A 230,686-nucleotide genomic window follows, 5' to 3' on the forward strand; every position below is an offset into this window, starting at 1 on the left:
GACATGGCGTGAACGTGTGCGCGTTGTGCCCCGGGTTTACCTGGTCGGAGTTCCACGACGTCACCGGCACGCGCGACATGATGAACAAGTTGCCGGACTTTATGTGGCAGAGCGCGGAGGAAGTGGTTGAACAAGGTATTGCAGCGACCGAGCGCGGTGATGTCGTGTATGTCACCGGGCGGGTGAACCGGTTTATCAAGGCATTGGTGAAGTTGATGCCGGACCGGATGGGGTTGTGGCTTTCGGGGCGGGAGTCGCGCAGGTATCGGGATTTGGGGCAGGACGGGTGAAGAGCTCGAATTGATCAAAGTTTTCGCGAGCACCCAGCCCCCTCACCCCAGCCCTCTCCCCCGGCCAAGCCAGGGGAGAGGGAGCAACTAGTTAGCCACCGATCCATTTAGCCAATAAAAACGCGGCTGCCGAAGCGATCCCGCCGACTACCACGGTCTGCAACGCGCCACGCCAAGGCTTGATGCCTGCGAAGTGTCCTTTCACGGCGCCAAACACCGCCAGGGCGATCAACGTGCAAACCACCGATACGCGCAGCGCGTCCGATAGCTCGCCAATCAGCATGTAGGGCAGCAACGGCACCAGGCCGCCGACGATATACGCACCGCCAATCGTCAGCGCGCTACGCAGCGCACGCCCTGGTTCCGGCGCTTCGAGTCCAAGCTCGTAGCGCATCATGAAATCTACCCAGGCTTCGTGGTTGTTGTGAAAGTGCGTGAGGATCGGCGCGCAAGCTGCACGATTGAGTCCGTACCGGCCGAAGATCTGCACGATCTCGCGTTCTTCTTCATCGGCAAGCTCACGCACTTCGTAGAGTTCACGGCGACGTTCGGCCGCGTAGTGGTCGGCATCGCCTCGCGCTGCCAGATAGCCGCCCAAGCCCATCGCAATGGCGCCAGCGGCGATTTCAGCGACACCTGCTACGACAACGACATGGCTGGCCGCCAGCGCACCGGACAGACCCGCTGCCAGCGCGAACGGCACCGTAAGACCATCGGCCATGCCGATGACGACATCGCGAACGGTGTCGGAGGCGGTGAAGTGTTTTTCGACGTGCGGCGTGGCGGGCATGGTCGGCGCTCCGGTGAGTCGCCGTCACTTTAACGTGCCGAGTGAAAACCCACGCGAGCGCAAAACACAATCATTGGCGTTTGCAGGTCAGGGTATCGCCGACGGTGAAATCCTTGCCCTCTCCCCCGGCAGAGCCAGGGGAGAGGGGGCATACAGAGGCAAGTTTGAATCGTGCGTGCTTTTGGCTCCCTCTCCCCTGACGCTGGTGAGGGGGGCTTTTTAGATCAACTTGATCTCACGCAACCGCTGCAACAGATACTCATGCGACGTAATCGACGTGTCGTAACGGCTGGGGTTGTCCGGCGTCACGCACTGCGGCACCGGATCGAGCACCACATCCGGGTTCGGATGCAGGAAATACGGCACCGAGTAACGCGGCTTGCGCGCATTCTCGTTCTGCGGGTTCACCACTCGGTGCGTCGTCGACGGATATACATGGTTGGTCAGGCGCTGCAGCATGTCGCCGATATTCACCACGATGGTGTCGCCCTCGGTGGTGATCGGCAGCCACTCGCCTTCGCGGCTGAGCACTTCCAGGCCCTCGGCGCTCGCGCCGACCAGCAGCGTGATGAAGTTGATGTCCTCATGCGCGCCGGCGCGCACGTTGGGAATGTTTTCTTCGGTGATCGGCGGGTAGTGGATCGGACGCAGGATCGAGTTGCCCAGATCGGTCTTGTCTTCGAAATAGTTCTCGGGCAAATCGATGTGCAAGGCGAGCGCACGCAATACACGCGAGCCCAGCTGATCGAGCGCCTCGAACAGGCCGTAGCCTTTTTCCTTGAAGTCCGGCACTTCCGACGGCCAGATATTGGGCGCCATCACATCGGCAAATTTCGAATCGCGCGGGATCTCGCGACCGACATGCCAGAACTCTTTCAGGTCGGCGTGCTTGCTGTCCTTGGCTGTTTCGACCTTGAACGGCGTATAGCCGCGCGCGCCGCCCGTACCCTTGAGGTGGTACTGCATCTTGACGTCGCTGGGCAGCGCGAAAAACTGCTGGAAGACGTCGTAGGCGCCATCGATCAGCTCGCGCGGAATACCGTGGCCGCTGATGCCGCAAAAACCGAATTCGCGATAGGCCGCGCCAAGCTCGGCGACGAAGTTGGCGCGATCGGTGTCAAAACGACGGATATCGAGAGTGGGAACCTTTTTCATGACATGTCCATAAGTTGGCGTGCGGTCGATGTAATCCGCCACCGCAGGGGCGGGGCACGTCGGGCCATTCCATGGCGACCTGCGGAACTCTTATGTCAGGTTCACAAACGTTCGGCTGCGGATTTTACGACAGCAGCCAGGGTGTCTGCCAAGTGTTTCACCTCCGCCTCGTCGGCGGCCTCGACCGTAACGCGTACCAGCGGCTCGGTGCCGGAAGCGCGCAATACCACGCGGCCACGGCCTTGCAGGGTCTGCTCGACCTCGGCCAGGGCCTTGCGCACCGCCTCGGTCTGCAGGGCCTCGCGAGCGCCTTCGGCGCGCACGTTCACCATCACCTGCGGGAACTTGTGTAGGCCCTGGCGTGCCTGGGCCAGGTCCTGGCCGGCGTTGGCCAACATTTCGAGCACGGCCAGCGCGGAGACGATACCGTCGCCGGTGGTGGCGCGGTCGAGGCAGAGGATATGACCGGACGTCTCGCCGCCCAGGATGCCGTCGTGCTCCTTGAGCTGCTGCAGCACGTAACGGTCGCCGACATTGGCGCGCACCAGCGAGACGCCAAATTCGCGCAGAGCCAGGAACAGGCCGTAGTTGCTCATCAGCGTGCCGACCACCGGGCCGCGCAACTGCCCGCTCGCGTGCAGGCTGCGCGCGAGCACGTAGAGAATGTCGTCGCCATCGGCCAGCACGCCGAAGCGATCGACCAACTGCACGCGATCGCCGTCACCGTCGAAAGCGATACCCAGATCGGCACCCTGCTCCACCACCGCCTTTTGCAGCGCTTGCGGATGGGTCGAACCGACGTCGCGATTGATATTGAAGCCGTCCGGCTGGTTGCCGATAGCGATGACCTCGGCACCCAGTTCGCTGAACACCTTCGGCGCCACCTGATAGGTCGCGCCATTGGCGCAATCGACCACCAGCTTCATGCCGCGCAGGCTGAAATCTTCCGGCAGCGTAGCCTTGCAGAACTCGGCGTAGCGCAGCACGCCGTCGACGCGCGTGGCCTTGCCCAGCTGCTCGGACGGCACGGTAATGAAGTCGGCTTCGATCTCTTCCTCGATCGCGTGTTCGATCGCGTCGGAAAGCTTCTCGCCCTGTGCCGAGAAGAACTTGATGCCGTTGTCGTAGTGCGGGTTATGCGAGGCGCTGATGACGATACCGGCCTGCGCACGCATCGAGCGGGTCAGAAAAGCCACGCCAGGCGTGGGCATCGGACCGAGCAGGCCGACGTCGACGCCAGCGGCGACCAGGCCCGCCTCGAGCGCGGATTCGAACATATAGCCGGAAACGCGCGTGTCCTTGCCGATCAAAACCATCGGCCGGCCCTTGACCTGCTCACGCTTGAGTACGGCACCGACCGCGCGCCCCAGGCGCAGCATGAAATCGGCGCTGATCGGCCATTGCCCTACCAGACCGCGAATGCCATCGGTGCCGAAGTATTTACGTTCACTCATGCTTACACCCTGCATATTTTTTGGGGAAATCGCCGGCACCCCTCCAGCGGGTTATGGATTATTCGTCGTCGGGCCAGCGCGGCATGGCCGGCCGATCATCGCGGCGCGGCGCCTGATCGCCCGCCTTCACCGCCTGCCATACCGCCAGCGCATCGACGGTGGCGGCGACATCGTGCACGCGCACCATGCGCGCACCGCGTTGAACTGCAATCAAAGCCGCCGCTACGGAACCGGCGGCACGTTCGGTGGGGTCGTCGCGACCGGTCAGCTTGCCGATCATCGATTTGCGCGACAGCCCCACATAAGCGCCGCTACCCAGGTCGCTAAAGCGCTCAAGCGCACGCAGCAACGCCAGGTTGTGTTCCAGATCCTTGCCGAAGCCGAAACCGGGATCGACCATCACCTTGCGTTTGTCGATGCCGGCCAGCTCGCAGGCGAATACACGGTCCATCAGGAAACGATGCACTTCGCCAACGACATCGTCGTATTGCGGTGCGTCCTGCATGCTGCGCGGCTCGCCCTGCATATGCATCAGGCACACCGGCACGCCCAGTTCGGCCACAACGTCGAGCGCACCCTCGCGACGTAATGCGTAGACGTCGTTGATCATGCCCGCACCGGCGGCCACCGCCGCACGCATCACCTCAGGCTTGGAAGTGTCGATGGAAATCGGCAGATCCGTACGCGCCACCAGCCGCTCGATCAGCGGCACGACGCGCGCCAGCTCCTCGTCGAGCGACACATCGGCCGCGCCAGGACGCGTCGACTCGCCGCCGATATCGAGCATGTCCGCGCCCTCGCCCGCCAGCTTCAAGGCATGCGCGACCGCTGCATCCGTATCGGCAAGCTTGCCGCCGTCGGAAAACGAATCGGGCGTGACATTGACGATACCCACCACACGCGGGCGATCGAGCACCAGCTTGCGGCCGGCGCAGTCCAGGACGGTGGCGAACAGATCGATCGACATCAGCCTGCGCCGCCTAGCGCGCCCATGTACTCGCGGTAATAGCGCAACTCTTCGATCGAGTCGCGGATATCCGAGAGCGCGGTGTGTGCCGACTCCTTCTGGAACCCCTTGCCGATCGATGGCGACCAGCGTCGGGCCAGCTCCTTGAGCGTGGACACGTCGAGGTTGCGGTAATGAAAGTAGCGTTCGAGGCGCGGCATCTGGCGATGCAGGAAGCGTCGATCCTGGCAGATGGAGTTGCCGCACATCGGCGATTTGCCGCTGGACACCCATTGCTTGAGGAAGTCGATGGTGGCCTGTTCGGCAATATCGTGGGCGTCGGTCGAGGTCAGCACCTGATCCCAAAGGCCGGAGCGGCGGTGCTGGTTGCGGTTCCAGGCGTCCATCCCCTCCAGTCGCTCGACCGGGTGGTGGATCGCGAAAACCGGCCCTTCGGCCAGCACGTGAAGGTCCTTGTCGGTCACGATCGTGGCGATTTCCAAGATGGAATCGGCGTCGGTATCGAGGCCGGTCATCTCCAGATCGATCCAGATCAGATTGTCGTCGTTCGCTTGGCTCATGCACCCTCCTGGACGCGCAGTCTAGCAGCAGGCGCCCCACCGATAGCTTGTCCATGCCATCATCGTGGGCATGCAGACGTTTTTATGGCACGACTACGAAACCTTTGGCGCCGATCCCTGGCGCGACCGACCGGTCCAATTCGCGGGTATCCGCACCACCATGGAGCTGGAGATCGTCGGCGAGCCGGTGATGTTTTTCGCCAAGCCGCCGCGCGAAATGCCGCCGAACCCCGAGGCCTGCCTGATCACCGGCATCACGCCCCAGCAGGCCGAGCGCGACGGTGTGATCGAGGCGGAGTTCGCCTCGCGAGTCCAAGAGCAACTGGCCCAGCCCGGCACCTGCGGTGTCGGCTACAACTCGCTGCGCTTCGACGACGAAGTCACCCGGCAGATGCTGTACCGGAATTTCTACGAGCCGTATGGGCGCGAGTGGGAGAACGGCAACTCGCGCTGGGACCTGATCGACCTGGTGCGCATGTGCCAGGCGCTGCGGCCCGAGGGTATCGTGTGGCCCACGCGCGAGGACGGCACGCCCAGCTTCAAGCTGGAACATCTGGCGCAGGCCAACCACTTGCAGCAGGAACGCGCTCACGATGCGCTGTCGGACGTGTACGCGTTGATCGATCTGGCACGCCTGATACGCGTGCGTCAGCCGCGCCTGTGGGACTGGTATTACGGGCTGCGCCGCAAGCAGAAAGTGTTCGAGCTGCTCGACACGGTGCATATGACGCCGCTGGTGCACGTATCGTCGCGATACCCCGCCAGCCGCCATTGCCTGAGCGTCATCGTGCCGTTGACGCCGCATCCGACGCGGCCCGGCGAGATCATCATCTACGACTTGTCGACCGATCCCGAAGAGCTGCTGGCGCTCGATGCGGACGATATCGCTGACCGCGTCTTCGTGGCACGGGCGGACCTGCCTGAGGGTGTCGAACGCATTCCGCTACGTACCGTGCGCGCCAACCGTGCGCCGGCGCTGGCGCCGATCTCGGTACTGAACGGCGTCGATCACGAACGGCTTCAGCTCAATCTGGAGCTCTGCCTGGCACATCGTGAAAAGCTGGTCGCGGCGTCGGGCTTGAACGAAAAACTGCGCGAAGTGTTTCGCCGCAGTACCGACCTGCCGCCTGCCGCCGATCCCGAATTGGGGCTTTATGGCGCCTTTCTACCCGATGCCGACAAGCGCCTGCTGGCCGATGTCCGCGCCACGCCGCCCGATCAGATGGGCGGGCGTACCTTCCCCTTTCGCGATGCGCGCTATCCGGAACTGCTGTTCCGTTACCGCGCACGCAACTGGCCCGAGACGCTGGATGCCGAAGAACGTCTGCGCTGGGACCAGTTTTGCCGCGACCGCCTGACCCGGCCAGGCCCCTTGACCGGGCTGACGCTGGACGACTACTTCGCGCAGATCGAGACCTTGCGCACCGATCCGAGCCGGCACGATAAGCTTGCGCTGCTTGACCAACTCCAGGCCTGGGGCGACGAACTCGCCTCGGGAATTGCCAACCTCGCCTGACCCGCCCATGCCCACCAGCTACTTCAGCCCCGCCACCTTCAAATTTCTGCGCGCGTTGGAACGCAACAACAACCGCAGCTGGTTTCAGGAACACAAGGACGACTACGAGCGCCACGTGCGCGAGCCGTTTCTCCACCTGATTACCGACCTGCAGGCACCGCTTGCCAAGATCAGTCCGCATTACCGCGCCGATCCGCGCAAGAGCGGCGGCTCGCTTTATCGGATCTATCGCGATACGCGCTTTGCCAACGACAAGCAGCCGTACAAGAACTGGCAGGGTTCGCGCTTCTTTCATGAGCGCCGCCATGAGATTCCGGCGCCCGCGTTCTATCTACATATCCAGCCGGGCGACTGCTTCGGTGGTGCGGGCATGTGGCATCCGGAACCGGACGCGTTGAAGCGTATCCGCGGCTTTCTTGCCGACAATCCCGAAGCCTGGAAGCGTGCCACGCGCAGCAAGGCGTTTCGCGATCACTTCACCTTCTGGGGTGAGTCGTTGACTCGGCCGCCGCGCGGCTATGACCCGGAGCACGAACTGATCGACGACCTCAAGCGCAAGGATTTCGCCGCCGGCGAGGGCTTTGACGACAAACTCGCCTGCTCCAGCGAATTGCTGCCCTGGGTGGTCGATACGTTCAAGCGGGTTGCACCGATGGTGGATTATTTGTGTGCGGCGCAGGAGTTGGATTTTTAGGTTCCGCGATCGACCCTGCCTACTTCGTCATCCCGGCGTAGGCCGGAATGACGAGTCAGGGAAGGTCACTGCAAGAAAACAACGCTTCAATTCACCAGCACTTTCCGCCGCACCATCACATACAGCGCCACCAGCATCGACACCACGGCGGTGATCGCCACGTAATGCGCCGGCGCCGTCTGCCCCGCGCGCTCAGCCAGCAAGTCGATCAAGGCCGCCGTGCTGGCACCAAAAATCGCATAGGCCACGTTATAGGCGAACGACAGACCCGAATAACGGATCGCCGGTGGAAATGCCGCCACCATCAGGCTGGGGATCACACCCACTGCACCGACGAGAAAACCGACCACCGGATACCAAGTAAGGAAGTGGCTGCCACCGGCCGCCAGATCGCCATACAGGCCATAGGTGCCCAGCAGCAACCCCAGCGAGCCGATCATCAAGGCCCAAGCCACACCGATACGGTCGACCAGCCAACCGTAGAAAATGCAGCCGACGGCAAGGCAGAACGCCGCTAGGCTGTTACCCAGGGAGACGTCTTCCTGCGCGATATGAAACGGCTTCTGCACAAGATTCGGCAGCATCAGGATCAATACCAGGATCGCCGCCGTCAGCATCCAGGTGGTCAGCATCGAGATCGCCACGCCGCCCAGATGACCACGCAACACGTTGCGCAGCGGCATCTCGCGACTCAGCTCCTTGCGCTCGCGCATCGCCGCGAACACAGGCGTCTCGCGCAACCAGCGGCGCAGCCATACAGCAATAAAGCCGAACACACCGCCGATGATGAACGGCACGCGCCAGCCCCAGTCCAGCATCTGTTCCGGCGTCAGCTCATGATGCAGCCACGCGGCCACCAACGAGCCGATCAGGATGCCGATGGTCAGGCCCGAAGTCAGGCTGCCACAGGCAAAACCGACGCGCCCCGGCGGGGCATGTTCGGCCACGAACACCCATGCGCCTGGCACTTCGCCGCCGATCGCCACGCCCTGGGTGATGCGCAGCAACAACAGCAGGATCGGCGCGGCGATGCCGATCTGCGCGTAGACGGGCAGCAGCCCGATCGCCAGCGTGGGCAAGGCCATCAGGAAGACGCTCAAGGTGAACATCTTTTTGCGGCCGGAGCGGTCGCCGAAATGCGCCATCACGATGCCGCCCAGCGGCCGCGCCAGATAGCCCGCGGCGAAAATGCCGTACACCTGCAACTTGGCCAGCCATGGCGCCGTGCCCGGCGGAAAGAACAGATGCCCGAGCTGCGCCGCCACAAACAGGAATACGACGAAGTCGTAGAACTCCAATGCACCGCCCAGGGCCGCAAGAAAAAGTGTCTTGATATCGGCACGGCTCAGCGATTTAGAGGGAACCACGTCGGGCGACAAAGGTGTTGCGGCTTGCATCGGACAAATCCTAAAGAAAGACCCGGAGGGCGAAGATACACTACTAGCTGACGTGACAGCCTTCCCTCCCTTCCCACTTTTGCTAGCCTAGCGCCGTCTCTTAAGGGGGCGTTCCGGAGGCAGAGCAAATCACCCTTCCCTATCGTTCGTTGCAAGGAGAGAACCGATGAGTATGGGCAAGCGTTTGACCGCCGAATTTTTCGGCACGTTCTGGCTGGTCTTCGGTGGTTGCGGCAGCGCGGTGCTTGCTGCGGCTTTTCCTGAACTGGGTATCGGTTTTGCCGGCGTCGCGCTGGCGTTCGGTCTGACGGTGGTCACGATGGCGTACGCCGTCGGGCATATTTCGGGCGCGCATTTCAACCCGGCGGTCACCGTGGGGTTGTGGACCGGCAGCCGCTTCCCGGCCAAGGACGTGGTGCCGTACATCATTGCGCAGGTTATCGGCGGTATCGCCGCTGGCGCCGTGTTGTACCTCATCGCCAGTGGCAAGCCGGGTTTCGACGCTGCGGCCAGCGGCTTCGCTTCGAACGGATATGGCGAGCATTCGCCGGGTGGTTTCTCGATGCAATCGGCGATCGTTGCCGAGTTCGTGCTGACGGCGTTCTTTCTTATCGTCATCAACGGCACCACGCACAAGCTGGCACCGACCGGCTTTGCACCGTTGGCGATCGGCCTGACCTTGACCCTGATCCATCTGATCAGCATTCCGGTGACCAATACCTCGGTCAATCCGGCACGCAGCACTGCCGTGGCGGTATTCCAGGGCGGCTGGGCATTGGGGCAACTCTGGCTGTTCTGGGTGGTGCCGCTGATCGGTGGCGCCGTGGGCGGCCTGATTTATCGCGGCTTGCTGGAAGACAAGAAAGCCTGAGCGCGTGGTTTCACGCAACGGCCCGCATCGTCGCGATGCGGGCCGTTGTCGTTTATGGGGTGCCTTGTTCGTACAGTTCGATCGGCAGGTCGTCGGGATCGGCGAAAAAAGTGAAGCGTCGATCCGTGTATTCGTCGATTCGGATCGGCTCGCATGCGACGCCCTGCTGTTGGAGGCGATGCACTGCGGCATCGATATCGTCCACGGCAAATGCCAGATGGCGCAGCCCCTGTGCTTCGGGGCGTGATGGCCGCGGCGGTGGCGAAGGGAACGAAAACAGCTCCAGCGCGACGCCGGGGCTCACTTCCAGATCGCATTTCCACGATTGCCGCGCTTCGCGATACACCTCGCGCACGATGCGCAGGCCGAGCGTCTTGCTGTAGAAATCACGCGAACGCTCATAGTCGGAGCAGATAAGCGCGACGTGATGGATCGCCTTCAATAAGGGTGGTGACATTTCAAGCCTCTGAGAAAGGGAACGCCAGCACGTCGGCAATCGCATCGCTGCCGGCAAGGCACATCAGCAGGCGCTCGATACCCAGCGCCACGCCGGCGCAATCGGGCATCCGATCGAGCACGGCGAGCAGACGATCGTCGACAGGGATTTCTCGCTGGCCACGTGTGCGGCGCATGGCGTTGTCGCGCTCGAAGCGGGCGCGTTGTTCGGCCGCGTCGTTGAGTTCGTGGTAGCCGTTGGCCAGTTCGTACTTGCCCAGGTACAGCTCGAAACGCTCGGCCATCGGCGGATCGCCAGCACGGATTTTCGCCAAGGCGCATTGGCTGGCGGGGTAATCGTGGATCACCGTGATGCGGTCGATGGGAAACGCCGGTTGCAGGACATGGGTGATCAGCAGGTCCAGCCAGTCATCGCGATTCAAGCCTTCCGGGTCGATCCGGTAGGGCTCGAGTGGCTCGCGCAAGGCATCGATCGGTGCATGCAAAGGGTCGAGCAGGAGTTCATCGAGGAAAAGCTGGCGATAGTTTTCGACAACGACTTCGGCGCGCCGTCCTGCCAGGGCCAGTGCCGCTTCCACCAGCGTGACGGTTTCCTGCATCAGACGTCGATGATCCCAGCCGATGCGATACCACTCCAGCATCGAGAACTCGGGATTGTGACGACCGCCTGCTTCGGCGTTGCGGAACACGCGACCGAGTTCGTAGCAGTCGCCGACGCCGGCGGCGAGCAGGCGTTTCAAGGGGAATTCTGGTGATGTGCGTAGCCAGCGTTCGCGGGCGCCGGCGTCGACGTGTCCGGTGAATGCCGTGCTGAAGCTTTCGATATTTGGATCGGTGTTGCCGGCTGCGGAGAGGATCGGGGTTTCGACCTCCAGCACATCCCGGTCGGCGAAGAACTTGCGGATCAGGGTGTAGAGGCTGGCGCGCAGGTGGAGAGCTTGCGCCTGGGTGGTCGAGTGTCGGGTTACGTGGGGCATTGGGGGAGTATGGCTTTGTGGTGCTTAAATTTTAAGAGCGCCCCCTCACCCCAACCCTCTCCCCCGGCAGAGCCAGGGGAGAGGGAGCCTGACTGAGGTAATTTCAGTGTTTGGCGCTTACGTAACTTAGCTCCCTCTCCCCTGGCTTCGCCGGGGGAGAGGGTTGGGGTGAGGGGGGGCTCTTGCCTCAGCGCACGCCAGATCTCACCCAGCACCGCATCCGTCCTGAGCAAGACATCGTCGTTCCAGAATCGCAGCACACGATACCCAGCTTCATTCAACCTAAGCGTTCGACGCCGATCATATTCAGCCTGCTCCACATGCTGACCACCATCCAATTCGATGACCAACCTGCGCTTGAAGCAACTGAAATCAACAATAAAACCCTCAACACGATGCTGCCGGCGAAACCGATAGCCAAGCTGCCCACCCCGCAAGCGATACCAAAGCCTGATCTCTGCATCGGTAGCAAGCTTGCGCAGCGATTTGACGTGATCCATAAAACCCCAGGGCACAAAAACATCCCTTAAGGCTTCTATGTTCCAGCCACCATCTAAAGCATCGCCCCACAACAAAACATGTAAGCCTCTCACCTACTCGTGCTTCTCCAACAACGCCACCAGCGCCGCCTCATCCCAAACCTCCACGCCCAGCTCCTGCGCCTTGTCCAGCTTCGACCCGGCCGCTTCACCGGCAACGACAAAGCTGGTCTTCTTGGATACCGAGCCCGCCACCTTCGCACCCAGGGCTTCCAGGCGCTCTTTGGCCTCTTCGCGACTTAGCGACGACAGCGTGCCGGTCAGCACGATGGTCTGGCCCTCAAGTGGCGCGCTTTCCGCAGCAGCGTGCTTGGGGATGGCGTCGAGCAACCGGTGCATGGCCGCTTCGGCCTCACGCAGCGGCGTCAGCGATGCCTTGTCGGCCAGATAGGCCTCAAGGCCGGACGCCGCCGCCTGTGGTAACCCGGCGACGATCCAATGGGCCGAGCCCCCGGCGATCAACTTGTCCAGCGTCGGGTAATGCTCCGCCAGCAGGCGCGTGCTCTTGGGACCGAGCTTGCTGATCTTTGCATTGTCGAGCAGTACCGACAGGCTCAACTGCTTGCGCAGCTTCGGCGATGGCGTGCTCTCGTCGCTGAAGGTAATACCCGCAGCCAGTAAGGCATCCACGACCTGCTGATTGCCTTCTTGCGCAAAGAACCCTGCAATGGAGTTGGCCACTTCGCCGCCGATATCCGGCAACACAAGCAACACCGGCTCGGGCATCGCACGGATGATATCCAGGCTCCCGAGCCACGATGCCAGCGTCTTGGCCGTGCTTTCGCCGATATGCATGATGCCCAGGCCATAGAGAAAACGCGGCAAGGTGGTGTGCTTGCTGGCCTCGATCGCCTCGATCAGATTCTCCGCCCATTTGGTGGCGATCTTGCCGGCCTTGACGGTTTCCGGCGTACTGCCGTCGCGCTCGTCGGCACGACGTTTCATTTCGAGGAAATCGTCGAGCGTGAGCTTGTACAGATCGGCCGGCGTGTGCACATAGCCGAAGTCGACCAGGGCATCGACGAAGCGCTCGCCAATGCCTTCGATATCCATCGCGCGACGCGCCGCGAAGTGAATCAGGGCCTCCTTGCGTTGCGCTGCGCAGATCAAACCGCCCGAGCAACGCCACGCCGCCGCGCCCTCTTCGCGCAGCAAGGCCGAATCGCAGATCGGGCAATGCGTCGGCATCTGCCAGGGTTTGGTATGCGCGGGACGACTTTCGGGTACCACGCGCACCACTTCCGGAATGACATCGCCGGCACGGCGCACGATCACCGTATCGCCGACCCGTACATCCAGACGCGCAATCTGGTCGGCATTGTGCAGCGTGGCATTGGTGACGGTGACACCACCGACCTGCACCGGCGCCAGACGTGCTATCGGTGTTGCAGCACCGGTGCGGCCGATATTGATCTCGATCGCCTCCACCGTCGTGCTCTGTTCCTGCGCCGGAAACTTGTGCGCGATCGCCCAACGCGGCGCACGCGACACAAAACCCATCTCGCGCTGGCCGGCATAGTCGTCGAGCTTGTAGACCACGCCGTCGATGTCGTACGGCAGGCTGTCGCGCTTGGCGCCGATGCGCTCAAAGTACTTGATCAGCCCGTCGAAGCCTTTGGCCGTGCTGACTTCAGGCGACACGGGAAAGCCCCACTCGCGCAACAACTTGAGTGTCTCCGAATGCGTGGGCGGCAGGCTGGCGCCTTCGACCACGCCGACGGCGTAGGCAAAGAAGCTGAGCTTGCGCCGCGCGGTCACGGCCGGATCATGCTGACGCAGGGAGCCGGCCGCACCGTTGCGCGGATTCGCCAACGGCTTTTCACCCGTGGTGCGCGCACGCTCGTTGAAGGCTTCGAAGTCCTTGTGCAGCATGATCACCTCGCCGCGAACTTCGAGCACGCGCGGCCAGCCCTGGCCACGCAGGCGCAACGGAATCGCGCGCACGGTGCGCAGGTTGGCGCTCACGTCCTCGCCCGTTTCGCCATCGCCGCGGGTCGCGCCCTGCACGAATAAGCCGTCCTCGTAGCGCAGGCTGATCGCCAGGCCATCGAGCTTGGGCTCGACCGAAAACACCGGGTCACGCCGGTCCAGCGTCTGCTCGATGCGACGTTCGAACTCGGCCACCTCGTGGAAGCGTTCACGCGTGGTGTCGCCGGGCTGCTCGAAGGCATTGCTCAGGGACAGCATGGGTATGGCATGGCGCACTTCGGCGAAACCGCCTTGCGCGCGGGCACCGACCTTGCGTGTTGGCGAGTCGGGAACCGCGAGCTCCGGATGCGCCGCTTCGAGCGCCTCCAGCTCGCGCATCAAGGCATCGTATTGCGCGTCGGGGATCTCCGGATCGTCGAGCACGTGATAACGATAGTTGGCGTGTTCGAGCTGCGCGCGCAGGTCGGCGGCTCGGGTCTTGGCGTTGGGCTGGCTCATGCGATGGTCCTCATGCCGCCGAAGTTTAGCGATTTGATGCGCGCCGTCACATGCCGGCGATGCGAAAGCCCGTGGCGAGCCATTTGGCCTGCCGCTACCATCCCGTGATGGATACCGATACGCAGCTGAACCTGGAAGACGACGAAGTCGCCCTTGGCCTACCCTTGGTATTACGAGGCAAACGCGGCGCAGGCATTTTCGCCGCACTTTTGTGTGCAGTCATGTCCGGCGCAGCCGTGTGGATCTATCGAGACGAGGGCGGTTGGGGCGCACTGGCATGTGCTGTTCTGTTCGCCCTCCTTGCCGCGCTGAGCTTGTTGGGCCGCCTGATCCCGGCTTCCCTGCGCATCGACGAAGAAGGCTTCTCGGTCAGCAGCGCGTTGCGCAAAGGCGTTTCGCGCCGCTGGACGGAGATCGAGTCGATCGGCCTGCAAAACGTCGGTCACCAGGCCAGCATCGTTTATCAGGTCAAGCCCGGCGTACAGCGGATGCGCGTGCCGGGCGGTTACATGTTGCCATCCCGCTTCGAAATCCCCGCCCCAGTGCTTGCGCAGATGATGGAAGCCTGCCGCCAACAGTTCAGCCAAGGTGGTTGAAGCTCAGCGATGCAGATCGCCGGCAGCTTCGGGCTGGTAGCTGATATCCAGTACACGCAGGCGGCGCTCATGCCCATCCGGAGTGGGCCAGTCGATATGCTGGCCCTTGGCCAGCCCCAACAGCGCGCTGCCCACCGGTGCCAGGATCGACACCGTGCCGGCCGCGCCGGCGGCGCTCGGATAGACCAGGGTCACCGTGGTCGCGTCGCCGGTGGCTTCGTCTTCGAAAGTCACGCGTGAGTTCATCGTCACGACGTTCGCCGGGATGGCCGCAGGCTCGACCACCTCGGCACGGGCCAGCTCCGAGGCAAGTGCTTCGTGGCGTTCGGCTTCGGCGAGCGGCATCTTGTCCAGCAAGGCTTCGAGACGTTTCAGGTCGAGGCTGGACAACAGAATGGGCGGTTTGGGGATAGTCATGGGGTGCTTTTAATCCTTTAAGCGTGGTGTCGGCGCGACGATGTACACACGCGTGGCTGTTCTGCGGCCACGATGAAAAGCGACTGACTTTGGTCGCGCTATCGAAAAAAATCAAGCTGCCGTAGCAGCTATCATAGGCGGGTCATGTCAGATGAAACCGCCGCCGCTGCGGAACTCCCCGCCTCCGCCCCTGCTGCCGTCGCCGCCAGCACGCCGCCCGGCACCAACCCCGTGCCTCCTGGTCACAACGACTACGCCGGCCATCGTGGCCTGATCTGGCTGGTAGCAGCAGCCTTCTTCATGCAGGCGCTGGATTCGACCATCGTCAACACGGCGGTTCCAGCCATGGCCGATGCCTTGCACGTCACGCCGCTGGGCATGCGCACCGCGCTGACCAGTTATGTGTTGACCCTGGCGATCTTTATCCCGGCCAGTCCCTGGCTTTGCGACCGCTTCGGGACGCGCCGTGTGTTTTCCGTAGCCATCGCCGTCTTCACCATTGGCTCCCTGTTGTGCGGCATGGCGCAGTCCCTGCCCCAGCTGGTCGGCGCGCGTGTCTTGCAGGGCCTGGGCGGTGCCGCGCTGATGCCGGTGGGTCGCTATGTGCTGGTTCGCAGCATCGACAAGCGGGATTTCGTGCGGGCGATGAGCACGGTCGCCACGGTGGGGCTGCTCGGTTCGGTACTTGGTCCGTTGCTTGGCGGCGCACTGGCCGAATTCGCGTCGTGGCGCATGATTTTTCTCATTAACGTGCCGGTGGGCATCGCCGGCATGTGGATGAATCGCCGGTTCATGCCCGACTACCGGCTCGATCACGCCCATCGCTTCGATCTGTTCGGCTTCCTGCTGTTTGCCGCCGCCTCGGCCATGCTGCTGACCGCCTCGGAGCTGGCCGGTGGCGTCGGCCAGTGGCCGAAGATCGGCCTGAGCGCCTTGCTTGCGGTGGTTTTTGGCGCCCTCTACGTCTGGCATAGCCGCCGCACCGAATATCCGGTGCAGGACCTGACACTGCTGCGCATCCGCAATGTGTGGGTAGCGATCGCGGGTAATTTGTTTACCCGGCTGGGCGTGTCGGGCATGTTCCTGCTGGTGGTGCTGTTCCTGCAGGTCGGCTGCGGCTGGTCGCCGTTGATGGCGGGCCTGATGATGGTGCCGCAGGCGGTCGGCTCGATCAGCGCGAAGTGGGCGATCAACCGCCTGCTGATCCTGATGGGTTACCGACGCTTGCTGCTGTCCAATACCCTCATCGTCGCCGTGCTGCTGGCGTCGTTCGCCCTGCTCGGCCGCGGTTCGCCGATGTGGGTGATTGCGCTGATGATGTTCTTTTACGGCGCTTTCATGGGGCTGCAGTACACCGCGATGAATACGCTGGTGTATCAGGATCTCGACGTGAAATACGCCTCGATGGCCTCCTCGATGGCCTCGACCGCGCAATACCTGTCGATGAGTTTCGGCATCGCACTGGCGTCATTGCTCATGGAAGCACTGCTGCAAGGCGACGCGCACGATGACTATGTGGCGGCCTTCCGCTGGACAGTGGTCCTGCTGGCCGTCATCACCGCTGCCGCCAGCCAGATCTTTGCGCAGCTGAAAAAGGATCGCGGACAGGCCGCTCGTTGAGGCACAGCTCGGAAAGAGCATGTACGATTCAGCTTCATGGACTGAATCGAAGAATCCTGCGATGCATGCTGCCGACATCCTGCTGACCCTTTTCATCGTGTTTCTTGCCGCGCAGATCGGCGGCGAGATCGCGCAACGACTGAAACTGCCCGGCGTGGTCGGCGAAATCGCTGCCGGTTGCGTGATCGGGCCGTCGTTGCTGGGCTGGATCAAACCGGAAGAAATCCTCGCCGGCACCCCGCTCGATGTACTCGCCGAAATCGGCGTCGTACTGCTGCTGTTCTCGGTGGGCCTGGAAACACGCCTGGAAGATCTCAAGCGCGTGGGCAAATCGGCCGTCCTGGTCGGCGTGCTCGGTGTGTTGATTCCGTTCGGCATGGGCAGCCTGTGGGCGCATGGCTCGGGCTTCGACTGGGGCAAATCGCTGTTTGTCGCGGCCGCGTTCGTCGCCACTTCGGCCGGTATCACCGCGCGCGTGCTGCAGGAACTGGGGGTGCTGCAGCGCACGGAGAGCAAGGTGATTCTCGGCGCCGCGGTGATCGACGACATTCTCGCGATGCTGCTACTTGGCGTGGTGACGTCGCTGCAAGGCGGCGAAGGTTTCAACATCACGCATCTATTGATGGTGCTGGCCGGCGCGATCGGCTTTATCGCTGTGATCGGCCTGGGCGGCGCCAAGGTGATGCGCTGGAATTCGTCCTGGCTGGATCGCCCGACCAACCCGCAATCGCCGCTGTTGATCGTACTGGCGCTATGCCTGGGCCTGGCTTATCTCTCCACGCTGTTCGGCCTGGCCGCGATCATCGGGGCCTTCCTCGCCGGCATGATCGCCTCGGAAACGCGCCAGCAGCACACGCTGGAGAAACAGGTCCAGCCGCTGCTCGCCCTGCTCACGCCGTTCTTCTTCGTGATCACCGGCAGCAAGATCGACCTGCACCAGCTGGCCAACGCCGAGGCCTTGTGGATGCTCGCGATCGTGACCGTGATCGCCATCATCTCCAAGCTGCTGGGCGGTTATCTAGGCGCGTTGTCGCTGGGCCAGCGCGGCGCGGTGATCGTCGGCTTCGGCATGGTGCCGCGTGGCGAGGTGGGCGTGGTGATCGCCAGCCTGGGCCTGACGGCCGGCGTGTTCAACGATCGCATCTACGCCATCATCGTGGCGATGTCCCTGCTCACCGCGATGGTCACGCCACCTGTCCTTGCCGTTTTGCTCAAACGCCAGGACAAGGTGCAGACACCCGACGTCGTCGGTTGAATCAGCGCATGGCGTGATACGCGCTCAGCGCGTTCTGCCGCGATGCCGATAGATCGATCATCGGCGCCGGGTAACCGGTGCGCTTGAGCAGACCCGGATCCGTCCACGGTTCGTACAGTAACTTGTCCGACGCCTCGGCGAGTTCGGGTAGCCAGCGGCGCAGATAAGCGCCTGTCGGGTCGAACTTGCGCGCCTGCGTGACCGGGTTGAACACGCGAAAATATGGCGCGGCATCCGCGCCGGAGCCAGCCACCCACTGCCAGCCCATGGTGTTGTTGGCCAGGTCCGCGTCGACCAGGGTGTCCCAGAACCAGCGTGCGCCATGCTGCCAATGTTGGCGCAGGTTCTTGGTCAGGAAGCTGGCTGCGATCATGCGTACGCGGTTGTGCATCCAGCCCGTGTGCCACAGCTCGCGCATACCTGCGTCGACCAAGGGGATGCCGGTTCGCCCCTGCTGCCATCGCCTGAGCTGCGTTTGATTGGCTTTTGCCCACACGAAACGGTCGAAACCGGCGTTGAAGTTCTCTTTTGGCGTGTTCGGAAAATGGTAGAGCAAGTGATGCGCAAACTCGCGCCACCCCAATTGACGCAAGTAAGGCTCCAGATCGGGGCGGCGCTTGAGATCGCGCCGCTGCGTGCCCAGGTGTAGGGCGTGATGAATCTGCCGCGGTGAAATTTCACCAAAGTGAAGATGCGGCGACAGCCGGGAGGTGCCATGCCGCGATGGGATATCGCGCCCGTTCGCATAGTCGTTCAGGGCATCGTCGGCGAAGAGTTCCAACATCGACTGCGCCCCGGCTTCGCCCGGCGTCCATGCCTCGCGCATGCCCGCGTCCCAGGCGATATGCGGCAGCAGATCCAGCGCCTCGATCGGCAGGCTGCCGGACATATCCGCCACGCGCAGGGGCGTGGGTACGGGCAACGGCGTCTCCAGGGTGAGCTGCGGACGCAGATTTCGCCAGAACGGCGTAAACACGCGGTAGGGCTGCCCTTGCTGAGTGGCTATGTCCCAAGGCTCGCACCACAAGGCAGCGTTGAAGCTGCGCACCTCGATTCCTTCGGCACGCAAGACTTTCTTGATATGTGAGTCACGTGCAATCGACGCCGGTTCATATAAACGGTTCCAGTAAACCGCAGTTGCGCCGCTACGGTGAATCGTCTCACGCAGGACTGACAACGATTCGCCACTGCCGATATACAGATCGGCACGGTGCTTTCGCCACGCCGCCCGCAACGATGACAGTGAATGATGCAGCCACCAGCGACCGGCTGCTCCCGCCGCCCAGCCTCCCTCTTCCCCCGGCGCGTGGATATACAGCGGCAATACGCGTTCATGCGAGGACGCGGCCGCGTGCAACGCAGGATGGTCGGCAAGACGAAGGTCGCGGCGAAACCAGACGATGGCAGTAGTCATCGGTGCAGTGTAATGACGCAGAAGGCGTTATTGCAGTTCTTAAAACAGGGCCATGAACGACGGAGTCGAACCCATGACTGAACGTGAAGAAACCTCCAGCAAGCCTTTACGCGGTTTCGCCCGGCTGAATGCCGAGCAACGCGCCCAGATCGCCCGCAGGGGCGGCCTGGCGGCCCATGCGAGTGGTCACGCACACGAATTCGACACGAAAGAAGCACGTCAAGCCGGGCATAAGGGTGGTGAAGCCGTCAGCGCGAATCGTCAGCACATGGCCGAGATCGGCCGCAAGGGCGGAAAAGGACGGCGAAAGCGCGTGGAGAACTAGCCACCCCGGAGTCAAAGGAGATGTCCCATGCTCAAATCCGGTGCCATTGGACTTACTCTTTTTATCCTCCTGTCGGCAGGTTCATCGCTATGGGCCATAGCGCCCATAGCGATTGCCCAGGTAAGCCATGCCAGCGATATGGCGACGCACGGCGTCGGCAATGGCGACCGCCAGTTCCTGCAGCAGGCGGCTAACGATGGAGCCGCAGAAGTTTCACTTGCGCAATTGGCGCTCACGCAAGCCAGTGCGCAGCAGACAAGGCAATTGGCCCAGCAACTGCTGGATGACCATATGCAGATCGATCGTGAACTGGTCACGCTGGCCAATCTCAAACAGGACGCCGAACCAGCCAAACCGCCGGCGACGGCCAACGATACACAGCAGCAACTGGAAGGCCTGCACGGCAACGATTTCGATCGCGCCTATGTCGACGACATGGTGCAGTCGCACCAGCGCGCAGTAGAGCTGTTCGCGAAAACGGCGCGCAACAGCACCGATCCCGATATCAGACACTTTGCGCAAACCAAGCTACCGATCCTGCAGCACCATCTGGCACTGGCACGCGAGCTTGCCGATCATGACCGCTGAGATAGCTGCTGTCAGTGGTGCTCACTCATGCCATGAGGCGCACTGCATGCTCACGAATGCACATCTTCCCAACGAAATTCCACCGCCCAGCCCACCAATGCCACCACCGCCGAACGTACCGCCAGAACCGGGCCCTGCGCCTGGCCCGCCACATCCTGAATTACCGCCTGAGGTTCCACCCGGCGCACCGCCGGAAACGCCACCGCCGTCCGAGCCGCCCATGCCAAACCCGGGCGAACCGCCGCCGGTGGGCGATCCGGTGCACTGAATCGATGAGGTCAAACCATCGCCATGCCATCATCAAATAATGAACAGGCACGCTGTCTGCAAACCCTGCGCGAACGGCTGCAGAACGATACGGATGTTCGTGGCCGATCAAGGACATTGAGAATCGGCTGGATGTTGAGTATGGCGAGACGGATATTCCTCGTTAGGATTAAAAGCCCCCCTCACCCCAGCCCTCTCCCCCGGCAAAGCCAGGGGAGAGGGGGCTGACTGAGGCAGGCTTCAACGTTGCGTGTATTTGGCTCCCTCTCCCCTGGCTTTGCCGGGGGAGAGGGCTGGGGTGAGGGGGCGCAAGAGGCGATGCGAAGCGAGCCTGCTACTTACTCAACAGTACCTTCATTCCCTTCCCGCTCCATCAACAACCAGCGGCAATGCAGCGGCTCCAACATGCGAATCAGTGTCCTGGGTGCAAACGGCTTGAGCATCCCCGTGGCATTCACCACCCGCAGCTGAGTAAACGCCTGCAACTCGCCATCGTGTTCGAAGGTAACGATCACCGGTAGCGGATGTGGCGGAACGGCGTCCCTCCAAGGGGCAAGTCGCTTCCATGCGTCACTTTCGACGATTGCTATCGCGACCGAAAGCGTCTCCTCCTTCGACAGCGTGTCGATAAGCGCGTCCGCCGTGTCGTAACGCACGATGGGATTGCGCATGCCGGCGCTTCGAAGGCTGGTCTCGATGATATCGGCATCGGACACCCCCGATTGCACCAATGCGATGATGGGTAAGGATGTGTCAAACATCGTGTGTGCTGGCTGCATCTAAATAACGCGCAGCAACAGCAGGACCAGCACGATGATCAACACCAGGCCCAGACCCCCACTGGGGTAGTAACCCCATCCTCGACTATACGGCCAGGCCGGAACCGCACCGATCAGCAGAACTATAAGCACGATCAACAGAATCAGTGACATCTTCGTCTCCTTCGGCGGGAATGCAGGATGAGTTGCACAAAAAGCAGCGGTGCTGCTGTGCTTTCACCATGCGGCCTCTGCCGTCAACGAGGTGTCCAAGTTCCGCGTTCAGTTCGTCACACCGTGTGATGCAAATGACAAAGCATCGCGCCAGCTTCACCTAGGAAACTATCGGCTGAATCAAACATGCTCAGGGAAAGAAAGTTTCGATAAATCCTGATGCAGCTTGTCGAAACCTTCCCATGGATCTTTACGCAAACGCGCAAGCCGCTTGGGCAAGGAACGAATGTCGAATTGAGCACCGCTCTTGATCTTGCCTAGCTCCTCCCAGCGCAGCGGAACGGCCACCGGCGCGCCTGGGCGAGCGCGCAGGGAATACGATGCGATGCTGGTAGCGCCACGCGCATTGCGAAGGTAGTCCAGAAAAATCAGACCGCGACGTTTGTTCTTGTTCGCTACGGCAATGAACTCATCCGGATAGGTCTTGGCCAGCGTATCGGCAAAACTGCGCGCGAACTGCTTGACCGCGTCCCAGGCGCAAGCCGGCTTCAGCGGCACGACCACATGCAATCCCTTGCCTCCCGTTGTCCGCACGAAGGATGTCAGACCCAGCTTGCCCAGCAGCAAGCGCACACAACGAGCACCTTGCACAACACGTGGCCATTCGACATCAGCCGCCGGATCGAGATCGAAAATCAGCTGCGTCGCATGCTCCGAATCCTTTACTGTCGATCCCCACGGATGAAATTCGATCGCACCGAACTGCACCATCTCGATGACTGCCTCGGCGCTATCTGGATAGAGATAATCTCCGGATCCCCCGGACTCCTCCTTCAGGCGAGCACTCGGCGTGTGCTTGAGTCCATCGATGATGTGCTTCTGAAAGAAACACCCTTCGCCCACACCCGAGGGACAACGGATCACCGACATGGGCCGGCCTTGGATACCTGGCAGAAACTGCGCCATCACCGCGCGGTAATAGTCGGCTACATCCTGTTTGGAGATCCCTTCGCCAGGAAAAACCTCCCGTTCCGGATGAGTAATAGTGACCCTATCCTTGGCAGCGCTTCGTTTTTTCGTCGCAGCTGTCTTGCTTGAGCGCGAGACCTTTTTGGCGGAAACGAGCTTTGCTTGCACCATCGCGGTATTCCCCGTTCATGGATAGCTTTGCCCCCCGCTTAATATGGTGACGCTTAATGGAACTCCGCCGCGATGACACCCTGGATCAGCGTCTTGCAATGCCCACCGATCCACGGTGTCTGCCCGCGATAATGCACCGTAAGCATGCCGTTGCGCTCCAGCTTGGTGCCCTGTCGCGCGATGTACGACTCCTGGCCTGCCGCCACACCCATCATGCCGTTGACTTCCAGCACCCAGGCAATGCAGCCATTGGCGCTACCGGTGACGGGGTCTTCCATCAATGAACCCTGCTCCACCAGGAAGACGCGCACTTCGATATCGGCCGATACACCTTGTCGATGCATTCCGAATATCGCAACGCCGTGTATGTCGGCTTTATGCAGCAATGTGTGCAATGCAGCTACATCAGGCACCACATCCAGGCAGGCTTGTGCGTCGGCCAGGCCAACCACCAGCCAGCGATTGCCCATGTCCACCCGCGCCGGCATCAACTGTATATGCCAGGCATCGGTTCTAAGCGCGGCGGCCAACAAAGGCCGCAATACCTCGTCGAAGGCATCGATCTGCACAGGCGGAGTCTGGAATGCGAGCTGCCCGTCATCGCCGATCTCGATCTGCACCAGGCCGATACCGCAATGCTGCACGAGCCGTCCCGGCGTTCGCGGCTGCAAGCCCGCCTCCAGCAATGCGTGGGCGGTGCCCAGCGTCGGATGCCCGGCAAACACGAACTCCCGGTCGGTCGTGAAGATGCGCACGGAATAGTCCGCGCCCGGCACCGCCGCGGGCAATACGAACGTGGTCTCGGAAAGGTTGGTCCAGCGCGCGATCGCCTGCATCGCTTCGTCGCTCAGCCCCTCCGCATCCAGCACCACGGCCAGGGGATTCCCCTTGAAAGGCGTATTGGTGAAGACATCGACTTGCTTGAATGGACGCTGTGGCATGGCACGGCCAATGGGTAGTCTGGCGCCCAGTCTATAAGAACAGCCAGGGCCAGAAAGCAGCCCGTTGCACCGGACCCAAAGCTGCCGCATAGTCTTGCGGCCTGAGGATGGGGGATCCAAAGCATGTTGGCATGGGTATGGCTAGGCTTCGCGCTGGGCGCGGGCTCGCAGACAGCTGTTGTCGCCGATGACGTCACGAAGGGCTTGTTGCAGCGGGCGCAGTACGAACAGGTAAAGATTTCACCCGATGGCCAATACCTGGCCATCGCACATCACGAAGAACACGGCACGACCGTGACCGTGCTCGATCGCAAGTCATTGGAACAGGTCACCCAGATCGATCCTGGCGATCGCGGTGAAGTCACGTCGCTGGCATGGCTCGGCTCCGAGCAGGTGCTGGTCGCGGCCAATCGCCGCGACGGTACGTATGCCGCACCCGCGGTCGCTCCCGAGTTGTTTCTGCTCAATATCCACGAGAAGCATGCCAAGCCGCTGCCGGACAATTTTTCAGGTGTGATCGAAGGCGACGATCGCCATATCCTGGTAACGCGTTGCAAGTTTGTAGACAACAAGTGTCTTTCCGAACTGTTCAAGCTCGATACTCAACACCTTACCAGCCGCGGCGAATCGGTCACTGTCGCGCCGGTGGAAGGCGCCGAGTTTCTTATCGATCACGCCGGGCAACCCCGCTTTACCTGGGCGGTAGACGAAGACGGCATAGAAAAAGCCTACGTGCGCGACAGCAAGGGCGAATGGCAGCTGATCAACGACAGCAAGAGCAGCCACATTTATATCGAACCCAAGGGCATCAGCCGCGACAACAAATTCGCGTTTCTGATCACCGAGCAGAAGTCCGGCCCGGACGTGCTGCAGCGCTACGACTTTGCCGACAATACGCGCCAGGACCTGTTGCACGACACGACGTCCGATCCCCTTGGCGTGATCTTCAGTCTCGACCAGTTGGAACCGATCGGCGCTACCTTCGGTCCCGGGCGGCCGACGCCTCGCTATTTCAATGGAAACGACGCCGACGCGCAGTGGCGCCGAGCCCTTGGGGCAACGTTCGCCGACAGCCTTCCGGTCGTCATCAGCGCCAGCGCCGACGGCAACCTGTTGATCGTCGAGACGTCCAGCGATCGCGACCCCGGCTCGTTCTACCTGTTCGACAAGCAGGCTCGCAAAGCACAGCTGTTGTTTCATGCAAAGCCCTGGCTGGACTTGAACAAGCAGCTGGCGACCGAGTCATTTTCGGTCAAGGCCCGCGACGGGCTCGTGCTCAACGGATTCATGACGCTACCTGCGCAGACGAATCATCTGCCTCCGATGGTCGTGATGGTGCACGGTGGCCCGTTCTACGTCCGCGACGATTGGGATTACAACACCGAAACGCAGCTGCTCGCCCAGCATGGCTACGCCGTACTGCGGATCAATTACCGTGGCTCGAGCGGCTTCGGGCGCGATTTCATGGAGCGCGGCTATCGCCAGTGGGGCGCGGCGATGCAGGACGACGTCACCGATGCCACGCATTGGGCCATCGATAACGGTCTGGTCGACGGCAAACGCGTGTGCATCTACGGCGGCAGCTACGGCGGCTATGCCGCGTTGATGGGCGCTGCCCGCGAATCGCAGCTGTATCGTTGCGTCATCGGTATGGCAGGTGTCTACGATCTTAATCGCATGTACACCTGGGGCGACATCCATCGCAATCACTACGGCATGCTCTATCTCAAGACTGTCCTGGGTCAGGACAAAGCACAGCTGGCTTCACGCTCTCCGGTCGAACTGGCGTCGTCAATCACCGTTCCGGTGTTGCTGGCACATGGGACGCTCGACGGCCGCGTCCCGATTCAACATGCTCAAGCCATGCGCGATGCCTTGCGCAAGGCCGGCCATCCCCCGCTGTACTTCGAGTACACATGGGAGGGCCACGGCCTTTTCGACGACGATCATCGCAAGGATTTCTACACACGCATGCTGCAATTTCTGGACGCGAACATCGGCGATGCGTCGGGCAACCCGGTCGCCTCGCATTGAGCGTGACGGGAGGCTGACAGCGGTCAGTCTCCCGCCACGATCCGGTCCCGGCCCTTCTGCTTGGCTTGATACAAACGGCGGTCGACGGTTTCGATAAACGCGTGCATGATGTCGTCGTGGCATGGAATGATCGTGCTGACGCCGATGCTTGCGGTCAGCACCTGGTCGACCTGCGACTCTTCATGCGGGATCTGCGCCGTGGCGAGCATCTCCCGGCAACGCTCGGCGATTTTCATCGCCGATTTCGCATTGGTCTCGGGGAGAATGAACACAAACTCCTCACCGCCGAAGCGCGCGAGGAAATCGCGTGCCCGGGTTCCCACCTCGCTCAGGATGGCGGCGACCTGCTTAAGGCAGCTGTCGCCCTGCAAATGACCGTAGTGATCGTTGTACTGCTTGAAGTAATCGATATCGAGCATGATCAGCGACATCGGCTGCTTGTTGCGCCGTGCATTGCCCCATTCCACATCCATGATGAAATCGAAGCGACGCCGGTTGGCCACGCCGGTAAGGCCGTCCTTGAAGGACATTTCCTCCAACTCACGCTGCAGCAATACGAGCTGTTCTTCGGTCTTCTTTCGCTCGCTGATATCGAACATGAAGCCGATCAGGGAATCCACCGACCCGTCCTCCTTGCGTACCACATGGACCACGTCGCGAATCCATACGTAGTCGCCGCCGCGCGTCAATGCGCGATAGTCGGCCTCATGATCGACGCCGGCAATCGATTGCGCGACGCAGAAATCCACGACCCGCTGGCGATCTTCCTCATGGATACGCGAGGCCCAGTCGTCCACGGTCATCCAGCTGGCCGGGTCCCAACCGAGCAGATCGCCGATCTGCGGGCCGATATAGGCAAAACGCATCGTCGCCCAGTCGATTTTCCAGGGGATCGCGCGGGTCGATTCCAGCAGGGTTTTATAAACGGCACCGTCCGTGGCCAGATTGTCGATCTCGGACATCGTAAACCTCAGAGCGAAGCAAGCGGCGAGTCTTCGCCACGGGTATCGAGCGCCGGATCGAAGGACCAACGGCAGTTCACCGCCGCGCGCGCCAGCAGTTCCAGCAGGTGAGTTGGCTCGTCATAGACGATACGGATACCAGACCGCAGGTCTTCGCGCATCAACCGAATCATTTCCTGGGTCAACGCCAGCGGAAAGACCTCGGCCGGACGCCCGGTAACTTCGGCCAGACGCCCGGCAATCACCGGCGGGTCGCTGACCACAGGGCAAACCCGGTAGCTGTAGCCGGCACGGCCGATCGCTTCGGGCGGCAGGTCCATGAATTGCCCGGGGATCTGCGCAAAGCTGCTAAGTGACAATCGGTAGGCATTGCTGCCCAAAATCGGCAGATCCTCGGGTACCGGTCCCTCCTCGTCCAGCACCTGCAGGCGGGTCGCCAGCGATAGCAGCTGATCGACCTGATAGGCCTGCTGCATATGCGGATTGCCGACACGGATCAGATTGGCGATCAGTTCGCCCAACGACGCATGGCCTATCATCGCCGCCCGCTTGGGCAGACCGCCCCATGCCCCATCCGCCCCGTTGAGCAGGGCTTCCATCACAGCCGCATTTTCGAAGCCGGCGCCGGAATGCAGGTGCACCAGCAGCTTCAACGGCGGCGGCAGGAAGCTGCGCGCGATCTTCACAAATGCGCCGACTTGAAACGGCAAAAAAGTGCCGCGATCGTCCTCGAACGTCACGCCTTCGATCGGTTGTTCGGCCAACAGGGCAAGCACGTCGCAAACGGCATCCAGCGCGCTGGTAAAAGCATCGCAGCCGTCGACGATATTGATGAAAATCTTCGGCCGACCGCCATCGTCGCCGCGGATATGCTCGATCACCCAGGCGATGCTGGCGACCAGGCTACGACGCAGAGCTTGCAGATCCTCAGGCGTCTTCACATAGGCTGTGCTTAGATAGATTTCCATGACGGTGTTGGGCACACCGTACGACTGCAACTTGAGCAATGACGGATCGGGAGTGAACGTACCGTCCTGCGCGACCGCACCCACCGCCGTAAAAGCGAAGCAGCCGGTCATATCGATACCGTTGTTATGCAGGTACATCATGAAGTCGTCGTCGACTTCCAGATCGTCCGGCATGGCGTAATCGAGCGTTCCCAATGAAATGTGCTTGAAACCGAAGGCGCGCAATTTGGGGAGGATGGCCAGTTTGTCGGCCAGGGTCTGACCCACCCGCGAACCGACCGGGTTTTCCCGCAGGGAAAGGTCGATCAGATAAGGCTCGACCTGGCGCAGCTTCGCGATCTTGGCATTGGACTCGGCCAGGACGGCGTGAGCGTCCTGCAACGCTTGTGGTGACAGCATAGGATTTCCCGGTGCAAACGAAGCCCCCGCTCCGCTATCCACGATAAAGCAAGGTCCGTGCCCATCGGCCAAACTGGCGCCAAATTGTAAACTGGGCTCACCGGCGCGATACCGTTGGACCCGACCGCGTAGGATTGACCATGAATAACCTACTATTCGCCCCCTGCCCTCACGAAGCGAGTGCTTGATGCTCTGGGAAGAGAAGCATGGCGGCATCTGGTCCGTCGATCTGGATTACGGCGACACGCTGGTTTTTGTACGCCATGTCCCGACTGTCGACCTGATTGCCTATCTGTTCCGCCGCAGCGACGACGGCATGTACGTCGCGTCCGTGTGGCGAAAAACGCATTACCGCAAATGGCGACTGCCATTCTGGACCGCCGTGGAGCCCGCCGAAGCCTTTGCGACCGAGCACGAGGCCGACATCTATCTCACCGAACTGATCGGCACGCTGGAAGCCGAAGAACAAAGCGCGCCGCAAGGCCACCGCTACGAAAGCGACGAGTTCGCACCCATGGAAGAGCAAGCCATCGAAGCGGATAACGTGGTTTATCTGTTCCCCAATGGATTCAGGCCTCGCCCTTGATGGCTGCACGAGAGCCGCGCTGCCATAGCTAAACCTGTTGCCGACACATCTCGTAAAACGCAAGAAATAGCGCCAGACCAGCACTGGACGACACCGCCTGGGCGCGTGCTAGATTAATTGGGAGACATGGCTAAAAGGTTTGGAAAACCGCCATGTCGGAGCTGAATCGACCAAGGGTAAGTCAGACAGTTACAGGGACACTGGCTTGAGCGGTCTACCGAATGATTTTGACTTGAGTGCGGCGTGGTTTCGCAGGGCGCAAAGCGATCTCAAGGCTTTTATGGAAGCATTCGCGGTACGGCTCGAGGGGGCCGTGCCTGCGCGAGTACGCGTCGAGCGCCAGAAAGACAGCCTGTTCTCCAAGACGCGCCACGTCACCAGCATCCATGTCGAGGCGCATAACCATGTTTACGAACTGACGCTGCAAGGCGGCCGATTGTCGGCACAACGCAGCAAAGTCGTGCACGGTGTTTCGTTGATGACCGAACGCATGGAAGTGCCTCAGTGGCTCGATGCGTTGCGCGAAGATATCCAGACGCTTGCCGAGCAGGCCGGCTCCGCGCAAGACGTGTTGCACGACTTTTTGATGTCCTGAATCGCCGCACTTTCACCGACCGCATTTCCGCCTATGTGCGCGTACTGCTATCACATGCACCACGCTGGCTCTGGAGACCTGGATGTCCTGGTTTGACCGTTTCAAAAGTGGCACTTCCAACAATCAAGCGCCATCGAATCCCGGCGATCAGCAACAGGATTTTGCCGGCAGCAACGAACAACGTCAGCAAGCCTGGGAAGAAGCGCTGCGGCTGCATCGCCCGCCCGCCTTCGTCTCGCAACGCCTGGCCGATACGGCGCAGGGCAAACTGCCCTGGATCGCCACCATGACAGCGGCGGAGCTGGCGTTGACGCGCAGTCATGGCATCCGTCCGATCGCCACGGTATCGGGCACATGCTGGTACCACTATGGGTATTCGTGGACCCAGGGCCATGCCAGCGGCTGGCACAGCGCCTTGCACCGCATACAGCGAGAAGCCGCCGCGGCCGGCGCCAATGCCATCGTCGACGTGCGCATGCGCAAGATCGACCTGGATGTCGGCGCAAGCATGGATTTCACCTTGATCGGCACCGCAGTGCGCATCGAAGGCATCCCACCGAATCCGGAGCCGATCGTATCGACCGTGTCCGCACTGGAATTCGCTCGCCTGCTTGAGGCGAACATCGTGCCGGTAGGCATTGCCGTCGGCGCACACTACGAATGGCTCGGCTCCAGTTGGCGCATCCTCGATGCAAAAGGCGGCTGGGTAAACCAACCGCTCAAGGAGCTTGGCGGCTTCTGGGAGCGCGTGCGCCACAAGGCATTGATCGAACTGCGCCAGGATACGCACCGCCAGGGCAATGGCGTGCTGGCACATACGCATTTCGGCGAGCTCATCAAGGTCGAACAGGATCAGAACAACGGCGGCACGCAATACCTGGGGCGCCACATCGTGATCGGCACCGTGATCGAGACCGAGCGCCATCGCTCGATGACGCACCCGGTGCGCACGGTCGTGGACATGTGCGATGGCCGCTCTCCGCTGCTCGATACCACATCCACCCATCGCAACATCTACAACACCAATCAGGAAGAAGGTTCGATATGAGCGACGGTAGTTCGATTCCTCAGCCCGCGCTGGAACGCTTGAAAGGTCTGCGGCGTGAAGGGCATCCCGGCGGCATCTTCACCTCCGACTTTTCGGTCAATGAATTTCTATTGGTCCGCAAGGCGGGCTTCGAACCGGTCGGGCTGTGCGTCGGCTCGTGCATCTACCATCTGGGCATTCAGTACGCCAAGTGGGGACAGAGCCAGGAGATGAACGTGCTCTCGCAGGCGATGTACCACGCCCGCGAACTGGCCATGTCGCGCATGCGCGAAGAGGCCAGCGGCATGGGCGCCGACGGCATCGTCGGTGTGCAATTGACCGTCAAGCGCCTGGAATGGGACAACGACATCCTGGAGTTCATCGCCATCGGCACGGGCGTGGTACACGCGCAAGGCCATCCGGGCTACAAGGGCCCCAAGGGCAAGCCGTTTACTTCCGACCTGTCCGGCCAGGATTTCTGGACCTTGCTGCAAGCCGGCTATCGTCCGCTGGAAATGGTCATGGGCTCATGCGTCTATCACGTCGCTCACCAGGGCATGTTGAAATCGCTGGGCAACGTCGGCCGAAATACCGAGCTCACCAACTTCTCGCAGGCGCTCTACGACGCGCGCGAAATCGCCATGGAACGCATGCAGCACGAAGCCATCGCGGCACAGGCCGAAGGTGTTGTCGGTGTCGATCTGCATGAAGGCTCGCACAACTGGCAGCCGCATATCATCGAGTTCTTCGCGGTGGGCACGGCGGTGACGCCGATCTCGACAGAACCGGATGCATCGCGGATTCCCGATCCGCAGCTGGTGCTATCCGTCAACAATTGAAGCTGGAGCAACGATCATGAGCATTCTCGGACGCGTCGCGGACCTGCTGCAGGCCAAGACACAGAAACTGCTGGACCGCTTGGAAGACCCCAACGAAACGTTGGATCTCTCCTATGAAAAGATGATCAGCGGCCTGCAGGAAACCAAGCAGCATCTGGCCGAAGTGGTCACCGAGCAGAAGGTGCTGGAACGGCAGATTCAAAGCGCACAACAAGAGGCCGACCAGGCGCAGGAAAACGCCCGCCTGGCATTGCAGTCCTCCCGTGAAGACCTGGCACGCGCCGCGCTGTCACAGCGCCAGGCCGCGCTCGAGAAAGTCGACACGCTGGGCAAGGCACGGGCCAATATCGCGGCGCAGGCGGACAAGCTGATCGGCTACCAGCGCACGCTGGAAGACCGTATCGAGCAATTCCGTACGCAAAAAGAAGTGATGAAGAGCAGCTACGCCGCGGCACAGGCACAGGTCAAGGTGACCGAGTCGATCACCGGCGTGGGCGACCATTTGAGCCATGTGGGCGATGCGATGCGTCGGGCCGAGGACAAGGTCAGCGGCATGCAGGCCAAGGCCGATGCGATGAGCGACCTCATGCAGGCAGGCGTGCTCAAGGACCCGCTTGATCATCGCACCAGCGTGGAGCGCGAGTTGCAGAACCTGCGCAGCAACAGCAACGTTGACGCCGAGCTGGAGAAGCTCAAGGCGGAGCTTGGGAAGGCGTAACAGGAACGCCCTGGAACCACTCCCTCATCATCCCGGCCTGCGCCGGGATGATGAGGCGATGAACCTATCGGCGACTACTGCTTGGGGCGCGCCACCTGATACATCTCCCACGAGATCTTCTTCATTAACGCGTTGCGATCGTCGCCCTCGACGTAAAGATCGAAATGCGTCTTCCCTTCCAGATAACGGAAATCGCTCTTGGCATGCAGGCCATCGAGCACGGCCTGGAATTTGTGCGCCGAGCCGTCGAGATAGAACGTGTCGGCGGTACCGACAATCAGATGGATCTTGCCATCCAGGTCTGGCTTCAACGACGGCCAGTTCTTCTGAACGCGCGCGGCGATATCGTAGTTGTCGTGCCAGTACGCAACGACATCGGCATTGACGTTGCCGGTATCGCGATCGAACATCGGCTCGGGCCGGCCATCGGTGCCACGCGGCGAGAACACCCATTCGAACGACGCGAACTGACCGCCATAGGGGCCGATGACGCGCTCCAGCTTGGCGAATGTCTCGATCGTGGCGATCACCTTGCCTTTGTCGCGGATAAGCGGAATGGCACTGCCATCTGCATGGTGGTACATGTTTGCGTTGGCGGCGTACAGATCGGCGCCGGTGAAGTCATGGAAGTCGCTTGGATCAGGCGATGTGGACCAGGTTCCACCGAAGATCTTCGGATAGCGCGTCTGCAACCACAGCGTTGCCCAACCACCTGACGAATGACCATTGAGGAAGCGTCCACTGGCCTTGCCATCCATGCGATAGCGCTTTTCCAGCGACGGAATCAATTCTTCGGTCAGCGCCCTGCCCCACGGCCCATTGTTGACCGAGTCGACGAATTCGTTCGTGCCGGTCGGTCCGGACTGGTCGACGAAAACCCAGATCATCGGCGGCATCTGCTTTCTGGCCATGGCATTCCAGACGGTTGCCATGGTCGAGCCGAACCGGTTGTAGCCGCCGGTAAAACCGTGCGTGTAGTACACCACCGGATAGCGCGTCGAGGCCTTGGAATCATATCCCGGCGGAGTGAGCACACGAGCGCGTATCGACACAGGGCGTCCCCAGAACGCGCTGAGTGCCGGGCTGACCATCGATTCGTCCGCTGCGTGCTTCTGCGCTTCGGGCAAGGCTTCACGCACCTCTTGTGGCGCGGTGGGCGGCAACACCCATGGCCCGCTCTTGTCCGGCACGCCCTGGGTCAGCTTCAAGGTGGGAATGGCACCGCCAGGGACCATCTTCACCGGCACGACCTGGCTGATGAGGTCACCCGCCTGTCGCCCGGTGTAGTTGTAGCTGTGATCGACGTCGAGCACCGCCTGGAAAAGATAATCTCCTGGCGGCAACGTCGAAAATGCCGCGGGAAAAGTGATGCCGTCGACATCGACATCTACGCTCGTACCCGGCGCGATATAGGCCACCTCGCGCGCGGCAATGGACACCGCCGAAGGCATGAGGGGATTCATGTCCACCTCTGTCACCTTGCCATCCTTGGCCGCCTGCCTGGCCGTGGACGCCAGTGTGGCGAACACCAATAGCCGCCCCGACGTCGGGTGATCGACCGCGCCGTCGAGGGTGACTCGAACGATGCGATGAGCGATCGGCGCATCGTCGGCGTATGACGATGGCGCCCCGGAACATGTCGCGACCAGCGCCAAAGCGGGCAAGAGCAAACGCAAATTCATCGATATCCCCTTCAAGAGATGTGACCGTGCCGGATCACGGCATTATGCCGTCCGCGCATCACCCACGGGGCTGGCGGTGCCTGGCACCGTAATGGAAGCCGCCGAGGTCACGCCATGGGCCATTGGGCACGAGTGACGTCCCGTGGCCAGACCCTTGGGAACTGTTGCCCTTGGGAACGGTTGCCCTTGGGAACCTTTGCGCCGTTGCGCTAATCTCCCGCCATGCCGACCAATACCCCCTTTTCGATGATCCGCGAGTTTCACCTCGCCGACTGGTTCACGCTGGGCAACGCCGTGTGTGGCGTCAGCGCGATATTTTCGGTGATGTCCTATCTGGACGACGGCAACGTCTACTGGATGTACCAGGCCTGCGCGCTGGCGGTGATCGCCCTGATCTTCGACGTGCTCGATGGGCGTATTGCGCGCTGGCGACAGAAATCGTCGGCGATGGGGCGCGAGCTGGACTCCCTGGCCGATGTGATCTCCTTTGGCGTGCTGCCCGCCGCCATCGCTTACGGCTGCGGCATGCAGGGTACGCTGGACAAGGCGGCACTGGTGTTCTTTGTCGCGTGCGGCGTGTCGCGCCTGGCGCGTTACAACGTCACCGCCGAAACGCTCTCGGAGGGTGGCGACAAGGTCAAATATTTCGAAGGCACGCCGATTCCGACCTCGCTGATCCTGGTGGCGGTGTTGTTTATCGCTGCCACCAACGGCGCCATCGGCGACCAGCTCTGGCTTGGCGTGGTGCACCTGGGGCGTCTGAGTCTGCATCCGCTGGTGCTGATGTTCGTCCTCTCCGGCTCGCTGATGATCAGCCGTATCCGCATTCCGAAGCTGTAAACGTTATTCCGGGGCTATTCCGGGCAACCCTTGGTACGGCGGCAATCGCCCCAAGGTGAGTGGGTTGACGTGCCTCGAACATCGCTTCGAGCACACTTGTCCATCGGTTTCCAGGAGAACCCACCATGGCAGCCCGTCCGATCAAGATACCCGGCCCGGATCACCCGATTACCATCACCCCCAACCGCGAGCACGTGGTCGTACGCGCCGGCGGCAAAGTCATCGCCGATAGCCGCGAGGCGCTTTCCCTCCAGGAAGCCCACTACCCTGCCGTGTTGTATATCCCGCGCAAGGATGTCGACATGACGCTGCTCGAGCGCACGACGCTTTCGACGTATTGCCCATATAAGGGCGACTGCTCCTATTACAGCATCCCCGCCGGCGGCGAGCGCGCAGTCAATGCGGTGTGGACCTACGAGTCTCCTTACGATGCAGTGGCCGAGATCAAGGACTATGTAGCGTTCTATCCCGACCGTATCGACGCGATCGAGCGCGAGCCCATCGATCGATAACCCCTCTCCATTTACGCCATGGCCGCACCCGCGGCCTGGCGTACCGGAATACCTTCCGGGTCGAAATCGTCCAGGCAGAACACGTTGATGCCCAGGTAATCGGGCGTAACCCGCTTGCGGTGAAACGGGTAGATGCCACAGACCTTGCAGAAATAGTGCCTGGCTGTCCCGGTATGAAAGCGGTACTCGCTCAGGCTGTCCTCGCCGGCCAGGAGCGCGAACCGGCTTTCGTGCACCTTGACCATCAAAGCATTCTTGCGCCTGCAGATCGAGCAGTCGCATGTCGTCAGTTCCGGGAAATCGGTTTCTATCCGGAACTGCACCGCGCCGCAATGGCAGCGACCCAGACAGGACTGCATCGGGCGATTCCCCATGGCGTGACGCTCCTCCCATTACCCTTCGATCAATCAGCTTGCACGACTGCTGATCAGTTCTCAACGGCCGCGTTTCCTGGCATCGCAATTCCATCCCGACCGCTTTATATTGCCTACGGTCATCGAGCCGGCTCGCGTGTGCATGTGCGCCGTTTCCTAGTTGTCGCGTCCAGGTCACGGGAGACTCCATCCATGCCCCATGCAGGGCCACTGCGGCGCCTGAGAGCGCCTTCAGCCGTAGAACTGAGCATGTTCGCCGTGGCCATCGCGCTGGGCATCCTTGGCTGCTCCTCCAAGGCGGACGCCTTGCGAACAGCCAGATACGATCCCTTGAACCTCTATTACGACGACAGCTTGCGCCAGCACATCATCGATGCCTGCCATCAGGGTAGCCGCGATGAAGTCGCCAGGTACGAACAGCTGCCCGCTTGCAGACTGGCCACGCACGAGGAAGAACTCAAGCGCAGCGGCTGGAAACCCCCGGGGCTGGGCGCGACACACCCGTCCGATACAGCGATGCGTTGAGAGAGTCAGGCATGCGTTTTACAAGCAAAGCGATCGTTTCCGCCTCCTTGGCCGTGGCATCGATCATGGCCCATGCCGGCAACCCGGTTTTCCCGGGCTGGTATGCGGACCCGGAAGCACAGATCTTCGAGCACCAGTACTGGATTTATCCCACCACTTCCGAACGCTATGCCGATCAGACGTATTTCGATGCGTTCTCTTCGCCCGACCTGGTTCATTGGACCCGGCATGCTCACGTGCTGGACGCCGCGCACGTGGCCTGGGCAAAGAAAGCGATGTGGGCGCCGGCGCTGGTGGCCAAAGACGGCAAGTTCTATTTCTTTTTCGGCGCCAACGACATCCAGAACGACAAGGACCTGGGCGGCATCGGTGTGGCGGTAGCCGACCGGCCGCAGGGGCCATATCGCGACCTGCTCGGCAAGCCGCTGATCGGCGCGTTTCATAACGGCGCACAGCCGATCGACCAGTTCGTCTTCAAGGACAGCGACGGCGCCTACTACATCATCTACGGCGGCTGGGGCCACGCGAATATCGCCCGGCTCAAGGACGACTTCAGCGGCATCGCCAACTTGCCTGACGGCAGTCAGTTCAAGGAAATCACACCGCAGAACTACGTCGAAGGCCCTTGCATGTTCAAACGCAACGGCAAGTACTACCTGATGTGGTCCGAGGGCGGCTGGACCGGCCCGGATTACTCCGTGGCCTACGCCATGGCCGATTCACCACTGGGGCCATTCGAGCGCATCGGCAAGATTCTGCAGCAGGACCCGGCCATTGCCACCGGCGCGGGCCATCACTCGGTATTTCATGTGGAAAAAGACGATACCTGGTACATCGTCTATCACCGCCGGCCGATCGGCGACACGGCGGCGAACCATCGCGTGGTATCGATCGACCGGATGGCATTCGATGCACGTGGGCATATCTTGCCGGTGAAGATTACGAATGAGGGTGTGACGGCGCATCCGTTGCCTTGAAGGGAGTTAAGAGCCCCCTCACCCCAGCCCTCTCCCCCGGCAAAGCCAGGGGAGAGGGAGCAAGTAGCGCAAGTGCGAAACACTGAAGCCCCCTCAATCAGCTCCCTCTCTCCTGGCTTTGCCGGGGGAGAGGGTTGGGGTGAGGGGGCGCAAGAGGCGAAGCGAAGCGAGCCTACGCCGCCCCTAAAAACTCAGCCATGGCCGCTCCAAGCTGCGGCAAGGTCACCGCACTCATATGCGTCCCAGGCACTTCGACATAGCGAGCATGCGGCATCGCCTGCGCAAGCTCTCGTGCCGAACCGTTATCGCGATCGTCAACGCCGGTCAACACCAGCGCGGGTACTTCGATGCGCTCGATCACATCCAGCGGCGTATCGACAAACGTATCGAGCACACGCAGCAAGGCTTCCGGATCGCCGCCAACGGTCTTGAGAAAGGCCTCGGCCATGAATTCCGCCGAGCCTCGCTGAAACGTCCCCAGATGCGTGAGGATATGGCGAAAATGCTCGCTACGCCCTGCCGTGTGCACAAGCCCTTCCAATCCCATACCCGACAAGATCGCTCGTGCCGGCCTGGCGCCGCGTGCCAGCATCCGCATCGCCGTGCGCGCACCTAGCGAATACCCGCCCAGGTCGTAGTCGGTCAGCGCGAGCTGCTCGATCAATGCAAAGCCGTCATCGGCCAGCACATCCGGCGGATAGGAGACCGCATCATGCGGTTTGGCGCTGTCACCGTGCGCGCGCAGGTCGGGCATGATCACGCGATAGCCCTGCGATACGAGCTTCGCCGCGTGGCCATAACGCACCCAGTTCACTACGGCGGTGGAAAAGTAGCCGTGGATCAATATCAGCGGTCGGCCGTGGCCCAGTTCGCGATAAGCGAGCCGGGCACCATCACGGCCTTCGAAAAAGTGAACAGTCGGATCAGTTGTCACGGCATCAGGCTATGGAGGAATCGCGCGCATGGTAACGCACAGGCTCCTGAGTGCCGCGTTATCTGCAGCACTTACTTGCAGTGATCCTGCGCAAACTCCGCGGCATTTTTCTTGAGCGTTGCCAGATTGGCCCCCGCAGGCAGCTTGGCCTGAGCCTTCGCCATTAGCGGATCGCTGGGCTCCGACTTCGCCTTCTTATTCGAATCTGCCTTCTTATCGAGCTGCGCCTTTACCGCGGCGTATTTGTAAGCCAGCTCGGGGGCACTGCCGAAATGACCGTCGGCATCCAATCCCATGGTGGCGATGGCGGTAATGGCGTCGACATTGCACTGCTCGGCCAGATCCTGCAGATAACCCGCCGCAAGCTGATGATAATTCTTGACGTCCTCGGGATCGGGCTGCCCCTTGGCAGAAGCCGGAACCATCGTATTGGCTCCCGCCATGGCGTAGTTGTATTGCGCACCGCGATTGCCACGGGCCGCGGCCATCGTCAGCCATTTGCCGCGCCCGGCCATGTCCTCGTCGGAAATCCCCGCGCAACGCTGCTCGAACAACGGATCGCTCCGCTGTTTCCAGGCGGCGCATGCACCGAGTCCCGCACTCAGCGAGGCGGCAGCCAGATCGTCGCCGTCATTCGCTTCGCCTTCGAGACGGGCCAGATTGTCCTTCAACGGACCGGCCGGTGCCTCGGTAGCGCAATAGCGCGTCATTCGTTTGAATTCGGATGTTTTATAAAGCGGCGAATTTTCGCCAACAGGCGCCTGCCCGCCCTCACAATCTTGCGATTGCGCATGGCACGTCCATGCGAAACACAAAAAGATAATCCCCACACACGCTTGTACTGCCTTGTACCGAGTCATGGTTACGATCACTCCGCTGTCGATATCGCAATGACTGAATGTGTCTATTCCCTTACGTTAGCATCTGTGAGGCTGTCGGGAATAGCTGGCTTGTGCGAACCGGGATGCGATCCTGGCAGGAAATACCAGATAGCCGCCAGCAACTGAAGCACGACCAGGCCAGCCCATACGGTTTGATGCGCCACTAACGGGTAATGGCCTTCGCTGGCTGGCCAATGCCCCAGCACACGACCTATGCCTATCTGAAACACAAAGATCAGCAGGAAAATCACCAGAGTGAATGTGGTATTGACCCGGCCGATAAAACGTACCGGGAAATAATGCGCAAGCACGGCGTAGGTCAATATCCCGGTGCCACCCAAAGCACCGTAAGCCGACCACAGCACCGGCTCGGGCAAAGGCACACGCGCCGCAATCAATGCTTGCACGACGACAAACAACATCATCGTGATACCGGATGACAAGTAAACCGACACACCGCGCTTTTCGAGCGTGCGTGCCAGCGCGCCAAAAGCGATATTGCCGACAATGAACGCGGCACCGAGTATCGACACCATGGTGGCAACTCGCGCACCGCTATCGGGAGCAGCTGGCAACGTATCATGCAGAAACGCGCCGACCCATAGCGACTGCATCGCGTAGAACACGCCCTGGTTGATGCCGGAAAACGCAGCCAGTTTCCAGAATGCACGGCTGCTGAGGATGTGCCAAGTTCCCTTGAATTGCTCCAGCACACTCGGTTGCTGATGCGTATCGCGCGGTGCTGGTGCGAACAACCAGATCAACGTGGCGACGATCGCGGTCAATCCGGCCAGCCCCATGCATACCGATCGCCAGCTGGTAACCGTAAGCAGCCATGTCAGTGGTGCGCCGACAGCTACCCCACCGAGGCCGCCGACCGCCATCACCAGACCATTGATCAGGGTCAGCTGAGTCACCGGAAAGTACTGCGCTGTGGCCTTGAACGCACCACCTAAGCAGACCGACACGCCAACGCCGATCAGCAGACGGCCGATCATCATGACGCCCAGGCTGCTCGCGCTGCCGAACAAAAAGATGCCCGCGGCGGCCAACAACATGACGCACGATGTGACACGACGCGGGCCGTAGTGATCGAGCAACACACCCGCCGGAATCTGCGCCCCGGCAAAGCCGAGAAAGTACATGCTGGTCAACGTGCCCAGATCACTGGCAGAAAAGCCAAGCTCCCGGGTCAGAAAAGGGGCAAAACCGAGATTGACGCCACGAAACAGGAACGAGACGAAATAGCCGGCCGCAAAGACGGCAAAGAGGCGGAGCCTGATGGAAGTCATGGGGAATGGGCGAAGCCAACGTCGGCAAAGACCCATTATTCTCGATTAACCGATCTGTCGAAAGCCTCGCTATCGACTTATTTGGCCGGCGATACATCCAGGCTCGGATCACGAAGAAAAAAGGCGACCAGCGCAATCATCGGCGGTATCGCAAAACACCACATCGACCAAGCCGCATAACTGCATGCCCCACCGGCGCAGCCGATCGCGAAGGCAAAGACTGCCTGCAGCATCGGCACAAGCTTGGGCCCAACAACGCGACTTTCGCCAGGCGCCGGTTTGCGCAACCAGTCGGCCACATCCAGCATGATCTGCGTCGTGGTCCCGGTCATCATGGTCGACGGTGGCGTGGTTCCCATATGCACGCGATGCAAGGCGTTCTGAATCGACATGGCGGCAACAAGGGAAAGGCCGGTAACGGCGCCATAAAGCGTGTCGCTGCGCTCGAAGGGCCCGAAGTGAACCGCGCAGGCCGCGGCAAAAATGAGCAGCGACAGCTTGATCAGCAGGAGCGTCCGTACGATCGGCCATTTTTTTTCGACCAGCCAATAGTGAAGCTGCCGAACCAGCACGATCACCAGGCAGAACATCGGTAGCGCCAGCAGCTTGGTGATGATGCCGGACGTGCCCGTGACCAGCGATGCGCCGATGGTGACGAAGTTTCCCGTCACATGCGCGGTAAACAGACCATGCAACGCCAGAAAGCCCGCGGTATCGACGAAGCCGGCGTTGACGCTGAGAACGAGAGGCAGCGAGGATCGGGTAGTCATGGGTCACCGCACGGCATTCGATTCGACACCCGGCTAATTACCACAAGATACGGCCTACGGTCTTGAACGCACCGCCACGACCGCTTCGGGATCGTCCATGCTCAGACGAAGCCGGCCATGGTCCCGAACCATACGCAGGCGATGGTACTTAGCCAGATAATGCACCGCCACCATGACCGCTCCGATACCGGCCGCGGCGCCTACGGACAACGCCCAACGCGGACCGAACGTATCGGCCACCCAGCCGACGATCGGCGCACCGAGTGGCGTACCTCCCATGGCAATGGCGAGAAAGATCGCCACCACGCGGCCGCGCATCATCGGCTCGGTGGTCAACTGCATAAGGCTATTGGTCGAGGTGGTGAATGTCTGCGCCGCCACGCCGATAACGATCAGTGCGACGCCAAACCCTATCGCGTTCGGCATGACGGCAGCCATGATCAGTCCGAAACCAAACAAGCCGGCAGCGCCCATCAACAACACGAAGTGCGGCCTTGCGCGCATCGCCGCAAGCAACGCACCGGCAACCGAACCGATGGCCATGGTCGAAGTCAGCAGACCGTACTGATCGGCGCCGCCATGAAAAACACTGACGGACATGGTCGAGATGAAAATCGGAAAATTGAGCCCGAAGGTGCCGACCAGGAACAGCATCAGCAGGATCGCCTTCAGATCCGGCCGGCGCCAGACATAGCGAAACCCCTCGACCAGGCTGCCGCGCGTACGCGTCGCCCGCTGGTGTGGATGCAACTCGTCCAGGCGCAGCAAACTCAGCGAATACAACACGGCACCGAACGTCGCCGCATTGATCAGAAATACCCAACCCGAACCGATCGCCGCAATCAGCACACCGGCTATCGCCGGGCCGATCATGCGTGCGGCATTGAACGAGGTGGAGTTCAACGCTACCGCGTTCCCCAGATCGTCCTCTGTGACGAGCTCGGATACGAACGTCTGGCGCGCAGGCGCATCGAAGGCGGACGCGCAACCCAGCGCAAACGCGAACACATCGACTTGCCAAAGCCGCACCAGGCCAAATACGGTCAACAGGCCCAGTCCCAGAGCGAGCAGGCCCATGGTCGCCTGCGTGATGAACACCAGCTTGCGTCGATCCATATGATCGGCGGCAAATCCGGTCAACGGCAGCAACAGCAACTGCGGACCGAACTGCAGCGCCATCACCACGCCTACCGCCGTAGCATTGTGTCGCGTCAACTGGGTCAGCACGATCCAGTCCTGTGCGGTGCGCTGCATCCACGTGCCGATATTGGACACGATCGCCCCGCTCGCCCATACCCGGTAATTGAAAATGCGCAGTGAGCGAAACGTGCCGTTCATTCGATGACGTGGTTCATGGTTCGTGCTCGACCAGGCGTTTGAGCAAGGCAACGGCGAGTTCGAGTTTCGCCAGCTCCGCGTGTGAAAACTCTTGTTGAATAGCGCGAAACAACCAGTCTTCCCTGGCTGCGCGCCCTTCCTTGATCCGTTTGCGGCAAGCCGGCGTAATCGACCACAACGTCTGTCGACCGTCATTGGGGTCCGGTGCACCGCTGACCAGGCCCGCGGCTTCCAGAGCAGCCACATTGGCACCCATCGACTGCGGACGCATGCTTTCCGCGCGTGCAAGCGCCGTTACGGTCGATGCACCGTCCCGCTCCAGCCGGGTCAGCGTCGCCAACTGTGACGAGGTGAGATCGCTGAAATGCGCTTGTTGACGCAGGCGACGCTTGAGCTGCCCGGCAACGACGCGCAGCTCTGCCGCGAGAGCGGCGGTTTGTTGTGTACGTGCATCGGCGGGTAATTCAGCCATGCCGCGAATGATGCCATATATGAAGTTTAACTTCAAAGTTTACCTTCATAAATCCACCAGGCCTGCGACGGGCTTTGGCAAGACTGAGACCGAGTTTTGCGCAATAATTTGCGGTTTGCCGCATCATTCATGACATCGAATCCCCTCACCACCGCATCCAAAACAGCGGCGCGATCCATGATGCGAGCTCCGCACTCAAGTCCGCGTCTTATCCGCCGAAATATCAATCTCCTATATCTGTACCCGGCATGCGCATGAACGTACGAACCAAAATCATCCTGATCATTTCCATGGCGGTCGTGGTGGCGCTGGCGGTGGGTTCCGGCGGCTTGTTGGCGCTTCGAAAAACAGGCGACCAGCTCGCTTTGCTTTACAACACGGCGCTACAGCCGATTGTCGAAGTAACCGATGTTCGTGGCCTGTTCAACGAAAATCGGACGCTGCTCAATCGTGCACTCATACAGGGAACGCCTGAAGCCTTGAAAGGCGAGCAGGCGAATGCTGCGATAAACAGCAAAAAGATGGACGATCTCTGGAATCAATATTATCCCGCGCAGGTTTCTTCCAGCGAAGAAAAGACCGCCGCGGAACACTTCATCGCCTCTCGCACAGCCGCGCACAACCTTGTGACTCAGGCAGAAGCGCTTATGGCCGCCGGCAAGCATGATCAGGCCAAGCAGCTCATGCTGGACACGCTCGGCCCGGCCTATGCCCAGGAAGGCAAGGACATTGAGGCCATCGTGCAGATCAACGAGAAGCAGGCCAGGCAGTCCTTCGAGGTTTCCCAGCGCATCGAGACACAAACGCAGATAGCCGTTGTCATCGCGATCGCCTTGGGCGCCATCGCCCTGATGATCGCCGGCTTCTTTCTGTCCCGCTCGATCATGCGCCCCCTCTTGAAAGCTAGGGCGCTGGCCGAGCGCATCAGCAAGGGCGAGCTCAACCATGCCTTGCACGTCGACGGTCGCGACGAGCTGAGCGACACGCTACGCTCGCTCGGCGCCATGGACCGACAGCTGGCCGACATCGTACGAAAAGTTCGAGACAACGCGGACCAGGTCACTCATTCGGCTCGCGACATTTCGGCAGGAACCGACGACCTGTCCTCGCGCACGCAGGAACAAGCCTCCTCGCTTGAGGAAACGGCCGCATCCATGGAGGAGATGACCGCAACCGTACGTCAGAACGCCGAAGGCGCCGGTCACGCACAAACGCTGACGTCGTCTCTGCGCGACGATGCTATGTCGACCAGGAAAGTGGCGCTGGAAGCCGTCGAGGCCATGGCCAGGATCACCGATGCAAGCCAGGATATTTCCGAGATTGCGGTACTGATCGATGAAATCGCCTTCCAGACCAATCTGCTGGCCCTCAACGCTGCCGTGGAAGCGGCAAGAGCCGGCGAGAACGGTAGAGGCTTTGCTGTGGTAGCCGCCGAGGTACGGTCGCTCGCGCAGCGAAGCGCGACCGCCGCGAAGGATATCAAGGCGCTGATTTCCGAGACGACGGAGCGCGTTGCCAACGGTTCGGTACTGGTACAACGAACGGGAGCCGCGCTGGCACAGATGGAATCGGGCGCGGTGCAGGTCTCGGGTATCGTCAGCGAAATTGCCGCCGCATCCACACAACAATCGGCAGGTATCGAACAGGTCAACCATGCGGTCGCCGCGCTGGATGAAGTCACCCAGCAAAACGCCGCCCTCGTCGAGGAAACCAGTGCCGCAAGTCGGCAGGCGCTCGATCTGGCAGAAGAGCTGATGCGACAAGTCGCGTTCTTCACCTTCGCGGGCGATGCCGTGTCGACAACGGAGATGCCGGCTCGCCAGCCGGCCACCAGGACGGCGAGCCCTGCCCGCCGGACTTCCTCTCGCCCTGTCATGGCTGTGGCCACCGAATCGACGGCCTGGCAAGAATTCTAACGAGTGAAGCTGCGACCGCCGGCGATATCCGAAAGATCAAGCGCACCGTGGTACACAACCCGGTTTCGACCGCGGTGCTTGGCTTGATAGAGCGCTTCGTCCGCGGTCGACATCAGTGAGGCCGGCTCACTCTCGGTCACGCGATCGAGAAAGCCTACACCCACGCTGATCGTCACTATCCCGGTCGGGCCAGGCGCTTCCATGCGCAGCGCCTCCACTGCGGCACGCATGGTCTCGGCTACCTCGAGCGCTTCTTGCAGCGATACGGCCGGCAACAACACAGCAAATTCTTCACCGCCATATCGGGCAACCAGATCGGATGAACGCAATGTACATCCGGCAACGGTCCGCGCAACCGTACGTAGCCGTTCGTCTCCCATCTGATGACCGAGCATGTCGTTGAGCAACTTGAAATGGTCGATGTCGAGCATGAATATCGCCACGCTTTCGCCCGAACGCCTGAGCCGCCGCCATTCCATCGCCAGCGTTTCGTCGAACTGGCGGCGATTGGACACGCCGGTAAGTTCGTCGACTCGGGCAAGCTCATTGAACCGGTCACGCTCCTCATAGGCTCGCACCTGTATCAGCACACTGCGCAAGCCGTATCCAAGCGTGGCGATGACAAACCCGGCTATCCCAAGTGCCAGATGCGAGCGTACGACAAAACCCGATACCAGCAACAAGGTCACCGGCATTACCAGCGGGCTACCGGCATGCACCACCAGCGAAATACGCCGCGATGCCTTGATACGAAAAGCCGAACCGGCACCGATCGACGTGGCCATGATCAGGACAAGAAAAGGAATGTCGATGATCAGATCGGACAAGCCACCGAAGTCGGTATCTTCCGGTTGCACATGATTGATGTAAGACGCCGTCAGCAGATAAACGAGCGAGAAAATCGCCAGCACCCGGAAAAACTGCCGCTTGTACGGCACGGTGCTGGTCACGTACCGAATCAACGAAAACAACACGATAAAGATGTTCTCCAGATCGAACATCATGCGTAGATTCGCCAAACCGTACGCAGTGGCTCCCTGCGCCGTGGCGAGCGAGAACGTGTGCACGAAATACAGGTAACCAAGTACCGCCGCCAGCACACCGTCGATCAAGCGTACGTACCAGATGTTTTCGTCGGTGCTGGCAATGGCAAACGTCAACGGGACACCATAGAGCACGTACAGCAGCATGCTGTCGCCGGGTGTCGAATTGAGATTCTGCAGAAAGACTTCCTGGCGCATGTTCAGCGCCATGCCGGCTGCCCACAACAGCACGCCCAGGCCCAGGGCGGACCAGCCCTTGGTCAGCGAAAAACCGACTTTGCCCGCTCGCCAAAAACATACGCCTGCGGCGATCACCGGAGCGGCAACGAGAAAAGCAAAAGAGATGATCATTGCCTGGCGGGCAAAGATCATGATTGCCAAGGCATGGCACATCAAATAGAGCAGCGAAAATAATACCGGCACGCTCCCTCCCTCGGGTTGCGTTCAAAGCCACCATACGCGACTGCGGCGCCGATACACAAGAATCATCCCTCCGATACCAGGGTAAAGAAGGCCATAAGAAACGGCGACTTAGTGTGAACCACCGCATTCTCGGCCCGCTCAAGGGCGAGATATCCTGCGCCCGACTTGCCGGGGTACCCGGTTACCCCCATGGTTCCAAGGCATTATCGAATAACGAGATAAAAGCCCTGGCCTGATTATGTGACCTGATTAGTACGATTCGGCTTGACCTGGCCCCCTGCCGACATTAGCGTCCCAATCAGGGACTCCAGGGGAACTGTCATGCCGAAGGCAGAATCAGGCGCCGCAGAACGACGCAGGGAAAGAGCTGCCTCGGCGGCCCCTTACGAACCGCGCCGCTCGGGTCGTATTAACGGCCCGCCGATCAGCAAGGAGGCGTATCGCGCGACGATCGATCTCGGCAACGCGCAACCGACGATCAACATGCATGGCGGTGTCGGCATTCCCGGCGGTCGTACGCTCAACGACGTACTCGCCTTCCAACCATTGAAGTTCAACAAACTCGGCAAGGAGCTGGGCGCGATCCTCAAGACCTCCAAGGAGCTGCGCAAACAGCGCGATGCCGGTGGCACCATCGATGAGGCGCGCCTGAAAGTGGCCGAGGTCAACCGCAAGATCGAGTATCCCGGCAAACAGATAGGCGCGCATTCGCTGCATGTAGGTAACGACATTGCCGCCGTCTGGAACAACAGCAAGAGCAAGGTCTATGACTATCCAGACCTCGCACAGTCACTCGACAAGCGACTGGCGAGCCCGAAAAACGCTAAGGACAGCAAGAAGGTCTATTGGAACTCAAAAAAGCCGGAAGACGAACGACGCGGACATGTCGCCGACGGCCTCCAGCACCTGATCGCCGGGAAGCCCGACCAGGCACACGCCGCCTTCGGTCAGGCAGGCCTGACCCAGCGCGGCATGAAATGGGCGTACAAGATGGGAAGCCTGATGCTGGCCGAGCGCGGCCGCGAACTCAGCGGCGGTGGCGGCAAGCAGGTGCACACGGCGCTGGATCACGTCAAAGGCAACGCCGATACGGCGGCGCGCAGTTTCACCGACGTTTTCGTCAAAAATGCAGCCTCGCTGGCACCGTTTGCGCAACGCGGTGGCGCCAAGACGCTTAAGTAATCCGGCTTGAAAATGCAGCTGAGTTTCTGTGGAAACGACTTCGGCCCCCCAAAAAAACACGCCTCCTATTTGTCATTCCGGCGCAGGCCGGAATCCATTCCTCAGCGCAGATGCTTGCCATAAGCTGTCTTACATGCGGCCACTGAGGAGTGGATCCCGGCCTGCGCCGCGATGACGAATAGGATAGGTCTTTAGAGGCGCCCTGAAGTCACGACAAAGCATTGTCGTTCCCGCAAGATTTGAAACATCAACGGATCGACACTTTCAGCGCCTTGCTCACTTCGCTGGCAATATCGTCCTGGATCATCAATTTGTCGTCCCAGGTGCGATCGTAGGTTTCCGACCACGCGACGAAGCCGTCATTGGCGCGAACCAGTCGCGCCGCCACACGCAGCGTGTTTCCAGATTTCCGGACGCTGCCATCGAGTACATAGGCGACATTCAGCGACGTGGCGACCTGCTCTACCGTGACCTGCTTGTCCTTGAAATAGAACGACGACGTGGGAGATGCCACGTGCAAGTCGTGCAGTTGGCTCAACCTGCCAATCAGTTCTTCGGTCATGCCGTCGGCAAACGGCTCTTCGTTCATGGTATCGGTCAAATCGAGGAACGGAAGCACCGCAATGGAACGGGGATTGGGAACGACCGCGGCAACCTGGGGTACAGGGGCATGGCCAAACAACAGATACGAAGCCAGGCCACCCAGCACGGCCACGCTGGCTAACAAACCTATCCAAAGATAGAGAAAGCGGCGCGCTTTCTTCGGCGCCGCATCCGCTCGCATGTCAAATTCGTCATTGGCCGCCACCTGCGATGGGATCGGCAGCATTACCGAATCTTCGCCGGCAGCGACCGTGGCAACCATGCGATAGCCACGTCGCGGAACGGTAGCGATGTAGGCCGGTTGCTTGGGGTCGTCCCCCAACAGGCGACGCAATGCCGTCACGGCCTGATAGACCGAATCGGGGGTAACGATCACCCCACGCCATACCTGATCGAGCAGATCGTCGATGCTGACGACTTCTCCGGCATTTTCGGCCAGGCATAACAGCAAGCGCATCGTGCGCGCTTCCACCCGGACGGTTTCGCTGCCACGTGTCATCTGCCCCGCCAGGGGACTGACTGACCAGTCGCCAATACGCAACGTGGCCTTGGACAAGGATTCCGAACCAGACGACATACAAGCCATCGTTTATAGCCGTGAACCGGCGGCCAAGCGATGGTGGCAGCAAGCCCTTGGGCCGGCAAGCATCCAGGTCGAATGAAAGCAACAGGCCGGCGATAACGCGAATTCAGAGATCTTCAGAGAATTTCAGGCGCATTTCAGGACTTCGCGCTTCACACCCGAGCACATTGGCGGCAACCGCGCTGGCAGGGTGCCGGCGGCGGAACCCAAGGAGTCTGTTGCATGATTCGTTCTATCGCCCTCGCCACCGCACTGGTTTTTGCAAGCGTCCCGTTGCATGCCACCACCTATATTCTGGAGTCGCAGCACAGCCAGGGTGTCGTTCGCTGGAACCACCTGGGCTTCTCCAATCCTACCGCGCAGTTCACCATGGCGCAGGGCACGCTGGATTTCGATCAGGCCGACCCTACCCGTTCCACCGTGGCGGTGACGGTCGAGCTCGCCCATTTCAGCAGCGGCGTGCCCGATCTCGACGAGAACTTTCGCACGGTCGATTTCTTCGATACCGCGAAATACCCGACAGCCACCTTCCGCAGCACCAAGGTCGAACGAGGGAGTGCACCGGACAAACTCAAGGTGACCGGCAACCTCACCGTACGCGGCGTGACCAAGCCAGTGACCCTGGACGTGACCATCAACAAAGTCGGCACCAATATTCGCAGCCACCTCCCCTCCATCGGATTCGAGGCGACGACAACGCTGAAGCGCTCCGATTTCGGCCTCGGCGCCTTCGTGCCCCAGGTCAGCGATGAAGTAAGCATCCATATCACCTGCCAGGCCGATGAAGCCAAGGGCTATGTAAAACAACTCAAGGCCGATGCCGACGCGGCTGCCGAAGATGCCAGGGCCGCGGCGAAAAAAGCCGCCGATGCCGAATCGGCGGCGCGCAATTAACCGTTGACCAGCAAGAAATGGCAGCGCCTCATGAAGGCGCTGCCACCATGCATGCAGATGCCACAGCCCTTCTGGTATCAGCCTCCGCGCAACCTAAGCACGAGATGGAATGTCGATTCCTTCTGGACGTTGTAGTCGGAAAGGGTTCGCCCATCCTCCAGTTGCTTGCCGGCAAAAATAAGGCGCTGCTGATCCGGTGGAATCCCTTCCTTGTCCTGAATCTTGGACTTGACGTTCTCGATGGTATCGGAAGATTCCACTTCCAAAGTGATCGTCTTACCCGTGAGCGTCTTGACAAAGACCTGCATCGCCATGGCTGCCGGGGCGAACACTGCACCACCCAGGACGAGAAAAGCCAGCAAAAGCGCCGACAGGCATGTGCTGCGTTTGTTGGTCGTCTTCATGATGGATCCTCAGTGGGAGGGTTATTTACTGAGTAAGCGCCAGCCCGGTCGGTTCGGCACCCAATGGCCCTTGCGCCGTATTGCCAAAGTCACTCAACGTCGTTCGCGCGCCTGTTGACGGATTGACCAGGAATACCGCTCCATTGCCGCTCGTACCGGCGTAGCTATCGGAAACTCCAATGCCACCGATATTGGGCAGCCATACCAAGGCATTGATATTTGCGCCGAGCGCACCCTGAGCGGCATTGCCAAAATCGCTGATCAGGGTGCGAAAACCCGTAGCGGCATCCACCTTGACCAAAGCGCCCTCCCCATTCGTACCGGCTTCATCGACAAGCACATAAATGGTGTTGCCCGGTGTAACCAACACGTTGACCGGCGTGCTCAATGGATTGGAATCCACCCAGCCTTCTTTGCTATCGCCAAAATCGCTCAACACCGATCGTGTCTTCGCCACGGGGTCGACCTTGAACAACGCGCCATGCTGGTTGGTGCCCGCGCTACCATCGCTGACCAGCACCGTAAGCCCAAGCAAGCCCGGATACAGCGCCATGCTGTCCGGGTAAACACCTTGCGTGCCGTTGGTGTCGCCAAAATCGATCACGGTTGATCGATTGCCGCTGCCATCGATGGAAAAAAGGGCACCCTGTCCATTGGTACCGGCGAAGGGATCGCATACAAGAACGCCACTCCAAAGGCCCAACAAGCCAGGCACGACCAGCAGACTTTGGGGATAAAGACCCAGCGGGCCTTGAGCACTGTTGCCGAAATCGCTGAACAACGTCCTCTGCCCGGTCGATGGGTCGATCGTATAAAGCGCGCCCTGTTCGTTAGTTCCGCCACTTCCATCGGTCACCAACACTTCGCCCGGAATCAGGCCCAGCAACCCCGGTGGCTTCCAGCCAACCGCATTCGGATCGACGCCAAGCACGCCTTGCGATGCACTATTGAAATCGCTGAAAACAACACGCTGACCCGTACTCTGATTTACCGTAAACAATTGCCCCAGGTGTGAGGCTCCCGCCGTTTGATCCACGCTCAACAAGGTTCCTGACGTCAGCGGAGCCGCCAACGCGCTGCCCGTGAGGCCAGTGGCACAAACGAAGCACCATATCAGTCGAGATTTCATCGTCATGTCCCAGGTATAGGAAAGAATCGATCAACCCTTGGAGACCGCTCGATATACACATCGATCGCACAAACCCCAAGCCGCGGACACGCCCACGCCCACGCCATCAGCATGGATGACGTCGACAACGCGTCGGCGCACCAGGCAAGCACCAGCTTGAAGATCGTCCCCGCACTCCCATGGCGACCCGATCCTCGATCGATCGGGACCGGTTCGCCGCGCGGATACTTTCGATAATCGGCTTTAGCGAAAGTAGAACGCGCGTGAAAACGGTAATCACACAATGATTATGAGACTCAATTGATAATAATTAGGAAATTAATCGCTAATTAACGCAATTAATAATCGATGTAACCAACGACTCGAAGGCCGGTCACACGCGACCCGATTCGTGCGTCCTGGATATGCCCCTTAGCTTACCGAGGCCACCCAGATGACACAGACAACCGCATTACCGTTGACCATTCTTGTCGCCGGCGCCACCGGCGTTATCGGCTCGCGCCTGCTGCCCCTGCTGGTGGCACGCGGACACTGTGTTTTTGGCACCACCCGCACACCGGGCAAAAAGGTCGACCTGCTCACACACGCCGGTGCAACACCGGTGGTCGTGGACGTCTTTGACACGGCAGCCTTGAGGGACGCCGTAGCAGCTATTCGCCCCAATGTCGTCGTGCATCAATTGACCGATCTGCCGCGTGGCCTGGATCCGAGCCGCATGGAAGAAGGCGTGCGCCGCAATGCGCAGATTCGCGCGGAAGGAACCGCCAACCTGATGGCAGCGGCGCGAGCCGCTGGCGCGCATCGCATCGTGGCGCAGAGCATCGCGTGGGCCTACGCACCGGGCAACGAGCCGTTCGGCGAAGACGATCCGCTGGAAGAAAACGCACAAGGCCTGCGCGCGATCAGTGTCGGCGGAGTCATCGCGCTCGAACATGCCGTGCTCGGTGAAGCGGGTATCGATGGTCTGGTGCTTCGCTACGGACAGTTGTGGGGCCCCGGCACCGGTGCCGATACGCCCGATGGCAAGAACATGCCACTGCACGTGGACGATGCAGCGCATGCAGCAGCGCTTGCCGTGGAACGGGGGCGCCCTGGCATCTACAACATCGCCAGCGATAGCACGCTGCTCAGGACCGATAAAGCACGGCAGCAGCTCGGCTGGGCGCCATCGGTTCACGCGCAGATCGGGCAATAGGGGGCGGAAACGAGTACCGATGTATCGGTACTCGTTTCCATCACGCGCTTTACTGCGTCGCCAGCGCTGGTCGCGTGCGGAAATTCAGCGCAATGATCAAGGCAGCCGCAAAAAGCACCGCCGCACTTGCACTGAACACGCCCTTGGCACCGCTCACGTCGAAGATCGCGCCACCGGCAGCCGCGCCCATCGTGATCGCCAGTTGAACCGCCGCAACGATCAGGCCACCGCCGCTTTCCGCTTCGTCGGGCACGGTGCGCGTAATCCAGGTGGACCAGGCCACCGGTACCGCGCCGAATGCCATCCCCCAGAGAGATACCAATGCCGCGTGCAGAACCGGCACCCGTCCGAGTACGACCAGGCCAAAACCAATCAGCGCCATCAGCAATGGCATGAACATCAAGGTGAGACGCAAGTTGCGCTCAAGCATCAGACCCGCGAGCGAGGTACCCAGGAAATTGGCCACACCGAAGCCGAGCAGGATCGCCGAAAGACCGTTCACGCCGACACCGGTGACACCCTCCAGAAACGGACGCAGATACGTAAAGAAGGCGAAGTGACCGGTAAATACCAGGGTGCAGGCGATCATGCCCCGGCCCATCCCCGGACGCTTCAGCACTTCGATCAACGTGCCCAGGCGTGTAGTGCCACTCGGCGCCATTCTGGGCAGGGTCACAAGCTGCCAGACCAGCGCCAGCGCACCCAACACTACCGCCCACAAAAACACATGCCGCCAACCGATGATGCCGCCCAGATAGCTACCAAGTGGCGCGGCAGCGATGGTTGCCAGGGACACGCCGCTGAACATGATCGATAGCGCGCGCGGCACCATCGCTTCGGGCACCAGACGCATCGCTGTCGCGGCCGACATGGTCCAGAACCCGCCGATCGCGATGCCAAGCAATACGCGGCCGATCAGAATGGTCGGGAGGTTCGGTGCGAAAGCCACCAACACATTCGACACGATCAGCAGCACCGAGAACGCCAGCAAGACCCAACGCCGGTCGATGTTTCGCGTGATCGTCGCAATCAACAGGCTGGTCACCATCGCAACGGCGGCAGTGGCCGTCACCGCCTGGCCTGCCAGGCCCTCGGTCACACCGAGGGTCGAGGCCATCGGCGTCAACAGGCTCGCAGGTAGAAATTCCGCCGTGACCAACCCAAAGACACCCAGCGATAGCGAGAAAACCGCGCCCCAGGCGGGTTTCTGCTCTACCGGCGGGGTCACGTCGACTTGCAGACACGCATTCATTCGCGGCATTTCCCTTTCAAAAGGCTAGCCTAAGGGCCGCCAGCCGGACGGTCTATGATATACAATCCGTACTTCTTGATTATTCGTCCGGACATGTCCACACCCCTACCCCAGCCAGCCGACACACACGATCTGGCCAGCGAGCTGCTGCTGGGCATGCGGCTGGTCGGTGTGCAGTACAAGCGGATCGAGGCGGTGGCCCCGTTCGGCCTCGGTTTTGGCAAGGCGCCGGGCCGAGCGCAGTTTCATTTCATCGGTAAAGGGCCGGTCTTTTTGCGCGGCACCAGCGGAACGCTCTATCGCCTGGAAACAGGAGACGCTGCGTTACTGCCGCAAGGTGGCGCACATGCGCTGCTGTCGACGCCGGACATTCCCTGCCAGGACATCGCCGACTTCGAGACCACCGACCTGTGCGCCACGGTGTGCGCCGTCAAGCCCAATGCAAACGACGCATCCGCATGCACCGGCGCGCTGATCTTCAGCGGATGCATGGAGTTCGATCTGGGTGGCATGCAGTTGCTGGTCAACTCCATGCCCGAAGTGATGCTGGTCGGCACGCTGCTGGAACGGTATCCAGAACTTCGGACCATGCTCGATGCGATGGAGCGTGAGTCGCAAACGAAGCGTGCGGGTTTTGCTGGGATTCTCGCTCGACTTGCCGATGTCGTCTCCGCATTCATCGTGCGCGGCTGGGTCGAGTGCGGATGCGGCGACGCGACCGGGTGGGTAGAAGCATTGCGCGATCCCAAACTGGGCAAGGTGATCCTGGCGTTGCACCGCGATCCGGGCAAGAACTGGACGGTTGCGGAACTCGCCGCGGAAATGGGCAGTTCCCGCTCGGTGTTTGCCGAACGTTTTCTCGCCGTCACCGGCATGACCCCCGTTCGCTATCTGACCGAGTTGCGCATGCGTCTGGCTGCCCAATGGATCAGTCACGACCGTCAGTCGATCGAAACCGTGGCGTTCCGGTTGGGCTATGGCTCGCTTGCCGCCTTCAGTCGCGCGTTCAAACGCATCGTTGGGCAGCCACCAGGGGCGTTGCGTACACAAGCGCATGCCGTGGATTAAAAACGCGCCCCGACAAACGCCCTGACCTGCCCGATCCTGGCCATGGTTACTGGCAACGATGACAGGCTCGGTCAGGAGCTATGTCAGTGACTCCGTATCGCACCCTGCGCACCATCGTCGCAGCACTGCTTGTACTCGCTAGCGCCGGCATCGACACGATGGCCTTTGTCGGCAAGTTGCTCGTCCTGCCTGCTCATAAAGAAATGGGCTCGCCTCCAGCGGATTTATCCGCAACGGCGGTGAGTTTCGCCAGCACATCGGGCAACACGATACGCGGCTGGTTCATACCCGGCCTGCCCCGCCATGGCGCCGTCCTTCTCCTGCACGGCGTGCATGCCAACCGTTTGGCGATGTTGCCGCGTGCACGTTGGCTGCATGATCTGGGTTACTCGGTCTTGCTTATCGATTTTCAAGCCGCTGGAGAAAGCGAGGGAAATGCCGTTACGTTCGGCTACCGCGAATCGCGCGATGCCGGTGCGGCGCTTGACTGGCTCAGGCTAAAAGTACCGGGGGAACGCATCGGCATCATCGCGACGTCCATGGGCGGTGCAGCGGTGTTGTTAGCCGAACCCACCTTGCAGGTCGATGCCATCGTGCTCGAGCAGGTCTATCCGACGATCCAGGATGCCTTGCGAGATCGTCTTTCCTTGCATGTGGGACCGGCAGGTCCATGGCTGACCCAGTCATTTCTTATCACCATGCACGCGATGCTGGCGATCGATCCGGAACGGCTGCGCCCGATAGATCATATCGGTGGGATGACTGCACCCATATTGTTGATTGCCGGCGATGCGGATAGGCATACACGGCTCGACGAGTCACGTGCCATGTATGCCGCGGCGGGTGCAGGAAGCTGGTTATGGATTGTTCCGGGTGCACGGCATGTCGATCTATATCGCTATGCGAGTGATGCGTATCGTCAACGGGTGAGGGATTTTCTGGAGGCCACACTGCAGAAGGCTCGCTTCGCATCGCCTCTTGCGCCCCCTCACCCCAACCCTCTCCCCCGGCATAGCCAGGGGAGAGGGAGCTAAAAGCGCGCAAGATTCAAACTCGCCTCAGTGCGCCCCCTCTCCCCTGGCTCGCCGGGGGAGAGGGCTGGGGTGAGGGGGGCTCTTTCAACGCCCAGCCGCCGCAGTTTTCGCGTCAGGAGCATCGTTATCCGGCACACCGCCAAGATCGCCGATCAACGATACGGCGTCCAAGAGACGCTGCTGCTGCACGCTCAGCGCCGACTGCTGGGTATTGAGGTAGGTCGTCTGAGCTGTGGCCGCCGTGGTGTAGTCGACGGTGCCCGCCTGGTATTCGTTGAAAGCAATCTCCGAACCGCGCTTCGCATCGTTCACCGCCGCGTCCAGCACCTCGGCCTGCTGCGCGAGGATACGCAGACCCGACAGGTCGTCTTCCACGTTCTGAAATGCCGTCAGCACCGTACCTCGATAATTGGCAATGGCCGCCTCGTAAGCTGCCCTGGCAGCGGCAACCTGCCCATGACGAGCGCCGCCATCAAACACGGTCTCGCTAACGTCGGCACCCAGCGACCACACATGATTGGCGACATGCAGCAAGCCGGCCAGCGGCGATTGCGAAAAGCCGTCGGCACCCGTCAATGACAGGTCCGGATAATACGCGGCGATCGCGACGCCGATCGCCGCATTCTGCGCGGCCATCTGGCGCTCGGCCACGGCGATATCCGGGCGGCGCTGCAGCAACGTCGACGGGACGCCCGCAGGAATCGACGGCAAGGTCGGTATCGTCGCATCGTGCGGCAGATCCAGCTCTTCCGGGTTCTTGCCGACCAATACGGCAATAGCATGAGCGTCTTTCGCACGCGACACGCCCAGCGCGATCAAACTCGACTGCGCGTTTTCCAGTTGCGTACGCGCGGCGATCACATCCGACGGCGGCGTAATACCCGCCGAGCCCTGGTTGGCCACGACACGCAGAAACTCCTTGTACGCGTCGACCGTCTTCTGCAGCAGATCGATATTGGCATCCGCCACGCGCAGGTCGATGACCGCGGTGGCCAATGCGGTTTGCTCCGACAGCGTCGCATTGGCCAAGGTCGCCTGGCTCGCTTCGGCCGTCGCCTTGTTCTCTTCGATCGTGCGGCGAACCTTGCCCCACAGATCTGGCGCCCAACTGACATTGCCCTCCAACGAACCGGAATTCACCACGCCCCTGGAGGCTGTCGTGCTATTGCCGAAGTTGCTGCTCGCGCTGCGCTGCCGGGTTCCCGAGCCTGAAATGCCAATGGTGGGAAACAGGGAGCTGCGCGCGACCTGCACCTCGGCCAACGCCTCCTGGTAATTGGCGTAACTCTGGCGCACGGTCTGGTTGGACACCGAGACCATCGGTTCGAGACGGTCGAGCAACGGATCGTGGAAACCGGCCCACCAGTTGCCCTTGGGCGCGTCGGCCGCCTCCGGGGAAGCCGCCTGCCAACCGGGCAGTTCTTTGTACGTAGCCGGCACACTTACCTGGGGACGCTGATAGTCGGGCCCGACCATGCAGCCGCCGAGCAGCAATGCCAGGGATACGGTTAAAGCGGTGCGGGAATATTTCATGTTCATGCGTTCGCATCCAATCTGTTCCACGGCAAGCTGGCCGACCACCTTGCGATCCGGGCGCGCAAGCGGTCCAGATAGAGATAGATCACCGGCGTCGTGTACAGGGTGAAGACTTGACTGAATATCAGGCCGCCCATGACGGTGATACCCAAGGGTTGGCGCAGCGATGCGCCTTGTCCGATACCGATCGCCAACGGCACCGCGCCGAGCACGGCCGCCGCGGTAGTCATCATGATGGGGCGAAGGCGTACCACCGCCGCGTCATGAATCGCCTGCCGCGGCTCCAGCCCTTCGTCGCGCTGCAAATGAATGGCGACGTCGATCATCATGATCGCGTTTTTCTTGACAATACCGATCAACAGAATGATGCCGATCATGGCGATGACCGAAAACGGCGTACCGAAAATCAGCAGCGCCAGGGTCGCACCGATACCCGCCGACGGTAGCGTGGAAAGAATCGTGATCGGATGGATCGTGTTCTCGTAAAGCATGCCCAGCACGATATAGACGGCCGCGAGCGCCGCAAGAATCAGCAGCGGCATGGTCGACATCGACTGTCCATAAACCTGCGCGGCGCCGGCAAAGCTGCCATGGATCGACGCGGGCAGGCCCAGATCTCGCGATACCTGATCGATGGTCGCGGAGGCCTGGCTCAACGAACCACCCGGCGGCAGATTGAACGAGATCGTGGCAGCGACCAGACCATCCTGGTGGCTGACCTGGGTGGCGGTGTGGTTGCTGACATAGCTGGCCAGCGCCGGGAACGGCACCAGCGTTTCGGCCGCCGTGCTGTCCGCGCTGCCGCTGGAACTGCCGCCTTTGGCATTGGAGATGGCATTGGTCAACTGGTTCGCTTCCGCATCGGCGTTACGCGCATTGGTCGAGGTCGACGCACCTTGCGTACCGCTCACCACTGAAGGCGCGGTCACCCCCTTCACCAGGGCGCTGGACATCTGCGTTTGCTGCGTTCCGCTGGCATTGCCTGCCGCGGTACTGAAGCGCATACGGTCGAGCATCTGCGGGTACTGCCAATACTTGGGCGCGACTTCCATCACCACGTAGTACTGGTTGAGCTGGTTGTAGACCGTCGACACGGTGCGCTGGCCAAAGGCATCGTAAAGCACACTGTCGATCTGGTTGGGTGCAAAGCCATAACGCGCCGCCGCCGCGCGATCGATATTGACGTATATCTGCAGGCCGTTCTGCTGCAGATCCGAATTGACGTCCTGCATCTGGCCGCGTTGCTTGCCGAGCGCAGCCACCAGTTTCGGCACCCAGGTAAACAACGCGGTCGGGTCGTCACTGGTCAAGGTGTACTGGTACTCGGCCGCCGACGAACGGCCACCAATACGCAGATCCTGCGCCGCCTGCAGGAACAACCGCGCGCCCGACACACCGCCAAGCTTGGGTCTGAGACGGTCGACTACCTGCGCCGCGGAGATATGGCGTTCGGCCAACGGTTTCAATTCGATAAACACATTGGCCGAATTGAGCGCTCGGCCACCGGTGAAACCGGCCACCGAGGCCACCGCCGGATCCTTTTGCACGATCGCCTGCAACTGGGCGAGCTTCTGTTCCATCGACTGAAACGAGATGCTCTGGTCGGCGATGATCTGGCCTTGCAGGATGCCGTTGTCCTGCTCGGGGAAAAAGGTCGACGGCACCAGCTTGATCAACAGGACATTGGCAACGATCAGGCCGACGAGCAACAACCCGACCAGCAGAGCATGATCGAGCACGCTATCGAGCGAGCGGGAATACGCGTTCTTGAAGCGCTCGAACTGCCGCTCGTACCAGACCGCCCAGCGTGACTCGGAATGCAGCGAGTTCTTGTGGTTGAGCACATACGCCGCCATCGTCGGCGTGACGGTCAGCGAGATCACCAGCGAGAACAGGATCGCGATCGACAACGTCACCGCAAACTCGTGAAACAGCAGGCCGACGACGCCGGGCATCAGCAGAATCGGCAGAAACACGGCGATCAGCGAAAGGCTCATCGAGATCACGGTGAAACTGACCTCGGCGCTACCCACCAGGGCCGCTTCGCGCACGTCCATGCCGGTCTCGACATGTCGCACGATGTTTTCAAGCACCACTACTGCATCGTCGACCACGAAGCCGGTACCGATGGTCAAGGCCATCAGCGAAAGATTGTCCAGGCTGTAACCGAGCAGGTACATCGGACCGAACGTACCGACGATCGACAAGGGCAACGCAACAGCCGGTACAAGAATCGCCCGGGGCGACTGCAGGAACACGAAGACCACGCCGATCACCAGCAGCACGGCGATAAACAAGGTGCGCTCGGTGTCGTTCACCGCCGCATTGACCGACTGGGAGCGGTCGAGCGCCACGCCGATATGGATGCTGCTGGGCAAGGTCGCCTCGATCGACGGCAGTACTTTGCGTATCTGCGCCACCGTCTTGACGATATTGCCGCCCGGCAGTGGATAGACGATCACCAGCACCGCGTCCTTGCCATTGTACAAGCCGGCATTGCGGATGTTCTCCGCCGAGTCCTGCACATCGGCCACGTCGCGTAGAAATACCGGTGCGTTGTTTCGATAGGCCACGACCAGGTCGCGATAAGGCGCGGCCTTGTTGATCTGGTCGTTGGAGGTCACCTCGTAACGCTGGTCGCCCTGGTCGATATGTCCCTTGGCGCTATTGGCATTGGCAGAACTGATCGCGGCACGCACGTCTTCCAGGCCAATGCCATAGCTGTTGAGCTGATCGGGCTGCAATTCCACGCGCACCGACGGCAGGGCACTGCCACCGAGCGTGATCTGCCCTACCCCATTCACCTGCGAAAGCTGCTGCTGGATGACCGAGTTCGCTGAATCGTAAAGCTGCGCGCGCGTCAATGTCGGCGAGGTCAGTGCCAGCACCATGATCGGCGAGTCGGCCGGGTTGAACTCGCGATACGTCGGGTTGTTGCGCAAGGTGGACGGCAGATCCGCGCGCGCAGCCTGGATCGCCGCCTGCACGTCACGAGCCGCACCATTGATGTCGCGGCTCAAGCCAAACTGGATAACGATCTGCGCCGAACCGACGGAGCTGGTGGAGGTCAGCTCCGACACATCGGCAATCGCACCCAGGCGCCGTTCGAGTGGCGCAGCCACCGTGGACGCCATGATGTCCGGGCTTGCACCAGCCATGCTCGCCTGCACCACGATCACCGGAAAGGTGATGTTCGGCAGCGGTGCGACCGGCAACTTGAAATACGCCAGCAAGCCGGACAACAGGATCGCGACCGCCAGCAAGGTGGTCGCGACCGGTCGCCGGATAAATAGCCCGGGGATACTCACGGCACGTGCTCGGTGGCCGGATCGGCGCTCTTGCGTCCAAAGCGCTGCGCGAGCCGATCGAAGAACAGATAGATCACCGGCGTGGTGAACAGCGTCAGCACCTGGCTAAGCGCCAGACCGCCGATGATGGCCAGACCCAACGGCCGGCGCAGCTCCGAGCCGGTACCGGTGCCCAGCAGCATCGGCAAGGCGCCGAGCATCGCCGCCAGCGTGGTCATCAGGATCGGGCGGAAGCGCAGCAACGAGGCTTCGAAGACCGCCTCCTCCGGCGGCTTGCCATGCTCTCGTTCGGCTTCGAGCGCGAAGTCCACAATCATGATCGCGTTCTTCTTGACGATACCGATCAGCAGCACGATACCGATAATCCCGATCACATCCAGGTCGCTACCGGCGACCATCAACGCCAGCAAGGCGCCGATACCGGCGGAGGGCAAGGTCGACAGAATGGTGATCGGATGGATGAAGCTTTCGTACAGCACGCCGAGCACGATATAGACCGCGATCAGTGCGGCAATCAGTAGGTATACCTCGCTGGACAACGAGTCCTGGAAGGCCTGCGCCGCACCCTGGAACGATGAAGTAATCGACGACGGCAGATGTATCGCCTGCTCGGCCTGGTTTACTTCCTCGACGGCCTTGCTGAGCGAGGCGCCCTTGGCCAGGTTGAAGGAAATCGTGATCGCTGGGAACTGCGCCAAGTGGCTGATCACCAGGGGCGACTTGGTGATCGATATCTTGGCGATGCCTTTCAACGGTACCTGGCCGCTGCTGCCGGTCTGGCTGGGCAGATAGATATCACCCAGCGATTCCAGCGTGGGCAGGCTTTCAGGCTTGGCGACCAGGATCACGCGATATTGGCTGGACTGCTCGAAAATCGTCGACACGATGCGCTGTCCCAGCGCATCGTAAAGTGCGTTATCGATGGTGGCCGCGGTAATGCCATAGCGTGCGGCGAGCTGACGGTTCACCTCGACGTTCACACTCAGGCCGTCGTTGTTCAGATCGCTGGTGACATCGGTGATCGAGGAGATCTTTTTCATCCGCTCGAGCAAGGCCGGCACGTATTGCATGAAAGCCTGCTGCGACGGCCCTCTCAGGACGAACTGGTACTGGTTTGGCGATACGGTGGTATCGAGCGTGAGATCCTGTTCGGGCTGCAGATACAGCTTGATGCCGGGAACATCCGCCACCTCTTTCTGCAGATTTCTGGCAACCTCGGCCGCGGTCAACGAACGATCGTCGCGCTCCTTCAGGTTGATCAGGAAGCGGCCGTTATTGAGCGTCGTATTGGTACCGTCGATACCCACATACGAGGTCAGGCCGGTGACATTCGAATCCTTGAGAATGGCCTCGGCCAAGGCGGATTGACGCTCTACCATCGCCTTGTACGACACCGAGTTGTCGGCCACGCTGATGCCCTGGATCACGCCCACGTCCTGGGTCGGAAACAAGCCCTTAGGGATCGTGATGTAAAGAATCACGGTCAGGGCTACCGTGCCAAGGAAAACCAGCAGGGTCAGCGTCTGCCGCGCCATCACGAAGCGCAACCCACGCTCGTAGGCTGCCAGGGTCTTGTCGAACAGGCCCTCGCTGATGCGTTCGAAACGACTCGGATGCCGATCGGCCTGCGCACGCAGAAGACGCGCGCAAAGCATGGGCACCAGGGTCAGCGAGACTACGCCGGAGAGCACGATGGTAACGGCCAGCGTCACGGCGAATTCGCTGAACAGACGACCGATCACGCCGCCCATGAAAAGCAGCGGGATCAGTACCGCGATCAGCGATACGGTCAGCGATACGATGGTAAAGCCGATCTGTCCCGCACCTTCAAGCGCCGCTTCCAGCGGTGTCTTGCCCTCTTCCAGATAACGCACGATGTTTTCGATCATCACGATCGAATCGTCGACCACGAAACCCGTGGCGATGATCAGCGCCATCAGCGAAAGGTTGTCGATCGAGTAACCCAGCTGGTACATCACCGCCAGGGTGCCGACCAAGGACACCGGCACGGAAATGCTCGGGATGATCGTTGCCGGCAAATTGCGCAGGAATACAAAGATCACCAGCACGACCAGCACAATGGCCAGACCCAGTTCGAACGCCGCATCCGATACCGACGAGCGAATGACGCCGGTGCTATCGGAGACGATCTCCACCTTCATGCCAGCCGGCAAGGTGGATTCCAGTTGCGGCAATTTCTGCTTGATCTGATCGACCGTGGCGATCACGTTCGCGCCGGGCTGGCGCTGCACGTTAAGCACGATCGCCTGGGTGCCGTTGTACCAGGCACCCTGCTCGGTGTTCTGCGCCGATTGCGTGACCCGCGCCACGTCGCGCAGATACACCGGCGCGCCGTTCTGATAGGACACCACCGTATTGAGGTAATCCTGCGGATTCTGGATCTGGTCGTTGCCGTTGATGGTGTAATCGAGCTTGGGCCCGTCGAAATTTCCCTTGGGCTGGCTGACGTTGACGTTCGCGATCAGCGAACGAAGGTCGTCGATGCTCAGTCCGTACCCGGCGAGCTTCTGCGGATCCGCTTCGACGCGTATCGCCGGCACGTTGCCGCCGGCGGGAATGACCAGGCCGACGCCCGGCACTTCGGCGATCTTGGAGCCAAGGCGATTATTGGCAACGTCCTGCAACTGCGGCAGCGACATCGACTTGGAGGTCACCGCCAGCGTCAGGATCGGTTGATCGGCCGGATTGATCTTGGCATAGGTCGGCGGCGCTGGCAGGCCGGTGGGTAGCAGGCTATTGGCTGCGTTGATCGCTTCCTGCACGTTCTGCTGGGCAACGTCGAGGTTGAGCGACAGATCGAACTGCAAGGTGATAACCGATGCCCCGGCGGAGCTGTTCGAGGTCATCTGCTGCAGGCCAGGTATTTCGCCCAGTTGCACTTCCAGCGGCGCTGTCACGGTGGTGGCCATCACTGAAGGGCTGGCACCAGGGTAGAAGGTCTGCACCTGGATGGTCGGGTAGTCGACCGCAGGCAACGACGACACCGGCAGGAAGCGCACGGCGACGAGGCCGACCAGCACCAGCGCAATCATCAGCAACGCCGTCGCCACCGGCCTGAGTACGAACAAGCGGGAGATGTTCATCGGAGTGGTATCCGCCGCTTACGAAGCTGACGTAGCGGTGGCGTTACCGCGCTTGTGCGCATGCATCTGCGTTGGGCCTTGTGCCGATGAGGCAGATGCCGGAGCACTGCCCGCACCGGCCGGCCTCGTACCGGCAAGCTTGATCTTGGCGCCGTCGCTCAAGCGGTCCATGCCGTCGGTAACGACGGTCTGTCCGACGGCGAGACCGGATGCAATGACCGTGTTCTTGCCGTCGCTGGGACCGAGCGTCACCTTGTGTACAGAGACCGTCTGATCGTCATTGACCAGATAGACGTAATCGCCGGGTGCACCACTCTGCACAGCAGGTGTGGGCACCAGCACCGCTTTCTGCAGTGTGTCGACCAGCAGGGTCACGTTGACGAATTCGTTCGGAAACAGCGCCTCGTCGTCATTGGGGAACGTGGCGCGCAACGTCACCGTGCCGGTGGCGGTGGCCATCTGGTTACCTAGCGCATACAAGGTACCGGTGGCGATCTGTTTGCTGTTGTCGCTGCTGAAAGCGGTAACCGCCAGCTTGGCGCCCGAACCGAAGCGCTGCAGTACCTTGTTCAATGCGTTCTGCGGCACCGTGAACTGCACCGTCGTCGGCTTGATGGTGGTAATGGTCACAATGCCCGGTGAACTCGACTGCGTGACGTAATTGCCCGGATCGACCAGGCGCAGGCCCACACGCCCGGCCACTGGCGCGGTGATGTGGCAATAGGCAAGGTCCAGATCGAACTGCGCGATGTTGGCCTTATCGGATTTCACCGCTGCCTCGTCCTGCTGGACGGTGAACTTCTGGTCCACATAGGTCTGTTCGGCGATCGATTTCTGCTGGTTCAACTGCGTGAAGCGGGCCAGGTCGGAACGTGCCTGGGCGAGGCTTGCCTCGTCCTTGGCCAATTGAGCCTGGGCCTGCTGCTTGCTGATTTCGTATTGCCGCGGATCGATCTGGGCCAGGAACTGGCCTTTCTCCACGTCCTGGCCTTCCTGGTAGCCCACCGCCGTCAGGTAGCCGCTCAGCTGCGGCAGGACGTTGACGGTGGCCGTCGGCGTCACGGTACCCAGGGCATTGAGAATTTCAGGCATCTCGCCCTGCGTTGCCTTGGCCGCACTGACCACCTGCGGGGGTGTGCCAACCCTGGTCTTCTTGGCGCCCATAAGATGAACCACGATCAGGGCGATCACGGCAACGACGACAATCACAACAACGACGAACAGCCCGCGCCTCTTGCGAACGGGGCGAGCTGATTGGGAAACGCCACTCATAAACCATCTCCTGATGGACGCGTCTCGCTACGACGGCACGACCACTTGTGAAAGCAATGCTTCCCTGGGGAAAGAAACATCGTCAGCAAAATTGCCAAAGTGGATTTAACGGCTCATCGACTCACGCGGTTGACGCAAGAGCATGCGATCTCGTCACCTTGAATCCTGCCCTGGTGGTGACTGAGCAGCTGGGGTTGGGAGGTCCTGACCCGAACTATGGCTTAACGCCTGCCCAAACTGGCTAGCGTGGCAATGTCCTTTTACGGCGCGGCCATCGGCGCACTATATGGACGCATGCTGTCAATTCCTGGTGATGGGGCCGGGTTATATTGCAGGGTGCGGTCGCGACTGAAGTCGCTCCTACAAGCTTGGCCAGGCACGGCTAGTTTGTAGGAGCGACTTCAGTCGCGACACCCGCTTACCTCACGCCCCATCCACCGGAAATCTCCATGAGCACGGAACTCAGTCGCGCAGATGCCAAAGCCTATGCGTGCAGCTACATCCTGGGAAACTTGCTGCAGCATCTGAATGGGCAACATCCAGGGCTGATCCATACGTTGATCGCTGGCGTCGAGGGCGATCTCGCTGCCATCCAGTCGCAGGAAAGCAAAGACATCCCCGGCCCGGTCCCCGCCATCTTTCAAGAGGCGCTGGCAATCCTGCGCAAGGCCAACGGCAACGAAAACAGCGGGGGCGCCATGTCGGGGTGACCCATCAACGCGAGTCGACCCCATGCGTCACGCTATCGTCCTGCAGAAACTGCAACACCACGCGCCTTTGAGAACGCAATTCCCCAGCCGTCGTCGTCCGGACCTTGAGCGACCTGGCCATCGCTTCACGCGTCACGGCAGTCGGAGTCCTGCGGCGGGTCAAACTGCCGTAACGCAGGCGGTTATAGCCGGACCATAGCAGCGTAATGACAGCGCACACCGCAGCGATAAACAGAATGCTGACAAGATCATGCCAACCCTTGCCGTGCTCCCGCACGACCAGCTCGATATAGCCGTTGCGCAACCCCGCCGACCAGGCGACCAGCGTAATCATCGGCAACCACAGCACACCCCAGACAAGCCAGGCCACAAACGTAATCAATGCGAAGAACGCATTGCGTGCGTGGCGTGGCCGGGTCTGCCGCTGGATCAGGATCGCTTCGGCTCTCATCGCACACCCCGGTCCGGACTGACCCAGACAGCTCGCGTACCCTTGCGCTTGAGCAGCGCCTTGGGCAGCGCGACTACGGTGGTTGCCGCGCTGATGATCCAGTAGGCCAGTGGGTACCAGATCATCCAGTAGTAGTTGCGCCCGACGCGCGCCTCGTAACGACGATCGATCAGGCTGCTGATGGCGAACTGGATCAGGCAGACGATACCCAGCATCACGCCATGCCATTGCGGGAAGAGCGTCGCGACGTAAAGGTAGGGCGGCATGGGAATGAACAAACCAAGCATCCACAGCGCAACGATGCCAAGCATCGAATAGGCCCACAGCACGCTGAGCAGGTACTCCATGGCGACGAACCACTTTCTGCGCTTGCGCCAGCTAAGCAGATCGCCGGCATAACGCAGGATCACCTCCACCCCGCCCTGTGCCCAGCGCAAACGCTGCTTCCACAGCCCACGCAAGGTTTCGGGCATGAGGATCCAGCAGATCGCATTGGGTTCGTAGCGGATATCCCATGAACGCATCTGCAAGCGCCAACTGATGTCGATATCTTCGGTCACCATGTCAGTGCTCCAGTAACCGACATCGTGCAGCGCACTCTTTCGAAAGCAGGCAATCACGCCCGATACCGTGAAGACGCGTCCGTATACCCGCTGCGCACGCTTGATCAGACCAATGATCGACGAGAACTCGCCAACCTGCAGCTTGCCCAGCAACGTGGACCGGTTGCGAATACGCGGGTTGCCCGTCACTGAACCCACGCGCGGAGAGCTGATCATATGCCGCATCAGCCAATGCGTGGCGTAGTCATCCAACAACGCATCGCCGTCGATGCAAACAAGAAACTCGCCCTTGGCGGCCATCGCAGCCATGCGCAGCCCCATCGCCTTGCCCTGATTGCTCGCGAAGTGAATGACACGAAGACGCGGAAATTCGTTCAGCAACGCATCCAGCTGCGCACCGGTGTCGTCGCTGGAGCCGTCGTTGACCGCGATGATTTCAAAATGCGGATACTTTTGCGCATCGAGTTGCGAAATGGTCTCCCTGACCTGCTCGCCTTCGTTGTGGCAGGGCACGATCAGCGTGACGAAGGGATAATCGCCAAGCTCCGGCGGCTTGACCCGTTGCGGCGATTTACGTTCCCAACGGAAGTAATACACCAGGCTCCCGCTGATCCAGGCGAACGACATGATCAGCGGATAGTAGAACGCAAAATCGAATAGCCATGCGACGATGTCACGCATGAAACGTCCTCATGGTTCCGGGTAGGGGTACGTGGCTGCCGAGATATACGGCCGAATCGCTTCCAGTGTGGGACGATCGATCACGAAGTCATCGGGGTAATACGCGATATGTCGCGCTCCTTTGGCGAGCAGCAGACGCATGCGCGCGCCCATGGTTTTCTCGGGCACAGGTTTTCCGCTGCGCCAGTCGACCGCGGCCAGCTCGAAGACAGTGCGTTCCATCGCGCCGGGCTGCGCCGCCACGGCGGTGGCGAGTCGTTCGAACCATGCGTCGCTCGCGCGCTCCTGGTCCAGCTGAGGCATGGCCATCAGGCCGGTGTAGTCATAGGCGGCGTTGAACGCCGCCAGGTTCTGCGCAAACCATGCCTCCGAGCGTGGATCGAGCACAGGCCGCGCATACAGATTTCGCGCGGTGAGCGCCTGCGGATGCCACTGGCGAACGCGACGGGTCAGCTCATCGGTGAAAGCGATCAGATACTGCGTGCGCTGGCCTGGCGTGCTGCCGGCCCATGGGCCCAACACGTCCGTATCCCGGATATAGGCATCGTCCGAAAACAGAATGCCGTCCAGCGGCGCCTGCATCGCCAGATCCTCGTAGACGTCACCGATCGTTTCGCGAACGCGCGCGTCCCACGGCGCCAGCCGATAATGGTCCTTGTCCTTGCTGCCATGGCCGAGCGCGGGCAACGCCGCTGCGTCGGGAAGGTGAAAGGCCAATACCGGCATCCACGCATACACCTGAACCTCGGCGCGCGTATGCAACTGCCACGACACGCGCGAGAACAGGTCCGCGCGCATCGGCAGATGCCGATTAGGAAAATACACCGCATCGGCCACCCCATCCCCATCGGGGTCGGCATAGGCTTGCAACCAGACCTGGGTGGGGCGCAGGCGTTTGATGCGCTCCAACAACGCGGAGAGATTCTTCTCCTGTTGCTGCGGATCCTTGTCGTAGACGTAGTCGAGATCGACTTGCACGATACGCTGGGCTTCGCGCTGCCTGCGTTGGTAGATCAGTGCCGCCAATCCATCCGTGCCGATGTTGTCGGCCACCAGCAAGCGCGCAATGGTGCCGTCGGCAATCGGTCGATCTGTCGCCAGGCTCAGCGAAACATCCAGGCCGACGGCTTTGGCTTGCGCCACCGCAATCTGGCTATAGGCGCCATAGGGCCACACGATGGCACGCGGCCGTCGGCCGGTCTCATGCTCTATTTCATCCGCGCTTCGTTGGAGATCGTCATGAATACGCGCGCGGTACGCCGCCACATCCGCATAGTGTTGCCGGGCAGGATCGTAGCCAAGGCTGACCACGGCCGGCATCTGGTTGTCCTGTGGGTTGGCATCGATCCCATGGTGAAGATCGTAGGTGTGCGAGGCCAGCTCCACCAGGCCGGACGACTGCATCTCACGCACCTGCGCCCAACTGACAAAACATTCATGCCCGCAAAGCGTGCCGTTGTAGTCGAAGCGCTGGCCCTCGGGCAAATCCATCCAGGAGCCTTCGAGCGCGAAAAGCGCCGGATAGCCATAGGCCTGCAATAGCGGATACACATGCGTGTAGAAGCTGACCAGCCCGTCGTCAAAGGTCAGCAGCACCGCCTTGGCGGGCAACGCACGCCTTCCCTGCCGGGCGGCGACCACATCGTCCAGACTGACCATATGAAAGCCGTTGGCGCGCAGCCAGTCGAAATGCGCAATCAGATGATCCGTACTGATCGCAGTGCTGTCCTTGGGTCCGGCGTCGCGAATGTCGTCACGCACGTCGTGATAGTTGAGAACAATCACGTCGGATGCAGCGTTCTGGACTGGCACAACCGCAGCCGGAGTCTCCGCATCGGCCAGCGTCGCCAGGAACCATAATGAAATCGCTACGAAAGCGAATATCGCAATCCGGCGCACGCGTCATTCTCCCCAATGCATTTTCAAATCGAGCGTGACACGCGTTTCGCGCCTGCCCGCATACGGTTGGCTCGCCCATCCGAGGCTCCATCCATAAGTGCGCCCGCCTCGCGGCGTAAACACCTGTCCGTACTGGATGCTTGCCATCCAGCCGCTTTGATAAGAGCGCTCTTGATAAGTACCTACTGCAACATCGATCTGTTGCCGCCATTGCGTCTCGTAGTGCTGGTACAGGGCGCTTTTCAGCCGGCCAGAAAGCGTGGCCCAACGCGCACGCGAAGGGCTGTAGTACGACACCGAGCTGAGGTCGTTGCGGGTTTGCCCGAGCTCCAGCCCGCCATCTAGCGTAAAGAAGGCTGCCGTATGCAGCCGCTGTTGCAAGTCGACCTGCCAATCGGTGCGCCGGTTATGGTCAGTGAAGCGGCTGCGTGTCGCATCGATGCCGACCGAGGTCAGCTCGCTGGCGCGCCAACGCACATCCGCATTCCACGTCGTTGCCGTGACGCCGTAATAACCGGCCTGGAGCGGTACCGTCGTGTCACCCTTATTGCTCCATGCCAGGCCAAACAACCAGTAGTCGTTGGCGTTCCAGCGAACACCGCTTTCCCATGCCGTCCCATGCGCCTGCCCGGCCACGCCCGGCAGCAACTGCATATAGGCCTCCAGGTCGCGCATATAAAAACGTGCGCCGAGCCCGGCACGGTCGCGTTGTGCATGCCCTTCTTCGAGCGAAGCATCGGCCAGCTGGGCGAGCGCGTAGATGCGCCAGTGATCGTCGAACAAGGGACTCTGCAGGGTCGCCTGCGTCTCGTGGTCGTCATTGCCGAAACGGATCGCGCCGCCCTGCCCGCGCTCGTGTTCGAGGTCGAACTGCCAGCCGCGCTGACGATCCCATTCGCGGCGCGTTTCGATCACCTGCTGATCGCGCGGCATGACTTGCTCGACATCACGCAAGGCAGGTTCGACCGGCGCAAAGTCGCCGATATCGCGCCAGGCATCGATGGCTCCAAGCCGTGCGCCCATGTCTTCCGGATCGAGACCGGCCGCGATCGTATCGGCATCCTCCGATCTGCGCGGCCAACCGCGCGCACGCTGCACCTTGGCCCATTCGCGCCAATAAGTAGCATTGGCCGGAGCGCGCGATACCAGTCCCTCCACACGTTGCGATGCATCTGCCAGCAGTTCCAGATAAAGCCGTGCCTGGGCAGCACTCAGCTCCGCCTCACTACGGTGCGGATTGGGAACTGGCTTGGACGATCCCGGCGAAGGCAGCCACGCGGGTTGGCTGCTCGACATCGTGTCGATCAGGGCGAGCGCGTCCCTGGGCCGCCCCGCCTCCAGATACGCGTGCATCAATCCGATCCTCGGATCGGTTTCCGACTCCGCATAGACGCCCGGATGATTGTGTATGGCTTGTTCGAACAGCGGTATGGCCGCTTCAGGACGGCGTACGTCCAGCAACGCATTAGCCACGGCTGTCTGCGCATACGCGGGAACCGCTTGACCGGATTGACGCATGCGGTCGAACTCGTGCGCGGCATCGGAGTTTCGTTGTGCCTGCGCATAGGCCATCAAGCGATCGGCCGCAAGTCGCTCGTCCAGTCCCGGAATACGCGAGTCATAGTGTTCCGCTGTCAGTTGCAGACTCTGTACGGCGCGGTCGGCTTCGACGTAAGGGCGGCGGGGATTTTCGTTGACCCAGGCGGCCCATGTGGTCTGATGTGCCGCGGCATTTGCTTCCAGACGCGCCATCTCGTCGGGTGCAAGCGCCGGATCCAGCGAACGAGCAAGTTGCAGGGCCTGCGTCGCGGCGCCCAGGTCCGACAATAGACGCACACGCAGCAGCTTCGCCGCCGGATCGTCCGGCCAGCGCTGCAGGACGGCCTGGCATGCAGACAGTGCTTCGATGCGGCGCCCTTGCGTTTGCAATTCGCGAGCATGAGCGAGCACGGCGTCGCGCGAGGCTGGCGCAACGACGGCGGCTGCATCTGCGGCTCGGCAGAATGTACTGCTACCGAACAGCACGGCCATGGATACGGCCAGGCCCAAGCGACAGGCGATCGGTTTAGAACGTGGTGCAACAACGGTCATGCGAGTACGACGTCCATGGCTAAAGTTCTGCGGCACGACCGCAGATGTTTTCGCTGTGTTGATGGTGCGCAGCGCCTGCGCGGCATCAAGGCCGGGCCGAATCGGCCCGGCATCCCTGGCTAGGGACGGTGCGTCGAGGGATGGGCACAGACGGTATTGCGGCCCTGCGCCTTGGCGGTGTACAGCGCGCGATCGGCCTGGCCGAGCAGCTCGCTGCGCTGCTGCGCCACGCTCGCCTTGCGCGTGAAGTCGTCGAACGTCGCCACGCCGATGCTCAACGTGACGCATCCATACGGACTGGTTGGATGCTTCAGCTGCAGGTTACGGACCTCCTGCAATGCATTGAGTGCGATACGCAGCCCATGCGCGGCACCGGTGCCCGGCAACACCGCCATGAACTCTTCGCCACCGTAGCGGCCCATCACATCGCTGCTGCGCCGCATGACCTGGCGCAACTGCTTGGCGATGGCACGCAGGCATTGATCGCCCTGCAGATGCCCGACGTGATCGTTGTAATCCTTGAACATGTCCACGTCGATCATCAAGACCGACAACGGCGTCGCATCCTGGACGGAACGACGAAGCTGCTGATCGATCGCCTCGTCGATGTGACGGCGGTTGGGCAGCCCGGTGAGATGGTCGTGGCTGGCGTGGAACTGCCAGCGACGATGATTTTTTTCCAGTACGCGCTCGGCCTGCTTGCGCGAGGTGATATCGACCAGCGTCGAGGTAAGCGCCAGCACCTGCCCATCGGAATTCTTCACCGGCTGAATCAGCTCGTGGAAGACACGTTCCTTCCAGGCAATTTCGCGATCGGCCACCCTGAGCCCCGCATCGAGTACAGCCAGATCCTGACGCAATTGTGCAAGCGCGCCGGGCACGAAGTTTTCGACACGGTTGCCGATCAGTTGGGCCGGCTCCAGCTCATGGATGGCCGCGTAGGCGGTGTTGACCACGATGTAGCGGCCATCGCGACCGATCAGGCCGATCGGCATGGGAAAGGTGTCGTAAACCGCTTTCAAGGAAGCATCGAACAACAGCGTCCTGTCTTCGATCCAGCCTTCGCGTTGCCCGCTGGAGCCTTCACTGCGCGCCGCACGGTCGGACAGCGTCATCGCACTCGGCGTGACCGGCTGCGTGCTCGCGGCGACATGCAGAGGCGTAGCCTTGCCGCCGTGGACGAGGTTATCGTTCTTGGTAGCAAGCACAGGTGTCGACGAGGCCACGAGGCGAATCGGCAGCGCGTCGTTCATTTGTCGATACATCTTTCTCATTGCTTCCCCCTGGGTCGCCATGAATTCAAGTACGATCTTGAAGCCCTGGTGCCAGCGACTACACGAACAAGAAAGGGCTGACCTGCCCTCTACGTACGGATGGTGTCGACGCCCGACAGGCTCGTATCGCGTGAGGCCGAACCCGTCGAATCACTCGACATTGCACAAATATGCTCGTGTCGGTCAGCGCTTTGAATCAGAAAAGTCCTAGGACAACAAAGATATGGCCCGGTAACTGCTACTCGATGGCGTGAGTCCGCAGCAAGTACGCCCTCAGACCTGTCACCGCATTGCCTACTTGCTTGCTGACCGCGCGCCTGATCAACGGTGCCACCAGTCGTACCAGAGGCGAGCGCGCCGTGATGTCGATAGTGTGGGTCAGGTAGGTACCGTTTCCATGCGGTCGCATCGAGAAGTCGACCAACACCCTGAACCGGCGTGCCACATACTCGCAAGCGAGGTTTTCAAATGGCCGCCTGGAAACGATCACACCGGGCATCACGCCATCGCGAGCGACACCCTGGTAGAAAAACTTCAGCGGGTCACCCACCCGATTTTCCCCATCACCCGATCGTTGAAGCCGAATGCAACGGTTCAACCATTGATGCGTCGAGGAAAAATCATCGATGACCCTGAACACCTGCACAGGATCTCTGGGCAAGAATGCATCTTGCCCGTGGGATATCTTCATGCGAGGCAAGGTGCCGGCGTTACTTGACCAGAACCTTGATGGCACGCAGCGCCAGCAAAAGCACCACAGCGCCGATGGTGGCAGTAATGATCGAACCGAACAGGCCGGCGCTCACGCCGATCCCAAGCAACCCGGCAAGCCAGCCGCCAACAAAGGCACCAACGATGCCGACCGCGATATCGGCAAACAGACCGAATCCGCCGCCTTTTACCAGCAAACCCGCCAGCCAGCCGGCGACGGCACCGATGATGATCCAGACGATGATGCCATGTGCTGCCATGTTCCCTGCTCCGTCGATGGTGATGTGTATGAAGTTCGAAACCGATGCCTTGGTTATCGTGTGCGTGTCACGTCTCGGCGACGCGCTGCTGCGACTTGAGCGCGATGACCGCGCGACGCAACGTCTCCTGCATTTTCGGATCGACCGCGACCAGGCGATCGGCGGCCCGCAACATGACCTGCATGGACGGGTCGGACAGCGCCAGCTCGCCCCACTCCGCAAGCAAGATTTTTCGCAGCATGGGCAACCGGATGTTTTCCAACGATGCTCGATCGTCCGGATCGATCGCCGTGAGCAGATCGGCCAGTTCGCGCTTCATGACTATCTCGCCCGCTTCCCGCGCCGGCGAACCGGCGTGGCCAGGCATGGGCGCAACGCCACTGGCGATATGCCTCAAGATGTCGATAAGCGAAGGTCGTTGATTGGACACGGTCATAAGAAACCAGGAATCGTTTCCCGACCCTCCGTGGCCGGGAAAACGAAAAGGATGGCGATGGGCTGGCGGGTGCATCAAACGGCAATACCCCAAGCTCACCCCTTCACCCAATAAAGTTCCCAACAAACCGAACCAAGGGGGCGGAGGTCGGTTGGTCGTCGGCGTGCTCACCGACACATACACATCCCTGGTATGCGGGAAGGCAGGTGCCGCGGCCAGGTCGAGCGGCCGCTGCATCGTCTTGATGCGTAATGTGGGCTAGCGGGGGCGCGCTTGGAATCGGAAAAGTCCTAGGCGCTGAAAAAGGGGGTGTGTCGCCATGAACCAAGAGCGCCCCCTCACCCCAACCCTCTCCCCCGGCGAAGCCAGGGGAGAGGGAGCCTACTGAGGCAACTTCAGTATTTCGCACCTGCGCAACTTAGCTCCCTCTCCCCTGGCTTGCCGGGGGAGAGGGCTGGGGTGAGGGGGCGCTCTTAGAATAGAACTAAGACCCAAGCGACCGAGCATACTCAAACAACTGCTTGTCACTCTCCAGCCCAAGCTTGCGCATAGCGTCGCGCTTCTGCTGACTGATCGTCTTCACGCTGCGGCCGGTACGCCGCGCAATCTCCGACACGGTAAGCCCCTCAGCAAGAAAGCGAACGATTTCCGCCTCGCGTGGAGAAATCGGCCCGTGCTCATCGGTGGGCGTGGTGGTGCCTTCGATCTGGCGACGCGTACGCTCGCTCAGATAAGTACGGCCGGCACGAATCGCATCGATCGCGAGCATCAACTCCTTGGTGCCCGCCATCTTGTCCACCACGCCACGCACACCAGCGGCGATCATGCCCTGGATGAGGCCGGGGTTGCTGAGCATGGTCAACACCAGGATAGGCAGTTGTGGACTGGCTTCGCGCAACTGCCGCAGCATGCTCAGGCCATCACTGGCGGGGTGGCTGCCCGGCATGGAAAAATCGGTGATCAGCAGATCGCAGGGAACCCGCGAAACCAACGAAACCAGCTCCGGCCCGCTATAGGCCTCGCCGACAACGGTGAAGCGGTCGCCATAAGCCTGTAGCGATGCCTTGAGCCCGGCCAGAACCACCGGATGGTCGTCGGAAATAATGATCCTCACACACCCTCCTTACCCTGCAACTGCAACGTCCTCGACATCCTGGATTCAACCGTGTTCCCTTTGTCCTGGACTCGAACAGGAGTCGTAGCACCCGGTATTCTCCACGCAGCAGCTTATTACATGGGATCGACCACGACAGTGCCGCCGAATGATTACCTTGCCCTCCAAGGACTGATGCCGGACCACTCGGGGTGGTTGGCGGCTGTGCTGGACAACGCGTCCACGGCAGCCTGGGTGGACAACCGGGCGGTTCCCATCACCCCTGTGACTCTGGCTTTGGCCGGTCTGTTGTTGGCCACAGCCCTGGTAGGGCTGATGCTTACCTGGCTCCTGCAGCGTAGGGATCGCAATGCAAAGGCCTTGCAGGCCGAACTGGCCGGCCAACGCTTTTTTTCCGAAGAAACCCTCAATGCACTGCCCTTCCCAGTCGCCGTGCATCACCTCGATGGCACCTGCCGGAGCGCCAATACAGCTTGCCAGCGCGACCGGCCGGCCTTCGATGCCCTGATGGCGACCATGGACGATCGGCACATCGCGCAAACGTTGCAAGCGGGCGTCGATGGCTATCGTCACGAGATAAGTTACACAGACGACGCCGGACGAACACGCGCGGCGGTCGTCCTGAACAAGCTCCTGCTCAGCCCTGGCGGCGAGCCTGACGGTTTCACCAGCTCGTTGTTTGAGGTGACCGAGTTCCATGCTGCCGAGCAAGCGGCGCGCTCCACGGAACTTCGCCTGCGCGAGATCGCGCAACACATTCCCCTGGTGATTTTCACGCGCGCCGTCGATGCTCGGAATGTGCATCGGCTGGTCTTTGCCGCAGGCGACATGCACGCGCTGTTCGGCCTGGGCGTCGCCGATCTGGTCGAATCGGGCGAGGTGCTGCGCGAACGCGCGCTCCATGATCGGGTCCATCCGGACGACTTGCCGGCTTTCGATGCCTTCATGTCCGCCAACGGCGATATGCAGCTGCGATCGCTCGATTTTCGCGCCTTCGGCCAGGAAGGATTGCGCTGGATCCACGCCATGCTCGCCCCACAGCGGATGCCAAGCGGCGATCTGCGTCTGCTGGGCTGCTTCATCGACACGACCGAACTCAATCTTCGCAACGAAACGCTGCGGATCGCACGCGATGTCGCCGAGCGCGCCTCCAAGGCCAAGGCGGATTTCCTGGCCACCATGAGCCACGAGATCCGCACGCCGATGAATGGCGTGATCGGCATGCTGGAATTGCTGGGCCATACACCGATCAATGCGGAGCAGCGCGAACTCCTGCGCGCCGTCGAAGACTCCGCCAGCGTGTTACTTCAGATACTCAACGACATCCTGGATTTCTCCAAGCTGGAAGCGGGCGACCTGCGCCTGGACGAAACCGCTTTCGAACCACGCGCGTTGATCGACAGCGTGATGAACGTGATGGCCTCGTCGGCTCAGAAGAAGGGATTGAGCGTACGCATATCCATCGATACCGGCGTTGCCGGCGCGCTGCGCGGCGACAGCGTTCGCCTCAGGCAGATTCTGCTCAATCTGGTGAACAACGCCACCAAGTTCACCGAACGCGGCAGCGTTTCCGTACGTCTTATGCTGCTGGGCGACGATGGCTCGCATCAGCGTCTACGCCTGAGTGTCACCGATACCGGTATCGGCATCGCCAAGGACCGGCAAGCCACCCTCTTCAATCCCTTTACCCAGGCCGAAGCATGGACGAGTCGCCGCTACGGCGGCACCGGTCTGGGCCTGGCTATCTGCCGTCATCTGGCGCAATTGATGGATGGCAGCATCGAACTGAGCAGCGAGCCCGGTGCGGGAACCACCGTCATGCTCGATCTGCGCCTATCGATCGTTCAACGCGAAGCAGCAACACCGGCAAACTTGCGTGGACGCCACGCTATCGTGCGTCTCGGTTCGGATGACACCGCCACGGCACTTTGCGAATCGCTCAAATCGTTAGGCGTCAGTGTCGAGAACGCGCCCCCCTCGCAGCCGCTGCGCGAAGGCATGGCAGCGAGCCTGCTGTTTATCGATCCGCTCGATCAGGCCAGCGCCACCCAGGTCAGCGCTCACGTGGTCGCGGTCACCGGCGAGCCGCTCCGCGGCATGGGCGTCGAAACGGCGAATGGCCGTGTCCTGCTGAGCGCGAACCCGCTGCGCTGGCAATCGTTGATCCGTGCCTGCATGGTCTCGCTCGAACTGGATGCAGCCCTGGAACAACCGACCGCATCGCCAGGAACGGCTATCGACCAGGCTCCGCTGCCTGACTCGAACCTGCTGGCCACGGCACAGGCGGATCTGCCGCTTCATCGCGGCCACGTCCTGGTCGCTGAAGATCACCCCATCAGCCAGCAACTGATCGGCCGCCAGCTCGCCCTGCTCGGGCTCACCTGCGATATCGTGGACAACGGACAGGATGCCTATGAAGCCTTGTCCGGCGGCGACTACGACCTGCTCCTCACCGACTGCAACATGCCCACGATGAGCGGCTACGAACTCGCGTCGGCATGGCGTCGCCATGAAGCGGCTGCACCAGGCCAACGCCGGCTGCCGATTGTCGCAATGACGGCCAACGCCCTGGGTGGCGAAGCGATCAAGGCGCGGGACGCGGGCATGGACGACGTGCTCAGCAAACCCCTGCAGCTGCTGCCGCTCAGCCGGAAGCTCGGTCAATGGCTGCCGGATCGGGCCATCGAACTGCCCACCCAAGCGCACGGATATTCCGGTGTCATGGGCGCCGATGATGCCTTCCGTTCGCAGATGTTGCATATGTTTACCAACGCCAGTCGGGACGACCTTCGCGAGCTCGCGCGCTGCGTCGCCGAAGGCGATAGCGCGGCCGCATCGCTGGCCTTGCATCGCCTGCTCGGAGCCTTGCAGCTTTTCAACGAGGACGGCGCGCTGATGGAGGAAGGCCGGCGACTGCTGCTGGCCCTGAACGGGGAACATGGGTCTCAGGCCCTGCCGGAGCTGCCCGGATTCGCCCAGGAAACCGAGAAGTTTCTTATAAAACTTAATGCCCACCCACCTGCCGCAACCCCCTAAATAGCTATTTCCATCACAGTTCGAGACAATAGCCCTTGCTGAAAGCCGCAACTTTGCCTAGGGATCCGGACGATCCTTGGCCAGGGAGGACGTGCGGCAGCGCTTCTGGGGGCGCAACAGTTGAGGATTTACATGTCATACCGCACTAGGGGACGGTGTCAGCTTGGCAAATGGCTGGTAGCCGCATCGCTCGCGGCCATGTTCATACCCGCTTTCGCAGCGCCGACGGCCGATTGGAGCTATCGCGTGCGTCCGGGGGACAATATCTGGGATCTGGCCGCCCGCTTTCTGAAGCCCGACGTGCCCTGGCAGAAGCTGCAGGGCTATAACAACGTTGCCGATCCGTTGCATCTGCCGCCGGGGATGACCATGCATGTCCCCGTAGCGTGGCTGCGCCTGCGACCCGCTCCCGCGAAGATCATCGCCGTTATCGGCAACGCCACGGCCAAGCCCGCCGATGCCGCGCAGGCGATCCCTGTGGTCAAGGACATGTCGGTGGGTTTCGGCACCGACCTGGTCACGCTCGCTGGTGCCAGCCTCACGCTCGAACTGGCCGACGGTTCGCACGTGCTTATGCAGAGCGACAGCGAATTGTCGCTGGACCGCCTCAGCGAATACGGCGGCACCGGCATGGTCGACACGCGCATGCGGCTCAAGCGCGGGCGCATCAACAGCGACGTCATCCCGCTGAACGGTAACGCGGCACGCTTCAGCGTATCCACGCCCAACACGATCTCCAGCGTACGCGGTACGCATTTCCGCGTTGTCGCCAATGCCGACGATGGCACCGCGCGAACCGAAGTGGTCTCCGGGCGCGTCGATGTCGGCAACGACAAGCGCCACGTGATGGTCAAGACGGGCCTGGGCGTAGCCACCTCCGGCAACGCCGCGCCCGGCCAGCCCGAGGCCTTGCTATCGGCGCCCGAACTGCACTGCCCGCAGGAGCCGGTCAGCCAGGTCCCGTTTGAATTTCAGTGGACGGCATTGGCGAGCGCACAGCATTACCGCGTGCAGATCGCACCGAGCGCCAAGTTCGAAGCCTTGCTGCTCGATCAGGTCATCGACGAAAACAAGATCAACCTGCCCGACCTGGGCAATGGCGGCTACGCGATCCGTGTGCGCGGCATCGGCAACAACCAGCTCGAAGGGCTCGATGCCACCTGCCTGTTGGCGATCGCCGCCAACCCGCAACCACCGCTGGTGCTGGAACCGCAACCGAACAGCAAGGTTCGCGATGCCCGCCCGACATTCCGCTGGACGGAAAGCCAGCAGGCTGCCTCGTATGTGTGGCAGCTATCGAGCGACCCGGCCTTTGGCCAGTTGCTTGCCGACGACCAGACCGTCCACGGCAGCGACAAGCGCGCGCCGCAATCGCTGTCCTATGGCCACTACTTCTGGCGCGTGGCCAGCCGTGACGCTCAAGGCAAGGTCGGCCCGTACACCAAGTCGATGCCGTTCGAACTGGTCCCCAACCCGCCCGCCCCCGAACCCGGTGCGCCCAAGCATGAGCGTGGCGATCTGGTACTGAGCTGGCCTGAAGGCACACCGGGGCAGCGTTACCATATTCAGCTCTCGCAAAAGACCGATTTCTCGAAGCTGCTGGTGGACGACACTGTGAGCGAGCCGCAGCTCAGCCTGAAGAAATTGCCATCCGGCAAGTGGTATGTACGCGTGCAAACCATCGATACCGACGGCTATGCCGGTCCCTGGGGTCCGATCCAGCGAACCCGGATTCCATGCACGGCATGCCGCTGGGTCGAAGCGGGAGGCGGTGTCGTGCTGCTTTGGCTGGTGCTCTGAGGTGTTATAAGCGCTGGTGTTAAAAGCCATGAGACGTTGAATGCACTTTGATCCGCTGACTTTCGCCAGACGTCTTTTGACCTGGTTCGCGGGTATTTCCGCGGTGACCTTGTTGATGGCCAGCGGCATCGCGGAACGAGCAGATGACGCTCTCTACGATTTCCATATGCGCTACTGGTCGTACCCGGCCAGCGACAACGTGGTGATCGTGGCGATCGATCCGCAAAGCCTGGCCAAGATCGGCAACTGGCCCTGGCCTCGCTCGGTCCATGCGAAGCTTATCGATCGCCTGACGTCGGCCGGGGTGCGCGGCGTCGGCATCGATATCACCATGGCCGAAGCGGATGCGGATCACCCCGACGACGATCTCGCCGTTGCACAGGCCATCGGGCGCAACGGCCACGTCGTCATGCCGGTCTTTGCCGAAGCCACCGAGCTGGGCGGCGTGCTGGAAGAAATGCTGCCGGCCCCGGTGATCGCGCACGACGCGGCCGCATTCGGCCACGTCGACGCATCCAAGGACCCGGACGGCGTCACACGCGGCGTCTATCTGAAGGCAGGCCTGGGGCAACCGCACTGGTCCGCGTTAGCGCTCTCGCTCTTTGACCTCGGCAACAAGTCGCAGTCCGTGCCGATACCGGGTTTGCAGAATCCGGAACAAGGCGACGGGTCGCCTTATCAATGGGTGCGCGACGACTACGTCATGTTGCATTTCGCCGCGCCCATCGGCGGCTTCAACCAGGTCTCTTACATCGACGTGTTGGACGGACATGTCCCTCCCGCTTTGCTAAAGGGACGCTGGGTGCTGGTCGGGGCAACCGCCGAAGGCCTGGGCGATCGCCTGGACACATCGGTCTCGGGCGGCAACCCGCTCATGCCCGGCGTCGAATACCAGGCGAACATACTCGAGTCCATCCAGGACGGCCGCTTGATTACGCCGCTGAATTTCTTCAACCAGCTGGCACTGAATGCGGCGTTGATCGCGTTACCGTTGCTGCTTTACGGTCTGCCGGGCTTCCGTCGATTGTGGCGTGTTGCGCTCGTAACGTTGCCGGCAAGCCTTGTCGCAAGCCTGCTTCTATTGCGCGGCGCATCTGTATGGTGGCCTCCGGCAACGTGCCTGGCGGTGACTGTCATTGGGCTGATGGCGTGCTGGTGGACAGCGAGATTCTCGCGCGGCTGAGGCCGATTAACCGGCATCGATAAATATCAGGTTATCCATTAAACGTTTACGCTCCATCACAAAAATAAATAAACTCTGACGACGATCTCCCTCCGGTTACTCAATCCCATAAAGCCGTTACACGTCACAAAACCAGCACAATTAGACGGGCACAATCGTTGTTACATTAGTGCCAAACATACTGCAAATTGCTGGTTTTTAAGGAAATATCTCTTGTTCGCGCGATATCTTAATTCGACGCGGCGCAAGAAATTACATAATGGCACAAAATCGAATTTATTTGCGAAAAGACTAACCAGTCTTTGCATTAGTGCGGCCGAAATAAACGCCGCGCGCATGAGTTTATAAATTCATGGTGAGCGTTTTTGCTTTTGCTTCAGGGGAAGTCACGACTCTCGGATAGTCCGGAGTCGAAAAACTACTAATGGGAGAGGTTGTTATGCAATCAAGCATGAAACGTGGGGCGCGTTACATGATTCAGATCGCGATCGTAGCCAGCCTGGCGGGTGCCGCCTGGCTGCCATCCGCTTTCGCTACCCAGGCAGGTGACGAGAGTCTTGCGCAGGTCGACCAGGTCGAAGCTCAAGCGCGCGCCGATTGGCGCGAAACCATTACACATACCTCTGCGCCAGCGGAAGGGTGCTATCAGGCCGAATATCCGAGCATCATCTGGAAGCAGGTCGGTTGCAACGTTGCGCCGGCACGCGTGCATTCCGTACCGCCGGTGCCTTCGCGCCGTAACCTGAGCCTCGCCGAGGGCGGTGCTTCGCAGACCACCGGCAACGGTCACGACTACGCGCTTTCGTCGTCGAGCCTGATCAGCACGACCACGGGCACCTTCCCTTCGGTCACCGGCGTCACGTCCGAAACCGGCGTGGGTGTGGCCGCGTTTGGCGGTGGCGGCATCCTGGGCCCGAACGAATACACGCTGCAGATCAATTCGAACTTCAACTCCACCACGGCCGCTTGTAAGAGCCATTCCGGCTGTACCGTGTGGCAGCAGTTCATCTACTCGCCCGACTACAACGTCAACGGTCAGGCTGCGGTCTTCATGCAGTACTGGCTGATCGGCTACGGTGGCACCAGCTGCCCCAGCGGGTTCGGCAGCGATGGCGCTGGCGATTGCTACAAGAACAGCGCCGCCGTGTCGGCTCCCGATATCGCAGCCACGCAGCTGGGTAACCTGAAACTCGCAGGTACCGTGGTATCGGGCGGCAACGATACGGTGACCTTCACCAACGGCACCAAGGCCTATAGCATCAGCGCCAAGGACAGCGTCCTTTACCTGGCGACCGTATGGAAGCAATCGGAGTTCAACGTCGTCGGTAATGCCGGCGGTTCGGAAGCCAAGTTCAACACCGGTTCCTCCATTACCGTGAAGGTTGCCGTCAGCAACGGCAGCACATCGGCCCCGACCTGCGCGTCCAATGCGGGTACGACGGGTGAGACCAACAACTTGAATCTGGGCACCTGCACCGCGTCATCGGGCTCGACGCCGTCGATCCAGTTCCCCGAGACCAACTAAACCGGCTAATAGTTGGAATCATTGGGTGAGAGGCCGAGGGGAGCGATCCCCTCGGCTTTTTTTATGTGTATTGGTTAGGGAGTCGCGACTGAAGGCTGACTCCGAATAACCTCAGATTTCACTCTCGTCATCCCGGCGCAGGCCGGGATCTACTCTTCAGCGTAAATGCTTGCCATACGTTGTCTGACAAGCGAGGACTGAGAATGGATCCCGGCCTACGCCGGGATGACGAATTAGGAAGGGTTTCTAGAGGTTTACGGAAATCGCTCCTACAAAACTCAATGACTCTCCGCCGCCACCTCGGCCGTCTGCGCCGACGCGTCATAACCACCACCCAACGCTTCGATCAGTCGAACGGCAATATCCGTCTGCTGACTCTGCAACACGGCAAGCCGTTGCTCGGTCAGCAACAACTGCTGGCGCGTTACCAGTGGCGTAATCGCATCGGTCAAACCACCCTTGTAGAGCGCTTGCGCATCGTTCCAACTTTTCTGCGCATCGTCCTTCGCCCGCTTTTCCTGCGTAATCTGCGTGCGCACCGAATCGGCGGCCGACACCAGGTCGACAACATCGTTGACCGCACTGACCAGCAAGGTGTTGTAGCGCGCTACCGCTTCGTCGTAGCCGGCATCCTTGGCCGCCAGATTCGCGCGCAACTTGCCGCCGTCGAAAATAGGTAACGTGAGCGCAGGCGACACGCTATATGTGCGCGCAGGCAGCTGGAACAGATTCGTGCTGCCGCCCACCGCGACAAAGCCCGCCATGGCGCTCAGGCTGATATTGGGAAGAAAGGCCGTCTTGGCCGCCTTGATCTCCTTGCCGGCGGCTTCGACCTGCCAGCGCGCCGCTACCAGATCGGCGCGGCGCCCAAGCAAGTCGATGGAAATCTGGTCGGGAAGAACGACATCACCGGTGTCGACCAGCGTCGGACGATCGATCGTGCGCCCACGATCCGGCCCCTGCCCCAGCAAAACCGAAAGGCTGCTGCGCGCCGCATCGATGGCGCGATCCGCCTGGGTTTTCTGTTGCTCCGCGCTGGCGACCTGCGAGTCGGCCAGATATTGCTGCTGCGGCCGCTGCAGCCCGCCCGTGACCAGCCGATGCGTATAGCTCGCCGATTGCTTGGCGCGCGCGAGTTCCTGTTCGGCGACATCACGCAGCGCAAAGGCATAGCTCAGTTGCACATACGTGCGCGCCACGTTCACCGACAGCTGGATACGCGCGGCATGCGCGTCGATGTCCGCCGCTCGACTGCGTCCGAGTGCCGCTTCCCACGCGTCACGGCGACCGCCCCAGATATCGAGGTCCCACGACAGTTCGAGATCGGCCTGCTTGGCCCAGACAAATGTACCGAGCGCATAAGGAGGATAGATCGGATCCTTGCTGGACAACCGGGAGCCCAGCATCGCCGCATCCAGCGCAACTTGGGGTTTGCGGCCGGCATCGACCGCCTGCGCGGCAGCCTGGGCCTGTTTCGCGCGTGCGCTGGCGATGGCCAGGCTCGGGTTGTTCTGCAGGGCCTCGTTGATGAGCGCCGTCAACTGCGGGTCGCCGAAGCCGATCCACCAATCCTCCTTGGGCCACGCCGTTGGGCTGAGCTGCACGCCGGCCAGGCTCTGATCGGACTTGAGGCTTTGTGCATCGGTCAGGTGACCGCTGGGCTGCAAATGGCCGCTGCTGGCGCATCCGGCCAGCAAGGCGCCGAGGGCGATGCCAAGGCTGCGGGAAACGAGGGGTCTATGGATGATCATGGGGACACTCGGGAGCAATCATGCATGCGTAACATGGTACCTGTCGGCCGTAAGGACAAGCAGCCGCGCCGCGCCTGCCGCCTGCACCACCGTGGCAGAATGAAGCCTTCTGCCAGGGGAAGTCACTCATGCCGTTGCCGTCTGCCTCGGACCCGTCGCCGGTAACGCCCGCGCCGTATCGCGCCATCGCGATCATGGCCAGCGCGACCGTGCTGGGCCTGGTGTATCTGGGTAGAGAGGTGCTTATCCCGATCACGCTGGCGATCCTGCTGAGCCTGCTGGTGGCCCCGGTGGTCCGCCGCTTGCGCAAGATCGGCCTGGGGCACGGCGGGTCCGTCTTCGTGGCGGTATTCATCCTCGCCGTCTTCCTGGGTTACCTGGCCGCCGTGGTCGGCTCGCAGGTCGTCCATCTGGCCAGGAGCCTCCCGCAGTACGAAACGACTATCCAGGCAAAAGTCCATACGTTGCGCGATGCCTCGCTTGGCCGCCTGGAAGCCATGCAGGGTTCGACCAAGACCCTGATGCAACAACTTTTCGACGACAAGTCGTCGTCCTCGCCACGCGTCGAAGACACGCATCGCCCCGCAGTTACCGAGGTACCGGACGATACGACACCGCTGCATCTATCGGGAACGAACTCGATGCAGGCCATCACGCATATCTTCTCGTCGATATGGGTGCCGCTGCAAAGCGCGGGCATCATACTGGTGGTTCTGTTCTTCGTGCTTCTCGAATACGAGTCGCTGAGAGATCGCTTCATCCGCCTGGTAGGTGGCACCGATCTTCGTGCGACCACTGCGGCGATCAACGATGCCAGCGCACGACTGTCGCGCTTCTTTGCATCTCAATTTGCGGTCAACTTCGGCGTTGGCGTGGTGATCTGGATAGGGCTCACCCTTATCGGCGTACCCAGTGCACCGCTATGGGGCATCATGACAGCGCTTTTGCGCTTTGTTCCCTATGTCGGTGTGTGGTTGGCGGCGATCTTCGCCGGCATATTGGCAGCCGCGGTCGAACCGGGTTGGTCGATGATGCTGATGACCGTCGGCCTGTATCTGGTTGTCGAATTGATCGTCGGACAGGTCATCGAGCCGCAGCTTTATGGCCATACCACCGGCCTGTCTCCCCTGGCCGTGGTGGTCGCCGCCATTTTCTGGAGCTGGTTGTGGGGCCCGGTCGGGCTGATCGTATCCACCCCGCTGTCGCTATGCCTGGTGGTCGCCGGGCGGCACGTCAAGGCGCTGATGCTGCTCGATGTACTGCTTGGCGACCTGCCCGCACTCACCATGCCGCAACGCTTCTATCAACGCGCGCTCTCCGGCGATTCGGATGAAATCATTGCCGATGCGCGTGGTTTTCTGCGCAGAAAATCTTTCGCCGCCTACTGCGATGTTGTCCTGCTGCCCGCGCTGCAGCTTGCCCGCAGCGATCTCAATCAAGGCGTGATCAATCAACAGCAACAGGTGGTCGTTCGAACCGCGATCGTCCGCGCGATCGAATCACTGGGAAGCAAGGACCGCTCGCTATCGCGCTGGCGTCGTCGCCCTTCTTCGGTACTGGAAGGCAGCAACCTGGGAATGGTGCTGAGGCAGCAGCGGGAAAGCACCAGCGGGCGCTGGCAAGGCTCGTTGAAAGTCGCGCCGAGGTCCGTAGTTCTGTGCGTCGGCCTGGGTGGCCTGGGCGACGATCTGTGCACGGAAATCCTCGCGCGCATTCTGCGCGATCTGGATATCGATGCACGACACTTCTCGCTGGAAGAAATCGACGCGTTTGAAAAGCATCCTCCCGAAGGCGCCACTGTCGATGGCGTATCGATGGTGTACCTGGTCAGCATCGACACGCTCGATTCGAACAAGGCCAGCGTATCTTCCGCCGCCGATATGCGTGGCCGCTTTCCCGATACTCCGATCGTCGTCGTTCTACTCCCGCAACTGCTTACCGGGCCCGACCTCACGCTGGATCACTCCGCCGCCGACCACGTGACTCATTCGTTTGAACACGCCACTCAACTGGCGATCGCGCAGTTTCCGAAGGTCGATCGAAAAACCCAACCGGGCGCACCGGAACTGTAGGATTCAGTTCACCAACGGCTCGGTCAGCGGTGGTCGGCGCACACTCAATGCGGTGCCGGCTGCCGCCACGATGATCGCTATGATCGCCAGCCATTGCAGCAAGCTGAGCTGCTCGTCCAGTAATGCGACACCGGCCACGGCAGCGATGGCCGGTTCCAGGCTCAACAAGGTGCTGAACGTACGCGCAGGCAATCGGGTCAGCGCCATCATCTCCAGCGAATACGGCAGCGCCGAGCTCAGCACCGCTACGCCCAAGGCATAGGGCAACAATGCCGGCGATAGCAGCGCGCTCCCTGCATGCGCGACACCGAACGGGATCGCCAGCAAGGCACCGATCGAGGTACCCAGGGTTACCGCATCCGCGCCGTAGCCGTCGCCAGCCTTCTTGCCGAGCAGGATATACAGCGCCCAACCCACGCCCGCCGCCAGCGCGTACATCACGCCGATCGGATCGAGCGCCTGCATCTGCCCGCGCAACGGCAACAACAGGGCAAGCCCTGCGATCACCAGCGCAATCCAGATGAAGTCGACAAGCCGGCGCGAGCCGAACAACGCCAGCGCCAGCGGCCCGGTAAATTCGAGCGCCACCGCGATGCCCAACGGAATCGTGCGCAGCGACATATAGAACACCAGGTTCATCGCCCCCATCGAAAGGCCGTAGCCCCACAATGCTCGCCAGTCGCGCCCCTGGGTGAATCGGCGCCACGGGCGTCGCCACAGCAACAGCATCAACGCGCTAAGCCCCAGACGGTAAGCGGTTGCGCCCTGTGCACCCACCTGCGGAAACAGATGCTTGGCCAGCGAGGCGCCGCATTGGTACGAGACCATGCTGATCAACAGCACGCCGACCGCAAGTACGATCGGGGCAACGGCGGAGCGTGACGACATGGGTGCGACCAGCGGGGAGTGGTACGCCTATGATGCCCGCTGTCTCGGATGATGCCCACTGTTCCGGCCACCGTGCCATGGATACTGCTGACAGGTGGTGGCAGCAGAGTTTGGCTGATGCATCACTCACATCCATGCGAGTACAAATGGAACGGTTCCTCGTCCCGTTCCCCAGGAGACACCGCATGACCACCTATATCGTCTTCATCCGTGAGAGCACTCAGGATGCCGCTGAATTAGAGCGCTACTCAGCCTCCGTCAAGCCAAGCTTCGATGGCCACCCTGTGAGCTTTCTCGCGCTATACGGCAAGCACGAGACCCTTGAGGGCGCGCCTGTCGAAGGCGTTGTGATCATCTCCTTCCCAACGATGGCCGAGGCGAAAACCTGGTACGACAGCCCGGCCTACCAGGATGTAGCGCAGCACCGCTTCAAGGGCGCTACCTATCGCGTCGTGATGGTCGAAGGTGTGTGAGGCCTCTTGCCCCCCTCACCCCAACCCTCTCCCCCGGCGAAGCCAGGGGAGAGGGAGTCTGACCGAGGTGGCCTCAATGTTTCGCACTTGCGTAACTCAGCTCCCTCTCCCCTGGCTCCGCCGGGGGAGAGGGTTGGGGTGAGGGGGGCTCCTGCCTGAATCACATACACAACGCAAAGCACACATCGCCACTTGCAAACGCCACGATTACCCGCGACCGAGGCGTCAAGACACTCACTCTGCCGGCGATTGAAATACCAAAGGAACAGACCCGCGCGCCCCTCTGACGCCCGCTGTCAGGCGCAGACCATCGGACCGGCACAGGTCAAGGTTCGGATAAATCAGCGTTCGGCCGTTGCCGAATGTCACGCGGACATCGCGCATGCATCCTCCACCAGGCACATCCACCGTGATCGACGTCAGCCCACCCTGCAATGGCGCCGCGAGGTTCATATCGTGAAAGACCGGATCCTGGGGCGGTGCGAAAGCCAGGCCGGTCACACTGTCGAACGTGGCGTTGACGATACGGAAATGATGCACGGGCTTGTGCTCATCGTCGGCCTTCGCATTACCGACGAAAAGAATCGCTGCAGCCACGGCAAACGTTGCAACGAAGGCGCTGATACGGGTCAGATGCACGGCGGCGCTCCAGGCAGGTTGTTGAGGTACCGGTCTTGCGTGCAATGGGTTGCACCGACGACAGGCAGCTCATCCAACCCTTTCCTTGCCTCGCCATGAAAGCCATTCGGGACGAATCGTCGTGAGATGATGACGAATCGTAGCGATTTGATACGTTGCTTTTCAGCGCCAATCCCGGCACTTAAGATGAGCCAGCGACCCACTTGGATAGACCGTAATGAAGGTCCGCCTCGGCAATACCGACATTGGCCTGGCCCGCTATGTCGGCCTATGGACGGCCGTGGTCTTGGCGTTTACCGTCCAGCGATACCTGAACGACGTCGTCGGCGGTCAGCATGTCTGGGACATCTCCGACTATCTGCGCTGGTCCATGATTCAGTGGTACACGTGGGCTGCGTTGGCACCCTGGATATTCGGGCTTGCAGCGAGATATCCCATTCAAGCCCCCGTGCGCCTGCGCAAGCTGGGCAAGCCCCTATCGGTGAGTCTGGGCGTGACGCTGCTGGCGATGGTTATCGATGCGGCCATATCCACCGTATTCGAGCCGAGCTCCTTTATGGAGCAGCTTCGGCTGTTTCTCGGCTTCCATGTCGCAACCGGGTTGCTTACCTATTGGGCCCTGTTCGCGATTCAGCAGGCCATGGCATTCCACGCCGAGAAAACCCGTCGCGAGCTGGAAGCAAGCCGACTGCAGGCCGAACTCGCTCAATCGCGACTGCAGGCTCTCAAGTCGCAGCTTCAGCCGCATTTTCTGTTCAATACGCTGCACGCCATCTCGACACTTCTCGATGAGGACACCCTGTCGGCAGGCGACATGCTGCTGCGCCTGAGCGATCTGCTACGCGCATTTCTGGAAGACTATGACGGCCAGGAGATCAGCCTGCAGCGCGAGCTGATACTGCTCGATCTCTATCTCGGCATTCAGCGGACACGCTTCAAGGACCGTCTCACGACGCAGATATATATCGCCCCGGATACCCTGCACTGCTCGGTACCGAGCCTGATCCTTCAGCCAATCGTAGAGAATGCCATTCGTCACGGCATCGGCGAGCATGTCGGCGCGGACTGCATCGAGATCGAAAGCCGGCGCGAGAACGATAGCCTCTGCATCGATGTGCGCAACCGTAACAGTCGGCTGGCGGCCGGAGCCACATCCACGTCCGGGCGTGGCATCGGACTGTCCAACACGGCACTGCGTTTGCGTGAGCTCTATGGCGATGCGGCGCAGGTCCGCCTGGAAATGATCTGGCCGCAGGGTGTGATCTGCCGCCTGCGCCTGCCGTTCCGCGAACTTGAAGAGCCCGATGACGTGCCGGAAGTGGAGACGACATGAGCATCACGGCACTCGTCGTGGACGACGAACCGATCGCACGTCACGCGATCGTACGCCTGCTGCGGGATGACCCGGATATCGAATTGCTGGGCGAGTGCGGCGACGGAGCTTCGGCTGTCCGATCGATCCGGCAGCAGTCGCCCGATCTGATCTTTCTCGACGTCCAGATGCCTGCGATGAACGGCATAGAGGTCGTCAATACCATCGGGGCCGCGCGCATGCCGGCAACCGTCTTTGTCACCGCTTATGAGCAATATGCCGTCCGCGCATTCGAGGCGAATGCGGTGGACTATCTGGTAAAGCCGTTCAGTCGTGAACGTTTCGCCGATACGCTGGCCCGCGTCAAAAGGCGGCTCGCTGTCCGCGACGCTAAGGACGAAGCCCCTTCGGAGCGCATACTGCAAGCGCTGGACGCCATGCGCCAGCGCGACAGCTATCTCAAGCGTGTTCCCGTACGCACCGACGAGCACATTATCTTCGTCGACGTCGACGATATCGTATGGATCAAGGCCAGCGGCAACACCGTACTGCTTCACCTGGCCGAAGGTGTCCACGAACTGCGCGAGACCATGACAACGCTTGCCTCGCGCCTCGATCCTCAGCACTTCGCACGTATCCATCGCTCGGCCATCATCAATATGCGCCGCGTGCAAACCATCCATCCCTGGTTCAACGGCCACCACGTCGTCACCATGGATACCGGGCAGAAGCTGCGCATGAGTCGCTATCAGCATGAGGCCTTTTTACGGCTTGTGCCGATTCGGGATGTGAAGCGGGACGAATAGAGTCAGCCCCCTGCCGCACAGACGTCAGTGAATCGCAGCAGCCTTCTGGGCAGCCGCTGCCTGTACTGCCTGGAGCTGCCTGCTGGCTCCCCTATCACCGTCGGCGGCCGCCTTCTTGATAAGCACCACCGCCTCCTCGGTCTTACCCTGGGTCAGCTTCGTGTAGCCCAGCCCGTTGGTTGCTGACGCGACCTGATCCCGAGGCAATGACGCATCCGTCGTAGCCACCGCAAACGACTTACTTGCTGCGTCGACATTGCCTCCGGCAAGTTGCGCCCAGCCGCATTGAGCGGAGTTGCTCTCTTTGCAGACGGCCTCGGCAACCACGGAAGGCTGCGCAGATGCGAGTACTTTATCAATGCGGCTCTTCATCGCCGGAGGCGTCGGGATGACCGCCGCAAATACCTGCGCCCGATCGGCACTGGCCGCCGCGTTATTGGTGACTTGCGCGTGCAATTGCACATTGTCGATCTTCAGCTGCTTGTAATGATTCGCGAGCTTTTCGACATTTACTTGAACGATGCTGTTGGGACCTTCAGAAGAAACATCGACAAGCTTTTCTGAGGGAGTGGGAGTCAGTGTGGTGGTAATCAGCGGCGCCGAGTCGGGCACAAGTCCCTCCAGACTGGGTTTAACTTCAACCGCTATGGTCACACGTGGATTGCGGCCGCTCTTCATATAATCGAACAACGAGCTGACTCCGCTCGATACGCTGCACACGATAAGAAAAATCGTCGCATACTTGAAACAGGTTTTCAGCGTCGCATGTTGCTGCGGTGAAATGTTCTTTCCGATAATCCCCGTAACGACGCCGCCCATCAGACCAAGCGCAAGGCCGGGCAAGCCGTACTGGAGCAGACCTCCATCGAATGCCATAACCACCTCCTTTCGACGCATTTCAGCTACGAATGAACCCAGGCCGGGCCGCCAGAGTATTCTCAGAAAAAAAAGGGATGTCGTTAGGTCCGAAGTAGTAGGCCAAATCGACCGGCCGGCATGCAGCCAGGAGCATTGGACTCAAGAATCGAGTTGATTTATGCCTCCTCGATATCCAAACTAATAGTAAAAGGACATCGCCATTAAACGCTCCCTGGGGAAATATTGATCTAAATCAGCTTACTGTAGATCTTTCCCGACATCCCGACTGCCATTGGAAATGGTGGAGATTGGCACTGGTCAAGGTCTCAATTGTCGCTTAATTGCCATCTTTTCGTGACTAACCTTCGATCAGAATCCAGATTCCGAAACAGAGTTGCCGGCACAGACCCGGCAATTAGCTAAACAGCGTTTGCATGTATGCGGTACGGCTGGCCCAAAAGCCGGCCTGGAGTTCCAACCAACAACAGGGGGAAGTATGCAGAGCGACGAGAGCGGCAGCACCGCGGCAAGCCATAGCGCAGGGCAAGGACAGGCACAGCAGATAGCAAGCGAGCGAAAATCCCGCCCCAATATCCTGATGATCATGGTGGATCAGCTTTACTATCCCGACAGTGGATACGGATCGGCTGGGTTTGCCGATGGCATCAAACAGGTGCTCAATTTTGTCGGCAATATCGATCCGGCCAACAACGCATGGGCACAGTACTATCCCGGCTTCTGCAAGCTGCGCGAATACGGGGTCGTATTTACCGATCACACCATCGCCGAATCGGCCTGTATCCCGAGTCGCGCCAGCATCATGACCGGGCAGTACGGCCCCCGTAGCGGCGTGACGCAGACCGACGGTCTGTTCAAGAGCGGCGACGCGCAAAATTTCCCCTGGCTCAAGGCCGATGGCGCCCCTACTGTTGGCGACTACTTTCGTGAGATCGGCTACAGCACGCATTACTTTGGCAAGTGGCATGTCAGCGACCCGCCGGAGCACACGCTGGAAGGATTCGGGTTCGCCGATTGGGAGCTGTCGTGGCCGGAACCGCATGGCTCGTTGACCAACAACATGGGCGCTTATCGCGATTATCAGTTCGCCGACCTGGCGTGTGCGTTCCTGTGCAATCGCGGCCTGGGCGTGCCGTTCGCGCGCAACACGGGGCATGTCAGCGCGAACGCTCCCGACAGCCCTGTCGTGCCGGAGCCGAAGCCTTTCTTTGCGGTGTGCTCGTTCACCAATCCGCACGACATCGCCACCTACCCGACCTTGCCGCGCGCGCTGAAACCACAGTTTCCACCGAACGAACCCCTGGAACAGCCGGAGTTCGGGCCCGGCATGTCGGTGCCCGTACCGCTGCCCGGCACCTTCAGCGCGGCGCCGAAGAACGGCACGTTTCGCATCCCGATGAACCCGCTGGGATTGCCGCAGGCATGCGCCACCGCATCGCCCACGCAGAACGAAGACCTGCTGACCAACAACAAGCCGCGCGCCCAATACGACTACGCCTATAAGGTAGCCTTGGGGCTGGCAGCAAAGACTGGCCTCAGCATTGCCGAAGCCAAGGGCGGCGATGAGGCGACGCAGCTGCGCAACGCCATCGAGGCGACGCTGGCCATTCCGATTCCCTTCCAATTGCAGGAAGACGCCGATGGCGCCGCCACCGGGTTCCTGCAGTACTACGCCTATATGATCTCGATGGTCGACCGACACATCCATCGCGTACTGCAGACTCTGGATGAAGCCGGCCTGCGCGACGATACCGTGGTCGTGTTCGCCTCCGATCACGGCGAGTATGGCGCATCGCACGGCATGATGATCGAGAAGTGGCACGGCGCCTATCAGGAAACGGTGCATGTACCCTTCCTGGTGAGCGCCAAACAGTTCAATACCGACCGGGATACGCCGGTGCTGATCGACGCACTTACCAGCCACATCGACATCTTGCCGACCTTGCTGGGGATCGCCGGAGCGAGCACCGCACAAATCGAACGGGCTCGTCGCAATCTGTCCAAGACGCACCCCGCCGCGGCACTGCCCGGGGCGAATCTTGTGCCACTGATTGAAGCGGGTGGCGGGCCGGTGATCGGACCCGATGGCAAGGAGCGCAAGGCGGTCCTGTTTGCCACTGACGACATGATCACCGAACCGCTGCCGCGCGACGACGATCCGCACAACGTCACTTCGCAGCAGCAGTACGCGGTATTTGCCGCGACGGTTGAATTGTTGCGTACGCCGCCGACAGCAGATGCGACGCCACACCGCCATTTGCCGGATCTGACACCCGGCCCGGTATGTCAGCCCGCGCACGTGCGCGCGCTGCGCAGCGGCGACTGGAAACTGGTGCGCTATTGCGATCCGTGGAGTCCACAGCCGGTGCCGGACCAGTGGGAACTGTACAACCTGGCTCACGATCCGATCGAGAACGTGAACCTGATCGTCTATAACGGCGCCTTTCCAACACCGATCGCAGCATCCGCCATGCCGGCGGGGGTGACGGAGGAAGACGTAGTGGCTACCGCCAAGGCTCTGCGCGAAGAACTGGCACGGCAGGAAGCGGCTTGGTTATCGCCCTATCCCAGCGCGTATCCCAGCGGCAGGCTTTGACACAGACAGGCATGGAGGGAATTCGCTCCCTCCATGCCTCTGCACTCCTAAAGTATCCGGAATAACTGCCGCTACCGGTGACAAAGGAATGCCGGTAGTGAGCAAGCATGAACCTGTCGATCAATACCTCGGCCACGGCCACCGTATCAACGACAAACCCCAGCACGACAGCGCTCAAGCAGTCGCCCCCCGATCCCACGACCGGGCCAGCTTCCGCTTCGCTCACCGTTGCGGCCGTAGATCCGCAGAAATCGCAACAGGCCGTACAAAGCTACCTGTCGGCACTTTTCGGCACGCAGGCAAAGTTGAGTGCGGACTCCGAAGCCATTGCCAACGCCTTGGTTCCGTCCATGCAGCGACTGATCCTGCAGCGGCCCGACCTGGCGAATGCGCAGTTCGATTTCAGCTCGGACAACGGCGCCATCAAGGTTACCTCCAATAGCCTGAGCGAAAGCGACCGCACCTGGCTCCAGAACACCTTCAACCAGAACGGTTCACTGGTAAAGGCCGTCAATACATTTCATGACGATGCCGTGGCAGGCTACGCCCAGTATGCGCAACTCGATGGCCACTCGCTTTCCAGAGCCGAGATGGACGCGGTGAGCACGCGGGCGGATGGCATGACCCATTTCATGTCGCTGTTCAAGCGCCTTGGCGCAGCGGCCCAGCCCCTACTCGATGGCTCCGGCGGCACGTATGTCGCGCAAAATGGCGCCAAACTCAACCTGGTGCAGCCGAGTACGGCAGTGGGCTTTCTAAGCTTCATGCAAAGCGCGAAGGCGAGCAGCGACGGTACGGCCACGCTGTATATGCCCAAGGGCCAGATCGTTCATGGCGGACTCAAGGGCGACGTGTTTGCAAACATGGATGCCATGCCACGCCTTCTTCCACCGTCCGACAGCCATTCGTTCGGCTTTCACGAGGTGGCCTGAATCTATCCCGCCGCTATCCAGTCAGTGCGATTGGCAGCGGACAAGAAGGGCGCCAGTATCTGCTTCAGTTTGCGCCGTCGTATCGGCGAACCACAGAACAGATAGTTGGAATGGTCCGTCAGGTTGCACAGCGCCAATACCTGGAACTCGCTTCGTTCGTCATACCCCGCGGCGATAACACGATCGCCCAACTGCAAAAACAGGCGATCCGGCCAGCGAGCAAGTAAAGCGAGGCTGACCGTCGAATCGCTCAGGTCGATACCGATCTCGTTGAAGTATTGCGTAGTCGTCGTCATGCTTTCCGTCGCTGCGACGCGATCGACACCCACGGTACGATCCCGCACCCTTGCGATCTCTCCGCTGATAGTTAGCAGCTCAATCGTCATGCGTGATTGTCTTGCGCAAGGCGAGGTAGGCCCGATAAGCCCGCAAACGACGTGGTCGAAAAATGCCGAACACGTCCACTAATGCGAATATGCCGAACACCCCACAGACGAGGGCCGCGATCGCCAATGCAATGGTGACTGGCAGCAAAATAACAAAGAGCCATGTGGACAGCTGATTTATCCAGGGCCACAGGAACATCAACGCGAACCCGAGTATCGGCGTCAACAGGACCAGCAACGCAGACACACCCGCCCGCTTCAACGTCAAAGGCTCCAGGGCTACACCCGAATCATGGCTGTAGAGCCAATAGATATACCGGCGTCCATTGACGACATGCGGGGCCACAGTCACGCGTTCCGGTAACTGGACATGCCGTAGCACCGTGCCAGCCGATGCGCTGTCGGTGAAGTTGCTGGCGGTACAGAAATACCAATGGCCATCGATACGCAACCGATAGAGCCGCGTCGACTCACCCAGTCGCCCCCGGACCAGACTGCCTTCAAGGCGATCAAGCTGGCCGCTCACGGTTCCATATAAGTTGTTTTTCGTCATGGGTAACTGTTCGGAGCTTCCCTGCAGCTCGATGCACACTTTTCGATGATAGCGTGGATTTCCGGCTGGCCTGCTATGAGCCAGCAATATTTTGCGACCGGGACAACGACAAACTCTACCTGCATAAGCCAAATGCAATGACATAATCGATTTGCCAGAAGCATTCAGACCATCTACCCATCATGGACAAGAGATTCGGATGAAGATCAAGCTGATCGGTTCTACCGTAGTCGCCATCGCAGCACTTGCGTCGGGCGCACAAGCAATCGGCCAAGAGGTGAAGCTGGACAGTAATTCAGCGGGCATGGTGGTTCGCAAATACACGGGCATGTCTGCCACGCCGTTCTTCAACCAGTTCGCCGCCAAATTGCAGGAGGACGCGAAAGCGGGCAACACCGCCATTGGTAAGGGCGCCGCCAAGTATCTTGCTCAGCTTGCATCCGGGAACTCCTACGGCTACATCCATCAAACAACACGCTCGGTCACCGAGCGGGAGCTGCAAACCGGTATTCAGGCGGAAACCGCCACGGATGCACCCATGGTCGTCGGTCAGACCACGATCGATCAGGTATGCCAGAAGAAAACGAGCAATACCGTCACCGTGATGGGCACGACTTATGTCGCGGAGGTCAATTCAAAAGGCGCACTTGCCTGGGTGATGCAACGCTCCATCACATCCCTTATGACCACCTGCCCCGACACCACGATATAAAGGCGGCCGGATGCTGGCGATGACGAAGGCCGCGCTCAGACGCAAGCTTTATCCGCTGGAATAAGGCCGATGCGATCCAGCGCCGTCTTCAACGCAACGCGATCAGCCCATATCTCGTCAGGCAACGCCAAGAATGCAAGCAAGCGGGTCTTGATCACCGCATGTGCATGCGCAAACGCTGCACGTTTGTCGGCATCACTGCCTTCGACAGCCGCGGGATCCGGCAAGCCCCAATGCGTGCGCACGAAGTCGCCGAAGAATACCGGGCACGGCTCAGCGGCCGCGCTATCGCAAACCGTTACGACAATATCCATAGGTGGCGCAACGTCACCGGAGAATTCATCCCATGATTTGCTCCGCAAACCGGCGGTGGCAATGCCCTCCGCTGCCAGGGTATCGAGCGCATAGGGATTAACGCGACCGGCAGGCTGACTGCCGGCACTGAATGCTTCAAAACGGCTACCCGCCCAGGACCGCAGCGTCGCCTCGGCGAGCACACTGCGAGCGGAGTTACCGGTGCAGACAAACAGGACGCGACGGGTCATGACGGTTTCTTCCCAAGAGATATCAGCAGCAGGCATCGCTCGGCGCACACTCTGCCCCGACACTATCGGCGCAGCAGTTGTGGGTCAGGTAGGCGATCAAGCCATTCATGGCATCGAAGGCAGCCCGGTAACAGATAAAACGCCCCTGCTGTTCGCCCACGATCAACCCAGCACCCACCAGCTCTTTAAGGTGGAACGACAAAGTCGCGCTAGGCATTCCCAACGCCTCTCCGAGATCGCCGGCCATACGGCCCGCAGGACCGGCCACCACAAGTAAACGGAAAATGGCCAGGCGTTTGGCATGCCCCAGAGCCGTCAAGGCGGAGATTGCTTGTATCGTTTCCATAAATCTAGAATAGTGGAAACAATACTGCTGGACAAGCCATGAGCCACGACCTGCCCCACCTCGATCACGACTACCTGCCCCTGCCAGATGCCGGTCAACTTCATCATGCCGCAGACGACGGCCACGCCCCGCGCATCCTGATCCTTTACGGCTCGCTGCGGCCGCAATCGTTCAGTCGAAAACTGGCGCTGGAAGCTGAGTGCATCCTCAAACATCTGGGTGCCGAAACGCGAGTGTTCGACCCCCACCAGCTCCCCATGCTCGACCGCGTACCGGCCAGCCACCCAGAAGTGCAGCGCCTGCGGGAATGGTCCACCTGGTCGGAGGGCCAGGTCTGGGTAAGTCCGGAACGCCATGGCGCGATCACGGGCGTGTTCAAGAACCAGATCGACTGGCTTCCGCTGGAGGATGGCAGCGTGCGACCAACACAAGGCCGCACGCTTGCGGTCATGCAGGTGAGCGGCGGCTCTCAATCGTTCAATGTCGTGAACACATTGCGCGTGCTCGGCCGTTGGATGCGCATGGTCGCCATCCCCAATCAATCGTCCGTGGCAAAGGCATGGCAAGAGTTCGATGAGCACGGCCGCATGAAGCCTTCTGCTTTTTACGACCGGGTCGTGGACGTCATGGAAGAACTGATGAAGTTCACGCTGATGGTGCGCGGTCGCAGTGATTACCTGGTCAGCCGATACAGCGAGCGCAAAGGCGATGCGATCCAACGGAAGCTTGCACAAGTGGCGGGCGCGGTGGAGAAAGCATAACGCCGCAGCCCTTTTTTACGGGCTGCTTCAATAAGAACCGGCTGCAATGCCGGCCACCCATGAATAGGTGTATACATTAATTGGTATTATTTATTAATGCCTAATTAGGCCATTAGATCGATCTTTAGTGACACATCCTTAATGCCATTAATCTGATGGATTTTCATAAAACCTCTTCCAATACCCAAGACATCTCTATACATTACAAATCGTAGAGCGACCCTTATTGCAGAACATCCAACACGCTATCCATAGCGTGAGGTATGGAGAGTTCAGAGTGGCATCCATGGGAGGGAACTCACGCGATTTTCACGCGATTGAATACAATAGATTTCCCTTTCCTTCCAGCCTGATGGCGCATTTTGCGGTATGGCTACGGGCGTTTATGCCCTATTCGATCGCGCCTGCTTCTCGAATTAACACAGCCACGCCTGAGCCGTATTTGAAATTCCCGCCCAATCCATGACAGGGGAGATTCATCATGTCGCTCAAGAAAACTCTGCTGATTACCAGCCTGCTCTTCAGTAGCGGCTTTACCCTGACTGCCCAAGCCGCCAGTCCCGCGACAGCGACATTCCAGGTCCTGATGGTGATTCAGAAAGCCTGCACCGTAACCGCTGGCGCCACCTCCAATATCAATCTGGGCACGGTAGCGTCCACCGCGTTGAACACTACCGGCAGCAATACCATCAGCGTGACCTGTTCGAAGAGCACACCGTATTACGTGGGCCTGGCGCCGTCGGCAGCCAATGGCGGCACGACGACGGGCAGCGGCGGCATGAGTACAGCCGATGCCCTCGCCGGCAATACCGACAAGGTGCCCTATCAACTGACTTCTACTCCAGGCCCCTCAGGCACCGTGTGGGGCAACACTGCCACCTCGACGACGGTCGGCAATGGCGTAGCCGGTACCGGCAGCGGTACGGCGCAATCGCTTACCGTCTACGCCACTGCACCCAGCGCCAACTTCACACCCGATAGCTATGCCGACACCGTCACGGTCAATGTGAACTTCTGATCTTCAACATGAAGCGCACATGGTTGCGATACACGTTAGGCGGCGCCCTGTTCGCCGGCCTGCTGATGCCCGTAGGTGCAAGCGCGAGTGGCCTGCAGGTAGCGCCAACGACACTCAGCCTCAAGGCCTCGCAAAACGCCGATGGATTGTGGCTTATCAACACCGGCGACAACGTGGTGCATGCGCAAGTGCGCGTCTATCACTGGACGCAGAACGACCAGGGCGATCAGCTCATCGGCTCTCGTGGCCTGGTGATCAGTCCACCGATGCTGCAGCTCGCTGCCGGCGATCGCCAGTTGATACGCGTCATCCGGACCGGGGCACCGCCCAACGGCACGGGTGCCGTTGAAGATGCCTATCGGCTGGCGATCGATGAGCTTCCGATTGACGTGGAGGGCAAACAAGGGCTGCAGTTCGTGCTGCATTACTCGGTACCGATCTTCATCGAACCTGTCGGCGCAACTGCGCCGCCGCAGTTGCAATGGAACCTGCTGCGTCATGGCGAACAAGTCATGTTGCGGGTAAGCAACCACGGCGGCAGCCACGCTCAACTGGCGGCACTCAGCTACATCGACACTAACGGTCATCGCACGGACATCAATCCTGGTCTGCTTGGTTACGTTCTACCGGGTGCCACTATGCAGTGGATGCTGAAGCCACCCGCCGCGGCATTTGCCGCTGGCGGCATTCTTGAGGCGATGATCAATGGAGAGAAGGCCGCGCAAGACCTGTCGCTGGCCGATCGCTCTCGCTGAAGTCATCGTGCTGCAAGGTTTGCTTGTGTCCGGCAACCATGCCGCCGATGTGACTACAGTGAACGACATAAAGGCCAACCCTACCCTGATCACCGACAGCAGCGATGGCATGACCCATCTTGGCGGCATGGACGTCTATCTTGAAGTAACCCTCAATGGTGCCCACGGAGGCATCGCTCATTTCGTCGATCTCAACGGCGAGCTTTGGGCCAGTGCAGCGACGCTACATCAGCTCGGCTTCGTCCTGCCGGCCGGCACGCCCGACCCGGTCCAACTGAACCGTTTGCAAGGTGTCCAGGTCGACTACGACGCCAGTCATCAGGCCGCGGCCATCCGTGCGCCACTGCACATGCTCCAACTGGGGACGACCGTACTCAATGCGCCCGGCAACAGCCGGCCCCAGCCCACCGCTTCGCCCGGCATCGTGCTGAACTACGATGTCTATGGCACGGAAGGCCAACACGACACCAGCAGCCTGAGCGCTTTCACCGAATTGCGTGCATTCAACAGCGGCGGCGTGTTCAGTACCACCACGCTCTCGCAGCTCACACGCAACAACAATGAGTGGCAGGATCGCTCTGTACGCCTGGATACCAACTGGAGCACGTCGTTTCCCGACAGCCTGCTGACTCTGCGCATCGGAGATACCCTGACCGATGCGCTGTCGTGGTCGAGATCCACGCGCATCGCCGGCATACAGCTCGGTACCAACTTTGCTTTGCAGCCCTATCTGATCACGGCGCCGCTGCCAGCCTTTCTCGGTTCGGCCACCCTGCCATCGAACGTGCAGCTGTATGTCGACGGCGTGGAACAGTACAACGGCAGAGTGCCAGCGGGCCCGTTTCAGCTCAACACGATTCCCAACATCAATGGTGCCGGCAATGCACAAGTTGTGCTGACGGATGCACTGGGCCGAGCCACCACGCTCAATTTTTCGTTGTACGACGAACACCAGTTGCTCAAGCAGGGCCTGTCCGACTGGTCGGCGGAGCTGGGGTTCGTGCGCGAGAACTATGGCTTGAGCTCGTTCACGTACGGTCATGATCCTGTCGGCAGCGGCACCTGGCGCTACGGCGTCAGCGACAGTTTCACCGTTGAAACGCACGCGGAAGCCACGCGCGGGCTGAGCAACGCCGGTGGCGGTGGCGCATGGCTGCTCGGCACCGCGGGCGGCATTGTTTCCGCATCACTGGCGCGAAGCGAACATGCGGGCAGAAGCGGCTCGCTGTACTCGTTGGGCTACAGCTGGCGCGACAATCGATTCAATGTCAGCGTGAGTGGCATTCGCACTCGTGGCGACTACAGCGATGCGGCCACGCTCTACGGACCGCCACCGCCCAGCACCAGCGCCCAGGCGATAGCCGGCTATAGCACCGCCTATTGGGGCAGCTTCGGCGTGAGTTACCTGCAGCTGCGTTATCCCCAGCAGGACGCCACCCGTTACGGCAGCGCGTATTGGTACCGATCCGTCGGGCGGGCTTTGTCGCTGAATCTCAGCGTCAATCAGAATCTGAATAAAGCCTCCGATCGAAGCGTCTTCCTGATCGCCACCCTTGCGCTGGATCACAACATCACCGTGAGCGGCAGTGTGCAGCGCGACGGCAACCGTACCGGTTTTGCGCTCGATGCCAGTCAGTCGCCCCCGAGCCAGGGCGGCTTCAGCTGGCGCGCGGCCATGCGCCAGGGCGGCGATCAGAGTGGCGGCCAGGCCGAGCTGGATTACCTTGGCCGCTACGGTCAGGTGGGCATCGGCGTCAACGCCGTCGGCGATACGCGCTATGGATATATGGATGCCACCGGTGCGCTGGTATTGATGGGCGGCGAGGTATTCGCGACACGCTATATCAATAGCGGTTTCGCGGTGGTCTCCACCGGCGGGGTCGCCAACATACCGGTCAAGCTGGAGAACAATCTGATCGGCACGACCAACCGCAACGGCCTGCTCCTGGTCAGCCCATTGAACGCGTATCAGGACAATCACCTCAGCATCGACCCGATGGATCTTCCTGCCGAAGTACAGATCGATCATGTCATGGCACGCACTACACCTACCGATCGAGCTGGGACACTGGTGCGTTTTGCCATCACGTCAGTAAAAGCAGCCCTGGTGACATTGCACGATGCCAGCGGCCAGCCACTACCCGTTGGCAGTCGTGTCGTTCTTGCCGGACAAGCCGAAACGGATGCGATGGTTGGCTTTGACGGCACGGTCTATCTGGACACCCTGGGCGAACACAACACGCTTATCGTGCGCACGCCTACCGGCACATGTCGGGCAAGCTTCGATTATCAGAGCGACAGCCACGGCATTCCCGCCGTCGGGCCTCTGCTTTGCCGCCAGGACACTGCGCCATGAGCCGCCACTGCCGGCAGCTGATGCTGTTCATCGCCATGCTGACGATCGGCTGCCTGAGCCTGCCGCGCCTGGCCCAGGCGCAGTCGGTCAGTTGCGCCAATCCCACGGTCAACAACGTCCAGTTCGGCACCATCGACCTGACGACCGGCACCGTCAATGTCACTGGCTCGATCGGATGGTCCTGCACGAGCACAGGCATCCTGGGTGTTCTGCTTTCGCCACAGGCCAATATCGCCATGTGCCTCAATCTCAATACCGGCACCGGCGGTACACAGGCCAACCCGCGCCTGCTCAGCAGTGGCAGCAACACCTTGCAGTATCAGCTTTACGCAGATGCAGCCACCACTCAGATATGGGGCTCAACGGCAACAGCGGGAACACCCATACCGCTGGGCATCGCGGTGGCGATCCCTGCAGGGTTGATCTTGTCGACCACGGTAACCGGTCAGACACCGTTCTACGCGACGCTGCCTGGCGGACAGACAACGGCCCCGGTAGGCACTTACAACAGCACGCTGGCTGTCACGGTCGGCGGCTCCTACACACTCAACGCGAATACTCCGCTAAGTTCCTGCACAAGTGGCCAGCATGTGCTCAACGCGGGAAGCGCGGCATTTACGGCGTCGGCAACGATCCAGAAAGCCTGCGTGGTTACCGCCAACAACGTCAATCTCGGCACGGTACCGTTCACCGCTCTCAACACCACCGCAAGCAATACCCTTGGCGCCACCTGCACCAATGGCACGCCATACTTCGTCGGCCTCGCGCCTTCCAACGGAAACACCACCGGCGCCGGCGTCATGAAAGGCGCCATCAGCGGCAATACGGATAAAGTGCCCTATCAGCTCAGCTCCACCCCGGGCCCAGCCGGCGTTGTGTGGGGCAACACTGCCACTTCGACGACGGTAGGCAATGGCGTATCGGGTACGGGAAGCGGGCTAAGCCAAACGTTGACGGTCTATGCGACAGCAGCTAGCGCGAATTACACGCCCGATAGTTACTCCGATACGGTCACCGTGAACGTGAACTACTGAATTCCCGGCATTAGGTCGAAAGACAGGGTGTCTTTTCATGTATTGCCGGGCAATATCAGTCGCTGCCGGCCCATCCTGGAACCGCCCATGAAGCCTGTCCTTGCCTATTCGCTCGCACTCGCAGCCTTATGGGTGCTCCCATCGTTTGCGATACACGCACAAGGCAAGCCTGCAAACGAACAAGATACGTTCGTCCTGTACAAATTCGCCAAGGCCATCGGCAAGGAAACCTACACGATCGCCGATGAGAAGGGCCTGCTGACGCTCCGCTCGGACTTCAAATTCAACGACCGCGGCACCGACGTGCCGCTGAAGACCGTCTATACGGCTACAGACACCCTTCATCCCGTTTCGCTGAAGACCGAAGGACAATCGTCGCGCAATTCGCCGATGAACGATGTGTTCTCGCTGGACTCCAAGCAACAACGTGTCGTGCTGCTGCGCGATGGTACGACAACGGACTATCCGATTACCGCCGATACCTTTCTGGTGGATGGCTACTCGCCCGTAGCCATGCAGCAGATGCTGATGCGCTTCTGGATCGCCCGAGGCAAGCCTGCCCAGATCGCCGCCCCACCGGATGCCAGCATACATATCGAACCCGGCAGCGATCTCAGCATCATCGCCAACGGCCACGCCACAACACTTCATAGCTATGTGATCAGCGGTCTGGTCTGGGGCGCAGAGACCGTATGGCTGGATGACGATCAGAAACTCGCCGCTGTCGTCACCACAGATTCCGAATTCGATCACTTCGAAGCGGTGCGCGAAACGTATAAAGACTCGCTTGCCCAGTTTATCCAACAGGCCGTCAGAAACGACCTGGCGGCGCTGGCGCGATTGACCGCTACGGCGAAACACGCCACCGGGAAACACCTGGCCATCACTAATGTCACCCTCATCGATGGTACGGGCACCGCGCCACGCCACGTTGCTGCCGTGTACGTGGACGACGGCCGGATCACGAACATCGTCCATTCCGGCGCTGCGCCAGAAGCCTCGGACAAGCTGGACGTCATCGACGGCACCGGGAAATACCTGATCCCGGGGCTGTGGGACATGCATGCGCACTACGAGCAGGTCGAATGGGGTCCCATCTATCTGGCTGCCGGCGTCACTACCGTGCGCGACTGCGGCAACGAGTTCGACTTCATCACGACCGTTCGAGATGCGCTGCAATCCGGACGCGGTATTGGGCCGCGGCTGCTGATCGCCGGCATCGTCGACGGCACCGGCCCGATCACGCTTGGCGCCATCACTGCCGACACAACTGAGCAAGCACGCGACGTCGTGCGGCGCTACAAGAAAGCCGGCGCGGTACAGATCAAGATCTACAGCAGCATGAAGCCCTCGCTGGTACCGGTCATCGCGGAGGAAGCACATAAACTGGGTCTGACGGTGACCGGTCATGTACCCGAAGGCATGACGACCCCACAGGCTGTCGCCGCCGGATACGACGGTATCAACCACATCAGCTTCGTCGCTCGCGATCTGCTGCATATGGAGCGCGGCAAACCGGCACCCCCGATCGACTTCACGACGCCAGAGGCCAAGAAAGAGCTGGCGCTGTTCAAGTCGCACCATACGGTGTTCGACGACACCATCGCGCTGTACGAAACCCTGTCGCGCTCCACCGACACGCCATTGGAAACGCTCGAGCCTGGCATCGCCCATGTCGCCCCGACACTGGCCACCGCCTTGAACGCGACCGGCGCACCTCCCGCTAAAGCATCCGAATTTTCCAAGCGTTACGCCGCGTTGCTGGCCACGTTGCGTGAGTTGCATCGGCAGGGCTTGACCATCGTGGCCGGCACCGACCAGGACGTTCCCGGTTATTCACTTCACAGGGAACTGGAAATCTACGTACAAGCCGGCTTCACGCCGATGGAAGCCTTGCAGGCAGCGACCATCGTCCCCGCACGCGTACTCAAGCTAGACAAGCAACTGGGCACACTGGAAATCGGCAAGCGCGCCGACATGCTTCTGCTGGATGGCGATCCGCTGGCCGATATCCGCAACACCCGGCGCATCGCCAAGACCATCAGCGACGGTACGGTCTATGACCCTGCGCCGCTTTGGCAATCGGTGGGTTTCAAGCCATAAGCAACAGGGGCGCCACGATTGCCGCGCCCCTGTGTATTTATCCTCAGCCCCGCCGTCTTCGCACCGGGTTCCATCCCACCGCAACATCGATAGCCAAAGCCAGCATCATCGCAGCGGTGCCAACAACAAATAGCTCCCGATAATCTCCGCCCCCATGCGCGAACACAAAGGAGAAACCGTAGGCTGCTACCGCCTGGCATACCGCAAACGCGACAGTCGCCGTTCTCCAAGCCGGACCCTGCTGCGCAGGATGGTGTACAAGCAACTCGTGCACGCGCCCCAGCACCAACGGCACCGTACCCGTGACGAACGCACCCACTACCACGCTGGAAACGATGAGCCACGGCCCGGTCAGCCCAAGCGCCGGTATCGCTACGCCGCCGATCTCCAGTACGAATGCCAAACGCAGTGCGCGACTGAAACCCACCTTGTCCGCCAATGCCCCCACGAAAAGCGGACCGGCCGTCGCCCCTGCTCCGAACAGCACCCAGAACTCCGCACCTACTTGCAAACCCTGTCCAAGACCGCGGGCGACAAAATCGACCAGAAAGATCATGTGCGGCACCCAACCGGCGGCATTCAACGCGTACTCCACATACAGCGCACGCAACGTGCGTGACGGCGCCGCATGGCGATGATGGACAACTGGCGCGACTTGCGCCGCCGCCTGACCTGGCCATCCGTTCCACGCGATCATCGTCAGCACCAGGGAGATCAACCCCAGACCCATCCACGTGTCTTGCAGGCTACGTTGCAACAGCAGCGGCACCAAGGTCCCCGATACGACGATCCCGATGCCCACGCCCATGAAGATGACACCACCGGCAAGCCCGCGCCGCGAAGGCAACACATGCGGTAGCACGGCGGGCGCGGCAAGCACCATCAATGCACCTCCCGCTACACCGGAAAGAAAGCGCCACCCGAAGAACCATGCAAATGACACCGGAAAGGCGCAGGTAAAGAATGCCAGCGTCGCCAGCGCCATCATGGCTCGCAAGGTAGTGACGCTGCCGATCTTTGCCGCGAGCCGCCGTCCAAGCAGCGCGCCAACGAGATAGCCGGCCAGATTGGCGGCCCCAAGGTAAGCGGCCATGGATGCATCGAACCAATGAGCCGTGATGATGGCCGGCAACAGCGGGCTATAGGCAAAGCGTGCCAGGCCGATGCCAACCAGGCTTGCGCAGAAGGCTGCCAGAACAGCCCACCCCGCGTTGACGGAAGGCACGCTGGCGACATGCGTTTCAAGGATGCGGCTCATCGGCGAAGCCTCTTATTTCTTGATAGGCTAAGCGTAGAATCAATCTGCATTTCAGAGAACTGAATTGATTCGATAGCACCTATCTCATTTGGCGATAGGCGCGCATATGAGCCGATACGGGAGTTCGAGTATGGACGTGGCTGATCTCAAGACATTTGAAGCCGTGGTCCGGCATGGCAGCATGAACAAGGCGGCCCAGGAGTTGCATACCGTGCAGTCCAATGTCACGGCCAGGATCCAGGCACTCGAACAGGAGCTCGGCGTCGCCCTCTTCCAGCGTCACGCGCGCGGCGTCAATGCAACACCCGCAGGACAACGCATCCTGCCCTTCGTGGCACGGATCTCAAAACTGCTTGCCGAGGCAGAAAGCGCGGCGAAAGACGACGGTACTCCACATGGCGTGTTGACGCTTGGAAGCCTCGAAACCACGATGGCGTTACGCCTGTCGCCGGCATTGAGCGGGTTTGCCAGGAACTATCCCGATGTTCGCCTGGTCATCCGCAGCGGCACCACGGAAGGACTCATTCGCCAAGTGGTCGAAAACCAACTCGACGGCGCTTTCGTCGCAGGGCCGATCGATCATCCAGAGATCGCGCAGGAACGCGTGTTCACGGAAGAACTCGTGCTGGTGACCAGCCAAGCCATTCAGACGCTCAAGGATCTGCCCAAGACTCCCGGCTTGAGGACCATTGTTTTTCAACTGGGCTGCTCCTACCGGCAGCGGCTGGAAACCATCCTAGCCGGCATGGGCATCGTCACCGCCAAGCCGCTGGAATTCGGCTCGCTCGATACCATCATCAACTGCGTAGCAGCCGGCATCGGTGTAACTCTGCTTCCGAGAGGCGTCGTGGCAGCGGCTGCCGAAAATGCCCGAATCAATGTGCATGCGCTACCGCGAAACCGTGCTTGGGTGGAGACCCTCTTTATTCGTCGCCACGAAGCGTATGTGTCCAGTGCTTTGAAGGCGTTTGTGGCAATGGCCCGAGAAGATCAGAGTGGCGGCTCGAAACATGACTGAACCTCGAATCGCGGTTTGATCAGCGCGTGGCGCTAAGCAGCGTAGAAAAGCATCCGAGCTAAGACCGTAAGATTATGGTCGATGCAATAGACAACAGATGTTTCATATGCATTCTCCCTGCTTTTGTAATCACCCCTCTCGACAGATCCAGTTAAATCGCTGGAAATATTGAGCTTGTTAGCAGGCACTGCCTCTCAAGAAAGCCACGATACGCGACGACTTGATTATTTCACACTCTATTGACAGACTGCAGCCTTTACTCGCGCATAGCGCAATAGCATTGCGTGTTGGAATGGGGGAAAACGTGCAGTGATATCTATGGCTTCGCCACATAGTGGCGTTCGGTAACCACGGTTGCCTTTCTTTGGCCCGTAAATACGTCGCACGCTTCGCCCTGACATTGGCTAACGCTACGAGTGGTGGCGTCCCTTGTTGTGCAGGGACGTCCCACGGTTTTGCAAAACCACTCTTGGGCAAGGACGATAGCGATGAAAATCAAACAACTCTTCTCTCCGGGCCGACGTAAATACGGTGTTTTCCCGGTAATTATCGGCATATCGCTGTTTTCGCTAATTCAAATACTCAATGCAGCCGATACGCGTACCACAGCACCGCCGCCTTTGCCGGTTTTGACCCCACAAGTTCCGCTGGAAATTACGGTCACCGGGTCGAACCCGACGCTGGCCTCTTTGCAACAGGACTTCGACGTTTTTTCCTGGCAGTCGTTTATCGCGCTCAATTGGCCCGCCAATCCAGATGGCACGCCCAATACGAACCTCACGATCGGGCAAGCTACCAATAACCCGGTGGTGTGGGAGAGTTATCGAGAGAGCCGCACCATTTTCCTTCCCGGCGGCGCCACACCTGCGCCGTGGGGCGAAGACAGCCCTCTTCCCGATGTCTGCAAGAACATCGACGCCAAGCATCTCCCGCCGGGAACGATGCACCTGACACAGGTGGGAAAGACCGCCAATGTGCTCGACGAAAGCGGCGAGCCGTTCAAGACCGGTCCTTTGATCGACCAGAACGGCCAGTACACGCGCTTTGCCATCATGACCAACGAGGCGATGTTCAACTACATCCTCACCAACAAGATCTACTCCAAGGATGGACAAAAGGCGTTCAACGCGGACGCCAACTTCCCCGCCAGCAATACATCGACCCAGCAACTTGGCTCCATCATGATCAAGACGGCATGGGTCAAGATGGGCGGGAAGTACGACCCCGCGAAGTTCTACACCACATACGCACTGGTCTATGACAACCCCGCGGAAGAACCCGGAGTCAAGCCCTCTTGCGTGCTCACGCAGGTCGGCCTGGTAGGCTTTCACATCGCGCACAAGACAGCGGGCGAGCCCCAATGGGTATGGTCCACGTTCGAGCACGTGGACAACGTGCCAACCCAGGGCCAGAAACCTGCACTGCCTGCTTACAACTTCTTTGATGCGCACTGCAAAGGCTGCAAGGTCAATGAACCGCCGCCGCGCCCCTGGAATCCGGGCACTGCGTATACAAAGCCCACGCAGGTGGAGCGCGTGATTGCCATCACCCCGGAGGCGCAGCAACTCAACGCGTCCTATCATCAGGCCCTGGCCGCCGTCGTTCCGGATTCGGTCTGGCTGAATTATGAGCTGGTCAGCACGCAGTGGCCGACCAACGCAAAGAGCAAAGTGGACCCTACCGGTGTCCCCGCACCATCGTTCCTGGCCAATACCACTCTGGAAACCTATATCCAGGGCCACGTCAAGCAGACCTCCAGCAGCTGCATGGCGTGCCACAACAATGCCACGACAACGACGGGCAACTTCTCGGACTTCACCTATCTGCTTCAACGCGCGCAGTAGCTCTCAAGGAGACAAGCCATGAGCAATGATATGGATAATTTCATCGGTCTTAGCGCTGTGCTGACAGGCTTCAATCAGAGCGTGCTTGCACCCGAGCTGGACCCGGTTGACATCAAATCGGAGTACTTGCCTTTCTTCACGCAGAAGATCGCGCAGGAAAGCAGTAACCCGCTGCTGGTTGGCCAGATCTTTCAAAAGTATTCGGCGCTTCAGGCCAAGGGACTCACATCCCAGCAAATTGGCGAGGCCATGCTGGATTCTGCCAATGGCGAAGCGTTTGTGCTGGCCTGTCGCAAGTTGATTTTCATGTGGTACTCAGGCGCGTGGCCCACGCTTATTTCCGCAACGGCGACAGAGCCCGCCAGCACCGTAAGCGACCTGATTTCCGAGAATGCCTATACCTCGAGTCTCGTGTGGCAGGTCATGCAGTCCCATCCCATGGGCGATTCCAATTACCGCTACGGATATTGGGCCAAGCCGCCTGTTCCGCTTAGCGACTACACGGGTAATTGAGGAGACCGCACATGACTACGCAATCCTACGACCTGGTGATCGTCGGCTCAGGCATCTCCGGCGCGATCGTCGCTTATCAGTTGGGCAAGCAAGGCAAGAAGGTGTTGATCCTGGAAGCCGGCCAGGCCGTGCCGGTCGACCGCAGCGGCTACATGAGCACGTTTTTCAAGGCCAACGCCAAGACGCCGGAGTCGCCGTATCCGCCGACCACCCAAGACCCCAAGGAGTCCACACCGAACAACCCGTTGGGCCTGCCCAACCCGGCACTGGAGAACGTGCCACGCTACACCGTGCTGCAGGTGCGCGCCTGGCGTAAGCCGGACCAGTGTTACTTCATCTATCCGCCCCAGCCGCTTGGTCTCCAGGGAGACAGCCCGGAAGCGTTGTTCGCCTTTGCCAGTTCGTACGAACGCATCGGCGGCGGCACTACGTGGCATTGGCTCGGCACCAGCTTGCGGTTGTTCCCCAGCGACTTTGAACTCAAGACACGGTACGGCCAGGGTGTTGATTGGCCTGGCGGCAAGACGTTCTACCAGACGCTGGTTCCGTACTACGAAAAAGCGACCAACGAAATCGGCGTGGCAGGCGACAAGATCGCCCTGGATAAGCTCTACGCACAATTTGGCGTCGAGCCCTCCGGCACCTATGGCCCGAGCTACAACTACCCCATGCCTCCCATCGTGGAGTCGCAGGTAGACGCGGTGTTCGGCCAGATCACCACGCTGACCGTCGACGGCAACCCCGTTTACACCACACCGACGCCGCAAGGGCGCAACTCGTTGCCCGGGGACCGGCGTCAATGCGCCGGCAACACCAATTGCATTCCCATCTGCCCGATTCAGGCCAAGTACGACGCGACCGTCACCCTCAACAATGCGCTGCAAACGGGTAACGTCGACATTCGCTATCGCACGGTTGCCAACAATATCCGTGTCGATGAAACGACAGGAGAAATCATCGGCATCGACTACATCACCTACGACGACCATCTAGGCCCGCAAACGGGAACCGGAACGGCGGTAGGCACGAAGTACCTGCTCGCGGCGCACGCCATCGAAACACCCAGGCTCTTGTTGATGTCGAACAAGAACAAGCATTTCCCGCAAGGCGTCGCCAACTCCAGCGGCCAGGTCGGCCGTAACTTGATGGACCACGTCATGTACCTGGCCTGGGGGCTGGCCAAGGATCCTGTCTACGCGTATCGCGGCCCCTTGGCGACATCGGGTTTCGAATCGTTGCGCGATGGCGCGTTTCGCAAGAACCGATCCGCCTACCGCATCGAAATAGGCAATGAGGGCTGGCAATGGGCGGCGAACGATCCGTACACCACGCTCGCGGACTTTGTCTTCGGCCAGAACAGTAGCCAGCTCAATGGCAATTCCGTCAATCAACAAGGCCAGCCGCTGCGCTTCAACCCGGCTCTGCCCGCCAACAGCCAACTCTTCGGCGAGCAATTGGTCAACACCCTCAACGCCGTTTACATCCGGCAGGTTCGCCTGGGATACCTCATCGAGCAACTTCCAGACCCCGACAACCGGGTGCAGCTCTCGTCGACCGAAAAGGATCATCTAGGCCTGCCCCGCCCCCAGGTCACCTATCGCATACGTAGCGACTACGAGCGCGATGCATTTGTCTCCGCCAAAGCCGTCTCGACGGAGATCTTCAAGACCATCGGTGCCACGGAGTACACCACCGTGCCACCTGCTCCGGTGTTATATGGAACTGCGGGCAAAGTGACCGCCACCAACTTTCAGTACAAGGGAAACAACTTCACCTTCTATGGTGCGGGCCATATCGTAGGGACGTACCGCATGGGCGATAAAAAAGCGGACTCCGTACTCAACGCACGGCAGCAATCCTGGGACCACAGCAACCTGTATATGGTTGGCAGCGGCGTGTTCCCGACGGTTGCCACGGGTAATCCTACCTTGACCATCGCCGCGCTTGCGTTTCAGGCGGCGGACAACATCTTGGCGGATCTTAATCAACCTCACGGGTAGAAGGCGTAGCCAGTGACCCACTGCATGTCCGGTTTTTTCTCCTAGGCTCGCCCCAGTCACGACAGATCCGCTTCAGTTCGTGACTTCCACCACCGGGGCGCAGATGTCATCTGCGTCCCGTACTCCGCGTAAGGCGTGCAACAAAGCCATTCTCGCTCCCTGAGATCGCATCTCTGGATGATAACTACGGCCTGATTGCTTTACCCAAGCGTCAGCGATCGGAAAATCACAAGCAATACAAGGAGCGCAAGATGTCCAGCGACGTAAAGATAGACGCAGCTCACAACTCAACATTACCCAACCCCACGGACACTGCAGTAATGCACGCAGAATTGGCTGCAGGCGGCGGGGCAGCCTTGGTCGGATTCTTGCAGGATGCGCCGGGGGCCGTGTTACGTACTGCGCAAGACGAACTACGCCAAAAAGTGCGACCAGAACAGTTCGGAGCGGTGGCCGACTATGATCCGGCCACGGATACAGGCACTGACAACACCCCATATTTTACGGCGGCGATCAGTTATCTCGCATCCCTTGGCGGAGGCGTACTTGCTCTCGGTTCGGGCAAGTATCTTGGACAGTTCGAAATCGACAGTCCATTCATTCATATAGTTGGAGAAGGTGAATGGGCGACCTCCGTTTACAACGTGAACAACAGTCCGGTTGTTCTCATAACGAATACAAACAATAGCATCACCGATATAACTGTCGAAGGAATGGCCATCCTCAACAGAAATCCAGACACCTGGAACGCCTGTGATGGCATCGCCATTCAAAGCGTACAAGCAAACCAGGCGTGCTCCTTTCTTACCTTCAAAGATCTGTACATCTTTGAGATGAGATATGGCATCTTCATCTCGGGCGGATCCATCTGGAACCTGTACGAGCGTGTGCATGTGTCGACTTCGCTCATAAACGGCATGAACGTCGACGCGACTGACAACGTTGGAGCGCAGACTTTCAATATGTGCAGGTTCGCCGCATGCGGGCAGCACGGTATATTCGTTAACAGCTCGTTCTCGACATTTCCCGTTGTGAATTGGACGTTTTACAACACCACCATTGAGCACAATCTCGCCAACGGGGTGCGTGTCACCGGGACTGGCGGAGGCATCCAAGCGTGGATTTTTAGCGGCTGCTATATGGAAGAAAACACCTATGGTATTTCGCCTGGCGGCACGAACGGCCTGGTAAAAGCTCACGTATTCATCGATTGTCCAAATGTCTTCGGCTTGACGTTTGACACGTGCACGTTCTTCGGAGCATCGCCCTCGCACGCCAATCTTGACTACAGCATCTATGTCAACAGTACATTGATGACAACCGTCATTGGTGAAGTAAAAGGATGTCGTTTTGGCACGTCAACGACCAACGATATCTTCTGGCCCGCTGGCGTCACACTAGGCAAGAACGTCTACACATCGACCAACAATGTCGACCGACTTCAAGGGTCGTTTGATATTCGCGACATGACGCAGGCACCGCTGCCTTTTACGCCATCGGTCAGCTTTAACGGGTCATCCGCCGGCATTGCCTACAGTAACCGGATTGGCCGTTATGCGCTGCACGGAAATGTTGTCTATTTCGAGATCTATGTATCGCTAACCAGCAAAGGTACGGCAACCGGCGTAGCAACAATCGACGGCCTTCCTGTCGCAACCTCGTCAACAACCAATTTGATACCCGCTTTTTCTGTTCATGCAGACCAGCTTGCTTCTGGCGTGAATCAGGTCGTCGCGCGAGCACTGGCAGGCAGCACATCCATACAGCTGAATAAATTTTCATCCGGAACGATTGCGCAGCTCAGCAATGCCGATTTTGGCAACTTCACCGCCATCAGTGTCAGCGGTCACTACTTCCTGCAATAACATTCACCGAGGCGTCTCGATCGAACATAGCCTTCAGAGATCCGGTTGCGATGATTGCACCGCAACCGGATTTCAAAGGTCCAGAAAGGCTATGACTTCCTCGACAATAGAGCTCAGCACATTCGTAGCACATACCGTCAGCACGTCAGGCTCGCCGATTGGCAGCTCCAGATCACGAAACTGACTATCAACCAGGCTAGAGGGCATAAAGTGACCAGGACGATGAGCCACACGCTCAGCAGCAACTTCCTGCGATAGCTGCAGGAAGACGAAGCCCAAACCAGGCACCGCTGCACGCAACACATCGCGATAGCGGCGCTTGAGCGCAGAACAGGTCAGCACAGCGGGCATCCCGGTTACAACGGCCCGTGCCAACTCCTCTCCCAAACGCTCAAGCCAACCCTGACGGTCGCCATCGTTCAGCGGAATACCGGCTCGCATCTTGAGAACATTCTCCTCAGGATGAAACGCGTCACCCTCGATGAGCATTGCGCCTGTCTGCTCGCATATGGCGGCGGCCACAGTGGACTTGCCGCAGCCGGCGACTCCCATGATGACAAGGGCGCGCATATTGTCTGGCATCTTCATTGTTGCAGGGTCACGCGAATAGTCCGCCTATGCAACCCTTCGATTGTTCCATATGTTGGTACTGATCAGATCCCCGTCTCCCTCATTCATGAGAGAAACGGGTCCTTTCAAGACAATGTTGAAACACAGCGATGCGGCCAATCAATGCTCAAATGGGCAGGCCATTGTTGTCCGTCTTCAACGACTGGGTAGAGAACTTGCCCAGGTACGCGGAAAGTGTGCCATCTCTGAGCAGCGCGAACACCGCACCGTCTTGCCAGATTCCATCGAGATGCTGGAAAGGTCCCGGTGGGTCACCTTGGTTGCAATGTACATCGTGCACGCCATTGCCGGTTGTATACGGTGCACCGAAGGCATACAGCTTGGTCGAGTTGGTCACCATGTTCACCAGCGCATTTCCCGCTTCGTCCCCGGTCACGTTCGTCCAGGTCTGGATATTGGTGCGGAAAATCGCATCGAAGATCCCCCAGAGCAGCGACAGACAGCCAAGCGGTCTCTGAAGGATCAGGCTTCGCGCATAGTCGATCGCGCCGGACGTCGGAGTTGGAGCGAGTTGATGATAGCCATCCGGCAGACTCGATATGGTCGTAAAGAGCGAACTATCGAGCTTGTTGAACACCTGGTACTGGAACAATCCGTTCGGCTCGTTAACGTCGACCGCAGCCTCATACACGGTACCCGCTGCGTTGATGTTCAGATCGACGTGTAGCCATTGCCCCTGATTCTTCGTGTAATTCTGATAGGTCCCGATTACAACCCCATAGCTCGGCAACATAGACACCTCCCTAACCTGGCTTGTTAACCATCAGCACGTATTTGTGCGATTTTCCCTTTTCCGAAGAGGTCCGTCCGGGTCGACATCGGACGCAGTCCGAATTCGAATCATAACCGGCAGATGCTCAGCTTTACCGGGTGCATTTGACAAAATTGGCCAGTCACGCCAAAACCAACGGTCTAAATCCTAAGTTAGGTAACCACACCAAAACGACTTAACCAGGATTTGCAGATCATTGAAATAATTAAAATTAACAGAACCACCACGGATGCTCATAAAATCTTATTGACACGCGAGGTGCATATTGCGACCTTACCCGGCGCCTCGCCGACCTGCTGCCTTTTTTTTACAGGCTTAACCAGCGAGGTATTCATGGGGAATCCTATATGTCAAAGAAGCGCATTGCGCTGTTCTTGGATGGCACCTGGAATACGGTAAAAAGCAACACCAATGTCTGGCGTATGAAATCGCTGTGCTGTACCGATGCCGGACAAATCTCTTACTACAGCGCTGGTGTCGGCACGCAACTCGGCCAAAGACTCATCGGCGGCATGTTCGGCTGGGGACTCGATGCCGAAGTGATCCGCGGCTATATGTGGCTGATGGAAAACTACAACGAGGGCGATCAGATCTTCCTCTTCGGCTTCAGCCGCGGCGCGTTTACGGCGCGCAGCCTTTCCGGCCTGATCTCCAAATGCGGGCTATTGAAGCCCGGCTCCCCTGTTTCCATTCCGCAGTTGTACGCACGCTACAAGCGCGGCAATACCGTGCCTACCATAAGAAAGCTCGCCAACCTGGCCGATACGGAGCTCAGCCAGGAGGACCGGCTCGTCAAAAAGTATTCCATGGCTGTCCCGATCTGGTTTCAGGGCGTCTGGGACACCGTCGGCGCACTTGGCGTGCCATTTGGCAATATTCCCGGCATCAGTCGTTCCAACTTCGGCTTTCTGGAAACGGATCTGCGCATAAACAATACCCGCGCATTCCATGCCATGGCGATCGATGAACATCGAAAAGCCTTTGCACCGACACTTTGGACAAAAACCGTCGACAAGGATGCCGGCCCCAACGATACGCCGGCAGTCCGGCCGTTGGATCAGGTGGAACAGCGCTGGTTTGTTGGCGCACATGCCGACGTCGGCGGCGGCTACGAGAACGGCATGCTGGCGCAGATTCCCTTGAACTGGCTTATGCAGAAGGCTCAAAAGCATGGGCTGATGTTTAGAAGCGACGCACTCTGCGACGACGAGGACATCAAGTCTCCCATCCACAACTCGTTCGCCGAAATGGCCTTCGGCATCTATCGATTGCTCCGACTCTTTCGTCCCTTCTATCGATCAATCGATGCAGCACCTGCTCACAAGGATGGACAGATCACGACCACGATCAACGAAACCATCGATGCGTCCGTCTTCGAACGCTGGCGCAAAGTGCCTTCTTATCGGCCGAAGAATCTGCTCCAGTGGTCTGCCAAACATGGTGTCGACTGCAACGACATCTTGCATACGGTCGCAGCTGGCGATCCGTCGACCGTTATTGATCTACCTGCGACCGACATAGCCACTGCCTGAAGTGCGCCTCGAAATACTTCCTACACGTCACTCCGGGCCGATTACCAGGGGACGACTCGGCCAAGATAATCCAGGTAATGGAGTCCGCCGCGCCCCTGATACGACTCCATGGTGTTAAGCACGTTGGGAATGCTTTCTTGGATACTTAAACGGGCCTTCGAGCTACCCATGTCCGTCCGCACCCAGCCAGGCGCCATAAGCAGCAAGGTCCGGCTGCCATTGTGCTTTGCCGCAAAACTACGCATAAACATGTTGAGTGCGGCCTTGCTGCTCCGATAGACCTCGTAATTGCCGTTGGTGTTATTGGCAAGACTACCCTGCCCTGACGACATCACGCCGATGGTTCCGGTGGGATTCACCAGATCCTGACATGCCTCGATCACGCGCATCGGACTCAATGAATTGGTCACCATGACGCGGACAAATTCCTCGGTCGAGACGCCTCCTATGGTTTCGCCGTCCTCATTTTTGACGCCGGCGTTTACAAAAAGGACATCGAGTTTTCGATCCGAAAGACGGGCTCGCAAAGCAGCGATTTGCTCTGGAAACATAATGTCGACCTCTTCGACTTCGAGTGCGCCATCAGAGGAGGCCGCGATCTGGCGAAGTTTGCCTGTCGAGCTGGCTCGCCCGGTGGCGATCACCCGCCAGCCGCGTTGCAGATATTCCTCGGCCATCGCGAATCCAAGGCCACGGGAGGCGCCGATAAGGAGGACGGTTTTCTGAGCTGTTGGATTTTCCACGATCTGATCCTGAAAGTAAGACCTGGCCACCCTATCGACGAATGGGATATGGCGGAAGGCGCACGGATGGAACTTATTACATGCACTAAACGCCTTATCTCGCCCTGGCGGCGATAGAATGGGCCATGGCCGAGCCCGACTTGAACCTGCTCATTGCACTCGACGCACTGCTTGCCGAGGGAAGCGTGGCGGGTGCCGCCCGACGCCTGGGATTGAGTGCCTCGGCCATGAGCCGAACGCTCACCCGGCTGCGCACCGCAACCAACGATGCTCTATTGGTTCGAGCAGGCAGGCATATGGTGCTGACGCCGCGTGCCGAGGAGCTTCGGGAACGCACACGGACCGTGGTTCAAGATGCACGCACCGTGCTTCGCCCGTCGGAGACCGAACTTGATATCGCGACGTTGCAGCGGGAATTCACGATCCGTGCGAACGATGGCTTCGTCGAGGCCTTTGGAGCCTTGCTTATCGCCGAGACAACCAAGGAAGCACCGTGGGTGCGCCTGCGCTTTGCCCCAAAGGCCGAGAAGACCTCGACATACCTGCGCGAAGGCCTGGTTGATCTTGAAATCGGCGTAGTCGCCGACATGGGCCCGGAAGTACGCGTGCAGGCGTTGTTTCGCGACCGCTTCATGGGGATTGTCAGAAAAGGACATCCCCTTGCCAAAAAGAAAATCGTTACACCCAAGCAGTATGTCGCTTTCGGCCACGTCGTCGCTTCACGCAAAGGGCGCACCGCCGGGCCGGTCGATGAAGCACTGGCCTCCCTGGGCCTGGAACGTAGCATCATCGCTGTTGTGCCGAGCTTTCAGGCCGTACTGACTGTGGCACAAGCCTCCGATCTGGTCGGACTTGTGCCTGCATCTTTCGTCGCGGATCAATCGCATCGTGAAGGCAATGCTTATGCAATGCATGCTTTCGAGCTGCCGGTAAAAACTCCAGGAATTACCGTATCCCAGATGTGGCACCCACGTCTGGATGGCGATCCCGCCCATCGCTGGCTTCGACAGCTGGTACTGACTGCTTGCCGCAGTCGGATACCGCTTTGATCGAAGCACTGTTACGCAAAGCAGGCTCTTCTAATAAATCTCAAGCGTTCCGCCTTCCATGGAGCGGACAAGATCGCCCAGCCACGCCTGCATATCGGCCCATACTATCGGCCGATCCTCGTCCGCTTTCCAAAACTCCAGGATCTGCCCAGGCTGACCGCCATCCTCCGCCGCCAGGTCCAGGCACAGGTAACTGCCGCCGCCGTTGCCAAGAAACGGGACCCATCCGCGGCGCCAGTATCGCGGGTCCTCAAAGTCGTAGCCGATCATGCCGTCCATCATGTCCTTGACCTCGGCGATATCGGCCAACGTCATCCACATGCGATTGAACTGCAGTGCCTCGAACGATTGCAAATCTTGGCCGTCCCTCCACTGATAAAGCTGGCGAAACATCATGGGGAGCTTAAGAGAAAACTGCGATTCAAAAGCCGCGAGATCCGCCTCTGATACCCCTGGTCGCAGGCCTGCATGGTAGTCAGGCCGGAGGGTCACGAGACACTGATCGAGTCTCGATATCAGTTCATTGTCCATTTGACTCAGCGTTCCATGGGACAGAAAGATAGTAGTGGGCTGCTGCATGCAAAAAAAGAGGGTAAGCCAAAGCCCACCCTTCAAATCGCATCGCTTGATTTGCTTATTTTTACCAGCTGACACCACCACCCATACCCACACTGGTTTCCGAACCCGATGCCGATGCACCGACGGAGATACTGGCTCGGTTATTGGAGAGCGCACGTTGGAAACCGACCGCGAGCGCGGCCTGACCGCTCTGGTTACCCACGCCCACACCGACCCTGTTCTGTCCCGACAAACCAGCCATATTGGCGGCCATCTGAGACTGAGCCATGCTCATCGAACCCACTCGGCTGATGCGTCGATCCTGCTGCTGAAAACGACGGTCAACCGAAGTCTGGAACTGATCCAGACGTTGATTCACTGCACCCACCTGGGTGTCGGTATAGGTCTTGGCGGTCTCGATCGCTTGCTGTGTCTGTTGAGTTACCTGACCCACCGTCGCCGCATCGCTGACCGCTACGCCGTCGCCCACATGGCCAATGACTTGGTCACCATTGTCCGTGACGGGGGCGCCCGTCACAGGGCCAATGGGAGCTACCTGCCCACCCGCCTCGACAGTCGTCAAACGGTCGCCCAGGCGATTGACCTGATCCTGCACGTCCCACAGCTCCCCACCGTTGACGGCATCCATGCTGCCGGGAGCGATTGAGCCCGCCATGACGTTGGTAATCCGCGTCCCCATAGCACCGCTAAGTGCAATGAGGCTCCGATTGGAACCTATGGCATAGGACACCGCATCCAGCACGCTGCCGTCACTACCCACCAATCCGGCTGACTTCAACTGACGCAGGTTGATCGCATCGGTATCTTGCGTGCCGTCTGCGACGTTGGTGATTTGACGTTCCGCGCCGGCCGCGCCTACAGAAACGCTGTTATCCCTGTCCGTCACGGAGCTCGAGCCAAGGGCAACCGAGTTGTCGTTTGGCGCGGCAGCCCGTAGACCTAAAGCCACTGAATTAGCGCCTGACGCCACCGCCACAGCGCCAATAGCTACGCCAGCGTAGCCACTGGCATTGGCTTTGGTCCCGAGTGCGTTACTACCCAGGCCAGTCGCACTGGCAAGCATACCGAGTGCCGTACTTTGAATGCCGAACGCATTAGCTCCTTCACCAACTGCGGTGCTGTTGGTGCCGTACGCCTTTGCCATATGACCGACTGCGACAGCATTACCACCCGTGCTCGCGGCATAGCGACCGATGGCCACAGCATTCGTGATCTGCGCCGAGGCACCGCTGCCCATGGCAATCGTGTCCTGCCCTTTGGCATTGGCGGCAGCACCCAACGCGATGGCATTGCTGCCATTGGCTTGCGCGGCGTTACCCATCGCCATGCTGTTTGTGCCGCTTGCAGTTGCAGCCGTTGCGCCACGGATCTTGATATAGGCGTCATCCAACGTCGCGGCGGTGCCGGTGGACGCCGTGTCGGCGGTATTCATCGCATTAGTGCTATTGGCGATGCACGTGCCTGTTGCATCTAACGACCCGGCGGCGCCCGTCGTCGCCACGCAGGCCGTGCCGACGATATTTTCGGTAGACGCAAACGCATTGGCACTGCTCAATCCAAGAGCCAACGCGATGGAAGCGGACAGCCCCACGATGGCCCTGGTCTTTCTGAAACCATAGGACGATGCGGAGCGTAGAGATATCGTGGTCTGAAAAGCGTGAGCACAATTCATGTCGAGAGTCCCAAGGTTAGGTCGAGCATCCCGTCGCTTCCCAGCGCGGCCAAACCTTAAGCATCCAATGCATTACCGGGGTACACGGACATGCTATGAACTGCCCAACCTCTGAACTATAAAAATAGTCCTAAAACTCAGACCCTCTCTAGATTTCGTACTATTTCGAAACCCACTATCGCCATGACGCAGGCAGAAGAAAGTAAATAAGAGAACCATTCTTATTTTCAAATCAAATGGCTCAGGCGCACGCCACGTCGCGAAAATGCAACGCAGCCGGCGACAGCGCCCTGCGCGGATAGGCAAGCACCAACTCAGCGCGTGCCGCCGTCTCGGGCAATGCCTTGAACACCACGCCATCGGGCAAGACCGATTTCGCTGAGTTCGGCGCGATAGTAATGCCCAGGCCCGCTTTCACCAGGCTGATCACCGAAGGCCATGAACTCGCTTCGTGCACGATGCGCGGCGAGAAGCCAGCCTGGATGCAGATGCTTGTGATGGTGTCATGCAGGCCCTGCGCTACCGGCCTGGGAAACAGAATAAACGATTCGTTGGCCAGGGCGGTCATGGCGATACGCTTCTTTCGAGCCAGCGGATGTTCCTCCGGCAATGCGAGAACAAAGCGCTCCTGGAACAGCGGCTCCGTTTCGATGCCCTCGTACTGAAACGGTGCGCGAAGGATAGCGATATCCAGATCCCCATGACTTAGCGCAGCGCCGATATCGAGCGATTCGCGATCATCCAGCCGCAACACTACCTGCGGGTGTTTGATACGGAACCGTCGAATGATGTCCGGAAGCACTCCGAACGCCGATGAGGCACCGAAACCAACGCGCAGCAGCCCGGCTTCCCCTTTGGCGACGTGCCGCACCGAGGCAATCGCTTCGGCGCGTTTGGCAAACAATGTCCTCGCCTGTTCCAACAGCTGCACACCCGCCGGCGTCAGCGTCACGCGTCGGCTCGTACGTATCAACAGCTCGACGTTTCCAGCTTGCGGATCTGCTGGCTGAAAGGCGGCTGCGCCATGCGCACCCGAGTAGCGGCTCGACCGAAGTGCAACTCCTCGGCCACCGCGACGAAAAGCTGCAATTGGCGAAACTCCACGATCAAGACCTCATAAGTATTAATAAGCTTCAAAAGATATATTGGTACGACATGATCCTGCCGTCTAGGATGCCCTGGCAGGTCACGCCGCCAGGGCCCTTATGAAAATGCTTTTATCTGTTTGCGCATTGCTATTGCCTTTACTCGGATCGGCTGTGCCCGGCCTCGCGAATGCCGGCTCCACGTCGTTACCATTTGGCGATACCGACCTCGCGGATAAGGACCCGGCACTCAAGTCGCGGCTCGATTTCGCGGAGCGCCACCTGCGTTATCCCGAGCTGATCAAGGACACGCTGGTGCCCCCGCAATGGTTTCGCGATGGCGAGCGCTTCGTGTATTGGGCAGCCACCGGCCCCCAGCGCGGCACCTGGGTGTTGATAGATGCCCGTAGCGGCACCGGCGCGCCATTGCTTTCGCCCGCCGAACTGTTGACGCAGCTCAGCCAGTTGCTACGGAAAAAGGTCGATACGCCGCCCTATCTATCGGCCCTCATCGCACCCGATCAAAAGCATCTGCTCTTTGCACATCAGGAGCACGCCTTCTCGCTGGACCTGTCCACGCATCAAATACGAGAGATGGCGGCCACGGATCCGCTAGCGCTGGGACTGTCTCCGGCCAACGCGCTCTCGCCCAATGGGCAGCAAGTCGCAGCACAGCGCGACAACGGATTTGCAGTGAGCGACAGCACTCGCACGCTGCTGGAACGCCGGGGCGAGGACAATCTCGGCTGGGAAGTCCCCAAGCATGCCTGGTCGCCGAATGGCCATTTCGTGATGGTCTGGCGTAACGACACGCGAGCAGTCCACAAGATCCCGATCGTCGACTACACCGATGCCATCGAAAAGGTGGCCATGATCCCGTATGCCAAGGTGGGAACGCCGCTGCCGCGTCAGGAGCTCTTTGTTGTCGCCCCCGCAACTGGACAGATGACGCCAATCGCCGCGCTCGAACAGGAAGAAGGCTATGACTGGTTGGTCGGATGGCGCCCGGACAGCAGCGAGGCGCTCATCGTGCATCTCTCGCGCGACGGCAAACGATTGGATCTGTCTGCCGTCGATCCGCGTACCGGAAAGGTCCGACGCCTGCTCCATGAAGAGCGCCCCGAAAGCTTCGTCGGCGGGCTCGACTTCTACGACACGGGCTGGGACCTGCAGGTATTTCCGCTGGACGACAATCAGCAGTTTTTATGGATGTCCGAGCGCGACGGCTGGCGTCATATCTATCGATACGACTATGCCGGCAAGTTGAAAGGCCGGGTCACCAAGGGCGCCTTCCCCGTCCATCAAGTAGTGAAGGCAACGCCCGACGGCACGTTATTGGTACTGGCTTCCGCCGAGCCAGGCGCGCCTTACGACCGTCTGCTCTATCGGACCGATCTGGCCGGATCGGCATGGCAGCGACTGACGCCGGATCCCGGTATGCATCGTGCTTATCCGTCGCCTTCGGGGCGCTATTACATCGACGGTCACTCCAGCCGTACTCAGCCTCGCGTGTGGGACGTGAATGCGATCGACAACGCCAGCACATTCCGCTACACGAAAGCCGACGTCAGCGCATTGGCTGCCATCCACTACGCACCGCCGGAACCCATTACCGCTTTGGCCGCCGACGGCGTCACGCCTTTGTACGGCGCGCTGTACAAGCCATGGGATTTCGATCCCAGGAAGCACTACCCCGTAATCGACTGCATCTACGCCGGGCCATTCACCACTGCAGTGCCCTGGAGCTACGTCGGCGTGTCCTTTGAAAGCCGCATCGCCGATGCGCTTGCGCAACTTGGCTTCATCACGTTGGTCATCGACGTGCGTGGCTCACCCGGCCGCGGCAAAGCGTTTCAAGACGTGAACTACGGACGGATCGGACAAACCGAGATACCCGACCATGTTGCCGTATTGAAACAAGTCGCCGTGAGCCGCCCCTATATGGACATGCAGCGTGTCGGCATCTACGGGCACTCCTGGGGTGGCTACTTCGCGCTACGCGGCATGCTGACCGCGCCGGATATCTTCAAGGCCGGCTACGCCGGTGCGCCGGGAGCACTCGAAGAAGATTCCATCGTCAACGAACCTTACCTGGGCTCGCCCAAAGCCAACCCCGCCGGCTATCGACTTGGCTCCAATATCCTGGCGGCCAGCAACCTGCGCGGTGCGCTCCGCATCATGCACGGCACCGCCGATATCAGTGCCTCCTTGTCGAGCACCATGCGCATGGTCGATGCGCTTATCCAGGCCGACAAGCATTTCGAACTGCTGATCATGCCCGGACAGGCACACAGTCCGGACGGGCCGGCGCAGCGCTATTACAACGATGATGTGAGGATGTTCTTTCTCAGGACGCTGGGGGAGTAAAGGGTTACTTACGGCAGTTCCCGCGATGTGCGCTTGTCGCACAATGGAAACGCCAAATTCCTGATGATCTGGGAGCACACGAAGAGCGGGCGATGGCAGCTGACGCGCGTCGTCAGCTATGGCCATCGTGCGCTGACGGATGAGGAAAAGGCTGCGCTGGCTAAAAAGCCAGCCGGACATGCTCTTCTCCGCGGGTGCATCAAGGCAGCACCGGTTCGATGCTCGCCCTATCGCGTCAAACGCCAGATGATCACGCCAGCGATGATCGCAGGCACCGCAAAAACGCCGAGAAGGACCGGCAGCTCATCCCGCAGCGAATAGCCGGCCTTGGCAACGCCTATCCACAGATTGACTAACGAAAGCGCTAGCCAGACTGGAAGAAAAGCCTTCGCGGCCGTTACCAGTGCGGGAGCACCGCTGCCCCAGAGGTGTCCAAACAGAAGGAAAAGTCCAAGAAGAATGGCTCCGCCGCCGATCATCAGGATGGTATGCATGGCATCAAGCTCCGCTCTTCAAAAATACGACCCGATAAGCCAAAGATATAGCAAATTGTGGTGTAGCTTCCGATCCAATGATTTGTATTGAGCCTGCACAGGGCGGCGACTGATTATCCAGGCACGTTGATTCGACGAAGCTGCTTTTCCACGTCAATGGGAAGGTGTCCATGATCCAACCGCATACTGGCACGTGGCTCTAGCCAAGAGCCGCTCGATGCATGGCGGATCAAACCTCCCAGTAGCCAACGCTCGCCAACATTTGCGTTCAGCGAAGTCAGGTTCGGGCATGGCGAGCCCGCGAGAACAGTCGTCCGGACGATCACCAGATCTTCGCGGACGCCCATCCACCACTTGATCGGGCGCACCATGGTATCGGTGATGACCCGCCCGTCCGCCTGATGATCTTCCTTCACCGCGGTCACCACTCCCGTGAGGATGGCTGTATCGGGTGGTTGCGCAGCCATCACAAATTCTCGAACCTGGTCTTTGGGTAGCAATGGCTTACAGGCGTTCGCCGCAGGCACTACCAAGGCACATGAACTGACGATCAGGCAGATGACATATTTTTTCACGGTAGGCCCCATTTGTTCGCTTCCCGAAGTAAACGTACTCGACTCACTAGCGGGGTCATCACCGTTGGCCTCGGTAATGTAAGCGCTGCGTTCCTCAGGGATCCCCGTGCTTACTTAATCAGCATCAGGTCGCCAACGGTCGTATCGCCAGCCTTCCAATCGTTGGCGCAAAAAAGAGGCTCGAACGTCAGCTTGTCCAAAGCGCATTTCGGTCCTTGCGCATGAACGCGGGTCGGTCGCCTGTCGGCAGGTGGCGGAAGTTCTCCAGGCGAACGATCCGCGTAGACCCTGCGTTTAAAAAGCGCAGTACCCGTACGTAGATTGAAATCCGTATCGGCGGTAAAAATCGGCTCGTCACCCAAGCCACCGGAGACAACATGGGTGCGCATCCCAATCAGCTCGAAAAAGCGATTGTTCCAATGAAACTGGTAAGTCGTATCCGCACCCTTCCATGCTGCCATCGTTACAAAGAGGTTGCCGGACTTGACCTCCGTGGAGGTCTGCACCTCCAGGCTGGAATTGCAGCCCAGGTTATCGGATACAACCGGCACCAGGGTGTTGTGCGGTGTACGCAACAACACATGCACTTCGCTGATCATGCATTTCTTGCGTCCCGTGGCGAGGATGACAACATCGGCAAGACCATCGCCATTCAAATCGCCCTCATCGGTATACACGTCCCAACCAGACGGAAGCTGAAGTGAGGCGATGTATTCGGCCGCAGTGCGAAATACATTCGACGCCTGCCCTGAGGTCGTTTCCTTCGCTGTGTCTTGCTGCGGGCACCCCGATGCCACACCGCAAGCCACGATTGCCAGTATCAGGCCGTTTATCCAGCGTGTTGTATTGCCCCCCCATCACCCCTCTCTTCTGCCTCGGATAACTGGCAGGTCACGACACGATGTTCGTTCTGGTTCAAAAGCACATAGAGGAACTAGCCACCCCTGTAATAAACGACATGAATTCGTGCCTTTGCTCCAGAAGACCTGATCGTCAGGGATCCGCTGAAGTCGCAACCCTCAACCCCTTCCTGGCAATTCATTTTTACATCCAACACGGCTATCACCTTGCCGGAACTGTCTGCAAAGTCATAGTGCGCCCCGGTGTTGCCAGTGCTCTTGTGGATCACGCGAAGTGGCACGTTGATGCCGTTCAACCGCATTACCGCGCCGGTTTCTTCGACATCCGTAAACCCAAGAACGCAGTCGCCAGAATGTGTCGAAGCGTCGTCCTTCTTCGGTGCATAAACATCCAGATTGGATTGGCACAGATCATTGGCCAGGCGCTGCACCACAGGACCATGGTTATGTGTTGACGCAAGCGATCGCTCGGGCAGGCACAGCAGGACCATCCCCATGCCAGTTGCCGATACGACGGCAAGGAACGAGTTTACTGAACCCACACCGGCCTCCCCCGAGTCATCTGCGGCAACTCAGCCGTTTCCCAATATCGGCCGCTGATGGGACAGCCTGAAGTTCCATTCAGGGCAGGCTTGGGGCAATCGCAGGCGTGACAAAGGCGTTCAGCGTCTTCGCCATTTCAGTGGTCCCGTTCCAGCCTAGCCCCTGATATAGCGGCTTGCCTTTCTCCGTTGCATGCAGAACGGCATAGCCAACGCCACGCCTGGCAAACTCCGCATCCGCCAGGGTCATCAATTCACGGGCCAATCCACGATTTCTGTAGCTTGGTTCAACAAAGACATTCAGGACATACCCGCGCTTGTCCTGCGTGGGATGCAAAGGGTGTGGCGGCCAGTCGATAAGCATCAGGCCGATTCCGGCAACAGGAGTGCCGCCGTCCGACATCACATAGCCAAAATAGGATCCATCCAGCAGCCGTGGCCTGACCCATTCGCGGAAATGCTCGGTCATGGGCATCAGAACATCATCGTTTCTACCCGCATCGCGAAACATCTCTTCGCGATGCCGACAAACGAGTTCAAGATCATCGGGATGGAGTAATCGAATATCCATGGTGTTCCGAGGTGACCAGATCAAGGTGTCGGCCGGAATTGAGGAAAGATTGAAAGCGGCTGCTTCGACAAGGGAACGGCAACACCCAAGAGCTTTTTATCGCTGAGCATTCCAGCATGTGGATTGGAGTCCTGCTCGCAGTGGATGTTTGCGAGAACCTTGCCGGCTCGCTCAACCAGTACGCCATTGCTCTCCGAGGCGCCGTCGTGCTGATAGGTTGGGTTGACCACCATGCTGTAAACCGAATACGTCGTATCTTTCTGCCTCAGACTGAGGAATATCAACATGCCTCTTTGGCCATCCCCCATGGATGCGCCCGTGGCGTATGTATCGAGAGGTTGGGGCCTGGATGGAAACTCGAGCTCTGTGCGGACATCCGTTCCGAATCGATATCGGATGTCCCCGAAAGCCGAGCCTCCGACAGCGCGCGCGCATACGGCAATCTTCTTGGCATGCCGTGTATCGCAAGCAAACAGTATCGTTTCGTCGGCATGGCACATCGTTCCCGGCAAGGAAGACCCGAAATAATCCTGTGCGTGAATCGAACCGGCGAGCAGCATTCCCGCGGCACAAACAGGCAGTCGCGCCACTGACCTGATAGTCCTTGCCCAGCTCATCCGCCCTCCTTTTTTGAATGCATTGTCGACCGGTTGCGTGATAAACAAATGGCTTTGCACCGTTACGCCACTGTCGGGCGTTCCATACAGGTACGACCGTCCCCAATCTCAATATAACGATTTGGTGCACCAAAGGCTCAAACAAATAAAAGCCCAGGTCGTCGTGAAAACCCGACCCGTAGTACACTTTTTGCAGCGCAAGGGTCCAAATAAGTGCATTCCGACCCGGTTTTTACCAGGGTTTCCCCAGTATTCGTAATCAGGCAATACGGAGTCCAGCATGGCTGCTACCCCTCTACTGGGGCCGACACAACCCGGCAGGCCGACTGACCACCAGGCCGCCGAAGCGCAGTTGAAGGATTTCTCCAAACGCATTGACCGCAGGCTCAGTGCACAATTTGGCCATCGCCGGCTGCGGCGCATGTTGCGCCCGATGCATTCGGCGGCGGAGAAGTCGCAGCCGGTCGCGCTCGGGGTTCCATCCAAATGGAGCCTCTTCATCGGGGGCGCGCCGCTGTTGCTGTTGATTCCCAAGGTTCGCATCCATGTACCGGTCATGAGCCACTGGCCTTTCCTGGCCTATACCGTGGCGGCCGTTGCCCTCGTCCTGACGTTCACTCTCGAACTGTTCGTGCTGCCCAAGCTGTCACTGGCCAAGTATCGGTTTGGCCTGATGCGGCTCGAGCACCGGCAAAGCGAAGGAACGTTCCCGGATACGTACGTACGCGCACCCGTGCGCGACAGCCGCTCCGGCTTCAACTCGGTCCAGTGGAAAAGCGCACGTGGCGTCGAGCCCGGCGATATCGTGGTTGCGGTCAACGATGCCAAGGACAACGGCGTAGCGCTTATCCTGCTACGGACGGAGGGACGGCTCCCGGTCATCGTGTGGTTTCGCAATCTCTATCAGGAGGATGTGCTGCCGCCGCTGTCGGAAGAGATCAAGGCGCTGGCCCATGCATTCGATGAATGCTGCGACCTCTTCCTGCAAGCCGGCCAGAAAGCCGAACGCAGCCGTGCGTTGCGCTCCAAACGCACCACCCCACCGGTACGCGATCCGGAACAGGCGTGGCGGGGCACCATCCTGCCTGTCGAAACGAAACACCGACTGATGGCGATGGCGGCGGATTTTGCCGCAGGCAAGCCGACGGCTCCCAACGGCCTCCTGCTCTTCGGTCCGCCGGGAACAGGCAAGACCCTGGTCGCCAAGGCGCTGGCCGACAGCATCGGCTGCGCCTTCTTCCCGCTGACGCTACCGGACTTGAAGGCCGCCTACATCGGCGAAAGCGGCGAGCGCGTCAGGGAGCTGTGGAACAAGGCCTTGGCCGAACCACGGGCAGTGATCTTCGTGGACGAGTGCGACGGCGTGTTCACACGGCGCGGAAGCATCAACACCGACCGCAACACCGAAGACGTAGTCAACGCTTTCATCGCCCAATGGGACGGTTTCAGCAAGCAGACCACCGTCATGGTCGTGGGCGCCACCAACCGGCAGGACCTGATCGACCCGGCCGTGCTGTCGCGGTTCGATGAACAGGTAAAGATCGGCCTACCGGACGCGATACAGCGCAAGGAGATCTTGCGTACGGCGCTGACCGAGCTGAACTTGTCCGCCGAGTTACCGGGTGCGACCGGTGAACTGACCGAAGGCTTGTCCGGACGCGATCTGGCCGGCATCGCCAAGCGGTTGGCGCGGGACATCGGCAGCGGTTCGGCGTTGGACCACGCCCTGCTCGAACGCCATGCATCCGCACTACGCCGGCAAGGCAGTACCGAGACGGCCGCCAGCGCGCGCTGGGACACACTGGTGTTACCGGACCCGACCATGAAGGACCTCAAGGCGACGGCCGGTCTGCTTGCGCATGCCGCCGTCTTTCAGGGCAAGGGCATCTCCGTGCCCCGCGGGCTGCTGCTGTATGGACCGCCCGGCACCGGAAAAACGCAGATCGCGCGCACGCTGGCCAACGAAACAGGATTGCGCTTCATCGCCGCGTCGACGGCGGACATCAAGCAAGGCTGGCTGGGACAAAGCGGTCAGAAAGTGCGCGAGCTGTTCGAGCGCGCGCGCGAATCGGCCCCGGCGCTGCTATTTATCGACGAGATCGACATCATCTCCGGCACCCGGGGCGGCAATGACAGCATGCAGACCGAAATCATCGGCCAGCTGCTGCAGGAGATGGATGGCGCCAAGGCAAGCCCGCAGCATGTCTTCGTACTGGCGGCCACCAATCGCATCGACCAGATCGATCCCGCCCTGCTCTCGCGCCTGCCCAAGCAGATCGAGATTCCCCTGCCCGACTCTCATGCGATACGCCGCTTGTTCGAGGTGATGCTCGCGGGCAAACCGCTGGCATTCGATCTGGAGCGAGAGGTCGCAAACCTTGTCGCGCATGCCCAGGGCTGGAGCGGCCGCGATCTGCGTAACTGGATCGAGCGTGCGGAGCAGAATGCTGTGATCAGGGCGATGGAAAATGGCGATCCGCAGTCGATCTCGTTGCGGCTGGAGGATTTTCGCGACGCGAGTCTGAGTCGCCCTTCGTCGGCGGATATGGATCGAGCCTTTCCTTGATACAAAACGTTCTTTTTATCTGCGCCCAGAATCGCCTTCGTAGCCCGACAGCGGAACAGGTCTTTGCGGACTGGCCCGGGATCGAAACCCAATCCGCGGGTGTTGGAAATGATGCCGACGTTCCAGTCACTCCGGAGCTACTGGCCTGGTCCGACACGATCTTCGTGATGGAAAAAATCCATCGCAGCAAGCTGTCCAAAAAGTTCGAGCGTGACTTGAAGGGGAAACGCGTCGTATGCCTGGACATCCCGGACGACTACGACTTCATGGAGCCTGCGTTGATCCAGGTTCTCAAGCGAAAGGTCATTCCATTTTTGCCGACACCCTAGAGCCTGTTAACGCTATTGCGTCACGAGCTGTGGTGGTGGCTTTCGACCCGGTCATTTGCATCGACTTTGGGCTGAGGGGGTTTGAACCCCTCCGTGCGTCCCCATGTCATCACGGTTATCACCACATCCAAAGGACCACGCATGTCTGCAGATCAAAAAGTAGCCTTGGTGACCGGCGCCACACGTGGCATCGGCCTGGAGACGGTACGTCAGCTGGCGCAAGCGGGAGTATTGACCTTGCTCGCGGGTCGCGACGCCACCCGGACCCGAGCCGCAGCGGAAACGCTCAAGGCCGAAGGCTTGCCCGTCGAGCCGATTGCCCTGGATGTCACCAGCACGGAAAGCATCGACCAAGCCGTCGCACAGGTGCAATCGCGCTTCGGCAAGCTCGACATCCTGGTCAACAACGCCGGCATCCTGGTCGATGAGTTGGGCAAGGCACCTTCGCAGCAGAGCCTCCAGGCCTGGCGCGAAACCTTCGACACCAATCTGTTCGCGGTCGTTGAAGTGACAAACGCCTTTCTGCCCTTATTGAAGAAAGCCCCTGCGGCACGCATCGTAAACGTGTCCAGTCAGTTGGGGTCTTTCGGCCTGCACACCGATCCGACGTCATCGATCTACAACTTCAAGATACCGGCCTACAACGTATCCAAGAGCGCGGTGAACGCCTGGACGGTGCACCTGTCCTATGAGCTGCGCGACACCCCCATCAAGGTCAATGCCATCCATCCTGGTTATGTACAGACCGAGATGAACGGCGGTCAGGGCGAAATCGACGTGCCTACCGGAGCAAAGAGCAGCGTTGGCATGGCCCTGATAGGCGCCGATGGCCCAACCGGCAGCTTTACTTACCTGGGCAAGACGCTGCCCTGGTAGGCCTGAAAAAAGCTTCTGTCAAAACACTGGACCTCTGAAGAAAACCTCCAGAACCCCGACATCGCCCCCGATTCCTTCGATGGATATGCCAGGTGACGGGCCAGTACGAGACGGTCTATGAAGAACTCCCCGACGCGAGGTCGGGGACAGTTCTGACCCGGATTTTGCATTATGGATATTGACGGCTGACTTCTATACTGGCCGCCACCTCGTCCATCTATCCATCCGACATGCTCCGAAGCAACCAGGTTCTCGTCACCGTAGGCACGGCCTGCACCATTTCTGCCGTGGGGTCGACCGAGACTTATCAGGCATTAGTCGCAGGGAGCGACGATTTCTTCCCGCTGGCGGCCTTCGATGCGGGGTTGGTCGAGCTGGATCCCACGGCGGATGACGCCGCGCAGGGTATGCGTTGGGCCGGCGGCGCGCATGCGGGCGAGCCGGTGACCCGGGAAGAACTGGTCCGCCTGCATGGCGATGCTCTGCGCGCCAATGCGGGCATCCGCCACGTGCCGGGCGTGCGCGAACTTGCGCCGCGTGTGGTCACCGATATTGCCGCCCCGCTCCCGCACGATCTGGAAACCGTAGGTTTGCGTCGACTGGCGGGTTTACGGTTCGACGATATCCGCGGTTCGAGCCTGAAGGACATGCACGGGCTGTTTCAGGACGATCCGTTGCTCAGCCCTTCGCTGCAGGCTCAACTGTTTGCCTATGGCGGCCTTGGCGCGCTGGCCGCATTGCCGCGACCACTTGCCGAGCTCGTGCCCAACCCGTTCGGCTTTCGCGTGGCCTCCGCGACGGCTTTCGGCGGCATGGATGCGTTGGGCCAGTGGCTGCGGCCGGATGCGCCACTGCCTGCAAACGGCATCCCCAAGGACACCTTTGCCGTCCGCCTGGCCCATTCGCTGGGCTCGCACGGGCCTGCCCTGGTGTCGACCATGCTGGCCCCGTCCTACAGCATCAGCCGCGTATTGAAGAACCCCGCATTGCGCGATTCGCTTCGCTCCGACGATGTGGGTTTCATGCGCGTGCCCCAGACCCCCATGACGGCCGTAGGCGCTTGCGCCTCCAGCCTCATCGCGCTGGCGGACGTCGCACCGCAGCTTCTATTCGACTACCCGGGTTTTCAGAAACCGCAGATGGTGCTGCTCACGGCCGCCGATGCCGCGCTACAACCCCGTTACGGCATCCTTGAAGCCTTCGGTGGCGGTGCGCTCATGACCGGCGAAAAGCTCGCCGCGAAGAATGCCGCCCATGCCGACGGCTCGACGCGCAGCGTTCATGACTCACTCGCTCCTTTCGACATCGACGCGGATGGCACCGTCGTCGGCCATGGCGGCTCGGGGCTGCTAATCACCACGCTCGAGTTCGCCTTGCGCAACCAGCTGGATATCACATCCATCATCGTCGGCTGGGGGCAAAGCGCCGAGGCCGGCGGCAAGGCCCACTTTGCGGGCGTGGGCTTTGGCGGCGAAAACGCGCTGGTCCAGGCGCTCGATATGGCGTATCAGGCGCACGGCTACGGCGTCGAAGACTTTCACTATCTGGCAGCACACGCCACCGGTACGCGTACCAATTCCAAGACCGATCTCGGTACGGCGTGGGCGGGACTACAAGGAGCGGCGCAGCGACAGCAGTTCCATGGCACGTTGCCAAAACTCTTTGTCGGTACGCCCAAGGCCGTGGGTGATGGGCACACCATGGGCGAAACAGGCCTGAAAGCCATGTCGCAAGCGCTGCAGTTCGTTTTGGGACGCACGGCGCCAGGCGTGCCCACCCTTCGTCGACTGGACCCCGAGCTGGCCGATATGGCCGCCCATTTCCATCTGCAAGCCGCTCCCTCGCCCGGCAATAGCAGCGGCGGCGCACTGTGCGTCACTCAGGGCTTTGGCGGCTATAACGGCGCGGTCGCGCTGCGCGCCGCCACACCCGAGGCACTCGCCCGCTACGTGTGCGACGAGCGCGCCCTTGCCAGCTACCTCGAGGCGTGGCCGACCATCCGTACCGAGCGAGCCAAACGCGAACGTTTGGCGCGGCGAAGCCCCAAGTTGGCGCTGGCCATGACCGAGCGCCATCGTTGGTCCGGGCTCGACTAAGTCTGGCCTTCAGCTACGCCTCCTAAATTTGTAGGAGCGACTTCAGTCGCGACCGGCACGCCTCATCGCAAGCTCTCGTCGCGACTGAAGTCGCTCCTACAAAACAGCTGGCCTGGTTTCTTCATGATCAGGTCATCGGCTCCAACATCAGCCCTGCAGCTGAGCCTTGTAGAATCCAGATAGCCAGTCCAAACACTAGCCTATTCTCGGCAACTGCCAACCGAACCGAACGGCCGCTACTCGCAACGCGAAGCACACGACGAAGCCCAGCACCGCCGCCACGGCCGGCGGGCACCCAAGCCGACGACCGACGACGACGACCAGCGCACCGAGTAAAGCCGCGCTCGCATAGATGTCCGCGACCAGCACGACAGGCACGCGTGCAAGCAGCATGTCGCGCATGACACCGCCACCGCAACCGGTTATCGCGCCCATCAGGATGGCGATAAACGGGTTGATCTTGAAGTCGAGTGCTTTCTCTGCACCGGCCACGGCAAACAATGCGAGGCCGGCCGCATCGAGCGTCGTCAAGAGCACTGCAGGCACGGTCTCGATCTGCGTATGAATCAGAAACGTAACCAACCCGGTGACAAACGCCAGCACCGGATAACGCCAGTCGCGGATCGCGCTCGGCGGCGTCGCGCCGATCAACAAATCACGGATCACGCCGCCGCCAAGCGCGACCATGAATGACAGTACCAATACGCCGAGCAGATCCAGCCCGGCGCGAATAGCGGCGCTGGCACCTTCGATCGCGAACACCACCGTGCCCGCCAGATCGGCGGCGAGCACGACCCGCTTGCGGATCACCGCCGAATCCCATCCGAAAGCGTGATCACTCACCGTCAGCGTCCCATCCTCGACATTTGAACACCGTCATAGAGCGCCCCCAAAATTCTCCGCCGATAAAAGCACGGGGATAGTTAAATGGACTAACCAGCATGGCTTGGCTTTGTCGCTAACAATGCACTTGCTGCGCGTTCCAAACCAGGATCGGTATTCCGCTGGATGCTCTTGATCGTGGGTGAAACAGCGATGGTGGGGAGCAAGCCCACGCCCTCGAAAACCGTTCCATCGGAGGCACGATCATTTCTCGTGCAGACTCGCGCGCGACCGCCGCCGGGCAGCTGGAAAGGCATCGGCTGTCCGGTGCTTCCGGCTGTTGCCTCCCCTACCGTGACACCCCGGTGCATCGCATTGAATGCGGCAACGAAATCTTCCGCCGCCGAAAAAGTGCGCGCACTGGTCAAGACCGCAACCGCCACATCGACGTGGTTGGTCGGATCGGCCGGGACTTCGAACGGAGCGATATCCTTCCAGCCCGGCAGCACGCCGCGCGCACGGTCTGCCGCAATATAGGTTCTTGTTCGCATCATCGGACCGCGAATCGGTTTCCGGGTCAGCATCTGCAGCAGATCCACGGGTGTGCTGCCGCCACCGTTGGCGCGAACGTCAATGACCAACCCCTTGGAGGAATTGATGAGCGGCAAGTTCGCGAGCAGTGCCTTTGCCCCCTGCGTGTCCTCGAACTCATCAATCGTAAGGACGGCGATCCCATCCGGTCTCATCTTGAAAGACGTCCCGGGTTTTTCAAACTTCGATTGTTCCTTCAGCGTCAGCCGCGTCAGCACACGTTCCTCTTCCTTGCCTTCGGCATTCCTCACCGTGACGTGGAACTGACTGCCGGCATGTCCGCTGAGCAACGCATAATCGAAGGTGCGTACCTGAAGATCCTGAGGTGTCGAAGAACTCTGGTAAGGCGCAACCTCGCGCTCTGCATAGCGCTGTATGTCTTCACCATCGATTTTCAAAAGCACATCGCCCACGCGCCAGTGCTGTGCGAGCAACGCAGGATCCGCGACCCTCGTCACTACAACGGCATTCTCCACAAGCTGCGTGCCCAGCCCAGGTGCACCATAAAATGCGTCCTGGAGCGGCTCGGGGGGATACACGTTTGTATGGCCGTCCTTTAGCAGCGCCGCAAACCGCATCAACACGCGGTAATACGCTTCGGTGGATGTTGTTGCCCGCACTTTGGGCAAGAAGTCCACGTAGGTCTGATTCCAGTCCAAATCGGGCTGCCGGTCGAAGAATGCAAAGTTGAAGCGAGCCTCCGACCACACCGTAGACAATCCCGCGACCTTGGCGTCGTCACTGAGGTTCGGGGCGAGGGGCAAGCTCTGTCCGGGCTCCTGAGCCCACAAGCGTTCCCGAGCACGCGCGGCGGCTACAAGCTGGGTGAATCGGGGGTCACCATGAAGCGATTCGAGATCAGTGTCCGTTGCCAGGTGCTCCGCGGGAACGCTGCCTCCCTGGGCTTCCGAAGCCATGAGGGCATCCATCGCCTTTTCCTTCCGCCCTGCGAGCGCCTCAAAGCATGCGAGCTCGTACATGGCGGTATTCCAATGCCAATCCATGCCCTCCGGGCCAGCCGCATAGAACGGCTCAAGGAGTGCCGCCGCTTCGGCGTATTGCTTGGCCTCATATAATTTGAGTGATTCGGTGTAACGCTCGGGTAGGCTGGTAGCCGACGCAGGCGCTTGCTGGGCTGCTGCGGTGAGCATGGACCCGAAGGCCACGAGAAAGAAAATCACACGCCTTCGCGTCTGCGTCTTGATCATGTCGTCTGTGTCCCCTGTGGGTCGAACGCCCACCACCTTATTTAGGGTCAATGAGGCATACGGGTCAATACGCCATGTTCGAGGTTACTGATCAAGCTGGCCGGCTCGGTTTGTGGTTTCAACGCAACAGGTTGGGGCTGAGGACAGCCGGAGTTACACGACGACCGCGACCTGCACCTAATTAACTACCTTCTAACCTTTGCGCAAAACTTCCCCCATGCAGACACGGTTATGCACTTCGCATTCACGCGTTGAACGACTGAACCTGACTGCTTCCCCCTATGACATCGAAAGCCAGCTGACAATTTAATGGTTATTACGAATGTCGCGGTCGCTGCATGGGCATACTCCAGGCCGCCATCTACAAGAACGACCCGTGATTGCATTTGGACGAAGCAACGGCTCGCCCTGCGTGTCGATCACGGTGCTCTTCTTGCCACGCCATGACATAGGGAGTCATCCGCTTTGAGCAATCAACGTATTTTGAGTATGGCCATCGGAGCAAGTTTTTGCGTGGGTACGCTGCTCCTTGGCGGTTGCAATCAGCAGCCCGAGCAGGCGCCCGCAGCGGCGCCTGCCGCCGCATCAACCGCACCGTCAACGGCACCAGCGTCGTCGGCAGCGCCGGCCTCGGCATATACGCCCCCCACCGCCGACCAGTTGTACCAACTGGTCGCGCCAATCGCGCTCTTTCCCGACAAGCTGGTAGCACAGGTACTGGCCGGCTCGACGTATCCCGACCAGATAACGGCGGCTGACAATTTATTAGTGCAGAGCCCGAACTTGAAGGGTGCGTTATTGCAGGCGGCAGTCGATCCACAGCCGTGGGATCCAAGCGTGAAGGGACTGACGGCGTTTCCGTCGACGCTGGATCAGATGGCAAAGAACATCCAGTGGACCACTGCTCTTGGCGAGGCTTACGTCAACGACCCCACCGACGTCGTCAACGCGATCCAGGTCATGCGTCAACGCGCGTCTGCGCATGGCAACCTGCGCAGCACGCAACAACAGCGTGTGGAAACCAGGGTGGTCCAAGCGGCCGCGCCCGATAATCCCACGTACGTCGACGACAGTGAAAGCCAACCGGTCTATTCGGGCCCCTCCGTGGTCCCCGCACCTGAGCAGGTCATCGAGATCGAGCCGACTCAACCCGATACCGTGTATGTGCCCAGTTACGATCCGCAAGCGGTGTACGGTGGCGATGTCGGTTATTACCCGAGCTACACCTATGAGCGCCCTTCGTATAGCGGGAGCGACCTGGTAGCTGTCGGTGCGGTGACGTTTGGCGTCGCCATTCTTGTCGGTGCGATGCACGATCACCACCGCGATGGCGGCGACTGGCACTCATGGGGCATGAACTGGGGCGGCGGCCGCGGTGGCAATGAAGGCGGTGGCGGCTGGCATCGACCTGCTGTGGTCTATAACAACCAGACCTACGTCTCGCGCTCGACAACTGTAGTCAATCGCTACACGACGAATAACATCACCAACATCAACAGTAACAACCGCACCGTTACCAACAACAACGGCAACATCGTCAACAATCGAAACACGACCAACAACATCAATAACAGCGTCAACAACAGCAACAACAATAGCCACAATCAGATTGCGCAGAATCGCGAGGTGACGAACCATGTCGATAACCGACAGTTCGACCATCGCAATGGACCCAACGGCCCTGCCCCGGCGGCAGCGCCTGCACAGCCCAACCATATGACGATGCCTAACTTCTCGCAGGCTCGGCAACCGGCAGCGGCGAACAATGCGCACCCGATGGCCTCCCATGCGCCCGTTCCGCAACCGCATGAAGCGCAGCCGCGAGTCGATGAACGGCATGCTCCTGCACCGCGTCCGCAGGAAGCGTTCCATCAGCCCGTGAACGCGCCTCACGCGCAGCCACCGCAGCCGACTCAAATCCCCCACGCGGCACCGGCTCCGCATCCGGCCATGCCGCAGCCGCGCCCCGCCGAGCACATGCAGGCACCGCATCAACAGCCCGAACAACACGCGCAGCCTGCGCCGCATCCCCAGCCACAACACCAGCAACCGGCGCCACGCCCTCAACCCGAGGCGCGTCCTCAACCAGAGCCGCGCCCTCAGCCGGAGGCACGTCCAGCGCCGCAACACGAGAACCCGCAACCTCATCCGGCGCCGCAGCAAAATCATCCGCAAAAGGCCCCGCCGCCGCACCCGGAAAAGAAAGACGATAAAGATCACCACTGAGCGGTACCGTAGATTTTGATCGCAATGAAAAGCCCCTGGCGTCGTCGCCAGGGGCTTTTACGGATCTCCGTAGCAACGTTGTGTCGCTTTACCGCATACGACAGCGAGCGCATGCTGTTGACCGGCTGTCGAGTCGCTCGATCCGTCTACTGTATCAACCCGCTTGGAGGGATGGCCCTCGTGAAAACCCGTCTATTCCTGTTTGCGACGCTGGCACTGGCGTTTGCCAGCCCCTTCGCTCACGCCGACCAATCCGATACGAAGCAGGGCATCAAGCAAGACACCAAAGACGCCGCCACGAAGACCGGACACGCCGCGCGTGACGTCGGCCATGCCACCGCCAATGGCGCAAGGAAAGTCGGTCATGCCACGGCCAACGGTGCACGCGCGGTCGGCCACGGCTTCCGCGATGCGGCGCACGCGACCAAGTGCGGGGTCAAGCATGTTTTCAACAAGGCCTGCTAACGCGGCGAGAACAAGTAAAACGCGAGGCTGCGGTGTGATAAGGAAACCACGACATTTATGACTACCATTTACCACTTTGACAAAGAACAACGACTTAGGCCAGGGCAAGTCATCCAGATCCGAGCCCACCACTTTTCACCGCTAGGGAGAAAGGTTGCGAACTATTTTCAGCACTATCGTTTACCCAAACCAAGCTCAACTAGTCCGGTCGTTCCTGATGAGCGCCTTACCCAATTACATCCGTTAGTCCTACGCGAATACCTGCTCGAAAGTGCGAGGGTCAAACTCGGAGCATCGGTTTGCCGATTAAATTGCATGTTTGCCAGTGAAGACTTGGAATCGGCGCAACGAACGGCGCGGAGGTTACAACTGAAAGAGGGCTTGCCGATCTATCGAGCAGAGGTAAACGGCACAACTAACCGCCATGACATGACTTGGCTTGACCATGATTTTGGAGGTCCTCCTTATAGCCAACGCTCCGCGCACTATTTGCATTATTGAAAAGGTTCGCTCATGGATAACGACCCAATGTTCGCGCGCCCCTCCAACCCGTCCATTGCCGAGCTGCTCGTTCAAGGCCAAGTGACCATCATTGAACGTGCGGGCAGCACAATATGACCAACTTTTTTTCCATCGCGGGGCCGTCGCCACACCGCCAAATCACGTGAGCACGTGTGATCACGGATGCCGCCAGCCGCAGCTTTAGCTAATCCCCGCGCTGCAGAATGATACGCAGCTCCTCGACATCCAGATCGCGCTCCAGCTCATGAAGCACTTCGTCTTCAATGAGTCCTGCACGATGAATACGAATCAGCTCGGTGCGCCCAGCGGCAAGTGCGATCAGGACGACGTCGAAATGCGTCCGAACCCCTTCCATAAACGTGTCCGCGTCTTCGGCATAACGCGTCGTGATTTCCGAGCGCTTCCGATACTCCTCTAACAGGCGCGGATGGATCAACGTTCCGTCTTCCGCGTAGGCATGCCGTTCGACAGCCGCAGCCATGGCGCGGGCAATGGCCGCTTCCGATGCGGGCAAATGCATTTTTGCCGGAGGATCCTGATCGACCGGCCGAACCCGCCTGATGAGCCATCCCAGGCTTGTCCCTTGCATGACAACGGTGGCGAAAATCACGGCAAACGCGGTGACGAGCATCAGGTCTCGGCCTGGCATGGATATCGGCAACGTGAGAGCCACTGCCAGCGTAACGACGCCTCGCATGCCGGCCCAGCTCAGTACCGTCGCTTGCCGCACTCCCAGCGGCCGGGCGCGTTTCAACCCCATTCCGTGGAGTGCTGAGAGCAAGCCGTCGACGCCAAAGATCCAGATGAAACGCGTCACCGTGACGGTCAGCACGACAGCAAGCACGGGAATGGCCATCGTCGTGGTAACAGCCTCGATCCCGCCGACTCGATCCAGCACGCCACGCAACGAGAAGCCGATAAGGATGAAGACAAGAGCATCCAGCACAAACACCACGGTCTCCCAGAACGCGCTGCCGCGAAGTCGAACCCGCGCGGGCAAGATGACATGCTGATACCAGCCGAGCACGAGCCCCGCTGTGACCGTGGCTATCACGCCAGAGACGTGGACGGCCTCACCGACGATATAAGCGACCCAGCACATGAGTGTGCTGACCATGACGATCAGCGTCTGATCGTCCAGGCGACGAACGATGAAGATCCAGGTTGCCGAAACGGCGAGGCCGGCAACGATCCCACCCAGGGCGAGGAAGACAAAGCTGGAGACAGCCCCACCGGCATTGAACGCGCCGCTTAGCGTTGCAACGACGGCGAAGCGAAAAAGCACCAGACCCGTTGCATCGTTGAGCAGGCTCTCCCCTTCCAACAGCGCGGATAGCCGCCGGGGAAGTTTCACCCGCTGAAGCACAGCACGCGCCGCCACGGCATCCGGTGGCGAAACAATCGCCCCGAGCGCAAAACAGGCAGCCCAAGGGAGGCTGGGGACAAGCCAGTGGGTCACGAGGCCAACCCCGAGCGTCGTAAACACCACCGCGCCAACGGCAAGCGAAAGTATCCCCGGCAGATGCCGCCGGAAACGGCCCAGCGCGGTGAAATATGCCCCATCCATCAGCAGCGGCGGGAGGAAGAGCACCAAGATCAACGCGGGATCGAGCTCGAACGGCGGGAGCTTGGGCACGAATGCGAGAGCGCCGCCACCGACGAGCAACGCTGTGGCCGGGGGCAGGCCTACACGTCGTGCCGCCCAATGCAGGGCGACAACGACGGTGAGCAGAACCAGTACGAGTTCAAATATCTCGACAGAATGCATTGAGACGCCCCCAAGATCACTGGATCGATACTATATGCGTATCACTTGATCTGATGTCCGTCTTTATGGGTAGTCGCCGAGCAGCGCCATCCCGTTAGCAATGAAGGCGCAGATGGAACGGGACATCCATCATTCAGTGGTTATGTATCGATCATTTCTTGGGCGCCCCTATCTCCCTCGCATACTATCCGCGCTTCCTGACGCGGAGGATAAGGCCACGCGCGTTATCGATGCTGAGCTGGATATCTTCCTTGGTAAACCTTCCCGGAATGAGGATGTCTAGCGATGTCAGGTCGGAACCCGAGATAACCAGACGCCCTTGCTCATCGATACGAAAATCGAAATCTCTCAACCGAACCTGCCCAGCGCTTCCAGCGAATGCCGCAGATTCCACGGCATCGGCTTTCTGTTCGTCACTCATGATTCTGCCCCTTGATTACCGGATCAGCTTTTGTAGTTCATTGAGCCCATGCCCCGCCCCCCGTCGATCTTTAGGCGCTCCTCACCGATCCGGTAAAGAGCGCCCTTCACCCGATCAGTGACACGTGTCCGGATAGCACGCGCAGAAGTTCTCGTGGGTAACGTGCTCGCAACCATCCACCACCTTGGTAAACGCCATGCGCGGCGTGAGCTGCGCAAAGTTTACCCCCATGGCGGGCGATGCCGTCAGGTAGGCGTTTTGAGTGGAGGTGCCAGGGGTCTGAGGCTTGGGCGCCGAACTGCCCGCAGCGGCCGCGCTGCCAGCCATGATCATGCCCAAAAACAGAACAACGCCTGCATTAAGTTTGCGATGAATCATGTAAACGCTCCTTGTGTAGAAGTGAGTGCCGGAATGGCGCTCAAATGCTGACTGGCATCGACTCAGCCGTCAACGGATGCAAACCTATGGATCAGAGACGCAGCAAATTGCAGTACACGCCCTGAGCTAAGCGACTGCATTGAGTGTGCCCCGATATTCCGCCTGCCTTGTGAATACTTCACAGGCATACCCTCATCGCGCAATACCCCCATCACACCTAAATCCTTCGTGCGCGATTTAGCGCATAAGCAGGCTGCCGAACGTTGATTGCCGCAAGGCCTGCGTAGCTCGCGACATTTCCTTTGCTCGTGCATGGAGGACATCGAGGGGGACATCCATCATTTCTATTTAAAGAAGCAATGATCATTTCTTGGGTGCCCATATCTCGCCCCAGATCTTGGTTGGAAAATTCGTGCGTTTACGCGACGCATGGCCAATTAGCCGTCTGGTAGCCCTTATCCACCCTCGCTCCATAATTTACCCGGATGATATTGACAGGTCAATTTTACCAGGGTAAAAATGCCGCCTCGCCCATGCCGACGAAAAGCCGCCCGTGAATCACCCAGCCGCCGCCCGCTATCTCGAACCAACCCAAAGCGCCGGGAAGCGCTTCATTGAACGCGCCATCGAAGGCCACGTGTTCATGCTGAACTTGCTGCGCTTTCGCGACATCGCCGACTATTCGGCGCACCCCGAACTCGCGCCCCCTGCCCCCATCAGTGGTGCCGCCGCATTCGATCGCTACATCCAGCACACGCTGCCGTTACTGCGCGCCAGCGGCGGCGAGCTGACGTTCGTTGGCGACGGTGGCGCGTTCCTTATCGGCCCCGAGCACGAGCGGTGGGACCTGGCGATGCTAGTCAGGCAGCACAGCACGCCATCGTTTCTCGCGTTCGCCAACCATGGCGATTACCTCGCGGGTATAGGACATCGCGTGGCAGCCATCGAAGACTCGCGGTTGCTGCCACTGACCGCACGATCGCTGCCCGCCTGAGCCCATAAGGAAACGCAACCATGCATGTACTCACGGCCGACGGCATCCGCCTGGCCTACGACAGTTACGGCCAGGAAACCGATGAAACGATGCTGCTTATCGCCGGGCTCGGCACGCAGCGGATTCGATGGACACCTGCGTTCTGTGAAGCGTTGGCGGCGCAGGGTTTTCGTGTCATCTGCTTTGACAACCGCGACACAGGCGGCTCGACGCATTTTACCCAGCTCCCTGCACCGCAATTTGGCGCATTGGCTGCTGCGCTCATGGCGGGACAGCGGCCGCAGGTGCCCTATACCTTGCACGACATGGCAGCGGATGCCGTGGGGTTGCTCGATGCATTGGGTATCGAACGCGTGCACGTCGTCGGACGCTCCATGGGCGGAATGATTGCGCAGATACTGGCGAGCGAGCATGCCGAGCGCGTGCTGTCGCTTACCTCCATCATGTCCAGCACAGGCAATCCCGCACTTCCTGCCGCATCGCCGGAAGTCATGGCACTGATGATGCGCCCTGCACCGGACCCGACGAATGACGAAGCCGGGTTTGTTGCGCATAGTCTCGCCTTTGCGCGATGCATCGCCGGCACCGGTTTTTCTTTTGACGAGCAAGCGCATCGCACGATCGTGCGGGAGGAAATTCGCCGCGGCTATGCGCCGGGGGGATTCGCAAGGCACGTAGCCGCCATGGCGGTCGCCGGTGACCGGCGCGCACGATTGGCGACGATCAAGGCACCCACACTGGTGATCCATGGCGCCGAGGATCCGCTGATACTTCCGGCGTGCGGCGAGGATACGGCCAGATCGATTCCAGGCGCGGAGTTCATGCCGATCGATGGGATGGGTCATGAACTACCCAAGGAAACGTATGCAATAGTGATCGATTCGATCGCACGAACCGCGCGGCGAGCTACCCGCGCAGCATGATCGTGAAGGACGCATCTCCCGCATCGCCTTGGACCGAACAGATCGCAACGGAACCCCGATCACGGTGTCCGTCTGTCCGCCCGGAGCGTCCGCGGACACTGGCTCCTGCGAAGATATGCCGCCTAAGCCTTTGAAACAACAATCAGGCTACATGGCATATGAATTGCTGGATCGCATCGTCAATCCGACGCGATCACTGCCCTCCCAAAGTGCAGTCAGCCTTCAAATACCTCAAAGGAGTACCGATGAAAGTGTCCTTGTTATTGCTGTCAGCGGCGGCATGCCTGTTGTGTTCCGGCGTTTCAAGCGCATCAAATATGGATACCGGGCGCTTCATTCGAGGATCCGCGGACCCGGGAGCTCAGATCGTAGTCGTCAACGAAGCAACTGGCGCGGTGGCAGGGTACGTTGCGGACAAGGATGGCGCCTACGCCGCAGGCCCACTCGCACCGGGGCGCTACACGATTTACGAAGATCGTCCACATCATGCCAAGCGCCACCTCGGGATCGATGGCAAACACGATGGCGCTGTCGACCTTTAGTCCTGGCTTATTGCGCGCCAGCCTCGGCTCGCAACTACCCTGTGCACTGACGACAACGGACAGCTAAACGATTGGGGGATTTTTGCTCGATGATCTGGAGAGATCCGTGCATGCATCGGGTCTCCTCAGCTCTGAGAAGCTCCATCGTCAACGACAACTCCATGATTCGCCATCTGCTTGAGCAACACGGCTTGAGCAGCCAGGGCAGCCTTGGTATCGCCATTGAAGTACCGTGTGGCCGACTCGGCCACGAGGCTAGCCATGCGTTCAGTCATGTCCTGAACCGCATGGGCCGACACATCACCGATAAGTTTCACACTGGCCTGGATTGCCGCGTCGGCAGCCTGATCATGGGTGGAGTCCACCATGAGTTTCCCCTGTTGAGCATGATGGTAAAGGCGATGGCCACTGCGACAGCGCGGTGGCCGGGATCGATACGAGAGCCTTGCGGTTGCTACCAGCTATACGGCCGGTTTGGATCGAACTTGAGGGCATGGCGAATCGCCGCTGTCTCCATCGCATTGGCAGGTTGTTCGTCGCTCATGTTCTGCCCCTGATTGACAGCCGTCCCGCTTTTGAATCCAAACGATCAACCTGCGCTACGAGGCGCGTGCGATTCCTGATGCTGGAAGACACCATGAACCCAACCGAGCGGCGCCTCCCACGTGTAGGTCGAGCACCCCGATGCATTGCACAGGGTGACTCGGTCTCCGCTTTGTATCGGCTGAAAGCCTTTGTCATTCACAGGACCAACAAACGGCGGCAGCACCGACTTCCAGGCGTTTAACGCGCGCGTCGAAGCTGCATCAGGGAACGGCGTTTTGAGGCCACACTCATTGCATAAATACGGCTGACCGGTAGTCACCAGGGATACCGTCCATAGGTGCGACGCATCCGCCATTGCCATGTTCGACCACAGCAGCGAAAGTGCAACAACAAAGCCAGTCCTCATCCTCATCGGCTATCCCCTGTCTGTAGGCTCAAGGCGGAGCTTCGATCTGACAGCTCTCGCACCCGGTGCGCTCCAAAGCTGATCGCGCTTTGATTCAATCATCCCGCCAGATGCTTTACCTGCCGCCCATCGCAGCCGCCTGCGCCTGCTTCTGAGGCTCTTGAGCTTGAGCTTGTGTCTGATTTTGCGCCTGAGCTTGCGTGGCGGTTTCCGCTGCCGCATTGCTCTGCTTCATCGGCGTATTCAACGCCTGCAGCGTAGGCACGTCGGCGACTTTCTGGATGGCCGAAGAATTGTCAGCGGCAAACGTCCGGGTGCCATCCGAACTCATCGCCACCGCGTCGATGCGGGTAAGGCCTTTGCTGATGGCTTCAGCGGTGACAGCGGCTGCGAGTTGATTGCTGTGCTGATCGGGGGTGCGGCCAATGGCGGCATCGAGCTTGTGCACACCGGCGAGCGCCTGCTCGTACATCGCATGATTCGGGTTCTTCGGATCATCCAGACCGGGCGATTTGGCGGCGGGTGCGTTCTGGGTCTGCGCCTTGAGCGCGGTATCCATCGCCTTCTGGGTCTCGGCGTTGATCTTGCCGTCCGCGGTCAGGCCGTGATCGGCCTGAAATTTCTGCAAGGCATGTTGGGTGTTGGCACCCATGGCACCATCGACCTTCAGCTCGTGGCCGTTGCCGTCTTTGTAACCGAGCTTAGCCAACCCGCCTTGCAGCTCGCTCACCTGGGTATGCACCGCTGCTTGCAGAGCCTTCTCAGTCTGCGGGCCGACCTTTCCGTCCACGCTCAAGCCGTGATCGGCCTGGAACTTCTCCAAGGCACCGCGCGTGTTGGCGCCAAGCTTGCCATCGGCCTCCAACGGATAGCCCTTGGCATCCTTGTAGCCAAGTTGGGCCAGTTCGCCTTGTACCTTGCCGACCGCGCTGTTTGGGCCGCTTTGCTCAGGGGCCGGGTGAGCCTTGCTCGGCGCATGGCTCGGCGCATGGCTCGGCGCATGGCTCGGCGCATGACTTGGCGTCGGAGCCGCCGGGCCCAGATTGAGCTTGCCCATCGCTGCGTCGAACCGCTCATTGCGGCTTTCGACCGCCCTGGCATTGGCCGGATCCTGGCCGTACTTCGTGTTGTGAACAAATTTCAGCACATCGTCTCGGGTCGGCGGATTGCCCGCTTGTATGGTGCCGCCCTGAAGCTTTTCTTCTTTACCCGCGAGAAAACCCACCAGTTGAGGGCCCACCGAGCCGAACTGGTTTTCGTAGTCGGCGATGGACAATTGCAGCTTGGGATCCTTGCTGATCGCATCGGCAGCGGCCGGATTGATCTCGCGCACCTTATCGATCGCCTTGTCCACATCCCCGATCAGGCGATCCATGTGCTGCTTGGTAAGATCATCGATCTTTGCCTGTGGGATCGCCTGTAACTTGGCGTCCAGCGCATTCAATTCCGTACGCGACAGGCCACCGTGCTTCGACAGATTCTTGATATCGTCGCTGGTAAACCCGTTGTCCTTCAAAAATTTCTGCGACGCGTCATCGTTGCCGACATCGAACTGGGGCACGCCGAACGAATACGTGCTTTGGCCCTTCTGGGCATAGGAAAAGTGGTTTGCAACATTGGCGTTGCCACCCAGTTCCGCACCGAAGAAAAGCGTACTCAGCTGATCAGGAGTGATGCTGGTATTGTTCGACATGAAAAGGTCCCTCTAGGCCATTGAAATCGATCAACCGCCGAAGCAGTGCTCGTGGGTAAAGTCGATAAGATTCTTGTCCGAGACGTCTTGCGGATCGACGGGTTTCATTTCGAAATGCCCGAACATGTCGTCGTCACAAATCTCCACGACTTTGCGCTGAGCGGCATTCTGCAAGGTGCAGATACCGCCAAAACTGTTGTTGCTGCCGGCAGTGCCGACTGGCAGATTGATCAACGCGCTACAGCCGATGATCTTTCCAGCCTGCTTCGCCTGCGTAATGGATTGGTTGAACGAATGCATCCGAATGCTGGTGTCGCGGTACGCCACCACGTTCACGCACTCACCGCCGCCACCCGGCACCTCGCAAGAAGTCTTATTGACGATGTACTTTTCATTACGAGCCAGCACCGCGATGCGCGCCGTATACGCCTGTTGCAGGCAGCTTTCATCCGCGCACAGGTCTCGGGTATACGCAATCCAGTGGCGCTGCTCGTCCATCAATGTTTTCTTGCCGGCAGCATCGGTGGCTGCCTGAGCCGTCTTATAGGCCTGCTGGAGTTTATCGTCCAGCGCTGACGTTTCCGTATCTTTACAGACCAGCTTCTCGATATCGCTCTTGGCTTTATTGCAATCGAAGCTGGCAGCACAAGCGCCAGACGCCAATCCCATGAGGCCTAGCGCAAAGAGAACTTTTGCACCCGATGTGTAGCCCATTTCCTTCCTCCATGCTTACGCTGTAAAGATGTCGCAGAATATCCCATAGGGCAATAGGCATGCTTTCCGCATTACCGGTCTTGTACCCGGATAATGTGACCGCAAAAGAACGAGAGCCATCAATGCTCTATGGCGGCATGTGGCCCAAGGCAAGCAGGCCGGTAGCGCCATCGATTTCGCAAATAATTGCGGCACAGCAGGTGACGTCTATCGCCCCGCTAAAGCACGACGTCGACAAAGACGCGTCCGCCTTTTCAACCCCTACCCAGTCAAGCCGCCCCTGTCTTCAAGTTTACGGCTTGCGTACTCTGATTGCTGATAAATGCGCCACCAATTCGGACCATAGGTCAGAAAGGCTACCCCGGTAGAGCCAAATGACACCGCAGATGCCATAGAGCGCAAGCGAGGCCGGAAAGTTGGCAGCCCGCATTTGTTCAAGCGCTACTGGATTCTTGAAATGCCAGTAGATCGCATAGCATCCATCTACCGTAAACCAGGTTGCGAAAAGCGCCGCTGGCCAACGCCTCCATTGGCGTTCAAGCAAGGCGCGCAGGCTCCATGGCGCGGTGAAGTAGGCAAGGAGCGCCATGATCAAACTGATGGGAATGTCCCAATCTGGCGCTTGATAGAAGTACGAACCGGCGATGAGCAAAGCGATCCCGATGCCCAGTGTGCTGATTTTCCACGGCCGGCCATACTCTTTCATAAGTACTTGATTCTCCGTTGTGCACCATAGTGGGACTGAAGCGATGCTATCAGGCAGCCGAAAAGTCCTGCGAGAAAAGGGCAGCATCCCCCTTATGCGCCCGATACCAACACCGATGGGCAGACGCCCCTCTACAAAAGCGCCCCCAGAACACTTCTGAAAAAGCGGCCTGCCCCCTTTGATCTTTCTATTCGCGCCGCACGGACTCTTCCACCCTATGGCTGAAGAGTCCGTTTGGCCAAGCTCAGTCGATCCGCGGGAAATCCAGCTCGGTATTGTTGATCCGGTTAAACGTATTGGTGAACGTGATCAACGCTATGGCCAAGCTGATCTCTGCCAATTGGATATCCGTGTAGCCCGCCGCGCGGACCGCGGCAATGGATGCCTCGCTCACCGTACCCCGGATGTTCAGGAGGATGCGTACGAAGATAAGCAGGGCATCGTGGCGAGCATGCCCGATAAGCCCGCCATGACGGATCTGCCACAATGCCTCACGGGTCAGGCCAGCGCGCTTGCCCAGATGGACATGCGCGCTTTCGCAGTAATCGCAACCCGATGCATGACTCACGACAATATTGATGATTTCCTGCTCTTGGAGACTCAGACTGCCAGCCGTGAGCGCACGCTCAACGTCCATCATCGCCTTGAGCCCGACAGGCTGGAGTGCACCGATGGCGGCGAACGTATTGGGCACATTGCCCAAGCCCGCTTTGATCTGCGCGTAGACTTCGGCGGTCGCGCCAGTAGCCGCCTCGAGTGCGGGAATTGCGATCCGTGACATGATAAAACTCCTTGGAAGTGGACAACGAGGTCTACTTTAGTTCGATGGATCGAACGCGTAGATGCCCAAAAACGTTGTTTTTGTGCTTATTCGTCTTGTTCGACAGAAGCCCACGCGATATGCGATCTCTCCCAGCCCGATTGTCGATTTCCTGACGCCTGCTTCGTCGATAGTGCATCCACCCCAAAAGGAGTTCCCATGAAATACCTCGGCCTGGCCTACTTCACCCCAGAAAAATTCGCTGCCATGGCGCCAGACGACATCAAGGCACTGGTAAGCCAATGCCCGGCACTGGACGAAAAGATGCGTGCTACCGGCAAGGTTCTGGTTTCCGCGTCGCTTGGCGATCTGGAAAACTGGAGGACGCTTCGCACACGGAGCGGCAAAAGGCAGATCAGCGACGGGCCCTACACCGAGTCTAAAGAGGTGGTCGGCGGCCTGTTCATCATCGAGGCGGATAGCCATGAAGAGGCGCTGAGCATCGCATCCATGCACCCGGCCGCCACGTTGGGTGAAGAAGGCGAATGGGCTGTCGAGCTTATCCCTATGGATTTCTATCTAGCCCAATGAGGGTCTGGACGTCGCCGTAGGAGTGCTTACCTTCTTCGCTAATCTGCGAAATTTCTAGCCGATAGAACATTGCACTCGCTACATGCGAGATAGACGACCTGGACAAAATCATTCCCGAAAAAGCCCTGCTCGAAACCGTCGATCTGATTCGCAATGGTTGCGAGCACAAACATAGGCCTCGAACATTGCGGACAGTTCTTCTCGGACCCATCTGGGTCCAGGAGGAACGGCACACCCAAAAACTGGTGCCTCGGGAAGGTAAGCGCCCAGAGCGGGCCATCCGTGTCAATCGGGATGTCTCGCTCTGTCATCTCATTCACCCGAGTCATCTGGTCACGTTCATCCAGTGTAAGTGACCTGGCCTGGTAGCTCTTGGCCGGAAAAACAACAGGAAAATCAGGATAGGGAAAGTCTTCGACATTCGGATTTCCTGACGCGTGCTCGAGAATATCCACTGCCCCATCGATGATGCGATAAGAAAAGTCCCCCTCAAATATCCCGCACTTCCAAGAGTAGAGGAACGAAATATTCGCCACCCGCCACCCCGATGAGTCGAGGCCTATTGCACCGAACGCTACCAACGCAAGCTGCGTCAATGGCAACCCATTGTTTGGTGACACTGCGCCCGCAAAGGGGCAAATTCCTCCCAGTGAAATGCCACCGTCCGGGCTGGCATCAGCGAGAACTACGCCATTCTGATGCGGATAGAGAATTGACATCGTTAAAGAGCTTCTGGTTCGGGTATCCAAAGGAAACTTAGATGGCACTGACTATCATCGTCCCCGGCACACTAAAGCATTCTCTTCTTCGAAGACATCCCCAACTCCTGAATCGAAGCCTTGCCACTTATCACTGATGCCAGCGCCCCTTCTCGGCTTTGAGGGGCACAGTACGTCCTGTTAGGACGTGTGGAAGCCCTCCTGCATCTGCGATTAAGCTCAATCGCCTCAAAGTCCCGTATAGGAGTAGTCAGGCTCTATATACGTCACCATGCCGTTGCCATCAGCGTAGGCAAAATATCTAATCTGAGTGGCACCCGAGTGCAGCATTCCCTCATCAACAAGCATGTATACCTTTCTGATCGTTTCATCATTGATCGGCTGACCTCGTGGCGGATGTATGCAGAGCGCATCCGTGCCATCGCCGTCAAGATAGATCTTGAGATGCTGGGCTTTAGCAATTTTGAACACCTGATCTTCCGAAACCGGTAGCGTCAATGAAGGAGCGTAACGTTTTGCAAATGAGGGCTCCGTACGTCGCGCGGAAAACCCTGACAGCCTCCCCTTGGCCAGTTGATCGCGGGCGTTGCAAGGCGGCTTTGCTGGCCAAGGGATGACGATGACGTCCTGGCTATTTTTGGCAAACGCTAAAACCGGAGCCAGAACCAAGGCTAGCAACACCAGATACTGAAAGTTACGCATGTGCGCTCCGAAAACCATTTAGGGCACTGACTGAGATTGATATCAGGACAAAAATACAAGGCACGCTCACGTAACGTTGCCCATCACAATCCACATGCTGCGACAACAAGTAGAAGCGAAATGCCTCCTAGCCTAGCAAAGGCTCACCACCCCAAATTTCTCCCTAGCCTGTGCAAGCTAGCGGGGTGACAAAGGGGGCAGCAGCATCTCTTCAGGCTAAAAAAATGAACTTGAACCCTTTGATTCTACGAGTGATCATGTCCATCGCAGACGCTTTACTCCAATCGAATTCACGCTCCGACGTCTTCATCTCCGGAATGAACTGATATGAACAGTCCAGACGACGATCCGTTGTGCCTTGTCTTTATTCCTGCGCTAGTCACCTTGCTTTATCACGCTGAGTCCACGCTTGGCGCCTCGTTGACAGAGGCTCAGGTCCTGGCAATCCGAGACAATGCCAACTGCGTCGTGTTGCCATCCAGCGCGGTAGCGAAACTCGAGCAGGAACGGGGGTATCCGGATATCGTCGCAGAACAGTGCTGGCCAGAATGGCAAACCGCCAGAGAGGTGTTGTTTCAAAAGGCGCCTTGACGATAGCGTTCGAAGCGCCCTGTGAGTCTAGTGTAGGCATGGCAACAGATCACATTGGAGAAAAGCCAGTGGCAGAACGCTATCTAGGATGGGCCACCATCGTCGCTGATCGGCCCTTAGACGAAGTGGCAGATGAGCTGAATGCAATGCTTGCACCACTGGTGCTGATGGAGACCGATCAATTTGATGAAGTACCAGGCTATGAGGCGGGCACAGAAGATCTCGAATTTACTTTGCAAGGACTGCCCGATGACGCCGAAGATCGGCGCTATTACTACTTTGACATTTTATGTGAGGTTGAAGGCATCGAGGATCTTCCAGATACGTTGCGCAACCTTGTCAGCGAATCCGCACCCGAAGGAACTTCACAACGGATTGGGGCGGCCTCGGCGTTTCTGTGTGATCGGATCCGCACCTATACGACGCTCCAATGCCAACCGGCATATAGCTCCCACGTGGAAAACACAGTAGCCGACATCGTCGGCAGAAATTTGACGCGCCGTGTCTCTACAGCTGCTTTTCAGTGGAACGCCCGCGACGGACACTTTCAGTTGATTTACCTCACAACAGAATTGCCGTGCATCGAGGATATCGACGCAATCGAACTAGCGGCGACGGAGATTGTTGCGGAATTTCCGTCGATTCGAACCACAGCGACCGATGTCGTGCTGATCAACGAAGACACCAGTGCCGTGATGGCAGATCCATGCATCGTCTATCAACGCACCTAAAACGAACACCACTAGGCTTCTGCGCTCCCTTTCCGGAACTGCGAGGGCATCACGGCGGCCGGTCGGTCGCCGTCACAGAACATCATGACCTCGCTCATCGATATCTCTGCGCCTATCATGAGAATGGAGGGCGATGCCAATGGCACCCCCATCAGCCGCACAGCGCCTAGCGGACATTGGACAACCAAGTCATGACTATACCCGTCGGTTTTAGATTTCAGAGCACGATCGAAATTGCCTCTTTCGATGACCCGCTCGTTGGCGTCGTGCCCAAGGGGCTATCCAGCGCAGATAGCCTTCTACGAGCGGTGGCAAAGGCGCTCCTATTCCCAGCCTATTTTGGTCACAACTGGAACGCGCTTTACGATTGCCTTCGTGATTTCCATTGGACCAGCCGGAAGGATGTAGTGCTGATTCACAACGACATGCCCGCTCTGGATGACGACGAGCTCAAGATCTATCTAGAGACCCTTCAGGAGGCTTCCGCGAGTTGGAAGCCGGATGAGTCCCACACTTTCGTCGCAATATTTGATCCCTCTCTGAAACACGCCATCCTGAGCGTGCTTAAGGCGAAGCCTGACGAACATTGATACGCCGCCAGCGATCCAAGTAGTTCGCAATCGCAGGCTTTGAAATGACTGGCCTTGCCCCTAAAAGGAATGGGACACCCATCAGATCTCGCCCACCCATCTTTGGGTGCCACAAACCGCGCATCCAAATCCCGCTATCGGTCAGTCTTCGTCCATGACCCACGCACAAGCAATGCGATGCGGCGTGATGACCAAGACGCCAACCTCAAACGTCGCCTCCGTCGCTTGCATCGCGGTCGACGCTAAAATCATTCCTTCTGGTAAATTCGCCGCTCCCCACCTTCCAAAGTCGCCATTGCTGAAATAGGTCGCGCCCTCGCCAGCGAAGGCATCCACAAAGGCAGATGCGAGCGTTTTGGCCCTTTCAGGCGGCATCATCTCCAAGTGATGAGGCATGTCGTAGGCGAACACTTCTTTCAGAACTGACCTGGCCATTTCTGCATCAATCTCTACATAGATGTCTTCTGACGGGAACAGCCCGAAGCGCTCAGCGGCTTGTCCAACAGAATCCACTCGCTCATTTCGAATACCCAAGATGAAATTACCAGCGTCTCTCATACTGGCAGAGATCAATTCGGAAAAGATTTCTGACGTCACGGGCAAGAATCCTCGAAAAATGGAGGGAGGTAAAACCGGGCACCCATTGTTTGATCGCCGTGAAGCGAGGCAGCCATCACCCATTGAACCATGATAATTTCCCAAGTGTCCCAGATCTCGTTCCAAATCTCGTTTGCTTGCTAGAAGACCGACACAAACCTCGCCTTTTGCTTATGCCAGCCAAATCAACCGGAGAGCAGATCCCATGAAATCCGCACTATTCGCTGTGGCAGCCGCTGCCACACTACTTTCTGCGATAGCGATGGCGCAGCCGCCGTCATCTGCCATCACCACCGCCGTCGCCGATAAGACCCGGCCGGAAAAAGACACTGAGCAGGATGCCGCACGCCACCCCACGGAGCTGATCGCGTTCGCCAAAGTGAAACCAGGCGACAAGGTCGTGGATGCGGTGCCGGGTGGCGGTTACTGGACGCGGATTTTTTCGACAGTCGTAGGGCCGAAGGGCAAGGTGTACGCCTATGTTCCGGCGGAGGTTGTCGGCTTCAAAAGCCATCCGCTCGATATCGCCAAGGCCATCACGAACGAGCCGGGTCACAGCAATGTGGAGGCGACTTCCCGCCCCCTGACCGAGCAACCGCCTGCGTCGACCGACAATACGATCGATATCTTCTGGACCTTCGAGAACTACCATGACCTCCACGATAGCTTTATGAACGGCGCAGACGTGGGTGCTTTCAACGCGATAGTCTTCAAGCTTGTGAAGCCCGGCGGCTACTATCTGGTCTCCGACCACGCCGCTACCGCGGGATCGGGTCTGAAGAATACCGAGGATCTGCACCGCATCGACCCCGCGGCTGTAAAGGCCGAGGTCGAGAAAGCCGGTTTCGTATTCGATGGGGAGATCAAGATTCTCGCCAATCCGAACGACGATCACACCTTGAAGGTGTTCGATCCCACTATCCGCGGCAAGACCGATCGCTTCGTATTTCGCTTCAAGAAGCCTTTGCACTAATGCTGTTGAGCTTCCGGGTGCGATGTCGTGCATCGCGCCCGGGAGTTCGTCCGCAAAACCGCGGTGCGTGCAAATGAAGGGACGCCATTGCTTGATGGCGATGGCATCCCCGATGCATGGCAGAGCGGGGTATCCTTCATTTAATAGAGCGATCGTCTCTTGAGTGCCCTAGATCTCTCTGACCAACCATCGGTAGATCGCGGGGTCGATCCTCGTCATGTTCAATCGTTCGAAGGCACCTTGTCGAAAAAAGCGTGCGAGAGCCCGATCGCTGACCGTTGGATCCGCCAGCTTGAATACGCCTTGTGCGATACCTTGACGCACGGCATCGATGCGGCAACCCAATATCCTGGCGGCATCTTTCCAGCGGTAGTGTTGATCAGGTGCGATGACCATCGGCACCACACCGCCAGGGATAGCGCATTCGCGAATAAATGAGCCACGTGCAAGACAGGCACGCAATGAGTCGCCTGTGACATGTGCATCGCGCACCCGCAAAGTACGTTCGGCACTCCAACGTCGTAATGTCGTTGTGCCCACTCGAAGCGTGCCAGCTAATTGACGTAAGGACCATATCGTGTCGGTTTTTGCACTCAGACTCCGTGCCCCCAGACGCCAACGAATGGCTTTCGTCGACCGCTCCAAGGCCAGCGCCATCTGCGCGACGGTGCGACACTCCGCCATGGCCGCAAAGCGTGCTTGTTCGGTCGCTGTCCAGCGTCGCCGCGGTGACATGGTTGTCGAGGAACCAACGAGCCATCCCTGCCGCCGGGCCACACGGACGATAACGTGACCCGGTAAACCGGGATAGCGCGTGCGAATTGCACGAAAAGCCGCGCGCTTGTGCATGCCGCCTTTGGCATAGCCTTCGCGCAACTGCTTCAGCAGGTCCGCAGGCCACGCATTCGGTAAAGGGCGTTCGCCGCAGGCATGTTCCCGCAGCCAACGCAAACGCTGCCAGCACTCCGCCCGTGTCAGCACAGGGCATAGCGCCATCACCCGTTCGGTAGCTTGGCGTACGCCACGGCGGCCATGTTCCATGCCTGCGCGCAGGCATTGATCGAGTACTGGTGACCAGTGGCACGTCGCCCTTGGCAATGCCAGGCGTGCGACGCGCACTCGCTGTCGGTCCGGCACGGGGTACTTCACTGTCGACGTCGTCGGTTGAGCAAACGATTTAGCCATTGGCATCCTTTCCCAGGCCGCAACCGACCCGCGCCGAGGATCGGCGCTACGTTATTTAGATAGCTTCCTTTGCCATCCTTGGCGTATTTCTCTGCCGCATTACCGTTGCGCGATCGATTACGAAGCTAACGACCTTATAAGCGCCACGACTTCAAGCGGCGTATCGTCCATAGCTAATTCTTACACCGCTTTTTTTGGCGAAAGCGTGACCAATACAACAGGTCCCGTCGGATACCCGCGTTATTGCGATACAAATGTAAAGAAAGGGTTGCGCAACGAGTACCACTACGCCGTGGCGTTGGAAGTACCACGCCGCGACGCTTGGGCAACTGATCAATATAGTGATGCCATGAGGCCCACCGCGCGCCAAAGGGATGGAGGTCATCAATGACGTATCGATGCCCCCATCCCCAGTGACCGCGCCATCAAGCTGAAATCAATGCACAGAAAGCCGGCGCGGTGACAAGCGTGCCGAACGCCGCTTACCGCCCAGCGGCAAGATTAATGGCCTGTTCCAGGCTCAGTGAAAGCTGCGTCTCAAACAGCTCCGCCTGAGCGGTTTGATTGAGCTCGTTTGCGACGGTCGCCTGGTCGGCAAATTGGTTTGCTAGCGACATTATTTGTTGGAACAAGGCCAGATCTTGGCCGGCCATCGCGCCGTTGCAGATGGGTGTCGCATTCAGGATGCCGATTTTTGCCTGTTCGTTCGAGGCAAGCGCGGCGGGGGCGTTGCCGACGGCGTCCTGGGCGCGAGCCACGGTGCTCGCAGACAACGGCAGCTCAAGTACTTGCGTGCACGTCAGGCCTTGGGCGTTGGAAATTGCCGGAAAGAGCGCGATGGCGGCGATCAATAGTGTGGTGGGAGCAAATATCGAATGGCGTGACATGTCATCTCCTTGGACTGTGTGGCGCCGCATTGCGCGGCAGCATCATGGTGGCGCGCCGAGGCCCCCTTCCCCTCGGCGGGGCTGGGGAAATGTCATGCATCGCATTGAATCAACGGATGAAAAAGAATGTTTTCCAGCAGCGTTCTAACTGGTGACTCTCAAGCCCTGGGGCTGCGATTCGTCGATGACGGGAAGAAGTAACGGAATCGCAATCAGATAAGCCGAGTGTGAAAAACGGTTCAGAGCAATTTTTCCAGGGTTAAAAGGGCGCTACGGGCTGCCCCGTTCCCTCTTGCGCGCGCAGAAGCAGAGGCAACGCCAGCTCTTTGCTTCCGATCCTTTATTGGCCAATCCGACTTCGCTAGTCGGATAAAATGCTCGCGATGAACTTCCTTGCCTTCAAGCGCAACACTACTCCACCGAAAAGAGCTCGCCATGTCGACGTCAAATGAAAAGCCGAAACTTCATGTTGCCTCGTCTCTGCGTGCCAAGTTTCCTGCCTACTTCTGCATCGGCCTTTTGCTTGGCATCGCACATAGGCTCTTGTGGACCAAGGACCACCCCGTGACACTCGCGCAAAGCGTGTGGAGCGACCAGGTCGCCATGACGACGATGTTTTGCCTCGCCATCCCTTTGATGGCCTTGGGCATGGCCCTTTTCCCCTTTCGGGGACGGCCTTTTCACCACAAGATCGCTTCGAAGATTCAACCAGAGCTCGCTGCGCTAACGACGTTCGCTTCGATCGCGTTTTCCATCACTGCCGGCTTTGGTTTAGTGGCCATGTTCACCTGCGCGGCAAGCCATGCACCGTTGATAATTTTGTTTCTCCTCTACCTTGTCGCCATGATGGAGATCACAATGGGCCTTTGGCACGAACAGGGCTTATCCAAAGCGTCCCCTTATCTGCTGTCGCTGCTGGTCGTTGCGCCGTTGATCGCTCGGATATCGTAATCGGCAGTCCGCCGTGCCAAGGAGAGCGTCGCGGATTGCTGCGACGTCGCCTGGGACAGGATAGGTTTCAGCCGACGAAAACAATGCGCACGGCCACTAGATCGATGGCCAACAGAAACGGGGAAAGATCATGGATTTCTGCCGGCTGGACTTGCCCCCGTCAGTGCGATCACTTTGACACGCGCTTAAGACTTGTTCGCCCGGATCCGTTCATCCAAACAAGAAAGCCTGCCGCTGGAAGAGATCGTATTTTTAGCTGCGTTGACCGATGCAGGCATGAATGTGGACATCCATACTTCCTACTAATGAGGCATTGACCATTTCGTGAGTGCCCAAGGCCTCTCCTTCAAATAGAAGGATCCGATGCCTTGTTCCAAACCGCAGCGCCCTGCTGGTGCGCGTCGACTCCCCGGAAAAAGGCGTCGCTCCATCGGGCATAGTCCGAACTGCCACCGCCCTGATACTGGAGAAACTTGGGACGGTGAACAGCGAACCCTTGTGGCGACTGCTGGTTGCGGTAAGGCAGCGCCATCGTCAGCGTTTCCACGGGATCGCGATATGCCCGGATGTCCAAGAGCAGCGCATCGGTCTTGCCAGATGGGAGGGTGATGTAGCCGTCATACACCAACACGGCATACACGCTGCCATCAGAGTTGGTAGCAAGCCTCTGTTTCCCATCCTCGACGCTATCTTCCAAACGATCCGCGACCAGGCGGGACATCGACCGTGCTCCGCCCTGGTCCACCTGCGCCAACATAGGCACAAGGACCTCACCCTCCGATACGGACCACACCGCATGTGCGGCGAAGAAGCCTGCGAGTTCTACTGCCAGTTCCATCAACACCTCCCACTATCCGTCAATCACCAAGCCACTTGGGGCACTTTCCCATACCCACCGGCAGTCGCACCATCAATCCATTTCCATGAGTTGAAACACGTTACCTTCAGGGTCTTCCCCATCGCACATAAGGTAGGGAAAGCCTTCGTAGCGTTTGACGTCGCGCATCGGAACGCCCTCGGCCAATAGCTTGTTGCGCAGTTCCAGGAGACCCGAGCGAATCGAGAGCACTATTTTGCTATTGGAGTGAGATTGTTGGGCAGGTTCACGGTCCCGATATTGAACACCGACCCGATGGAACGCGAGCTCGACAGCACCGGCATCCAGCACGACCCATTCACCCTCGATCTCCTCGCGGACCTTGAACGAAAAGCTCGCCTGGTAAAACGTCTTCAATCGGGAGACATCGTGGACGTAAAGGATCAATCGTGACATGGAAACATGCATAGTTTTCCGATTCCCCTCCTTCGAGACCGGCCATCATCGTAACGGCGATCACTTGCCTGTGAAACTGCGTTTTGTCTTCAATCGAAGCGCAAACAAAAGGGCCATAGTCCTTTCTTTTGAACTTAGAGAGGATTCTGACCCCTTTATTTCATCTTACGCATCTTCAAAGCGGTCCTTGAAGACCATCAGCACAACACGTACTCCCAAAAACGCACCGATACCTATCGACAACGGTAGCTCCAAGGCCCAATTTCTTGGTTCGCGCGAAAGCCCAATGGCAAGACAACCCAAGCCAAGAACCAAGAAGTAGTAAGCGGCCAAGTCGAAAATGGGCAACGCTTGCCGCAACCGAAATGGGTTGGCAAACCATGATGGCTTTGCCCACCTCACATCAGATGCCTGCTTTGGAAGTTGGAAGAACGTCACGCCAAATACCGATACCGCGACGATTCCAATCATCTCAAAGAAGAACGGCCAGAATGGCCTGGAGAAATCCCCTGGAAGCGTTTTAACAAAGTAAACGCTGTGAATCAGCGCCACAACGAGAAGTACGATTCGCAGAAAAAGCCAAATTTTTTCATTGCCTTTCACAAATCACCTTCCAGACGTGGGTGCTTTCAACGCGATAGTCTTCAAGCTTGTGAAGCCCGGCGGCTACTATCTGGTCTCCGACCACGCCGCTACCGCAGGATCGGGCCTGAAGAACACCGAGGATCTGCACCGCATCGACCCTGCGGCTGTAAAGGCCGAGGTCGAGAAAGCCGGTTTCGTATTCGATGGGGAGATCAAGATTCTCGCCAATCCGAACGACGATCACACCCTGAAGGTGTTCGATCCTACTATCCGCGGCAAGACCGATCGCTTCATATTTCGCTTCAAGAAGCCCTTGCACTAATGCTGCGTAGCTTCCGGGTGCGATGTCGTGCATCGCGCCCGGGAGTTCCTCCATAGATCTGTGATGCGTGTACATAAACGGAGGCTATCGCTTGATGGCCACGGCATTCCCGATGCATGTCAGACAGCCTGCTTTCGGCGACGCATTAGATGAACTGCGTCCAAGTACAGTTGCAAGCAGCACAAATCAATGTGTCGTAGAAACGGGAATCCACTGGAACTCTACACGCCTATTTAGCTGCCTACCGTCTGAAGTGGCATTGTCGCCCACGGGATCATTAGCACCCCGCCCTTCAGGGGGAAGAAGCTGGCGCGCAGAAACTCCATGCGCAAGCATCCACTTGTAAACCAACTGGGCACGCTTGAGCGACAGATGGTCACATTCGGCAACAACACATTCATGGTTATCGGTGTAGCCCACTATTTTCACAAGGAAGTGATCTTTTAACTTCGGAATGGCCATCGCGCCGTTCTTTAGGACCTCAGAGGGGTTGTCATAGCCAGACAACGCGGTCTCAATACCGTCGTTGGCGAACGGCCTCCTTTCTCCAAAAAGTACACTTGGTATGTCAAACGTCGAGGCAACGGCTTCATTGACAAACGCTGCGCAAGACAGAGTTAGTAGCGACGAGCACACGAGCGATCTTATGACGTCGATCTGACGCGAATTCACTTGTCCGTTCCCTCTCGTCTTACCTTGAAGTAGCGTCAGCCTGGGCCAACCAGGCTCCTCTCTAGTCCATCAGTGCCAACATCGGCAGGAGGATCTCCCCTGACGATACGGACTACACCGCATGTGTGGCGAAGAAGCCTGCCAGTTCTACTGCCTGTTCCATCAACATCTCCCCCTGTCCGCCAATCACCAGGCCACTTGGGATACCTTCCCATTCCCACCGACAATCGCGTCCGTCAATCCATTTCCATGAGTTGAAACACGTTACCTTCAGGGTCTTCCCCATCGCACATAAGGTAGGGAAAGCCTTCGTAGCGTTTGACGTTGCGCATCGGGGCGCCCTCGGCCAGTAGCTTGTTGCGCAGTTCCAGGAGACCTGAGCGAATCGAGAGCACTATTTTGCTATTGGAGTGAGAATGCTCGGAAGGCTGGCGCTCCCGATATTGAACACCGACCCGATGGAACGCCAACTCGACAGCACCGGCATCCAGCACGACCCATTCGCCCTCGATCTCCTCGCGGACCTTGAACGAAAAGCTCGTCAGGTAAAACGTCTTCAATCGGGAGACATCGTGGACGTAAAGGATCAATCGTGACATCAAAAAAAGGGGTCAGAATCTTTTCATTTGACCTTAGAAAGGATTCTGACCTCTTTGTTTTCAGCTATTACGACTAGAGCCACCCGGCCGTGATAGCTCAATACCTCAAGAAAGCGTTACTGGAAAATCTATATCGTATCTGTAAGGAATTTCGATCAAGTCAGCTTGCCGGCTCAGCTCATCCGCTCGTTTTTTATTCTGTACATATCCACCGCCTCCACTGGCATACAACTGAGCCAGCTTTCGCATAGCAGATGGATTGTTCAAAGCAGCGGCCCGTTCCAGCAAATCATTGCTACGACGCTTGTCAGAATCAATGTCGCTTGTGTCAAGGAGAAGCGAAAGTTGAAAAACGCTTTCCACGTCTCCCAGTTCCACCCCCTTCTCTAGATAAAAACGTCCTTGCTCCGCATCAAAAGGAACGAATTTCCCCGCCAGATAGTCAAGAGCCAATGATCTGGCCGCAGGACCATAGCCAAGCTCAACCGCCTCTCGTCGTAACCGAATAGACTCAGATTGATTGGTTGCTTTGTCATTTGACCCAGCCTCCTCGAAGGAGGAAAGCAGATGAACAGCGGGGCCAAACCTCGATTCGGCCGACTGGCGGCAAAACTTGTAAGCCAATTCTTTGCTTTTGTAGCCAAAAATCCCCATAAAATAAAAGGTGGCCAGGGCGTGCTGAGCTTCCCGGTTGTTCGCATCTGCTTCCCGTAGGAGCCACTCTTTAATCGATTCAAGCTCCGAGGTGAACGAGAAGCCGGAGGACTCCACGAAGCGACGTGCCACTGCCACGTTGTCTAGTCCGTTTAGCTCAAGAAACTCAATGTATTGGAGCGTTTTTTCAGTCATTTTCACGCCAAGAGATTATGGCTTTACATGAGGAGGAGGAACCTCCCAATCAATAAGAGGAACTTGGAAGCTTGGACAGCGCTGATTGTGATCTTTAGCAAGTTTGTTGTAAGAAGCCGTGATACCGCGCTGAACCTGTGCCTCAACATCTTTACCAAAGAACACCAGCAAAGCCAGCTTTTTCGCATAGAGAAGCATGAGCGCCTGTCGCTCCTGCTCGCAACCGTTGTCGCCGGGGCAAGTTTGCGGGGGCGGCTTTCTGCGGTTTACCGGAAACGGAATGACGTTCGACCTACCGGGTGGCGCTTCATCATTCGGGCCACCAGCAGTACTCGGCCATACAGACAAACCTATACCGCAAAGAACCGGATTGGCAGCACAGGCCTCGATAACTACCCCGAACCCTAACTCCGGATCTTCGGGATCTACTACTGGGTCATTCGCAGGGTCACCAAAACTAGGAACTCGACCCGTGGGGGGCCTCTGCGTTGTCGTCGACGGCTCTTTGACTGGAGCCGTCCTAGCTTCAAGTCCTTGTGGATCAGTGAGACCAAGCGGCGCACCGTTTACATAAGCATAGGAGCTCATTCCACCAGCCAGACCAACCGGGTCACTTTGCAAATATCGGCCCGTGGCTGCGTCGTAGTCTCGGTTCACATTGTAAGCCACACCGCGCTCTTGGTCGAAATATTGGCCCGGGTAACGCAAATTAAGGGCATACCCATTTGCGCTAACGGGCTGCTTTTCGCCAAACGGATTACTTTGATATGGCCACTGCCAAATTAGAGTTCCCGATGCATCGCTGATGGATCTAGGCGTCCCCGCGCCATCTGCAACCACGAAGTTCACGGACGCCGTTGAACCTAAGCCGTCCACTGCCGCAATAGGAAGATCATCCATCCAAACGTAGTCGCGATTTGAACTCCCGTATTCACCGATAAGTCGACTGGTCTCATCGTAAGCGAACCGCTCGTTGAAGGCTTGGGGTGTCGTTGCCATTTTGGCGATACGCTCACCCGACGCATTATAAGTATAGGTACCTACTGTTACATTGTTTGCTTGAGCCACCGTCAAACGATTACGACCATCGTATCCAAACCCAAACGTCTGCCCGCCAGTTGCATTCCCTGTTGTGTTGCCATTCAAGTCATACGACCTGGCTGAACTACCAATGCTAGTCAACCAATGCGTACCTGACTGGTAACTATACGTTCCAGCCGCCAATCCACCTGTGCTGGTTTTGCTTAAACGGTCACCCGTTTTGTTGTACGTATAAGACTCAACTGCATTGCCCTGGCTATCCAATACACCCGTCAACCGATAGAACGGGTCGTAGGTGTACGTCTCAGTCGGGGTAGGAGCGCCTGGCGTATTTCCAAGGCTCGCAATGCTTCCCATTACGTCGCGCGTAAAATGGAGACTGAAGCTTGGGCTTGCGAGATCCAGCAATCGATAGTTTTCGTCGTAGTTACGCGTTACCGCCTGGCCATTACCCAGTGTGTATCCCACTACGGGACCAAACGGCAGATAAGTCACATTGCTCACAACGGCCTGCCCGGCCCCACCGCTGGGCGTGACAGTTACCGATGCAATTTGCCCAAGAATATTCCGACCATACTTGGCTACTGAGCCACTTGGATAGGTAACTTGGTTTAAGCGATTGGCCAACGTGTAGCCATAGCTCGTAGTATCAGTGCTAGAACCCTGCGCTTGGAATTTCTGCACCACATTGCCACGATCATCGTAGCAATAGGTTGTGGTAACAGCATTCTCCACCACCCGGGTCAACCGACCAACCGGGCCAGCCCCCGAACACCCCGTAACAGAGTTCAGCTCGTCATAGTGATATGTCACATTGAGCGTCGTATCGGCAAAGCTCACCGTTAGCAGACGATTGAGCGCATCGTAGGTGCTCGTACTAACTACCCCTTTCGCGTCGGTATGCGTCAAGCGGTTACCGGCTGCGTCGAACGTATCCGTGCTGCTTCCGGTATCAGGGCTTTGCAAACCAGTCCGGTTATCCAAACCATCGTAGGAGTAATGAGTGGCTAAGTTCGACGGATCGATGACCTGGGTAATGCGGTCCAACGCATCGTATGAGATGGCGGTCGTGGTGTTCTGAGTCGACACATCCGAACCATTGTAATTTTCAATGGTACTCGCCAAACGATCGAGGGCATCCAGCGTGCTCTTTTTCTGGATTCCAAAGCCATCGCTGGACAGCACTAAGTTGCCATTTGCATCATAACTCCCGCCCGCACTGGCATCGAAAACGGTGTGACTCAGACCATCTTTCGCCTTGACCAACTGACCCAACGTATTGAACTGGCGCGACAAACTATGAACAGGGGTCGCGCCACTAGAGCTGTAGATGTTTTCAGCCGTGCGATTGCCGGAAGCATCCAGGGTGTATTGAATGTAGTTGCCCTGCCCGTCGGTTACTTTTGTAAGACGGTGTGCATTGTTGTAGCTGTAGGTGGTAACGATGCCGTCGGGATCAGTCATCGTCTCTACAGCGCCATAAGGCGTGTATGTGTAGTTCGTCGTAGCGAAATCAAATCCTGTGGACCATGATGCGAGCCAGCCACGAGGTGTATAGGACATCGTCGATATGATGCCGTTCTGGTCCGCCATGGTCGTGAGGCGGCCCGCACCATCGTAGCCAATGTAGGTCGTATGATGCCCCAGTGCATCCGTTACCGAGGAAAGGTCACCATGGCGATGCAGGACGTTGTCGTCCATGAAATAGGCGTACGTTGTCGTGTCATTGACATCCGTGCGCGGCCCTGTCGCGGTCAGCAACAAGCCGACTAGCGGACATTGCACGGCATCGACACTCGCGCAATAGGTATACGTCCATCGCCGCACGCCAGCCGGAACGTTACCGGTATTGCTGCACTGATAACCCGTCGCCGCAGCATTCGTCGGATCGGCCTCACAATGCGCCAGCGTCTGGCCGATGGCGTTGTAGACCCATGCACTTGAAGCGACTGTGTTGCCAGCGTTATCCCGCACCACACGAGTCAACGGCAGTCGCAGCGATGTGTTCCAGGTGGTAGTGATCGTGCGCTGATTTGGCGTGTTGTAGGCATCCACTTCCTGATCGAGCAGACCTGTGCTGTCGTAGGTTGTGTTGGTGATATTCCCATTGAAGTCCGTCCTGGACGATGTGTAGCCGTGGCTGTCGTAGCTAAGTGATTTCCATGGCTGATTGCACTGGGTGCCGCATGGGACGGAACTTGCGGCGCTGCGGAAGCTACCGGAGGCGTCGGTCTGGGCCTGGAGATGAACCGATAGCCCAAGCGGCGTGGTGAGTGTGGCGGGGCCTGGATTGACGCTATACGTCACAGCCATCGCATCGGCGCCGCCAGCGAACGTGGACGATATGGCTTGGCCCTGACTGTTATAGCCAGTGCTAGCAAACCGGACACCGGCCTCATCGATAACCCCGGTAAGCGCTGTCGGCTGGCTTGTCCCCGAGTTCAGCGAAGCTTCGTTGTAGACATACTGAAGTACTTTCCCATCCGGATATTGCACCGACGTGAGATTTCCCGTGGTGGCGTCATAGCCATAAAGCAGCGTGCCGCCATCGGGCAACGCCACTTGCGACAAGCTGCCATTGCTGTTGTAGCTGAAATTCAACTGGCGACCACTCGGATCCGAGACGGTAAGCAGCAAGTTCGGAACGGGTGCGACGGAAGTTGGCGTGCTCGCCGTGCTATAGGCAAGCAGCGCCGTCTGACCGGTTTGATCCGTGATGGATTGAAGCAAGCCAGCCGCAGAGTACTGCTCGTACTCGCGGACCGATGCCATGAACACGGTGTAGCTGACGGGGTTACCGCTGGCGTCGTCCTGCTCCGTCAAGGTATCGGCAATATCCGCGTCTGCGTGCCAGACGCCACCGCTCTTGAGAAACTGTTCGCTGCTCCCGTCTGGCCGATAGAGGACGATAAGGGAATCGTCCGACGCACCAGGGTTGGACAAAAAGATTGCCAGCGAGCGATCGAACGAGTGGCGCCACTGCGGCCCGAGGTTTGTCTGGGCGATGGCACCGGCCACACCTGCACCGCTGTTATAGAAGCGCCGGAAGGTCAGCCAGGACGACCCACGGAAGTCGGTGTCTTGCTCGTATTTGTTGCCCGTCGCGGTATTGATCGGGTCGCCAGCCATAGGCGTGCCAGAGGCGCCGCCCGTGCTGTCTATCGCGCTATCGCCACTGCTCTTCTTAGGACTGGATGCCGCCCCTTTGCCACCGTCGCCACTATTGCAATTGCAGCCACCGGCATTCTTGCCTACGTCGTAGGCCTGCGGCGTACCCACAATCAGTATCTCGTCGTGATCGAAGAAGCAGCTGCCACTGCCGCCGCCGTCGTTACCGCCATACGCCTGGCGGGCAACATACGGGCTCGGCGGATGGGCCCCGAAGTAAACCGGATCGATAAAACACGATCCCGTGCCGGTCCCGTACTCGGCATTGAGTACATTCGCCGCCGCCTGCATGGCGGCCTGCAACGTAAAGTAAGGGCCTGGGCTTTGGCTGCCCGTTCCATTTCCATCGAGTTCGTTCAAGGTGAACGGCGGACCGTAGGTCTGTGCCTGAGCTGCTCCAGGGAAAGCGCAAACGGCCAACTGCAGCATCACCAGCACAAGCCATAGCGACCAACGCGGCCAACGACTCTTCATCATCCCAGACATACATTCCCCTGTTCGCCATTACGGCGCAAACCTTGCAATCGGCAACTCATCGAAGGCAAACACCGCAATCATGAGTGCCATGACAATCCAATGGACACGGCGCTTTATAGGCAACCCAACCCAGCGGACCTTCGTTTGAACTACGTTATTGACGGGGTATAGCCCAGTCTTCCCTAACACACATGGCAATGCCGACCGGCGACGCTTAGGTCGCCCATCGACAGAGAAAGAAATCGAACTTGTTTCAGATAGAAAGCGAAGTAAAGCATCCTGCCATCCCCTAGTTCTTCCCTAATAATCAATACTGAACTGCAAAGTTCACCCGGAGTCAACTGGCAAATTCTTGCGACTCGATGTGACATCCGTTGTTTCAAATTGGCATGCCGATCCCTCTCGAACACCGAAATTTGCCAATCTCCAGAACTGCCTGGTAGATGATGCCAACGACCTGTTGCAGAACGTGAGACGCCAAGCTTTGTCGCTTTCTGGAGATATTCGGGGAACCCATGAAATGCTCCGCCGACAACAAACAAAGGGCTCAGAATCCTATCTAATGTCAAAAGAAAGGATTCTGGCCCCTTTATTTCCACGTGCAGTCGCCGGGCAAAACGACAACGACACGTGAGAAGTCGGCATTGACGTTCATGGGCATTCTTCTGGCCCGGATGATCAGAATCCCGGCAGCTTATGTAGCAAGTTGCGCGTGGGCCTCAAGCACGCGCGCCGAATAAGTCAGAGCTGCCCCGGCGTTCAGAGCAATGGCGACGCCAAGCGCCTCGGAGATCTCTACTAACGTGGCACCGTGCTCGACCGCCTTTTTGGTATGCACCGAGATGCAGCCATCGCAGCGCGTGGTAACAGCGACGGCCAGCGCGATCAGTTCATGTATCTTCGGCTCGAGATGACCGGTGGTTGCGGCAGCGTTGTCGATAGTGCTCAAGCCGCGCACCACGTCAGGGCTTTGTTTGGCATAGTCGCCAACGTGCGCCAGGAGCGCGGCGCGGTAGGCATTCCAGTCGTTCATCATGGTGTGTATCTCGTCTTGGTTGAGGCCGACGGGAGGCAGTCGGCGAATGATTCGGGTTGCTTGCTGGATGCGCGCTTTGGCGCCGAGGCCGGCAGCGACTGGAAACCGCCAACAACATCCGTCGTGAGCAGCTCGCCATCGGCTCGTGGCATGCATTCACTTAAAGAAGGGAGAGGCCGGGCACCGTCAGCGCTCCCTCTGCATATCAGTTGCGACCAGCCATCACGCCACCGTCTACGTCCCAGATCGCGCCCGTGACCCAGCCCGCTCTGTCCGACAGCAAGAAAGCAATGACTTCGGCGACATCCTGCGGCATGCCGACACGGCCGATCGGATGGAAGTTGTTGAAGCCCTGCAACGCGTCATGCACTTCAGCCTTGGGTATGAAGCCTTCGTAGATTGGCGTCTGTACTACCGCTGGCGATACCGCATTGACGCGGATGTGCCTGGGCGCCAACTCCATCGCCAAATGTTGAGTCAGCGCATGCAGACCGGCCTTGGCCATCGAGTAGGCCGATGACGGGGTGGCCGCAATGGCCTGCTTCCCCCACATGGAGCCGATGTTGACGACGGCACCAGGGCGGTTGTTGGCGATCAGGTTGGCGGCGACCTTCTGTGTGATAAAGAAGAACGCCTTGTTGATCTTCATGTACTGCTCGTAGTCGGACGCTTGATGTTCCAGAAATGGCTTCGGGAAGAACACACCCGCCGCGTTGACCAGCAGGTCAATGTCCGCGTGGTTTGCATCGATGACCTGAAGCAGCGAGGCCAGACCTTCTTCGCTGGAGATATCTGCGGTCAGTACCGCAACCTGCCCCGATACAGCCAGCGCCTTGCGCGCCTCTTCGGCCTTATCGGCGCGATGGCCGACAATAACCGCGCTTCCGCCTTCGGCCAGAATCATTCGGGCTGTCTCCAGCCCCATGCCACTGGTGCCGCCGACGACCAGCAGCTTCTTACCTTGGAATGCATTGCTCATGGCGAAACCTCTCGACCCGCCCATGGGCGGGGTTCTATGGATGACAAAATGGTTAGAGCCTTAAAACCGGTGCCTCGGCGCCAAAACACCCGGTCACAACCGCCCTCTTCCACCAGGACCGGCCGGCTAAGCACGAAGGAAAACTATCCAGCTGCCAAGATCGTAAGGGCGACCCAGCCAGCCTGCAGGTCAATGTGGAAGGGAGTAATCTCTGGCTTATTGGGATTCTTCGCCAATGCCATGCTGCCGACAAACGAGATTTACTGTCTGCCATTAAAAGAAAATCTATCTCGTCATGAATTCACCCATTCATCTCAACGCGTTACGGGCCTTTGAGGCCAGCGCCCGCCATCAGAGCTTTTCCGCCGCTGCCGCCGAGCTGCATGTCACACCTGCAGCCATTGGCCAACTGGTACGCGCGCTGGAGGACTACCTAGGCATCCGCCTGTTTCATCGTAGTTCGAGCGGGAAGGTCCGTTTGATTCCCACGGAGACAGCTGAGCGTGCGCTGCCGGACATACGCGCAGGCTTTGATCGACTCGTTTTGGGCATGGAGCGACTCAAGGAAGGCACGACCACCGGTGTGCTTACCGTCGCCGTTAGCCCGGCATTCGCCGCTAAATGGCTGCTTCCACGCATCGAGCGTTTTCAGGCCGCATGGCCGGACACTGATGTGCGGCTGGATACAAACCTCAAGCCGGTAGATTTTGTTGCCCAGGGAATCGACATCGGCGTGCGATTTGGTACGGGAAACTGGCCGGGGTTGGTGGCGGACAAACTGATGGATGAAGAGGTCTATCCGGTGTGCTCGCCCGCATGGTTAAACAAGCACCCCCAGCTGAAGAAACCCAGAGATCTGGCGGGAGAAGCGCTGATCCACGACTTGTCGATGGATAGCCATACGGACTTCCCGACCTAGGCAACCTGGCTGGAGAAGAACGGAGCGAACAAGGTAGTCGCTACGCGTGGCATGAAGATCAACAACTCCGCGGCAGTCCTGCAGGCCGCCATCGAAGGGCACGGCGTTGCGCTCGCCCGCAGTGTCATGGCGAGTGACGATCTGGTCGCGGGCCGATTGATCCGATTGTTTCCCAAAGTCGCGTTCGCATCGCCGCTGGCCTACTACGTCATCTATCGCGCCGAGCGCGCTGCCCTGCCCAGACTCGTTGCTTTCCGCGACTGGCTTCTCGGTGAAGCGGTGTTGTTGCGTTAGAAGACCGGCTCCTCGATATGGTGCGCCAGCTCGTGCTTCAACGAGGCAAAAAAGCTCTCCATGACTGTGTTGTCGTGGGATATGCCATTTCGGCTAATACTGGGCGTTAGACCGGCATCTTGCAGTTGCTGCTGATAGAGCTTGCTGGTGTATTGAGAACCCTGGTCGCTGTGGCGTGTTGCTTCCTTCGCGGGGCAACGACGTCCTAACGCCACGGCTAGCGCATCGCTGGCGAGCACCTGATCGGTTCGTCATTGCCAAGCCCATGATACGGTAGCTGCAGAAGTCCAACACGACAGCCAGATAGACCCCGCCCTGGCGCGTGGGTGTGAAAGTGATATCAGCGACCCAGACATGATCGGGGCCCGGACTTGTGAATGGACAGCTGAGACGGTTGGATGCCGCCGGCACACGCTAGCAGGGACTTTTGGTGCGTAAGTAGCGCAGACGACGATGGCTGCGAATGCCTTGTCCGCAACGCAGGCGACGAACCCGGTTCCGGCTGCAGCACTCGCCTTTCTGTTTGAGCGCACGCCACAGACGTTCCGAACCGCGGGCTTCGTGATTCTCGCGACGGAGGACTTCCATGCGAGCGATCAGTTGATCGTTGGCAAGTCGGAACAGGCCCCGCTTCCGGTTTTCCAGGTGTAATAGCCGCTGGGCGATGCACGCAACATTCGACACATCATTCGCACGTTATCGCCCGGCTCGCCTTCCATCCAGGCGCACTTCACGGGAACACGCGCGCATCGAATACCTTCATGCGAGGATTGCTCTTCCGTTTAGGTGCCCGAGAAATCAGGGGGTGGTCCAAATATCTTTTCTTTGGACCTAAGAAAGCACTCTGGATCCTTTGTTTACGTTCCGGTCAAAACCGAAATAAGCGCTCATCGGAGCCGGGCCAACTGATGCGTACTTCAGCAATGGCCGCTCCGCGTTGCTTTATTTCAGCTTCACGTAGGGCTTTAAGCTCGACGTGATGCTCTTCGTGTCGAACGGCGCCATGATCAAAAATGGGCCTGCTTTCGCCTTAATCAGAACCCCGGAAAGCTTTAGCGGCCCTTTCTTGACGGTCTCCACTTCCTCTACTTCTCCATAAGGGAAAGAGATCGATTCGATACCCTGATAGATCGGTATCTTGACCAAAAACGACGGTTTGAACTCGACCCTATCATCGAAGACAGTCACTGTTCCAGGAAAGGTAAAGCCGCCCCAAAGCTTCTTCCCCAGATGAAGGTGAGCGTCCAGAACATAATTCAGCACGCCCTGTCCCATCGCGGAGTTGGCGGCCTTTACTGCATAGCCGGCAAGCGCACCAAATCCTCCTTCCGGAAAAACCCCTACGACGGTTTGCGTGACGCTATTCCCATAACTTGCCACCACTTTGCCCATCTCCCCTCCTTCGCACCACGGGTAAGCCGATTTGCTCGGCTTGATTGGTAGCGGCCGACCACCGATTTTTTTGTCGGCCTCAATATATAGACGTCGGATTGGACCGGGGACTGAACCTTTACGGGGCAGACAGGCCTGCCATTGCCGCGGTATAACGACAAGGATCAACACCTAACCGCTGAAAAAGGGTTCTGATCTCTCTATTTCGCTGCCCTCTGTTTGGTTACCGGGACATCGATAACGCCACCATCAAGCACATACATCTTCTTCGTGAGCAGCCAGTTGGATTTCGGCAACAATTAGCCCGTCCTAAGAGCGAGACGACCCAGGTCGCCTCGCTCAGGTCACTGTTTCGTCGCGCCGTCCTAAGCGCCACTACCCTCCCTGCAACTACGGCGCAGCGCCTCGTCCCGCTCCTTCAACACTTTCAATGCGGCGGACAGGCCCTGGACGGTGCTCTGCGGGAGAGGCCAGGCATTGAGCCTGGCAGGCTCGCCACGTTTGGTAGCACCGAGGGCAGCTACGCGCTGCGCGAGCACATGCACGATGGCCAGCGTAGCCCGATTCACGTCGCTCAACGTGCTGGCAAACAAAGGGGTCGGCAAACAAAGGGGTCAGAATCCTTTCTTTTGACCTTAGAAAGGATTCTGACCTCTTTATTCGGCCGCTCCGCGATGTTCCCGAATTGTCAGTGAATCGACTTCGTTGCTAGCATCCACTGGAAACAAGGGGAAGAACCATGAAGATATACGTGACGCTTGCGGCATCGCTGCTTGCCGTGGGCTCAGGTGCGTTAGCCGACGACGCGAAACCCGCTCAATCACTCATGAAATCGTCGCCGAAGCTCCCTCATAGCCGGGAGGAACGATGCATGCTCACAGCCGGCATTGCGCGACGCGCGCGAATTGCCCACGACGCAGGGATTCCCGAAGCGGTCTTCATGAAAGGCATTACCGACGGCAAGTACACCACCGAAATACCCGACGCTGAGGTGGTCGACAACGTGGCCAAGATCACCCATTTCGCCTATGGCGCGCCGGCTGGCGGTAGCCCGGATCAGTTGCGCGATTTTGTGGAGAAGTGGTGTCTGGACGACCTGTCGGCTCATCCCGACAAGTAACGGATCGGACGCTGCGAACTCGTCAGGGCAACAAACAAAGGGCTCAGAATCCCTTCTTTTCCATGGTGATCAAGTTCGCCAACCTCATCGGGTCATCGATTACATTGCCGTCAGGCACACACACTTTCTTCGTGAGCAGCCGATTGGACTTCGGCAACAATTAGCCTCTGCTAAGAGCGAGACGACCCAGGTCGCCTCGCTCAGGTCACTGTTTCGTCGCGCCGTCCTAAGCGCCACCGCCCTCCCTGCAACTACGGCGCAGCGCCTCGTCCCGCTCCTTCAACACTTTCAATGCGGCGGACAGGCCCTGGACGGTGCTCTGCGGGAGCGGCCAAGCATTCAGCCTGGCCGGCTCGCCACGTTTGGTAGCACCGAGGGCAGCTACGCACTGCGCAAGCACATGCACGATGGCCAGCGTAGCCCGATTCACGTCGCTCAACGTGCTGGCGGCGGGCTCTGGGCGGTAGAAAAGAGTGGGCGATGTTGCCCTGCGATTAACCTGCGGGCGAACGCGTGCCGTATGATCGGCGTCAGCCATGATCAACTCCTATCAAGTTGGTTGTGGTTAGCGGACCGCGTGGGCTGCAACCCATGCGGTCCGCGCCTACTGCACTCAGGTGCAGCAGCGTCGTCCGAATCTCCGTTGACAAAGCCGCGGACGACTGCCCGAACATCGCACATTACGGAGCGAAAGTCTGTAGGAGTGGATTGAAATCAGGAGGAGCACGTGCAGCTGTCAGAACTAGGCACACGCATCTGCATCCTGGGGCCATCGAATAGCGGTAAATCGACACTTGCCGCTGCCATCGCACAAAAGCGTGGCATGAACCTGGTTCACCTCGACCAACTTCACCATCTTCCCAACACGGATTGGCAACCGCGTCCTGCGGATGAGTTCAAGGCCCTGCACGATGCGGCTATCGCCGGCGAGCAGTGGGTTATGGAGGGGAACTACTCCAGCTGCATGCAGCAACGATTCTTGCGCGCAACCGGGCTGATCTTGCTGGACGTTTCCGTGCTGCTGAGCCTATTCCGATACACGCGACGCACCCTGTTCGAGCCGGTCAGGATCGGCGCCCTGGAAGGCTGCAACGATCGCTTCAAATGGGAAATGGTTGATTACATCGCCGTAGTCACGCCGATGAATCGTCGGCGCTATGCTGATATCTATCGTCACAGCGACTTGCCGAAGGTGTGTCTTCTGTCCAGGCGTGCGATTTGTGGTTGTTATGAGGATTGGGGACTGGAGCGATGATGTCAGGATATACGGGATGGGATACTCGTGGATGTTCGGGAAAGAGATGTTCGAAAGGATGTTCGCGACACCCATGAAATACGCGCCGAAGAGACATTTCCCTTCGCCAGATTTCTTGGGTGTCCTAGATTCCCCTAGATTCCCACTAGATTTCCAATCCAGATTTCCCGATTCTCTCCGGGCCACAAGCCACGCGGGTCGCATCGGAGCCTTCAGACTCTCTCGCCAATACCTCAGATGACTGACATGAAAACGTATCCCCATCGACATCTACCCGGCGTGGCCACGCCCGAGGCGGTGGATGAAGCATTCGCCGCCGTCGAAGCAACGTTCAATGCCATCTGGCTCAATCAACCGGGAGCGCGCTCGCGCCTTCAACGCGTATGGGGGCGCGAAGACCATTTAGCGAACCTCGAGCTGTACACGCTCGGACAAGGCATCCTGTCGTTGCGGGCACACAGCCATGACGACTGGCTCAAAAAGACCGCCCAGACCATCCGCAAGTCGCCCCAAAGCCACGGCTTGATCACAGAAATTATCACCCACGCCACGCTACGACTCGGCGATCAACCGTTCGCACCTGCTCCGCAAAAGCAACCTGGGTATGACTTTAGCCTTACGTCATCCGGAGGCGATGAATACCTGGTTTCCATCAAGAATCATGACGTCACCGACGATGCTAAAGCTTTCAGCCGACAGGCAAGCCAGCTGCGTAAGGCCTGGCGCAGTCGCCTGACTCACGCTAAACGTAGTCTGGGTCTGACGGTGGCGGCCGAGGAACCCATGACGGAAGCGGACTTTGAGCAGGTTCGTCAGCACATCAGAGGACCCAACGCCTTCTGTCAAGAGAAAACCATGGTATCTCGGCATGTGCGCGTGAGGACCGCCCCCCTGCCCTATGCATCGGGGGAATTGGCACACCATCCGGTATCGGATTTGGTGCTGGTCTTGGCCCCGGCCTCTACCAAGGAGCAAACACGCTTTGCGGCGAACCTCCGCAGCGCCGCCCAGCGGTTCAAAAACGTCCCACGCCATCCCCAACAGTGGCGGATTGTGCACATGCGCGTGCACGCAATGGCAGACATAGCCTATTTGGAACAACTGGCCAATGCCCTACTGCAAGAACCCGACGCTGGCATCGATGCGATCCACATCCATCAGCCAACCTACGCGCGCGACGCTGAGGGCCGATCCCTTATCCATCACGCGTTCAAAGTCGCGGCAACGCCACACTTCGCCATCGGGCGGGTCAATCCTTTGCCTCTAACCATGGCCCTCCCGGTCGGATCCGTCGGAGTCGAGCCGACTCGGTTGGTGCTCACGCAAGATGGCGAGCAGCTGGGCAACGTGCCGCCGAACAACTACGTCTTCCAACGCGGCGACATCTACCGATCCTTTCGCATCGAAGAGGGAGCATCTTTCACCCTTGGCTCGCCGGCCGCAGGCGTTCGCGAACATCTGTCGGGGCTCGACGTGATCCTAAGCCCAAAGGGGCCACCCGAGAGCGATGATCTCCTGCTGGTCTGATGAGCGCCGACGCTGCAGCCCCTCAAGCGGCAAAGGCCGCTCTAGCTGCGGCGACAACGCGGCTAGATCACATCCATCGCGCTGCCGAGTGCACGCAAAGCTTTACTTCTCTGCGAATTGCGCAGACAAAGGGATCAGAATTATTTCTTTGGACCTAAAAAAATGATTCTGACCCCTTTTATTGTTCCGCCAGCAACCCAGGTGGCCGCATCAATGGCAAGGCCAGTCCAACAGACCGGCTGAAGCGGCTCTACGCATGTTAATTCTAAGGGGTTCGGTTCAAGGCCAAAATTATCGCTATAAGAAAGAGGTTTCGAACCTACGTATCCGTAGGTGCTTTCCCCGCCTGCCACCCCAATGAGGTCGCTCTGCAAATAGCGACCCATTTGCGCATCGTAATCACGATTAATATTGTAAGTAACACCCCTTTCAACATCAAAGTATTGACCCGAATAACGCAAGTTAAATGTGTATCCGCTGGAAGCCGTTGGCGGCTTTTCGCCAAAGGGATTGCCCTGATACGGCCATTGCCAAATCTGGGTGCCGGACATGTTGTCAATGGACCTTGGCGTTCCCAAACCATCGGCGGTTACGAAATTGACAGACGCAGTTATGCCCGAACCATCCACCGCCGCAACAGGTAGGCCAAAACAAGATCTGCGAGACCTGTCAAGGTTCAACACGCAAAAAAGTCGCCCGATGAAAGGCGGTTTTTTCAGGGAAACACCTTAGTGTTTCCGATGTTGAACTTGGCTTTGAGCGTTGCAAGCAAAGCGCGCACTGGCGTTTACGCAATCGTGTTGGAACAACACTAAGACGCGCTCTTGCTTTGGATCTCGTTCAACCGAGCCGCCACTTTTTCAGGTAACCAGCGTCAACTTCCCAGTCTTTCTCAGATTGCTTGCGCCACTGCCGGGAACGAGATTCAAAATGAGACCGAAGGTAATTGTACTAAGCTCTTCAGCGGTAAGATGGAGCTGCTTTGCGACATCACGACGGGACACACCTTCATTTTTTAGAGCGCTAAAGACTTTTTCTAAAAGCAAAGAACGCTCGTGAGGCACACCTTCTGGCTCATTGGTCCGGTAGCCCTCTTCTGCCAACTGAATACACATCGTGCGATATATCCAGTCAGAGCTCAAACCCAGCGCATGCAAGCGGTAGTTCAGTGCCGCCACTGACACCGCCCAATATTTTTTTAGCTTGACGAGTGCCGGCAAAGTGACATGACGAGGAGCCATGGCAAGCACACTGGCTTTCGGCATCAGAAAAGCCGAGGCGAATGCATTGGCCTCTCGCTCGATTTCCGGGCCCTGAGGGGTCCCCTGTGCATGCAAGACAAGATGACCAAGCTCATGTGCCGCGTCAAACCGACAGTGTTCCGCAGACTTGAACGTGTTGAGAAACATAAACGGCCTACCGGCATGCCACATTGAAAATGCATCGACTTCCTTGGCATCAATGGCAAGGGAGTACACCCGAACCCCCTTCGATTCGAGTAGCCGAATCATGTTTTTGATGGGCAATTCCCCAAGCCCCCAATGCGACCGCAATGTTGCTGCGGCGGCCTCGGGAGAACCTGCGCCTACGTTCTCAGGGTAAACCACATCTTCATCGGATGCCCCTTCTTTGGCTTGCCCTAGCCGCTCTGATCCAAGGTCAAGGAGGTCCACCTTCGGCAAGTTGAACCGATGCTCAATCCAATCATTGAGCATCAGTGCAATTGAACCCGAGCCGAGTGCCGTGTCACGTTGCCTGGCGCTCATCTTCGACAGCGACCGAAAGCTAGCCACCTCAGCCCGAACCACCTCCGGTTCATCGCCAAAGAAGAAGGCCTCAGGGAACCCCAAAGCCTCACTAATACGCTGAAGGGTAACCCGCTCTGGGTCTTGGTCTCCCGCTTCATACGCAGAGATAGACCGTTCACTGACCCCGATCGCGATGGCCAAAGCCTTCTTGGTCATTCCCCGACGGCGACGCGCCAGGGAAAAACGTCCCGCGTTAAACATGGCACATCACAGATTTTTTCTCTCAACGTCAAAATCAACATCAGGCAAATCGGGCGACGCAGTTTCATCAAAGTCGCCATCAAACTTCAACGAAGACAAGATGATGCGTTCGAACCAATCGTTGATGCGCCCATCCTTTTCAATATGCCGAGGTCGAGACAGCTCAACGCGACGCTCACCGCTCTTGGCGTCAAAGTAATGAAGCAGAACCCAGGTTTCTGAGTCAGGCTTCTCATGATTGTGCTCGACAGCTGGGAGATCAGGGAACAAGTCCAGCGTGCAATTTATTTGAACAGCCTTAAAGGTATTCCGGCCCTTGGGTGACCTGTTCGACGGCGTCAGGAAGGCAACGCCAACCCCTTCGGTACCAGAAGCCACCGCGATACCGATAGTCCCGGCTTCATTGAGGACCCGTTCGTAGGTGCCCACGTCTTGCCGGTGCCATGCCAGCGGTCGGAGGGCATCGCGAAGCGCCTTGAGCGTTTCAGCCCACATCACCAGCCCAGGATAAATACGCGGGTGGTTTTCGGTGCAACGGGCGGCATAGCCGTGGGCAATGCTAATGGCCTCCAGGAGAGTCTTCTCCGTGAGTCCTAGGTCCGCAAGACGGTCCGGGACCGAGTCATGCTGGAAAACGATGCATTCGTTCACTCAATGATCTCCTGGAAGAAAAGACGCCCCCTTCCGGAAATCATCCCTCAAATGAGGTTGAAAAACAAGAAGCGCACTCAAGCTGACTCTGAAACCATGGTCTTCCAACCCTACTCTCGAGCTTCGATAGGTTCCGGCCCCTGGCATCCTTCTGTTTTTCGGAGGCTTCAAACCTCGTTCTGTAGTTCGGCAAGATCAGTTGCCCGACTGGGGGAACTGGGTGGCGCCACAGTCAGGGCTCGGACAATTTCGTTGCCGAGTTTTCGGCGGCGAAAGTCACACCACACCTTGGCCCGCTCATCATAAAACCGAACTTCCCCTTCTCAGGCTTGCCCACCAAGGCTTCCACATGCCGGCTAAATGCCTTCGATAGCCAGTTCCCAGGCCCATTGACCCCACCGAGCTTCACCTTCGGAAACAAGCGGGTCTCCCCCGCCATCCGAAGCGCTTCAACCCGGTGCAGAAGGCCCAGCTCAAGCAAGGCCGGATGAACCGGAATGGTCCGAATGCTGGCCTCAGACTTCACCGACTGGCCTTTCCGCCGGTCTTGATGTGGCTGATCGAAGCCTTCTCGCACAGGAGCGCCACCCTCGATCCTTTGCTGATGGGAGGTCGGGGAAGCACGCAGAAGGCACCGAAGCCACTTCAAAAGTTGATGCGGCGCGGTTCTCAAAGCTCCATGAGACATGTAACCTCTCTCATCGCATGAAGGACAGGAATTCCTGGGGCGCGACTAACTTTTCCGGAAAGTATTGACCTTGCAATAAATCCGTGTAGCCTCCAAATTGGGATAGTGCAACTTGGAGATGCGTGCGATGAGTGAAACCAAACTCAAAACTGTCTTACTGAAGAGAGAATTGAGCCCTGCTGAGCGCGCGCTGTTTAAGCAGATCTTTGACCATCGCGCGATACGGCGATCCGAACTAGCTCAAGTTGTTAACGAACGAGATATTATCGACCAACTAAATCAGGGCTTAAAGTCATTACCCGGGTTTGGCGCAGATGAGATCAACCGCTCAGCCGAGACATACAAGGAATCGCTTGAGCAGGCATTAAAAGTTCTCATTGATAAGGATGTCGTTAAGGTGCAAAAATCTGTAATTCCTGAGCTAGACACCATATTTGTCACGCCAAAAGGATTTGCACTTGCCGACCTTGTCCACTCGTGAATGGGCGCTGCTCTCGTCAACCGGATTAAGCCTTCTTATATTTGCGGTTGAACTGTTTCGCTCATCGAAAGTGAAATTTCGGTTCTACTTTGGCACCGCCGGACTCGCCTACCTCGCCCTACTTTGCTTCGGAAATGGCGTGGCCACGTTGCTCGTCACAAAGGCTGCCAGCGAACTAGACCCGCCCTGGCTCTTCCAAGCTTTTTTTGGCGTATTTGGATTTGAAGGCATCATTAAAAATCTGAATATCTCGTTTCTTGATAAGGGCGTTCTTACTTTTAGCGACTGGCTGGACAAAGCAAAAAATAATGCATCCGCACAGGCTCTAGAACAGAGCATCAACCACAACATTAAGCTTGAAATGCGCTTGGCTGAGCGACTGCGAAATTTGCCGCTAGCCACACTCAATGCCTATCTACTAACCCTCATTGGCAACGATGCGCCACAAGCTCTCGCAGCGCAGGCTACCGCCAGCCAGGCCCATGAGGCGCTCGTCAAAGGACTCGCCCTTGCTCAAGCCGACTACACCAAGGCATCGGCAATCCGCTGAGTTTGCGCCTCCACCCTTGAGGCGCTATAAAGCATGCGGCTGCCACGGTTCCCCGTGACAGCCGCAGCCCTCTAAGGCCTGCCATGGCTCCCTGTCAGTGATTACCCTCAGAAAGTCTTACTGACGGGGGGCCTTCTCCGCGGCGTCCGGCGGGCAAGCGGCACCGGACGCCGTAACTAATAAGATCAACTTCATGATCGCCTCCTTATCACGTGGTGGATTCTCTGGCCTTCCCCGATCCATCGGCGGGCTCAGAAGTTAGATTTCGCTCATCGGTCGATTCCGGCGGTGGCGGTGGCACTCCGTCACCAGCCTGAGCCTGTGGGTCAGCTGACACTTGCTGTTGGGCCGCTTGTTGCGCGGCTACCGCGTCCCTCTCGGCCCAGTAGGCCTCCATCAGCGCAAGCTCCGTCATGCCACCTACCTCGATCAGCCGATCACGGAAGCGGCCGTAGAGTTCGTCTTGGACCAGGCCCTGTCGGCGCATCCAATGAACGGCCGCATTGGGGTTCATCAGAAGGACGTAATGAAAATCACCAGACGGCCCCTTTTTTGCCTGGATGAACCACTGGTCACGCAGCATCTTCATGCGACGGCGCCATGTATCCACCGCCCTCCCCCCAGTAAACCCCGCCTCGGCAGCAAAGGTCGCGGGGTTCTCAATGACGACAAGGGGGCTGTCGGGCGCGCGCGCCCAGAGACAAAACAGCGTGTGCCCACAGGGCTGGCCCTTGGACCTGTGATCGATGGCCTCCATCACAATCGGAAGCGTGCGCGGCACGGTTGTGAAGCCCGAATTGGCTTTGCGCTGCCAGACCCATACGCCGTAATCACCGGGGAAATGAATCTCTTTGAGGGCAGCCGCCCGTTCGGCCATACCCGCCCGCTTGGCTTGAACCTGTTTTACATTGGGCGGAAGAGAAACCATGTCGGAGTAGTCTGACGGGGGGGCGATGCAGATCATTACACCATCGCCTGGGCTGCACCAGGATTCTATTCGCGCACGAAACAACTGCACATCGGATACCCAAAACTACATTTCTAACCATCCTTTTTGACTGCAAATCCGCATGAACCATGCTGGAAAAATGCATTATTCCGCACATTTTTCAATAAAATTTCCTTTTTTCTCAGTAATTTACCACATTTATGCGGTACTCCAGTGCTCTGCGTCCTCGTCGTTATCCCGGTTCTCCGGTAATCCGGGAGGGTATGCAAAGGGAGGGATGTACGTCCGGTCCCCACCCATCCAGACACTGAATGGATAATAAATCCAACGGTGCGAAGGGGCGGTTTATATCTCGCAATCAGGCGCTTGACGAACCCGAGCCTTCCGCCAGGTTGCCGGCAAACCTGGAGGTGCCCATGCAAGCCTACCCTTATGCCATCACGCCCCACGAGCCGACCCAAAAGCAGCTCTGGTTGGCCTCTTTCACCTCATTGTTGGCCCGACTCTCGCCCGAGGAAGCCATCAGGAAGCCGATCGCGCCCTCGATCTGTGTGACGAACGCTGGCGTGATCCGGAATACGTAAACACGTGGGAATATGCGCACAATCATGCGGTGGGCCACCACTTCGACCCGGCCGCTTCAGCGGACGGCGAAGTTGTCCCTTGATGACACCAAGGGACTCGCTCATCACCGTTGCCGATGCACTTTAAAGCTCTGCTTATTTGCTGCGCCCAGGCTCAGGCGGCTTGATGCCGGCATTTTTGACCAGCGTTGCCTTTGCTCGACGAGCTTCCTCCTCCTTCTTTAGTTGGCTCTTGAGAAGCTGCAATCGGGAGATTGCTGCTGCGATCACTTGTTCCGCAGCGGGCCAGCAGTCGACGGTGGTGAGAATGCTAGAAAGCCCCTCCAAAGCAGAAATGCACATCTCGGTGCTCGAACTATTTGTGAACGTCGGAGCGGGAAGCGCCGCCTGGAGGGCCGACATCGGCGGCGGTTCTGCTCCAGCAAAGTGCGCCACAATCGCTTCTCCGATTAACGCCCCAACCCTCTCTAACGACATCGCAACTCTCCTGTGGTGGATAATTTACTTCTGTCCCAGCACTACTTCAGTTCTGCCATTTCGGTGATTACCACCTTCGTTGACATCGCCAGGCGCGACTAGACGAGATGTCGGTGTCTTACTTCCCGCACGCAGCCGGGCATGGCTTCCCCTTCGGCGGTGGCATCGGCTCCTTTACTTGAGTCAGGGCGTTCGCGAAGGCCGTTTTGTCCACCGCAAACTTTTCGTTCCCATGCCGAACGATGCCGCTGTTGTCGACAAAGTAGACATCACCGGGGGCCAGGATGACCTTCGCCCGCACGTAACCCGGCATGTAGCCCTCCGAGGCGGAGCGAGACGAAAGTAGTGCAAGAAAGGCTTGCCGATTGACGGAGTAACGGCAGAAGCGTGCGCTGTCCAAGTCCGCCTCCTTCTTGCCCACCGGCGCCTCGCTGCGAAAATCCCAGAAGCACACTTCCACGTCCGATGCTCCCAGTTGCAGCGGCGGATGATCGGCCCACGCCAGGCCCGCCATCAGGACCAATGCTCCACTGACAAATCGCACCATGAAGAGGTTCATGATCATCACTTCCCGGGCTCGTAGTAGCCAGTCCGTGCGGGATACCCCATCTCCGCACGCTCTGGGTTTTCAATCATGCGCACGTTGTCGCCCAATAGGTCCGTGGCCGTCGCGTTGTCGAAGTAAAAGATATGCCCCAACTCGTGACCGATCACGATCGGAAGTGTGGCGCGCTGAAGTCCCGCCGTCGTCGGGATCATGGGCAGGTGGCACGGATCCACAAAAACTGTGGTGTCGTGGCCATTGCAGTCCGGCTGACTGCCATATTGGCAATATTGATCAAAGTTCGGGTCATGGGTGACCTGGATCTTGTAGACCATAGCCGAGGCTTCCAGCATGGCGTTGTAGGAGCGTGCTGTCGCGGAACGGGCATTCAACTGCGCGTAGGCGTTCATCAGTTGCTGCGCCACCGCCGGATTGCCCTCAACCACGCGCACAACCAACCCGGTGGGATCGACGAACCTGAGCGGGTTGTTGCCCACATAAGCATACGTGTTCGGCCCACCCTTCAACCCGATCGGGTCGGATTGAAGGTAACGGGCCTGCGCGGAGGTCCCGAACACCAGGGCACCCATTGCCACGACGATCGCCAAGAGTTGCTTGATCATGCTCATCTCCCTGTTTGAGCCTGTTGGGCTTTGACCTGTTGGATGGACCGCAGATAGTCCGCCTTGTGCTTGGGTGTTTCCTCGACCCAGCCCAAGGCTTCCGCACTATGGAACATATCGATGTTGTTGGCATGGAGCACCGCATACTGGTCGCGCAACTCCGGCGGAATAGCGTCGACGCTCCCATATTTGCGAAGAAACTTGTCGTCAATGAGCGCGGCATACGCTTCTCCGCGCCACAGCCACCCGCTCACATTGGTCATGTCGGTGGTCAGCACGCGTAGGGTCAACCCGAGCAAGTCGTCGGGAGCGCGGTGATGCCGGTAATACTGTTCGAGCGTGTCGACCATCACCAAGATCTCTTGCTGCTTGGTGAGGGATCGCAGGTAAGCCCCGGATTGGATGGCGCGCGAGGTGATAGCCAAGTCTTCCTGGTAATGCGCATCGGACACCGTGCCGAAGGATGTCGCTTCGATGTTCAACCACGAGCCATCGCCCCGGCGCACCCGTGCAAACACATGGGCGGGCGCGCTGACCAATGTGGCCTCGATGCCCAATTTCTGACTGAGCACGACCAGCAGCACCGGCATCGACACACAGTTGCCTTTGCGCGTGGCGAGATATGTGGACAGCATCTTGTCCTTCGGGTCCTCGCCCAACGGGTTGTCCAAGTCGTAGCGAAATGGCCGATTACCATTCCACGGCCCAGCGGTCTGCAATGAGTTCAACAGCAACCCGATCTTGACCTCGTTGTCCGTCACGTCCCCTTATGGAAACCGTGCCCGGATCGCCTGAGCCAAGTTATTTAAGGCACGCAGCGTAGCGGATTGGTTGACCTTGGGGTCGATCATCGCCTCGATGGTGACCTCGGCGCGAGCGAGATCGATGACAGTCTCCGGCTGCGCGAGCAACCGGTTCAATGTCGCCAAGTTCGGATCGCGCTTCGCACGCGAAGCAAGATCGGCCTGGACCTGGGCACGAAGCGCTGCCCGCTCGTTCGCATCCGCGGGCGGCCCTGATTGCGCATTCGCCGCGCCACATGCGGCCAACAAGACGACGATCGTCCATCCCCTGACTGTGCTCCATGGTTTTTCCACATCCATTCCCCTGAACTCAAGCGCCCTACTGGCGCATCTCCACCGGCCGGTATTGCTTCTTGTCCCCGACGCGAGGTGCCTTGTCGTCCATGCGACACGACGTTGGCCGTGCAGCGCTTGGTCAGCCCTTTCCCAGATGAACACGCACGTGGTCGATATACGTGCACGCAGTGTTGTATCGGACGGCCGAAATGCCGTAGTCCGCCCATTTGGTCATATCGCCCCTTGCCTTGGTTTGAACAAACCGCTCAGAACAATCTCTCTAGATGAGGAAGGATGCCGCCTCTTTGATTTGGGCTCGCTCAACCCAGCACTGACTAGTGATGCCGCGTGTAGTGATTACCCGTACGATGGTTCACGTAGTGACCACCTTTATGAGAGCTGCCGTGTCCACCGGAGTAGTGGCCTCCCTGATAACCGTAATGGTGTCCGCCACGAGCGGAAGCGGAGAAGGAGACGGCAAGCAGCATTGCCGCAGCTAAGACGGTAAAAGCACGCATATCGATTTCCCCTCGTAGGTTGCTATGTCGGTCAGCCGGCATGGCTGCTCGAGCAACGCATCGATACTATTACCGGGATGAACCGAATTAAAGATGTCGATTTGGGTATAGCATTTTTACATTAGATACTTCGACCATAAAATGATGACAAGCATAGTATTTTCATTAACTTGTAAATTAACCAGCCAAGAAGTCATAACCCTAAAAGCTACCAGACGGTCTCGGCCCGAATCGCTCGCATTACCCTTTAGCACTGTATTCATCATGCCAAATGCCATCCATAGCCGTGACACGTACTGCTCTAAAATGCGAGCTCAGGCACCATTGAACAAGCCTGGAGGCATCCAAACCCACATTTCCCTCAGACACTCGTGCAACTCTTGGGCGCACTCGTATCATGGTAGCTGGGCGCACTGGAGTATCAGTGGCGAGGAGTCCGCCGTCCAAAATTAGAATCGGACCGAGCGAATGTGTTGTAAGGCCACCTGCATATCGGTGAGCATTCAGGCGTACAGCAATGTCGAAACTCATGCTGTCTGCCTCGCTCGTAATACGAAGCACATCGATGGTTTTGGAGCCCCCTAGAACAACTAGAGGTTCAAATTCGGCTGTGTTCGGAATTATGGACCAACGAAATATGCATCTCTCCACCTTGAACAAACCGTGCATTTTCAACCTTCCATACAGTATCCGCCCTAGCGCCCACCGCGAGCTGAAAGCGAACAAGCACGCATTACATGATCCTAAGTCAGGTTGTGTACTTGCTCCAACCACAGAGATTCAAAGGCCTCCGGCTCCATGAGCTTCGCGGTGAACTCCCCATCACTATTTATCTCGTCGATGGGTGGAACCGGTTCGATGCCCAAGTCAGTGCCACGCGAGGCCCACTCTTTGCAGGCCAGCCCAACACGGCCATCACTATAAAACTCCATCTTCCGAAGCTCCCAGCGGCTTTCGTCGAGCTCGGATACAAGACGCACTGGATAAGCCGGGTCAGTGTGGTGCCAAATCACATCGATATAGAACACACATCCCCCTGTTTTCTTCAGCCAACAAAAAGCCCCGAAAAATCAGGGCTTTTAAGTTACTAGCGGAGAGAGTGGGATACCGTACGGTTCTCTCCCCTACCCCGTAAATCAAAGCCCTCCAGGTGGCGACCGCCCGCGGTTGAGTGTCCAGGGGAAGTGTTTATGCGAACGTAGCAAAGCTGGGTCTCAGAAAACAATATAGTCAGTCTTCTATAAAGTTAAATGTCCATTGCGCGCCCCATTATGAGCGCCTAAAAAAGGAGTTGCAGCAAGATATGGCGTTCCGCTCCAATCGTGAGTTAACTTAGGCCATCCAACATGGGGATGGCAGGATGCTCGTTTCAAAATTCTTCAAGCTTGGCCGCCATCAGGCGACTCTCGACTTCCTTGATGTGCACATCGACAAGGACCTACCTGTCTTTGTCGACCCTTCCGCCCTTCGCACATTACGCTCCGAATGGGGCCACCACTGTGTTTCGCTGCTCCAGACTTACTTCGAGACCGTGCTTGCCGCCATGAGACGCGGAGACCATGTAACAGCTAAAGCCTTACTGGCGTGCCTTAGTGAACGAAACGAATTCCATCTGGGATTTTCCAAGCGAAAGTCACGAGGCCATGCATTGGGCCCTATCTCCGCCGAGCGTATTTGGAAGTCGCTGATTTCGAGCAAAGCCGCGTCTTCCGGCCTCCTAGAAGACCTCGAAGATACCGTGCTATTCGTAGAAGGTGTTGGCCCAGATATGCTGTCCGATGCCGTATGCAATATCATCCGCGGCCCGCTTATCAAATACACCCAGCAAGCGTGCAACTATTATGGCATCCCGCTCACTCCGGGCTTAGATTCTGGCCCAGTATGGAACCCCCAAGCTGAAAAGTGGGAAACCAGCCTCATCGAATTACCTCTCACCAAAACCGGGCCCATCATCTTGGTCCCAAAGGTGATTGTTCGCGTATCCCAAACGTATGGTGCTGATGAGTATTACCGACATTTTCTAATGCCAGTGCTTCAGCAGCATCATAAGGACATAAATTCGCAATTTGTCCATGTACTCCGATCAAAGAAAAACAAGGGAAAGAAAAAGGTCTATAAAAAAGACCTATATGAGGCTTACGGTGCAGACAAATTAGCCGCAGCCAAGCTAACAGCGGAACATCCTGGCGCTCTCGCCAATTACCGCGAGACCAAAAAACTCAGCACTACGCAGCCACTTGACCATGTTGCGCTGTCAAAGCTAGAGAACACCGCGCCACCAGATTTGGGGGCGCTCATTGACGGCGTGAAAGCCGTGAAACCGGGCAAAGAGATGGCTCATGACTATGAGGTAGCCATCGAAAAATTGCTATCGGCTGTGCTGTATCCATCCCTGGCTTCGCCAGTCAAGCAGGATAAAATTCATGACGGCCGAAAAAGAATAGACATTACATATATTAATGAAGCAAAGCACGGCTTTTTCGACTGGCTCGCTCGGAATTACCCTGCGTCACACGTCTTCTTTGAGTGTAAAAACTACGGAAAGGAAGTTGGCAATCCGGAGTTGGACCAATTGTCAGGAAGGTTCTCCCCATCCCGAGGACAAGTAGGCATCCTTGTCGTCCGCTCGCTCGAAAACCGGACGTTGTTCTTGAAACGCTGCAAGGACACAGCGAACGACCACCGCGGTTTTATCTTAGTGCTCGAAGACTCGGACCTGCCGCGCCTTGTAGCAGACCGAGGGAACATACTGGCTGATGGAATGGGGGACAATCTGCTCTATCAACAGTTCAAGCAACTGATCTACTAGAGAGATTACGGTGCAAAAAAGCAAAAAAGGGTCAGAGACATTTACAGCCTCGACCCCGTTCCTTCCTTAATGGCGGAGAGAGTGACCGCCTACAAAATCCACAACAAGTATCAAGGTGATCCAGAGAATGTTGCGTGTAACCCATTAATCTAGCCATTTTTTGGATATTTAGCTCAACGATCCTCAACAACCACTAACCGCATCCAAGCCCTAATGGCATACTGGTTGGTATACCATCATCCCATCCGGAGCCCATAATCATGGCCCTGCTTACCGACACCAAGGCGCGCAGTGTCAAACCGGGAGGCGCACCGCTTGCACATGGCGGCGTTACCGGGTTGGCACTCCACCCCTCCCCCAGCACCAAAGGGCAAGGCAAGTGGGTTCTCCGCTATGTCAGCCCCGTCACCAAGAAGCGTCGCAATGCCGGGCTAGGCAGCTACCCCGACGTCAGCCTTGCTGAAGTGGCACGTCAAGCCCGCTTCATGCGCGAACAGATCGCTCACGGGAAAGACCCTTTGGAGATCAAAGCCAACGAGAGCGCCAAACCCCGTATCCCTTCGCTGGACGAGGCAGCCAAGACCCTGCACAAGGAACTGGCGCCTGGCTGGAAGAACTCCAAGCATGCCAAGCAGTGGATCAATACCCTCACGGAGTACGCCTTCCCGTTGATCGGCTCGATCCCCCTCGATCAGATCCAGCCCCGCCATATCGCTGACGTACTTCGACCCATCTGGCTGGAAAAGGCCGAGACGGCGGGACGAGTCAAGCAGCGGCTGCATGCCGTCATGGCTTGGGGTTGGGCACACGGTTTCTGCCTCTCCAATCCGGTTGATGTAGTGGGCCATCTCTTGCCAATCCAGCCAGGAAAGACGGCCCGCACTCAGCATCAACCAGCAATGCCCTGGGTGCTGATCCCAACCTTCATGGCCGAGCACTTGTCGCCGAGCTTCGATGTGTCTCGACAGGTGCTGGCCTTCCTTATACTGACTGCAGCTCGGTCGGGTGAGGTGCGGCACATGACCTGGAGCGAGGTGGACTTTAAAACCAAGCTCTGGACGGTCCCGGCTGAGCGAATGAAAGCCAGGCAAATCCATCGTGTGCCGCTATCCAAGCAAGCCGTGGCGCTTCTCAGGCATCAGGAAGGTCAACACAAAACACTGGTGTTCCCCTCGGTGCGGGATCGCACTCCGCTATCGGACATGACTTTGACTGCCTTGTTGCGGCGCGAGGAGGCGGTCAGTGATGTCCCCGGGCGGAAGGCGACAGCACATGGCTTTCGATCCAGCTTCCGCGACTGGTGCAGCGAGAAGGGCTACGCGCGGGATCTGGCCGAAAGGTCACTGGCGCACGCGGTGCAGAACAAAGTGGAGGCGGCCTACCATCGCACTGACCTGCTTGAGCAAAGGCGCCCCATGATGCAGGCATGGGCTGACTTCATTGCCCCCTCTACAGCTGCCCCGATTAACTTGAAATAGCTCAATTGCGGGTTTACGCCATCCGCTAGCTGCTTAGCCCCTCCTTGGCCCGCTCGACCCCTCTCTAAAGTTTTATCTCGTGCTACCGTAAATACTTAAGGAAATATTTAGTACGCCCCGCCATTACGTGATCATTAGCCAGCGGGGCAAGGAAGGGCATGGAGGTAGACTGTTGAACGCAACAATGGTCCAGGTAACCAGAAGGACGAAACACGCCGCGCCCGGCCCCTATCTTGGGTTCGGCCTGCAAACAGTTCGCCTCTGCTATCACCTCATCACCGCACCTGGCGATGCCTCCGTTTCGGTTGAGTACGAAGACGATGTCTCCGTCCATTACGCCGACGGCTCAGTCCTACTGGAGCAGACCAAGAGCGCACTGAATAGCGAGCCCCTTGCCAATCAGGCTGTTGACCTATGGAAAACGCTTGCCAATTGGACCACCTGGGATCCACATCCGCCCACCAGGGCAACCGCCATCGACTACCACCTATACGTTACCCCGGTGAAGTCGGGAGAGCTTGTGGTGCGCATGTCGAAAGCGGCAACCACCGACACAGCGAAAGAGATACTTAAAGAGATCGCTGGGCTACGTACATCCAGTACAAAGCCTCCGGTCTGGCAACAGCATCTTCGCCTCTTCCTTTCAGCCCCACCCAAGACGCAAGAATACCTGGTGTCACACTTCTCCGTGACCAGCGCGGATGCCGACCCTCTAACCCCCATCCGGGAACGCCTTGCACCGTTTGTCGGAAGTGACCTACTCGAAGAAGTGTGCAGACAGATCATCGGCTACGCCAAAACCGAATCCGACACCCTGCTCCGCCGAGGATTGCCAGGGACCGTTAAGGTAGAATCCTTCCGCCACTATTTGCAGGGATTTTTACGCAAACTCCAATCCCCGGCGCTGTTTTCCATTGCTCCGAAACCAACACCTCTCGCAATCCAACACGAACTGCAAGAGGCGCCCGTCTTCGTTCGCCAACTGGGCCTGATACAAGCCTCGGATCAGCAACTACTGGCATCAGTATCCGACTACCTTCAGACCATCGCTGACAAAGTACTTTGGGCCGCAGACGGAAAGATATTTCCTGAAACTCTGGAGCGCTGGGAACAGGATCTTCTTGGGTTACATCAAAGCGTACAAACTGACGTAACGCTCTCCCATCCACAACTAGAAGCACAAGATGCAGGCAAGCTTGTCTACGTCAGGTGCCGCCAACTGCAGGCAAGCATCGATACGCACGTGGCGACGCCTTGGTTTATCCACGGAAGCCTACACGAGCTGGCAAATGACCGACGCCTCGGCTGGCACCCCGACTATATCGAGCTTCTTTAATTCGGGCCACGGACATGGATCAGACCGAACACACGCACGTAACCCCACCCCCCTATTCGCTGTCTATTGTGGAGGTTGTGCAAAATCCTGGACTCGGCGCGACCCTTATTTGGTCAGCGACCAGCGGACACTACACAGAGGTCGCTGCCGCGTTTCCATTGCATTTGGCGTTTCTCGTCCTTCCGATGGTGCTGCACTTCAAAACGCGGAGCATCATTTCAGATACATATAAGAGCTCGGGGCTCGCCAAATTTGCCTTCAAGTTCAAGGGACATGAAGACGATCTTCTCGCAATTCACACGAGAGCCCTTCTGCTTCGCACGCTGACGCTTGACTCACTTTCAGCGGCATTCGCATCTAACCTGCTTTCGCTGGATTACACCAACGCCTCCGTCCTACCGACGAGGGTACGCGGGCGTCCGCCCCAGACGCAGAATATCGAAAGCATGCTCGATGCGGCAACGAAACTTGGACACTGGTTCGCACGCCTTCCCCTACGACAAATTACCAGCATGCTTCGCGTGGAGCTTTGAATGTACTTCCAGATCTTGAAGCTTGTTCTTTGGCCTCGTAAAGGTGGCGAACCAAGGGTAGTTCCATTTGAACGCAACGTTGTCAACGTTATTAGTGGCGGGTCGAAGACCGGTAAATCCGCGGTCATTCCCATCATTGATTATTGCCTTGGATCTGAGCATTGTGCGATACCGGTAGGCAAGATTCGACAAGCCTGCAATTGGTTCGGGGTCGTTGTCGATACATCAGATGGCGAGATCCTGTTCGCTCGGCGCGAGCCAGGAGACGTTCGCCGCCAAGGCGATTTCTTCGTTCTGCAGGACACAACGATATCGGTCCCCCACACCATCGCAGACAAGAGCCACTCTCGCGAAGAAGTCAAAGAGCTTCTAAACCGCCTGTCCGGACTCTCGAACCTGAGGTTCGAAGCCGACCCGGACGTGGGGTACAAGGCCAGAGTTGGCTTCCGCGACCTAATGGCCTTTGTCTTCCAGCCCCAGAACATTGTCGCAAATCCGGACGTACTGTTCTTCAAGGCGGACACGACGGAGCATCGCGAGCGACTCAAAACGATCCTCCCTTATGTGCTCGGAGCCGTCACGCCAAGAACCTTGGCTGCCCGCCAAGAACTTGTTCAGGTCCAACGACAACTCAAGCGATTATCCGCAGACCTCAGGAGCATCGAATCGACTGCAGACCGGTGGGCCGCAGATGGCCGAAGCTGGCTGCAGCAAGCAATCGAACTCGGTCTCGCGCGCGAGTCTAGAATTCCGGATTCTTGGCCAGAGATCCTCCATCAACTGAGAGCGATTGCAAACGTCACGCACCCATCTGTTGCGCCCACCGTCCGAGGCGCGGAATCCACGATTCGACGCATCGCAAGCCTGCGCGAGGAAGTTAGGCGTCTTTCTTCAGAAGCAACCGACCATCGACAGCGCCTCGCAGAAATTCATCAACTTACTGAAAGCTCCAACCAGTTCGGCGGTGCGCTTGAACTTCAACGTGAACGTCTCGCACTATCCACCTGGCTCCGAGACCGGTTTGAGGAACAAGACACTCCGTTTGAACGTCGAGCAGCGGATTCCGCCTTGATTGAGCGACTCTGTAGCGCACTGGGCTCAATCGAGCTACAAGTCCGCACGCAGCCCATGGTGAGAAACACCCTCGACAAGGAAGAGATTGAACGCAAGGCCGCGCTTGGAGCTGCCCTCGAACGATTGGCAGGAGCGAAGAAAGAGCTTGCGGTCTATGAGCGATCCACTGCCGAAGCAAAGGCCGCTGGGGACAGGCTTGCCTTTGCCGAGCGCTTCCTCGGGAAACTGGAGCAGGCCATCAGCCAATATGACGATGCCGACCATACCCAGCCATTGCGAAATGAGATCGCCGCACTGTCCGCCCGGGAAGTCGCGCTGCGATATGAAATCGATGATCAGTCCATCAGACGTAAACTGGATCAAGCCTTAGATGAAATCGAAAGGCTAACAGGGCGGTTGGTTCCGGACCTCGATGGCGAATGGAAGACCTCGCCAGTTCGCCTGAACATTCAAGAACTTTCGGTAGAAGTCGATCGCGAAGGTCGTAAGCACTTCCTCTGGGAAATCGGATCTGGCGCGAACTGGCTTGCGTACCACATCGCCATTACCGTAGCACTCCAGCAGTTCTTCGCCCGCAAGCCTCATCACGAAGTACCCGGCCTTCTAGTCTATGACCAGCCGAGCCAGGTTTACTTTCCGAAGCGCGCAAGCGAGACCGATGACGACAATAGCGATGACGGCGGTGTCGACTGGCGGGATGAGGATATTGAGGCCGTTAGGGCAGTTTTCGCCCTTCTAGGCCGAGTAGTCACCGACGCTAAAGCCCCATTGCAGGTCATCGTCCTCGACCACGCAGATGGCGAAGTATGGGGTGACTTGCCGGGCGTACAGTTGTGCGATCGCTGGCGTGATGGCGAGAAGCTTGTACCCGTCGCATGGCTGGAAGAGGACTGAGGGACTACAAGACACCGAGAGTAAATAATCGTCGCGATACCGGGACGTACGGCCACTGCACATGGTTTTCGGTCCAGCTTTCGCGACTGGTGCAGCGAAAAAGGCCATCCGCGCGACTCGGCGGAACGGTCCTTGGCCCATGCCATACAAAATAAGGTGGAGGCTGCCTACCATCGTACGGATCTGCTTGAGCAGCGACGCCCACTTATGCAGTCGTGGGCGGACTTTGTAACTTCAAACTCCGGATAGCTCCTGCAAGTCATGAAACTCCGAGGCTAAGAGGGACAAGCCCCAGTCGTGCCAGCCACCGGCTGGCACGACTGGGCTTGTATTCTTCTTTATATCAGCTTCATACCTAATGACATCGCGCGATTTAATGGGCACAAACTCAAGACGCACCCGATATCGAGTAACTCCACAGTACCCGCTGATTTCAACAGGCACCGACTTAGCAACTACAGGCAGGGAGAACATTTCGTATGGCGCTGAAGTCCTTTCCCACCTATGAGCAGTTCAAAGCTGTTCTGAGCCAGGGCGGTAAGGTAACGTTCGAAATTGAAGCAACAGATATCGCAGACGATAGGGGCTTCGAGACGGCGGCTAGTATCAAGCCGCATTTGGATTCAGGGTTTTCGCTTCGTCCCAACACCCTGATCCTGGCCGAGCCACGTGCCGCCGCAGAGATGTACCTCTATGGTGGCGAGTGGCTTCCCGTCGCTACAAGTGTCTATCTGAAAGATGGCTCGATTACCTATCGACGCTTATCACCAGACGTCTATGAGGCCGTGTGCGTAGTACCTCCGCCGCCTACTGAATGACGACCCCGCTTGGCGTGATTGACCAGCCCGAGGGACATCCTTTCGCGGTGGGATGTAGGTGATGTGTGGTGACGATCGAGCGAGATGAGATCGCCAGACTCATTACTTGCTCACCCAACAGATTCATTAGAGGGAAAAGAATGAGCGCCTTAGACGTAGCACGCCGAAATATAGAGGAGTTCGGAAACGAGTTGTGGGAAAAAGCTAAACAAGCAGCATTAGCTCGTCGCAATAAAATACCGCCGCCTGCTGACGTATTGCAAAATTTCGCACAGGAGTGCGTAGGTTTCCTGCGTGAATTTGCAGACAGGTGCAGCAATCAATTTTCTTGGGCTGATGCGCGCGAACTCCCGTCTGAAGAATGGAAAAACGGCGAGGGATGGGCGGTGCACTGCGAGACGCAGATGGGTTTTCTTCATAACCGACTTGGAGATTTTATCGAGCCGTTATCCAGGGAAGTCGGTGTGTCTGTGAATAGAGAAATGCACGTTGATCAGGCTACAAAACTGCTCTCTGCTGGACACACCGAAGTTCTTCGAAAATTCAAGCTCGAACTTGCCCACAAAGTTGAAGAAAGTAAGAGTCGCTCCGAGGCTCAAGAGGCTGAGCGAAAGAAGCAAGAGACCGAACGACAGCAAAAGGCAACGGAAAGAACACAAGATCGAGCAGATAGGTGGCAAGTACCACTACTGTGTGCGGTCATCGCTGCAATGCTTACGCAAGCAGGCAACTACGCCTATTCACGCCTGACGGGTGGACGGCATCCTCAGGCTAATAATTGCCAAAGTAGTTCGCCCACGGCGTCGAGTAAACCAAGCCCCGCTCCGCAAACTTTCGGCACTCCTGTTCCCTCAATTCCTCCAAGCGCCGATCCTCCTCACGTGACACAACCCGCCCCAGCCACTCCGTCTAGTGCGCCACGGCCGTAGCAAGAGCATCAATATTGTCGCCGCATGGGACACCCTCTTTGACCCGCCACTCCACCTTCAGCATCTTCGAAACCACGGAACCGCAGTCATGCAAAAGCTGCATTGCGAAACGTTAGACGCGTTGGATGCAGCCATTGTAGCTGCGGGTCCTGACGCCCTTTTTCGAGGGCAAGTGGAGCACTTCCTCCGAGACGATGGCTCGCCTTCGCTCACCACCTCGTTTGCGCGACGTGGTTGCATCCCCGACTTGATGGTTAAGTGGTATCACTATGCCCGACGGGTACTGAAGCGGCACGTGCACGGGTGGGACGGTGCCGCGGACATGGCTACGGATCAAGCAATCCTCCAACACTACGGGTGGATTTCCTTCTACTTGGATGCGACAGGCGACGCACGAGTGGGCGCCTGGTTCGCCAGCCATGAATTCACCGAAAGCAAGAGGTGTGAACTAGTGGAGGACTGTTTCGAGGATCCTGTGTTCCTCGTGTCAAAGGCGGCCACATTCGAACCTGCGACGAGCGTCGGAAACCTGTATGTCCTTAGCCGGAAGAAGCTTCGCTCCGCAGGACTGAGCGCTGTGCATCTGTCGGAGATTGCCACAGCCCAAGGGACTCCTCGATACGTGCGGCAGGATGCATACATGGTTGGTCCTGTGCCGCAGGCTGGCCTTTCGATGGATTTTCTCACCCACCACATCACGGCACCTGCCCATATCTTCGACGCGTATGCGACGGGTCTTTCTACAGCGTTCTTGTTCCCAGAGCCCGGAGAAGACCCCATCTTTGGCGAGTTGCTCGCCATGCCTTGGGAGAAGATTGGGCGCTCAGATGGACCTATCGACTTTTTCCAACGCGCTCTTGACCTTCCAGAATACACGCCGCACATCGTCAAGCACATGCCGCCAGCCACGGCCATGTATCGCCCGTTCTGGCTAGCGGATGCACCGCAAGATCCCGCCGACCCGGCCGTGGTCGTGCATGTGCTGTGTGGCAGCGCTCTCTTTCATGGCAGCAGCGAACTGTGCTTCTCGCTCCCCAATGTGTCGAAGCTGTTGGCAACTCACGACGGCCTCATGGTGGAACCGGATGGGCTGGTGTATCACGGCATGGGGGAGCTCTATGGAAAGGGCGTAATCGTGATGAAGAAAGAGAGCGGATTGATTGAAGTCTGCGAGTTTGGGGTCGAACACCCAGGCCTGCAAATTCATGGACTCGGCAAGTTCCCGGGTATGCACTATCGAATCGACGAGCAAGGGCTGTGGCATCGAGCAACGCAGGCGGACGACTGCGATTGCGGGTCTGATGCGCACGACGACCATATTCGTCTCTTGGGCCGGGTTGATACCGGCTTAAAGGAAGGCTTCATTGCCCTGGATTCGCCGAGGATATATTTGCAGCAGGGGCTGGCACGGGCGACCGATCCTGCTGTACTACGCGTATTTTTGGAGTCATAGACAAGCGTGGACGGGAAAGTGCTCCTTACCTAAGGAGCGCGAATATCGCCATGCTTTCAAACATCTGCATAGAAATCCTTGTGGGCATCATGGTGCCCTACAAGCCGCAGCAGGAAAATGTTGACCAATAATGGTCGGTGGGCCACGAGTTGCCTCCGACCCGAGCCGCCAAAAGCATTTGCCCCATCGCCTAGAATGCATCGCTGAGTGATAAATATCATCAGCCTCTGCGTCTACGGATTTCCTGGAACAGCGCGTTTACCGCTTCAATGTCCTGCAGAAGCTCGGCTGGCTGCGTCACCGCACGTTGCTGGCCAGCAGCGTGTGAATGGGCCCGGACGTTTCGGCAGCATTTATCGTGCAGGCGTTGGACCTCGCGGTATTCCCCTTCCTGCACGATCATCACGCCGTTGAGTCGGCCAACCGAGATGCTGTCCCGGAACCGCACGACGGTCTCATTGAGAATCGTGTCCTCGATTCCGACCTCAATCGTCACCCGAAGGTCGTCATAAGCGTTGCGGATTGCAAGCCGTTCTTCGTCCCCCGGTGGGTTATTGAAATTGTTGGCGATCCGCTGGTGATCGGCGCGATGTTGCGCGATGCGCTCGCGGTGTCGCCGCATGTCGTAGGGCAATCCTGCGTCGATGTATCCAGGGCCCTCGGCGCGATAACTGATCGACTTCACGCTGGGCGCCCGCCCGGCATCACCGCAAAGCGTGATCAGTTCTCCAAAGAAAACTGCGTCGTGGGTGAAGACGATGACTTGCCGGACGGCTGATTCCTCGACGATTCTTCGTGCCACTGCAGTTCGATGATTGTGATCGAGACTCGAGACCGGATCGTCGAACACAATCCCAGAAGAGGATCCCGATTGGTGGAGTTCCGCGAAGAAGTACGCAAGCGCACACATGCGCTGCTCGGCTTCGCTGAGCACGAGGTGCGGGTCGAGCTGGCTGTCTGGAAGGAGAATGCCGAGACGTACCGATCCCGCGTCGCCGCTTGAACTGACCCCCACGCGAATATGGTAGAGGTCAAGCTTCCTGAGCTCATCGTTCATTCTGCTGGCTAGGGCTTCGCTGACATGGGCCCTAGCGAGCTGGCCGGCGAATAGGCTGATCGCGCGCGTGTTGCCGATATCCTCAAGGCAACTCTGAAGCTTCACCCTGCGGCCGAGATTACCGACCACCTGAGCAATGCTCTCGATGTGCTCTGAAAGTATGCGCCGCGCGTCAAGTTCCTTCAGGCAAAGCCGTTTCGCCGCAAGGGCTACTGTATCCAGGTTTGCGCGCAAGGCGGTCGCTTCATCGCGCAAGTTGTCCGCGACCTGGTGGATCGAAGCGGTGGGATTTGCGCCGCGGTACGGCGGCCTGCCCTGCCATTCCTCGTTCGCTATCGCGGCCCTGAGCCACTGGAGGCGGGAGAGCAAGTCCTCCTGGAAGATTCGGATATCGGTCGGCAGTGTCTCAATGCGCCCGCGCAGGCTCTCGGACATGACCTGGGAGACAGTAAATGTGACCGTCGCCTGCCCAACATCGCGCACGAGCTGTTGCCAGGCGTTGCGCGCAGCCTGGGCGGCCTCCGACGCCGTGTCTCGGACATAGCGATCGAAGCGCTGCAAGCGATCCTTCGCCGCCGGCGTCAGCTCCTGCTGGCAAAGCACGCATTGCGCGCCTTCGCCGATTACGGGGAAGGCTTGCTCCAAATATGCCGCGCCGGTCGAATACTCGCGCGCGGCTTTGAACAGAAGCGCCCAGGGGCCTTGGCCCGTGCCGGGAAGCAGCTGCGTGGCGTCTTCGTCTTGTAGCAAGGCAGACGCGGCGCGCTCGGCTACCTCAGCGTCCAGCAACCTTCGATGCGCCGACTGCACGGTATCGATTGCTTCGTCGGACACGACACCAGCAGCTACGCGGATGGCGTTGACCAACTCGTCGACCCTTGCGGCGGCGTTGTCCATCAGGGCCGCCTTGGCCGTTGGATCCGCTTCGCTGATTTCTTGGGGCAGGCGTGCGAGTTCTGCTTGCTCGCCTGGAGTGAGCGCGGCAAGTTCGCGCGCCCGCGCCAGGTCCGTTGCCGCACTGATCTGATGCACAGCCCGGCCGGCATCGGTATCGGCGGGAATGACGTTGAACGGCGTCACATCCACCGCGAGCCCGGTGATCTCGGCCTCAAGCCGTGGACGCAATGCCTGACTGAGGCCGTTGGCCAGCTGCTGAAGATTAGTCAGGGCTACCGGCTGGAAGGTGGCTGTTTCCCGCGCCTGAAGATAATGCCGGGCGCAGTCGCCGTCGAAGACGGGAATGCCCCGAAGTTCGCTCCGAGAGACGTGGCCTTGTTGACCACTCCAGAACGCCTGATCGAGGGCGCCATCCAGCTCGAAGGTGATGGTGGCGCTCGGAGTGAGCTGCCGGAAATTCGGGTCGTAGGCATTGGCATAGACGGTGCCGGGGCTCCTGGCACGGCACGCCTGCTTCAGCACGCGTGCGTAGCCGGACTTGCCGGTGCCGTTGCCGCCGTACGCGATCGTGAGACCCTGCGCCTGGAACTCCAGAGCCTGGTCGCTCGGAATTTTCCCCACGTTGACCAGCGTATGCAGGGATCTGAGCACCACGGTCCCGCCCTGGCTCGCCTCGGCGGGAAAATGGTCCCTGGCGAACGGGATCGGTCGCGGCGCAGGATCTAGCGCACTGCCAATACCGTGGTGTTGCTTAGCAAGATCAAGGATCTCGTCAAGATCGGCATCACCCCATTCTCCTTGAACGCACAGACGCCGCAGTGCGTCCTGACGCCAAGGCGGCAGCCTGTCCGCCCAGGCCATCATTTCCTCATAAATCGCCATGCCCCTGCCTCCATTTCCCCGGGGAGACGAGCATACGGGCTAGTGCGGGGCTACCCAACTATCCAAGCGAACGACTTGAGCCACGCGGCCCACTGATGCAGGCTTGCGGGCATTTCGTCGTGGCTAGCCAGGTAGAGAAAACTGATGAGCGACATCGACCTCAATGGACGTATTCGATTGGTGCCGCTCGTCGCTACCCTTGCGGGCATTTCCCGGCCAGCACTCGATCTAGACCTGGTACTCACTCTCGCCTTGGAGGGCAAGGTGCAGTTGTACGCCCGCGTCCCTCCAGACAGGGTGGTATACGTCGACTCAACACTTCCGGTCACTACGGGTCGCAGATTCAGCGGTCCCTGGACAGGGGTCATGGGCGGTGATGAGGCCCGATACACACCTCAGTCTGACCGGATACTGCCGGACGTGAATTTCCTCCGCCTCGATGGAGACCTGGCCGAGGACTTCCAGATGACAGTACGATGGACGAGAGCAGGATGGGCGAGCGACATAACCTTCCCTTCCGGCCTCCAGCCCCATCGCCGCGCCGACCTGGCAAAGGAGGGATGGCTTGAACCCTGCGAATTCGGTACCGCACTAGTCGTTTGTCCCGCGCTTACGCCTGAGGAGGTGGAGCAGTGGCACCGCGTGAGCCGCAAGCACCTGCGAGTCCCTCTCGACGACGTTTATGTCGACGAGCAAGTCACGGTTATCCTGAAGTACGGCTATGCCCCCATTCGCGACGCTTCCGAGTATCTCTATCAGGTCGAAGGTGTGTACGTCCTGTACTGTGCAGCCGCGCTCTTTTACGCGGAGCTGAAAGATGCGCCCCGCGGGACCAAGAAAAACACCTCAAAGAAGACGGCGGCCCGTAGTACCCAGAACGACATCGTCGAAAGAGCGGCCGCCTGGATGCGAGAGAAGCTTCCGGCACTAGGGAACACCGACGCCCAACAGGTGGCGAAACTGATCAATCCAGGACTTCGGCGAAATAGCGGCGTTGACAAGAAGGATCAAAAGGTATTTGGCAGCGGCGTTCTCGGTAACGCCGTTTTCAGCACTAACTACCAACAAGAGGACTTTGTTACCGATGAGTTGGCACTCGTCCTCTATGTCACCGAACGTTTTCTCCAAAACCAGGCAGAATCCAAGGATCCCCTTTGGAAGCCAACCGCTTGTGTGCAGATCGAGAACGAGTTCGAGCGGCTCGGTTTCAACAAGAGAGAGCGCGAAGCTTTGGCTCGGCTCGTTCTGTATCCCTATTCAAAGCCTGAGATCAGACCTGCCCAAGATCGCGTTGACCAGTGACATGTCATGTTCCGGTTTGCGTGGCGCACCGCGCTTCGCAACGCCCACGGGACGCGAGTCGTTTCCCCGGAACAGATTGCGATGGAAGCCCGTCTGGACCTGGCAGTGCCCTTTCGTGAGGTAACGAATGGCTTCGCGCAGTCCCATGAGCATCCGACGGTCACTGACGTGCACCACGCCGAGACAGTTCAGGGGGTACTCGTGGCGCCTTGCCCAACAATTGAAGTAGGAGCCGCAGCCATCGCTGAAACGTAGCTTCCATGCCTCTCCCAGTATCTCGGAGTAGTGGCCCGCCCGCTGGTACCGGTGACCGTCCATGGCAACCAGAACGTGGAGGTGAATGCCCCGGCGGAAACCCTTCTCGCGCTTGCAGATCCACCCCTTGACACCCGGAACGACCCGCTCCTCCCGCAGGGCACGCAGAAAGCTCTTCATGCACCTGTCGGATGCCGCATCAGTCATCTGCTTCTGATGATCCGGCGTAATGTAGAGATCCACCCGCAGGATAAGCAACTTCGAGTGTTCCTCGAACTTCGATGCCATGTACCGGCAGTACTCCGGAAAATTCTCCTTCTCGTTGCGGCTAAAGTTGTTATCGAGGTACTTGAAACGCTTGGAACGGCACACGCGGCGAACGAACGCCAGTAGGTGATCCAATGCCTTGCGCACCGATCCATCGCTGGCAGCCGCAGGGTCGTAACGATGCCACGATACGACCGGCATCGCCTTCTGGCAGGCTCGAAGCATCACGGTCAGCCATGGGTTGAATTCGACAGTGAGTCTCTCGCCCCCTTCCTCAGCACGACTCCACCCCACCCTAGCCGGTGCACGGGACGGATATTGACGACGGTAGCGCCCCGGATAGAGCGTCTCGATCAAGGGAACGGCCTCGCGCATCATCGCCATGATGTCCTCGCCGAGAGACGTGAGTCGATGGATGTAATGAACAGAGGGGATACCGAGGGTTTTGCGCCGGGTAAGCTCCGTTGCTGCCCGGTCCGTTCTGGCAATCCGCTTGGCTATTGTCTCCAAGCGATCCAGCCATTCTGGCTCGTCCATTTCTTCGGTGGCATTCACCACACCATCGCGGGTGTGCTGCAAGCCTTTGGACAAGCGCTGGTATGCGCGCTCGCTCTCGGCCACCTCACGCTCCATCACTCCCATCTCAGTACAAGTACTATCGAAGCTAACGACTTGGTTCTTGGGCTTCACGATACGGTCCTCTACACATTTCACTTCGCATACCTCTGGGCATGCGTCCATCGGCTTTAGGGAGGCGTACGCCGAACGCCCCTGTCGCCTCCAATGACTTCCGGCTCAAAGGCGGAACCCCGTGTCACCATCGACCTGATGCCCTCGCGCACTGAGACGACGGCGATGGTTGTCGTACTGCTGCACGTCAGCGACCAGCGGCAAGTTCACACACCACTCGTACACCTCCGCCGCAAGCCAACCTTTCGCCGAGCGCCCACTGCCGCCACCCAAACTCCGCGGTTGCGGAAAATGGCGATCGAAAAAGCGACTGTCGCCGTCATTGCGGTTCCGGATGGAGGAAGGGCTTAACCCCGTCGTCTTCGAGACTTCTGGTTCACGCAAGATCAGCCTCGGCACACCTACGGTCTGCATCAGGTGTGCGCACAAAGCCAACTGATCCATGGCGGTTAGACCGCCGACAACGTCCATCGCATTGCGCATCGCAGCGTTCAATGCATGCTTAGCCAACATCTGCTTGCTCCGTCGTTGAAAGGCGCGCATTGAAGCCCCGAAATGGACGAGACTCAAAGCGATTGCTCGTCGACCCAGGAAGACAGAAAGGGTGCAAATGGCTTCAGATAAGGCATTGCCGCCGCATCTGGGTTGAAAATCGGGGCAATCACCGTACCCTTCAGTGAGAGTTATCACTCCACCAGGGGCATGCCATTCCCTGCAATTCGTCTTGTCGCTACCGCTGGCAGCTCTTCTTGGTGTCGCCCCGACGTCGTCTCCTTCCCCCATTAAATTCCAGTTGCAATTACATAGGGAACCGGAAAGATGCGTCTCGTGCCTTGCCGCTGGGACGCCCCCATCGCAGGGCGATGGGCCCGCGTAAAGGACCATTTCCACGTTTCGACCACGTGTTGACTTGGCGCCATTCGTAGTCTCGAAAGAAGCTTGCCATTCAGCGGCATCTCAACCGTTCACGCACCGATGGCTGAGCTGCATATGTCGTGTGGGAACGACATCAGCAACGGGACATCGACGGGAGACCATATGCTCGCAGAGCGCCGGGCTGCAGGATCGGCGAAGCCCGCAGACTTGCCAGCCCCCCCTCTCAGACGCGAGGTCGACCTCTGAGGGAAATCGGCAGCCACGCCACTGGCTAACGCGGCAGCCCCCACGCATAGATAAAGGATGGGCCCAGGTAAAAATACTTCGCCCCCGGTGCTGCTGGCATTTAGAACGCAATGGGAGGCGCCACACCCTGTACGGCGCGACCAAGAATCCGGTCAGGTGGCCACTTGGCACCACGTCAGATGGCCGTCCAAATGATGGCTACTTAGTTCAAAGCGTTGAATTCCATGGCTTTGATCGCAAACCACAATGAAAGGCAACTACTCGTGTTGCTTTTCGTTGCGAACCTCTTCGCAATGAGCTGCAATCCACGATATTTGACATCCATAACACCCTACTGAGCAGGTCGCCCCTGCTTCTTCCGCATGGCCTTCATGCGTGAGCCTTTTTATCTAGGAGTACGAGTGATGTTTGACCGTTCTTGGATTGGCTATCCCTGTCCGTCGCTGTTCGAATACCTGGTCGTGTTCGCCGTCCTGTTTCTGGCTGGCAACCTATGGGCCGTGTGCGTCCGCTGCTACTTGGAATACCGGATGGAGGAGCGGATCCATGCATAACCTGGCACTAGAGCGTGAGTGGGAATCGGAGCACGAGCTGATGGACGTGACGCCGCGTTGCCCAAAGTGTGGCTCGGCCCACATCGAGGCACGTAACCTGGCGCGGCGGTTCGGCGGGGCCATTGGCGCCATCGCCGGCACGACCAGCGGTGCGGCTCTGGCATTGGCGGGCGCAGAGGTCGGCTTGGTGGCCGGCCCCCTCGGTGCCGTCCTGGGTGGCGTGGCCGGTGTCGTCATCGAGGCCATCGTCGGTGGCGCCGCCGGTTGTGCCGCGGGGTCCAGGCTCGGCGACGCGATTGATCGGAACATCCTGCACAACCGGCAGTGTGGTGCCTGCGGTTACCGATTCAGCGACAAGTCGTAATCCGCGTTAATTGCGGTTCTTTGCACCCTTCATTCCATCCCCTCGCACACGCACAGAGCCCGGCTTTCGCCGGGCTCTGTGCATTTATGTGCTTCATCTAAGGAGTCTGTAATGCATCTGGTTCAATCGATGGCGTACGTGGGCGCCGTCCCGTGGCATGGCCTCGGTCAGCGCCTCGCCCCCAACCAACCACTCGAAGTGTGGGCCCAACAAGCCGGCATGGACTGGAGGATCGAAAGCGCCGACGTGCAATTCGACGCCGATGGTGCGTACCGGTGTGCGATCCATACCTACCCGGAGCAGAAGGTGCTCTACCGCTCGGACACCAAAGCACCGCTGTCCGTGGTGTCCCGGCGGTACAAGGTGGTGCAACCAGCTGAGATTCTGGAGTTCTATCGCGATCTCACAGAGATTGGCGGCTTCGAATTGGAGACGGCCGGCGTACTTAAAGAGGGACGCAAACTCTGGGCGTTGGCACGAACGGGCCACAGCGTGACCCTCAGAGGCGGCGACACAGTTAACGGCTATCTGCTGCTAGCGACAGCCTGCGACGGCACGCTTGCGACCATGGCGCAGTTCACCTCCGTCCGCGTGGTTTGCAATAACACGTTAGCGATTGCCATCAACAATGGCGCAAATGCCATCAAAGTGCCCCACCACCGCCGTTTCGACGCCCAGGCCGTTAAGAAACAACTTGGTGTTGCCACGACACCTTGGTCGGATTTTGCGTATTACATCAAGGCTCTCGCTGATCGCCCTATGGCCGAGGCAGAGGTCTCTCGATTTCTGGAGAATATCTTCGCGCAGCCAATCAACGACACTCCGAAACCTCCGGGACTGGCTATCAATGTGTTTGCGTCCAAGAAAGTGCGAGAACTCTATGCCGGCCAAGGCCGAGGCGCTGGACTGGCTTCGGCCAATGGAACCGCTTGGGGCTTGCTCAACGGTGTAACGGAGTACATCGACCATCATCGCCGCGCTCAAGGCGCTGATTACCGCCGAGATGCAGCCTGGTTCGGCCTGGGCGCCGCACTGAAGCAAAGAGCATGGGATGAGGCGTCAAGACTGATCGCTTAAGGACGCAGCAGCGGGCTCGGCGCAAGAGTGCCGAGCCCCTTAGTGCGGATTCAAGCTTCCTGCGTCCCCAACCTAAAGCACACGCTTCCTATGCAGACCAAACAAGCCATCACCGTCCTGTCCGCGCTCGCTCAAGAATCGCGACTGGCTGTATACCGCTTGTTGGTAGAGCATGCACCCGATGGTCCGGCGGCGAGCGTCATCGCCGAAAAGCTAGGGCTGGCTAACGCCACCCTCTCGTTCCATCTGAAGGAACTCGTGCATGCCGGGCTGATTACTCCGCGCCAGGAAGGGCGTTTCATTTATTACTCGCCCGTCCTGTTGCTCATGAATGAGCTCGTGGCCTATCTCACCGAAAACTGCTGCTGCGCTTCTGGCCAATCCTGTACGCCAACAGCGACAGCCAAGCCCATAGTCAAGGTTCGCCCTGCGCGAAAGCGCACCGCGTGACAATCAGGCACAGCAGCTGGGCGCTTCCTGCGGAATGACCTGACCGCCGACGAAATCTCTGTACGTCTTGTAGGCTTTCAGGGCCCACATCTCGCCGACACAACCGCCCATGGTCGAGGCGACGGCCAGCAGTTCGCCCAGCTCTGCCTCGGTCGCGCCGCGCGTGACTGCCTGTTGGACGTAGAACACAATGCACGGCTCGCAGCGCGCCGAAATCGACCACAGCATGGCGCTGAGTGCCTTTTGGCGCGCTGGCAGTGCCCCGTCCGTGAAGATGGCGGCTTCGCGCATGTGCTGGATATGCCGGGTCACCCCGTGGGTGACTTTGGCGAAGTCGCTCATCAGGTCGAGCGCAGGATCGATGGCCTTCAACGACATAAACGTGACCTCTCAGCGTTGGACCGTGGAGGGATAGCCGGCATCCGTGGTCGCCTGCGTCAGCGCGGTGAGCTGCGCTTTTGCATCATCGTAGGTGACCGTGACGGTCTTCTGCGCCACATCCGAAGTGATCGCACTGACACCCGCGACTTTTTCCAGGGACTTCTTGATGGTGATCGGGCATGTCGGACAGGTCATGCCAGGGACTGCGAGCGTGACGGTGTGGGTAGCTGCCAGGCTCGCCGTGGACACGGCGCTGGTCAGGACGAACACAAGAGCGAGCATCGTTTTCATAGGGGTTTCTCAATAGAACCAGGGTGCGGCATAGGGAAAGGCGAAAGCGATCAACACCAGGACGACAACGATCCAGAACACCAGCTTGTAGGCCCAACGTACCGCTGGCGCGGCGCAGACCTCACCTGGCTGGCAGGCGGCCACCGGGCGGTAGATGCGGCGGTACGCGAAAGCCAGTGCGACTAGGGAAATGATCAGGAACCACGGACGAAACGGCTCCAGCCGGGTCAGCTGACCGATCCAGGCACCGCTCAGGCCGATGCTGACCAGGATCAGGGGACCGAGGCAGCACGCAGACGCCAAAACGGCGGCCAGGCCGCCGATCGCCAAGGTGCTTTTCTCGCTACCGCTTCGCGCCACTGCCGCGTCCTATGGGAAGGAAGGAATGTTCAGCGTAACCTTACTTCCGTAGTTAGCTACGGAGTCAACCGCCCATGACCTACACGATCGGCAGCCTGGCCAAGGTCACCGAGGTCCACATCGAAACAATCCGCTATTACCAGCGGCGTGGCTTAGTCGCCGAGCCCGCCAAACCCTTGGGCGGGATTCGTCGCTACGACGAGGCCCATGCGAGCCGTCTGCGGTTCATTAAGCATGCGCAAACGCTGGGCTTCAGCCTGGATGAGGTCGTAGATCTACTGGCCTTGGAAGATGGGCGTCACTGCCGAGAAGCCGAGCAGCTGGGTGCGAACAAGTTGGCGATGGTCCGCGAACGTATCGCGCAACTGCAGCGTGTCGAACTCGCACTCGCTGCCCTGATCGATCAATGCCACTGCAATGCGGGTCAGGTGCGATGCCCGTTGATTGCCGCGCTGGAGCAAGCCGCGTAAGGACGATGGATCCTTCAAGTAACCATCGCACTCAGCAATCAGGGGTGTTGAAACAGCGCGTAGAGAAATGACTGGGTAGTACCAGAGGGCGTTCGATGCTCTTCCGACAGTGCATCCAGCAACCGGAAATCGTCGCCAAGCGTCTGGGCGAGACCTGGGACATCGTAGTGTGCGGTTTTCAGCCCGCTGCATTTGGTGGGACCGGCAATGCCGAAGGTGGCTACCACTGCATATCCGCCAGGCTTGAGCGCATGGGTGAGCTGCCGGACGTACGCCGCGCGCTGCTCCGCCTCCACCAAGAAGTGAAACACCGCGCGGTCATGCCACACGTCGTAGCGCGCAGCTGGCAAGGGAGCATCGAGCAGATCGGCGACCTGCCAGATCACCTGGTCGGCGGATGCGCCGAGGCGGTGGCGAGCCATATTCAGCGCCTCGGCCGAAAGGTCCAGCACACTGAGATCGCGATACCCACGGGCAAGCAGATCGTCGACGAGGGTCGACGCGCCGCCACCGACATCAAAAATCGCCGTATCCCGATTCGGCGCCACCCGTTCGATCAGGGCAAGCGAGCGCTCCAGATGCGGTCGATACCAGCTGACAGTGTCGGCTGCCTTCGTCTGATAGACCGATTCCCAGTGGTGCTGGCGATCCTTGAGGTTGTCGGGCGAGTGAGTCATGCACGTTCTCTGTGTGGCCGCGTATTGGCACGTGCCTGGTTGATGCTGGTCCGACCTCGCATTTTTCCCAAGCGCCACGTGAAAGTGGCGCTGGAACTATGCACCCAATAGAACGCAGAGCAGAGACGCGACAACGCACCATGCGACCGCTAGTAGTGGGGGCCACTTGGAAGCAACCAGTCCGACAAAGGCGATCAGCGCGATGGCGAAATCCTTGCTTCCTCGAATGGCGCTGACCCATACCGGATCGTAAAGCGCGAAGGCCAGCAGGCCGACCACGACAGCATTCACACCAGCGAGCATCCGCACGGCCTGCGTCCGAGCCGCCAGTGCGCGCCAGAACGGAAGAGCACCTGACACCATCAGCAGACCCGGCAGAAAGATAGCCAGCAGGCCAACAGTGGCACCCAGTGCGCCGCCTTGCCCACCGTGCAGTTCGCCACCGAGGTAAGCCGACAGGGTGAACATAGGCCCCGGAACGGCCTGGGCGGCACCGTAACCCGCCAGGAACCGATCCGGCGTGATCCAGCCCGGATCCACCACGGCTTGCTTCAGCAACGGGAGCACCACGTGGCCGCCGCCGAAGACCAGAGCCCCGGTGCGATAGAAAGCGCTAGCGACCTGGCCCAGCGGTGGCAAGAAGGGGGTGGCCAGGAGCGCGATGGCCAGCAGTACTGCATAGGCGACCAGGAAACCCGTGCCGGTACGGGGTCCGTAATGCAGAGCGAACGTTTCTCCCACCTTTGCCTCGACCTGCCGACAGGCCCATGGACCAAGCACTGCACCGCCGGCCACCACCAGCAATTGCATCCAGGCGCTCGGACTGAGGGCAATGAGGCCGACCGTGGCCGCAGCCATGAGGGCACGAGGCCGGTCAGGACAGAGCGTGCGGGCCATGCCCAGCACGCCTTGGGCGACGACCGCCACGGCGACCAATTTGAGGCCATGGATCACCGCCTGCCCCCAGGGCCCAGCCAGTCGGCTGCTCGCTTCCGCAAAAGCGAACATCAGGAGCGCCGAGGGCAGTGTGAAGCAGATGAAAGCCGCCAGAGCACCCGCCCAACCGGCCCGCAGCAGGCCGATCGAAAAGCCGAGTTGGCTGCTCGCGGGTCCGGGAAGGAACTGGCACAGGGCAAAGAGCTGCCCGAAGTGTTGTTCATCCACCCAACGGCGCCGTTCCACAAACTCCCGGTGGAAATAGCCGATGTGTGCGATGGGGCCGCCAAAGGACGTCAATCCCAGGCGGAGGAAAACGCGCGCCACTTCGAGGGGGTGACCAGGCGGTGTACGGGTAGATGGAGCGTCCATCGTCGAGAGACTCATGTGCAATCGAACAACGCCATGAAGCCGAAGTCCATGTGCAGTTGCATGTGGCAATGGAACAGAGACAGACCTCGCTGATCGGCGATGAAGTCCACCTCCATGGTTTGGTAGCCGCCCAGCATCGCCACATCCTTGATGACGCCGCTGGTCAGCTGCCCCGCAATGCGGGTGATCTCGAAGCTGTGCCGATGCAGATGCATCGGGTGGATGTCGTCACTGGCGTTGTGCATCCGAAGTCGGTAGCGCCGCCCGTGGTGTAACTGGAACAGGGGCTTCATTGCCTTCATGTCGAAGGCGACGTCATTGATCGTCCACCGGTTAAAGCCGCCAAGGGCCGCATTCTGCTTGGCGAACGTCATCTCAATGATCTCGTCAGGCTCCGCCGCGCGGGCATCGGGCTTGGCAAATCGCCGATAGTCCCAGGCAAAGGGTTTCGGCTTCTCCCAGCGTGGCTTGCCGTGCTGACCGGCATATTCCACGACGATACCCATGCCATGCTCGCGATCATCGTCGGCCAGGTCGCCCATCACCCAGACACCCGGGTGTTTCATCTCCACGATGGCGCTGATGCGCTCGGCGGTGCCTAGCCACAGCACGGGTACCTCGGCGGGACGCGGCACCGGATTGCCATCCAACGCGACCACCTTGAAGGTGTGGCCCGGTAAGGCAAGGCTGCGGATCTCGGTCGCACTGCCGTTGATGATGTGGAACATCACGCGCTCACGGGCTTTCACCCGGATCGGTTCACCGTGACCCAGCATGCGGCCGTTGATGGCAAATGCCTGATAGCCCACCTCATAGCCGTGCGCGGTACCACCGGCCAATGACTGCTTCATGGCGGTCTCGCCGCGCTCTTCCAGCGAATGGTCGCGAGCACCCGGCTGCAAGAAGTCCATGGCCATATCGCCGCCCTTGCTGAAGAACGGGTCGAACTCTTTGAGGACCAGGAACACTTCGCGGTCAAAGGCGCCCGGGTCCTGCCGCGGCTCGATGTAGATGGCGCCCACTTGGCCGCTGTATTGGCCGAGGGAAAGGTCGCTGCCGGCCACGACATGCGTGTGATAAAAGCGCAGCCCCGCCGGGCCCGGAGTGAACGCCAAGCGCCGCATGCCATGCGGCGGAATGAAGGGTGTGCCTTCTTCCGCGGCGCCATCCACGCCGACGGGCACGGTTTGCCCGTGCAAATGAAGTTGCTCAGGCACATCCGTGTCGTTGTGGACATCCAAGACGACAGGCTGTCCTTCTTTGAGTCGAAGGAGTGGACCGGGGAATTGGCCGTTGTAGGTCGTCGTGGAGACGATATGGTCAGGTGCAAGCTCCACCAGACTGCGGGCGATGCGCAGCGTCTGGTCTGCCTTACCCGTCGGTGGTGCCATCGGCACAGCCTGAGCGTTCGCTTGACGGGTCCACTCAGGAAGACCGGTGGCCACGGCGGCCAAGCCACCTAGTTTCAGGAAATCGCGACGATCCATCGACATGGGTTGCCTCGCCATCGGGAAAAGAGAATGCGGAAGAAGGGGCTGGAAGCCGCAGCGACCGGGTTACGCGGTTGTGCTCCAGCGTTTAAGGGGCAGTGCTGACTGTGGGATGGCGTCGGCGGGCGAGCCATGCATCCACCGATCCACGCCCACCTCCCTCGATCAGAAGGTAGATCGCGCCCAGCAACATGCCGAAATCGTTGCGCGCTTCGTGCGCCATGCTCCAGAACCCGTACCTCGGCAGTGGAGCGACGTGGAAGATCCAGAAGTCGTGACCCAGCAACATCGGTACCTTCGTTGAAACGATCGCGACAACCATCACGATGATCAGCGGAATGGCAGCGAGACGAGTGAGAAGGCCCAGAATGATCAGCAGTCCGCAGGTGGTCTCGACCACGCCAACGAAAGGACCAAGCACGTCTGGCCAAGGAATGCCGATCTTCGCAAAACGTCCCGCTCCGAGAATGGCGGGAAACACGAGCTTTTGAAGGCCCTCGGGAAAGAACACCACTAGGCCCACCAGCAGGCGAATGAGTAGCGTTGACGCGCTGGCTTTGGTGTCGAAGAGTCGTACAGCGCTCATCGTTCGGCTCCTGAATCGGATTCATGGAAAAGTTCACCGAATAGCTCGCGGACTTTGCGCTTAGCTCCCTCCAGGGCCCGACGACCGCGTGGGGTCATTTTGTACATACGCCGAGCGATCTTGCCCTCGCGCATCTGCGTGGACTTGAGATAACCCTTCTTCTCAAGCCCGTGGAGGACGGGGTACAGGGTGCCAGGGCTGAGCTGATACCCGTGATGAGCCAGCTCTTCGATCATTTCCTGACCGTAAATGGGCGCCTGGGCCGCATGATGCAGAACATGCAGTCGAATCAGTCCGGCATAGAGATCCCGGTCATCCATTGCGCACACACCCAACTGTCAAGCTGCTGCAATATCGATATTCGATAACGTAGTACGTTAAGGGGTGTCCGGCAAGACGACGATGGCCAAGCTCTCAGGTACAAGCAAGTTGCCTGACAGCTGGCATGCTGCCGTTCCTTCAGTTCGGCCGAACATCCTCTTCTCCACCACTTATCGAGACTTTCATGAAGATGAAGAAGATTGCGTGTGCGGCTGTGCTCTGTGTGTTGGGAGGCTCGGCCTTCGCATCATCCAGTCATACAGACCAGATCGGCGAGGGCCCGATTCCCAAAGGCATTCCTAAGCTTGATCACGTTTTTGTCATCATGATGGAGAACCACGGCGCCGCGCAGCTGCTCAACAATCCGAACGCGCCCTTCATCAACCAGTACCTTCACCAGGCCAATTACGGCGCAAATTATTTCGCGATTGCGCACCCCAGCCTGACGAACTACCTGGAGGTCACCGGCGGCTCCAATTTCGGCATCCATAGCGACAACAGCCCTGAGTGGCATAGCAGTACCTGCATCACCAACCTCCAGAGTGGCACCGCTAACACGGAGCATCCCAAGAGCCCCAAGATTTGCCCCATCGGTGGCACGGGCACGGACGCTGAGACACCGGCAATCGACCTCACCAACGAAACGCAGGGGGCGCCGGGAACCGTCAATATCGATGGCAAACAGAGCATTCCCGCATCCAAGCACACCGTCGGCAAAAGCATTGCGGACCAGTTGGCCGCCGCCAAGATGACGTATCGGAGCTATCAGGAAAGCTTGCCGGCCAGCGGTGCGGACCACGTGAATTCCAGCGACGGCGTGTTCACCAACAGGACTGACTTCGATGCCATGACCTCGAAGATCGATCCGCCGCTTTCCAAGAAAGACATCGTCGCGCTCTATGCCGTTAAGCATGATCCATTTGCTTATTTCAAGAGCACACAGGAAGGAACGGATCCGCTCAATACGCTGGCCAACACCGTTCCCTTTGACGGCTCCCATGGCCTGTACGCCGACCTAGCATCCGATCAGGTCCCAAATTTCTCGTTCATCGTGCCAAACCAGTGTCACGACATGCATGGACGAGACAACGTCTCGCGACTGTGCGCCTACGATTCCAGTAATGACGGCACCGCGGAAGGCTTGAATCCGGCACTCATACGCGCGGGCGACACCAGCGTGGAAACCATCGTCAATGCCATTAAGGCATCGAAGACCTGGCAGTCGGGCCATGATGCCATCGTCGTCGTGTGGGACGAGAACGACGAGGCGAAGGCCCCGAATCCCAATCAAGTCCTGCTCATTGTGGACACCAACTATGGGTCCCGTGGCGTTGTCAGCCAGACGCGCTACAGCCATTTCTCGCTTCTGAAGACCCTGGAGTCAGGGTTTGGCCTGCCGTGTTTGAATCATGCGTGCGATGCCAGTACGAACACCATGACAGACCTCTTTAAGGCTCCTTGAAAACTTCAATTCGAGCCCATGGAAGAGCCCAATGCGACGCTTTCGCCGTGATCATCGAACAATCGCCGTTCGATAAGCAGCAAGTGATCGCTCCCGATCAACAAGACCGCCTTCAAACGAAAGGCCAAACATCTCGCAGAAGGTGGAAAACTGCTGCGCGCATGCCTTGCACCCGCGCTCTCCAGCGCGTGGCAGCCCACAAGCCTGCCCCCTCTTCCACGACAAAGTCAGCGACCTTGGCGCGACCCAACCAAAAGCGAACCGCGTAGACTCAGAAGTCACCGATTTCGCGGAGAGCACTGATTCCAACGGCCTTGGCAGCCAAGGATAAGGGAACACCGCAGCAAGCATGAGATGCATAAAGCCCGGCTCTCGCCGGGCTTTATGCATTCCTTCGCCGTGCCAATCCATGTACACCAAACGCGTCACTGCCTGCCTTTTTCGCCAGCCATTTTCTTTGCTTCACTCAGAAGTTTTGCGCGCTCTGCTTTGGAAAGCTTCGCAAAGGCGAGCAGCAGGTCAGCCTGATCATCATCTTCTGCAAATAAGTAGGCCAATGGCACATCCAGCGCCCGTGCCAGTTCGGCCGCAGTATCCATGTCCGCCCGATTGACCTCTTGTTCGTAGCGATTGATACGAACGCTACCGTTGGCTTTGTCTTTAGACACAAGCCCTCCCAGCGCACGCTGCGATAGCCCCCGCAGGGCGCGTGCTGCCTTCAAGCGTTTCGCAAAGATGGACGTGACGGACTGAGTCAAGCGGAGGTGGTCGTAGCTGAACCAGGGACAGCATGGCCCATATACCTCTAGCGCAGTAGTCTATACCGTATCAGTATATATCCACTAAATCTGCAGTTCCCAGACTAGGGACAGCGGGGGTAATCCCCGGGTCCCTCTCACCGCCACACAGGGGCAATGCATCAATGAACCGGAACATGGAAGGCACTTCTTCGCTCGTAACCAAGGCGCTGGCGATCACCTCCGCGCTGTACCTAACCGCCTGCAGTGGCGGAGACATATCCAGACTGAAAGCTCAAGCAATCGCCTCCAGCCCATCCTTCACCATTGGCCAGGCGTTTGATCACAGAAACGCCTGCGCGGAGGTGTCCTGGAATGAAAGTACGGACGATCGCGGACGCAAGGTGATCGAGTACCGCTGTACCTTCAAGGTTGACAAGTCTTACTACGAGAAATCACAGCAAGCAGCGATCGACCAATTAAACAAAGCCATGTCGCGAGAACAAGAAGGTTACGAGAGCGGACTCTCCCAGCAAGCCAAAACGCTCGATGACCGGCAAAAGCAGGAAGCGGCGATGGAGAGCCAACTGGAACAACAGTCCTCAGCCGCCAATCCAGATGCATTGTTTCTCAGCCATCAGATTGACCGGATGAAGCAAGACACCGCCTCATTCACCGCCGAATACCAGCAAAAGAAAGCCAACGAGCAGCAAGCACTGACTCAGATCCAGAACAATTACCAGGCGTCTATTGCGAAGGTAAAAGCGAACGGATTGATTACCGGCGCTACCGAGACTTTTCAGTGGACGGTCAATGACAGCGGCAACACTTTGATCGCAGGCAGCATTGACATTCAGACCGACAACGGAAAAACGTCTCATCAGGACTATTCGGACACCCTCATAGATCGCGCCATTGACGCCATTGTCAGAAATGAAGCATCCGATCTGCCCACCTACGTCCGGAAGGTATTTGTGTTCTAGCCATGCGCGTAGCCGCTGTAGTCGTAACGAACGCCACTACGAACCGCAATGGCTACCGATGACCAACAACTAGAAGCAACAACGGCTGGTATACCGAATGGCATACCAGCCGCTTCTTCTCGCGTTAAAGTTATTTTCTTTCAATAACTTAAGCGAATTCACTGGCGGAGAGAGTGGGATTCGAACCCACGGTAGGCTTACACCTACGGCAGTTTTCAAGACTGCTGCCTTAAACCGCTCGGCCATCTCTCCATGGAATTGTTCGCATTGCGCGAGGGCGGGATTCTAACAGGAATAGCTGGGTTGCCCTACCCTTGGGGAGGCATGTTGCGGGCTATGGGCTTACGGTGGGTGGCTGTTGTTGATTCTGGTGTGGGGGCGTAGCCGAGGGCCAGGTAGAAGCGGGAGGCGGCTTCGGTGTCGGTGCGTAGGACCAAGGAGGTGAATGTCCTGGCTGCCTGCTGCTCGATGGCTTTGACTAGCTGGATGCCTATGCCGTGGCCGCGACTGTTTGGGTGGATGTAGAGGTGCCGGATGCGGCCGATGTGGGGGTCGTTGCTGTAGGGGTCTTGGGTTAGGCCGCAGACACCTAGGAGGTCGCGTTGTTCGTAGGCGCCTAGCAATGTTTCGCCTGGGGCGTTGAAGCATTTTTGGCCGGCAAGGTATTCCTCTCTCAGCCGCATGAGGAATCGGAATCCCTCCGCTGTACTGGCTTCGATAAGCGGGGTCAGTTGCTGCCAGGGTGGTGGGAGGAGGGTTTGGATTTCCATGTGTGGGGGCTTGGACCTCTGGAACTCTCTCCGGAGGGTTATTCCGAAGGATGGCGGGGACCATGAGTTGCGCCCTGTCGTGTAGAGGCGCTGGGCCCCGGCGTTCGCCGGGGCGACGGTGAGGTGGTGATGCGGGGTGGGTTATCCCGGGGGATTATCAGCAGTGGACTCCCAGGTTTACCGGATCAGGAGTGACCGGTGGTTGGTCTTGCCTGTCTTTTTTCAACAGCGAATCAGTGCTCGCCTGTCAGAGCGGTATGCGGCAAGTATCCGTGCTGAGGAATGGATTCCGGCCTTCGCCGGAATGACGAGTAGGAAGGGTTTCTAGGGGTTTCCTGATTCGCCCGCTTTTCGCGGTCAGGAATGGCCGGTGGATGGCCTTGCCTGCCCCTTCTTCGACAGCGCAATCAACGCCCACACAATGATCCCCACCGGAATCGCCGCACCAACGATCGGCAACAGCAGCACCGGCTCGCGGATGACCATCGGGATCAACTGGGTGGCGGCACCATAACCGATGACCCATAGACGCACCGGCCGGCTTTTGCGGCCGAACCAGAACGCCGCCGTTACCGCGACGAAGGCGATCCAGCTCAGCACCAGATCAAGCGTGGGCAGGATCCAGACGCTGGCAAATCCCAGCCGGATGATAAGCACGGTAAAGAGAACCGCCAGCAAGAAGTAGCTGGCGGTCCATTCGACTTTGTTCCAGTTGCCCTGCCCGCTCATTCGTTTGCCTTCAGGCGATGGTATCGAGGTTGCGCATGTACGGGCGCAGCGCTTCGGGGACGGTGATGGAGCCGTCGGCGTTTTGGTAGTTCTCCATGACCGCGATCAGCGTGCGGCCCACCGCGAGACCCGAGCCGTTCAAGGTGTGGACGAGTTCGGGCTTGTTGGTTTCCGGGTTGCGGACGCGTGCCTGCATGCGCCGCGCCTGGAAGTCTTCGCAGTTGGAGCAGCTGGAGATTTCGCGGTAGGTATTCTGGCTGGGTAGCCATACTTCCAGGTCGTAGGTCTTGGCGGCGGAGAAGCCCATGTCGCCAGTGCACAACAGCTGCTTGCGGTACGGCAGGCCGAGGGCCTGCAGCACTTTTTCGGCGTGGCCGACCATTTCTTCGAGCTGCGCGTAGGAGTCGCCAGCACGGGCGATCTGCACCATTTCGACTTTCTCGAACTGATGCTGGCGGATCATGCCGCGCACGTCACGGCCGTAGCTGCCGGCTTCGGCGCGGAAGCACAACGAATACGCCGTCATGCGCAGCGGCAGCGTGTCGGCGTCGACGATGCTGTCGGCAACCAGGTTGGTCAGCGAGACTTCGGCGGTGGGAATCAGGTAGCGCTTCGATTCGCCGACCTGGGTGGAGAACAGGTCTTCTTCGAACTTCGGTAGCTGGCCGGTGCCGTGCAGCGCGTGCTCGTTGACGATCACCGGCACGTTGCATTCGAGGTAGCCGTGCTCGCCGGTGTGCAGGTCGATCATGAACTGCGCGAGTGCGCGATGCAGGTGCGCGAGCTGGCCGCGCAGCACGGTGAAGCGTGCGCCGGAAAGCTTGGCGCCGGCTTCGCCGTCGAGCCAGCCGTGGCGTTCGCCGAGCACGACGTGGTCTTTCACGTCGAAGTCGAAGTTGCGCGGTGTGCCCCAGCGGATGACTTCGACGTTGTCGTTTTCGTCCTTGCCGACCGGGACGGATTCGTGCGGGATGTTGGGCACGCCCAGCGTGATGGCGGCGAGCTTGGCCTGTACGTCGGCCAGTGCGGTTTCGTTGGCCTTGAGCTTGTCGCCGATGCCGGCGACCTCGGCCATCAGCGGCGCGACGTCTTCGCCCTTGGCCTTGGCCTGACCAATTGCCTTGGAACGAGTGTTGCGCAGGTTCTGCAGCTCCTGCGTTTCGGTGGACAAGTGCTTGCGCTCGCTCTCCAGCGCTTCGATGGCGGAGACGTCCAGGGCGTAACCGCGGGTGTCCTTGAGGCGCGCGGCGGTTTCGGCCAGGCGCGTACGCAGTAGAGCGGGGTCCAGCATGATCTCGTCCCGTGATGGCTTGAACGGGGAATTATCGCTGGGGGGTGGGGATGCCGCAAATGGCTTGGAGCGGGGAACGGGGAATGGAAACGGCGCGAGAAAGTGCTGCCTCCCGTTTCAATATCTTAAATCATGGGGGGCTTGCGGCAAGTCCCCTGTGGTGGTGCTCAATCGCCGGCCTCAATGGGCCTCGAAAACCTGCCCTTCGCCGGGACGACGGTGAGGGGGTTGGGGTTGTTCGGGGTTCTTGGGGTGACCCTTCGTAATGGGAGTGGCGATATGAGCTTGCTGTTATCGGTGTACAGGCCGCGGTGGAGTCTTGAGTCCGTGGTCGTGTTTGCGGCTTGGTTGTGTGTGTTCGGTTCCAAGGAGTCCACCGTGTGGGTGCTGGCGGCGGGGGCGTGGCTATGAGGGCGCATGCCGTGGTGATCGCGGGTGGCGGGCCGGCAGGGCTGATGTTGGCTGGGGAGCTGGCCTTGGCGGGGGTCGATGTCGCGATCGTGGAGCGACGCGCCAACCAGGCCCTGCCCGGCTCTCGGGCGGGTGGCTTTCACGCACGCACCATCGAGGTGTTCGATCAACGGGGTATCGCGGACCGATTTCTGTCGGAGGGACAGATGGTGCAGATCGTGGGGTTTGCCCGGGTCACCCTGGACATCAGCGACTTCCCTACCCGGCACAACTACAGCCTTGGGCTGTGGCAGAACCATATCGAGCGGATTCTTGCCGGCTGGGTCCATGAGCTGGGTGTGCCGATTTACTACGGTAGCGAGGTGACTGGTTTTGCGCAGGATGCGTCTGGCGTCGACGTCGCGTTGGCCGATGGCCAGTTGCTGCGGGCCGAGTATCTCGTTGGATGCGATGGCGGGCGCAGCTTGATCCGTAAGGCGGCCGGCATCGAATTCCCTGGATGGGATCCGACCATCAGCAGCCTGATCGCCGATGTCGAGATGACCGAGCTGCCGCCCATGGGCATTCATCGCACGGCGCTTGGCGTCCACTCTTTCGGCCGGGTGGAGTACGAGATTCGCGATGGCGAGGTGATCTTCAAAGACGAAGGGCCGGTGCGGGTCATGCTGACCGAGGCGCAGGTCGGCGCCACTACCGAACCTGGCTTGGACGATCTGCGCGAGGCGCTTATCGCTGCCTGCGGGACCGACTATGGGGTGCACAGCCCTACCTGGATATCACGGTTTACCGATGTGACCCGGCAAGCTGCGACCTACCGCAATGGGCGGGTGCTATTGGCCGGCGATGCTGCGCATATACATGCGCCGGATGGTGGGCAGGGTTTGCAGACCGGCGTGCAGGATGCGGTGAATCTGGGGTGGAAGCTGGCGCAGGTGGTCAAGCGGATCTCGCCCGAAAGCCTGCTCGATACCTATCACACCGAGCGTCATCCGGTGGCTGCGCGCGTGCTGCAACTTACGATGGCCGCGATTGGACTTCGTCGTCCGGATGAACGTACGACTGCGGCGCGCGACATGATGGCGGAGCTGCTTGGTATGGACGAGCCGCGTAAGCACTTCGCCGGGATGCTGACCGGGCTAGATATCCACTACGACCTTGGCGAGGGGCATCCCTTGCTTGGGCGGCGGATGCCTGATCTCGATGTCGTTGCTGCCGATGGAGCGACGCGTGTTTTTACGCTGCTGCATGGTGCGCGGGCGGTGTTGCTTAACTTGGGTACGCCGGGTGGTTTTGATATAGCGCCGTGGGCGGATCGGGTTCGGTGGGTCGATGCGCGTTATGACGGGGTGTGGGAGCTGCCGGTGCTTGGCGTCGTGGCGGCGCCTGTTGCGGTGTTGATTCGGCCGGATGGGTATGTGGCTTGGGTTGGTGAGGGATCCACGCAAGGGCTCGTTGAGGCGCTGACGATGTGGTTTGGGGCGCCAGCGTTTGTGTAGCTTTTAGTGTGCAAATTGGAGGGGTTCCGCGAGCACCCGGCCCCCTCACCCCAACCCTCTCCCCCGGCGGAGCCAGGGGAGAGGGAGCTTCTTTTTTTAGCGTGCGCGGCGGCCTAGCCACCATGCCATGGCCGCACCCGCCAGGATCCATCCCACCAACTGCTCGACCAAGGCGGCCAAGGTGAAGTCGAGTGGGAACCGATACCAGTTCCAGTACGGCACCATCGTGCATAGCCAGCTGAAGATCGCCGCTGCGATGGCAATGCTTATGCGACGGCCGAAGCTGAAAGCGGCCAGCCCCATCACGAAGGCCAACGCCAAGGCCGCCAGCGTGTCCGATGCCCATTGACGCCCCAATTGCGGGCCCATCTGGGTCATGTTGTCGGCCTGGGGCATATATACGATGAAGGCATAGGGCGCGTTCTGCACTTTTTGCGTGTAGAGCTGCAACGCGCCTTTGTCGGACATTTTGTCCGGAGCGAGCGACGGCACCATGTAGATACCCGCTTGCTGGCCCAGGCCGGGGCGCAGGCCGTTCAGTGCCGCGTCTTCGTTGATGGGCTGATGGATGCCGACCATGCCCAGCCCCAGTATCGTGTGCGCCAGCGCGCCCCAGATGAAAATCACGATGCCGCCAATAATCCCTGCAACAAGTACGCGCATGATCAGCCCTCCCCGGTTCTCATCGATGGTGGCTGCAATCTAGAAGCGACATGCCATCAACGCAACCAGACGGAAGGTCGATTGCCTCAAAGCTGCCTCCACGGCGCCCTTTTTGTCCGCGACAGTGCATCGGCCCTACCTGCGGAGAGCACGATGAAACCTTTGACGCGCTGCACTATCGCCTTCGCCCTGGCTGTTCTTGCATGGCCCGTTTTCGCCACCGATGCCATGCAGGCCCGGCTCGATGCGATCGCGCAACGAGCACGCCCCGCCACGTTCGGTATCGCCGTGCTCGATGTGCAAAGCGGCAAGACGTGGCAGGTCCATGCCGATCGCGGCTATCCGATGATGAGTGTGTTCAAGGCACCACTCGGTGCGGCGGTATTGGCGAAGGTCGAGCGCGGCGAGCTTTCGCTAGCGCAAAAGATCACGCTGACACGCGCCGATCTGCGTCACGGGCGTAGCCCCATCGCGGATCACTTTCAGGGCGACAGCACGACGATGACGTTGCGCGATTTGTTGGCGGCTGCCGTCAATGAAAGCGACAACACCGCGGCGGATGCCTTGCTGCGCCTGATTGGCGGCCCGGCCAAGCTGACGGCGTTTTTGCGCGCGCATGGTATCGAGGGTATTCGTAGCGATCGCGGCGAAGGCGATATCTACAACGATGTGATGACGCCGAATGTGCAACGCGGCGTAGCCACCTATATGACCGACCCGCGCGATACCAGCACACCCATCGGCGCGGTAGATTTTCTGCACAAGCTTTGGCTCAACCAATTGCTGTCGAAAGAGTCGACGCAATACTTGTTGTCTTTGATGACGAATGCGCGGCCACGACGGCTTGAAACCGGCTTGCCCAAGGGCGTGACGTTTGCGCACAAAGGCGGCACCTCCGATACGTTCGACGGCATGACGCCGGCCTTCAACGACATCGGCATCGCACGCTGGCCGGACGGCCATGCGGTGATCGTGGCGGGGTTTCTGACCGGGTCCCGGGCACCGGAAACCGAACGCGCGGCGCTATTCGACGCCCTGGGTAAGGCGGTAGGCGAACTGGGGCACTAAAGCGCCCTCGCCCGTCGCTATACTCGCGACGGGTGCATCGGGGGGCTACCGAATGCTGGATGAGCAAGTCGATCTTTGCGTGTCGCCGCTGGTGGTTGCCGGGCGGGTGCGCGGTGGGCGTGCGACACAACAGGACGAACTGGTCTGCCTGCATGCACCCGATGCGGATGCGCGCCTGCTGGTGCTGGCCGATGGCATGGGCGGTGACGGTGCCGGCGAGCTGGCGGCGCAGACGGTGGTCGGCGTGGCGCGGCAGATGTGGGAACAAGGCAGCTGGCGCGAACAGCCCGGCCCGTTGTTTCTGGAGACGCTGTGCCAGGAAGCGCATGCCCAGTTGCGCCGCCTGCGCGACACGCTTGCCAGCGGCGAGCCCCATTCGACCGCGGTGGCATTATTGATCCAGGGCAACCGCGCCTGCTGGGCGCATGTCGGCGACAGCCGGCTCTATCGCTTTCAGGGGGGGCGTTGCCTGGAACAGACGCAGGACCATAGCGTGGCGCAGCTGAAACGGCAGCGCGGCGATATCTCCGAAGCCGAACTCGCCAGTGACCCGGATCAGCACAAGCTGTTGCGCGGCCTGGGGGGCGCAGATGCACCGGTCGTCGACCATGGCCTGGCCACGCTGCGCCCGGGCCAGGCGTTCGTGCTGTGCAGCGATGGGGTGTGGGAGCATCTTTCCACACGTGAGCTGGCGGAGCTGGGTTTCGCTCGCGATCAACAGGCGGCGCTACAGCACGCTTTGGCCCTGGTAGTCAGCCGTGGCGGCGAACATGCCGACAACGCATCTCTAGTTGTAGCCCGCGTTGCCGATACTGGTTGGATACGGCGGTTGATGATCTGGATGGGATCGACGTTGACGGGTGCCGCATCCGCGCGTCGCGACGATGTAGCGGCTTAGATTCATTTTGGAAAACATATTGCGCATGGCATCGACACAGGGACTATCGAAACACGTTTTGGCGGCAGGGTGGCTGGCGACCGCGCTTGCCATATCCGGCTGCTCGCAGATGCACACCAAGCCCAAGGTGGTAAGCACACCGCCCCACCAGGAAGCCCCTATCGCACCACCGGCGCCACCGCCGGCCGAGACGGACGATGCTCCGGACATGCCGATCAGCGCGATCATCAAAAGTCAGTTGCAAGTGGGGCGTTACGAGGATGGCGAGAAATCGCTGAAGCATTATCTGAAACAGCACCCGGACGATCGGCTTGCGCAGAATCTGCTGCGCCAATTAACGGTCGACCCGCAACAGGCGCTCGGGGCATCTTCACGCAACTACACCGTGCAATCGGGCGACTCGTACAGCACGCTGGCAGCGCGCTTTCTCGGTGACGGCACTCAGTTTCTGATCCTGGCGCGTTACAACAATGCCGCCAATCCGTCGATGCTGCGTGCCGGGCAAGTGCTGCATGTGCCTGCTTCGGCCAAGAATGCACCCGATAAAGCCTTGAGCCATGTGTCGCCGGCTGTGCAGGCCAAGCGTTTGCAGGACGAAAGTCTTGCGTTGCTCGGCCAGGGGCATCGCGACGATGCGGTGTCGCGTTATGACCAGGCGTTGTCGCTCGACCCGACGTTGAAGCCGACCAATGGCGATGCGGCGGGGTTGCGTACCCAAGTGCTGAACAACTATCACCAGCGCGCCATTGTGTTGTATCGCGATCAGAAGCTGGATCAGGCGATTGCGCTATGGGATCACGTGCTGGCGATCGATCCGGGGTATGAGGCGGCTACGGTTTATCGGACGCGGGCGTTGGAGTTGAAGCATCGGCTTAAGCAGCTTTGATGGGGTGAGGGCTTAAAGCCCCCCTCACCCTAACCCTCTCCCCCGGCATAGCCAGGGGAGAGGGGACCGACTGAGGTAATCTTTCAAAGTCTCGCGCTTTTGCTCCCTCTCCCCTGGCTACGCCGGGGGAGAGGGTTGGGGTGAGGGGGTTGGCTGCTCGCGGGATGCTAACCAGCGTCGTCTTTTTCAGACACCGGCAAAATACGCGTCGGCTGCGTCGCACTTTCCGCCGGCACGCGCCGCGCGGGTCGAATACCCAGGCGCCGGCGATTCTGCAGCGACGTATTCATCAGGTTGAACGACACAAACAACCGCCCAAGCTCGTCACCACGAACCAGACGAATGCGATAACCAAAATCGCCACGTGCAACGCGCAGCAACGCATCGCTCACCAGGCCAAGCAAAATCAACGGCCTGCGAAACAGCCAATACGCCGCGCCCATGACCACCGTCAAGGTCACCAGCAACACGGTAAGAATCACGCCAAGCGTGGTCTTTTGCGCGGCGTGCAGTGGCGCGTTGCTGACGCCCAGGCGTAGCTGACCGACGGTTTTCACCTGATAGAGCACAGGTACGTCAAACAACAGCACATCGTCCTGCCCTGCTCCCTTATCGGGACTCAGGTAGCTCTGAATATCGCTGGCCTGCGATTCGTACTTCTTGCCGTTGATCGGCGGCAGCGGGTGGTCGATCTCGTTCGCGCGCGTACTGGCTACGACGTTGCCGTCATGGTCGGCGATGGCGAGGTAATGAATCTGCTGATTGCGTGCCACGTCCTCGACCAACGCACGTGTGGCCGCGCGGTCGCCGAGAAGCAGATTCTCCGCCGATTCGCTGGCGATCATGTGCGCCATCGAACCGCCGAAGTCGAATGCAAGGCCGGTGACGGCGCGATTCTGCTTGCCATAGATCAACGCCAAACCAAGGATCAACACCATGGTCAGGATCGCACCGAGTACGCCGGCCCAGCGCAGGCGCAGCGACACGAAATGATTAACCAGCGGCTGCTCTTGCAGGCGGTCGTATTCGCGTTGCGCGACGCGCAGGTCGTCGACGACTTCGGCGCCGCGTTGGTAGCGCGCTTCGACCGTCGGCGCCAGCAAGGTGCCGACGATATGCACCAGCATCGATGGCGCAGCCGGGTCGCGCGGTTCTACCGGTGGCAATGGCTGCTGTCGTTCGGCGATGGTCTGCCTGATGTCTTCGTGATCGGGCCAGGGCAGCTTGCCGGTCACCAGCCAGTGCAACACGACGCCGAGCGAGAACAGGTCGCTGCGCGCGCCGCTTTTTTCGCCGCGCAAGCGCTCGGGCGCCATATAGGCTGGCGTACCGCCGATACGTTTGCTTGCACGCCCGTCTTGCTTGCCGCGCCGTTCGGCAATGCCGAAGTCGCTGATCTTGGCGTGATGCCAACCGTCGACCAGCACGATGTTGTCGGGCTTGATGTCGTGATGAATCACACCCTGGGTGTGCGCGTAGTCGAGCGCGGCAGCCACCTGGGTGATCAGTTCGATGATCGTCGGCAACGGTGGCAGACCATGCGTGGCGACGCGGCTGGCGAGGGTTTCACCGGTGAGGCGCTCCATCGCGATGTACGGGCGACCATCGTCGGTTTCACCCGCGTCGAAAACGGTGACGATGTGCGGATGGGTCAGGTGGCCGGCGGCGCGCGCCTCGACCAGAAAGCGGCGGCGATAGTCGGGGTCGTCGGCTACTTCGCGGTGCAGGCATTTGATCGCCACGCGGCGTTCGATGTCCGGATCGAACCCGGCATACACCACCGCCATGGCACCCTCGCCGAGGATGCCTTCGATACGGTATCGGCCGATGGTTTGCGGAATGGACGCGACGCTCACGGCAGGCTTATCGAACCAGCCACCAGGCCGCCGCGGCCACCGCCGCGACCATGACGATACCGGCCACGATGCGCAGCGCGAGCCGCGCCGCCGAGCCTTCGTCCGGTTCGCGGGTCAGAAAGACGAACTCGACCTGCCCCAGGCGCAGGCGGTCGCCATGTTTAAGCACGGCTTCGTGGATACGCTGCTCGTTGACGAAGGTGCCGTTGGTCGATAGCGTGTTCATGACCACATAGTGGCCGTGCTGGTTGATGATCCAGGCATGCGAAGCCGAGACGCTGAGGTCGTCGAGAATGATGTTGCTGTCGCTGCGCCGGCCGATCGTCTGCCGCCCCGAGCGCAGCACGAAACGCCGCCCTTCGATCCCCTGGCTGACACCCTCCAGCACCGGCTGGTGGGTACTGGCCCGCTCGTCGAACGACGGCACCGCCTCGGCATACTCCCGCAGTTCCTGCACGGACAGCAGCTGGGTACCTTGCGGCCCGGCGGAGCGGACTCGGGGGACGCCGGCAGGTAGCGGATCGGGTCGATTCATAACGTATCTGAAGGGTGGCGATTGTTAGCCACTATAACCAAACCGATTGACCTGCTGACCTGGGGCCAGTTGGCGTTTTGGAATACGGCCCTTCACAATTTCGTCATCCCGGCGCAGGCCGGAACGGCGACTTGCGGGAAGCTTTCGTCCCCACGGGCTACTTCTTCCTCGCCTGCGCGCGTGACTCGCGCAAGGCAGCCAGCTTCTCGCGCAGCTTGATTTCCAGCCCCCGCTCCACCGGTTCGTAGAACACCATGCCTTCGAGCGCATCGGGAAGGCATTGCTGGTCGAGGGCGATGCCGCCTTCGGCGTCGTGGTCGTACTGGTAGCCGTTGCCGTAACCCAAACCTTTCATCAGTTTGGTCGGGGCGTTGCGCAGGTGCATGGGGACATCGAGGGTACCGGTCTGGCCGATGACGGCGCGGGCCTGGTTATAGGCCATGTAGGCGGCATTGCTCTTGGGGGCGATGGCCAGCCAGATCGCCAACTGCGCCAGGCCCAGCTCACCTTCGGGGCTGCCCAGACGCTCGTAGGTGTCCCAGGCATCCAGCGCCATGCGCCAGGCACGCGGTTCGGCCAGGCCGATATCTTCGACGGCCATGCGCGTCATGCGGCGCGCGAGGTAAAGCGGATCGACACCGCCGTCCAACATGCGCGTCAGCCAGTACACGGCGGCGTCGGGATCGGACGAGCGCACGGATTTATGCAACGCGGAAATCTGGTCGTAGAACTGCTCGCCACCCTTGTCGAAACGACGCGTGCGATCGGCCAGCACCTGGGTCAGCGTGGCATCGTCGATGGTGTTGTCGTTGGCCAGCTCCGAGGCGATTTCCAGCAGCGTAAGTGCGCGACGCACATCGCCATCGGCGGCATGCGCGATCAAGCGCAGCGATTCGTCGGCGACCTGCAAACCGAGCTCACCCAAACCGCGTTCCGTATCGGCAAGCGCACGCTTGAGCGCGGCGACGATGTCGTCGATGGAGACAGATTCCAGCACATGCACGCGGCAACGCGAGAGCAACGCCGAGTTCAATTCGAATGACGGGTTTTCTGTGGTCGCGCCGATAAAGATGATCACGCCACGTTCGATATGCGGCAGGAAGGCGTCCTGCTGCGCCTTGTTGAAGCGATGCACCTCGTCGACGAACAACACGGTGCGCCGGCCCTGCGCGAAATTGGCCTCGGCTTCGGCCAGGGCCTTGCGCACTTCGGGCAGCCCGGAAAGCACGGCCGAGATGGCACGGAAATCCGCATCGGCGTAACGCGCCACCAACAAGGCAAGCGTGGTCTTGCCGCAACCGGGTGGCCCCCACAGCACCATCGAATGCACACGGCCTGCTTCCAGCGCACGACGCAAGGCCTTGCCGGGTGCAAGCACGCGCTGCTGGCCGACGATCTCGTCCAGGCTGCGCGGACGCATGCGCTCGGCCAGTGGCTTTAACGCGTCGGACTCGGGGAAGAGCCCGGTATTCGATGGTAAGAGGGACATGTCGAACTTAGGGTTTGGGGGCCGGTTGATCGCCGCGCGATTGCTTCAGCAGACTCCATGCCATACCCGCGATCAACAAAGCGCCAAGGATGAGTACAAGCCACAGTACGGGACGCGTCCAATCATAGGGCAGCTTGGGCGCCAGCAGCGCATTCGGACCGCCGGCGTCGGCACGAGCACCAAGCCCGGCCTCCGGCGGCAGCCAGTCGCTGGGCTTCACATCGCGCAGCTTTTCCAGCGAGGCGGTCATCGGATAGTCGCCACGCCGTGCGGCGTAGCTGCCTGCCAGCAGTCGGTACGGGGCGTGTCCCTCGGCCATGAACATGAATTGATCCGGCTCCCAGCCCACGACCAGCGTCGGCGGCGCCGCGAGCGCGGTATCCACATGCACGCGCAGGTGCTGGATCGGTTGGCTGGTCCAGCGCAAGGTGGCCTCGGCGGCGCCGGTACCGACACGCACGATGTCCGCCGAGCCCAGTGGCGTCCATTGCATTTTGCCGTTGTCGTCCTGGCCGGCCAGCAGCGTGACATGCGCGGCGACGTTGCTGCTGGGCAACGCCAGCTTGGCGGCCTGCAGCGGCAACGCGGCGATCAGGCGATAGTCGAAATCCGTGCCGTTTTGCCTGGTATCTTCCAGTGCACGCTGCCAACTCAGTGTGGCCAACGTATCGGCGGGCGTCGGTACATAACTGCCCTGCAGGGTGACGTTGGGCGTGTGGCCGTTGCTCCAGTCCACGTCGCCGTCGATCAGGCGGATGCGGTAATAACGCGCCGGTGTGCCGCCGACATCGAGCGACAACTGCTCCACGCCGCCGTCGTCGCCCTGGCCGCTGACGCGCGTCAGGCTGCCGGTATCGCCGCGCTGGCTCCAGTTTTTCAGGTCGTCGCTGGCGTCGACTTCGACATGCAACTGAAGATCCTGCGTCACCGACGCCGGATCGAGCTCGATGCGCTCGACACTGGCGCTGCTGCCGGCATCGATCAGCCACTGCGTCGGCTTGGCCGATCCAGTCGCTGCGCCCTGGTTGATCACGATATCGCCGTTGGTATTGCGCTCCACGCGCACGGTGCCGGCGGCATCGCGCGATACCGGCACCGGCAGCATTCGCGTGTGCGCGGTGAAGTCGCGCGTCTGCGGCGGCTCGACCGGCATCGGTCCGAACGGCACCGGCTGCCCATCGCTATTGACCACCACGATGTCCTGCAGATTGGCGTTGCGGTTGATCGCCGCGTAGACCTCGGGCGTCAAGGCAACGCGATAGGCCTCGCTCGGCGTTTTCGTGTCGAGCGCAAACGCATAGGCGTAATCGGTCTGCGCGCTGGCTTGCGCCGCGGCTACGGGCAACAGCAAGGCCAACCCGAACAAACGAAGATCAAGGCGCATGAGTGCCCTCCTTCCTGGAAGATGAAAGCGGCGGCGCCTGTTTCGGCGGCGCCGGTGCGAGATAACCGATGACGGTACAAAGCAGACCGTAGGCGATAAACGAACCGATACCGAAAAGGTTGCCCAACTGAGCACGGTCGATCAGCAGCAGCTTGGCCAGTACCACGCCCATCATGATGGCGCCCGCCAGCCACAGCATGCGATGCCCGCGACGCGAGCCCCACACCCAGGCCACCAGGCCGAGCACGCTCCACACGACGGTAAGCGACATCTGCGCGAGACTGGACTGGGCAAGCGCATCGCTCCAGCCGACGCCACCCAACTGATGCACCGCGCGCAAGGTCGCGTCGGTCACGAAGATCAGCACGATCGCACCGGCCACCAATGCGCGTTGCTGTTTCAACACGACCGGCGTCTGCGCATCGGCCAACCAGCGTGCAAAGAAGAACACGATCGCCAGCAACATCAGCTCGAGCGGGTTGATCAACGGGATATACGGCAACGGCGTGGCATCGCCATCACTGCCCAGGGCCAACAGCGCAAGCACGCCGAGCAAGGCAAACAGCGAATACAGCAGCGGCGTGCGCCATTGCGGCAGATGCGTGGCTAGTGGTGCCGCGATCCAGCGCGGGCGCCACAGTGCGACCGCGGTGAGCAGCAGCGCCGGGGTAAAACTCAGTACGAAGACCCAACTGGTCGATACCCAGCGTGCACCATCGAAGGCCACCCAGATCGCCAATACCAGGATCGCGCACCAGCGCCACAGCCATGCCAGCTGCGCCAGGCTGGCGCTGAGTGCAAAGGCGCGCAGGCAGATCAGAGTGCGCCAGCCGAACGCCGCTGCAACGACGATCGCCGCCAGTGTCCAGCCGGCCAAGGGTTGCTCGCGCAATTCGACCAGCCGCAACAACACCAGCAGCATCACGAACAGGAAGGCCGGCGGGCTGTAACGCAATACGGCACCCAGCTCGAATCGTGTCTCGCGCTGCGCTACTTCGGCGATCAGCCACGCAGTGAACGCGAGCAGAGTGAACCATGCGGCCGGCCAGAACCTGACGTCGACGAAGCGGCCGATTTCCGTACCGGACGCAGCGACCCACCACAGCAGGCTCCACGCATAGAGCGCGACGGCAAGCAGGCGGTGGGTCGAGCGCTCGCCTTCGTTGCGCACGTAGAGCACGCAACTGGCGATACCCGCGACGATCAGCAGCAAGGCGCCAATGAAATCGCGATTGAGCACCGGCCATTCATTCGTCAGGTACCAGTGGCGACCGAGCAGCAAGGCGCACGCCGCGAGCAGTTGCAGCGACAGGCCGCTCCAACGTGCCAAGGCGCGCTGCTGGCGCAGACCCAGCCAGATCAGGCCCGCGCCTTCGAGCGCGAAGATGCTGCCGGTGACATTCGCATTGAGCGCCAACGGCACCGCCAGCGTGGCGAAGGCTACCGCCAGTACCGCCCAGGTCTCACGCAGCAAACGCATCGCCGGATGATTGCGCACGACGTAGGCAAACACGATGTAGACCACGCCCGCGGCGAGCGCGGAGAACGCCATCGCGCGCGGGTCCCATTGCAGCAAGGCGCCCTGCAGCAACAAGCTGATCAAGGGATTGCCGAACATCAGGCTGCCGTCGATGATCAGGCGTCGATCGGCCGGTGCGCGCAACACGTGCAGCCAGGGGATGATCAGGTAGAACAGGAAATTCAGCACCAGGAACGGCTCGGTGCTGTTGAAAAGATGCGGCTCGTATTTCAGCACGCCCCAGGCCGTGCCGATGCCGAAGGTGGCGATGAAACCGAGCAGGTTGAGCACGCGCCAGGAACGTTTCCAGGCAATGCCGAGAATGGCCAGATTCAGAATCGCGTAGTAGCTGAAAAGCGCGACGTGACTGCCCTGCCCGGTCGAGACCAGGATGGGCGCGGCAAAACCCGCGACCAGGCCGAGCATGGCGAGCGCCAGCGCATCCTGCAGCACGGCGAGCATGCCGATGCCGGCGACCAGCACCAACAGCAAGGCGAATGCCGCGCTTGACGGAATCAGGTTGTACAAGCGGAACGCGGCAAAAATCACGATGATCAGGACGCCGATCGCACCACCCTGCAGCGAGAGCCCGAACACGCGTCGTTGCGAACGCTGTCGCCAGCCGAAGGCGAGACCGCCGATGGCCGCCAGGGCGACGACGCTCAGCCGCAGGCCGATCGGGAGGCGCAACATGCCGCTGTCGGAGGCGTACTTGAGCAGCGCGGCGACACCGGCGAACAACACCAGGATGCCGACTTTCACCGGAACATTGCCTTCGGTGAACCAGCCCCAGGCGCGTTCGATCAGCGACGGGCCGCTGGGTACGGAGGGCGGCATCGCTGGCGTGTGTGGACGCTGCATGTCGTCGGCCCAGGCGTCGGGCGCTGAGGCGACAGGCAGAGGTGGTGCGACCGGCGCGGGTGGCGGCACGTACGCAGGCGGCTGTTGCGTCTGTGCGATATCCGCTGCGCGATGCACGATCGCGTCGGCTTCTGCTCTCGACTGCACGGCTGGCGGTAACGTCAGCTCATTCAAGCGTACGCGCGTTGCGGACAGCTCGCGCGACAGGCGCGATTGGCGCGCCCAGAGCAAGCCGATCGCCGCGCCGACCAATGCGCCGAAATACCCCTGATCGGCCAGTGCCCCCAGCACTGCGCCGATAATCATCCACACTATGAACATCTGTTCGTCCTTGTGTTTGGAGCGGTGTTTACAGGCTCGCTTCGCATCGCCTCTTGCGCCCCCTCACCCCAACCCTCTCCCCCGGCAGAGCCAGGGGAGAGGGAGCTAAAAAGCGCGCAAAGTTCAAACTTGCCTCAGTGCGCCCCTCTCCCCTGGCTTCGCCGGGGGAGAGGGCTGGGGTGAGGGGGGCTTTGATCGCGACTTTAATCGCGACCCGTTCGTCCGACGTTAATTTTTAATCGGCTGCGTGGTAAGCACCGGCGCATCGCCGATTACGTCCGCGCCCTTGGGCGGCACGAAGTTGAAGGTCTGCGGCGCAATCGATGCGTTGCGCTGCCAGCCGGAGAAATGGATGTCCGTGGTGGCACCGAGCTGGTCGCGGAAGGTCATGCGTGCCAGGCCGTTGGCGTCGAAGCCTAAGTCGGCATAGTCGAACTGCGGATCTTTTGCGGTCGAGGTCAGGCGCACCCAGCTCAGGCCGTCGCGCTCGCCCTGCTCGGTCACTTTGAAATCGCGGTCCATCTGCTTCAGATCGGTCAGCACCGTGAGCGGGCTATGTGCTTCTTCGCCACTTTGGATGCGCACGGTGACCTGCTCCAGGTCCGGGTCGTACAACCATACGCGGCTGCCGTCGGCAACGATGGTCTGTTTGTACGGCGCGGTGGTTTCCCAGCGGAACTGACGCGGCGCTTCCAACGCCAGCGTACCCGAACTGGACTTGCCGGGCTGACCGTTGGCGTCGGTCAAGGTCTGGCTGAAATTGCCGGTGAGCGAGTGCAGGCCGGTAGCGAACGCGTCGAGCTTGGCGCGCGCGTTGCCGGTGGCGGCATGCGCGGTGAAGGCGAGCGCGAAGGTGGCAATAGTGACGATAAGACGATTCATTGGAGATCCCGATGATCTTTGCTTTTAGCTCGTCATTCCGGCGTAGGCCGGAACCCAGTAGCGATGCGTATCGATTTTCGCGACAACCTGAAACCGA

The 230,686-nt window shown here is 59.4% G+C and carries 222 protein-coding genes, 1 tRNA gene and 1 pseudogene (1 of these 224 cut by a window edge); 95 read left to right on the forward strand and 129 right to left on the reverse strand.

The window, feature by feature from the left end; genetic code table 11:
- Positions 1-290, forward strand: partial view of an SDR family NAD(P)-dependent oxidoreductase gene (locus QMG46_RS17520; RefSeq protein ID WP_281849137.1) — the 3' portion only. The gene continues 526 nt to the left of window position 1, outside the view; 290 of the gene's 816 nt are visible here — the last part of the coding sequence; its start codon lies off the left edge, out of view; the stop codon is at positions 288-290.
- Between the two features lie 91 nt (positions 291-381).
- On the opposite strand, the gene QMG46_RS17525 is transcribed toward QMG46_RS17520, so the two are convergent.
- From QMG46_RS17525 to orn, 5 genes are all read right to left on the reverse strand, one after another.
- Positions 382-1,080, reverse strand: a complete 699-nt coding sequence (locus tag QMG46_RS17525; protein WP_281849138.1) for a VIT1/CCC1 transporter family protein — start codon at positions 1,078-1,080, stop codon at positions 382-384.
- A gap of 219 nt (positions 1,081-1,299) precedes the next feature.
- Positions 1,300-2,235: an isopenicillin N synthase family dioxygenase gene (locus tag QMG46_RS17530; protein WP_281849139.1), complete on the reverse strand. Its 936-nt coding sequence runs from the start codon at positions 2,233-2,235 to the stop codon at positions 1,300-1,302.
- Positions 2,236-2,336: 101 nt separating this feature from the next.
- Positions 2,337-3,689 carry a phosphoglucosamine mutase gene (glmM, locus tag QMG46_RS17535; protein WP_281849140.1) on the reverse strand — a complete coding sequence of 451 codons (1,353 nt, stop codon included), beginning with the start codon at positions 3,687-3,689 and terminating at the stop codon, positions 2,337-2,339.
- Positions 3,690-3,747: 58 nt separating this feature from the next.
- Positions 3,748-4,656 carry a dihydropteroate synthase gene (gene folP / locus QMG46_RS17540; protein WP_281849141.1) on the reverse strand — a complete coding sequence of 303 codons (909 nt, stop codon included), beginning with the start codon at positions 4,654-4,656 and terminating at the stop codon, positions 3,748-3,750.
- Entirely contained in the window at positions 4,656-5,216 is a 561-nt protein-coding gene (orn, locus tag QMG46_RS17545; RefSeq protein ID WP_281849142.1) for an oligoribonuclease, read from the reverse strand. Before orn ends, folP begins: the two co-directional genes overlap by 1 nt.
- A 70-nt stretch (positions 5,217-5,286) precedes the next feature.
- Here orn and sbcB point away from each other — a divergent pair, with 70 nt between their 5' ends.
- Both sbcB and QMG46_RS17555 read left to right on the forward strand, forming a co-directional pair.
- The gene (gene sbcB / locus QMG46_RS17550) at positions 5,287-6,732 is read left to right on the forward strand and encodes an exodeoxyribonuclease I (RefSeq protein WP_281849143.1); all 1,446 of its coding nucleotides are present in this window, start codon (positions 5,287-5,289) and stop codon (positions 6,730-6,732) included.
- A 7-nt stretch (positions 6,733-6,739) separates the two neighbouring features.
- Positions 6,740-7,426 (forward strand): DUF2461 domain-containing protein, encoded by a 687-nt coding sequence (locus QMG46_RS17555; protein ID WP_281849144.1) that lies wholly within the window; start codon positions 6,740-6,742, stop codon positions 7,424-7,426.
- 86 nt (positions 7,427-7,512) lie between these two features.
- Here QMG46_RS17555 and QMG46_RS17560 read toward each other — a convergent pair whose 3' ends face one another.
- Entirely contained in the window at positions 7,513-8,823 is a 1,311-nt protein-coding gene (locus tag QMG46_RS17560; protein WP_281849145.1) for an MFS transporter, read from the reverse strand.
- Positions 8,824-8,989: 166 nt separating this feature from the next.
- On the opposite strand from QMG46_RS17560, the gene aqpZ reads away from it, so the two are divergent.
- Positions 8,990-9,694, forward strand: coding sequence for an aquaporin Z (gene aqpZ, locus QMG46_RS17565; protein WP_281849146.1), 705 nt, complete (start codon positions 8,990-8,992; stop codon positions 9,692-9,694).
- 52 nt (positions 9,695-9,746) lie between these two features.
- Here the strand turns inward: aqpZ and QMG46_RS17570 are convergent, their stop codons facing one another.
- The 4 genes from QMG46_RS17570 to ligA form a co-directional block, all read right to left on the reverse strand.
- Positions 9,747-10,151, reverse strand: coding sequence for an SMU1112c/YaeR family gloxylase I-like metalloprotein (locus tag QMG46_RS17570; RefSeq protein WP_281849147.1), 405 nt, complete (start codon positions 10,149-10,151; stop codon positions 9,747-9,749).
- Position 10,152: 1 nt separating this feature from the next.
- Complete coding sequence (epmA, locus tag QMG46_RS17575) at positions 10,153-11,127, reverse strand: EF-P lysine aminoacylase EpmA (RefSeq protein WP_281849148.1); 975 nt, start codon at positions 11,125-11,127, stop codon at positions 10,153-10,155.
- Entirely contained in the window at positions 11,115-11,627 is a 513-nt protein-coding gene (locus QMG46_RS17580) for an endonuclease domain-containing protein (RefSeq protein ID WP_281852918.1), read from the reverse strand. The genes epmA and QMG46_RS17580 overlap by 13 nt, the downstream gene beginning before the upstream one ends.
- Before the next feature lie 93 nt (positions 11,628-11,720).
- On the reverse strand, positions 11,721-14,093 hold the full coding sequence (gene ligA / locus QMG46_RS17585; protein WP_281849149.1) for an NAD-dependent DNA ligase LigA: 2,373 nt from the start codon (positions 14,091-14,093) through the stop codon (positions 11,721-11,723).
- Between the two features lie 71 nt (positions 14,094-14,164).
- On the opposite strand from ligA, the gene QMG46_RS17590 reads away from it, so the two are divergent.
- Positions 14,165-14,689 (forward strand): hypothetical protein, encoded by a 525-nt coding sequence (locus QMG46_RS17590; protein ID WP_281849150.1) that lies wholly within the window; start codon positions 14,165-14,167, stop codon positions 14,687-14,689.
- A 3-nt stretch (positions 14,690-14,692) separates the two neighbouring features.
- Here the strand turns inward: QMG46_RS17590 and rnk are convergent, their stop codons facing one another.
- Entirely contained in the window at positions 14,693-15,106 is a 414-nt protein-coding gene (rnk, locus tag QMG46_RS17595) for a nucleoside diphosphate kinase regulator (RefSeq protein WP_281849151.1), read from the reverse strand.
- A 144-nt stretch (positions 15,107-15,250) separates the two neighbouring features.
- On the opposite strand from rnk, the gene QMG46_RS17600 reads away from it, so the two are divergent.
- Entirely contained in the window at positions 15,251-16,726 is a 1,476-nt protein-coding gene (locus QMG46_RS17600; protein ID WP_281849152.1) for an MFS transporter, read from the forward strand.
- Positions 16,727-16,787: 61 nt separating this feature from the next.
- Positions 16,788-17,981 carry a cation:proton antiporter gene (locus tag QMG46_RS17605; RefSeq protein ID WP_281849153.1) on the forward strand — a complete coding sequence of 398 codons (1,194 nt, stop codon included), beginning with the start codon at positions 16,788-16,790 and terminating at the stop codon, positions 17,979-17,981.
- A 1-nt stretch (position 17,982) separates the two neighbouring features.
- On the opposite strand, the gene QMG46_RS17610 is transcribed toward QMG46_RS17605, so the two are convergent.
- Complete coding sequence (locus QMG46_RS17610) at positions 17,983-19,395, reverse strand: cryptochrome/photolyase family protein (RefSeq protein WP_281849154.1); 1,413 nt, start codon at positions 19,393-19,395, stop codon at positions 17,983-17,985.
- A gap of 73 nt (positions 19,396-19,468) precedes the next feature.
- On the opposite strand from QMG46_RS17610, the gene QMG46_RS17615 reads away from it, so the two are divergent.
- Positions 19,469-19,720 (forward strand): KGG domain-containing protein, encoded by a 252-nt coding sequence (locus QMG46_RS17615; RefSeq protein WP_281849155.1) that lies wholly within the window; start codon positions 19,469-19,471, stop codon positions 19,718-19,720.
- 27 nt (positions 19,721-19,747) lie between these two features.
- The gene (locus tag QMG46_RS17620) at positions 19,748-20,308 is read left to right on the forward strand and encodes a DUF4142 domain-containing protein (RefSeq protein ID WP_281849156.1); all 561 of its coding nucleotides are present in this window, start codon (positions 19,748-19,750) and stop codon (positions 20,306-20,308) included.
- 605 nt (positions 20,309-20,913) lie between these two features.
- Here the strand turns inward: QMG46_RS17620 and QMG46_RS17625 are convergent.
- The 4 genes from QMG46_RS17625 to QMG46_RS17640 form a co-directional block, all read right to left on the reverse strand.
- Positions 20,914-21,291 (reverse strand): hypothetical protein, encoded by a 378-nt coding sequence (locus QMG46_RS17625; RefSeq protein WP_281849157.1) that lies wholly within the window; start codon positions 21,289-21,291, stop codon positions 20,914-20,916.
- Between the two features lie 63 nt (positions 21,292-21,354).
- Positions 21,355-21,507, reverse strand: coding sequence for a DUF3309 family protein (locus QMG46_RS17630; protein WP_281849158.1), 153 nt, complete (start codon positions 21,505-21,507; stop codon positions 21,355-21,357).
- A 180-nt stretch (positions 21,508-21,687) separates the two neighbouring features.
- Positions 21,688-22,647 (reverse strand): non-homologous end-joining DNA ligase, encoded by a 960-nt coding sequence (gene ligD, locus QMG46_RS17635; RefSeq protein ID WP_281849159.1) that lies wholly within the window; start codon positions 22,645-22,647, stop codon positions 21,688-21,690.
- Between the two features lie 53 nt (positions 22,648-22,700).
- Positions 22,701-23,588, reverse strand: a complete 888-nt coding sequence (locus tag QMG46_RS17640) for a PhzF family protein (RefSeq protein ID WP_281849160.1) — start codon at positions 23,586-23,588, stop codon at positions 22,701-22,703.
- A gap of 123 nt (positions 23,589-23,711) precedes the next feature.
- Here QMG46_RS17640 and QMG46_RS17645 point away from each other — a divergent pair, with 123 nt between their 5' ends.
- Positions 23,712-25,622 carry an alpha/beta hydrolase family protein gene (locus QMG46_RS17645; RefSeq protein ID WP_281849161.1) on the forward strand — a complete coding sequence of 637 codons (1,911 nt, stop codon included), beginning with the start codon at positions 23,712-23,714 and terminating at the stop codon, positions 25,620-25,622.
- Between the two features lie 23 nt (positions 25,623-25,645).
- Here QMG46_RS17645 and QMG46_RS17650 read toward each other — a convergent pair whose 3' ends face one another.
- Positions 25,646-26,584, reverse strand: coding sequence for a GGDEF domain-containing protein (locus QMG46_RS17650; protein ID WP_281849162.1), 939 nt, complete (start codon positions 26,582-26,584; stop codon positions 25,646-25,648).
- Between the two features lie 8 nt (positions 26,585-26,592).
- Positions 26,593-27,951, reverse strand: a complete 1,359-nt coding sequence (locus tag QMG46_RS17655) for a beta/alpha barrel domain-containing protein (RefSeq protein WP_281849163.1) — start codon at positions 27,949-27,951, stop codon at positions 26,593-26,595.
- A 187-nt stretch (positions 27,952-28,138) separates the two neighbouring features.
- Here QMG46_RS17655 and QMG46_RS17660 point away from each other — a divergent pair, with 187 nt between their 5' ends.
- The 5 genes from QMG46_RS17660 to QMG46_RS17680 all read left to right on the forward strand — a co-directional run bounded on the left by QMG46_RS17660 (position 28,139) and on the right by QMG46_RS17680 (position 31,716).
- A complete protein-coding gene (locus QMG46_RS17660; protein ID WP_281849164.1) occupies positions 28,139-28,537 on the forward strand; it encodes a hypothetical protein in 399 nt (132 codons plus the stop codon).
- A 205-nt stretch (positions 28,538-28,742) separates the two neighbouring features.
- Positions 28,743-29,132 carry a hypothetical protein gene (locus QMG46_RS17665; protein ID WP_281849165.1) on the forward strand — a complete coding sequence of 130 codons (390 nt, stop codon included), beginning with the start codon at positions 28,743-28,745 and terminating at the stop codon, positions 29,130-29,132.
- 82 nt (positions 29,133-29,214) lie between these two features.
- The gene (locus tag QMG46_RS17670) at positions 29,215-30,180 is read left to right on the forward strand and encodes a heavy metal-binding domain-containing protein (protein ID WP_281849166.1); all 966 of its coding nucleotides are present in this window, start codon (positions 29,215-29,217) and stop codon (positions 30,178-30,180) included.
- The gene (locus QMG46_RS17675) at positions 30,177-30,998 is read left to right on the forward strand and encodes a heavy metal-binding domain-containing protein (RefSeq protein WP_281849167.1); all 822 of its coding nucleotides are present in this window, start codon (positions 30,177-30,179) and stop codon (positions 30,996-30,998) included. Before QMG46_RS17670 ends, QMG46_RS17675 begins: the two co-directional genes overlap by 4 nt.
- Positions 30,999-31,014: 16 nt before the next feature.
- Positions 31,015-31,716, forward strand: coding sequence for a PspA/IM30 family protein (locus QMG46_RS17680; RefSeq protein WP_281849168.1), 702 nt, complete (start codon positions 31,015-31,017; stop codon positions 31,714-31,716).
- Positions 31,717-31,790: 74 nt separating this feature from the next.
- Here the strand turns inward: QMG46_RS17680 and QMG46_RS17685 are convergent, their stop codons facing one another.
- Positions 31,791-33,398: an alpha/beta hydrolase gene (locus QMG46_RS17685; protein ID WP_281849169.1), complete on the reverse strand. Its 1,608-nt coding sequence runs from the start codon at positions 33,396-33,398 to the stop codon at positions 31,791-31,793.
- Positions 33,399-33,620: 222 nt separating this feature from the next.
- On the opposite strand from QMG46_RS17685, the gene pssA reads away from it, so the two are divergent.
- Positions 33,621-34,238, forward strand: coding sequence for a CDP-diacylglycerol--serine O-phosphatidyltransferase (pssA, locus tag QMG46_RS17690; RefSeq protein ID WP_281849170.1), 618 nt, complete (start codon positions 33,621-33,623; stop codon positions 34,236-34,238).
- A 125-nt stretch (positions 34,239-34,363) separates the two neighbouring features.
- Positions 34,364-34,750 (forward strand): DUF427 domain-containing protein, encoded by a 387-nt coding sequence (locus QMG46_RS17695; protein WP_281849171.1) that lies wholly within the window; start codon positions 34,364-34,366, stop codon positions 34,748-34,750.
- An 11-nt stretch (positions 34,751-34,761) separates the two neighbouring features.
- On the opposite strand, the gene QMG46_RS17700 is transcribed toward QMG46_RS17695, so the two are convergent.
- Entirely contained in the window at positions 34,762-35,124 is a 363-nt protein-coding gene (locus QMG46_RS17700) for a GFA family protein (protein ID WP_281849172.1), read from the reverse strand.
- 249 nt (positions 35,125-35,373) lie between these two features.
- Between QMG46_RS17700 and QMG46_RS17705 the strand changes: the two genes are divergently transcribed.
- Both QMG46_RS17705 and QMG46_RS17710 read left to right on the forward strand, forming a co-directional pair.
- Complete coding sequence (locus QMG46_RS17705) at positions 35,374-35,649, forward strand: hypothetical protein (protein WP_281849173.1); 276 nt, start codon at positions 35,374-35,376, stop codon at positions 35,647-35,649.
- Positions 35,650-35,660: 11 nt separating this feature from the next.
- Positions 35,661-36,626, forward strand: a complete 966-nt coding sequence (locus tag QMG46_RS17710; RefSeq protein ID WP_281849174.1) for a glycoside hydrolase family 43 protein — start codon at positions 35,661-35,663, stop codon at positions 36,624-36,626.
- Positions 36,627-36,798: 172 nt separating this feature from the next.
- Here the strand turns inward: QMG46_RS17710 and QMG46_RS17715 are convergent, their stop codons facing one another.
- The 7 genes from QMG46_RS17715 to QMG46_RS17745 form a co-directional block, all read right to left on the reverse strand.
- Positions 36,799-37,560, reverse strand: a complete 762-nt coding sequence (locus QMG46_RS17715; protein ID WP_281849175.1) for an alpha/beta fold hydrolase — start codon at positions 37,558-37,560, stop codon at positions 36,799-36,801.
- A gap of 71 nt (positions 37,561-37,631) precedes the next feature.
- Positions 37,632-38,270 carry a hypothetical protein gene (locus QMG46_RS17720; protein WP_281849176.1) on the reverse strand — a complete coding sequence of 213 codons (639 nt, stop codon included), beginning with the start codon at positions 38,268-38,270 and terminating at the stop codon, positions 37,632-37,634.
- Positions 38,271-38,464: 194 nt separating this feature from the next.
- Positions 38,465-39,733: an MFS transporter gene (locus QMG46_RS17725; RefSeq protein ID WP_281849177.1), complete on the reverse strand. Its 1,269-nt coding sequence runs from the start codon at positions 39,731-39,733 to the stop codon at positions 38,465-38,467.
- 77 nt (positions 39,734-39,810) lie between these two features.
- Entirely contained in the window at positions 39,811-40,503 is a 693-nt protein-coding gene (locus QMG46_RS17730) for a YoaK family protein (protein WP_281849178.1), read from the reverse strand.
- 54 nt (positions 40,504-40,557) lie between these two features.
- The gene (locus QMG46_RS17735) at positions 40,558-41,841 is read right to left on the reverse strand and encodes an MFS transporter (RefSeq protein ID WP_281849179.1); all 1,284 of its coding nucleotides are present in this window, start codon (positions 41,839-41,841) and stop codon (positions 40,558-40,560) included.
- 13 nt (positions 41,842-41,854) lie between these two features.
- On the reverse strand, positions 41,855-42,349 hold the full coding sequence (locus QMG46_RS17740; RefSeq protein ID WP_281849180.1) for a MarR family winged helix-turn-helix transcriptional regulator: 495 nt from the start codon (positions 42,347-42,349) through the stop codon (positions 41,855-41,857).
- Positions 42,346-42,492, reverse strand: coding sequence for a hypothetical protein (locus QMG46_RS17745; RefSeq protein ID WP_281849181.1), 147 nt, complete (start codon positions 42,490-42,492; stop codon positions 42,346-42,348). The genes QMG46_RS17740 and QMG46_RS17745 overlap by 4 nt, the downstream gene beginning before the upstream one ends.
- A gap of 75 nt (positions 42,493-42,567) precedes the next feature.
- On the opposite strand from QMG46_RS17745, the gene QMG46_RS17750 reads away from it, so the two are divergent.
- Positions 42,568-44,229, forward strand: coding sequence for a methyl-accepting chemotaxis protein (locus QMG46_RS17750; protein WP_281849182.1), 1,662 nt, complete (start codon positions 42,568-42,570; stop codon positions 44,227-44,229).
- Here QMG46_RS17750 and QMG46_RS17755 read toward each other — a convergent pair.
- Positions 44,226-45,695 carry a GGDEF domain-containing protein gene (locus QMG46_RS17755; RefSeq protein WP_281849183.1) on the reverse strand — a complete coding sequence of 490 codons (1,470 nt, stop codon included), beginning with the start codon at positions 45,693-45,695 and terminating at the stop codon, positions 44,226-44,228. The two genes, QMG46_RS17750 and QMG46_RS17755, sit on opposite strands and share 4 nt — an antisense overlap.
- Before the next feature lie 321 nt (positions 45,696-46,016).
- On the opposite strand from QMG46_RS17755, the gene QMG46_RS17760 reads away from it, so the two are divergent.
- Positions 46,017-46,877 carry a hypothetical protein gene (locus tag QMG46_RS17760; RefSeq protein WP_281849184.1) on the forward strand — a complete coding sequence of 287 codons (861 nt, stop codon included), beginning with the start codon at positions 46,017-46,019 and terminating at the stop codon, positions 46,875-46,877.
- A gap of 247 nt (positions 46,878-47,124) precedes the next feature.
- On the opposite strand, the gene QMG46_RS17765 is transcribed toward QMG46_RS17760, so the two are convergent.
- Complete coding sequence (locus tag QMG46_RS17765) at positions 47,125-48,057, reverse strand: winged helix-turn-helix domain-containing protein (protein ID WP_281849185.1); 933 nt, start codon at positions 48,055-48,057, stop codon at positions 47,125-47,127.
- Positions 48,058-48,285: 228 nt separating this feature from the next.
- Between QMG46_RS17765 and QMG46_RS17770 the strand changes: the two genes are divergently transcribed.
- Entirely contained in the window at positions 48,286-48,957 is a 672-nt protein-coding gene (locus QMG46_RS17770; RefSeq protein WP_281849186.1) for a YceI family protein, read from the forward strand.
- A gap of 77 nt (positions 48,958-49,034) precedes the next feature.
- On the opposite strand, the gene QMG46_RS17775 is transcribed toward QMG46_RS17770, so the two are convergent.
- Together QMG46_RS17775 and QMG46_RS17780 are read right to left on the reverse strand one after the other, a co-directional pair.
- Entirely contained in the window at positions 49,035-49,361 is a 327-nt protein-coding gene (locus tag QMG46_RS17775; protein ID WP_281849187.1) for a ubiquitin family protein, read from the reverse strand.
- 25 nt (positions 49,362-49,386) lie between these two features.
- Positions 49,387-50,403: a hypothetical protein gene (locus QMG46_RS17780; RefSeq protein ID WP_281849188.1), complete on the reverse strand. Its 1,017-nt coding sequence runs from the start codon at positions 50,401-50,403 to the stop codon at positions 49,387-49,389.
- Positions 50,404-50,923: 520 nt separating this feature from the next.
- On the opposite strand from QMG46_RS17780, the gene QMG46_RS17785 reads away from it, so the two are divergent.
- The gene (locus QMG46_RS17785; protein ID WP_281849189.1) at positions 50,924-51,685 is read left to right on the forward strand and encodes an NAD-dependent epimerase/dehydratase family protein; all 762 of its coding nucleotides are present in this window, start codon (positions 50,924-50,926) and stop codon (positions 51,683-51,685) included.
- Between the two features lie 49 nt (positions 51,686-51,734).
- On the opposite strand, the gene QMG46_RS17790 is transcribed toward QMG46_RS17785, so the two are convergent.
- Positions 51,735-52,937, reverse strand: a complete 1,203-nt coding sequence (locus QMG46_RS17790) for an MFS transporter (RefSeq protein ID WP_281849190.1) — start codon at positions 52,935-52,937, stop codon at positions 51,735-51,737.
- A gap of 93 nt (positions 52,938-53,030) precedes the next feature.
- Between QMG46_RS17790 and QMG46_RS17795 the strand changes: the two genes are divergently transcribed.
- Both QMG46_RS17795 and QMG46_RS17800 read left to right on the forward strand, forming a co-directional pair.
- Entirely contained in the window at positions 53,031-54,005 is a 975-nt protein-coding gene (locus tag QMG46_RS17795) for an AraC family transcriptional regulator (RefSeq protein ID WP_281849191.1), read from the forward strand.
- Between the two features lie 158 nt (positions 54,006-54,163).
- A complete protein-coding gene (locus QMG46_RS17800; protein ID WP_281849192.1) occupies positions 54,164-55,039 on the forward strand; it encodes an alpha/beta hydrolase in 876 nt (291 codons plus the stop codon).
- A gap of 84 nt (positions 55,040-55,123) precedes the next feature.
- On the opposite strand, the gene QMG46_RS17805 is transcribed toward QMG46_RS17800, so the two are convergent.
- From QMG46_RS17805 to QMG46_RS17820, 4 genes are read right to left on the reverse strand one after another with little or no spacing between them, the layout of a single operon-like run.
- Entirely contained in the window at positions 55,124-56,572 is a 1,449-nt protein-coding gene (locus QMG46_RS17805; RefSeq protein ID WP_281849193.1) for an efflux transporter outer membrane subunit, read from the reverse strand.
- Between the two features lie 2 nt (positions 56,573-56,574).
- Positions 56,575-59,883, reverse strand: a complete 3,309-nt coding sequence (locus QMG46_RS17810; protein ID WP_281849194.1) for an efflux RND transporter permease subunit — start codon at positions 59,881-59,883, stop codon at positions 56,575-56,577.
- A complete protein-coding gene (locus tag QMG46_RS17815) occupies positions 59,880-62,987 on the reverse strand; it encodes an efflux RND transporter permease subunit (RefSeq protein ID WP_281849195.1) in 3,108 nt (1,035 codons plus the stop codon). Before QMG46_RS17815 ends, QMG46_RS17810 begins: the two co-directional genes overlap by 4 nt.
- Before the next feature lie 18 nt (positions 62,988-63,005).
- A complete protein-coding gene (locus QMG46_RS17820) occupies positions 63,006-64,259 on the reverse strand; it encodes an efflux RND transporter periplasmic adaptor subunit (protein WP_281849196.1) in 1,254 nt (417 codons plus the stop codon).
- A gap of 449 nt (positions 64,260-64,708) precedes the next feature.
- On the opposite strand from QMG46_RS17820, the gene QMG46_RS17825 reads away from it, so the two are divergent.
- Positions 64,709-64,969: a hypothetical protein gene (locus QMG46_RS17825; RefSeq protein ID WP_281849197.1), complete on the forward strand. Its 261-nt coding sequence runs from the start codon at positions 64,709-64,711 to the stop codon at positions 64,967-64,969.
- Positions 64,970-64,973: 4 nt separating this feature from the next.
- Here the strand turns inward: QMG46_RS17825 and pgaD are convergent, their stop codons facing one another.
- The 9 genes from pgaD to QMG46_RS17870 all read right to left on the reverse strand — a co-directional run bounded on the left by pgaD (position 64,974) and on the right by QMG46_RS17870 (position 74,449).
- Complete coding sequence (pgaD, locus tag QMG46_RS17830) at positions 64,974-65,420, reverse strand: poly-beta-1,6-N-acetyl-D-glucosamine biosynthesis protein PgaD (protein ID WP_281849198.1); 447 nt, start codon at positions 65,418-65,420, stop codon at positions 64,974-64,976.
- Positions 65,417-66,664 (reverse strand): poly-beta-1,6-N-acetyl-D-glucosamine synthase, encoded by a 1,248-nt coding sequence (gene pgaC, locus QMG46_RS17835; protein ID WP_281849199.1) that lies wholly within the window; start codon positions 66,662-66,664, stop codon positions 65,417-65,419. The genes pgaD and pgaC overlap by 4 nt, the downstream gene beginning before the upstream one ends.
- A gap of 9 nt (positions 66,665-66,673) precedes the next feature.
- Complete coding sequence (gene pgaB / locus QMG46_RS17840; RefSeq protein ID WP_281849200.1) at positions 66,674-68,563, reverse strand: poly-beta-1,6-N-acetyl-D-glucosamine N-deacetylase PgaB; 1,890 nt, start codon at positions 68,561-68,563, stop codon at positions 66,674-66,676.
- A 3-nt stretch (positions 68,564-68,566) separates the two neighbouring features.
- Entirely contained in the window at positions 68,567-70,654 is a 2,088-nt protein-coding gene (pgaA, locus tag QMG46_RS17845; protein ID WP_281849201.1) for a poly-beta-1,6 N-acetyl-D-glucosamine export porin PgaA, read from the reverse strand.
- A 119-nt stretch (positions 70,655-70,773) separates the two neighbouring features.
- Positions 70,774-71,907, reverse strand: coding sequence for a GGDEF domain-containing protein (locus QMG46_RS17850; RefSeq protein ID WP_281849202.1), 1,134 nt, complete (start codon positions 71,905-71,907; stop codon positions 70,774-70,776).
- 259 nt (positions 71,908-72,166) lie between these two features.
- Positions 72,167-72,619 carry an SRPBCC family protein gene (locus QMG46_RS17855; protein WP_281849203.1) on the reverse strand — a complete coding sequence of 151 codons (453 nt, stop codon included), beginning with the start codon at positions 72,617-72,619 and terminating at the stop codon, positions 72,167-72,169.
- A gap of 19 nt (positions 72,620-72,638) precedes the next feature.
- On the reverse strand, positions 72,639-72,899 hold the full coding sequence (locus QMG46_RS17860; RefSeq protein ID WP_281849204.1) for a GlsB/YeaQ/YmgE family stress response membrane protein: 261 nt from the start codon (positions 72,897-72,899) through the stop codon (positions 72,639-72,641).
- Between the two features lie 67 nt (positions 72,900-72,966).
- Positions 72,967-73,329, reverse strand: a complete 363-nt coding sequence (locus QMG46_RS17865) for a hypothetical protein (RefSeq protein ID WP_281849205.1) — start codon at positions 73,327-73,329, stop codon at positions 72,967-72,969.
- A gap of 490 nt (positions 73,330-73,819) precedes the next feature.
- Positions 73,820-74,449 (reverse strand): response regulator, encoded by a 630-nt coding sequence (locus tag QMG46_RS17870; protein WP_281849206.1) that lies wholly within the window; start codon positions 74,447-74,449, stop codon positions 73,820-73,822.
- 120 nt (positions 74,450-74,569) lie between these two features.
- On the opposite strand from QMG46_RS17870, the gene QMG46_RS17875 reads away from it, so the two are divergent.
- The 4 genes from QMG46_RS17875 (at position 74,570) to QMG46_RS17890 (ending at position 81,993) form a co-directional block, all read left to right on the forward strand.
- A complete protein-coding gene (locus QMG46_RS17875) occupies positions 74,570-77,485 on the forward strand; it encodes an ATP-binding protein (protein WP_281849207.1) in 2,916 nt (971 codons plus the stop codon).
- A 132-nt stretch (positions 77,486-77,617) separates the two neighbouring features.
- On the forward strand, positions 77,618-79,285 hold the full coding sequence (locus QMG46_RS17880) for a FecR family protein (RefSeq protein ID WP_281849208.1): 1,668 nt from the start codon (positions 77,618-77,620) through the stop codon (positions 79,283-79,285).
- A 40-nt stretch (positions 79,286-79,325) separates the two neighbouring features.
- Positions 79,326-80,468 carry a CHASE2 domain-containing protein gene (locus QMG46_RS17885; RefSeq protein ID WP_281849209.1) on the forward strand — a complete coding sequence of 381 codons (1,143 nt, stop codon included), beginning with the start codon at positions 79,326-79,328 and terminating at the stop codon, positions 80,466-80,468.
- A 472-nt stretch (positions 80,469-80,940) separates the two neighbouring features.
- Positions 80,941-81,993, forward strand: coding sequence for a hypothetical protein (locus tag QMG46_RS17890; RefSeq protein ID WP_281849210.1), 1,053 nt, complete (start codon positions 80,941-80,943; stop codon positions 81,991-81,993).
- Between the two features lie 278 nt (positions 81,994-82,271).
- Here QMG46_RS17890 and QMG46_RS17895 read toward each other — a convergent pair whose 3' ends face one another.
- On the reverse strand, positions 82,272-83,744 hold the full coding sequence (locus QMG46_RS17895) for an efflux transporter outer membrane subunit (protein WP_281849211.1): 1,473 nt from the start codon (positions 83,742-83,744) through the stop codon (positions 82,272-82,274).
- Between the two features lie 128 nt (positions 83,745-83,872).
- Between QMG46_RS17895 and QMG46_RS17900 the strand changes: the two genes are divergently transcribed.
- Positions 83,873-85,816 carry an AI-2E family transporter gene (locus QMG46_RS17900; protein ID WP_281849212.1) on the forward strand — a complete coding sequence of 648 codons (1,944 nt, stop codon included), beginning with the start codon at positions 83,873-83,875 and terminating at the stop codon, positions 85,814-85,816.
- Between the two features lie 3 nt (positions 85,817-85,819).
- Here the strand turns inward: QMG46_RS17900 and QMG46_RS17905 are convergent, their stop codons facing one another.
- On the reverse strand, positions 85,820-86,704 hold the full coding sequence (locus QMG46_RS17905; RefSeq protein WP_281849213.1) for an EamA family transporter: 885 nt from the start codon (positions 86,702-86,704) through the stop codon (positions 85,820-85,822).
- A 185-nt stretch (positions 86,705-86,889) separates the two neighbouring features.
- Here QMG46_RS17905 and QMG46_RS17910 point away from each other — a divergent pair, with 185 nt between their 5' ends.
- Positions 86,890-87,177, forward strand: coding sequence for a DUF1330 domain-containing protein (locus tag QMG46_RS17910; RefSeq protein WP_281849214.1), 288 nt, complete (start codon positions 86,890-86,892; stop codon positions 87,175-87,177).
- A 234-nt stretch (positions 87,178-87,411) separates the two neighbouring features.
- Here QMG46_RS17910 and QMG46_RS17915 read toward each other — a convergent pair whose 3' ends face one another.
- Positions 87,412-87,816 (reverse strand): hypothetical protein, encoded by a 405-nt coding sequence (locus QMG46_RS17915; RefSeq protein WP_281849215.1) that lies wholly within the window; start codon positions 87,814-87,816, stop codon positions 87,412-87,414.
- Between the two features lie 217 nt (positions 87,817-88,033).
- On the opposite strand from QMG46_RS17915, the gene QMG46_RS17920 reads away from it, so the two are divergent.
- A complete protein-coding gene (locus tag QMG46_RS17920; RefSeq protein WP_281849216.1) occupies positions 88,034-89,149 on the forward strand; it encodes a sensor histidine kinase in 1,116 nt (371 codons plus the stop codon).
- Entirely contained in the window at positions 89,146-89,934 is a 789-nt protein-coding gene (locus tag QMG46_RS17925; protein ID WP_281849217.1) for a LytR/AlgR family response regulator transcription factor, read from the forward strand. The genes QMG46_RS17920 and QMG46_RS17925 overlap by 4 nt, the downstream gene beginning before the upstream one ends.
- A gap of 24 nt (positions 89,935-89,958) precedes the next feature.
- On the opposite strand, the gene QMG46_RS17930 is transcribed toward QMG46_RS17925, so the two are convergent.
- On the reverse strand, positions 89,959-90,810 hold the full coding sequence (locus QMG46_RS17930; RefSeq protein WP_281849218.1) for a hypothetical protein: 852 nt from the start codon (positions 90,808-90,810) through the stop codon (positions 89,959-89,961).
- Positions 90,811-91,288: 478 nt separating this feature from the next.
- Here QMG46_RS17930 and QMG46_RS17935 point away from each other — a divergent pair, with 478 nt between their 5' ends.
- Positions 91,289-93,406: a sulfatase-like hydrolase/transferase gene (locus QMG46_RS17935; protein WP_281849220.1), complete on the forward strand. Its 2,118-nt coding sequence runs from the start codon at positions 91,289-91,291 to the stop codon at positions 93,404-93,406.
- Between the two features lie 107 nt (positions 93,407-93,513).
- Positions 93,514-94,338, forward strand: a complete 825-nt coding sequence (locus QMG46_RS17940; RefSeq protein WP_281849221.1) for a hypothetical protein — start codon at positions 93,514-93,516, stop codon at positions 94,336-94,338.
- 2 nt (positions 94,339-94,340) lie between these two features.
- On the opposite strand, the gene QMG46_RS17945 is transcribed toward QMG46_RS17940, so the two are convergent.
- Both QMG46_RS17945 and QMG46_RS17950 read right to left on the reverse strand, forming a co-directional pair.
- Positions 94,341-94,667, reverse strand: a complete 327-nt coding sequence (locus QMG46_RS17945; protein ID WP_281849222.1) for a hypothetical protein — start codon at positions 94,665-94,667, stop codon at positions 94,341-94,343.
- 46 nt (positions 94,668-94,713) lie between these two features.
- Positions 94,714-95,277 (reverse strand): hypothetical protein, encoded by a 564-nt coding sequence (locus QMG46_RS17950; RefSeq protein ID WP_281849223.1) that lies wholly within the window; start codon positions 95,275-95,277, stop codon positions 94,714-94,716.
- A gap of 199 nt (positions 95,278-95,476) precedes the next feature.
- Between QMG46_RS17950 and QMG46_RS17955 the strand changes: the two genes are divergently transcribed.
- A complete protein-coding gene (locus QMG46_RS17955) occupies positions 95,477-95,989 on the forward strand; it encodes a hypothetical protein (protein WP_281849224.1) in 513 nt (170 codons plus the stop codon).
- Between the two features lie 35 nt (positions 95,990-96,024).
- Here the strand turns inward: QMG46_RS17955 and QMG46_RS17960 are convergent, their stop codons facing one another.
- A complete protein-coding gene (locus QMG46_RS17960; protein ID WP_281849225.1) occupies positions 96,025-96,534 on the reverse strand; it encodes an arsenate reductase ArsC in 510 nt (169 codons plus the stop codon).
- A gap of 22 nt (positions 96,535-96,556) precedes the next feature.
- A complete protein-coding gene (locus QMG46_RS17965; protein ID WP_281849226.1) occupies positions 96,557-96,880 on the reverse strand; it encodes an ArsR/SmtB family transcription factor in 324 nt (107 codons plus the stop codon).
- 38 nt (positions 96,881-96,918) lie between these two features.
- Between QMG46_RS17965 and arsH the strand changes: the two genes are divergently transcribed.
- From arsH to QMG46_RS17995, 6 genes are all read left to right on the forward strand, one after another.
- Positions 96,919-97,641 carry an arsenical resistance protein ArsH gene (arsH, locus tag QMG46_RS17970; RefSeq protein WP_281849227.1) on the forward strand — a complete coding sequence of 241 codons (723 nt, stop codon included), beginning with the start codon at positions 96,919-96,921 and terminating at the stop codon, positions 97,639-97,641.
- A gap of 481 nt (positions 97,642-98,122) precedes the next feature.
- Positions 98,123-98,659, forward strand: coding sequence for a Csu type fimbrial protein (locus QMG46_RS17975; RefSeq protein WP_281849228.1), 537 nt, complete (start codon positions 98,123-98,125; stop codon positions 98,657-98,659).
- A gap of 8 nt (positions 98,660-98,667) precedes the next feature.
- A complete protein-coding gene (locus tag QMG46_RS17980; RefSeq protein WP_281849229.1) occupies positions 98,668-99,414 on the forward strand; it encodes a fimbrial biogenesis chaperone in 747 nt (248 codons plus the stop codon).
- Positions 99,365-101,770 (forward strand): fimbria/pilus outer membrane usher protein, encoded by a 2,406-nt coding sequence (locus QMG46_RS17985; protein ID WP_281849231.1) that lies wholly within the window; start codon positions 99,365-99,367, stop codon positions 101,768-101,770. The genes QMG46_RS17980 and QMG46_RS17985 overlap by 50 nt, the downstream gene beginning before the upstream one ends.
- Complete coding sequence (locus QMG46_RS17990) at positions 101,767-102,804, forward strand: Csu type fimbrial protein (protein ID WP_281849232.1); 1,038 nt, start codon at positions 101,767-101,769, stop codon at positions 102,802-102,804. Before QMG46_RS17985 ends, QMG46_RS17990 begins: the two co-directional genes overlap by 4 nt.
- Before the next feature lie 87 nt (positions 102,805-102,891).
- Entirely contained in the window at positions 102,892-104,907 is a 2,016-nt protein-coding gene (locus QMG46_RS17995; protein WP_281849233.1) for an amidohydrolase family protein, read from the forward strand.
- Between the two features lie 43 nt (positions 104,908-104,950).
- Here the strand turns inward: QMG46_RS17995 and QMG46_RS18000 are convergent, their stop codons facing one another.
- Entirely contained in the window at positions 104,951-106,165 is a 1,215-nt protein-coding gene (locus QMG46_RS18000; RefSeq protein ID WP_281849234.1) for a YbfB/YjiJ family MFS transporter, read from the reverse strand.
- Positions 106,166-106,295: 130 nt separating this feature from the next.
- On the opposite strand from QMG46_RS18000, the gene QMG46_RS18005 reads away from it, so the two are divergent.
- The 5 genes from QMG46_RS18005 (at position 106,296) to QMG46_RS18025 (ending at position 113,405) form a co-directional block, all read left to right on the forward strand.
- Positions 106,296-107,183 (forward strand): LysR family transcriptional regulator, encoded by an 888-nt coding sequence (locus QMG46_RS18005; RefSeq protein ID WP_281849235.1) that lies wholly within the window; start codon positions 106,296-106,298, stop codon positions 107,181-107,183.
- Positions 107,184-107,671: 488 nt separating this feature from the next.
- Complete coding sequence (locus QMG46_RS18010) at positions 107,672-109,027, forward strand: hypothetical protein (RefSeq protein ID WP_281849236.1); 1,356 nt, start codon at positions 107,672-107,674, stop codon at positions 109,025-109,027.
- Between the two features lie 18 nt (positions 109,028-109,045).
- Complete coding sequence (locus tag QMG46_RS18015) at positions 109,046-109,540, forward strand: hypothetical protein (protein ID WP_281849237.1); 495 nt, start codon at positions 109,046-109,048, stop codon at positions 109,538-109,540.
- Positions 109,541-109,551: 11 nt separating this feature from the next.
- The gene (locus QMG46_RS18020) at positions 109,552-111,540 is read left to right on the forward strand and encodes a GMC family oxidoreductase (protein ID WP_281849238.1); all 1,989 of its coding nucleotides are present in this window, start codon (positions 109,552-109,554) and stop codon (positions 111,538-111,540) included.
- Positions 111,541-111,791: 251 nt separating this feature from the next.
- Entirely contained in the window at positions 111,792-113,405 is a 1,614-nt protein-coding gene (locus QMG46_RS18025; protein WP_281849239.1) for a hypothetical protein, read from the forward strand.
- A 72-nt stretch (positions 113,406-113,477) separates the two neighbouring features.
- On the opposite strand, the gene QMG46_RS18030 is transcribed toward QMG46_RS18025, so the two are convergent.
- Positions 113,478-113,975 (reverse strand): gluconokinase, encoded by a 498-nt coding sequence (locus tag QMG46_RS18030; protein ID WP_281849240.1) that lies wholly within the window; start codon positions 113,973-113,975, stop codon positions 113,478-113,480.
- A 166-nt stretch (positions 113,976-114,141) separates the two neighbouring features.
- Entirely contained in the window at positions 114,142-114,768 is a 627-nt protein-coding gene (locus QMG46_RS18035) for a DUF2278 family protein (protein WP_281849241.1), read from the reverse strand.
- Positions 114,769-115,154: 386 nt separating this feature from the next.
- Between QMG46_RS18035 and QMG46_RS18040 the strand changes: the two genes are divergently transcribed.
- Entirely contained in the window at positions 115,155-116,339 is a 1,185-nt protein-coding gene (locus QMG46_RS18040) for a T6SS phospholipase effector Tle1-like catalytic domain-containing protein (RefSeq protein ID WP_281849242.1), read from the forward strand.
- A gap of 41 nt (positions 116,340-116,380) precedes the next feature.
- On the opposite strand, the gene QMG46_RS18045 is transcribed toward QMG46_RS18040, so the two are convergent.
- Entirely contained in the window at positions 116,381-117,082 is a 702-nt protein-coding gene (locus tag QMG46_RS18045; RefSeq protein ID WP_345781774.1) for an SDR family NAD(P)-dependent oxidoreductase, read from the reverse strand.
- Between the two features lie 125 nt (positions 117,083-117,207).
- On the opposite strand from QMG46_RS18045, the gene QMG46_RS18050 reads away from it, so the two are divergent.
- A complete protein-coding gene (locus tag QMG46_RS18050; protein ID WP_281849243.1) occupies positions 117,208-118,131 on the forward strand; it encodes a LysR family transcriptional regulator in 924 nt (307 codons plus the stop codon).
- A gap of 30 nt (positions 118,132-118,161) precedes the next feature.
- On the opposite strand, the gene QMG46_RS18055 is transcribed toward QMG46_RS18050, so the two are convergent.
- Together QMG46_RS18055 and QMG46_RS18060 are read right to left on the reverse strand one after the other, a co-directional pair.
- Positions 118,162-118,662: an SMI1/KNR4 family protein gene (locus tag QMG46_RS18055; RefSeq protein ID WP_281849244.1), complete on the reverse strand. Its 501-nt coding sequence runs from the start codon at positions 118,660-118,662 to the stop codon at positions 118,162-118,164.
- Between the two features lie 109 nt (positions 118,663-118,771).
- Positions 118,772-120,142 carry a YadA-like family protein gene (locus tag QMG46_RS18060; RefSeq protein ID WP_281849245.1) on the reverse strand — a complete coding sequence of 457 codons (1,371 nt, stop codon included), beginning with the start codon at positions 120,140-120,142 and terminating at the stop codon, positions 118,772-118,774.
- On the opposite strand from QMG46_RS18060, the gene QMG46_RS18065 reads away from it, so the two are divergent.
- Positions 120,126-120,329 carry a hypothetical protein gene (locus tag QMG46_RS18065; RefSeq protein WP_281849246.1) on the forward strand — a complete coding sequence of 68 codons (204 nt, stop codon included), beginning with the start codon at positions 120,126-120,128 and terminating at the stop codon, positions 120,327-120,329. The genes QMG46_RS18060 and QMG46_RS18065 overlap by 17 nt on opposite strands.
- Positions 120,330-120,623: 294 nt before the next feature.
- Here the strand turns inward: QMG46_RS18065 and QMG46_RS18070 are convergent, their stop codons facing one another.
- A complete protein-coding gene (locus QMG46_RS18070; protein ID WP_281849247.1) occupies positions 120,624-121,334 on the reverse strand; it encodes a LysR family substrate-binding domain-containing protein in 711 nt (236 codons plus the stop codon).
- Between the two features lie 17 nt (positions 121,335-121,351).
- Positions 121,352-121,519 (reverse strand): LysR family transcriptional regulator, encoded by a 168-nt coding sequence (locus QMG46_RS18075; protein WP_281849248.1) that lies wholly within the window; start codon positions 121,517-121,519, stop codon positions 121,352-121,354.
- A 122-nt stretch (positions 121,520-121,641) separates the two neighbouring features.
- On the opposite strand from QMG46_RS18075, the gene QMG46_RS18080 reads away from it, so the two are divergent.
- Entirely contained in the window at positions 121,642-123,834 is a 2,193-nt protein-coding gene (locus tag QMG46_RS18080; RefSeq protein WP_281849249.1) for a S9 family peptidase, read from the forward strand.
- Positions 123,835-124,061: 227 nt separating this feature from the next.
- On the opposite strand, the gene QMG46_RS18085 is transcribed toward QMG46_RS18080, so the two are convergent.
- The 6 genes from QMG46_RS18085 to QMG46_RS18110 all read right to left on the reverse strand — a co-directional run bounded on the left by QMG46_RS18085 (position 124,062) and on the right by QMG46_RS18110 (position 127,553).
- The gene (locus QMG46_RS18085; protein ID WP_281849250.1) at positions 124,062-124,328 is read right to left on the reverse strand and encodes a hypothetical protein; all 267 of its coding nucleotides are present in this window, start codon (positions 124,326-124,328) and stop codon (positions 124,062-124,064) included.
- 113 nt (positions 124,329-124,441) lie between these two features.
- The gene (locus tag QMG46_RS18090; RefSeq protein WP_281849251.1) at positions 124,442-124,903 is read right to left on the reverse strand and encodes a hypothetical protein; all 462 of its coding nucleotides are present in this window, start codon (positions 124,901-124,903) and stop codon (positions 124,442-124,444) included.
- Between the two features lie 110 nt (positions 124,904-125,013).
- Positions 125,014-125,580, reverse strand: a complete 567-nt coding sequence (locus tag QMG46_RS18095) for a hypothetical protein (RefSeq protein ID WP_281849252.1) — start codon at positions 125,578-125,580, stop codon at positions 125,014-125,016.
- Positions 125,581-125,837: 257 nt separating this feature from the next.
- Positions 125,838-126,305 (reverse strand): hypothetical protein, encoded by a 468-nt coding sequence (locus QMG46_RS18100; protein WP_281849254.1) that lies wholly within the window; start codon positions 126,303-126,305, stop codon positions 125,838-125,840.
- A gap of 79 nt (positions 126,306-126,384) precedes the next feature.
- Positions 126,385-126,876: a GNAT family N-acetyltransferase gene (locus QMG46_RS18105; protein ID WP_281849255.1), complete on the reverse strand. Its 492-nt coding sequence runs from the start codon at positions 126,874-126,876 to the stop codon at positions 126,385-126,387.
- Positions 126,877-126,896: 20 nt separating this feature from the next.
- On the reverse strand, positions 126,897-127,553 hold the full coding sequence (locus QMG46_RS18110; RefSeq protein WP_281849257.1) for a hypothetical protein: 657 nt from the start codon (positions 127,551-127,553) through the stop codon (positions 126,897-126,899).
- Positions 127,554-127,773: 220 nt separating this feature from the next.
- Between QMG46_RS18110 and QMG46_RS18115 the strand changes: the two genes are divergently transcribed.
- The 4 genes from QMG46_RS18115 (at position 127,774) to QMG46_RS18130 (ending at position 133,360) form a co-directional block, all read left to right on the forward strand.
- Positions 127,774-130,059: an AAA family ATPase gene (locus QMG46_RS18115; RefSeq protein ID WP_281849258.1), complete on the forward strand. Its 2,286-nt coding sequence runs from the start codon at positions 127,774-127,776 to the stop codon at positions 130,057-130,059.
- Positions 130,056-130,388, forward strand: coding sequence for a low molecular weight protein tyrosine phosphatase family protein (locus QMG46_RS18120; protein ID WP_281849259.1), 333 nt, complete (start codon positions 130,056-130,058; stop codon positions 130,386-130,388). The genes QMG46_RS18115 and QMG46_RS18120 overlap by 4 nt, the downstream gene beginning before the upstream one ends.
- Before the next feature lie 141 nt (positions 130,389-130,529).
- The gene (locus tag QMG46_RS18125) at positions 130,530-131,264 is read left to right on the forward strand and encodes an SDR family oxidoreductase (protein ID WP_281849260.1); all 735 of its coding nucleotides are present in this window, start codon (positions 130,530-130,532) and stop codon (positions 131,262-131,264) included.
- Between the two features lie 230 nt (positions 131,265-131,494).
- On the forward strand, positions 131,495-133,360 hold the full coding sequence (locus tag QMG46_RS18130; protein ID WP_281849261.1) for a beta-ketoacyl-[acyl-carrier-protein] synthase family protein: 1,866 nt from the start codon (positions 131,495-131,497) through the stop codon (positions 133,358-133,360).
- A 195-nt stretch (positions 133,361-133,555) separates the two neighbouring features.
- Here QMG46_RS18130 and QMG46_RS18135 read toward each other — a convergent pair whose 3' ends face one another.
- Together QMG46_RS18135 and QMG46_RS18140 are read right to left on the reverse strand one after the other, a co-directional pair.
- Positions 133,556-134,203 (reverse strand): trimeric intracellular cation channel family protein, encoded by a 648-nt coding sequence (locus QMG46_RS18135; protein ID WP_281849262.1) that lies wholly within the window; start codon positions 134,201-134,203, stop codon positions 133,556-133,558.
- An 89-nt stretch (positions 134,204-134,292) separates the two neighbouring features.
- Positions 134,293-135,981, reverse strand: a complete 1,689-nt coding sequence (locus tag QMG46_RS18140; RefSeq protein WP_281849263.1) for a S41 family peptidase — start codon at positions 135,979-135,981, stop codon at positions 134,293-134,295.
- Between the two features lie 513 nt (positions 135,982-136,494).
- Here QMG46_RS18140 and QMG46_RS18145 point away from each other — a divergent pair.
- Complete coding sequence (locus tag QMG46_RS18145) at positions 136,495-138,207, forward strand: DUF3300 domain-containing protein (protein WP_281849264.1); 1,713 nt, start codon at positions 136,495-136,497, stop codon at positions 138,205-138,207.
- Between the two features lie 180 nt (positions 138,208-138,387).
- Complete coding sequence (locus QMG46_RS18150) at positions 138,388-138,672, forward strand: hypothetical protein (RefSeq protein ID WP_281849265.1); 285 nt, start codon at positions 138,388-138,390, stop codon at positions 138,670-138,672.
- Positions 138,673-139,378: 706 nt separating this feature from the next.
- Here QMG46_RS18150 and QMG46_RS18155 read toward each other — a convergent pair.
- The 3 genes from QMG46_RS18155 to QMG46_RS18165 all read right to left on the reverse strand — a co-directional run bounded on the left by QMG46_RS18155 (position 139,379) and on the right by QMG46_RS18165 (position 141,761).
- Entirely contained in the window at positions 139,379-140,962 is a 1,584-nt protein-coding gene (locus QMG46_RS18155) for a Na+/H+ antiporter (RefSeq protein ID WP_281849266.1), read from the reverse strand.
- 184 nt (positions 140,963-141,146) lie between these two features.
- Positions 141,147-141,383 carry a hypothetical protein gene (locus tag QMG46_RS18160; RefSeq protein ID WP_281849267.1) on the reverse strand — a complete coding sequence of 79 codons (237 nt, stop codon included), beginning with the start codon at positions 141,381-141,383 and terminating at the stop codon, positions 141,147-141,149.
- A gap of 114 nt (positions 141,384-141,497) precedes the next feature.
- The gene (locus QMG46_RS18165; protein WP_281849268.1) at positions 141,498-141,761 is read right to left on the reverse strand and encodes a hypothetical protein; all 264 of its coding nucleotides are present in this window, start codon (positions 141,759-141,761) and stop codon (positions 141,498-141,500) included.
- A 553-nt stretch (positions 141,762-142,314) separates the two neighbouring features.
- On the opposite strand from QMG46_RS18165, the gene QMG46_RS18170 reads away from it, so the two are divergent.
- The 3 genes from QMG46_RS18170 (at position 142,315) to QMG46_RS18180 (ending at position 144,220) form a co-directional block, all read left to right on the forward strand.
- Positions 142,315-142,755: a DUF1330 domain-containing protein gene (locus tag QMG46_RS18170; protein ID WP_281849269.1), complete on the forward strand. Its 441-nt coding sequence runs from the start codon at positions 142,315-142,317 to the stop codon at positions 142,753-142,755.
- Positions 142,756-142,775: 20 nt separating this feature from the next.
- Positions 142,776-143,678 (forward strand): alpha/beta fold hydrolase, encoded by a 903-nt coding sequence (locus tag QMG46_RS18175; protein WP_281849270.1) that lies wholly within the window; start codon positions 142,776-142,778, stop codon positions 143,676-143,678.
- Positions 143,679-143,923: 245 nt separating this feature from the next.
- Complete coding sequence (locus QMG46_RS18180; RefSeq protein ID WP_281849271.1) at positions 143,924-144,220, forward strand: carboxypeptidase-like regulatory domain-containing protein; 297 nt, start codon at positions 143,924-143,926, stop codon at positions 144,218-144,220.
- A 125-nt stretch (positions 144,221-144,345) separates the two neighbouring features.
- Here QMG46_RS18180 and QMG46_RS18185 read toward each other — a convergent pair whose 3' ends face one another.
- The 5 genes from QMG46_RS18185 to QMG46_RS18205 form a co-directional block, all read right to left on the reverse strand.
- Positions 144,346-144,588, reverse strand: a complete 243-nt coding sequence (locus tag QMG46_RS18185) for a hypothetical protein (RefSeq protein ID WP_281849272.1) — start codon at positions 144,586-144,588, stop codon at positions 144,346-144,348.
- A 699-nt stretch (positions 144,589-145,287) separates the two neighbouring features.
- The gene (locus QMG46_RS18190) at positions 145,288-146,865 is read right to left on the reverse strand and encodes a peptidoglycan-binding domain-containing protein (protein ID WP_281849273.1); all 1,578 of its coding nucleotides are present in this window, start codon (positions 146,863-146,865) and stop codon (positions 145,288-145,290) included.
- Positions 146,866-146,895: 30 nt separating this feature from the next.
- Entirely contained in the window at positions 146,896-147,579 is a 684-nt protein-coding gene (locus QMG46_RS18195) for a lysozyme inhibitor LprI family protein (protein ID WP_281849275.1), read from the reverse strand.
- Positions 147,580-147,871: 292 nt separating this feature from the next.
- Positions 147,872-148,285: a hypothetical protein gene (locus tag QMG46_RS18200; protein ID WP_281849276.1), complete on the reverse strand. Its 414-nt coding sequence runs from the start codon at positions 148,283-148,285 to the stop codon at positions 147,872-147,874.
- Between the two features lie 244 nt (positions 148,286-148,529).
- Positions 148,530-149,066 carry a carboxymuconolactone decarboxylase family protein gene (locus tag QMG46_RS18205; protein WP_281849277.1) on the reverse strand — a complete coding sequence of 179 codons (537 nt, stop codon included), beginning with the start codon at positions 149,064-149,066 and terminating at the stop codon, positions 148,530-148,532.
- 198 nt (positions 149,067-149,264) lie between these two features.
- On the opposite strand from QMG46_RS18205, the gene QMG46_RS18210 reads away from it, so the two are divergent.
- A complete protein-coding gene (locus QMG46_RS18210) occupies positions 149,265-149,636 on the forward strand; it encodes a YciI family protein (protein WP_281849278.1) in 372 nt (123 codons plus the stop codon).
- A 38-nt stretch (positions 149,637-149,674) separates the two neighbouring features.
- Here QMG46_RS18210 and QMG46_RS18215 read toward each other — a convergent pair whose 3' ends face one another.
- Positions 149,675-150,355: a hypothetical protein gene (locus tag QMG46_RS18215; protein ID WP_281849279.1), complete on the reverse strand. Its 681-nt coding sequence runs from the start codon at positions 150,353-150,355 to the stop codon at positions 149,675-149,677.
- Positions 150,356-150,583: 228 nt separating this feature from the next.
- Complete coding sequence (locus tag QMG46_RS18220; RefSeq protein ID WP_281849281.1) at positions 150,584-151,057, reverse strand: hypothetical protein; 474 nt, start codon at positions 151,055-151,057, stop codon at positions 150,584-150,586.
- Positions 151,058-151,384: 327 nt separating this feature from the next.
- On the opposite strand from QMG46_RS18220, the gene QMG46_RS18225 reads away from it, so the two are divergent.
- The 3 genes from QMG46_RS18225 to QMG46_RS18235 all read left to right on the forward strand — a co-directional run bounded on the left by QMG46_RS18225 (position 151,385) and on the right by QMG46_RS18235 (position 152,969).
- Positions 151,385-151,648, forward strand: a complete 264-nt coding sequence (locus tag QMG46_RS18225) for a hypothetical protein (RefSeq protein WP_281849282.1) — start codon at positions 151,385-151,387, stop codon at positions 151,646-151,648.
- A 38-nt stretch (positions 151,649-151,686) separates the two neighbouring features.
- On the forward strand, positions 151,687-152,379 hold the full coding sequence (locus QMG46_RS18230; RefSeq protein ID WP_281849283.1) for a hypothetical protein: 693 nt from the start codon (positions 151,687-151,689) through the stop codon (positions 152,377-152,379).
- A gap of 191 nt (positions 152,380-152,570) precedes the next feature.
- Positions 152,571-152,969: a barstar family protein gene (locus QMG46_RS18235; protein WP_281849284.1), complete on the forward strand. Its 399-nt coding sequence runs from the start codon at positions 152,571-152,573 to the stop codon at positions 152,967-152,969.
- Between the two features lie 141 nt (positions 152,970-153,110).
- On the opposite strand, the gene QMG46_RS18240 is transcribed toward QMG46_RS18235, so the two are convergent.
- Entirely contained in the window at positions 153,111-153,566 is a 456-nt protein-coding gene (locus QMG46_RS18240; protein ID WP_281849285.1) for a hypothetical protein, read from the reverse strand.
- Between the two features lie 262 nt (positions 153,567-153,828).
- Between QMG46_RS18240 and QMG46_RS18245 the strand changes: the two genes are divergently transcribed.
- Complete coding sequence (locus tag QMG46_RS18245) at positions 153,829-154,539, forward strand: class I SAM-dependent methyltransferase (protein WP_281849286.1); 711 nt, start codon at positions 153,829-153,831, stop codon at positions 154,537-154,539.
- A gap of 168 nt (positions 154,540-154,707) precedes the next feature.
- Here QMG46_RS18245 and QMG46_RS18250 read toward each other — a convergent pair whose 3' ends face one another.
- Both QMG46_RS18250 and QMG46_RS18255 read right to left on the reverse strand, forming a co-directional pair.
- Positions 154,708-155,724 carry a hypothetical protein gene (locus QMG46_RS18250; RefSeq protein ID WP_281849287.1) on the reverse strand — a complete coding sequence of 339 codons (1,017 nt, stop codon included), beginning with the start codon at positions 155,722-155,724 and terminating at the stop codon, positions 154,708-154,710.
- 482 nt (positions 155,725-156,206) lie between these two features.
- The gene (locus QMG46_RS18255) at positions 156,207-156,611 is read right to left on the reverse strand and encodes a hypothetical protein (protein ID WP_281849288.1); all 405 of its coding nucleotides are present in this window, start codon (positions 156,609-156,611) and stop codon (positions 156,207-156,209) included.
- A gap of 435 nt (positions 156,612-157,046) precedes the next feature.
- Here QMG46_RS18255 and QMG46_RS18260 point away from each other — a divergent pair, with 435 nt between their 5' ends.
- On the forward strand, positions 157,047-157,562 hold the full coding sequence (locus QMG46_RS18260; protein ID WP_281849289.1) for a hypothetical protein: 516 nt from the start codon (positions 157,047-157,049) through the stop codon (positions 157,560-157,562).
- Between the two features lie 346 nt (positions 157,563-157,908).
- Here QMG46_RS18260 and QMG46_RS18265 read toward each other — a convergent pair whose 3' ends face one another.
- The 3 genes from QMG46_RS18265 to QMG46_RS18275 all read right to left on the reverse strand — a co-directional run bounded on the left by QMG46_RS18265 (position 157,909) and on the right by QMG46_RS18275 (position 159,438).
- Positions 157,909-158,400, reverse strand: a complete 492-nt coding sequence (locus tag QMG46_RS18265) for a hypothetical protein (RefSeq protein WP_281849290.1) — start codon at positions 158,398-158,400, stop codon at positions 157,909-157,911.
- 72 nt (positions 158,401-158,472) lie between these two features.
- Positions 158,473-158,835: a VOC family protein gene (locus QMG46_RS18270; protein ID WP_281849291.1), complete on the reverse strand. Its 363-nt coding sequence runs from the start codon at positions 158,833-158,835 to the stop codon at positions 158,473-158,475.
- Positions 158,836-159,000: 165 nt separating this feature from the next.
- On the reverse strand, positions 159,001-159,438 hold the full coding sequence (locus QMG46_RS18275; RefSeq protein WP_281849292.1) for a hypothetical protein: 438 nt from the start codon (positions 159,436-159,438) through the stop codon (positions 159,001-159,003).
- Between the two features lie 16 nt (positions 159,439-159,454).
- Here QMG46_RS18275 and QMG46_RS18280 point away from each other — a divergent pair, with 16 nt between their 5' ends.
- Positions 159,455-159,742 (forward strand): class I SAM-dependent methyltransferase, encoded by a 288-nt coding sequence (locus QMG46_RS18280; RefSeq protein WP_281849293.1) that lies wholly within the window; start codon positions 159,455-159,457, stop codon positions 159,740-159,742.
- A 186-nt stretch (positions 159,743-159,928) separates the two neighbouring features.
- Here the strand turns inward: QMG46_RS18280 and QMG46_RS18285 are convergent, their stop codons facing one another.
- The 6 genes from QMG46_RS18285 to QMG46_RS18310 all read right to left on the reverse strand — a co-directional run bounded on the left by QMG46_RS18285 (position 159,929) and on the right by QMG46_RS18310 (position 168,563).
- Positions 159,929-160,414 carry an OmpA family protein gene (locus QMG46_RS18285; protein WP_281849294.1) on the reverse strand — a complete coding sequence of 162 codons (486 nt, stop codon included), beginning with the start codon at positions 160,412-160,414 and terminating at the stop codon, positions 159,929-159,931.
- 236 nt (positions 160,415-160,650) lie between these two features.
- On the reverse strand, positions 160,651-161,013 hold the full coding sequence (locus QMG46_RS18290) for a VOC family protein (protein ID WP_345781775.1): 363 nt from the start codon (positions 161,011-161,013) through the stop codon (positions 160,651-160,653).
- A gap of 105 nt (positions 161,014-161,118) precedes the next feature.
- Positions 161,119-161,862, reverse strand: coding sequence for a tetratricopeptide repeat protein (locus tag QMG46_RS18295; RefSeq protein ID WP_281849296.1), 744 nt, complete (start codon positions 161,860-161,862; stop codon positions 161,119-161,121).
- 15 nt (positions 161,863-161,877) lie between these two features.
- A complete protein-coding gene (locus QMG46_RS18300) occupies positions 161,878-166,548 on the reverse strand; it encodes an RHS repeat-associated core domain-containing protein (RefSeq protein ID WP_281849297.1) in 4,671 nt (1,556 codons plus the stop codon).
- Positions 166,549-167,242: 694 nt separating this feature from the next.
- Entirely contained in the window at positions 167,243-167,581 is a 339-nt protein-coding gene (locus QMG46_RS18305) for a carboxymuconolactone decarboxylase family protein (RefSeq protein ID WP_281852921.1), read from the reverse strand.
- Positions 167,582-167,789: 208 nt separating this feature from the next.
- A complete protein-coding gene (locus tag QMG46_RS18310; RefSeq protein WP_281849298.1) occupies positions 167,790-168,563 on the reverse strand; it encodes an SDR family NAD(P)-dependent oxidoreductase in 774 nt (257 codons plus the stop codon).
- Positions 168,564-168,858: 295 nt separating this feature from the next.
- On the opposite strand from QMG46_RS18310, the pseudogene gcvA reads away from it, so the two are divergent.
- Positions 168,859-169,776: pseudogene (gene gcvA / locus QMG46_RS18315) on the forward strand (transcriptional regulator GcvA).
- On the opposite strand, the gene QMG46_RS18320 reads toward gcvA, so the two are convergent.
- Positions 169,773-170,015, reverse strand: coding sequence for a hypothetical protein (locus QMG46_RS18320; protein ID WP_281849299.1), 243 nt, complete (start codon positions 170,013-170,015; stop codon positions 169,773-169,775). The pseudogene gcvA and the gene QMG46_RS18320 sit on opposite strands and share 4 nt — an antisense overlap.
- A gap of 214 nt (positions 170,016-170,229) precedes the next feature.
- Between QMG46_RS18320 and QMG46_RS18325 the strand changes: the two genes are divergently transcribed.
- Positions 170,230-170,427 (forward strand): hypothetical protein, encoded by a 198-nt coding sequence (locus QMG46_RS18325; RefSeq protein WP_281849300.1) that lies wholly within the window; start codon positions 170,230-170,232, stop codon positions 170,425-170,427.
- A 291-nt stretch (positions 170,428-170,718) separates the two neighbouring features.
- On the opposite strand, the gene QMG46_RS18330 is transcribed toward QMG46_RS18325, so the two are convergent.
- Both QMG46_RS18330 and QMG46_RS18335 read right to left on the reverse strand, forming a co-directional pair.
- Complete coding sequence (locus QMG46_RS18330; RefSeq protein ID WP_281849301.1) at positions 170,719-171,168, reverse strand: hypothetical protein; 450 nt, start codon at positions 171,166-171,168, stop codon at positions 170,719-170,721.
- Between the two features lie 365 nt (positions 171,169-171,533).
- The gene (locus QMG46_RS18335) at positions 171,534-171,773 is read right to left on the reverse strand and encodes a hypothetical protein (protein ID WP_281849302.1); all 240 of its coding nucleotides are present in this window, start codon (positions 171,771-171,773) and stop codon (positions 171,534-171,536) included.
- A gap of 266 nt (positions 171,774-172,039) precedes the next feature.
- Here QMG46_RS18335 and QMG46_RS18340 point away from each other — a divergent pair, with 266 nt between their 5' ends.
- Positions 172,040-172,288: a hypothetical protein gene (locus QMG46_RS18340; protein WP_281849303.1), complete on the forward strand. Its 249-nt coding sequence runs from the start codon at positions 172,040-172,042 to the stop codon at positions 172,286-172,288.
- A 226-nt stretch (positions 172,289-172,514) separates the two neighbouring features.
- On the opposite strand, the gene QMG46_RS18345 is transcribed toward QMG46_RS18340, so the two are convergent.
- A complete protein-coding gene (locus QMG46_RS18345) occupies positions 172,515-172,826 on the reverse strand; it encodes a hypothetical protein (RefSeq protein ID WP_281849304.1) in 312 nt (103 codons plus the stop codon).
- Positions 172,827-173,111: 285 nt separating this feature from the next.
- Here QMG46_RS18345 and QMG46_RS18350 point away from each other — a divergent pair, with 285 nt between their 5' ends.
- Both QMG46_RS18350 and QMG46_RS18355 read left to right on the forward strand, forming a co-directional pair.
- Positions 173,112-173,543, forward strand: a complete 432-nt coding sequence (locus QMG46_RS18350) for a P-loop NTPase family protein (RefSeq protein WP_281849305.1) — start codon at positions 173,112-173,114, stop codon at positions 173,541-173,543.
- A 246-nt stretch (positions 173,544-173,789) separates the two neighbouring features.
- Positions 173,790-175,070, forward strand: coding sequence for a hypothetical protein (locus QMG46_RS18355; protein ID WP_281849306.1), 1,281 nt, complete (start codon positions 173,790-173,792; stop codon positions 175,068-175,070).
- A gap of 140 nt (positions 175,071-175,210) precedes the next feature.
- On the opposite strand, the gene QMG46_RS18360 is transcribed toward QMG46_RS18355, so the two are convergent.
- The 4 genes from QMG46_RS18360 to QMG46_RS18375 all read right to left on the reverse strand — a co-directional run bounded on the left by QMG46_RS18360 (position 175,211) and on the right by QMG46_RS18375 (position 178,256).
- Positions 175,211-175,621 carry an RHS repeat-associated core domain-containing protein gene (locus tag QMG46_RS18360; protein WP_281849307.1) on the reverse strand — a complete coding sequence of 137 codons (411 nt, stop codon included), beginning with the start codon at positions 175,619-175,621 and terminating at the stop codon, positions 175,211-175,213.
- Between the two features lie 309 nt (positions 175,622-175,930).
- Positions 175,931-177,079, reverse strand: a complete 1,149-nt coding sequence (locus tag QMG46_RS18365) for an ImmA/IrrE family metallo-endopeptidase (RefSeq protein ID WP_281849308.1) — start codon at positions 177,077-177,079, stop codon at positions 175,931-175,933.
- A gap of 6 nt (positions 177,080-177,085) precedes the next feature.
- Complete coding sequence (locus QMG46_RS18370) at positions 177,086-177,730, reverse strand: hypothetical protein (protein ID WP_281849309.1); 645 nt, start codon at positions 177,728-177,730, stop codon at positions 177,086-177,088.
- A gap of 232 nt (positions 177,731-177,962) precedes the next feature.
- On the reverse strand, positions 177,963-178,256 hold the full coding sequence (locus tag QMG46_RS18375) for a site-specific integrase (protein WP_281849310.1): 294 nt from the start codon (positions 178,254-178,256) through the stop codon (positions 177,963-177,965).
- A gap of 289 nt (positions 178,257-178,545) precedes the next feature.
- On the opposite strand from QMG46_RS18375, the gene QMG46_RS18380 reads away from it, so the two are divergent.
- Together QMG46_RS18380 and QMG46_RS18385 are read left to right on the forward strand one after the other, a co-directional pair.
- On the forward strand, positions 178,546-178,899 hold the full coding sequence (locus QMG46_RS18380; RefSeq protein WP_281849311.1) for a hypothetical protein: 354 nt from the start codon (positions 178,546-178,548) through the stop codon (positions 178,897-178,899).
- On the forward strand, positions 178,877-179,449 hold the full coding sequence (locus QMG46_RS18385) for a hypothetical protein (RefSeq protein ID WP_281849312.1): 573 nt from the start codon (positions 178,877-178,879) through the stop codon (positions 179,447-179,449). Before QMG46_RS18380 ends, QMG46_RS18385 begins: the two co-directional genes overlap by 23 nt.
- Positions 179,450-179,657: 208 nt before the next feature.
- Here QMG46_RS18385 and QMG46_RS18390 read toward each other — a convergent pair whose 3' ends face one another.
- The 7 genes from QMG46_RS18390 to QMG46_RS18420 form a co-directional block, all read right to left on the reverse strand.
- On the reverse strand, positions 179,658-180,413 hold the full coding sequence (locus QMG46_RS18390; protein WP_281849313.1) for a hypothetical protein: 756 nt from the start codon (positions 180,411-180,413) through the stop codon (positions 179,658-179,660).
- Positions 180,414-181,117: 704 nt separating this feature from the next.
- Entirely contained in the window at positions 181,118-181,459 is a 342-nt protein-coding gene (locus QMG46_RS18395) for a hypothetical protein (RefSeq protein ID WP_281849314.1), read from the reverse strand.
- A gap of 118 nt (positions 181,460-181,577) precedes the next feature.
- Positions 181,578-182,018, reverse strand: coding sequence for a hypothetical protein (locus tag QMG46_RS18400; protein ID WP_281849315.1), 441 nt, complete (start codon positions 182,016-182,018; stop codon positions 181,578-181,580).
- 5 nt (positions 182,019-182,023) lie between these two features.
- A complete protein-coding gene (locus tag QMG46_RS18405) occupies positions 182,024-182,626 on the reverse strand; it encodes an RHS repeat-associated core domain-containing protein (RefSeq protein ID WP_281849316.1) in 603 nt (200 codons plus the stop codon).
- A 2-nt stretch (positions 182,627-182,628) separates the two neighbouring features.
- Positions 182,629-183,387, reverse strand: a complete 759-nt coding sequence (locus tag QMG46_RS18410) for a transglutaminase family protein (RefSeq protein ID WP_281849317.1) — start codon at positions 183,385-183,387, stop codon at positions 182,629-182,631.
- 6 nt (positions 183,388-183,393) lie between these two features.
- Positions 183,394-183,723 (reverse strand): hypothetical protein, encoded by a 330-nt coding sequence (locus QMG46_RS18415; RefSeq protein WP_281849318.1) that lies wholly within the window; start codon positions 183,721-183,723, stop codon positions 183,394-183,396.
- A 1,243-nt stretch (positions 183,724-184,966) separates the two neighbouring features.
- Entirely contained in the window at positions 184,967-185,251 is a 285-nt protein-coding gene (locus tag QMG46_RS18420; RefSeq protein WP_281849319.1) for a DUF6881 domain-containing protein, read from the reverse strand.
- A 332-nt stretch (positions 185,252-185,583) separates the two neighbouring features.
- On the opposite strand from QMG46_RS18420, the gene QMG46_RS18425 reads away from it, so the two are divergent.
- The 8 genes from QMG46_RS18425 to QMG46_RS18460 all read left to right on the forward strand — a co-directional run bounded on the left by QMG46_RS18425 (position 185,584) and on the right by QMG46_RS18460 (position 195,547).
- The gene (locus QMG46_RS18425; protein ID WP_281849320.1) at positions 185,584-187,032 is read left to right on the forward strand and encodes a DUF8370 family protein; all 1,449 of its coding nucleotides are present in this window, start codon (positions 185,584-185,586) and stop codon (positions 187,030-187,032) included.
- Positions 187,033-187,292: 260 nt separating this feature from the next.
- Complete coding sequence (locus tag QMG46_RS18430) at positions 187,293-188,510, forward strand: tyrosine-type recombinase/integrase (RefSeq protein WP_281849322.1); 1,218 nt, start codon at positions 187,293-187,295, stop codon at positions 188,508-188,510.
- 172 nt (positions 188,511-188,682) lie between these two features.
- Positions 188,683-189,846: an ABC-three component system protein gene (locus tag QMG46_RS18435; RefSeq protein WP_281849323.1), complete on the forward strand. Its 1,164-nt coding sequence runs from the start codon at positions 188,683-188,685 to the stop codon at positions 189,844-189,846.
- A 14-nt stretch (positions 189,847-189,860) separates the two neighbouring features.
- Positions 189,861-190,379: a three component ABC system middle component gene (locus QMG46_RS18440; RefSeq protein WP_281849324.1), complete on the forward strand. Its 519-nt coding sequence runs from the start codon at positions 189,861-189,863 to the stop codon at positions 190,377-190,379.
- Complete coding sequence (locus tag QMG46_RS18445; protein ID WP_281849325.1) at positions 190,380-192,347, forward strand: DUF3732 domain-containing protein; 1,968 nt, start codon at positions 190,380-190,382, stop codon at positions 192,345-192,347.
- 479 nt (positions 192,348-192,826) lie between these two features.
- Positions 192,827-193,165, forward strand: a complete 339-nt coding sequence (locus QMG46_RS18450; protein ID WP_281849326.1) for a hypothetical protein — start codon at positions 192,827-192,829, stop codon at positions 193,163-193,165.
- Between the two features lie 140 nt (positions 193,166-193,305).
- Positions 193,306-194,094: a hypothetical protein gene (locus tag QMG46_RS18455; RefSeq protein ID WP_281849327.1), complete on the forward strand. Its 789-nt coding sequence runs from the start codon at positions 193,306-193,308 to the stop codon at positions 194,092-194,094.
- Positions 194,095-194,182: 88 nt separating this feature from the next.
- Positions 194,183-195,547, forward strand: a complete 1,365-nt coding sequence (locus QMG46_RS18460; RefSeq protein WP_281849329.1) for an FRG domain-containing protein — start codon at positions 194,183-194,185, stop codon at positions 195,545-195,547.
- A 220-nt stretch (positions 195,548-195,767) separates the two neighbouring features.
- Here QMG46_RS18460 and QMG46_RS18465 read toward each other — a convergent pair whose 3' ends face one another.
- Positions 195,768-198,383 (reverse strand): AAA family ATPase, encoded by a 2,616-nt coding sequence (locus QMG46_RS18465; protein WP_281849330.1) that lies wholly within the window; start codon positions 198,381-198,383, stop codon positions 195,768-195,770.
- A 144-nt stretch (positions 198,384-198,527) separates the two neighbouring features.
- Here QMG46_RS18465 and QMG46_RS18470 point away from each other — a divergent pair, with 144 nt between their 5' ends.
- Positions 198,528-199,685, forward strand: coding sequence for a hypothetical protein (locus QMG46_RS18470; RefSeq protein ID WP_281849331.1), 1,158 nt, complete (start codon positions 198,528-198,530; stop codon positions 199,683-199,685).
- Here the strand turns inward: QMG46_RS18470 and QMG46_RS18475 are convergent.
- Together QMG46_RS18475 and QMG46_RS18480 are read right to left on the reverse strand one after the other, a co-directional pair.
- A complete protein-coding gene (locus QMG46_RS18475) occupies positions 199,641-200,897 on the reverse strand; it encodes a YagK/YfjJ domain-containing protein (RefSeq protein ID WP_281849333.1) in 1,257 nt (418 codons plus the stop codon). The two genes, QMG46_RS18470 and QMG46_RS18475, sit on opposite strands and share 45 nt — an antisense overlap.
- A gap of 105 nt (positions 200,898-201,002) precedes the next feature.
- Positions 201,003-201,410: an AlpA family phage regulatory protein gene (locus QMG46_RS18480; RefSeq protein WP_281849334.1), complete on the reverse strand. Its 408-nt coding sequence runs from the start codon at positions 201,408-201,410 to the stop codon at positions 201,003-201,005.
- 1,013 nt (positions 201,411-202,423) lie between these two features.
- On the opposite strand from QMG46_RS18480, the gene QMG46_RS18485 reads away from it, so the two are divergent.
- The 4 genes from QMG46_RS18485 (at position 202,424) to QMG46_RS18500 (ending at position 204,464) form a co-directional block, all read left to right on the forward strand.
- The gene (locus QMG46_RS18485; RefSeq protein WP_281849335.1) at positions 202,424-202,573 is read left to right on the forward strand and encodes a hypothetical protein; all 150 of its coding nucleotides are present in this window, start codon (positions 202,424-202,426) and stop codon (positions 202,571-202,573) included.
- Positions 202,566-202,937 (forward strand): hypothetical protein, encoded by a 372-nt coding sequence (locus QMG46_RS18490; RefSeq protein ID WP_281849337.1) that lies wholly within the window; start codon positions 202,566-202,568, stop codon positions 202,935-202,937. The genes QMG46_RS18485 and QMG46_RS18490 overlap by 8 nt, the downstream gene beginning before the upstream one ends.
- A gap of 111 nt (positions 202,938-203,048) precedes the next feature.
- Positions 203,049-204,014 carry a TIGR03299 family phage/plasmid-derived protein gene (locus QMG46_RS18495; RefSeq protein WP_281849338.1) on the forward strand — a complete coding sequence of 322 codons (966 nt, stop codon included), beginning with the start codon at positions 203,049-203,051 and terminating at the stop codon, positions 204,012-204,014.
- A gap of 90 nt (positions 204,015-204,104) precedes the next feature.
- Positions 204,105-204,464 (forward strand): ArsR/SmtB family transcription factor, encoded by a 360-nt coding sequence (locus QMG46_RS18500; RefSeq protein WP_281849339.1) that lies wholly within the window; start codon positions 204,105-204,107, stop codon positions 204,462-204,464.
- Positions 204,465-204,467: 3 nt separating this feature from the next.
- On the opposite strand, the gene QMG46_RS18505 is transcribed toward QMG46_RS18500, so the two are convergent.
- The 3 genes from QMG46_RS18505 to merT are packed head-to-tail and all read right to left on the reverse strand — an operon-like array spanning position 204,468 to position 205,496.
- The gene (locus QMG46_RS18505; protein ID WP_281849341.1) at positions 204,468-204,842 is read right to left on the reverse strand and encodes a carboxymuconolactone decarboxylase family protein; all 375 of its coding nucleotides are present in this window, start codon (positions 204,840-204,842) and stop codon (positions 204,468-204,470) included.
- Between the two features lie 12 nt (positions 204,843-204,854).
- Positions 204,855-205,136, reverse strand: coding sequence for a mercury resistance system periplasmic binding protein MerP (merP, locus tag QMG46_RS18510; protein WP_281849342.1), 282 nt, complete (start codon positions 205,134-205,136; stop codon positions 204,855-204,857).
- 9 nt (positions 205,137-205,145) lie between these two features.
- Complete coding sequence (gene merT / locus QMG46_RS18515) at positions 205,146-205,496, reverse strand: mercuric ion transporter MerT (RefSeq protein WP_281849343.1); 351 nt, start codon at positions 205,494-205,496, stop codon at positions 205,146-205,148.
- Positions 205,497-205,570: 74 nt separating this feature from the next.
- On the opposite strand from merT, the gene QMG46_RS18520 reads away from it, so the two are divergent.
- On the forward strand, positions 205,571-205,966 hold the full coding sequence (locus QMG46_RS18520) for a MerR family transcriptional regulator (protein WP_281849344.1): 396 nt from the start codon (positions 205,571-205,573) through the stop codon (positions 205,964-205,966).
- A gap of 38 nt (positions 205,967-206,004) precedes the next feature.
- Here QMG46_RS18520 and QMG46_RS18525 read toward each other — a convergent pair whose 3' ends face one another.
- The 5 genes from QMG46_RS18525 to QMG46_RS18545 all read right to left on the reverse strand — a co-directional run bounded on the left by QMG46_RS18525 (position 206,005) and on the right by QMG46_RS18545 (position 210,347).
- Positions 206,005-206,643, reverse strand: coding sequence for a class I SAM-dependent methyltransferase (locus tag QMG46_RS18525; RefSeq protein ID WP_281849345.1), 639 nt, complete (start codon positions 206,641-206,643; stop codon positions 206,005-206,007).
- A gap of 96 nt (positions 206,644-206,739) precedes the next feature.
- The gene (chrA, locus tag QMG46_RS18530) at positions 206,740-207,951 is read right to left on the reverse strand and encodes a chromate efflux transporter (RefSeq protein ID WP_281852923.1); all 1,212 of its coding nucleotides are present in this window, start codon (positions 207,949-207,951) and stop codon (positions 206,740-206,742) included.
- An 11-nt stretch (positions 207,952-207,962) separates the two neighbouring features.
- Entirely contained in the window at positions 207,963-209,444 is a 1,482-nt protein-coding gene (locus tag QMG46_RS18535) for a multicopper oxidase family protein (protein ID WP_281849347.1), read from the reverse strand.
- A gap of 85 nt (positions 209,445-209,529) precedes the next feature.
- Positions 209,530-210,027 carry a DoxX family protein gene (locus QMG46_RS18540; RefSeq protein WP_281849349.1) on the reverse strand — a complete coding sequence of 166 codons (498 nt, stop codon included), beginning with the start codon at positions 210,025-210,027 and terminating at the stop codon, positions 209,530-209,532.
- A complete protein-coding gene (locus tag QMG46_RS18545; protein WP_281849350.1) occupies positions 210,024-210,347 on the reverse strand; it encodes a PadR family transcriptional regulator in 324 nt (107 codons plus the stop codon). Before QMG46_RS18545 ends, QMG46_RS18540 begins: the two co-directional genes overlap by 4 nt.
- 185 nt (positions 210,348-210,532) lie before the next feature.
- Here QMG46_RS18545 and QMG46_RS18550 point away from each other — a divergent pair, with 185 nt between their 5' ends.
- The gene (locus tag QMG46_RS18550) at positions 210,533-211,810 is read left to right on the forward strand and encodes an alkaline phosphatase family protein (RefSeq protein WP_281849351.1); all 1,278 of its coding nucleotides are present in this window, start codon (positions 210,533-210,535) and stop codon (positions 211,808-211,810) included.
- A gap of 425 nt (positions 211,811-212,235) precedes the next feature.
- On the opposite strand, the gene QMG46_RS18555 is transcribed toward QMG46_RS18550, so the two are convergent.
- Complete coding sequence (locus tag QMG46_RS18555) at positions 212,236-212,478, reverse strand: XRE family transcriptional regulator (protein WP_281849352.1); 243 nt, start codon at positions 212,476-212,478, stop codon at positions 212,236-212,238.
- Positions 212,479-212,744: 266 nt separating this feature from the next.
- Here QMG46_RS18555 and QMG46_RS18560 point away from each other — a divergent pair, with 266 nt between their 5' ends.
- Positions 212,745-213,530: a hypothetical protein gene (locus QMG46_RS18560; RefSeq protein ID WP_281849353.1), complete on the forward strand. Its 786-nt coding sequence runs from the start codon at positions 212,745-212,747 to the stop codon at positions 213,528-213,530.
- Positions 213,531-213,692: 162 nt separating this feature from the next.
- Here the strand turns inward: QMG46_RS18560 and QMG46_RS18565 are convergent.
- From QMG46_RS18565 to serS, 4 genes are all read right to left on the reverse strand, one after another.
- Positions 213,693-213,782 (reverse strand) — tRNA-Ser (locus QMG46_RS18565).
- 56 nt (positions 213,783-213,838) lie between these two features.
- Complete coding sequence (locus QMG46_RS18570; RefSeq protein WP_281849354.1) at positions 213,839-214,300, reverse strand: GNAT family N-acetyltransferase; 462 nt, start codon at positions 214,298-214,300, stop codon at positions 213,839-213,841.
- A gap of 357 nt (positions 214,301-214,657) precedes the next feature.
- Positions 214,658-215,029 carry an LrgA gene (locus QMG46_RS18575; RefSeq protein ID WP_281849355.1) on the reverse strand — a complete coding sequence of 124 codons (372 nt, stop codon included), beginning with the start codon at positions 215,027-215,029 and terminating at the stop codon, positions 214,658-214,660.
- 10 nt (positions 215,030-215,039) lie between these two features.
- Entirely contained in the window at positions 215,040-216,320 is a 1,281-nt protein-coding gene (serS, locus tag QMG46_RS18580; protein WP_281849356.1) for a serine--tRNA ligase, read from the reverse strand.
- Between the two features lie 407 nt (positions 216,321-216,727).
- Between serS and QMG46_RS18585 the strand changes: the two genes are divergently transcribed.
- Entirely contained in the window at positions 216,728-218,227 is a 1,500-nt protein-coding gene (locus QMG46_RS18585) for an FAD-dependent monooxygenase (RefSeq protein WP_281849357.1), read from the forward strand.
- A 96-nt stretch (positions 218,228-218,323) separates the two neighbouring features.
- On the opposite strand, the gene QMG46_RS18590 is transcribed toward QMG46_RS18585, so the two are convergent.
- Positions 218,324-218,890, reverse strand: coding sequence for a hypothetical protein (locus QMG46_RS18590; RefSeq protein WP_281849358.1), 567 nt, complete (start codon positions 218,888-218,890; stop codon positions 218,324-218,326).
- 153 nt (positions 218,891-219,043) lie between these two features.
- Between QMG46_RS18590 and bla the strand changes: the two genes are divergently transcribed.
- Genes bla through QMG46_RS18605 form a run of 3 tightly spaced genes read left to right on the forward strand, consistent with a single transcriptional unit; the run spans position 219,044 to position 221,742 of the window.
- Positions 219,044-219,958 carry a class A beta-lactamase gene (gene bla / locus QMG46_RS18595; RefSeq protein ID WP_281849359.1) on the forward strand — a complete coding sequence of 305 codons (915 nt, stop codon included), beginning with the start codon at positions 219,044-219,046 and terminating at the stop codon, positions 219,956-219,958.
- Between the two features lie 52 nt (positions 219,959-220,010).
- Entirely contained in the window at positions 220,011-220,856 is an 846-nt protein-coding gene (locus QMG46_RS18600; RefSeq protein WP_281849360.1) for a PP2C family protein-serine/threonine phosphatase, read from the forward strand.
- A 25-nt stretch (positions 220,857-220,881) separates the two neighbouring features.
- Entirely contained in the window at positions 220,882-221,742 is an 861-nt protein-coding gene (locus QMG46_RS18605) for a LysM peptidoglycan-binding domain-containing protein (protein ID WP_281849361.1), read from the forward strand.
- Between the two features lie 167 nt (positions 221,743-221,909).
- On the opposite strand, the gene QMG46_RS18610 is transcribed toward QMG46_RS18605, so the two are convergent.
- The 6 genes from QMG46_RS18610 to lolA form a co-directional block, all read right to left on the reverse strand.
- Positions 221,910-223,598, reverse strand: a complete 1,689-nt coding sequence (locus tag QMG46_RS18610) for a protein kinase domain-containing protein (protein ID WP_281849362.1) — start codon at positions 223,596-223,598, stop codon at positions 221,910-221,912.
- 7 nt (positions 223,599-223,605) lie between these two features.
- Positions 223,606-224,133, reverse strand: a complete 528-nt coding sequence (locus QMG46_RS18615) for an FHA domain-containing protein (RefSeq protein WP_281849363.1) — start codon at positions 224,131-224,133, stop codon at positions 223,606-223,608.
- 157 nt (positions 224,134-224,290) lie between these two features.
- Positions 224,291-225,622 (reverse strand): replication-associated recombination protein A, encoded by a 1,332-nt coding sequence (locus QMG46_RS18620; protein WP_281849364.1) that lies wholly within the window; start codon positions 225,620-225,622, stop codon positions 224,291-224,293.
- Positions 225,623-225,629: 7 nt separating this feature from the next.
- A complete protein-coding gene (locus tag QMG46_RS18625) occupies positions 225,630-227,006 on the reverse strand; it encodes a DUF3999 family protein (protein ID WP_281849365.1) in 1,377 nt (458 codons plus the stop codon).
- On the reverse strand, positions 226,996-229,707 hold the full coding sequence (locus QMG46_RS18630; RefSeq protein WP_281849366.1) for a DUF2339 domain-containing protein: 2,712 nt from the start codon (positions 229,705-229,707) through the stop codon (positions 226,996-226,998). The genes QMG46_RS18625 and QMG46_RS18630 overlap by 11 nt, the downstream gene beginning before the upstream one ends.
- A 228-nt stretch (positions 229,708-229,935) precedes the next feature.
- Entirely contained in the window at positions 229,936-230,589 is a 654-nt protein-coding gene (gene lolA / locus QMG46_RS18635) for an outer membrane lipoprotein periplasmic chaperone LolA (protein ID WP_281849367.1), read from the reverse strand.
- Between the last annotated feature and the right edge of the window lie 97 nt (positions 230,590-230,686).

This window comes from Dyella sp. GSA-30, assembly GCF_027924605.1.
In the GTDB taxonomy this organism is placed as follows: Bacteria; Pseudomonadota; Gammaproteobacteria; order Xanthomonadales; family Rhodanobacteraceae; genus GSA-30.

Excerpts from the sequence above, each read along its gene's own strand:
- QMG46_RS17525 (WP_281849138.1), bottom strand. The coding sequence starts at position 1,080 with ATGCCCGCCACGCCGCACGTCGAAAAACACTTCACCGCCTCCGACACC.
- QMG46_RS17530 (WP_281849139.1), bottom strand. The coding sequence starts at position 2,235 with ATGAAAAAGGTTCCCACTCTCGATATCCGTCGTTTTGACACCGATCGC.
- glmM (WP_281849140.1), bottom strand. The coding sequence starts at position 3,689 with ATGAGTGAACGTAAATACTTCGGCACCGATGGCATTCGCGGTCTGGTA.
- folP (WP_281849141.1), bottom strand. The coding sequence starts at position 4,656 with ATGTCGATCGATCTGTTCGCCACCGTCCTGGACTGCGCCGGCCGCAAG.
- orn (WP_281849142.1), bottom strand. The coding sequence starts at position 5,216 with ATGAGCCAAGCGAACGACGACAATCTGATCTGGATCGATCTGGAGATG.
- sbcB (WP_281849143.1), top strand. The coding sequence starts at position 5,287 with ATGCAGACGTTTTTATGGCACGACTACGAAACCTTTGGCGCCGATCCC.
- QMG46_RS17555 (WP_281849144.1), top strand. The coding sequence starts at position 6,740 with ATGCCCACCAGCTACTTCAGCCCCGCCACCTTCAAATTTCTGCGCGCG.
- QMG46_RS17560 (WP_281849145.1), bottom strand. The coding sequence starts at position 8,823 with ATGCAAGCCGCAACACCTTTGTCGCCCGACGTGGTTCCCTCTAAATCG.
- aqpZ (WP_281849146.1), top strand. The coding sequence starts at position 8,990 with ATGAGTATGGGCAAGCGTTTGACCGCCGAATTTTTCGGCACGTTCTGG.
- QMG46_RS17570 (WP_281849147.1), bottom strand. The coding sequence starts at position 10,151 with ATGTCACCACCCTTATTGAAGGCGATCCATCACGTCGCGCTTATCTGC.
- epmA (WP_281849148.1), bottom strand. The coding sequence starts at position 11,127 with ATGCCCCACGTAACCCGACACTCGACCACCCAGGCGCAAGCTCTCCAC.
- QMG46_RS17580 (WP_281852918.1), bottom strand. The coding sequence starts at position 11,627 with ATGGATCACGTCAAATCGCTGCGCAAGCTTGCTACCGATGCAGAGATC.
- ligA (WP_281849149.1), bottom strand. The coding sequence starts at position 14,093 with ATGAGCCAGCCCAACGCCAAGACCCGAGCCGCCGACCTGCGCGCGCAG.
- rnk (WP_281849151.1), bottom strand. The coding sequence starts at position 15,106 with ATGACTATCCCCAAACCGCCCATTCTGTTGTCCAGCCTCGACCTGAAA.
- QMG46_RS17600 (WP_281849152.1), top strand. The coding sequence starts at position 15,251 with ATGTCAGATGAAACCGCCGCCGCTGCGGAACTCCCCGCCTCCGCCCCT.
- QMG46_RS17605 (WP_281849153.1), top strand. The coding sequence starts at position 16,788 with ATGCATGCTGCCGACATCCTGCTGACCCTTTTCATCGTGTTTCTTGCC.
- QMG46_RS17610 (WP_281849154.1), bottom strand. The coding sequence starts at position 19,395 with ATGACTACTGCCATCGTCTGGTTTCGCCGCGACCTTCGTCTTGCCGAC.
- QMG46_RS17615 (WP_281849155.1), top strand. The coding sequence starts at position 19,469 with ATGACTGAACGTGAAGAAACCTCCAGCAAGCCTTTACGCGGTTTCGCC.
- QMG46_RS17620 (WP_281849156.1), top strand. The coding sequence starts at position 19,748 with ATGCTCAAATCCGGTGCCATTGGACTTACTCTTTTTATCCTCCTGTCG.
- QMG46_RS17630 (WP_281849158.1), bottom strand. The coding sequence starts at position 21,507 with ATGTCACTGATTCTGTTGATCGTGCTTATAGTTCTGCTGATCGGTGCG.
- ligD (WP_281849159.1), bottom strand. The coding sequence starts at position 22,647 with ATGGTGCAAGCAAAGCTCGTTTCCGCCAAAAAGGTCTCGCGCTCAAGC.
- QMG46_RS17640 (WP_281849160.1), bottom strand. The coding sequence starts at position 23,588 with ATGCCACAGCGTCCATTCAAGCAAGTCGATGTCTTCACCAATACGCCT.
- QMG46_RS17645 (WP_281849161.1), top strand. The coding sequence starts at position 23,712 with ATGTTGGCATGGGTATGGCTAGGCTTCGCGCTGGGCGCGGGCTCGCAG.
- QMG46_RS17650 (WP_281849162.1), bottom strand. The coding sequence starts at position 26,584 with ATGTCCGAGATCGACAATCTGGCCACGGACGGTGCCGTTTATAAAACC.
- QMG46_RS17655 (WP_281849163.1), bottom strand. The coding sequence starts at position 27,951 with ATGCTGTCACCACAAGCGTTGCAGGACGCTCACGCCGTCCTGGCCGAG.
- QMG46_RS17660 (WP_281849164.1), top strand. The coding sequence starts at position 28,139 with ATGCTCTGGGAAGAGAAGCATGGCGGCATCTGGTCCGTCGATCTGGAT.
- QMG46_RS17670 (WP_281849166.1), top strand. The coding sequence starts at position 29,215 with ATGTCCTGGTTTGACCGTTTCAAAAGTGGCACTTCCAACAATCAAGCG.
- QMG46_RS17675 (WP_281849167.1), top strand. The coding sequence starts at position 30,177 with ATGAGCGACGGTAGTTCGATTCCTCAGCCCGCGCTGGAACGCTTGAAA.
- QMG46_RS17680 (WP_281849168.1), top strand. The coding sequence starts at position 31,015 with ATGAGCATTCTCGGACGCGTCGCGGACCTGCTGCAGGCCAAGACACAG.
- QMG46_RS17685 (WP_281849169.1), bottom strand. The coding sequence starts at position 33,398 with ATGAATTTGCGTTTGCTCTTGCCCGCTTTGGCGCTGGTCGCGACATGT.
- pssA (WP_281849170.1), top strand. The coding sequence starts at position 33,621 with ATGCCGACCAATACCCCCTTTTCGATGATCCGCGAGTTTCACCTCGCC.
- QMG46_RS17695 (WP_281849171.1), top strand. The coding sequence starts at position 34,364 with ATGGCAGCCCGTCCGATCAAGATACCCGGCCCGGATCACCCGATTACC.
- QMG46_RS17700 (WP_281849172.1), bottom strand. The coding sequence starts at position 35,124 with ATGGGGAATCGCCCGATGCAGTCCTGTCTGGGTCGCTGCCATTGCGGC.
- QMG46_RS17705 (WP_281849173.1), top strand. The coding sequence starts at position 35,374 with ATGTTCGCCGTGGCCATCGCGCTGGGCATCCTTGGCTGCTCCTCCAAG.
- QMG46_RS17710 (WP_281849174.1), top strand. The coding sequence starts at position 35,661 with ATGCGTTTTACAAGCAAAGCGATCGTTTCCGCCTCCTTGGCCGTGGCA.
- QMG46_RS17720 (WP_281849176.1), bottom strand. The coding sequence starts at position 38,270 with ATGACGCGCTATTGCGCTACCGAGGCACCGGCCGGTCCGTTGAAGGAC.
- QMG46_RS17725 (WP_281849177.1), bottom strand. The coding sequence starts at position 39,733 with ATGACTTCCATCAGGCTCCGCCTCTTTGCCGTCTTTGCGGCCGGCTAT.
- QMG46_RS17730 (WP_281849178.1), bottom strand. The coding sequence starts at position 40,503 with ATGACTACCCGATCCTCGCTGCCTCTCGTTCTCAGCGTCAACGCCGGC.
- QMG46_RS17735 (WP_281849179.1), bottom strand. The coding sequence starts at position 41,841 with ATGAACGGCACGTTTCGCTCACTGCGCATTTTCAATTACCGGGTATGG.
- QMG46_RS17745 (WP_281849181.1), bottom strand. The coding sequence starts at position 42,492 with ATGGATCGCGCCGCTGTTTTGGATGCGGTGGTGAGGGGATTCGATGTC.
- QMG46_RS17750 (WP_281849182.1), top strand. The coding sequence starts at position 42,568 with ATGAACGTACGAACCAAAATCATCCTGATCATTTCCATGGCGGTCGTG.
- QMG46_RS17760 (WP_281849184.1), top strand. The coding sequence starts at position 46,017 with ATGCCGAAGGCAGAATCAGGCGCCGCAGAACGACGCAGGGAAAGAGCT.
- QMG46_RS17765 (WP_281849185.1), bottom strand. The coding sequence starts at position 48,057 with ATGTCGTCTGGTTCGGAATCCTTGTCCAAGGCCACGTTGCGTATTGGC.
- QMG46_RS17770 (WP_281849186.1), top strand. The coding sequence starts at position 48,286 with ATGATTCGTTCTATCGCCCTCGCCACCGCACTGGTTTTTGCAAGCGTC.
- QMG46_RS17775 (WP_281849187.1), bottom strand. The coding sequence starts at position 49,361 with ATGAAGACGACCAACAAACGCAGCACATGCCTGTCGGCGCTTTTGCTG.
- QMG46_RS17785 (WP_281849189.1), top strand. The coding sequence starts at position 50,924 with ATGACACAGACAACCGCATTACCGTTGACCATTCTTGTCGCCGGCGCC.
- QMG46_RS17790 (WP_281849190.1), bottom strand. The coding sequence starts at position 52,937 with ATGAATGCGTGTCTGCAAGTCGACGTGACCCCGCCGGTAGAGCAGAAA.
- QMG46_RS17795 (WP_281849191.1), top strand. The coding sequence starts at position 53,031 with ATGTCCACACCCCTACCCCAGCCAGCCGACACACACGATCTGGCCAGC.
- QMG46_RS17800 (WP_281849192.1), top strand. The coding sequence starts at position 54,164 with ATGGCCTTTGTCGGCAAGTTGCTCGTCCTGCCTGCTCATAAAGAAATG.
- QMG46_RS17805 (WP_281849193.1), bottom strand. The coding sequence starts at position 56,572 with ATGAAATATTCCCGCACCGCTTTAACCGTATCCCTGGCATTGCTGCTC.
- QMG46_RS17815 (WP_281849195.1), bottom strand. The coding sequence starts at position 62,987 with ATGAACATCTCCCGCTTGTTCGTACTCAGGCCGGTGGCGACGGCGTTG.
- QMG46_RS17820 (WP_281849196.1), bottom strand. The coding sequence starts at position 64,259 with ATGAGTGGCGTTTCCCAATCAGCTCGCCCCGTTCGCAAGAGGCGCGGG.
- QMG46_RS17825 (WP_281849197.1), top strand. The coding sequence starts at position 64,709 with ATGAGCACGGAACTCAGTCGCGCAGATGCCAAAGCCTATGCGTGCAGC.
- pgaD (WP_281849198.1), bottom strand. The coding sequence starts at position 65,420 with ATGAGAGCCGAAGCGATCCTGATCCAGCGGCAGACCCGGCCACGCCAC.
- pgaC (WP_281849199.1), bottom strand. The coding sequence starts at position 66,664 with ATGCGTGACATCGTCGCATGGCTATTCGATTTTGCGTTCTACTATCCG.
- pgaA (WP_281849201.1), bottom strand. The coding sequence starts at position 70,654 with ATGACCGTTGTTGCACCACGTTCTAAACCGATCGCCTGTCGCTTGGGC.
- QMG46_RS17850 (WP_281849202.1), bottom strand. The coding sequence starts at position 71,907 with ATGAACGACGCGCTGCCGATTCGCCTCGTGGCCTCGTCGACACCTGTG.
- QMG46_RS17855 (WP_281849203.1), bottom strand. The coding sequence starts at position 72,619 with ATGAAGATATCCCACGGGCAAGATGCATTCTTGCCCAGAGATCCTGTG.
- QMG46_RS17860 (WP_281849204.1), bottom strand. The coding sequence starts at position 72,899 with ATGGCAGCACATGGCATCATCGTCTGGATCATCATCGGTGCCGTCGCC.
- QMG46_RS17875 (WP_281849207.1), top strand. The coding sequence starts at position 74,570 with ATGGGATCGACCACGACAGTGCCGCCGAATGATTACCTTGCCCTCCAA.
- QMG46_RS17880 (WP_281849208.1), top strand. The coding sequence starts at position 77,618 with ATGTCATACCGCACTAGGGGACGGTGTCAGCTTGGCAAATGGCTGGTA.
- QMG46_RS17885 (WP_281849209.1), top strand. The coding sequence starts at position 79,326 with ATGCACTTTGATCCGCTGACTTTCGCCAGACGTCTTTTGACCTGGTTC.
- QMG46_RS17890 (WP_281849210.1), top strand. The coding sequence starts at position 80,941 with ATGATTCAGATCGCGATCGTAGCCAGCCTGGCGGGTGCCGCCTGGCTG.
- QMG46_RS17895 (WP_281849211.1), bottom strand. The coding sequence starts at position 83,744 with ATGATCATCCATAGACCCCTCGTTTCCCGCAGCCTTGGCATCGCCCTC.
- QMG46_RS17900 (WP_281849212.1), top strand. The coding sequence starts at position 83,873 with ATGCCGTTGCCGTCTGCCTCGGACCCGTCGCCGGTAACGCCCGCGCCG.
- QMG46_RS17905 (WP_281849213.1), bottom strand. The coding sequence starts at position 86,704 with ATGTCGTCACGCTCCGCCGTTGCCCCGATCGTACTTGCGGTCGGCGTG.
- QMG46_RS17910 (WP_281849214.1), top strand. The coding sequence starts at position 86,890 with ATGACCACCTATATCGTCTTCATCCGTGAGAGCACTCAGGATGCCGCT.
- QMG46_RS17920 (WP_281849216.1), top strand. The coding sequence starts at position 88,034 with ATGAAGGTCCGCCTCGGCAATACCGACATTGGCCTGGCCCGCTATGTC.
- QMG46_RS17925 (WP_281849217.1), top strand. The coding sequence starts at position 89,146 with ATGAGCATCACGGCACTCGTCGTGGACGACGAACCGATCGCACGTCAC.
- QMG46_RS17930 (WP_281849218.1), bottom strand. The coding sequence starts at position 90,810 with ATGGCATTCGATGGAGGTCTGCTCCAGTACGGCTTGCCCGGCCTTGCG.
- QMG46_RS17935 (WP_281849220.1), top strand. The coding sequence starts at position 91,289 with ATGCAGAGCGACGAGAGCGGCAGCACCGCGGCAAGCCATAGCGCAGGG.
- QMG46_RS17940 (WP_281849221.1), top strand. The coding sequence starts at position 93,514 with ATGAACCTGTCGATCAATACCTCGGCCACGGCCACCGTATCAACGACA.
- QMG46_RS17950 (WP_281849223.1), bottom strand. The coding sequence starts at position 95,277 with ATGACGAAAAACAACTTATATGGAACCGTGAGCGGCCAGCTTGATCGC.
- QMG46_RS17955 (WP_281849224.1), top strand. The coding sequence starts at position 95,477 with ATGAAGATCAAGCTGATCGGTTCTACCGTAGTCGCCATCGCAGCACTT.
- QMG46_RS17960 (WP_281849225.1), bottom strand. The coding sequence starts at position 96,534 with ATGACCCGTCGCGTCCTGTTTGTCTGCACCGGTAACTCCGCTCGCAGT.
- QMG46_RS17965 (WP_281849226.1), bottom strand. The coding sequence starts at position 96,880 with ATGGAAACGATACAAGCAATCTCCGCCTTGACGGCTCTGGGGCATGCC.
- arsH (WP_281849227.1), top strand. The coding sequence starts at position 96,919 with ATGAGCCACGACCTGCCCCACCTCGATCACGACTACCTGCCCCTGCCA.
- QMG46_RS17975 (WP_281849228.1), top strand. The coding sequence starts at position 98,123 with ATGTCGCTCAAGAAAACTCTGCTGATTACCAGCCTGCTCTTCAGTAGC.
- QMG46_RS17980 (WP_281849229.1), top strand. The coding sequence starts at position 98,668 with ATGAAGCGCACATGGTTGCGATACACGTTAGGCGGCGCCCTGTTCGCC.
- QMG46_RS17985 (WP_281849231.1), top strand. The coding sequence starts at position 99,365 with ATGGAGAGAAGGCCGCGCAAGACCTGTCGCTGGCCGATCGCTCTCGCT.
- QMG46_RS17990 (WP_281849232.1), top strand. The coding sequence starts at position 101,767 with ATGAGCCGCCACTGCCGGCAGCTGATGCTGTTCATCGCCATGCTGACG.
- QMG46_RS17995 (WP_281849233.1), top strand. The coding sequence starts at position 102,892 with ATGAAGCCTGTCCTTGCCTATTCGCTCGCACTCGCAGCCTTATGGGTG.
- QMG46_RS18000 (WP_281849234.1), bottom strand. The coding sequence starts at position 106,165 with ATGAGCCGCATCCTTGAAACGCATGTCGCCAGCGTGCCTTCCGTCAAC.
- QMG46_RS18005 (WP_281849235.1), top strand. The coding sequence starts at position 106,296 with ATGGACGTGGCTGATCTCAAGACATTTGAAGCCGTGGTCCGGCATGGC.
- QMG46_RS18010 (WP_281849236.1), top strand. The coding sequence starts at position 107,672 with ATGAAAATCAAACAACTCTTCTCTCCGGGCCGACGTAAATACGGTGTT.
- QMG46_RS18015 (WP_281849237.1), top strand. The coding sequence starts at position 109,046 with ATGAGCAATGATATGGATAATTTCATCGGTCTTAGCGCTGTGCTGACA.
- QMG46_RS18020 (WP_281849238.1), top strand. The coding sequence starts at position 109,552 with ATGACTACGCAATCCTACGACCTGGTGATCGTCGGCTCAGGCATCTCC.
- QMG46_RS18025 (WP_281849239.1), top strand. The coding sequence starts at position 111,792 with ATGTCCAGCGACGTAAAGATAGACGCAGCTCACAACTCAACATTACCC.
- QMG46_RS18030 (WP_281849240.1), bottom strand. The coding sequence starts at position 113,975 with ATGCGCGCCCTTGTCATCATGGGAGTCGCCGGCTGCGGCAAGTCCACT.
- QMG46_RS18035 (WP_281849241.1), bottom strand. The coding sequence starts at position 114,768 with ATGTTGCCGAGCTATGGGGTTGTAATCGGGACCTATCAGAATTACACG.
- QMG46_RS18040 (WP_281849242.1), top strand. The coding sequence starts at position 115,155 with ATGTCAAAGAAGCGCATTGCGCTGTTCTTGGATGGCACCTGGAATACG.
- QMG46_RS18050 (WP_281849243.1), top strand. The coding sequence starts at position 117,208 with ATGGCCGAGCCCGACTTGAACCTGCTCATTGCACTCGACGCACTGCTT.
- QMG46_RS18055 (WP_281849244.1), bottom strand. The coding sequence starts at position 118,662 with ATGGACAATGAACTGATATCGAGACTCGATCAGTGTCTCGTGACCCTC.
- QMG46_RS18060 (WP_281849245.1), bottom strand. The coding sequence starts at position 120,142 with ATGAATACCGCCGACACGGCGTCCACCGGCACCGCCGCGACGTTGGAT.
- QMG46_RS18085 (WP_281849250.1), bottom strand. The coding sequence starts at position 124,328 with ATGCATACCATCCTGATGATCGGCGGCGGAGCCATTCTTCTTGGACTT.
- QMG46_RS18105 (WP_281849255.1), bottom strand. The coding sequence starts at position 126,876 with ATGGATATTCGATTACTCCATCCCGATGATCTTGAACTCGTTTGTCGG.
- QMG46_RS18115 (WP_281849258.1), top strand. The coding sequence starts at position 127,774 with ATGGCTGCTACCCCTCTACTGGGGCCGACACAACCCGGCAGGCCGACT.
- QMG46_RS18125 (WP_281849260.1), top strand. The coding sequence starts at position 130,530 with ATGTCTGCAGATCAAAAAGTAGCCTTGGTGACCGGCGCCACACGTGGC.
- QMG46_RS18130 (WP_281849261.1), top strand. The coding sequence starts at position 131,495 with ATGCTCCGAAGCAACCAGGTTCTCGTCACCGTAGGCACGGCCTGCACC.
- QMG46_RS18140 (WP_281849263.1), bottom strand. The coding sequence starts at position 135,981 with ATGATCAAGACGCAGACGCGAAGGCGTGTGATTTTCTTTCTCGTGGCC.
- QMG46_RS18155 (WP_281849266.1), bottom strand. The coding sequence starts at position 140,962 with ATGCATTCTGTCGAGATATTTGAACTCGTACTGGTTCTGCTCACCGTC.
- QMG46_RS18160 (WP_281849267.1), bottom strand. The coding sequence starts at position 141,383 with ATGAGTGACGAACAGAAAGCCGATGCCGTGGAATCTGCGGCATTCGCT.
- QMG46_RS18165 (WP_281849268.1), bottom strand. The coding sequence starts at position 141,761 with ATGATTCATCGCAAACTTAATGCAGGCGTTGTTCTGTTTTTGGGCATG.
- QMG46_RS18175 (WP_281849270.1), top strand. The coding sequence starts at position 142,776 with ATGCATGTACTCACGGCCGACGGCATCCGCCTGGCCTACGACAGTTAC.
- QMG46_RS18180 (WP_281849271.1), top strand. The coding sequence starts at position 143,924 with ATGAAAGTGTCCTTGTTATTGCTGTCAGCGGCGGCATGCCTGTTGTGT.
- QMG46_RS18185 (WP_281849272.1), bottom strand. The coding sequence starts at position 144,588 with ATGGTGGACTCCACCCATGATCAGGCTGCCGACGCGGCAATCCAGGCC.
- QMG46_RS18190 (WP_281849273.1), bottom strand. The coding sequence starts at position 146,865 with ATGTCGAACAATACCAGCATCACTCCTGATCAGCTGAGTACGCTTTTC.
- QMG46_RS18195 (WP_281849275.1), bottom strand. The coding sequence starts at position 147,579 with ATGGGCTACACATCGGGTGCAAAAGTTCTCTTTGCGCTAGGCCTCATG.
- QMG46_RS18200 (WP_281849276.1), bottom strand. The coding sequence starts at position 148,285 with ATGAAAGAGTATGGCCGGCCGTGGAAAATCAGCACACTGGGCATCGGG.
- QMG46_RS18205 (WP_281849277.1), bottom strand. The coding sequence starts at position 149,066 with ATGTCACGGATCGCAATTCCCGCACTCGAGGCGGCTACTGGCGCGACC.
- QMG46_RS18210 (WP_281849278.1), top strand. The coding sequence starts at position 149,265 with ATGAAATACCTCGGCCTGGCCTACTTCACCCCAGAAAAATTCGCTGCC.
- QMG46_RS18215 (WP_281849279.1), bottom strand. The coding sequence starts at position 150,355 with ATGTCAATTCTCTATCCGCATCAGAATGGCGTAGTTCTCGCTGATGCC.
- QMG46_RS18220 (WP_281849281.1), bottom strand. The coding sequence starts at position 151,057 with ATGCGTAACTTTCAGTATCTGGTGTTGCTAGCCTTGGTTCTGGCTCCG.
- QMG46_RS18225 (WP_281849282.1), top strand. The coding sequence starts at position 151,385 with ATGAACAGTCCAGACGACGATCCGTTGTGCCTTGTCTTTATTCCTGCG.
- QMG46_RS18230 (WP_281849283.1), top strand. The coding sequence starts at position 151,687 with ATGGCAACAGATCACATTGGAGAAAAGCCAGTGGCAGAACGCTATCTA.
- QMG46_RS18235 (WP_281849284.1), top strand. The coding sequence starts at position 152,571 with ATGACTATACCCGTCGGTTTTAGATTTCAGAGCACGATCGAAATTGCC.
- QMG46_RS18245 (WP_281849286.1), top strand. The coding sequence starts at position 153,829 with ATGGCGCAGCCGCCGTCATCTGCCATCACCACCGCCGTCGCCGATAAG.
- QMG46_RS18250 (WP_281849287.1), bottom strand. The coding sequence starts at position 155,724 with ATGGCTAAATCGTTTGCTCAACCGACGACGTCGACAGTGAAGTACCCC.
- QMG46_RS18255 (WP_281849288.1), bottom strand. The coding sequence starts at position 156,611 with ATGTCACGCCATTCGATATTTGCTCCCACCACACTATTGATCGCCGCC.
- QMG46_RS18260 (WP_281849289.1), top strand. The coding sequence starts at position 157,047 with ATGTCGACGTCAAATGAAAAGCCGAAACTTCATGTTGCCTCGTCTCTG.
- QMG46_RS18265 (WP_281849290.1), bottom strand. The coding sequence starts at position 158,400 with ATGGAACTGGCAGTAGAACTCGCAGGCTTCTTCGCCGCACATGCGGTG.
- QMG46_RS18270 (WP_281849291.1), bottom strand. The coding sequence starts at position 158,835 with ATGTCACGATTGATCCTTTACGTCCACGATGTCTCCCGATTGAAGACG.
- QMG46_RS18290 (WP_345781775.1), bottom strand. The coding sequence starts at position 161,013 with ATGTCACGATTGATCCTTTACGTCCACGATGTCTCCCGATTGAAGACG.
- QMG46_RS18295 (WP_281849296.1), bottom strand. The coding sequence starts at position 161,862 with ATGACTGAAAAAACGCTCCAATACATTGAGTTTCTTGAGCTAAACGGA.
- QMG46_RS18300 (WP_281849297.1), bottom strand. The coding sequence starts at position 166,548 with ATGATGAAGAGTCGTTGGCCGCGTTGGTCGCTATGGCTTGTGCTGGTG.
- QMG46_RS18305 (WP_281852921.1), bottom strand. The coding sequence starts at position 167,581 with ATGAACGACTGGAATGCCTACCGCGCCGCGCTCCTGGCGCACGTTGGC.
- QMG46_RS18310 (WP_281849298.1), bottom strand. The coding sequence starts at position 168,563 with ATGAGCAATGCATTCCAAGGTAAGAAGCTGCTGGTCGTCGGCGGCACC.
- QMG46_RS18325 (WP_281849300.1), top strand. The coding sequence starts at position 170,230 with ATGGCTGCGAATGCCTTGTCCGCAACGCAGGCGACGAACCCGGTTCCG.
- QMG46_RS18330 (WP_281849301.1), bottom strand. The coding sequence starts at position 171,168 with ATGGGCAAAGTGGTGGCAAGTTATGGGAATAGCGTCACGCAAACCGTC.
- QMG46_RS18340 (WP_281849303.1), top strand. The coding sequence starts at position 172,040 with ATGCTCACAGCCGGCATTGCGCGACGCGCGCGAATTGCCCACGACGCA.
- QMG46_RS18345 (WP_281849304.1), bottom strand. The coding sequence starts at position 172,826 with ATGGCTGACGCCGATCATACGGCACGCGTTCGCCCGCAGGTTAATCGC.
- QMG46_RS18350 (WP_281849305.1), top strand. The coding sequence starts at position 173,112 with ATGAACCTGGTTCACCTCGACCAACTTCACCATCTTCCCAACACGGAT.
- QMG46_RS18355 (WP_281849306.1), top strand. The coding sequence starts at position 173,790 with ATGAAAACGTATCCCCATCGACATCTACCCGGCGTGGCCACGCCCGAG.
- QMG46_RS18360 (WP_281849307.1), bottom strand. The coding sequence starts at position 175,621 with ATGTCCGGCACCCAGATTTGGCAATGGCCGTATCAGGGCAATCCCTTT.
- QMG46_RS18365 (WP_281849308.1), bottom strand. The coding sequence starts at position 177,079 with ATGTTTAACGCGGGACGTTTTTCCCTGGCGCGTCGCCGTCGGGGAATG.
- QMG46_RS18380 (WP_281849311.1), top strand. The coding sequence starts at position 178,546 with ATGAGTGAAACCAAACTCAAAACTGTCTTACTGAAGAGAGAATTGAGC.
- QMG46_RS18390 (WP_281849313.1), bottom strand. The coding sequence starts at position 180,413 with ATGATCTGCATCGCCCCCCCGTCAGACTACTCCGACATGGTTTCTCTT.
- QMG46_RS18395 (WP_281849314.1), bottom strand. The coding sequence starts at position 181,459 with ATGTCGTTAGAGAGGGTTGGGGCGTTAATCGGAGAAGCGATTGTGGCG.
- QMG46_RS18400 (WP_281849315.1), bottom strand. The coding sequence starts at position 182,018 with ATGAACCTCTTCATGGTGCGATTTGTCAGTGGAGCATTGGTCCTGATG.
- QMG46_RS18405 (WP_281849316.1), bottom strand. The coding sequence starts at position 182,626 with ATGATCAAGCAACTCTTGGCGATCGTCGTGGCAATGGGTGCCCTGGTG.
- QMG46_RS18425 (WP_281849320.1), top strand. The coding sequence starts at position 185,584 with ATGCTCGTTTCAAAATTCTTCAAGCTTGGCCGCCATCAGGCGACTCTC.
- QMG46_RS18430 (WP_281849322.1), top strand. The coding sequence starts at position 187,293 with ATGGCCCTGCTTACCGACACCAAGGCGCGCAGTGTCAAACCGGGAGGC.
- QMG46_RS18440 (WP_281849324.1), top strand. The coding sequence starts at position 189,861 with ATGGATCAGACCGAACACACGCACGTAACCCCACCCCCCTATTCGCTG.
- QMG46_RS18445 (WP_281849325.1), top strand. The coding sequence starts at position 190,380 with ATGTACTTCCAGATCTTGAAGCTTGTTCTTTGGCCTCGTAAAGGTGGC.
- QMG46_RS18450 (WP_281849326.1), top strand. The coding sequence starts at position 192,827 with ATGGCGCTGAAGTCCTTTCCCACCTATGAGCAGTTCAAAGCTGTTCTG.
- QMG46_RS18455 (WP_281849327.1), top strand. The coding sequence starts at position 193,306 with ATGAGCGCCTTAGACGTAGCACGCCGAAATATAGAGGAGTTCGGAAAC.
- QMG46_RS18460 (WP_281849329.1), top strand. The coding sequence starts at position 194,183 with ATGCAAAAGCTGCATTGCGAAACGTTAGACGCGTTGGATGCAGCCATT.
- QMG46_RS18465 (WP_281849330.1), bottom strand. The coding sequence starts at position 198,383 with ATGGCGATTTATGAGGAAATGATGGCCTGGGCGGACAGGCTGCCGCCT.
- QMG46_RS18470 (WP_281849331.1), top strand. The coding sequence starts at position 198,528 with ATGAGCGACATCGACCTCAATGGACGTATTCGATTGGTGCCGCTCGTC.
- QMG46_RS18480 (WP_281849334.1), bottom strand. The coding sequence starts at position 201,410 with ATGTTGGCTAAGCATGCATTGAACGCTGCGATGCGCAATGCGATGGAC.
- QMG46_RS18485 (WP_281849335.1), top strand. The coding sequence starts at position 202,424 with ATGTTTGACCGTTCTTGGATTGGCTATCCCTGTCCGTCGCTGTTCGAA.
- QMG46_RS18490 (WP_281849337.1), top strand. The coding sequence starts at position 202,566 with ATGCATAACCTGGCACTAGAGCGTGAGTGGGAATCGGAGCACGAGCTG.
- QMG46_RS18495 (WP_281849338.1), top strand. The coding sequence starts at position 203,049 with ATGCATCTGGTTCAATCGATGGCGTACGTGGGCGCCGTCCCGTGGCAT.
- QMG46_RS18500 (WP_281849339.1), top strand. The coding sequence starts at position 204,105 with ATGCAGACCAAACAAGCCATCACCGTCCTGTCCGCGCTCGCTCAAGAA.
- QMG46_RS18505 (WP_281849341.1), bottom strand. The coding sequence starts at position 204,842 with ATGTCGTTGAAGGCCATCGATCCTGCGCTCGACCTGATGAGCGACTTC.
- merP (WP_281849342.1), bottom strand. The coding sequence starts at position 205,136 with ATGAAAACGATGCTCGCTCTTGTGTTCGTCCTGACCAGCGCCGTGTCC.
- QMG46_RS18520 (WP_281849344.1), top strand. The coding sequence starts at position 205,571 with ATGACCTACACGATCGGCAGCCTGGCCAAGGTCACCGAGGTCCACATC.
- QMG46_RS18525 (WP_281849345.1), bottom strand. The coding sequence starts at position 206,643 with ATGACTCACTCGCCCGACAACCTCAAGGATCGCCAGCACCACTGGGAA.
- chrA (WP_281852923.1), bottom strand. The coding sequence starts at position 207,951 with ATGGACGCTCCATCTACCCGTACACCGCCTGGTCACCCCCTCGAAGTG.
- QMG46_RS18535 (WP_281849347.1), bottom strand. The coding sequence starts at position 209,444 with ATGTCGATGGATCGTCGCGATTTCCTGAAACTAGGTGGCTTGGCCGCC.
- QMG46_RS18540 (WP_281849349.1), bottom strand. The coding sequence starts at position 210,027 with ATGAGCGCTGTACGACTCTTCGACACCAAAGCCAGCGCGTCAACGCTA.
- QMG46_RS18545 (WP_281849350.1), bottom strand. The coding sequence starts at position 210,347 with ATGGATGACCGGGATCTCTATGCCGGACTGATTCGACTGCATGTTCTG.
- QMG46_RS18550 (WP_281849351.1), top strand. The coding sequence starts at position 210,533 with ATGAAGATGAAGAAGATTGCGTGTGCGGCTGTGCTCTGTGTGTTGGGA.
- QMG46_RS18560 (WP_281849353.1), top strand. The coding sequence starts at position 212,745 with ATGGAAGGCACTTCTTCGCTCGTAACCAAGGCGCTGGCGATCACCTCC.
- QMG46_RS18570 (WP_281849354.1), bottom strand. The coding sequence starts at position 214,300 with ATGGAAATCCAAACCCTCCTCCCACCACCCTGGCAGCAACTGACCCCG.
- QMG46_RS18575 (WP_281849355.1), bottom strand. The coding sequence starts at position 215,029 with ATGAGCGGGCAGGGCAACTGGAACAAAGTCGAATGGACCGCCAGCTAC.
- serS (WP_281849356.1), bottom strand. The coding sequence starts at position 216,320 with ATGCTGGACCCCGCTCTACTGCGTACGCGCCTGGCCGAAACCGCCGCG.
- QMG46_RS18585 (WP_281849357.1), top strand. The coding sequence starts at position 216,728 with ATGAGGGCGCATGCCGTGGTGATCGCGGGTGGCGGGCCGGCAGGGCTG.
- QMG46_RS18590 (WP_281849358.1), bottom strand. The coding sequence starts at position 218,890 with ATGCGCGTACTTGTTGCAGGGATTATTGGCGGCATCGTGATTTTCATC.
- bla (WP_281849359.1), top strand. The coding sequence starts at position 219,044 with ATGAAACCTTTGACGCGCTGCACTATCGCCTTCGCCCTGGCTGTTCTT.
- QMG46_RS18600 (WP_281849360.1), top strand. The coding sequence starts at position 220,011 with ATGCTGGATGAGCAAGTCGATCTTTGCGTGTCGCCGCTGGTGGTTGCC.
- QMG46_RS18605 (WP_281849361.1), top strand. The coding sequence starts at position 220,882 with ATGGCATCGACACAGGGACTATCGAAACACGTTTTGGCGGCAGGGTGG.
- QMG46_RS18615 (WP_281849363.1), bottom strand. The coding sequence starts at position 224,133 with ATGAATCGACCCGATCCGCTACCTGCCGGCGTCCCCCGAGTCCGCTCC.
- QMG46_RS18620 (WP_281849364.1), bottom strand. The coding sequence starts at position 225,622 with ATGTCCCTCTTACCATCGAATACCGGGCTCTTCCCCGAGTCCGACGCG.
- QMG46_RS18625 (WP_281849365.1), bottom strand. The coding sequence starts at position 227,006 with ATGCGCCTTGATCTTCGTTTGTTCGGGTTGGCCTTGCTGTTGCCCGTA.
- QMG46_RS18630 (WP_281849366.1), bottom strand. The coding sequence starts at position 229,707 with ATGTTCATAGTGTGGATGATTATCGGCGCAGTGCTGGGGGCACTGGCC.
- lolA (WP_281849367.1), bottom strand. The coding sequence starts at position 230,589 with ATGAATCGTCTTATCGTCACTATTGCCACCTTCGCGCTCGCCTTCACC.